At 41.2% G+C, this 230,686-nt stretch carries 238 protein-coding genes, 1 pseudogene and 3 riboswitches; of the genes and pseudogenes, 208 read left to right on the forward strand and 31 right to left on the reverse strand.

Annotated elements, in window-relative coordinates:
* Positions 1–429 precede the first annotated feature (429 nt).
* The 7 genes from ACQKMF_RS04895 (at position 430) to phoU (ending at position 8,628) form a co-directional block, all read left to right on the forward strand.
* Complete coding sequence (locus ACQKMF_RS04895) at positions 430–1,650, forward strand: MFS transporter (protein ID WP_101222578.1); 1,221 nt, start codon at positions 430–432, stop codon at positions 1,648–1,650.
* A gap of 194 nt (positions 1,651–1,844) precedes the next feature.
* Positions 1,845–4,013, forward strand: a complete 2,169-nt coding sequence (locus tag ACQKMF_RS04900) for a peptidoglycan D,D-transpeptidase FtsI family protein (RefSeq protein WP_427572020.1) — start codon at positions 1,845–1,847, stop codon at positions 4,011–4,013.
* Between the two features lie 212 nt (positions 4,014–4,225).
* Positions 4,226–5,191 (forward strand): PstS family phosphate ABC transporter substrate-binding protein, encoded by a 966-nt coding sequence (locus tag ACQKMF_RS04905; protein ID WP_106026896.1) that lies wholly within the window; start codon positions 4,226–4,228, stop codon positions 5,189–5,191.
* Between the two features lie 138 nt (positions 5,192–5,329).
* Complete coding sequence (gene pstC / locus ACQKMF_RS04910; RefSeq protein ID WP_427572418.1) at positions 5,330–6,229, forward strand: phosphate ABC transporter permease subunit PstC; 900 nt, start codon at positions 5,330–5,332, stop codon at positions 6,227–6,229.
* Positions 6,230–6,232: 3 nt separating this feature from the next.
* The gene (pstA, locus tag ACQKMF_RS04915) at positions 6,233–7,111 is read left to right on the forward strand and encodes a phosphate ABC transporter permease PstA (protein ID WP_101222575.1); all 879 of its coding nucleotides are present in this window, start codon (positions 6,233–6,235) and stop codon (positions 7,109–7,111) included.
* A gap of 21 nt (positions 7,112–7,132) precedes the next feature.
* Positions 7,133–7,954, forward strand: coding sequence for a phosphate ABC transporter ATP-binding protein PstB (pstB, locus tag ACQKMF_RS04920; RefSeq protein WP_397315861.1), 822 nt, complete (start codon positions 7,133–7,135; stop codon positions 7,952–7,954).
* A gap of 20 nt (positions 7,955–7,974) precedes the next feature.
* Positions 7,975–8,628, forward strand: a complete 654-nt coding sequence (phoU, locus tag ACQKMF_RS04925) for a phosphate signaling complex protein PhoU (protein ID WP_101222573.1) — start codon at positions 7,975–7,977, stop codon at positions 8,626–8,628.
* Positions 8,629–8,696: 68 nt separating this feature from the next.
* On the opposite strand, the gene ACQKMF_RS04930 is transcribed toward phoU, so the two are convergent.
* Positions 8,697–9,149, reverse strand: coding sequence for a hypothetical protein (locus ACQKMF_RS04930; RefSeq protein WP_427572023.1), 453 nt, complete (start codon positions 9,147–9,149; stop codon positions 8,697–8,699).
* A gap of 2 nt (positions 9,150–9,151) precedes the next feature.
* Positions 9,152–9,532 carry a hypothetical protein gene (locus ACQKMF_RS04935; RefSeq protein ID WP_260359049.1) on the reverse strand — a complete coding sequence of 127 codons (381 nt, stop codon included), beginning with the start codon at positions 9,530–9,532 and terminating at the stop codon, positions 9,152–9,154.
* Between the two features lie 426 nt (positions 9,533–9,958).
* Here ACQKMF_RS04935 and ACQKMF_RS04940 point away from each other — a divergent pair, with 426 nt between their 5' ends.
* The 5 genes from ACQKMF_RS04940 to ACQKMF_RS04960 all read left to right on the forward strand — a co-directional run bounded on the left by ACQKMF_RS04940 (position 9,959) and on the right by ACQKMF_RS04960 (position 13,555).
* Positions 9,959–10,567, forward strand: a complete 609-nt coding sequence (locus ACQKMF_RS04940; protein ID WP_101222570.1) for a hypothetical protein — start codon at positions 9,959–9,961, stop codon at positions 10,565–10,567.
* Between the two features lie 118 nt (positions 10,568–10,685).
* Positions 10,686–10,835 (forward strand): 50S ribosomal protein L33, encoded by a 150-nt coding sequence (gene rpmG, locus ACQKMF_RS04945; protein WP_028391797.1) that lies wholly within the window; start codon positions 10,686–10,688, stop codon positions 10,833–10,835.
* A gap of 179 nt (positions 10,836–11,014) precedes the next feature.
* Positions 11,015–11,587 carry a 5-formyltetrahydrofolate cyclo-ligase gene (locus ACQKMF_RS04950; RefSeq protein WP_260359048.1) on the forward strand — a complete coding sequence of 191 codons (573 nt, stop codon included), beginning with the start codon at positions 11,015–11,017 and terminating at the stop codon, positions 11,585–11,587.
* A 75-nt stretch (positions 11,588–11,662) separates the two neighbouring features.
* Complete coding sequence (locus ACQKMF_RS04955) at positions 11,663–11,851, forward strand: hypothetical protein (RefSeq protein WP_101222568.1); 189 nt, start codon at positions 11,663–11,665, stop codon at positions 11,849–11,851.
* A 165-nt stretch (positions 11,852–12,016) separates the two neighbouring features.
* Complete coding sequence (locus ACQKMF_RS04960; RefSeq protein ID WP_427572026.1) at positions 12,017–13,555, forward strand: rhomboid family intramembrane serine protease; 1,539 nt, start codon at positions 12,017–12,019, stop codon at positions 13,553–13,555.
* On the opposite strand, the gene ACQKMF_RS04965 is transcribed toward ACQKMF_RS04960, so the two are convergent.
* Positions 13,550–14,407, reverse strand: coding sequence for a hypothetical protein (locus ACQKMF_RS04965; protein WP_402938417.1), 858 nt, complete (start codon positions 14,405–14,407; stop codon positions 13,550–13,552). The two genes, ACQKMF_RS04960 and ACQKMF_RS04965, sit on opposite strands and share 6 nt — an antisense overlap.
* Before the next feature lie 213 nt (positions 14,408–14,620).
* Between ACQKMF_RS04965 and ACQKMF_RS04970 the strand changes: the two genes are divergently transcribed.
* The 5 genes from ACQKMF_RS04970 (at position 14,621) to ACQKMF_RS04990 (ending at position 21,130) form a co-directional block, all read left to right on the forward strand.
* Positions 14,621–14,830 carry a YqgQ family protein gene (locus tag ACQKMF_RS04970; RefSeq protein ID WP_101222565.1) on the forward strand — a complete coding sequence of 70 codons (210 nt, stop codon included), beginning with the start codon at positions 14,621–14,623 and terminating at the stop codon, positions 14,828–14,830.
* Positions 14,831–14,844: 14 nt separating this feature from the next.
* On the forward strand, positions 14,845–15,816 hold the full coding sequence (locus ACQKMF_RS04975; protein WP_402938414.1) for an ROK family glucokinase: 972 nt from the start codon (positions 14,845–14,847) through the stop codon (positions 15,814–15,816).
* A gap of 179 nt (positions 15,817–15,995) precedes the next feature.
* Positions 15,996–17,849, forward strand: a complete 1,854-nt coding sequence (locus ACQKMF_RS04980) for an LTA synthase family protein (protein ID WP_427572029.1) — start codon at positions 15,996–15,998, stop codon at positions 17,847–17,849.
* 768 nt (positions 17,850–18,617) lie between these two features.
* Complete coding sequence (locus tag ACQKMF_RS04985) at positions 18,618–19,784, forward strand: M14 family metallopeptidase (protein ID WP_402938408.1); 1,167 nt, start codon at positions 18,618–18,620, stop codon at positions 19,782–19,784.
* Positions 19,785–19,957: 173 nt separating this feature from the next.
* Complete coding sequence (locus ACQKMF_RS04990) at positions 19,958–21,130, forward strand: hypothetical protein (RefSeq protein WP_402938406.1); 1,173 nt, start codon at positions 19,958–19,960, stop codon at positions 21,128–21,130.
* A gap of 41 nt (positions 21,131–21,171) precedes the next feature.
* On the opposite strand, the gene ACQKMF_RS04995 is transcribed toward ACQKMF_RS04990, so the two are convergent.
* The gene (locus ACQKMF_RS04995) at positions 21,172–21,345 is read right to left on the reverse strand and encodes a DUF2759 domain-containing protein (protein ID WP_101222560.1); all 174 of its coding nucleotides are present in this window, start codon (positions 21,343–21,345) and stop codon (positions 21,172–21,174) included.
* A 231-nt stretch (positions 21,346–21,576) separates the two neighbouring features.
* On the opposite strand from ACQKMF_RS04995, the gene ACQKMF_RS05000 reads away from it, so the two are divergent.
* Together ACQKMF_RS05000 and ACQKMF_RS05005 are read left to right on the forward strand one after the other, a co-directional pair.
* Positions 21,577–22,203, forward strand: a complete 627-nt coding sequence (locus ACQKMF_RS05000) for an MBL fold metallo-hydrolase (protein WP_101222559.1) — start codon at positions 21,577–21,579, stop codon at positions 22,201–22,203.
* A gap of 291 nt (positions 22,204–22,494) precedes the next feature.
* Positions 22,495–23,595, forward strand: coding sequence for a class I SAM-dependent methyltransferase (locus tag ACQKMF_RS05005; RefSeq protein WP_427572033.1), 1,101 nt, complete (start codon positions 22,495–22,497; stop codon positions 23,593–23,595).
* 53 nt (positions 23,596–23,648) lie between these two features.
* On the opposite strand, the gene ACQKMF_RS05010 is transcribed toward ACQKMF_RS05005, so the two are convergent.
* Both ACQKMF_RS05010 and ACQKMF_RS05015 read right to left on the reverse strand, forming a co-directional pair.
* The gene (locus tag ACQKMF_RS05010) at positions 23,649–23,891 is read right to left on the reverse strand and encodes a DUF2626 domain-containing protein (RefSeq protein WP_076365317.1); all 243 of its coding nucleotides are present in this window, start codon (positions 23,889–23,891) and stop codon (positions 23,649–23,651) included.
* Between the two features lie 85 nt (positions 23,892–23,976).
* Positions 23,977–24,678: a helix-turn-helix transcriptional regulator gene (locus ACQKMF_RS05015; RefSeq protein ID WP_402938400.1), complete on the reverse strand. Its 702-nt coding sequence runs from the start codon at positions 24,676–24,678 to the stop codon at positions 23,977–23,979.
* Between the two features lie 214 nt (positions 24,679–24,892).
* Here ACQKMF_RS05015 and ACQKMF_RS05020 point away from each other — a divergent pair, with 214 nt between their 5' ends.
* The 9 genes from ACQKMF_RS05020 (at position 24,893) to ACQKMF_RS05060 (ending at position 29,739) form a co-directional block, all read left to right on the forward strand.
* A complete protein-coding gene (locus ACQKMF_RS05020) occupies positions 24,893–25,273 on the forward strand; it encodes a Spx/MgsR family RNA polymerase-binding regulatory protein (RefSeq protein WP_101222556.1) in 381 nt (126 codons plus the stop codon).
* A gap of 96 nt (positions 25,274–25,369) precedes the next feature.
* Positions 25,370–26,455, forward strand: coding sequence for a competence type IV pilus ATPase ComGA (gene comGA, locus ACQKMF_RS05025; protein WP_397315833.1), 1,086 nt, complete (start codon positions 25,370–25,372; stop codon positions 26,453–26,455).
* The gene (gene comGB, locus ACQKMF_RS05030) at positions 26,439–27,473 is read left to right on the forward strand and encodes a competence type IV pilus assembly protein ComGB (protein WP_402938394.1); all 1,035 of its coding nucleotides are present in this window, start codon (positions 26,439–26,441) and stop codon (positions 27,471–27,473) included. Before comGA ends, comGB begins: the two co-directional genes overlap by 17 nt.
* A gap of 76 nt (positions 27,474–27,549) precedes the next feature.
* Entirely contained in the window at positions 27,550–27,861 is a 312-nt protein-coding gene (comGC, locus tag ACQKMF_RS05035) for a competence type IV pilus major pilin ComGC (protein ID WP_290370120.1), read from the forward strand.
* 7 nt (positions 27,862–27,868) lie between these two features.
* A complete protein-coding gene (gene comGD / locus ACQKMF_RS05040; RefSeq protein ID WP_101222554.1) occupies positions 27,869–28,312 on the forward strand; it encodes a competence type IV pilus minor pilin ComGD in 444 nt (147 codons plus the stop codon).
* On the forward strand, positions 28,299–28,637 hold the full coding sequence (locus tag ACQKMF_RS05045) for a hypothetical protein (RefSeq protein WP_427572039.1): 339 nt from the start codon (positions 28,299–28,301) through the stop codon (positions 28,635–28,637). The genes comGD and ACQKMF_RS05045 overlap by 14 nt, the downstream gene beginning before the upstream one ends.
* Complete coding sequence (comGF, locus tag ACQKMF_RS05050; protein ID WP_427572041.1) at positions 28,585–29,067, forward strand: competence type IV pilus minor pilin ComGF; 483 nt, start codon at positions 28,585–28,587, stop codon at positions 29,065–29,067. The genes ACQKMF_RS05045 and comGF overlap by 53 nt, the downstream gene beginning before the upstream one ends.
* The gene (gene comGG / locus ACQKMF_RS05055; protein WP_230177009.1) at positions 29,060–29,446 is read left to right on the forward strand and encodes a competence type IV pilus minor pilin ComGG; all 387 of its coding nucleotides are present in this window, start codon (positions 29,060–29,062) and stop codon (positions 29,444–29,446) included. The genes comGF and comGG overlap by 8 nt, the downstream gene beginning before the upstream one ends.
* A 107-nt stretch (positions 29,447–29,553) precedes the next feature.
* Positions 29,554–29,739, forward strand: a complete 186-nt coding sequence (locus ACQKMF_RS05060; RefSeq protein ID WP_063233067.1) for a YqzE family protein — start codon at positions 29,554–29,556, stop codon at positions 29,737–29,739.
* 46 nt (positions 29,740–29,785) lie between these two features.
* Here ACQKMF_RS05060 and ACQKMF_RS05065 read toward each other — a convergent pair whose 3' ends face one another.
* Together ACQKMF_RS05065 and ACQKMF_RS05070 are read right to left on the reverse strand one after the other, a co-directional pair.
* Positions 29,786–30,583, reverse strand: coding sequence for a YqhG family protein (locus ACQKMF_RS05065; protein ID WP_230177008.1), 798 nt, complete (start codon positions 30,581–30,583; stop codon positions 29,786–29,788).
* A complete protein-coding gene (locus ACQKMF_RS05070) occupies positions 30,561–32,249 on the reverse strand; it encodes a DEAD/DEAH box helicase (protein WP_101222549.1) in 1,689 nt (562 codons plus the stop codon). Before ACQKMF_RS05070 ends, ACQKMF_RS05065 begins: the two co-directional genes overlap by 23 nt.
* A gap of 376 nt (positions 32,250–32,625) precedes the next feature.
* A riboswitch (glycine riboswitch) is annotated at positions 32,626–32,713 on the forward strand.
* Between the two features lie 3 nt (positions 32,714–32,716).
* Positions 32,717–32,800: riboswitch (glycine riboswitch) on the forward strand.
* A 138-nt stretch (positions 32,801–32,938) separates the two neighbouring features.
* Here ACQKMF_RS05070 and gcvT point away from each other — a divergent pair.
* The 3 genes from gcvT to gcvPB are packed head-to-tail and all read left to right on the forward strand — an operon-like array spanning position 32,939 to position 36,859.
* Positions 32,939–34,045, forward strand: coding sequence for a glycine cleavage system aminomethyltransferase GcvT (gcvT, locus tag ACQKMF_RS05075; RefSeq protein WP_101223462.1), 1,107 nt, complete (start codon positions 32,939–32,941; stop codon positions 34,043–34,045).
* 17 nt (positions 34,046–34,062) lie between these two features.
* Positions 34,063–35,409, forward strand: coding sequence for an aminomethyl-transferring glycine dehydrogenase subunit GcvPA (gcvPA, locus tag ACQKMF_RS05080; protein WP_427572044.1), 1,347 nt, complete (start codon positions 34,063–34,065; stop codon positions 35,407–35,409).
* Entirely contained in the window at positions 35,402–36,859 is a 1,458-nt protein-coding gene (gene gcvPB / locus ACQKMF_RS05085) for an aminomethyl-transferring glycine dehydrogenase subunit GcvPB (protein ID WP_101222547.1), read from the forward strand. Before gcvPA ends, gcvPB begins: the two co-directional genes overlap by 8 nt.
* A gap of 139 nt (positions 36,860–36,998) precedes the next feature.
* On the opposite strand, the gene ACQKMF_RS05090 is transcribed toward gcvPB, so the two are convergent.
* A complete protein-coding gene (locus ACQKMF_RS05090) occupies positions 36,999–37,382 on the reverse strand; it encodes a rhodanese-like domain-containing protein (protein WP_076365383.1) in 384 nt (127 codons plus the stop codon).
* Positions 37,383–37,585: 203 nt separating this feature from the next.
* On the opposite strand from ACQKMF_RS05090, the gene ACQKMF_RS05095 reads away from it, so the two are divergent.
* Both ACQKMF_RS05095 and ACQKMF_RS05100 read left to right on the forward strand, forming a co-directional pair.
* Entirely contained in the window at positions 37,586–38,422 is an 837-nt protein-coding gene (locus ACQKMF_RS05095) for a lipoate--protein ligase family protein (RefSeq protein WP_101222546.1), read from the forward strand.
* Between the two features lie 388 nt (positions 38,423–38,810).
* Complete coding sequence (locus ACQKMF_RS05100) at positions 38,811–41,381, forward strand: vitamin B12-dependent ribonucleotide reductase (RefSeq protein ID WP_260359035.1); 2,571 nt, start codon at positions 38,811–38,813, stop codon at positions 41,379–41,381.
* A 151-nt stretch (positions 41,382–41,532) separates the two neighbouring features.
* Here the strand turns inward: ACQKMF_RS05100 and ACQKMF_RS05105 are convergent, their stop codons facing one another.
* A complete protein-coding gene (locus ACQKMF_RS05105; protein ID WP_101222544.1) occupies positions 41,533–41,721 on the reverse strand; it encodes a hypothetical protein in 189 nt (62 codons plus the stop codon).
* 126 nt (positions 41,722–41,847) lie between these two features.
* On the opposite strand from ACQKMF_RS05105, the gene splB reads away from it, so the two are divergent.
* Entirely contained in the window at positions 41,848–42,873 is a 1,026-nt protein-coding gene (splB, locus tag ACQKMF_RS05110; RefSeq protein WP_101222543.1) for a spore photoproduct lyase, read from the forward strand.
* Between the two features lie 83 nt (positions 42,874–42,956).
* Complete coding sequence (locus tag ACQKMF_RS05115) at positions 42,957–43,838, forward strand: patatin-like phospholipase family protein (RefSeq protein ID WP_402938376.1); 882 nt, start codon at positions 42,957–42,959, stop codon at positions 43,836–43,838.
* A gap of 24 nt (positions 43,839–43,862) precedes the next feature.
* On the opposite strand, the gene ACQKMF_RS05120 is transcribed toward ACQKMF_RS05115, so the two are convergent.
* Positions 43,863–44,237: an SA1362 family protein gene (locus ACQKMF_RS05120; RefSeq protein WP_048677789.1), complete on the reverse strand. Its 375-nt coding sequence runs from the start codon at positions 44,235–44,237 to the stop codon at positions 43,863–43,865.
* Between the two features lie 138 nt (positions 44,238–44,375).
* A complete protein-coding gene (locus ACQKMF_RS05125) occupies positions 44,376–45,329 on the reverse strand; it encodes a DUF1385 domain-containing protein (RefSeq protein WP_427572050.1) in 954 nt (317 codons plus the stop codon).
* Positions 45,330–45,661: 332 nt separating this feature from the next.
* Between ACQKMF_RS05125 and ACQKMF_RS05130 the strand changes: the two genes are divergently transcribed.
* From ACQKMF_RS05130 to ACQKMF_RS05265, 28 genes are all read left to right on the forward strand, one after another.
* Entirely contained in the window at positions 45,662–46,174 is a 513-nt protein-coding gene (locus ACQKMF_RS05130; protein ID WP_101222540.1) for a YqhR family membrane protein, read from the forward strand.
* Between the two features lie 95 nt (positions 46,175–46,269).
* The gene (aroQ, locus tag ACQKMF_RS05135; protein ID WP_402938370.1) at positions 46,270–46,716 is read left to right on the forward strand and encodes a type II 3-dehydroquinate dehydratase; all 447 of its coding nucleotides are present in this window, start codon (positions 46,270–46,272) and stop codon (positions 46,714–46,716) included.
* Entirely contained in the window at positions 46,717–47,778 is a 1,062-nt protein-coding gene (locus tag ACQKMF_RS05140) for a M24 family metallopeptidase (RefSeq protein ID WP_101222538.1), read from the forward strand.
* 26 nt (positions 47,779–47,804) lie between these two features.
* The gene (gene efp, locus ACQKMF_RS05145) at positions 47,805–48,362 is read left to right on the forward strand and encodes an elongation factor P (protein WP_034308328.1); all 558 of its coding nucleotides are present in this window, start codon (positions 47,805–47,807) and stop codon (positions 48,360–48,362) included.
* 739 nt (positions 48,363–49,101) lie between these two features.
* Positions 49,102–50,034, forward strand: a complete 933-nt coding sequence (spoIIIAA, locus tag ACQKMF_RS05150) for a stage III sporulation protein AA (RefSeq protein WP_101222537.1) — start codon at positions 49,102–49,104, stop codon at positions 50,032–50,034.
* On the forward strand, positions 50,027–50,542 hold the full coding sequence (gene spoIIIAB / locus ACQKMF_RS05155; RefSeq protein ID WP_101222536.1) for a stage III sporulation protein SpoIIIAB: 516 nt from the start codon (positions 50,027–50,029) through the stop codon (positions 50,540–50,542). The genes spoIIIAA and spoIIIAB overlap by 8 nt, the downstream gene beginning before the upstream one ends.
* A gap of 21 nt (positions 50,543–50,563) precedes the next feature.
* A complete protein-coding gene (spoIIIAC, locus tag ACQKMF_RS05160; protein ID WP_034308319.1) occupies positions 50,564–50,767 on the forward strand; it encodes a stage III sporulation protein AC in 204 nt (67 codons plus the stop codon).
* Positions 50,768–50,790: 23 nt separating this feature from the next.
* Positions 50,791–51,171 (forward strand): stage III sporulation protein AD, encoded by a 381-nt coding sequence (gene spoIIIAD, locus ACQKMF_RS05165; RefSeq protein WP_230177096.1) that lies wholly within the window; start codon positions 50,791–50,793, stop codon positions 51,169–51,171.
* 33 nt (positions 51,172–51,204) lie between these two features.
* Entirely contained in the window at positions 51,205–52,413 is a 1,209-nt protein-coding gene (spoIIIAE, locus tag ACQKMF_RS05170; protein WP_402938360.1) for a stage III sporulation protein AE, read from the forward strand.
* Positions 52,414–52,429: 16 nt separating this feature from the next.
* Positions 52,430–53,038 (forward strand): stage III sporulation protein AF, encoded by a 609-nt coding sequence (gene spoIIIAF / locus ACQKMF_RS05175; RefSeq protein ID WP_101222533.1) that lies wholly within the window; start codon positions 52,430–52,432, stop codon positions 53,036–53,038.
* 7 nt (positions 53,039–53,045) lie between these two features.
* Complete coding sequence (gene spoIIIAG, locus ACQKMF_RS05180) at positions 53,046–53,717, forward strand: stage III sporulation protein AG (RefSeq protein ID WP_402938356.1); 672 nt, start codon at positions 53,046–53,048, stop codon at positions 53,715–53,717.
* Between the two features lie 14 nt (positions 53,718–53,731).
* Entirely contained in the window at positions 53,732–54,325 is a 594-nt protein-coding gene (locus tag ACQKMF_RS05185) for a SpoIIIAH-like family protein (protein ID WP_101222531.1), read from the forward strand.
* 615 nt (positions 54,326–54,940) lie between these two features.
* The gene (accB, locus tag ACQKMF_RS05190; protein WP_101222530.1) at positions 54,941–55,432 is read left to right on the forward strand and encodes an acetyl-CoA carboxylase biotin carboxyl carrier protein; all 492 of its coding nucleotides are present in this window, start codon (positions 54,941–54,943) and stop codon (positions 55,430–55,432) included.
* A 14-nt stretch (positions 55,433–55,446) separates the two neighbouring features.
* Positions 55,447–56,799, forward strand: a complete 1,353-nt coding sequence (gene accC / locus ACQKMF_RS05195) for an acetyl-CoA carboxylase biotin carboxylase subunit (RefSeq protein ID WP_101222529.1) — start codon at positions 55,447–55,449, stop codon at positions 56,797–56,799.
* A 37-nt stretch (positions 56,800–56,836) separates the two neighbouring features.
* Positions 56,837–57,241 carry an Asp23/Gls24 family envelope stress response protein gene (locus ACQKMF_RS05200; protein ID WP_222620245.1) on the forward strand — a complete coding sequence of 135 codons (405 nt, stop codon included), beginning with the start codon at positions 56,837–56,839 and terminating at the stop codon, positions 57,239–57,241.
* Positions 57,242–57,690: 449 nt separating this feature from the next.
* Positions 57,691–58,083 carry a transcription antitermination factor NusB gene (nusB, locus tag ACQKMF_RS05205; protein WP_101222528.1) on the forward strand — a complete coding sequence of 131 codons (393 nt, stop codon included), beginning with the start codon at positions 57,691–57,693 and terminating at the stop codon, positions 58,081–58,083.
* 69 nt (positions 58,084–58,152) lie between these two features.
* Positions 58,153–59,028: a bifunctional methylenetetrahydrofolate dehydrogenase/methenyltetrahydrofolate cyclohydrolase FolD gene (gene folD / locus ACQKMF_RS05210; protein ID WP_101222527.1), complete on the forward strand. Its 876-nt coding sequence runs from the start codon at positions 58,153–58,155 to the stop codon at positions 59,026–59,028.
* Between the two features lie 129 nt (positions 59,029–59,157).
* A complete protein-coding gene (gene xseA / locus ACQKMF_RS05215) occupies positions 59,158–60,510 on the forward strand; it encodes an exodeoxyribonuclease VII large subunit (protein WP_101222526.1) in 1,353 nt (450 codons plus the stop codon).
* Positions 60,507–60,740 (forward strand): exodeoxyribonuclease VII small subunit, encoded by a 234-nt coding sequence (locus ACQKMF_RS05220; protein ID WP_034308286.1) that lies wholly within the window; start codon positions 60,507–60,509, stop codon positions 60,738–60,740. Before xseA ends, ACQKMF_RS05220 begins: the two co-directional genes overlap by 4 nt.
* Before the next feature lies 1 nt (position 60,741).
* Complete coding sequence (locus ACQKMF_RS05225; RefSeq protein ID WP_427572057.1) at positions 60,742–61,635, forward strand: polyprenyl synthetase family protein; 894 nt, start codon at positions 60,742–60,744, stop codon at positions 61,633–61,635.
* Between the two features lie 248 nt (positions 61,636–61,883).
* On the forward strand, positions 61,884–63,776 hold the full coding sequence (dxs, locus tag ACQKMF_RS05230; protein ID WP_101223461.1) for a 1-deoxy-D-xylulose-5-phosphate synthase: 1,893 nt from the start codon (positions 61,884–61,886) through the stop codon (positions 63,774–63,776).
* Between the two features lie 4 nt (positions 63,777–63,780).
* Positions 63,781–64,608: a TlyA family RNA methyltransferase gene (locus ACQKMF_RS05235; protein WP_230176999.1), complete on the forward strand. Its 828-nt coding sequence runs from the start codon at positions 63,781–63,783 to the stop codon at positions 64,606–64,608.
* Positions 64,609–64,906: 298 nt separating this feature from the next.
* The gene (gene ahrC / locus ACQKMF_RS05240) at positions 64,907–65,356 is read left to right on the forward strand and encodes a transcriptional regulator AhrC/ArgR (protein WP_034308279.1); all 450 of its coding nucleotides are present in this window, start codon (positions 64,907–64,909) and stop codon (positions 65,354–65,356) included.
* 22 nt (positions 65,357–65,378) lie between these two features.
* Positions 65,379–67,094 carry a DNA repair protein RecN gene (gene recN / locus ACQKMF_RS05245; RefSeq protein ID WP_101222523.1) on the forward strand — a complete coding sequence of 572 codons (1,716 nt, stop codon included), beginning with the start codon at positions 65,379–65,381 and terminating at the stop codon, positions 67,092–67,094.
* A gap of 161 nt (positions 67,095–67,255) precedes the next feature.
* Entirely contained in the window at positions 67,256–68,548 is a 1,293-nt protein-coding gene (gene spoIVB, locus ACQKMF_RS05250) for a SpoIVB peptidase (RefSeq protein ID WP_402938343.1), read from the forward strand.
* Between the two features lie 329 nt (positions 68,549–68,877).
* Positions 68,878–69,669 carry a sporulation transcription factor Spo0A gene (gene spo0A / locus ACQKMF_RS05255; RefSeq protein WP_137016177.1) on the forward strand — a complete coding sequence of 264 codons (792 nt, stop codon included), beginning with the start codon at positions 68,878–68,880 and terminating at the stop codon, positions 69,667–69,669.
* Positions 69,670–70,684: 1,015 nt separating this feature from the next.
* A complete protein-coding gene (locus tag ACQKMF_RS05260; protein WP_230176998.1) occupies positions 70,685–70,894 on the forward strand; it encodes a hypothetical protein in 210 nt (69 codons plus the stop codon).
* Positions 70,895–70,965: 71 nt separating this feature from the next.
* Positions 70,966–71,700, forward strand: a complete 735-nt coding sequence (locus ACQKMF_RS05265; protein WP_402938336.1) for a glycerophosphodiester phosphodiesterase — start codon at positions 70,966–70,968, stop codon at positions 71,698–71,700.
* A 44-nt stretch (positions 71,701–71,744) separates the two neighbouring features.
* Here the strand turns inward: ACQKMF_RS05265 and ACQKMF_RS05270 are convergent, their stop codons facing one another.
* The gene (locus tag ACQKMF_RS05270; protein ID WP_101222519.1) at positions 71,745–71,981 is read right to left on the reverse strand and encodes a DUF2627 domain-containing protein; all 237 of its coding nucleotides are present in this window, start codon (positions 71,979–71,981) and stop codon (positions 71,745–71,747) included.
* 204 nt (positions 71,982–72,185) lie between these two features.
* Here ACQKMF_RS05270 and ACQKMF_RS05275 point away from each other — a divergent pair, with 204 nt between their 5' ends.
* The 15 genes from ACQKMF_RS05275 (at position 72,186) to ACQKMF_RS05345 (ending at position 91,413) form a co-directional block, all read left to right on the forward strand.
* Entirely contained in the window at positions 72,186–74,243 is a 2,058-nt protein-coding gene (locus ACQKMF_RS05275) for a sigma 54-interacting transcriptional regulator (RefSeq protein ID WP_402938334.1), read from the forward strand.
* Between the two features lie 367 nt (positions 74,244–74,610).
* Positions 74,611–75,708, forward strand: coding sequence for a branched-chain amino acid dehydrogenase (gene bcd, locus ACQKMF_RS05280; RefSeq protein WP_101222517.1), 1,098 nt, complete (start codon positions 74,611–74,613; stop codon positions 75,706–75,708).
* 131 nt (positions 75,709–75,839) lie between these two features.
* The gene (gene lpdA, locus ACQKMF_RS05285) at positions 75,840–77,261 is read left to right on the forward strand and encodes a dihydrolipoyl dehydrogenase (protein ID WP_402938331.1); all 1,422 of its coding nucleotides are present in this window, start codon (positions 75,840–75,842) and stop codon (positions 77,259–77,261) included.
* 24 nt (positions 77,262–77,285) lie between these two features.
* The gene (locus tag ACQKMF_RS05290) at positions 77,286–78,281 is read left to right on the forward strand and encodes a thiamine pyrophosphate-dependent dehydrogenase E1 component subunit alpha (protein ID WP_101222515.1); all 996 of its coding nucleotides are present in this window, start codon (positions 77,286–77,288) and stop codon (positions 78,279–78,281) included.
* A gap of 12 nt (positions 78,282–78,293) precedes the next feature.
* On the forward strand, positions 78,294–79,277 hold the full coding sequence (locus ACQKMF_RS05295; protein WP_101222514.1) for an alpha-ketoacid dehydrogenase subunit beta: 984 nt from the start codon (positions 78,294–78,296) through the stop codon (positions 79,275–79,277).
* 26 nt (positions 79,278–79,303) lie between these two features.
* Entirely contained in the window at positions 79,304–80,590 is a 1,287-nt protein-coding gene (locus ACQKMF_RS05300; protein WP_402938328.1) for a dihydrolipoamide acetyltransferase family protein, read from the forward strand.
* Positions 80,591–81,191: 601 nt separating this feature from the next.
* Positions 81,192–83,108, forward strand: a complete 1,917-nt coding sequence (locus ACQKMF_RS05305; RefSeq protein ID WP_402938325.1) for a methylmalonyl-CoA mutase family protein — start codon at positions 81,192–81,194, stop codon at positions 83,106–83,108.
* Between the two features lies 1 nt (position 83,109).
* On the forward strand, positions 83,110–85,302 hold the full coding sequence (gene scpA, locus ACQKMF_RS05310; protein ID WP_101222511.1) for a methylmalonyl-CoA mutase: 2,193 nt from the start codon (positions 83,110–83,112) through the stop codon (positions 85,300–85,302).
* Positions 85,302–86,429, forward strand: coding sequence for a methylmalonyl Co-A mutase-associated GTPase MeaB (gene meaB, locus ACQKMF_RS05315; RefSeq protein ID WP_427572064.1), 1,128 nt, complete (start codon positions 85,302–85,304; stop codon positions 86,427–86,429). Before scpA ends, meaB begins: the two co-directional genes overlap by 1 nt.
* A gap of 210 nt (positions 86,430–86,639) precedes the next feature.
* On the forward strand, positions 86,640–87,077 hold the full coding sequence (locus ACQKMF_RS05320; protein ID WP_034308239.1) for a BrxA/BrxB family bacilliredoxin: 438 nt from the start codon (positions 86,640–86,642) through the stop codon (positions 87,075–87,077).
* A 312-nt stretch (positions 87,078–87,389) separates the two neighbouring features.
* The gene (locus tag ACQKMF_RS05325; protein WP_170971507.1) at positions 87,390–88,193 is read left to right on the forward strand and encodes a transporter substrate-binding domain-containing protein; all 804 of its coding nucleotides are present in this window, start codon (positions 87,390–87,392) and stop codon (positions 88,191–88,193) included.
* Positions 88,194–88,310: 117 nt separating this feature from the next.
* A complete protein-coding gene (locus tag ACQKMF_RS05330; protein ID WP_101223460.1) occupies positions 88,311–88,970 on the forward strand; it encodes an amino acid ABC transporter permease in 660 nt (219 codons plus the stop codon).
* Positions 88,963–89,685, forward strand: a complete 723-nt coding sequence (locus ACQKMF_RS05335) for an amino acid ABC transporter ATP-binding protein (protein ID WP_101222507.1) — start codon at positions 88,963–88,965, stop codon at positions 89,683–89,685. The genes ACQKMF_RS05330 and ACQKMF_RS05335 overlap by 8 nt, the downstream gene beginning before the upstream one ends.
* A gap of 191 nt (positions 89,686–89,876) precedes the next feature.
* Complete coding sequence (locus ACQKMF_RS05340; RefSeq protein WP_427572067.1) at positions 89,877–90,866, forward strand: aromatic acid exporter family protein; 990 nt, start codon at positions 89,877–89,879, stop codon at positions 90,864–90,866.
* Between the two features lie 31 nt (positions 90,867–90,897).
* Complete coding sequence (locus tag ACQKMF_RS05345) at positions 90,898–91,413, forward strand: L,D-transpeptidase (protein ID WP_063233115.1); 516 nt, start codon at positions 90,898–90,900, stop codon at positions 91,411–91,413.
* Positions 91,414–91,453: 40 nt separating this feature from the next.
* Here the strand turns inward: ACQKMF_RS05345 and prli42 are convergent, their stop codons facing one another.
* Positions 91,454–91,549, reverse strand: coding sequence for a stressosome-associated protein Prli42 (prli42, locus tag ACQKMF_RS05350; RefSeq protein ID WP_155726463.1), 96 nt, complete (start codon positions 91,547–91,549; stop codon positions 91,454–91,456).
* Between the two features lie 166 nt (positions 91,550–91,715).
* Between prli42 and mce the strand changes: the two genes are divergently transcribed.
* From mce to gndA, 5 genes are all read left to right on the forward strand, one after another.
* Positions 91,716–92,141: a methylmalonyl-CoA epimerase gene (gene mce / locus ACQKMF_RS05355; protein ID WP_427572069.1), complete on the forward strand. Its 426-nt coding sequence runs from the start codon at positions 91,716–91,718 to the stop codon at positions 92,139–92,141.
* Positions 92,138–93,688, forward strand: a complete 1,551-nt coding sequence (locus tag ACQKMF_RS05360; RefSeq protein WP_402938312.1) for an acyl-CoA carboxylase subunit beta — start codon at positions 92,138–92,140, stop codon at positions 93,686–93,688. Before mce ends, ACQKMF_RS05360 begins: the two co-directional genes overlap by 4 nt.
* A gap of 232 nt (positions 93,689–93,920) precedes the next feature.
* Entirely contained in the window at positions 93,921–95,042 is a 1,122-nt protein-coding gene (locus ACQKMF_RS05365) for a tripeptidase T (RefSeq protein WP_101222503.1), read from the forward strand.
* Between the two features lie 382 nt (positions 95,043–95,424).
* Positions 95,425–96,699 (forward strand): DNA polymerase IV, encoded by a 1,275-nt coding sequence (locus ACQKMF_RS05370; protein WP_101222502.1) that lies wholly within the window; start codon positions 95,425–95,427, stop codon positions 96,697–96,699.
* A gap of 42 nt (positions 96,700–96,741) precedes the next feature.
* Entirely contained in the window at positions 96,742–98,154 is a 1,413-nt protein-coding gene (gndA, locus tag ACQKMF_RS05375) for an NADP-dependent phosphogluconate dehydrogenase (RefSeq protein WP_101222501.1), read from the forward strand.
* Between the two features lie 104 nt (positions 98,155–98,258).
* Here the strand turns inward: gndA and ACQKMF_RS05380 are convergent, their stop codons facing one another.
* Positions 98,259–98,432, reverse strand: coding sequence for a hypothetical protein (locus tag ACQKMF_RS05380; RefSeq protein ID WP_034308217.1), 174 nt, complete (start codon positions 98,430–98,432; stop codon positions 98,259–98,261).
* Between the two features lie 305 nt (positions 98,433–98,737).
* On the opposite strand from ACQKMF_RS05380, the gene ACQKMF_RS05385 reads away from it, so the two are divergent.
* A complete protein-coding gene (locus ACQKMF_RS05385; protein WP_157831000.1) occupies positions 98,738–98,899 on the forward strand; it encodes a hypothetical protein in 162 nt (53 codons plus the stop codon).
* A gap of 47 nt (positions 98,900–98,946) precedes the next feature.
* On the opposite strand, the gene zwf is transcribed toward ACQKMF_RS05385, so the two are convergent.
* Positions 98,947–100,437 (reverse strand): glucose-6-phosphate dehydrogenase, encoded by a 1,491-nt coding sequence (gene zwf, locus ACQKMF_RS05390; RefSeq protein ID WP_427572073.1) that lies wholly within the window; start codon positions 100,435–100,437, stop codon positions 98,947–98,949.
* 231 nt (positions 100,438–100,668) lie between these two features.
* Here zwf and rnz point away from each other — a divergent pair, with 231 nt between their 5' ends.
* The 5 genes from rnz (at position 100,669) to ACQKMF_RS05415 (ending at position 105,525) form a co-directional block, all read left to right on the forward strand.
* Positions 100,669–101,610: a ribonuclease Z gene (gene rnz / locus ACQKMF_RS05395; protein WP_427572075.1), complete on the forward strand. Its 942-nt coding sequence runs from the start codon at positions 100,669–100,671 to the stop codon at positions 101,608–101,610.
* 63 nt (positions 101,611–101,673) lie between these two features.
* Complete coding sequence (locus ACQKMF_RS05400; RefSeq protein ID WP_230176986.1) at positions 101,674–102,489, forward strand: squalene/phytoene synthase family protein; 816 nt, start codon at positions 101,674–101,676, stop codon at positions 102,487–102,489.
* A gap of 207 nt (positions 102,490–102,696) precedes the next feature.
* Positions 102,697–103,692, forward strand: a complete 996-nt coding sequence (locus tag ACQKMF_RS05405) for an ABC transporter substrate-binding protein (RefSeq protein ID WP_239858465.1) — start codon at positions 102,697–102,699, stop codon at positions 103,690–103,692.
* Positions 103,693–103,724: 32 nt separating this feature from the next.
* Positions 103,725–104,756: an ABC transporter permease gene (locus tag ACQKMF_RS05410; protein WP_402938299.1), complete on the forward strand. Its 1,032-nt coding sequence runs from the start codon at positions 103,725–103,727 to the stop codon at positions 104,754–104,756.
* Positions 104,731–105,525 (forward strand): ABC transporter ATP-binding protein, encoded by a 795-nt coding sequence (locus ACQKMF_RS05415; protein WP_402938296.1) that lies wholly within the window; start codon positions 104,731–104,733, stop codon positions 105,523–105,525. Before ACQKMF_RS05410 ends, ACQKMF_RS05415 begins: the two co-directional genes overlap by 26 nt.
* Positions 105,526–105,693: 168 nt before the next feature.
* Here ACQKMF_RS05415 and ACQKMF_RS05420 read toward each other — a convergent pair whose 3' ends face one another.
* Entirely contained in the window at positions 105,694–106,236 is a 543-nt protein-coding gene (locus ACQKMF_RS05420; protein WP_101222495.1) for a MerR family transcriptional regulator, read from the reverse strand.
* Positions 106,237–106,375: 139 nt separating this feature from the next.
* Between ACQKMF_RS05420 and ACQKMF_RS05425 the strand changes: the two genes are divergently transcribed.
* A complete protein-coding gene (locus tag ACQKMF_RS05425) occupies positions 106,376–106,522 on the forward strand; it encodes a hypothetical protein (RefSeq protein WP_402938292.1) in 147 nt (48 codons plus the stop codon).
* Positions 106,519–106,950, forward strand: a complete 432-nt coding sequence (locus tag ACQKMF_RS05430) for a VOC family protein (protein ID WP_101222493.1) — start codon at positions 106,519–106,521, stop codon at positions 106,948–106,950. Before ACQKMF_RS05425 ends, ACQKMF_RS05430 begins: the two co-directional genes overlap by 4 nt.
* A gap of 73 nt (positions 106,951–107,023) precedes the next feature.
* Here ACQKMF_RS05430 and proC read toward each other — a convergent pair whose 3' ends face one another.
* Positions 107,024–107,869 (reverse strand): pyrroline-5-carboxylate reductase, encoded by an 846-nt coding sequence (gene proC / locus ACQKMF_RS05435; RefSeq protein WP_057278877.1) that lies wholly within the window; start codon positions 107,867–107,869, stop codon positions 107,024–107,026.
* 514 nt (positions 107,870–108,383) lie between these two features.
* Here proC and ACQKMF_RS05440 point away from each other — a divergent pair.
* From ACQKMF_RS05440 to ACQKMF_RS05450, 3 genes are all read left to right on the forward strand, one after another.
* Entirely contained in the window at positions 108,384–109,352 is a 969-nt protein-coding gene (locus ACQKMF_RS05440; RefSeq protein ID WP_101222491.1) for an MBL fold metallo-hydrolase, read from the forward strand.
* Positions 109,352–110,167, forward strand: a complete 816-nt coding sequence (locus ACQKMF_RS05445; protein ID WP_427572080.1) for an SDR family NAD(P)-dependent oxidoreductase — start codon at positions 109,352–109,354, stop codon at positions 110,165–110,167. Before ACQKMF_RS05440 ends, ACQKMF_RS05445 begins: the two co-directional genes overlap by 1 nt.
* Positions 110,168–110,327: 160 nt before the next feature.
* Positions 110,328–110,855, forward strand: a complete 528-nt coding sequence (locus ACQKMF_RS05450; protein WP_402938282.1) for a hypothetical protein — start codon at positions 110,328–110,330, stop codon at positions 110,853–110,855.
* A 50-nt stretch (positions 110,856–110,905) separates the two neighbouring features.
* On the opposite strand, the gene ACQKMF_RS05455 is transcribed toward ACQKMF_RS05450, so the two are convergent.
* Complete coding sequence (locus tag ACQKMF_RS05455; protein ID WP_402938279.1) at positions 110,906–111,565, reverse strand: C40 family peptidase; 660 nt, start codon at positions 111,563–111,565, stop codon at positions 110,906–110,908.
* 412 nt (positions 111,566–111,977) lie between these two features.
* Here ACQKMF_RS05455 and ACQKMF_RS05460 point away from each other — a divergent pair, with 412 nt between their 5' ends.
* From ACQKMF_RS05460 to ACQKMF_RS05470, 3 genes are all read left to right on the forward strand, one after another.
* On the forward strand, positions 111,978–113,237 hold the full coding sequence (locus tag ACQKMF_RS05460) for a DNA polymerase thumb domain-containing protein (protein ID WP_101222487.1): 1,260 nt from the start codon (positions 111,978–111,980) through the stop codon (positions 113,235–113,237).
* A gap of 26 nt (positions 113,238–113,263) precedes the next feature.
* Entirely contained in the window at positions 113,264–113,596 is a 333-nt protein-coding gene (locus ACQKMF_RS05465; protein WP_402938276.1) for a YolD-like family protein, read from the forward strand.
* Positions 113,597–113,805: 209 nt separating this feature from the next.
* Positions 113,806–114,129: an iron-sulfur cluster biosynthesis family protein gene (locus ACQKMF_RS05470; protein ID WP_402938273.1), complete on the forward strand. Its 324-nt coding sequence runs from the start codon at positions 113,806–113,808 to the stop codon at positions 114,127–114,129.
* A 43-nt stretch (positions 114,130–114,172) separates the two neighbouring features.
* Here the strand turns inward: ACQKMF_RS05470 and ACQKMF_RS05475 are convergent, their stop codons facing one another.
* Positions 114,173–115,072, reverse strand: coding sequence for an alpha/beta hydrolase (locus tag ACQKMF_RS05475; protein ID WP_402938270.1), 900 nt, complete (start codon positions 115,070–115,072; stop codon positions 114,173–114,175).
* A gap of 131 nt (positions 115,073–115,203) precedes the next feature.
* Here ACQKMF_RS05475 and ACQKMF_RS05480 point away from each other — a divergent pair, with 131 nt between their 5' ends.
* Both ACQKMF_RS05480 and ACQKMF_RS05485 read left to right on the forward strand, forming a co-directional pair.
* The gene (locus tag ACQKMF_RS05480) at positions 115,204–115,464 is read left to right on the forward strand and encodes a YqkE family protein (protein WP_101222483.1); all 261 of its coding nucleotides are present in this window, start codon (positions 115,204–115,206) and stop codon (positions 115,462–115,464) included.
* Between the two features lie 163 nt (positions 115,465–115,627).
* Positions 115,628–116,065 carry a MarR family winged helix-turn-helix transcriptional regulator gene (locus ACQKMF_RS05485; RefSeq protein ID WP_096337652.1) on the forward strand — a complete coding sequence of 146 codons (438 nt, stop codon included), beginning with the start codon at positions 115,628–115,630 and terminating at the stop codon, positions 116,063–116,065.
* 45 nt (positions 116,066–116,110) lie between these two features.
* On the opposite strand, the gene ACQKMF_RS05490 is transcribed toward ACQKMF_RS05485, so the two are convergent.
* From ACQKMF_RS05490 to mciZ, 3 genes are all read right to left on the reverse strand, one after another.
* A complete protein-coding gene (locus tag ACQKMF_RS05490; RefSeq protein ID WP_427572085.1) occupies positions 116,111–116,536 on the reverse strand; it encodes an Ohr family peroxiredoxin in 426 nt (141 codons plus the stop codon).
* Positions 116,537–116,795: 259 nt separating this feature from the next.
* Positions 116,796–117,704, reverse strand: coding sequence for an aldo/keto reductase (locus ACQKMF_RS05495; RefSeq protein WP_427572087.1), 909 nt, complete (start codon positions 117,702–117,704; stop codon positions 116,796–116,798).
* A 56-nt stretch (positions 117,705–117,760) separates the two neighbouring features.
* On the reverse strand, positions 117,761–117,922 hold the full coding sequence (mciZ, locus tag ACQKMF_RS05500) for a Z-ring formation inhibitor MciZ (RefSeq protein WP_076365517.1): 162 nt from the start codon (positions 117,920–117,922) through the stop codon (positions 117,761–117,763).
* A gap of 75 nt (positions 117,923–117,997) precedes the next feature.
* Here mciZ and ACQKMF_RS05505 point away from each other — a divergent pair, with 75 nt between their 5' ends.
* Entirely contained in the window at positions 117,998–118,549 is a 552-nt protein-coding gene (locus ACQKMF_RS05505; RefSeq protein WP_230176979.1) for an NUDIX hydrolase, read from the forward strand.
* Positions 118,550–119,731: an endonuclease Q family protein gene (locus ACQKMF_RS05510; RefSeq protein ID WP_427572089.1), complete on the forward strand. Its 1,182-nt coding sequence runs from the start codon at positions 118,550–118,552 to the stop codon at positions 119,729–119,731.
* Between the two features lie 37 nt (positions 119,732–119,768).
* On the opposite strand, the gene ACQKMF_RS05515 is transcribed toward ACQKMF_RS05510, so the two are convergent.
* Positions 119,769–120,332 (reverse strand): GNAT family N-acetyltransferase, encoded by a 564-nt coding sequence (locus ACQKMF_RS05515; protein WP_402938260.1) that lies wholly within the window; start codon positions 120,330–120,332, stop codon positions 119,769–119,771.
* A 139-nt stretch (positions 120,333–120,471) separates the two neighbouring features.
* Here ACQKMF_RS05515 and spoIIM point away from each other — a divergent pair, with 139 nt between their 5' ends.
* From spoIIM to lysA, 17 genes are all read left to right on the forward strand, one after another.
* The gene (spoIIM, locus tag ACQKMF_RS05520; RefSeq protein ID WP_101222476.1) at positions 120,472–121,119 is read left to right on the forward strand and encodes a stage II sporulation protein M; all 648 of its coding nucleotides are present in this window, start codon (positions 120,472–120,474) and stop codon (positions 121,117–121,119) included.
* Positions 121,120–121,238: 119 nt separating this feature from the next.
* Positions 121,239–121,697: a Fur family transcriptional regulator gene (locus ACQKMF_RS05525; RefSeq protein WP_101223459.1), complete on the forward strand. Its 459-nt coding sequence runs from the start codon at positions 121,239–121,241 to the stop codon at positions 121,695–121,697.
* Between the two features lie 159 nt (positions 121,698–121,856).
* Positions 121,857–122,084 (forward strand): YqzK family protein, encoded by a 228-nt coding sequence (locus ACQKMF_RS05530; RefSeq protein ID WP_101223458.1) that lies wholly within the window; start codon positions 121,857–121,859, stop codon positions 122,082–122,084.
* Positions 122,085–122,089: 5 nt separating this feature from the next.
* Positions 122,090–122,983: a site-specific tyrosine recombinase XerD gene (xerD, locus tag ACQKMF_RS05535; protein WP_101222475.1), complete on the forward strand. Its 894-nt coding sequence runs from the start codon at positions 122,090–122,092 to the stop codon at positions 122,981–122,983.
* A 284-nt stretch (positions 122,984–123,267) separates the two neighbouring features.
* Complete coding sequence (deoB, locus tag ACQKMF_RS05540; RefSeq protein ID WP_101222474.1) at positions 123,268–124,470, forward strand: phosphopentomutase; 1,203 nt, start codon at positions 123,268–123,270, stop codon at positions 124,468–124,470.
* The gene (locus ACQKMF_RS05545; protein WP_101222473.1) at positions 124,471–125,283 is read left to right on the forward strand and encodes a purine-nucleoside phosphorylase; all 813 of its coding nucleotides are present in this window, start codon (positions 124,471–124,473) and stop codon (positions 125,281–125,283) included.
* A 66-nt stretch (positions 125,284–125,349) separates the two neighbouring features.
* Positions 125,350–126,654 carry a pyrimidine-nucleoside phosphorylase gene (locus ACQKMF_RS05550; protein ID WP_101222472.1) on the forward strand — a complete coding sequence of 435 codons (1,305 nt, stop codon included), beginning with the start codon at positions 125,350–125,352 and terminating at the stop codon, positions 126,652–126,654.
* A 205-nt stretch (positions 126,655–126,859) separates the two neighbouring features.
* A complete protein-coding gene (locus tag ACQKMF_RS05555; protein ID WP_402938255.1) occupies positions 126,860–128,026 on the forward strand; it encodes a D-alanyl-D-alanine carboxypeptidase family protein in 1,167 nt (388 codons plus the stop codon).
* 131 nt (positions 128,027–128,157) lie between these two features.
* Positions 128,158–128,508, forward strand: a complete 351-nt coding sequence (gene spoIIAA / locus ACQKMF_RS05560) for an anti-sigma F factor antagonist (RefSeq protein WP_034308142.1) — start codon at positions 128,158–128,160, stop codon at positions 128,506–128,508.
* 1 nt (position 128,509) lies between these two features.
* Positions 128,510–128,950, forward strand: a complete 441-nt coding sequence (gene spoIIAB / locus ACQKMF_RS05565; RefSeq protein ID WP_053346844.1) for an anti-sigma F factor — start codon at positions 128,510–128,512, stop codon at positions 128,948–128,950.
* 13 nt (positions 128,951–128,963) lie between these two features.
* Positions 128,964–129,731: an RNA polymerase sporulation sigma factor SigF gene (sigF, locus tag ACQKMF_RS05570; protein ID WP_101222470.1), complete on the forward strand. Its 768-nt coding sequence runs from the start codon at positions 128,964–128,966 to the stop codon at positions 129,729–129,731.
* 291 nt (positions 129,732–130,022) lie between these two features.
* Positions 130,023–131,312 carry an NCS2 family permease gene (locus tag ACQKMF_RS05575; protein WP_230177095.1) on the forward strand — a complete coding sequence of 430 codons (1,290 nt, stop codon included), beginning with the start codon at positions 130,023–130,025 and terminating at the stop codon, positions 131,310–131,312.
* 152 nt (positions 131,313–131,464) lie between these two features.
* Positions 131,465–132,088, forward strand: a complete 624-nt coding sequence (locus ACQKMF_RS05580; RefSeq protein ID WP_363320591.1) for a stage V sporulation protein AA — start codon at positions 131,465–131,467, stop codon at positions 132,086–132,088.
* On the forward strand, positions 132,078–132,500 hold the full coding sequence (locus tag ACQKMF_RS05585; protein WP_034308131.1) for a stage V sporulation protein AB: 423 nt from the start codon (positions 132,078–132,080) through the stop codon (positions 132,498–132,500). Before ACQKMF_RS05580 ends, ACQKMF_RS05585 begins: the two co-directional genes overlap by 11 nt.
* Before the next feature lie 43 nt (positions 132,501–132,543).
* Positions 132,544–133,125 (forward strand): stage V sporulation protein AE, encoded by a 582-nt coding sequence (locus ACQKMF_RS05590; RefSeq protein WP_057278873.1) that lies wholly within the window; start codon positions 132,544–132,546, stop codon positions 133,123–133,125.
* A 4-nt stretch (positions 133,126–133,129) separates the two neighbouring features.
* Positions 133,130–134,596, forward strand: a complete 1,467-nt coding sequence (locus ACQKMF_RS05595) for a spore germination protein (RefSeq protein WP_402940100.1) — start codon at positions 133,130–133,132, stop codon at positions 134,594–134,596.
* A 275-nt stretch (positions 134,597–134,871) separates the two neighbouring features.
* Positions 134,872–136,200, forward strand: a complete 1,329-nt coding sequence (gene lysA / locus ACQKMF_RS05600; RefSeq protein ID WP_402938249.1) for a diaminopimelate decarboxylase — start codon at positions 134,872–134,874, stop codon at positions 136,198–136,200.
* Positions 136,201–136,238: 38 nt separating this feature from the next.
* On the opposite strand, the gene ACQKMF_RS05605 is transcribed toward lysA, so the two are convergent.
* A complete protein-coding gene (locus ACQKMF_RS05605; protein WP_402938246.1) occupies positions 136,239–137,108 on the reverse strand; it encodes a DUF1002 domain-containing protein in 870 nt (289 codons plus the stop codon).
* 580 nt (positions 137,109–137,688) lie between these two features.
* On the opposite strand from ACQKMF_RS05605, the gene ACQKMF_RS05610 reads away from it, so the two are divergent.
* Positions 137,689–138,033, forward strand: a complete 345-nt coding sequence (locus ACQKMF_RS05610) for a GNAT family N-acetyltransferase (RefSeq protein ID WP_101222466.1) — start codon at positions 137,689–137,691, stop codon at positions 138,031–138,033.
* Between the two features lie 28 nt (positions 138,034–138,061).
* Here the strand turns inward: ACQKMF_RS05610 and ACQKMF_RS05615 are convergent, their stop codons facing one another.
* Positions 138,062–138,598, reverse strand: a complete 537-nt coding sequence (locus tag ACQKMF_RS05615; RefSeq protein ID WP_230176972.1) for a DUF309 domain-containing protein — start codon at positions 138,596–138,598, stop codon at positions 138,062–138,064.
* Between the two features lie 166 nt (positions 138,599–138,764).
* Positions 138,765–138,857, reverse strand: coding sequence for a YjcZ family sporulation protein (locus tag ACQKMF_RS05620; protein ID WP_081108854.1), 93 nt, complete (start codon positions 138,855–138,857; stop codon positions 138,765–138,767).
* A gap of 214 nt (positions 138,858–139,071) precedes the next feature.
* Here ACQKMF_RS05620 and ACQKMF_RS05625 point away from each other — a divergent pair, with 214 nt between their 5' ends.
* The 18 genes from ACQKMF_RS05625 (at position 139,072) to ACQKMF_RS05710 (ending at position 157,440) form a co-directional block, all read left to right on the forward strand.
* Positions 139,072–139,839: a segregation/condensation protein A gene (locus tag ACQKMF_RS05625; protein WP_101222464.1), complete on the forward strand. Its 768-nt coding sequence runs from the start codon at positions 139,072–139,074 to the stop codon at positions 139,837–139,839.
* Positions 139,826–140,407, forward strand: coding sequence for an SMC-Scp complex subunit ScpB (gene scpB, locus ACQKMF_RS05630; RefSeq protein ID WP_230176970.1), 582 nt, complete (start codon positions 139,826–139,828; stop codon positions 140,405–140,407). The genes ACQKMF_RS05625 and scpB overlap by 14 nt, the downstream gene beginning before the upstream one ends.
* A gap of 55 nt (positions 140,408–140,462) precedes the next feature.
* Positions 140,463–140,879: a hypothetical protein gene (locus tag ACQKMF_RS05635; protein ID WP_402938241.1), complete on the forward strand. Its 417-nt coding sequence runs from the start codon at positions 140,463–140,465 to the stop codon at positions 140,877–140,879.
* Between the two features lie 22 nt (positions 140,880–140,901).
* A complete protein-coding gene (locus tag ACQKMF_RS05640; RefSeq protein ID WP_101222461.1) occupies positions 140,902–141,390 on the forward strand; it encodes a YpuI family protein in 489 nt (162 codons plus the stop codon).
* Positions 141,391–141,511: 121 nt separating this feature from the next.
* The gene (locus ACQKMF_RS05645) at positions 141,512–142,387 is read left to right on the forward strand and encodes a superoxide dismutase (RefSeq protein WP_230176969.1); all 876 of its coding nucleotides are present in this window, start codon (positions 141,512–141,514) and stop codon (positions 142,385–142,387) included.
* An 837-nt stretch (positions 142,388–143,224) separates the two neighbouring features.
* The gene (gene ahpC, locus ACQKMF_RS05650; protein ID WP_057217417.1) at positions 143,225–143,788 is read left to right on the forward strand and encodes an alkyl hydroperoxide reductase subunit C; all 564 of its coding nucleotides are present in this window, start codon (positions 143,225–143,227) and stop codon (positions 143,786–143,788) included.
* A 178-nt stretch (positions 143,789–143,966) separates the two neighbouring features.
* On the forward strand, positions 143,967–145,613 hold the full coding sequence (locus ACQKMF_RS05655; protein WP_402938236.1) for an FAD-dependent oxidoreductase: 1,647 nt from the start codon (positions 143,967–143,969) through the stop codon (positions 145,611–145,613).
* 158 nt (positions 145,614–145,771) lie between these two features.
* Positions 145,772–146,932 carry a D-alanyl-D-alanine carboxypeptidase family protein gene (locus tag ACQKMF_RS05660; protein WP_402938233.1) on the forward strand — a complete coding sequence of 387 codons (1,161 nt, stop codon included), beginning with the start codon at positions 145,772–145,774 and terminating at the stop codon, positions 146,930–146,932.
* Positions 146,925–147,518: a nucleoside recognition domain-containing protein gene (locus ACQKMF_RS05665; RefSeq protein WP_101222457.1), complete on the forward strand. Its 594-nt coding sequence runs from the start codon at positions 146,925–146,927 to the stop codon at positions 147,516–147,518. Before ACQKMF_RS05660 ends, ACQKMF_RS05665 begins: the two co-directional genes overlap by 8 nt.
* A 13-nt stretch (positions 147,519–147,531) precedes the next feature.
* On the forward strand, positions 147,532–148,059 hold the full coding sequence (locus ACQKMF_RS05670; RefSeq protein WP_397315852.1) for a spore maturation protein: 528 nt from the start codon (positions 147,532–147,534) through the stop codon (positions 148,057–148,059).
* Between the two features lie 303 nt (positions 148,060–148,362).
* Positions 148,363–149,103 (forward strand): 23S rRNA pseudouridine(2605) synthase RluB, encoded by a 741-nt coding sequence (rluB, locus tag ACQKMF_RS05675; RefSeq protein ID WP_034308106.1) that lies wholly within the window; start codon positions 148,363–148,365, stop codon positions 149,101–149,103.
* Between the two features lie 208 nt (positions 149,104–149,311).
* On the forward strand, positions 149,312–149,842 hold the full coding sequence (gene resA / locus ACQKMF_RS05680; RefSeq protein WP_144478468.1) for a thiol-disulfide oxidoreductase ResA: 531 nt from the start codon (positions 149,312–149,314) through the stop codon (positions 149,840–149,842).
* An 18-nt stretch (positions 149,843–149,860) separates the two neighbouring features.
* Positions 149,861–151,510 carry a cytochrome c biogenesis protein ResB gene (gene resB, locus ACQKMF_RS05685; RefSeq protein ID WP_101222454.1) on the forward strand — a complete coding sequence of 550 codons (1,650 nt, stop codon included), beginning with the start codon at positions 149,861–149,863 and terminating at the stop codon, positions 151,508–151,510.
* Positions 151,503–152,681, forward strand: a complete 1,179-nt coding sequence (gene ccsB, locus ACQKMF_RS05690; RefSeq protein WP_101222453.1) for a c-type cytochrome biogenesis protein CcsB — start codon at positions 151,503–151,505, stop codon at positions 152,679–152,681. Before resB ends, ccsB begins: the two co-directional genes overlap by 8 nt.
* Positions 152,682–152,977: 296 nt before the next feature.
* Positions 152,978–153,694 carry a response regulator transcription factor gene (locus tag ACQKMF_RS05695; protein ID WP_427572101.1) on the forward strand — a complete coding sequence of 239 codons (717 nt, stop codon included), beginning with the start codon at positions 152,978–152,980 and terminating at the stop codon, positions 153,692–153,694.
* A complete protein-coding gene (locus tag ACQKMF_RS05700; RefSeq protein ID WP_402940096.1) occupies positions 153,691–155,484 on the forward strand; it encodes an ATP-binding protein in 1,794 nt (597 codons plus the stop codon). Before ACQKMF_RS05695 ends, ACQKMF_RS05700 begins: the two co-directional genes overlap by 4 nt.
* A gap of 206 nt (positions 155,485–155,690) precedes the next feature.
* The gene (sigX, locus tag ACQKMF_RS05705) at positions 155,691–156,251 is read left to right on the forward strand and encodes an RNA polymerase sigma factor SigX (RefSeq protein ID WP_101223453.1); all 561 of its coding nucleotides are present in this window, start codon (positions 155,691–155,693) and stop codon (positions 156,249–156,251) included.
* Positions 156,217–157,440, forward strand: coding sequence for a hypothetical protein (locus ACQKMF_RS05710; protein WP_402938224.1), 1,224 nt, complete (start codon positions 156,217–156,219; stop codon positions 157,438–157,440). The genes sigX and ACQKMF_RS05710 overlap by 35 nt, the downstream gene beginning before the upstream one ends.
* A 134-nt stretch (positions 157,441–157,574) precedes the next feature.
* Here the strand turns inward: ACQKMF_RS05710 and serA are convergent, their stop codons facing one another.
* On the reverse strand, positions 157,575–159,149 hold the full coding sequence (gene serA / locus ACQKMF_RS05715; protein WP_427572103.1) for a phosphoglycerate dehydrogenase: 1,575 nt from the start codon (positions 159,147–159,149) through the stop codon (positions 157,575–157,577).
* A 342-nt stretch (positions 159,150–159,491) separates the two neighbouring features.
* A riboswitch (FMN riboswitch) is annotated at positions 159,492–159,627 on the forward strand.
* 166 nt (positions 159,628–159,793) lie between these two features.
* Here serA and ACQKMF_RS05720 point away from each other — a divergent pair.
* Positions 159,794–160,375, forward strand: a complete 582-nt coding sequence (locus tag ACQKMF_RS05720; protein ID WP_101222448.1) for an ECF transporter S component — start codon at positions 159,794–159,796, stop codon at positions 160,373–160,375.
* 127 nt (positions 160,376–160,502) lie between these two features.
* On the opposite strand, the gene ACQKMF_RS05725 is transcribed toward ACQKMF_RS05720, so the two are convergent.
* Positions 160,503–160,751: a ferredoxin gene (locus ACQKMF_RS05725; protein WP_034308087.1), complete on the reverse strand. Its 249-nt coding sequence runs from the start codon at positions 160,749–160,751 to the stop codon at positions 160,503–160,505.
* A 290-nt stretch (positions 160,752–161,041) separates the two neighbouring features.
* On the opposite strand from ACQKMF_RS05725, the gene ACQKMF_RS05730 reads away from it, so the two are divergent.
* The 20 genes from ACQKMF_RS05730 to fni all read left to right on the forward strand — a co-directional run bounded on the left by ACQKMF_RS05730 (position 161,042) and on the right by fni (position 180,041).
* Positions 161,042–162,103 (forward strand): helix-turn-helix domain-containing protein, encoded by a 1,062-nt coding sequence (locus tag ACQKMF_RS05730; protein WP_427572104.1) that lies wholly within the window; start codon positions 161,042–161,044, stop codon positions 162,101–162,103.
* Between the two features lie 2 nt (positions 162,104–162,105).
* Complete coding sequence (locus ACQKMF_RS05735) at positions 162,106–163,608, forward strand: RecQ family ATP-dependent DNA helicase (protein WP_427572106.1); 1,503 nt, start codon at positions 162,106–162,108, stop codon at positions 163,606–163,608.
* A complete protein-coding gene (locus ACQKMF_RS05740; protein ID WP_101222445.1) occupies positions 163,598–164,224 on the forward strand; it encodes a CPBP family intramembrane glutamic endopeptidase in 627 nt (208 codons plus the stop codon). Before ACQKMF_RS05735 ends, ACQKMF_RS05740 begins: the two co-directional genes overlap by 11 nt.
* A complete protein-coding gene (locus tag ACQKMF_RS05745; protein WP_402938213.1) occupies positions 164,202–164,984 on the forward strand; it encodes a LysM peptidoglycan-binding domain-containing protein in 783 nt (260 codons plus the stop codon). Before ACQKMF_RS05740 ends, ACQKMF_RS05745 begins: the two co-directional genes overlap by 23 nt.
* A gap of 142 nt (positions 164,985–165,126) precedes the next feature.
* On the forward strand, positions 165,127–165,585 hold the full coding sequence (locus tag ACQKMF_RS05750) for a YpbF family protein (protein ID WP_034308074.1): 459 nt from the start codon (positions 165,127–165,129) through the stop codon (positions 165,583–165,585).
* Between the two features lie 94 nt (positions 165,586–165,679).
* Positions 165,680–166,495, forward strand: a complete 816-nt coding sequence (locus ACQKMF_RS05755) for a metallophosphoesterase (protein ID WP_402938208.1) — start codon at positions 165,680–165,682, stop codon at positions 166,493–166,495.
* Between the two features lie 98 nt (positions 166,496–166,593).
* On the forward strand, positions 166,594–167,487 hold the full coding sequence (locus ACQKMF_RS05760; protein ID WP_101222441.1) for a MerR family transcriptional regulator: 894 nt from the start codon (positions 166,594–166,596) through the stop codon (positions 167,485–167,487).
* 89 nt (positions 167,488–167,576) lie between these two features.
* Entirely contained in the window at positions 167,577–168,152 is a 576-nt protein-coding gene (locus ACQKMF_RS05765; RefSeq protein ID WP_101222440.1) for a genetic competence negative regulator, read from the forward strand.
* 269 nt (positions 168,153–168,421) lie between these two features.
* A complete protein-coding gene (locus ACQKMF_RS05770; protein ID WP_048681753.1) occupies positions 168,422–169,699 on the forward strand; it encodes a Glu/Leu/Phe/Val family dehydrogenase in 1,278 nt (425 codons plus the stop codon).
* 150 nt (positions 169,700–169,849) lie between these two features.
* On the forward strand, positions 169,850–170,818 hold the full coding sequence (locus tag ACQKMF_RS05775; protein WP_101222439.1) for a YpdA family putative bacillithiol disulfide reductase: 969 nt from the start codon (positions 169,850–169,852) through the stop codon (positions 170,816–170,818).
* Between the two features lie 26 nt (positions 170,819–170,844).
* A complete protein-coding gene (locus ACQKMF_RS05780; protein ID WP_402938202.1) occupies positions 170,845–171,810 on the forward strand; it encodes an asparaginase in 966 nt (321 codons plus the stop codon).
* A 97-nt stretch (positions 171,811–171,907) separates the two neighbouring features.
* Entirely contained in the window at positions 171,908–172,594 is a 687-nt protein-coding gene (gene prsW / locus ACQKMF_RS05785) for a glutamic-type intramembrane protease PrsW (RefSeq protein ID WP_101222437.1), read from the forward strand.
* 125 nt (positions 172,595–172,719) lie between these two features.
* A complete protein-coding gene (gene sleB, locus ACQKMF_RS05790) occupies positions 172,720–173,556 on the forward strand; it encodes a spore cortex-lytic enzyme (RefSeq protein ID WP_101222436.1) in 837 nt (278 codons plus the stop codon).
* Positions 173,557–173,570: 14 nt separating this feature from the next.
* Positions 173,571–174,926 (forward strand): germination protein YpeB, encoded by a 1,356-nt coding sequence (gene ypeB / locus ACQKMF_RS05795; protein ID WP_402938198.1) that lies wholly within the window; start codon positions 173,571–173,573, stop codon positions 174,924–174,926.
* 161 nt (positions 174,927–175,087) lie between these two features.
* Positions 175,088–175,747: a flagellar brake protein gene (locus tag ACQKMF_RS05800; RefSeq protein ID WP_427572112.1), complete on the forward strand. Its 660-nt coding sequence runs from the start codon at positions 175,088–175,090 to the stop codon at positions 175,745–175,747.
* A gap of 66 nt (positions 175,748–175,813) precedes the next feature.
* Positions 175,814–176,011 (forward strand): YpfB family protein, encoded by a 198-nt coding sequence (locus tag ACQKMF_RS05805; protein WP_101222433.1) that lies wholly within the window; start codon positions 175,814–175,816, stop codon positions 176,009–176,011.
* A gap of 351 nt (positions 176,012–176,362) precedes the next feature.
* Positions 176,363–177,037, forward strand: coding sequence for a (d)CMP kinase (gene cmk / locus ACQKMF_RS05810; RefSeq protein ID WP_230176957.1), 675 nt, complete (start codon positions 176,363–176,365; stop codon positions 177,035–177,037).
* Positions 177,034–177,621 (forward strand): lysophospholipid acyltransferase family protein, encoded by a 588-nt coding sequence (locus tag ACQKMF_RS05815; protein ID WP_402938190.1) that lies wholly within the window; start codon positions 177,034–177,036, stop codon positions 177,619–177,621. Before cmk ends, ACQKMF_RS05815 begins: the two co-directional genes overlap by 4 nt.
* 214 nt (positions 177,622–177,835) lie before the next feature.
* Positions 177,836–178,975 (forward strand): 30S ribosomal protein S1, encoded by a 1,140-nt coding sequence (gene rpsA / locus ACQKMF_RS05820; RefSeq protein ID WP_101222432.1) that lies wholly within the window; start codon positions 177,836–177,838, stop codon positions 178,973–178,975.
* Between the two features lie 19 nt (positions 178,976–178,994).
* A complete protein-coding gene (fni, locus tag ACQKMF_RS05825; protein WP_427572116.1) occupies positions 178,995–180,041 on the forward strand; it encodes a type 2 isopentenyl-diphosphate Delta-isomerase in 1,047 nt (348 codons plus the stop codon).
* A 65-nt stretch (positions 180,042–180,106) separates the two neighbouring features.
* Here fni and ACQKMF_RS05830 read toward each other — a convergent pair whose 3' ends face one another.
* Positions 180,107–180,238, reverse strand: a complete 132-nt coding sequence (locus ACQKMF_RS05830) for a YpzI family protein (protein WP_427572118.1) — start codon at positions 180,236–180,238, stop codon at positions 180,107–180,109.
* A 111-nt stretch (positions 180,239–180,349) separates the two neighbouring features.
* On the opposite strand from ACQKMF_RS05830, the gene ACQKMF_RS05835 reads away from it, so the two are divergent.
* The 34 genes and pseudogenes from ACQKMF_RS05835 to ACQKMF_RS06000 all read left to right on the forward strand — a co-directional run bounded on the left by ACQKMF_RS05835 (position 180,350) and on the right by ACQKMF_RS06000 (position 214,474).
* Complete coding sequence (locus ACQKMF_RS05835; protein WP_101222430.1) at positions 180,350–180,970, forward strand: YphA family membrane protein; 621 nt, start codon at positions 180,350–180,352, stop codon at positions 180,968–180,970.
* A gap of 459 nt (positions 180,971–181,429) precedes the next feature.
* Positions 181,430–182,740 (forward strand): ribosome biogenesis GTPase Der, encoded by a 1,311-nt coding sequence (gene der / locus ACQKMF_RS05840; protein ID WP_101222429.1) that lies wholly within the window; start codon positions 181,430–181,432, stop codon positions 182,738–182,740.
* A gap of 16 nt (positions 182,741–182,756) precedes the next feature.
* Positions 182,757–183,809, forward strand: a complete 1,053-nt coding sequence (locus ACQKMF_RS05845) for an NAD(P)H-dependent glycerol-3-phosphate dehydrogenase (protein WP_427572121.1) — start codon at positions 182,757–182,759, stop codon at positions 183,807–183,809.
* Between the two features lie 379 nt (positions 183,810–184,188).
* Positions 184,189–185,523, forward strand: a complete 1,335-nt coding sequence (locus ACQKMF_RS05850; protein WP_427572123.1) for an APC family permease — start codon at positions 184,189–184,191, stop codon at positions 185,521–185,523.
* Between the two features lie 701 nt (positions 185,524–186,224).
* Positions 186,225–188,330, forward strand: a complete 2,106-nt coding sequence (locus tag ACQKMF_RS05855) for a sigma 54-interacting transcriptional regulator (protein ID WP_402938177.1) — start codon at positions 186,225–186,227, stop codon at positions 188,328–188,330.
* Between the two features lie 302 nt (positions 188,331–188,632).
* The gene (locus ACQKMF_RS05860) at positions 188,633–190,006 is read left to right on the forward strand and encodes a putrescine aminotransferase (RefSeq protein ID WP_402938174.1); all 1,374 of its coding nucleotides are present in this window, start codon (positions 188,633–188,635) and stop codon (positions 190,004–190,006) included.
* Between the two features lie 689 nt (positions 190,007–190,695).
* Positions 190,696–190,893, forward strand: coding sequence for a DUF2768 domain-containing protein (locus ACQKMF_RS05865; protein ID WP_101222425.1), 198 nt, complete (start codon positions 190,696–190,698; stop codon positions 190,891–190,893).
* Positions 190,894–190,909: 16 nt separating this feature from the next.
* Positions 190,910–191,632 carry a hypothetical protein gene (locus ACQKMF_RS05870; RefSeq protein ID WP_402938171.1) on the forward strand — a complete coding sequence of 241 codons (723 nt, stop codon included), beginning with the start codon at positions 190,910–190,912 and terminating at the stop codon, positions 191,630–191,632.
* 232 nt (positions 191,633–191,864) lie between these two features.
* Complete coding sequence (gene spoIVA / locus ACQKMF_RS05875) at positions 191,865–193,343, forward strand: stage IV sporulation protein A (RefSeq protein ID WP_101222423.1); 1,479 nt, start codon at positions 191,865–191,867, stop codon at positions 193,341–193,343.
* A 503-nt stretch (positions 193,344–193,846) separates the two neighbouring features.
* A complete protein-coding gene (locus ACQKMF_RS05880) occupies positions 193,847–194,119 on the forward strand; it encodes an HU family DNA-binding protein (RefSeq protein WP_034308023.1) in 273 nt (90 codons plus the stop codon).
* Between the two features lie 299 nt (positions 194,120–194,418).
* A complete protein-coding gene (gene folE, locus ACQKMF_RS05885) occupies positions 194,419–194,985 on the forward strand; it encodes a GTP cyclohydrolase I FolE (RefSeq protein WP_063233209.1) in 567 nt (188 codons plus the stop codon).
* A 20-nt stretch (positions 194,986–195,005) separates the two neighbouring features.
* Positions 195,006–195,254, forward strand: coding sequence for a trp RNA-binding attenuation protein MtrB (gene mtrB / locus ACQKMF_RS05890; RefSeq protein WP_076365643.1), 249 nt, complete (start codon positions 195,006–195,008; stop codon positions 195,252–195,254).
* Between the two features lie 246 nt (positions 195,255–195,500).
* Entirely contained in the window at positions 195,501–196,331 is an 831-nt protein-coding gene (locus ACQKMF_RS05895; protein ID WP_427572126.1) for a heptaprenyl diphosphate synthase component 1, read from the forward strand.
* A 3-nt stretch (positions 196,332–196,334) separates the two neighbouring features.
* A complete protein-coding gene (locus ACQKMF_RS05900; protein WP_402938167.1) occupies positions 196,335–197,045 on the forward strand; it encodes a demethylmenaquinone methyltransferase in 711 nt (236 codons plus the stop codon).
* 34 nt (positions 197,046–197,079) lie between these two features.
* Positions 197,080–198,042 carry a heptaprenyl diphosphate synthase component II gene (hepT, locus tag ACQKMF_RS05905; RefSeq protein WP_402938164.1) on the forward strand — a complete coding sequence of 321 codons (963 nt, stop codon included), beginning with the start codon at positions 197,080–197,082 and terminating at the stop codon, positions 198,040–198,042.
* Between the two features lie 96 nt (positions 198,043–198,138).
* Positions 198,139–198,585, forward strand: coding sequence for a nucleoside-diphosphate kinase (gene ndk, locus ACQKMF_RS05910; RefSeq protein ID WP_034308008.1), 447 nt, complete (start codon positions 198,139–198,141; stop codon positions 198,583–198,585).
* A gap of 186 nt (positions 198,586–198,771) precedes the next feature.
* Complete coding sequence (locus ACQKMF_RS05915) at positions 198,772–199,554, forward strand: CheR family methyltransferase (RefSeq protein ID WP_402938161.1); 783 nt, start codon at positions 198,772–198,774, stop codon at positions 199,552–199,554.
* Positions 199,555–199,799: 245 nt separating this feature from the next.
* On the forward strand, positions 199,800–200,972 hold the full coding sequence (gene aroC / locus ACQKMF_RS05920) for a chorismate synthase (protein ID WP_101222419.1): 1,173 nt from the start codon (positions 199,800–199,802) through the stop codon (positions 200,970–200,972).
* A 3-nt stretch (positions 200,973–200,975) separates the two neighbouring features.
* Positions 200,976–202,055 carry a 3-dehydroquinate synthase gene (gene aroB / locus ACQKMF_RS05925; RefSeq protein WP_402938157.1) on the forward strand — a complete coding sequence of 360 codons (1,080 nt, stop codon included), beginning with the start codon at positions 200,976–200,978 and terminating at the stop codon, positions 202,053–202,055.
* A gap of 25 nt (positions 202,056–202,080) precedes the next feature.
* A complete protein-coding gene (aroH, locus tag ACQKMF_RS05930) occupies positions 202,081–202,449 on the forward strand; it encodes a chorismate mutase (RefSeq protein ID WP_101222417.1) in 369 nt (122 codons plus the stop codon).
* Between the two features lie 81 nt (positions 202,450–202,530).
* Positions 202,531–203,643 (forward strand): histidinol-phosphate transaminase, encoded by a 1,113-nt coding sequence (hisC, locus tag ACQKMF_RS05935; RefSeq protein ID WP_101222416.1) that lies wholly within the window; start codon positions 202,531–202,533, stop codon positions 203,641–203,643.
* Positions 203,644–203,690: 47 nt separating this feature from the next.
* Positions 203,691–204,794, forward strand: coding sequence for a prephenate dehydrogenase (locus ACQKMF_RS05940; protein WP_402938153.1), 1,104 nt, complete (start codon positions 203,691–203,693; stop codon positions 204,792–204,794).
* A gap of 23 nt (positions 204,795–204,817) precedes the next feature.
* Positions 204,818–206,104 (forward strand): 3-phosphoshikimate 1-carboxyvinyltransferase, encoded by a 1,287-nt coding sequence (gene aroA / locus ACQKMF_RS05945; protein WP_427572131.1) that lies wholly within the window; start codon positions 204,818–204,820, stop codon positions 206,102–206,104.
* A gap of 368 nt (positions 206,105–206,472) precedes the next feature.
* Positions 206,473–207,744, forward strand: a complete 1,272-nt coding sequence (locus ACQKMF_RS05950) for a tetratricopeptide repeat protein (protein ID WP_402938149.1) — start codon at positions 206,473–206,475, stop codon at positions 207,742–207,744.
* Between the two features lie 41 nt (positions 207,745–207,785).
* On the forward strand, positions 207,786–208,337 hold the full coding sequence (locus ACQKMF_RS05955) for a ReoY family proteolytic degradation factor (RefSeq protein ID WP_427572133.1): 552 nt from the start codon (positions 207,786–207,788) through the stop codon (positions 208,335–208,337).
* A gap of 161 nt (positions 208,338–208,498) precedes the next feature.
* A complete protein-coding gene (locus ACQKMF_RS05960; RefSeq protein ID WP_427572135.1) occupies positions 208,499–208,960 on the forward strand; it encodes a YpiF family protein in 462 nt (153 codons plus the stop codon).
* A 160-nt stretch (positions 208,961–209,120) separates the two neighbouring features.
* Entirely contained in the window at positions 209,121–209,627 is a 507-nt protein-coding gene (locus ACQKMF_RS05965; protein WP_034307977.1) for a ubiquinol-cytochrome c reductase iron-sulfur subunit, read from the forward strand.
* Between the two features lie 3 nt (positions 209,628–209,630).
* Positions 209,631–210,305: a menaquinol-cytochrome c reductase cytochrome b subunit gene (gene qcrB, locus ACQKMF_RS05970; protein WP_034307974.1), complete on the forward strand. Its 675-nt coding sequence runs from the start codon at positions 209,631–209,633 to the stop codon at positions 210,303–210,305.
* Positions 210,306–210,361: 56 nt separating this feature from the next.
* Positions 210,362–211,129 carry a menaquinol-cytochrome c reductase cytochrome b/c subunit gene (locus ACQKMF_RS05975; RefSeq protein WP_402938142.1) on the forward strand — a complete coding sequence of 256 codons (768 nt, stop codon included), beginning with the start codon at positions 210,362–210,364 and terminating at the stop codon, positions 211,127–211,129.
* A 177-nt stretch (positions 211,130–211,306) separates the two neighbouring features.
* Positions 211,307–211,903, forward strand: a complete 597-nt coding sequence (locus ACQKMF_RS05980) for a DUF1405 domain-containing protein (protein WP_101222409.1) — start codon at positions 211,307–211,309, stop codon at positions 211,901–211,903.
* A gap of 118 nt (positions 211,904–212,021) precedes the next feature.
* A complete protein-coding gene (ypjB, locus tag ACQKMF_RS05985; RefSeq protein WP_101222408.1) occupies positions 212,022–212,807 on the forward strand; it encodes a sporulation protein YpjB in 786 nt (261 codons plus the stop codon).
* 85 nt (positions 212,808–212,892) lie between these two features.
* Positions 212,893–213,567, forward strand: coding sequence for a zinc metallopeptidase (locus tag ACQKMF_RS05990; protein WP_402938138.1), 675 nt, complete (start codon positions 212,893–212,895; stop codon positions 213,565–213,567).
* 116 nt (positions 213,568–213,683) lie between these two features.
* Positions 213,684–213,836 (forward strand): annotated as a pseudogene (locus tag ACQKMF_RS05995) (IS1595 family transposase); the annotation flags it as partial.
* Between the two features lie 143 nt (positions 213,837–213,979).
* The gene (locus ACQKMF_RS06000; protein WP_427572138.1) at positions 213,980–214,474 is read left to right on the forward strand and encodes a DinB family protein; all 495 of its coding nucleotides are present in this window, start codon (positions 213,980–213,982) and stop codon (positions 214,472–214,474) included.
* 199 nt (positions 214,475–214,673) lie between these two features.
* On the opposite strand, the gene ACQKMF_RS06005 is transcribed toward ACQKMF_RS06000, so the two are convergent.
* Positions 214,674–215,546, reverse strand: coding sequence for a YitT family protein (locus ACQKMF_RS06005; RefSeq protein WP_101222405.1), 873 nt, complete (start codon positions 215,544–215,546; stop codon positions 214,674–214,676).
* Positions 215,547–215,713: 167 nt separating this feature from the next.
* On the opposite strand from ACQKMF_RS06005, the gene ACQKMF_RS06010 reads away from it, so the two are divergent.
* The 16 genes from ACQKMF_RS06010 (at position 215,714) to hpaI (ending at position 230,639) form a co-directional block, all read left to right on the forward strand.
* Entirely contained in the window at positions 215,714–216,073 is a 360-nt protein-coding gene (locus ACQKMF_RS06010) for a nucleotide pyrophosphohydrolase (protein WP_101223448.1), read from the forward strand.
* Positions 216,066–216,866 (forward strand): 4-hydroxy-tetrahydrodipicolinate reductase, encoded by an 801-nt coding sequence (dapB, locus tag ACQKMF_RS06015; protein ID WP_101222404.1) that lies wholly within the window; start codon positions 216,066–216,068, stop codon positions 216,864–216,866. The genes ACQKMF_RS06010 and dapB overlap by 8 nt, the downstream gene beginning before the upstream one ends.
* Positions 216,867–216,884: 18 nt before the next feature.
* Entirely contained in the window at positions 216,885–217,310 is a 426-nt protein-coding gene (locus tag ACQKMF_RS06020; RefSeq protein ID WP_101222403.1) for a methylglyoxal synthase, read from the forward strand.
* Positions 217,294–218,007 carry a bacillithiol biosynthesis deacetylase BshB1 gene (gene bshB1 / locus ACQKMF_RS06025; RefSeq protein WP_427572142.1) on the forward strand — a complete coding sequence of 238 codons (714 nt, stop codon included), beginning with the start codon at positions 217,294–217,296 and terminating at the stop codon, positions 218,005–218,007. The genes ACQKMF_RS06020 and bshB1 overlap by 17 nt, the downstream gene beginning before the upstream one ends.
* Before the next feature lie 4 nt (positions 218,008–218,011).
* Entirely contained in the window at positions 218,012–219,151 is a 1,140-nt protein-coding gene (gene bshA / locus ACQKMF_RS06030; protein ID WP_402938124.1) for an N-acetyl-alpha-D-glucosaminyl L-malate synthase BshA, read from the forward strand.
* 13 nt (positions 219,152–219,164) lie between these two features.
* Entirely contained in the window at positions 219,165–220,349 is a 1,185-nt protein-coding gene (locus ACQKMF_RS06035) for a CCA tRNA nucleotidyltransferase (protein WP_427572144.1), read from the forward strand.
* Positions 220,334–221,314: a biotin--[acetyl-CoA-carboxylase] ligase gene (locus tag ACQKMF_RS06040; RefSeq protein ID WP_230176946.1), complete on the forward strand. Its 981-nt coding sequence runs from the start codon at positions 220,334–220,336 to the stop codon at positions 221,312–221,314. The genes ACQKMF_RS06035 and ACQKMF_RS06040 overlap by 16 nt, the downstream gene beginning before the upstream one ends.
* A gap of 338 nt (positions 221,315–221,652) precedes the next feature.
* Positions 221,653–222,489, forward strand: coding sequence for a 3-methyl-2-oxobutanoate hydroxymethyltransferase (gene panB, locus ACQKMF_RS06045; RefSeq protein WP_402938118.1), 837 nt, complete (start codon positions 221,653–221,655; stop codon positions 222,487–222,489).
* Positions 222,486–223,334, forward strand: a complete 849-nt coding sequence (gene panC / locus ACQKMF_RS06050) for a pantoate--beta-alanine ligase (RefSeq protein WP_402938115.1) — start codon at positions 222,486–222,488, stop codon at positions 223,332–223,334. The genes panB and panC overlap by 4 nt, the downstream gene beginning before the upstream one ends.
* A gap of 25 nt (positions 223,335–223,359) precedes the next feature.
* Positions 223,360–223,743 (forward strand): aspartate 1-decarboxylase, encoded by a 384-nt coding sequence (panD, locus tag ACQKMF_RS06055; protein ID WP_402938112.1) that lies wholly within the window; start codon positions 223,360–223,362, stop codon positions 223,741–223,743.
* 161 nt (positions 223,744–223,904) lie between these two features.
* Positions 223,905–226,685, forward strand: a complete 2,781-nt coding sequence (gene dinG, locus ACQKMF_RS06060; protein ID WP_402938109.1) for an ATP-dependent DNA helicase DinG — start codon at positions 223,905–223,907, stop codon at positions 226,683–226,685.
* 155 nt (positions 226,686–226,840) lie between these two features.
* Positions 226,841–227,011, forward strand: coding sequence for a YpmA family protein (locus ACQKMF_RS06065; RefSeq protein WP_064505144.1), 171 nt, complete (start codon positions 226,841–226,843; stop codon positions 227,009–227,011).
* A gap of 18 nt (positions 227,012–227,029) precedes the next feature.
* A complete protein-coding gene (locus ACQKMF_RS06070) occupies positions 227,030–227,506 on the forward strand; it encodes a DUF5590 domain-containing protein (RefSeq protein WP_063233239.1) in 477 nt (158 codons plus the stop codon).
* A gap of 19 nt (positions 227,507–227,525) precedes the next feature.
* Positions 227,526–228,710, forward strand: a complete 1,185-nt coding sequence (locus ACQKMF_RS06075) for a pyridoxal phosphate-dependent aminotransferase (RefSeq protein WP_230176941.1) — start codon at positions 227,526–227,528, stop codon at positions 228,708–228,710.
* Between the two features lie 225 nt (positions 228,711–228,935).
* Positions 228,936–229,613, forward strand: a complete 678-nt coding sequence (locus tag ACQKMF_RS06080; protein ID WP_230176940.1) for a GntR family transcriptional regulator — start codon at positions 228,936–228,938, stop codon at positions 229,611–229,613.
* A gap of 108 nt (positions 229,614–229,721) precedes the next feature.
* Positions 229,722–230,639, forward strand: a complete 918-nt coding sequence (hpaI, locus tag ACQKMF_RS06085; protein ID WP_101222392.1) for a 2,4-dihydroxyhept-2-ene-1,7-dioic acid aldolase — start codon at positions 229,722–229,724, stop codon at positions 230,637–230,639.
* Positions 230,640–230,686 lie beyond the last annotated feature (47 nt).

The raw sequence follows: 230,686 nt of genomic DNA on the forward strand, positions 1-230,686 counted from the left end.
TCAAAAGGAAAACAGTATAAGAGCAACTACTTCTCTGTCATCGCCATCCTGGCTCGCCAATCGAAGAGTTTTCTTTATACTGTTCTTTTCCAAAATCAAAAGGAAAACAGTATAAGAGCAACTACTTCTCTGTCATCGCCATCCTGGCTCGCCAATCGAAGAGTTTTCTTTATACTGTTCTTTTCCAAAATTAAAAGGAAAACAGTATAAGTGCAACTACTTCTCTGTCATCGCCATCCTGGCTCGCCAATCAAAGAGTTTTCTATATACTGTTCTTTTCCAAAATCAAAAGGAAAAAAGTATAAGTTCAACTACTTCTCTGTCATCGCCATCCTGGCTCGCCAATCAAAGAGTTTTCTTTACCTTTTTTTACATAAATTCTTTTGTTTTTTCAAACACTAGAGTGGAATTTAAAGGAGAGTTAAAACAATGGGTATTTTAGAGAGATGGTTGGGTGAAGCGGGGGGAAAGAAGGATCTGCACCTCCTTTTGTTTATTGGCGGGCTGTACAGCCTAAGTATTGCTTTATCCAATACATTCGTTAATGTGTACTTGTGGAAACAATCCGGTCAAATTGTTGATATTGCCGTATATAATCTAACCGTGGTGCTTTTTCAACCGCTTACCTTTGTCTTTGCTGGCAGGTTGGCGAAAAAAGTGGATCGAATCATTGTTTTGCGTCTGGGTGTTATCTTTTTGGCCCTATTTTATTTATCAGTCCTATTGGTCGGCACACGGGCAACGGATTTCCTTTGGTTGCTTGGTGGACTGTTAGGAATCGGTTATGGGTTTTATTGGCTTGCCTATAATGTCTTGACTTTTGAGATTACTGAACCGGAAACAAGGGATTTCTTCAATGGTTTTTTAGGGATTTTATCATCCCTTGGGGGAATGGTCGGTCCGATTCTTTCAGGGTTCATCATTTCGAGGCTTGAAAAATTCACGGGATATTCCATTGTATTCGGATTGTCTTTGCTATTGTTTTCCGTTGCGGTGTTTCTTAGCTTTTCTTTAAAAAGACGTCCAGCACATGGCAGATACTGTTTCCTTCGGATATTGCAGGAACGGAAAAATAATCGGAATTGGCTTTTGATCACTCGTGCTCACTTTTTCCAAGGGATACGAGAGGGCACCTTCATGTTCATCATTTCGATTAACGTTTTCATTCAGACGGATAGTGAACTTGCCTTAGGGAGCTATGGTCTGTTAAATTCGGCCATTTCATTCGTTGCGTATTTTTTTGCTTCACGATATATAAAACAGCCGATGCGAAAAAAGGCCATTCTTATTGGAGGAATCCTGTTGTATGCAGGGGTCTTATTGATTGCATTTGATATCACATTCGGGAAGCTTCTCATTTATGGGGCAATTGTAGCTACCGCTTACCCTATTCTTTTGGTCCCTTATATATCGTTGACGTATGACATTATAGGCCGTGCTTGGAAGGCAGCGGAAATGAGGATTGAATATATCGTTGTCCGGGAACTGTTCGTTCATCTTGGAAGGATCGTCTCGATATCAGGATTCATACTTTCCGTCATGTTATTCGACCTAAAGGAAGTACTGCCGATCTATCTGTTAATCGTCGGGGCAGGGCATACCGTGATATATTGGTTTATACGGAAAATCGATATCATTGACCAAGACTGAAAAAGAGGCCTTAGAGGTCTCTTTTCCAATATCAGGACTTACCGTTTTAGGATTTATGAGCCGTAAGTCACTTTTTATGTAAAGTTCGTTAGATGTTTAATATTTCTAGAACACTAAGGTAGAAAAAAATATAAATGTTCTATAGAATGGTATAGGACCTATTATGACTATGTAAAAAGGATGTGTGGCTTAGTGTGAATAAAAAGAAAAAGAAAAAGACGCATGTGCCTTTCAGATTGAATATTCTTTTCTTTTTAGTGTTTGTTTTGTTTTCCGCTTTAATTTTACGCTTGGGTGTTGTACAGATTGTTTATGGTGATGATTACCGGCGTGAGATTGAAAGAACAGAGGAAGTGACCGTAAATAATTCGGTGCCCCGTGGGAAAATGTATGACCGGAATTTGAAACTGATGGTCGATAACCAACCACTGGATGCAATTACATATACACGTAAACAAGGTACGAAACAAACAGAAATGGTGGAAACGGCTGAGAAACTAGCGAAGTTGATCGAAAAGGAAACAGACAAAGTAACTGAACGCGATAAAAAGGATTTTTGGATTTTGAAGAATCCAAAGCTGGCCGAGAAAAAGATTACCGATAAAGAACGGAAAAAAGTGGAAGAGGGCGAGATGGAAGAAAGTGATTTGTATAAGCTTCAGCTTGATCGGATTAATGAAGAAGAAACAAAGCTTTCGGAAAAGGATCTAGAAGTTCTTGCCATTTATAGGGAATTTGCAAGCGGATATGCCCTTACCCCGCAAATTGTAAAAAACAAGGAAGTAACTAAAGAAGAATTCGCCAAGGTGAGTGAACACCTTGATTCGCTCCCAGGGGTCGATATATCTACAGATTGGGATCGTTTTTATACATATAATAAAACACTTAAATCTGTATTGGGTAAAGTTTCCTCATCTGAAGAAGGGTTGCCAAGTGAAAGCCTGAACTACTACCTTGCACGTGATTACAGCCGGAATGACCGTGTAGGTAAGAGTTATATTGAGGCGCAATATGAAGATATCCTTCAAGGTCAGAAAGCGAAAGTAAGGAATGTGACCGATAAGTCAGGAAATGTCGTCGATTCCGAAGTGATTACCGAAGGTTCGCGAGGAAAAGATCTTATATTGACAATTGATATGGATTTACAGCTTGCAACTGAGGAAATCATTGAAAAGCAATTGATTGCCAAGAAAAAAATGGGTAACACCAAATTCTTGGACAGGGCCTTTGTCGTCATGATGGATCCCGATACAGGGGAAGTATTAACGATGGCTGGCAAGAAATATGAGAAGGATCAAGAAACGGGGAAATCCACCATTGAGGACTTCGCATTAGGAAATATCACGACTTCCTATACGATGGGTTCTGCGGTTAAAGGAGCTACCGTTTTAACCGGTTATCAGCAAGGTGCGATCCAGCCGGGTACGTACTTTTATGATACAAAGCTTAAGATCAAGGGTACTAAAGCTAAAGGTTCATATAGTGACTTCGGGAACATTAATGATTTGACCGCATTGAAAGTATCTTCGAACGTTTATATGTTCAGAACGGCAATTAATATTGCGGGTGCGCATTATGTGCCGAATGAACCTTTGAACATTAGTTCAGGCGCGTTTTCAACCATGAGGAATTCATTTGCCCAGTTTGGCTTGGGTGTCCGCACGGGTATTGATCTTCCTAATGAAATGAGCGGGTTCAAAGGTTCCGAAACATCGCCAGGTAAGCTGCTTGACCTTGCTATAGGACAGTATGATACGTACACACCAATGCAACTCGTGCAATATGTTTCAACCATTGCGAATGGCGGTAACCGCATGAAGCCGCATATGGTTAAGGAAATCCGCGATCCAGTTGATAATAATGAGGAATTGGGACCTGTTGCCGAAGACGTTTCACCGACTGTCCTTAATCATCTTGATATGAAGGACGAATGGATTGAACGTGTTCAGAGTGGTTTCGATAAAGTTGCGATGGAACAAGGCGGAACGGCTTATACCTATTTTGGGAATAAATCGTATACAGTGGCAGCTAAAACCGGGACGGCGGAAGCATTCTATGACGGCCCGAACCGGATGAATTATAGCGAGCCCCAAGAAACGATGAACATCACGCTTGTGGGTTATGCCCCAGCTAAAAATCCTGAGGTCGCTTTTGCGGTCGTTGTGCCGTGGGCATATCAAGGACATACGGGCCATAGCATGAGTAAAGAAATAGGTGAAGAAATCATGGATACTTATTTCGAACTGAAAAAAGAACGGGCTAAGAAGGAAAATACCGAAACCTCGACCGATTTGAAGGTGGAGAATGGTAAAGACGTTCAAAAGGACCAGGCTGAAGTTAGAAAAAGCCAGGAAAATGAATAACAAAAGGTTAAAACACGTTTTTGGGTAAAACCGGAAACGTGTTTTTTTTTTTGCATTTTAAGAACGGGATCAGCACAGTTCTTTCAGCTTTACAATAAGTACACAATTATTTACTGAATATTTACAAATGCTTTAAACGGAATTTACAGTCTGAAAGTATGATGTGAGAGTAGGACAAAATATTCATATAAAATTCTTAGGGGGATTTACAAATGAGACGTTTCAAATTTATGGCTATGACCGCAGTAATGGGTGGAGTAATCGCAGTGGCAGCTGGATGTGGATCTAATGATACTTCAAACAGCGGTAAAGGAAATGAAGCGGCTTCAGATCAACTCAAGGGCGAAGTTATTACGGATGGTTCTTCAACGGTCTTTCCAATCATGGAGGCAGTTGCAGAAGAATATATGGCTACACAGCCTGATGTGAAGGTTTCAGTTGGATCATCAGGAACAGGTGGGGGATTCAAGAAATTCATCGCTGGTGATACGGACCTAGCCAATGCATCCCGCCCGGTGAAAGAAGAAGAAAGTGCCTTACTTGATGAAAAGGGTGTTGAATATACAGAATTGAAACTGGCATTTGACGGTATTTCAATCGTTGCCAATAAAGATAATGATTTCATCGATTCACTAACAGTTGAAGAACTTCAAAAACTGTGGATTGATAATGGAAAGGTGAAGAAATGGTCTGATATACGTCCTGAATGGCCGAATGAAGAAATTAAATTCTACTCTCCGGGAACAGATTCAGGAACATATGATTATTTCAATGAAGTGATCCTTGAAGAAAAACCAATGGTGGAAAATGCTACGCTTTCAGAAGACGATAACGTTCTTGTACAAGGTGTAGAAGGTGATAAAAATGCGATTGGATTCTTCGGTTATGCCTACTACTCTGAAAATAAAGATAAGTTAAAGATCATTTCTATCGACAACGGCAAAGGTGCTGTAGAGCCAACGCATGAAACGATTAAAAGTGGGGAGTATGCACCATTGTCACGTCCACTTTACACATATGTAGCTAATAAGTCGGTAGCTGAAAAAGAACAAGTTGCAGATTATACTCAATTCGTCATTGAAAATGCAGGAGAGCTTGCAGAAGAAGTGGGTTATATCAGCCTGCCGGAAGAAGAGTACCAGAAAGATCTTGATAAATTAAAAGAATTGGAAAAATAAACGATATTACAGGCTATTGAAATCCCGCCTTGACTCGATTAAGGCGGGGGTAACAGCTTGTAAATCCAAATATTGCGTGTCTGAAATGGAGGATGCAAGTTGGAACTTAGAAAAACAGAAACCTATTCTGTACAGCAAATGATTCTGGAAAAGAAAAGTAAGAAAAAAATCAATATGGAAAAAGTCATTCCTAAGCTTTTGTTCTTTACGGCGGCAATTTCCGTTTTTACTACAATCGGGATCATCCTGACGCTTATATTTGAAACATTCATCTTTTTTGACAGAGTATCCATCGTCGAATTTTTTACGGAAGCTAAATGGCTGCCATTTGCATCTGCACCGTCCTATGGGATTATGCCCCTTATCGTTGGAACGTTGAAGATAACAGTCATAGCAGCGGTGGTTGCAGTTCCAGTAGGACTTGCAACAGCCATTTTCTTGAGTGAATATGCATCAGAGAAAACACGCAGAATCATTAAGCCGATTTTAGAAGTTTTAGCTGGAATTCCTACTATCGTTTACGGCTTCTTTGCTTTAACTTTTGTAACACCGGTTTTGCGGGATTTATTTCCTTCCCTTGACATGTTCAATGCTCTAAGTCCTGGGATCGTTGTAGGAATCATGATCATGCCGATGATAGCCTCTTTGTCGGAAGATGCCCTTGTATCAGTACCGAAGTCGATTCGCGAAGGTGCGTATGCCTTAGGAGCAACGAAACTCGAAACGACAATTAAAGTGGTATTGCCAGCAGCCGTTTCAGGAATTGTGGCATCCATCGTTCTTGCTCTATCCAGAGCGATCGGGGAAACCATGATTGTGAGTGTTGCCGGTGGCTCGACCCCAAATATGAGCATGGATATCACTTCATCGATTCAAACGATGACCGCTTATATTGTACAGGTAAGTTCGGGGGATGCAGGATATGGGACAACGATTTACTACAGCATTTATGCGGTTGGAATGACACTGTTCGTCTTTACGCTTATCATGAATTTACTGGCGCAGTTCATCTCTCGCAAGTTCAGGGAGGAATACTAAGACATGAAACTGATAAACAAAAGTCATGTTGCAAAAAAAATGCCTGTTAGGCTGGCTGTTAACACGATTTGTAAAGGATTATTCTTCTTGGCAACATTGGTTGGCCTCCTCGTATTGGCCATCTTATTTTATCGGATATTCACTCAAGGAATTGGCAGTCTGAATGGGGATTTCCTTCAGAATTTCGCTTCCAGGAAACCTGAAGAGGCTGGTATAAAGGCAGCGTTGATCGGTTCAATTTGGTTGATGGTAGTGGTGGCCCCGGTTTCCCTGCTGCTTGGTGTTGGAACGGCCATTTATTTAGAGGAATATGCCCGGAAGAATTGGATCACCACTTTTATCAAAGTGAATATTTCCAATCTGGCAGGTGTCCCGTCAATAGTATTTGGACTTTTGGGTTTAACGGTTTTCGTTCGTGCCCTAGCCTTGGACCGGTCCATATTGGCAGCAGGCTTGACGATGAGCCTACTTGTTCTTCCTGTCATCATAGTGGCTGCCCAAGAAGCCATACGTGCCGTACCTCGTGATTTAAGGGAAGCTTCATTTGGAATGGGTGCAACAAAGTGGCAAACGATATTGAAAGTGGTCCTGCCTGCTGCGATACCTGGCATTTTAACTGGGGGGATACTTGCTTTATCACGTGCAATCGGTGAAACGGCTCCATTGGTGGTGGTTGGCATACCAATGTTCATCGCCTTTTTACCTCAAACGGTCATGGATACATTCACAGTGCTGCCGATGCAAATCTATAATTGGACATCCCGGCCACAGGAGGAATTCCAGCAGGTTGCTGCCGCGGGAATCATCGTTTTACTCATCCTGTTAATATTCATGAATTCAATAGCGGTTATAATTCGAAATAAATTCCAGAAAAGATACTGATAGGAGGAAGGAAGCATGAATATGACCTTAACGAGAGAAAAAGAGTCAACGGCAATCGGAATCGAAAATGTCGAATCAGCTGCCTTGACGGAAAAGGTGTATGAAACATCCAATCTCAATTTATGGTATGGAGAAAACCATGCTTTGAAAAATATTAATCTGGATATGCACCAAAATGAAGTGACCGCCATCATTGGGCCTTCAGGATGTGGGAAATCGACCTACATCAAAACATTGAACCGAATGATAGAGCTAGTCCCGGATGTGAAAACGACAGGCCAGATTAAATATAGAAACAGGAATATCCTCGATCAGTCCTATAAGGTGGAAGATTTAAGGACACAGGTGGGAATGGTTTTCCAAAAGCCTAATCCCTTTCCAAAATCAATTTATGAAAATGTTGTATACGGACCAAAAATCCATGGAATTAAAAATAAAAAAATTCTTGATGAGATCGTTGAAAAGAGTTTAAAAGGGGCAGCCATTTGGGATGAAGTGAAAGACCGACTGCATGAAAATGCATATGGACTTTCAGGTGGACAGCAACAGCGCCTTTGTATTGCCAGATGTTTGGCCATCGAACCTGATGTCATATTAATGGATGAACCGACTTCTGCTCTTGATCCGATATCCACTTTGAAAATAGAAGAATTGGTCCAAGAACTGAAAAAGGATTTCAGCATTATCATCGTTACCCATAACATGCAGCAGGCAGCACGTATCTCTGATAGAACAGCCTTCTTCTTAAATGGGGAAGTCATCGAATATTCTGATACAAACACCATCTTCTCTAATCCGAATGATAAAAGAACAGAAGATTACATTACCGGACGCTTCGGTTAAAGAGAAAGGGAGATGCGATAATGATCGTTCGTGAAAATTTCGAGCTTCAATTGAAAGAGTTACAGGAGAAAATCGTGAAGTTGGCTAATTTAGCTTCAAATGCCATATCAAAATCATATGCCGCATTGGAAAACAATAATGTAGAAGAGGCTCTTGAAGTTATTGATGATGACACAATCGCTGATTTACTGGAAGAGGAAATTAATGACTTTGCGATTTTGCTGATTGCTAAGCAGCAGCCGGTTGCGATTGATTTAAGGCGTATCATTGCTGCCATAAAAATCGCCTCTGATATTGAAAGGATGGCGGACTTTGGTGTGAATATCGCTAAATCAGCCATCCGAATCGGTGACCAGCCATTTATTCTGCCTTTAACACCATTAAAGCAGATGCATGATATTACATTAAAGATGATTCAACTTTCAATAGAAGCATTTGAGAAGGAAGATGTAGTTCTTTCAAGAGAGATCATTGAAATGGATGACGAGGTTGATAGCTTTTATGGAGATATGATTCGGAGTCTCCTTCGCCTTTCAGATGAAAAAAACCTTCAGCAGGTTACACAGCTTTCCTTAATAGCTCGATATTTGGAAAGGACAGCGGACCATACAACGAATATCGCAGAGAATATTTACTTCCTGGTAAGAGGGAGATATATCGGCAGGAATGAATGAACCGATCCTAATTGAAAAAAAGAGAGGCTTTTTTCGGACATCGTCCATTTAAAAGCCTCTCTTATTCATTAATGGGTCAAAGTATTGGCCAATTGTCTATATGTCATATTATTCGTAACAACAAACTCACCGATTTGTATTTTTTTTGAGAAATCATGGTCATTCATGTAAGCTTCAAATTCAGCAGCATCATCGATGATTTTTTCATTGGCAAGGCTATCGGCAATTTCGGTTGTGGTCATATTCGTTTTCACTTTAATTGTATAGGTGACGATGGAGGGATCTTTTTTTGAAGCCCCTTTCTCCATTGAATCCTTATCTGGATCCTTTGATTGGACGGTCTTTTTAGCTTCCTCCATAGGGTGTGTAACGACGAATCCTTTCTTCACGAGCAATTCCTTAGCTTCCTCCTCAGTGGGAGTGGTGCCTTCGAATAATCCGGTGCCATAATGATAGCCAGCAAAGATTGTTGTTGTAAAAATGATACCGGCGGAAAGACCTTGCAGTCTTGCTTTGTTCATTCTTATTCACCCCGCAATCTTTGCTGCTCGATCACTGAAATTGTTTGTTCCTTCGTTAATGAGGATTGTTTGGCGATCTGGTCCAAAGAAAGACCTTGACTATATAAAGATAGAACCTGGCTTTTTAAAATTTCATGAATGGGTTCGCTATCATTGGAATTGACAATTGATTTAACCTTTACAGGGGGAGCAGGATCGTCCTGGATAACGAATTCCTCTTCAAGAATCTTCACCTTCTTCTTTAATTGGTAGATATCCTGCATATACGTTAGTGTCATCTGCTCCAAATCTTCCTCTAATTTGGCAACTTTATCTTTACCGAAAAAGGAAATGATGAGAAGGACGATCGCTAAAGAAAAAAGAAGGATGATAAGTGTTTCCATGTTTTCACCTCAGAAGCTAATTTCCGACAATATATTTATATTTTACACATAATTTTAAAAAAATGGAGATTTTCATATTTTTATATTTTCCGAAATGGGCCGTAAACTTCATTTATTGTCTGTTTTGTTTCAAATATTGTCGAAAAGCTTAATGACCGTCGTTGAATAAAAAAAATCAGGCATTAAAATGGGAAAAAAACCTTTAAGAGATAACATACATAAAATTCGACAAAATGTGTTTATTGTCCATCAGCCAATTCAGTGCTAACATAAAGATAGAATAAATCGAAAAAACAAAATATTTTGAATAGTTAAAAATCGGTTGACTATAAGAAAATGGTGTGCAGATTCCAAAGTGGATAGATTCACTGTCAGCGCCTAACGATAAGCTATATATAAGGATAAAGAAGGGGAAGGGATGATTATATGAATTCGCTATTCGCGTATATGCCGCAGGATAACCAGGATATATTTCGTAAGGGGTTAAAGGCTGGGTTATGGATGGATGAGAGTTTTGATTGGTATCCTGAGGAAGATATGATGAGTCATCCGAATGGAGAGATCCGGACACTTTCACAAACATATACCCAAGGGCAGGTGACCTTTTCGAAGTTCACGATTAGAAATACATCATTCGAGACGAAGCGCCCAAAAGTGTTTTTTCACTATGAAAACGCTTTCGAAAGGCAGGCGGTGGCTTTTTACAGCCCGAATGAACGGGCGATTTTACATGTAGCTCCTCAGTCGATTGCTTTATTGGGTGGATTGGTGAAAGGAAAAAGCATCTCTCAATATTGTATCCAAGGTAAGGGAAGCCTATATCAAGAGGGATGCTTCAAATCATTGAAGGAGGGGCTCTTGGCTTATTCACCGCTCGCCAAAGGGGAAGTTACCAGTGTGTTTACGCTAGAGACTGAAATCTTGCCGAAGGAATGTGTGGAAGCTGTGGCCTGGGTCATTCATGCTGAAACGAAAGAAGAGGCGAAAGTCATAAATAATCAGCTCCTCCTGACGATGCAAAACGTAAACAATTAAGAATTCAAAAAAGTTAAAGTTGGATTTCCCAAAAAACATACTAGCAATTCGCATTGAATAATGCTATTATAGAAAAGTCCTATGTGAAAAAGTCAATATGTTTGGAGGGAAATACACAATGCGCGTAAATATTACATTAGCTTGCACTGAATGTGGAGACCGTAACTATATTTCTAAAAAAAATAAACGTAACAATCCAGACCGTCTTGAGCTTAAAAAATACTGCTCAAGAGAAAAACGCAGCACGACTCACCGCGAAACAAAGTAAGCAACAGGATTTTTCCTGTTGTTTTTTTTATGCATTTTTTTAATCCCTTCTTCCTCTCTTTCCTTTAGTGGTTATTTTCAGGTTGCATTAATGGATCGGCAATTTCCGACACCGTATTTTTCGTATATGAACAAATATTATGAGATAATGATAGAAGTAGACTAAAGGAGTCGGAAGAGATGAAAGAAAATAAAAAAAAGCTCCGCCAAGAAGCTAGGTCCCGTTTAATGGAGCTGACTAAAGAGGAACATGAGGAACTATCGAACCGAATCGCTGAAAACTTATTTTCACTGGAGGAATGGAAAAAAGCAAAAACCGTTGGCATCACCATCTCCATACCGCCCGAAGTTCCAACGGTACGGATCATCGAACAAGCATGGAGTGAAGGAAAAGAAGTGGCAGTACCAAAATGTGATCCTGAAAAAAGGACAATGGAATTCAAGAAAATCTCGTCCTTCAATCAGCTGGAGTCTGTTTATTACGGGTTGCTTGAACCAGTGGCTGAAACAGCCAAGGCTCGGAAAGAGGAATTGGATGCATTGATCGTACCCGGTCTTGCTTTTACCAAGGAAGGGTATCGCCTAGGCTTTGGAGGCGGTTATTATGACCGTTTCCTATCTTATTACCGAGGAGATACATTGGCCCTTACATACGAGCTTCAATTAATGGATGAACTCCCGATAGAGGTTCATGATATAGCGGTCGGCAAACTCATTACCCCATCCAGGGTAATACGTACGTACTCCCATTAGAAGAAGTTTATTAATTATCACTTTTAGCTCATAAAAATCCTGTCCTGTATCACACTATGGATAGGAGGGATTGTTATGCTTCGATTAATTATTCAAATCTTCTTGGTTGGTTTAGCTGTTTATGCAGGTTACAAAAACCGGTACCGCCTGATAAATGTTGCGCTGTCCAACGGCATTTTAAGAAGATTTCTAGTGACTAAATCCTTGGATATGCCAATGTTCAGGGATAAAATGATGCAAAGCATGTTCAGTCAGACCAAATGAGAAAGCCTGCATCTTAAAAAGGAACCTGATCAGGGGTTCCTTTTTTTATTTTTAAGGAGCGGGAAAGCAGTCTCCTTTTTTACTTTTTTCATGATTTAGTCTATAGTTTTAATTAAGAAACAGGAATTTCAGAAGCATAAGTTTCATTGGAAAGTGGGGAAGGCATTGGGATTTAAAGAGGATTATTTGTTTTGGGAAACCATAAGGGAGTTGTCTGCCCATTATGATTATCGAATGATCACTGTCACTGAAAACCATCAGGAGATTTGGCTAGAGAGCGATAAGAATAAAGAATTTCCAGTCATTAGACTCATTCGACATGATTTGGATTGGGCTAATTGGCTGAAACGCGATATCGACCGAACTTTGCAGAATGGGGAAAGGATCAGAAGGAAATTATACAAAAAGCCCATTGACATATTAAGTATCTATGTTAGTAAATTCGCCCCGGTGGATGATCATGACTTTAGCTCACGAGTGGCTTCCTTTAAAAAAACGAATGTTAACACGTTTCTTCTAACTTGTGAAAACTTTCATGATTCGTTGCAAAACCTTGAACATGTTTTGAAAAAACCACTGTCAATTCAAGTTCTTGAAGATAATGAAATAGATGAGGAAAAGATTCTCGCAGTGAAGAAAGACGCCATCTCTGAGTCAGTCAAAAAGGCTAAGGCTGAGCAGAAGGTATTTCAAAATGCCAATAAGCCATTCTTTACATATATATTCATGGCGTTACAAATAGCTGTATTCATCTTGATGGAGTTTAATGGGGGCAGCACCAATTCCAAAACTTTGATTGAGTTTGGCGCTAAATTTTCCCCTTATATCATGCAAGGGGAATGGTGGCGGTTCTTTACACCGATGATCGTCCATATTGGGTTCATTCATTTATTGATGAATACATTTTCATTGTATTTGATCGGAGCTGAGGTTGAAAGGATTTACGGTAATGCCAGGTTCCTTTTCATCTATATATTCGCTGGTTTCGCTGGAACTCTAGGCAGCTTCATCATGACCCCGAATCTTTCCGCAGGGGCGAGTGGAGCCATTTTTGGCTGCTTTGGGGCACTTCTGTACTTCGGCATCGTCTATCCGAAATTATTCATGCGCTCGATGGGCTCATCGGTGATTGTGTTGATCATCATTAACTTAATATATGGTTTCACCGTAGCGGGAATTGATAATGCAGGGCATATCGGAGGTTTGATCGGAGGGTTCTTGGCTGCTGGAGTGGTGCATCTGCCAAAGTCCAGGAATATCTTACGGCAGCTGGCTTTTCTGATCGGGTCGGCAATACTGACCTATGCCCTTCTTAACTTTGGATTCAATCATCAGGAAAGTGCAGCTATGGATGATAATACGATGGCCATGATGGCCCAAAAATATATTGATGATGATGAAGAGGATAAAGCGGAAGAGATGTTAAACAATTATGTTGATGCAAATCCTGATGCACCGCTATCGCTTTTTATGCTGGGAAATTTATCTTTTGATAATAAGGACATAAATAAAGCCAGGGATTATTATGAAAAAGCGATTGAAAGCAATCCGGATTTGCATGAAGCCCATTACAATCTTGCCTTAGTCTACATGAATCTCGAATCATTCGATCAAGCTAAGGAGCAAGCTGTTCAGGCTATTGAGCTTGCCCCGGATAATAAATCATATACAAAACTGCTGGCAGAAATTGAAAAGCGACTATAACTTTTGACGCAGCATGATTGGGGAACCGTCTTCCAGGGTAAACAAGACAAGTATTTCACTTTGATTTTTAGCCATAAGCAATAGGGGGATGGTGCTGCCTTGTGGACTCACAGTGGATCCATCCTCCTTTTTTATTCCCAACACGTAATTTTTGTAAAGTCCTTCCCACAGTTTTCCCACAATTTCTTCCCGTTTGAATTGGGGGAAGTCAGCAAGCCATTGATTTTTCTTTGACGGCAAATCTGTTAAAGAGATGATTTTGTACTGATCCAGATTAACCTGAAATGCTTGACCGGCTTTTTCCAAACCATTTCGAACCGTTTGATCTGTAAAGCCGTCCAGCGTTTTTTTCCACTGAACCTGTTCTTCCGAAAGGGGACGGTGGAAAAATTGAAAAACCGGTGTCGTTACTGTATAGAGTTTATCTTTACTGAGCTGCTGGGCACTGGTGAAAATTGTGTCACTCGGATGAACCTCGGCATAATGAAACGTTACCGCTTCATATCGACCACTCTCGGTTTCTTTAGTTTTCGCTTTTTGAGAGAGTTCTTGTTTATTTTGGCGCCAATTTTTTAAGGCTCCTGCCAATTTTCCATTTTTGTATAAAAGCGATACGTCTTGACGCAAGTAAGCTGTCTGGTCCAATGAAGATTCCACCCTCCAAGTGATGGTATAGGTTGAATCCCCGGTGCCCTCCGGTGTCAGGTTGGTGGAAGCATGTTCAAAATGAAGCGAGGAATCGATGGGAAAAAAAATGATGGTTTCCTCTGCCCTTTTATGATTTGATAAATATAGGATGACAAAAATGGTGGTCAAGACCAAAAAGACGGTATACTTCAATTGTACTTTCATTTTTCCCCTCCGTTTTCGCGCGTGATGAGTGGTTAAAAATATTAAGCTGTTGAATCAAATCGAAAGAGTCCACATTCTTGATATTTCATCATATGAATACAGTTGGACATGTATGAGGGGGATGGGGGAAATTATCAAAGGGGGAATTGGTCGCTTGTTACCAAAAGGCTGATTCGATATACTTTCCTAAAGAAAAGAGTAAAGAGGTTTACTATGAAAACATATTATGATCTTCAACAATACTTGAAAAGATTCGGTACATTTATCTATATTGGTGATCGCTTAGCCGAGCTTGAAATGATGGAGGCCGAAATAAGGGAAATCCACCGTATGCAGATGATGGATACGAAAGATTATCAAATGGCGATCCTTTTAATTAGACAGCAATTGTCTCTTGAAAGGGAAAAACAGAAAAAAAATTGATAAAAAAGGTGAGAATGATGGAAAAATGGCTGATGGGTGTGGATTTAGGCGGTACAACTACCAAACTGGCTCTGATCAATTTATACGGAGAGATCATTCATAAATGGGAAATCAGCACGGACATCTCCGAAAAGGGAAAATTCATTACGATTAATATAGCAAAAGCAATTGATGCGAAGCTCGTTGAACTTAATGAACCGAAGAGTAAGATAGTAGGGATAGGAATGGGTGCTCCAGGCCCCGTGAAATTTGTTAACGGTTCCATATATGAAGCCGTCAATTTAGGCTGGAAGGACTACCCCTTAAAAGATTTACTGGAAGTGGAGACATCTCTTCCAGCTGTGATCGATAATGATGCCAATATGGCAGCTTTGGGAGAAATGTGGAAAGGTGCCGGTAATGGAGCCAAAGACCTCGTTTGTGTCACTCTGGGAACGGGTGTAGGCGGCGGGATCATCCATAATGGGCAAATCGTCCATGGTACCAGTGGGGCTGCTGGAGAAATAGGGCATATAACGGTCGTAACGGACGGAGGGGCACCATGCAATTGTGGCAAGACTGGTTGTCTGGAAACGGTTGCTTCGGCAACGGGAATCGTCCGTATGGCTTTAGAAGCCTTGAATACCGCCGATGAAAAGTCATTGCTTCAGCAGAAAGTCGACGAGGGAAATACGGTTAATTCCAAACTGTTATTCCAATGCGCTGCAGCAGGTGATCCTATGTCCAAAGCTGTGGTGGATAAGGTGGGCAATTACTTGGGACTGGCACTATCACATGTTGGGAATGTCATGAATCCAGATAAAATCGTCATTGGCGGGGGAGTTTCACAAGCGGGAGACATTTTGCTTGATCCTGTCCGTGCTGCCTTCGAAAAGTATGCATTCAAACGGGTTAGTAAATCAACGAAAATCAGCCTGGCCACACTAGGCAATGATGCAGGGGTGATAGGTGGAGCCTGGCTCATTAAAAGCCAAATGAATACGTGATGCCTTGCTGCCCTGTGCTAACAGGGGTATAAGAAAAAAAGATGGATTTTTGAAAAAATTTCCCCGCTTTGATGGGTGGGGCAATCGTTCCTGCATTTAAATAGAGGGAGAACCATGACCCATGATTGAGGCGCTCAGGACCATGGCTCCAGCGCTTCTTCGATGAGGAGGGACCAAGATTGAAAAGGGTCTTCAAAAAACAGGGATATTCATTGTTTTGGGTCGTATTCATTTCACTTTGGCTTAAAACATATATTGCTTATAAAACAAGTTTTGAGATAGATATTGATAATTGGCTCCAGGAGTTCATACTATTCATCAATCCTTTCAGTTTCCTTTTGCTTACTCTTGGCGTGCACATATTTTTAAAAGAAAATAGAAGGACAGCATATTTATTGATCATGAGTTTTTCCATCACCTTCATCCTCTTTGCCAACCTTGTTTTTTTTCGCTTTTTCAATGACTTTTTAACGATTCCCGTTCTTTTTCAAACGAGCAATATGAACGACCTTGGAAGCAGTGTACATGAATTGATCAATCCGAGTGACCTATTGTATTTTGCCGATATCCTTTTCTTGATGCTGCTGCTGAAATACAAACCAAAAACATTCCATGAATGTCGATATAATCCAAAGGATCGTAGATTCTTCATGTTAATCGCTTTAGGAGTGACATTTTTTAACTTAGCTTTAGCTGAAGCGTCGCGTCCTGAACTACTGACAAGAACGTTTGACCGCGAAATCCTCGTTAAGAATATCGGTACGTACCATTATCACCTCTATGATGCAATATTACAGACGAAATCATCAGCTCAACGTGCCCTTGCGGATGGCAGTGAATTGTCGGAAATTGAAAATTATGTCCGTGCCAATCAAAAAGAGGTTAATGATGATCTTTATGGTCTGGCAAAAGGCAAAAATGTGATCCTTGTATCATTGGAATCCACACAAAGCTTTGTCATCAATAAAACTGTCAACGGTGAAGAAATCACTCCTTTTCTGAACGAATTCATTAAAGAGAGCTATTATTTCAATAACTTTTATCACCAAACTGGCCAGGGGAAAACATCCGATTCAGAATTCATTATTGAGAATTCCCTCTATCCTTTAGGCAGAGGTGCAGTATTTTTCACTCATGCCCAAAATGAATACAAAGCCACCCCCGAAATCTTATCGGAAGAAGGTTACTATACGGCTTCCTTGCATGCCAATAATAAAAGCTTTTGGAATCGTGACATAATGTACGATTCCCTAGGGTACCAGCGGTTTTATGACAGTGATGAATACAAAGTCTCTGAAGGGAATTCCATCAATTGGGGTTTGAATGATAAATCGTTCTTCAAACAATCAATCTCTCACCTGAAGAGGATGCCTGAGCCTTTTTATGCCAAGTTCATAACGTTAACCAATCATTTTCCATTCACTTTGAATGAGGAAGACCGGACATTGGAGCCGTACGATTCAAATTCCAAAACATTGAATCAATATTTTCCGACCGTACGTTATACGGACGAAGCCTTGGAACGATTTATCGGCGATTTGAAACGTGATGGATTATATGAGGATTCCATAATTGTGCTATATGGGGACCATTATGGAATTTCGGAAAATCACAACTCTGCCATGAGCCAGTTCCTTGGGAAGGAAATCACACCTTTCGAATCCATCCAGCTTCAGCGTGTCCCGCTCATCATACATATCCCCGGTCAGAAGGGAAAAACGATTTCCACCGTTTCCGGCCAAATTGATGTAAGGCCGACACTCCTTCATTTATTGGGGATTGAAAATGATGATTATATCGAATTCGGCAAAGATCTATTTTCTGAAGAGAAATTAGAATTCACCGTTCTTCGCGATAGCAGTTTCATCACGAAGGATTATCTCTATACGATGGATACCTGCTATGATAAAAAGACTGGGAGGGCGACTGAAAAGGGTTCCTGTGAGAAGTATTTGGAAAAGGCGAAACAGGAGCTTGATTACTCCGACAAAATCATTTACGGGGATTTGCTCCGATTTTATGAGCAACGTTGAAAAAAGAAACCTGGCGCAATCCAGGTTTCTTTTTGTACACAAAAGGGTTCCGAGATGGGACCTTTTGATTCTTTATCGGAATTGAAGCAGGTATGGAGAAACAGTTGACCTCTCGTGATACTTCCACTTATTCTTGCCCATTATGACGTGTCACTATTTTTGATGATCTTTGTGCTAAAAAAAGAACTCGTTGCGCAATTATGTTTCGGTGATTGATACTCACGATAATAAGTAACTCGGTAATTGCAAGTGTTTTATAAGCTGCACGTGTGACAACAGCTTTCGGTTTTCCAACTCTTCCAATCAACTTTTCCGCTATAGACTTTCAGGATATTCCTATCATATCTCGTGTTACAATCGTGCCGACTACAAATCGTTCGATGGCATCAATTGATCTAAAGTAATCATTTCAAGCCGATATCGCTGAATAGACTCAAGTTACATCAGTTTAAATACTAAAACAAAAAGTCTGTAGACAATAGTGTCCTATCTAAAAGTTAAAACAAAGTTGATTGGAATGTAAGGTGCGCGGCTCCCTTGGACGCGGAAAGCGAGTGCCTGAAGAGGAAATCGACGTTCAAATTGCACAAACAAACTGTAGGTGATTTTCATCGAGTTTGTCTACTGATACCTGGCGCAATCCAGGTTTTTTTTTGTTTCTTCAGGAAAATCAGTACCCATTACAATTATTGAAACACGTGAGACTTCCTGAACATCTTTCTGTCTTTCGCTTCATAAAGATAAAACAATGAAAGGGGCGGAGGCTGAATGAAAGTCGTGAGCAGAAGCGGGGATGATTTGGCATATTACAGTCAATTGTTCCAAATTCCCCGGGTTTTGATAGAGGATGCCAATCCCGCCATTACTGGCGGGGTTTTGCCAAATGGCATGGAAGTACAGATACCTGGATACATTGTTCAGGAAGAGTCCCGGTTAGATATCGATTTTGCCGAAATCGCATTACAATATCACCTGCCCATCGATGGGGTATCATTGTTGAATCAAGGTGGACAAAAACCTTTTTCCGTGCCCGTCCGGGTCATGAATCCCATGATTGTCACCGACAAGCCCTATGATTATCAATCACTTCTTGACGATCTGGATACTTTATCTTTTCATTACCCCTTTATTAAGGTTGAATCGATCGGGAGGAGTGTGTTGGGAAAAGAACTCCTTGAGGTAAGGATCGGTCAAGGCGATAAGATCATACATTATAACGGTTCATTCCATGCTAATGAATGGATCACTTCGGCGGTTTTGATGAAATGGCTGAATGATTTTCTGCTGGCAGTAACGAATGATCGTACACTTTGCGGAATGGATTGTATGCCCTTTTATCGGGATATGACCATTTCGATTGTTCCAATGGTGAATCCGGATGGAGTCGAGCTTGTCCTGAAGGGGGAGGAGGCGGCAGAGGGGAAGGTCGATGTTTTAAAAATAAACAATGGCAACCCTGCCTTTTATGCTTGGAAAGCCAATATCCGCGGTGTTGACCTGAATAATCAATATCCTGCCAATTGGGAGATTGAAAAGCGTAGAAAGATTCCAAAAGCCCCTGCTCCAAGAGATTTTCCAGGAGAGTCCGCGTTATCAGAACCAGAAGCATTGGCCATGAAGGAGCTGGCAATGAGGCGGAATTTCGAAAGAGTGCTTGCACTTCACACCCAGGGAAAAGAATTCTATTGGGGATATGAGGGACATGAACCTGAAGAGGCAGCGAATGTTGCAAGGGAGTTTGAGGAACGCAGCGGATATCGGGCCGTACAATACGTTGACAGCCATGCCGGGTATAAAGATTGGTTCATTCAGGAATTCAAACGCGGCGGTTTCACAATCGAATTGGGAAAGGGCATCAATCCGCTTCCGCTATCCCATTTTCCGGGTATATATGAAGATACCGTCAAGATATTGGTGGCAGGCCTTTATATGTGATACATTTCCCCCTAAGGGATATACTTCCAAAAAAATATAAGATCATTATTCGCCACATTTTCTCTTTTTTACTTTATAATGAAAGTCGTAAGGATTCGATTGGTTAATCCTTACTCTCTTTCTAATGTCTCGCTCACATATGCCAGGCGTTTTAGTTTTGAAGAGGGAGGTGTGTGGAGATTAAAGTATCCAAAGCAGCACTTTGTATGCGGCTTTCCATTTGTAAGATGTTGTGTATCATCCCATTATTTATCTCCACTATCCTTCTTATCTCGGCTTGTGAGCCTTCCAAGGACCTTAGTAAACCCGTAAATGATACGGAAAAAGAACACTCCCAATCAAACCTTGAAACTTCAGTAAGCAATTTAAAGGTCCCGACTGCAGAAACGGATAAAATCGAAGCCATTGTTGGATGGCTGGATTCCAAAACCATTTTATATTCTGTGAAGCGGGATGGTAATGAATTATCCCAGCTGATGGCATGGAATTTGGAAACGAATGATACTTCCGTTTTCTATCAGCCGGCTTTTGAGTTCTCTGAAGTATCGATCAGTCCGTCTGGTACGCATGTTTTGTTATCGTCCTTCACCTCTTCGGGTAAAGCATCCATCACAATACTCGATAAAACGGGAAATCCACTGTATTCCGTGGCGATCCCAGCCTATGAATTAGCTTATGAGTGGAATTCATTTAAAGATGGCCGGTTGTTTTTATCGAGTTTTTATGAAGATTGGACATACAACAGTTATGTGTTGAATCCAGATGAACAAACAATGGAAACTCTGGACTTTCCACAGCCCTTTGCTCAATGGGCAAGTGAAAAAGATTTGATGTTTCTCGATTGGGACAGGGAAGAACCTGCTTTGACGGCACCCCTAGAAAGAAAAGCGCTTAATGGGGATGGAACGGAAAGCCTTATGCTCGATGTCATTCACTTTAAAAAAATGAAACAAGCGCTGATGACGATTCAAGTGGAGACAGAAAATCAAGATCGGGGTACATATGCATTTTATGATCCATCAAACAAGCCGATCCATTCTTTTTCCGTACCACTATTGAAAAGCTTTTCAGATTGGGTGATTCCATCCTATGATTTCATTGAAAAAGACAAGGAATTGATAACGTTTATTCCTAATGAATCAAAAGATGCGGACCAATATAAGGGAAGGTTTACCTTAACTAAATTTAATTGGGAAAAAGGCACACAAGAAGAATTGATGAAGGACATGGAAAATGAACCATTAAGCTGTTCGCTTGATGGCAACTTCTGCTTATATGGATATCAATTTGAGAAAATCATTGATATGAAAACCCATCAAATACAAAGATTGTTCAAACAAACATGATGACCTAAAACAAAAGCTCGCCGGATGGCGAGCTTTTTTCTTCAATGGGCAACTGGAAAACCGCTGTTGATGACAGTCATGACAGTGAACCAGCCAAACACGACTGCACTGCCGGCAGCAAAAATGAATCCTAAGAAGTTTCTCTTTTTTAATGAGGTAAACACAGCTACTACTCCTAATATAGCCACAAGTCCGAAAACTACCATTAATATCATGTCAAAACCCCCTTTTCGTAATGAATACTTAATCCCTAATAATATACCCAGAGAATAAAGCAACTACCAAAAATATGTAGAAAAGATTGCATTTGTTAATATCTTAATATTTTTTCAATTATTTGTCGAGGTTTAATAGGTGACACTTCTATGACTTGAGTAAACTGGATTAACATTAGCAGCCTAATTAGTGTAAGATGAAGATAGAAAATCATATTGGAGCTGATTGAAATGAAATGGACACAAATACCTCTAGGCCCGCTGCAAACGAATTGTTATGTAGTTTCCGATGGACAGGATTGCATCATTTTCGATCCGGGTGAAGAGCCGCAGAAAATCATACAGTACATACAAACAAAAAATTTAAAGCCTTTGGCGATTTTATTGACACATGCACATTTTGACCATATCGGTGCTCTTGATGCTATTCGGGAACATTATGGGATACCTGCATATATTCATGAAAAAGAGGCCAAGTGGCTACTTGATCCCGCATTGAATGGTTCTCAAAACTGGTTCCCTGAAAATCCAATGCGCATGAAGCCTGCCGATCACTTCCTGGCAAATGAGCAAGAACTTACTATTGGGGGATTCACTTTCGAAGTATTCGAAACTCCCGGACACTCACCAGGGAGCGTTTCGTATTATGCCAAGGAGCAACGGCTCCTATTTTCAGGGGACGTCTTGTTCCAAGGAAGCGTAGGCAGAACCGATTTAATAGGCGGAAGCGAGGCAGTGCTGTTAAATAGCATTGAAACGAAACTGCTGTCACTTTCTGATGATACGATCGTATTTCCTGGTCATGGGCCTGTCACGACCATTCTGGATGAAAAGAATACTAATCCCTTTTTGAGATAATGACCTTTGCAGGTGCCGTATGGCACCTGTTTTTTTAAAGTTCTTAATTATGTAAAAATATTGAAATGGGTCATTTCCAGAACTATACTGAATATAAAAACCGGGGCCTTGCCTTGTGTGCATGACTTTGATTCAGCTCTGAACTAAGATTTGTCGAAAACATTCATTTTGTAATGATGGCACGCTTATGAAGATGAAAAAATTGAACATTTTGTGAACTTATGTGTTTTGTAAAGAAAAGGAACATTTAATTTTCATATGATTGAAGATCATGGAGACGGAGGCATTGTGTTGAAAAATCACTTAAAGGAATTGATTGCAGGAAGCCCCCAAAAAAGAATTTCCTATCATGACTATATGGAAGCTGTTTTATATGCGCCCAATATAGGTTACTATGTACGCGAAAAAAAGAAGATTGGCTCCAGAGGGGATTTTTATACGTCTGGCAATGTTGGGGATGCATTTGGGAGATCTCTGGCCAGATGGTTCGTTTATTTAATAAAAAGCTGCGGAGTTTCACCAAAAATCATCGAGGTCGGCGCAGGTGATGGTAAGCTCGCTCATGATATCCTCGTTTCCATGAAGGAATTGGAACCACAGATATGGGACTCTTTGACTTATATCCTTGTGGATGAAAGTCCATTTCATAGAAGGCTTCAGCAAGAACGTATAGGGATGTTCAAACAGGCAGTTTCCGCTGCCAGTTTGGAAAAATGGACGAAGGTAAATGGTATCCTCTTTTCAAATGAACTTTTCGACGCGTTGCCTGTACATGTGATCGAAAAGTATAAGGGAGCCCTCGTAGAGGTTTTCGTCACTGAAAAGGAAGGAGATTTTGTAGAGATGAGGGAACCTTTGGACAACCCTGACATTCTATCTTACCTTACAGAACGAACTATCACCTTAAATGAAAGACAACGATATGAAGTTCCGTTAAAAATGGTCCGTGAATATGAGAAGATCGTTTCCTGTATCGAATCGGGTATACTCCTTACAATTGATTATGGCTATACCGAAAGGGAATGGAAGGAGCCAGCTCATCTTCAAGGGAGCTTGAGGGGCTATTATGAGCACCAAATGATTAAAGATCCACTTATGTATCCTGGTGATATGGATTTGACGACACATATCCATTTTGACACATTAATCGAGATTGGAAAAAGAAAGGATCTTTCCAATCATGGGCTTTTTCTTCAAAATGAATTCTTGCTTAAGGCAGGAATATTAGAGGAATTGAGGGACCATCAAGGAACTGATCCATTCTCGAAAACGGCGAAGCGTAATCGTGCAATTCGCGGGCTAATCGTTCCAGGGGGATTTAGTGAACATTTCAAAGTGTTGCTTCAATCGAAGAATTTAGCAGACGATGTAAGGATCTTTCCTGAATGGTGACAAGTAAAAAACCCATGAATCAAAATTCATGGGTTATGTAATATTGCTTGTTCTTAATGCGCAGTACCAGGAGTCATCATAAATACGCTCCAGTAGGAAAATCCTGCAAAGAAAACGGTAAGATAGGCGCCGAAAACATAAATATACATGCGCTCAGATAATTTCAAATAACTTAAAAGAACAAAAAAGATCGTTTGTGCAAAGAAAAGCAAAGACGTTTGATGCATATGGCCAAGATAAAAGAAAATTGCCATAATTCCTGTCCAAAATCCACATACTCTGAACATGCGTTCCATCCGAATCCCTCCTTATGTCTAGTCGTGTACATTCTAAATAATTATAAATGAAATTGTAAGGTAATGTAAAGGATGCCTTTTGTTTCTATGTGAGAACCGAAGCCTGGTATGAGCATGCTGTACAATTGGACATCATGTTTTCTAATTCCACAATATTGACATTATCAAACAAGGCTTCGAACATACCTTCTAAAAATGAATTATGCATGGAGCAGATTGTCCCTGGCTCCACTTCAGTAACTTCCTTAAACGGGCAATTGAAGATACGAAAGTATATTTTATTTTCTTCTTCGCTTGCTTGTATTTCAGGAGATAACCCTGCTATGGTAGCCGCATTTTTAAGCATGCTGACTTTTTCCTCAAAAGCAATTCGATCGATCGACTTCGAGTTCAGGGCTAGTTGCTGCTTTATCAGTTCCTCCCCGTAGCCTTTTCCCGTTTCATAAAGAGCCTGTTTTCCATGTTCCCCTAATGTCATCATCGTCTGAATTGCAATCCTGGAAAGCAGCTGATAGTTCCTATGTGGAAAATGAAGCTGAATGACTTTATCGGATAATCGATAAAGCCGGCTCGGGCGACCGCCTTTACCCGTCCTTCGGGCATCCGAGGTCAACATTTCGATATCTTCAAGTTTTGACAAATGTAAACGTGCAACATTTGGATGGATGTTAAAAGAATCGGCAATTTGCTGTACCGAAACATCGCCATGGTTTTTCACAATATGCTGATATATATAATATCTGGTGGGATCTGCTAACACGTTTGTTATTTTTAACGTTTGTTCCATTACACCCTCCTGTATTCCATAGTTTACCTATGTTCATTATAATGCAGGCAGAAAAAAATGGAATAATAGAAAGCGCTAACTCACTTTAGTTTAAAAAAAGTTCACAATTTAAACTGTTTTATAATGCAAAAAAATATACATTAATTGTACAAATATTATACAATCATTATATATATTATAATTGTATACAAAATGTGAACGGGGAGTGATTAGTATGGCACAGTTAACTTTCTTTTCGTACCCAAGTTGTACATCTTGCCGAAAAACAAAAAAATGGTTAAGGGCCAATCATGTTTCCTTCGATGAACGGCATTTATTCAGAGAAACTCCAACTGCAGCAGAGTTAAAAAGAATACTTGAATTGACAACGGAAGGACTTGATGAAGTCTTGGCAACAAGAAGTGAAGCTTACAAAGACTTACAAGTTAATATTGACGAAATGATGCTTTCTGATGTCATCCAATTATTAACAAAAGAACCGAAGTTATTAAGAAGACCCATCCTAATGGACGGGGAAAAGCTGGTGATAGGTCATAATGTAGACGCTTTAAGAAATTTGGTTTCCCAAAGGCTTGAATTGAAAGTGAGCATGTAAGATGATTCTCGAAGCTCTTTTCGGGAATTTTTTTTATACTGGAGCAGGAATTTGTCGTGGATTGTCGAATCCTTACAACAAGAAATATAGGAGGTGATGAATGAATTGATATCGATTGAAAAGACCGCAGAAAAAATATTAACCCGTGCCATTCAGGAATCTGCATCGGATATCCACATTTTTTTTCGGAGGGAGGGACCTCTCATCCAATTCAGGATAGACAATAAGCTTGTACCCCAGGAAACATTATCATTCTTTGAAGCTGAAAGGCTGATCGCTCATTTGAAGTTCCTTGCCTCGATGGATATAGGGGAGAAAAGGAGGCCCCAGAGTGGTGCCCTCACCATTAATTTGGCTAACCAGGTTGTCGGGCTCCGCCTTTCCACTTTACCCACTGCCCATCTCGAAAGTTTGGTCATCCGCTTAATACCCCAACAGAATATCCTTCCTCTCGAACAGTTATCCCTATTTCCAAATACCGTCCAAAAATTGATTGCACTCCTGAAGCATTCCCATGGCATGCTCATATTTACAGGTCCGACTGGCAGTGGAAAAACCACGACATTATATTCCCTGCTTCACCATGCCTACGAAATGATCAATCGAAATATCATTACACTTGAAGATCCCATTGAAAATGTATCCGAAAAGGTACTGCAAGTCCAAATCAATGAAAAGGCGGGCATTACGTATTCTGTCGGTCTAAAAGCTGTCCTGAGGCATGACCCCGACGTGATCATGGTTGGGGAAGTCAGGGATGCAGAAACTGCCAAAATTGCAGTGCGTGCCGCATTAACCGGTCATTTGATACTTACAACCATGCATACAAGGGATGCCAAGGGCGCCATCTCCAGGTTACTGGAATTTGGTGTCAGCTTGCTTGAGGTTGAACAGAGCTTGATTGGCGTGACAGCACAGCGGCTGGTTGAATTGCGATGTCTTCCATGTAAAGGGGACTGTACTTTTGCTTGCAAGATGACTGCCAGGAATAAAAGGGCCAGTGTATATGAATTGCTCTATGGAAAAAGCCTGGCTGAGGTTCTCAGGATAATGGGAGATGAAAAAGGAATGGCAACGGTCAGCTACCGCCAATTGAAGGATGAAATTGGAAAAGCGGTTGCGATGGGCTATGTGGATTCAGAGGAATATGAACGGCTGGTATACCATGAAACCAAAAAGTAAATGGAGGGTAAAAGAGCAGGCGGTTTTTATTTCGAAGCTAGGTGAATTATTGAAGCATGGTTATCCCTTGGCGGAGGCTCTGCATTTTCTTGAATTTCAGGAATCAAAGAAGAAAGCGGAAGACTTCACTCAGGCTAAAGCCGATTTAAGGAACGGTTTCCCGCTGCACTTGGTGCTGACCCATCTGAATTTTCATCCGCAGCTTGTAAGTTATATATTTTATGGAGAACAATACGGCGACCTGGAACGGGCGTTGGTGGAAGGAGGGCGATATTGGAAGAAAAGAACCGAGGATATGGATAAAGTAAAAAAGTTAATGGTGTATCCCGTGTTCTTAGTCTTTTTTGTAGGTATTGTTTTTTATATTCTTCAGAGTGTTCTCCTTCCTAAATTCCAGACAATCTATTTCACGATGGATGTCGATCAGCATACACTCTTGAGATTAATATCAGCTTCCACATTCTTTCTTCCAGCACTCCCCTTCTTTTTACTCGGATTGCTCCTATTCTTGTATGTACTCAAACGATTTTGGTTTAACGGATTGTGCCCATTAAGGCAGCGGAGGATTTTGATGAGAATTCCGATATTCGGGAACTTCATCAAATTATACGAAACTTATTTTTTTGCAAGCCAATTAAGTGGCTTACTCTCCGGAGGGCTATCGATTAACGATAGCATTAAATTATTCTCGATAAACCAACAGCAGCCCTTTTACCAAAAACTATGCAATATCATTAAGGATGATCTGATTGAGGGCAGATCACTTGAATTGATTTTTCGGGAGCTTCCATATTTTGATGGTAATTTGCCGGTGGTCGCTGCAAATGGTCAAAAATATGGCAGACTTGATGCGGAGCTACTTCATTACAGTCGTTTTATACTGGAGAAAATTGAAGAGAGAATGAATGCAATCTTAAAAATCATTCAGCCTCTCATGTTTTCACTGATAGGTCTGTTGATCGTGTCCATTTATTTGGCGGTTTTGCTGCCGATGTTCTCACTGCTCGAAAGTATATAGGATTTTATTATTGTATTCCGGAGGTGAAAATGCTCGAAGCCATCTAGTATTCAGGTGGTTCAGGAGCATGATGGATATGTTGAAGAACGTGATGAATGAACGTGGGTTTACACTAATTGAAATGCTTATTGTTTTACTGGTAATTTCCATCCTTTTGATTATAACAATCCCCAATATCACAAAGAACCAATCTACGATTCAGTCCAAAGGTTGTGAAGCATTCGTGAAGATGGCCCAAGCACAGGTACAGGCTTATGAGATTGATAATGCTAAACTGCCCGGAAGTATCGGTGAATTGGAAAGTCAAGGCTATCTCAAACAGACATCCTGTCCTAATGGGGATGATATTAGTTTGGATAGTAAAGGAAAGATAACGGTCGTTGAGTAGGAGGGAAGTGAATATACGGCAGTCCAATGGGGGGTATACATTATCTGAAACCCTTATTGTCCTCGTTATTTTTGTACTACTGATTTCCATCGGTCCTAATCTATATCCTAGCTTCACTAAAGGCATGGAAAATAGGCTATTTCTTTCTCAATTCCATGAAGATATCTTCTATGCACAGCAGTATGCCATCAGTCATGAGAGCTTGATCTACCTTCATATTAATAATGCCAAAAAGGTTTATACCGTGTCATCTTATAAGGAAGGAATCGTTCTAGAGAGGAGCATACCAAAGGATATTCAGTTTTTAAGTGGCACTTTGGGGTTTAGCTTCCATTTTAATCAGTATGGAAATGCTTCAAAAGCCGGAACGATTATGATTGACACGTCAAAAGGAATGTACAAATTGGTCCTCAATATCGGTAAAGGGAGGTTCAGGATTGAGAAATTGTAAAGGTTACGTTTACCTTGAGCTGATGGCCGCATTTTCCATTTGTATTTTCCTGGTACTTGCCATTTTACCGATTCTTGAAGAGTTAATGACGCATCGGAAAGATATTGCCGTAAGGACAGAAGCCCACCATTTATTATATGAAAGATTGACGGCGTTCATGGATGGGGAAATACAAGCAAATGGTCAGGAAATCATTTACAAAAGAAGATCCTATGAATTGGTTTGGAAGGACAATGGGGATTTCCCGGGGATGATTGAAGGGTGTGTACGTTATGAAGATGAATCGGGTAATCTTGAATCCATTTGTGATGCTGCGAAAAAATGATGGCTTTACGATGATCGAAATGCTTTTTTCTTTAATGATATTAATGACGACGTCCCTTTTTGTTCTACAGCTTTTTTCAATCATTCACACCCAGATGGGGTCCGTTGATAAATTGCATCCTAAAGAGTGGGAGGTCTTTACCATGCAAATGAAGCAGGAGGTCCGGAGTTCCAAAGCTCAGGATGTAATGGGAAATAAATTATATTTGCTGCTTTCAGATGAACAATTATCATCGTTTGAACAATATGAAGATAAGGTCCGAAGACGAGTGAATGGTATGGGGCATGAGGTCATCTTACAGAACATTTCGAAATTCCGGGTTGAGAAGGATGGCAGTGTCATTGTTATAAATATAACGGATAAAGCAGGGACTACTTTCAGTCGAAGATTTCATCCTTTCTTTAGGAATGTCACGAAAGTCGATGAATAATCAAAAAGGAGTCGTTTTCCCGATGGTCATGATTGTAGCGAGTGTTTTCATCATGTTCACAATACTAATGATCGATCAGTTTATCATTGATAAAAAATTTTATAAAGAAGTGGAAGAATCGCTTGTGGCCGACCATCTTGTCCATTTAGCGATCAAGGATGTGACGGCAGAGTGGGGCGAAGAGATCCCAAAAATCATCCAGGGGGAAATTTCATACCCTAATGGTGTGGTGCGGTATTCCGTAATGAAAGAAGAAGGTCCTTATGTCTATATCGAGTTCTCTTCCACGACTAAAAATGACCGCGAGGGAAGGGTCATCATTCAATACGATAAAGAAGCTGGGAAAGTGAAAGAATGGTTGGAAAAGCAGGCTGTTTAATACGCAAAATCAACATTCTTTTAAGTCAGGTACACGTGTTCAGGGAACAAGCAAAGGAATAAAAGCTGCGTAAACGGGACATACTTTGCATAGGGTGATTATTTTATATGTCTACAAACGCTTATATTAAATATCTGACTCAGCAGCTTGTCGAGTATTTTAATCTGACGAAAAAAGAACGAAAAGAAAAGCGCCGTCACAGAAAAGAGGATAAAAATCATGGTATGTCCCATTGGTTTGGCATTGTCCCTTTTGCTTTGTCGATGTTCGTAAGGAAAAATATCAAAAAATAAAACAGATGTCCTGAATTTAGGGCATCTGTTTTTTTATTGTTCTTACTTATCCCAATGCCCTATCAGAAAGGTAAAATAACCCTCCGTTGATGATGGATATTCGGATGTTAGGTTCATATTGAGCTTTTAAGGCATCTTTTTCAGTAAAATAGCTCTCACTTTTTTCCTCCATATCCTTGTAAAAATGCTCCAATAAATTCAAGTCATTCTGCCAGCGAAGCATTGCTTCCTCTGCCCAGGAATGGTCATCATCCTCGAAACTGGTCCTGATGTATGTATCCAGTCTTGCCAATCCGCTCTTGGGCATGATGAGCGGTGAAAGCGTAAAGGAGTAATCCGGTATTTTGGGGGTGACCTTTATCGGTAAAACCCGATGGTGAAACCTTTCCATGATCTCACCTGAGATTAAATTCAAACCGATCGACATGAAGGTATCCTTTTTACGATCGCATTGATAGGATATTTTCACATTCAGGGTCAGCCAAGGAAACAAAGGATTATTTCCCCCTTTTGATGGAGGGGTATCCTCAAAAAGTCTAGTATATCCTGCCAGCTTTTTGGTAGATTGAATAATCTGGTGAAGGCGAGGGGAGCCAAAATGAATCATTTCTCCCTTTAAATCGGATGGAGCTAGTTCTGGATCGGTAATGAAAGTCATCTGTGCTGGGTTTGGAACGCCGCCTGTTTTTTCTAGATAATGCCAATAAAAGGGTCTGTTCATTAATTCTTTATCCATATCAATCGTCAATTGGACTGTAAGGTGGGTTGGTGCATTATCCAGTATTTCACAATCATTGGCTTTAAAGTAAGTTATTAAAAAATCATGAATTTCCCGTTGCTGCATGAACCTCACCTTCCTTCATTGATTGGGCGAATTGGATTAACGACGAAAAATTATCCATCTTGATTTTCATTTCGCCCTCTGTTTTGGATTCACCGACTACATCAATCAAATATTCTTCAATGTTGTTAATATCCAGTTTGGTTAGAATATCATCCAATTCGCCGATTACTTTCTCGAATAAATTTATTTTTTCATATAGTAACTTTAGAATATGTTCTTCCACTGTATTTTTCGTGGCAAAGTTATAAATCATCACATCTTCTTCCTGACCAAGGCGGTGTATCCGTCCGATTCTCTGTTCGAGCCTCATCGGGTTCCATGGCAGGTCAAAATTAATCAAGTGATGGCAAAACTGAAGGTTTATCCCTTCCCCGCCAGCTTCTGTTGCAATCAATACCTGTATATTTTTTTGGAATAATTCTCGCATCCAGTCTTTCTTTCCGCGCTTAAAACCGCCTCGGAAAGGAACTGAAGAAATTCCATTCTGCTGTAGGTACCATTGTAGATATAGCTGAGTCGCCCGGTATTCGGTAAAGATAATGACTTTATCATCAATTTTCTTGATCAGTTCCAAAGCTTTTTCAGCCTTTGAGTTCTGAACCGTTTCATTCACTTTAGAAAATAAATCATCAAGCTTTGCCAAAAAGTCAGGGGAAGGCTGATCATATTTATTTTTCATATTCTTTAATGTATAAAAGACCGCCTCTCTGCTGCTGCATGCTTCCCTTTGGAGAGTGAGAGCCGAAAAGGCGCTTCCTTTAGAACCATCCGAAATAGGTTTGAATTTGGAAACAGCATCGTACAATGCTTGTTCCGTTGGAGAAAATTCAATGGTGATGGTCTCCACATGCCGTTTTGTCCATTCAATGCCAGTATCGGCCCGCCGGTTTCGAATCATGACAGTGTTGACAAGTTCCTTTAGGTGTTCATCTTCAATAATGTTCCGGCCTTTCCCTTTATACTTTTCTGAAAAAAGTGAGGCATTTCCCAAGTGGCCTGGTTTCAATAACGAAACGAGGTGGAAAATTTCCTCGACTTTATTTTGAATCGGAGTGGCTGTCAGGAGTAAACAAAATTTCTTTTTCAGATTTTGGACGAATTCATAGTTCTTCGTCTTATTATTTTTAAGTTTATGAGCTTCATCAATAATGATGAAGTCGTATTCCTGCTTGAAAATGATATCTCGATGTGGAGCTCGTTTCGCTGTATCAATGGATGAAATGACCACATCACAGGAGTCCCAAACATAGCTTTTTCTCTGAACGACTGCCGGTATATGAAACTTGGTGTTCAATTCAAAAGCCCATTGTGTGACAAGGGAAGCCGGAACAAGGATCAAAACTTTTTTTACAAGGCCCCTAATCATATACTCTTTTAGGATCAATCCAGCTTCAATTGTTTTTCCGAGCCCTACCTCATCAGCTAAAATGGCTTTTCCATTCATCTTTTCCACCACTTGCTTGGCTGCTTCCAATTGATGGGGAAGCGGGGTTAACTGCGGAAGGTGCTTGGGCGCCTGTAAACCTTCAAAATCAGGGATGATAAGATTTTCCTCCATTTGAACCGCGAGCTTATAAAGCTCCCAGTTTCCCCATGGACCGTCATTTTCCATCTTTTGCAGAAACTCGTCATTCCATTCAGAATTAAAGGATATATTGATTTTCATAGAAATAACTCCCTCTTAAATCATATTTTCCTTAATAAAAGGTCAAAACCCGAACATTTCATATGTGAAGTAAGAAAAATATTTCTCTTCAAAAGATATTGCAGAGATAAGTTTCTTAGGGTAGGATATAAGTATATTTAGAAAATTCCAATTTCCCAACGCTACAAAGAATCTTTGTACATCGATTTTGCAGTTCGCGTTTTCTTAGTATGGGCTATAGACTTCTAATTTATCCAAGATTACTGAAGGAGACCAATCAAACGGTTTCTGAGGTTTCAGGAGAATTGGCAGAGAATGCATTCCACGATGCTCAGAGGTTTTACCGATGTTTGGTGGCTTATTCGCTTCCTTTCATTGGTAGACCATTTATATGCGGGTGAAGATAAGGGGAGAGACTACGGATGTAGCGCCGAAGGAGCAAACTTAGCAGTGAATCTCTCAGGCAAAAGAACTCTTATTGGACGCAACTCTGGAGAGCGCCGCCCGTTTTGGGACGGCCACCAAAGGGGAAAACCTATTACATAGGTAAACTTTCAGGTTTCAGGACAGAGAAAAAGCTCAAACGGGCTTTCTCTGTCCTTTTTTGTGCTTTTTTCACATCATGAATCAGGATATATCTGATGCGTAATGACAAGAAGCTTTTGATAATGAAGCCAATTAATTTAAAAAAATCTGAAGGGGGTCATTTTTTGACCGATTTAAAAAGAACACCACTATTTGAGGTTTATCGTGAATACGGAGGTAAAACGATTGATTTTGGCGGCTGGGAACTTCCTGTCCAATTTTCGGGTATAAAGGACGAACATGAAGCCGTACGTACAAAAGCGGGGTTATTCGATGTTTCCCATATGGGTGAAGTCGATGTTAAGGGTCCTGGGAGCCTTTCCTTTTTACAAAAGATGCTGACTAATGATATATCAAAGCTGAAACAGGGCGGTGCCCAATATTCCGCCATGTGTTATGAAAACGGAGGCACGGTTGATGATCTAATCGTGTATAAAAGGTCTGAGGATGACTATCTGCTCGTGGTCAATGCAGCGAACACAGAAAAAGATTTCAATTGGCTGCAAGCTCATTTATCGGAAGATGTCCAAATCAAGAATGTATCTAGTGACTATACACAGCTGGCACTTCAAGGGCCATCTGCAGAGAAGATTTTACAAAAACTATCGGGAAATACTGCTTTAAGTGAAATTGGATTTTTCAAGTTCAAGGAAAATGTCATGATTAACGGTATCTCCACGATGGTATCCCGTACTGGATACACTGGTGAGGATGGCTTTGAGATATATAGTGACAGTGAAAATGGTCCAGCCCTTTGGAAGGCGATTATGGATGCCGGAAACGAAGAGGGAGTTCAGCCGATTGGTTTAGGTGCTCGTGATACCCTGCGTTTTGAAGCGAAACTGCCGTTGTATGGGCAGGAGCTTTCAGCAGACATCACCCCGATAGAAGCCGGGATTGGTTTTGCAGTAAAAGTCGATAAGGAAGTTGATTTTTTCGGGAAAGCCGTTCTTGCTGAGCAAAAGGAGAAAGGAGCTCCTCGCAAGCTTGTGGGAATTGAAATGATAGACCGTGGCATTCCACGTCATGGGTATAAGGTCTACAGCGGTGATAAAGTCATTGGCGAGGTCACGACCGGTACCCAATCACCAACGTTGAAGAAAAACGTGGGTTTGGTACTTATCGATAAGGAATTTTCAGTGCTGGATGCGGAAGTCGAAGTGGAGATCCGTTCCAAACGTTTGAAAGCCGTTATAATACAAACACCTTTTTATAAAAAACCACGTAAATAGAGGGGAATGGTCATTAGATGAAACATCGTTATTTACCCATGACAGAGCAAGATAAACAAGAAATGCTGAAAGCGATAGGGGTATCCACTGCTGAAGAACTTTTCAATGATATCCCTGAGAGCGTTCGTTTTCAAGGAGAATACGATATCAAGCCTGCTAAATCGGAACCAGCATTAATGAAAGAATTATCAAGGCTTGCTGCCAAGAATGCGGATCTTAAAAACTATGCTTCCTTCCTTGGTGCGGGTGTCTATGACCATTATGCACCGGTCATCGTCGATCATGTTCTATCCCGTTCTGAATTTTACACGGCTTATACACCCTATCAGCCTGAAATTTCACAGGGAGAGCTTCAAGCAATCTTTGAATATCAAACGATGATATGTGAATTGACGGGCATGGATGTGGCTAACTCCTCCATGTATGACGGCGGGACAGCGCTGGCTGAAGCAGCCATGCTTGCTTCAGGACAGACACGGCGCAAGAAGATTCTCATTTCAGGAACCGTTCATCCTGAATCAAGAGAAGTCGTGAAGACATATGCGAAAGGGCAACGCGTGGAAGTGATCGAAATTCCTTATAAAGACGGTGTGACGGACTTAGCTGCTTTAAAGGAATTGGCGAATGAGGACATTGCAGGAGTGATCGTGCAATATCCGAACTTTTTTGGCCGGATCGAGCCATTGAAGGAAATGGAAGAAATCATTCATGGCGTCAAATCCATGTTTATCGTTTCCAGTAATCCGCTTGCATTGGGAGCTTTGACATCCCCTGGTGCACTCGGTGCAGATATCGTAACGGGGGATGCCCAGCCATTCGGCATTCCAGCGGCATTCGGTGGACCTCATTGTGGATATTTTGCGGTTACTAATAAACTTGTTCGGAAAGTTCCGGGCCGACTCGTCGGTCAAACCGTGGATGAAAATGGTAAAAGGGGATTTGTACTAACGCTACAAGCTCGTGAACAGCACATTCGCCGTGACAAAGCCACATCCAACATTTGTTCCAATCAAGCTTTGAATGCGTTGGCAGCTTCTGTTGCAATGACCGCCCTTGGGAAAAAGGGTGTCAAGGAAATGGCCGTGCAAAATATTCAAAAAGCGCATTATGCGAAAAAAGCAATTATGGCAGTAGGGGTGGAACTGATATTCGACGGTCCTTCGTTCAATGAATTTATCATTAAACTGCCTGCTTCGTTTTCAGAAATCAATAAAAGCCTTTTTGAAAAAGGGATGATCGGCGGCTTTGATTTAGGGACGGTTTATCCTGAGCTGAAAGACCATATGCTGGTTGCGGTAACTGAACTTAGAACAAAAGAAGAAATTGATGCACTTGCGCAGGAATTGGGGGATCAACATGAATAATCAAGATCAATCACTCATTTTTGAAATCAGTACTTCCGGTCGAATCGGGTACAGTCTGCCAGAAATGGATGTTGCAACTATTCCGCTCGAAGAAATTCTTCCTGCCGACTACATCCGTGAAGAAGAGGCAGAACTGCCTGAGGTGTCCGAACTGGATATCATGCGTCACTATACAGCACTCTCCAAACGGAATCATGGGGTGGATTCGGGTTTTTATCCGCTGGGTTCATGCACGATGAAATATAATCCGAAAATAAATGAAAACGTGGCACGTTTCAACGGCTTTGCCCATATCCATCCATATCAAGATCCGGCTACCGTTCAGGGAGCATTGGGACTCTTATTTGATTTGCAGGAACACTTAACTGAAATCACCGGGATGGACCAAGTGACATTACAGCCTGCAGCAGGTGCACATGGTGAGTGGACAGGGTTGATGATGATTCGCGCTTTTCACGAAGCGAATGGCGATACAGAACGGACGAAAGTGATTGTACCTGATTCTGCACACGGTACGAATCCTGCCTCTGCCACTGTTGCCGGACTTGAAACGATTACAGTGAAATCCGATGAAAATGGATTAGTCGACCTTGAAGATTTAAAGCGTGTTGTTGGACCTGATACGGCGGCCTTGATGCTGACGAACCCCAATACATTGGGATTATTTGAAGAAAACATCTTGGAAATGGCACAACTTGTCCATGATGCAGGTGGGAAGCTTTATTATGACGGAGCCAATCTGAATGCAGTCCTTTCAAAAGCACGCCCGGGTGACATGGGCTTTGATGTGGTTCACTTAAATCTCCATAAAACATTCACGGGTCCGCATGGCGGCGGAGGTCCGGGTTCTGGTCCTGTAGGTGTGAAGTCGGACTTGATTCCTTACCTGCCTAAACCTCTTATAATTAAACAAGGTGAGCAATTCGCTCTTGATTATGATCGTCCGCAATCCATTGGCAGGGTAAAACCTTATTATGGTAATTTCGGGATTAACGTGAGGGCATATACGTACATTCGTTCAATGGGGCCTGATGGCCTTAAAGCCGTCACCGAAAATGCGGTCATCAATGCCAATTATATGATGCGCAAGTTGGAACCTTATTTTGACTTACCATATAATCGTCATTGTAAGCACGAATTCGTATTAAGCGGACGCCGGCAAAAGAAATTGGGGGTTAGGACTCTCGATATAGCCAAAAGATTACTGGATTTCGGGTATCATCCTCCAACCATTTACTTCCCGTTGAACGTGGAGGAAGGAATGATGATAGAACCGACTGAAACCGAGTCAAAAGAAACGCTGGATGCGTTCATCGATGCGATGATCCAGATTGCCAAGGAAGCGGAAGAAACCCCGGAAATCGTTCAGGAAGCTCCGCATACAACCGTTATAAAGCGGCTTGATGAAACTCTTGCTGCAAGAAAACCTGTTCTGCGTTATCAAGCCTAGATTGATAGCTTATACGAAAAAAATCCCTGCCTGCCGGCGGGGATTTTTCATGTTTATGTAAGATTTCATTAAAGTCCAGCAATTAACTTTCTTTTCCTTGAGCTATTGAATTAAAAAGAGCCCATGCGGAGATGGGGTCTTATTTCTTTGCTTTGATTTTCCCGGTCCACATTTTGAAACCGCCCTTTAGGTGAAAAAGCTCCCTGTAGCCCTTTTTGTATAGCATGGCTGCAGCTCTGCCGCTGATGATTTCGCTTTGAGCGTACAAATATACAGGCTTGTCCGGCCTAATTTCGACCAAGCGTGTTTTCATTTGAGTCATAGGGATGTTTCTTGCGCCTAAGATATGGCCATTATCGAAATCATTCGGTTCCCGCACATCGATTAGCTGCACTTTTCTGTAGTTAGCGATAAATTCGTCCTGTGTTAGTGTTTTAACGATTTTACGCTGGCGGTACCAATTAAAAAGTGAATACGCAATAACCACTCCTAAGATGATGAGCAGTGTATATAATATTTCCAAACATAAAAACTCCCTTCTACCTTAACGAATACAGACAATCTTTATTATATAATTGCTTTAACCAATAATCAAAAAGAATTTTCATCAAATTCTTCATGGACTTGATGGTACTTTCTTTTTTAGAGTGTTAAAGTCTGTTAAACTACTACATGTGAGTTTTTTGTGGGGTATTGAAAAACAGTCTATCGAAACGAGGGGTAAGGATGGCTAAAGATAAATGGGGTTTTATAGATTCGGGGTATTGTTCACCGGCTTTTAATATGGCACTGGACGAAGCTCTGTTAAACTGGCAAAGCAAAGGGGAAATTCCGCCAATCATACGCTTTTACGGCTGGGATCCAGCTACATTGTCGATTGGTTATTTTCAAAAGGCGGAAGCGGAAATTGATATCGAAGAGGTCAAAAGGCAGGGCCTTGGTTTTGTACGCAGGCCAACAGGAGGACGAGCGGTACTGCACGAGCATGAATTGACTTATAGCGTAATCGTTCCAGAATCCTATCCGGGAATGCCGACTACCGTTACTGAAGCATATCGTGTCATTTCTGAAGGAATATTAATGGGATTCAGGAATCTGGGATTGGATGCTTATTTTGCCGTGCCTCGAACCGATCAGGAAAAAGCGGCTTTAAAATCGCCCAGGTCTTCGGTTTGCTTTGATGCTCCAAGCTGGTATGAACTGGTCGTTGAGGGCAGGAAGGTCGCTGGCAGCGCTCAAACCAGGCAAAAAGGCGTCATCCTTCAGCACGGATCCATTTTGCTTGAACTTGATGATGATAAGCTTTTTAGCGTATTTAAATTCTCAAATGACAGGGTTAAAGAGAGAATGCAAAAAAACCTAAAAAACAAAGCTGTGGCCATAAATGATATTGCAGGGAGAAAGATTACCATCCCTGAAGCGAAAGAAGCTTTTGAAAAAGGTTTTGCCGAAGGACTTTCGGTCGATTTAGAGCCATACGTCCTCACCGAAAAGCAATTGCTGGAAGTGAAGTCCATTGCAGAAAGCAAATATGAAAGCGATGATTGGAATTTCATGAGATAGAGGAAGCATAATTAGAGTGGATAATAAAAAAGTTTTTTCAGATTTGTTTGACCAAATAACGCATCCCTTGCAGGGATAAGCCCTAAAAGGGATGGGGAAAAAGCAAGGTCCAAATTAATTGAAATCTGATGAAAAATTATTGTAAATCGACATTTTCCTCCCTTTTGCTAACTATATTAATTGATTTATCGTTTGACAAAATTAAAAGTTATTCAAAACAAACACAATATATAGTAGTTGAAATATTTAATGCGACACTATATGTTGATTTTTGAGTTTCGCTATGATAAATTTAGGGTACTTGTTAAGCGAAACGGACATGTAAGGTTACATAAGGATTTTTGCGGCAGCAAGAACGGATCTTGAAACATATAAAGGAGAGGGAATTATGTCGGTTGTAATAAAAGAAGCTTTAAAGGTTGATCTAGAAAGGTTGAATAAGGATATTTCTTTATTTCCCCAGGTTCACCCTGTAACTGCTGATATGAAAATGGCGCATAAGGGAGTGTCCCGTCTAGTCATGCTTGACCGCTATTCTTTTAAGGATACTGAAAAAATCACACTCTCGGCAGGCGATTTCGTCGTGTTGACGATTAAGGAAGATCCGAAATTCCCGGCAAGGGGTCTCGGTTACATCGTTGAAATAGATTGGGAAACCAAAAAAGCGAAGGTTTTGGTGGATGAAGAGTTCCGTGGCGTTCTGGATAACCCGGAAGAAATGGAGACGGGAATTGTAAACCGTCCTTTGGATATTATCGAAAAGCCGCTTGAAATATACTATGAACAAATTGCGAAACGTAATGCAACGGGATTGGCATCAGTGGAAACCACGGAAGAAAAAAGAACGGAATGGTTCAATAAATTCTATGAAGAATTAAAGAACCTTAATTTCGTCCCGGCAGGACGAGTATTATATGGTGCAGGTTCCAATACGGATGTTACTTATTTCAACTGTTATGTAATGCCATTCGTACCGGATTCACGTGAAGGTATTTCAGAACATAGGAAACAAGTGATGGAAATCATGAGCCGCGGCGGCGGAGTGGGAACGAACGGGTCGACACTGCGTCCAAGAAACACTCTGGCAAAAGGCGTAAACGGAAAATCCTCGGGTTCTGTGTCGTGGCTTGACGATATTGCGAAACTGACGCATCTTGTTGAACAGGGCGGTAGCAGACGCGGCGCGCAAATGATCATGCTTGCTGATTGGCATCCTGATATTGCAGAGTTCATCATTTCTAAAATGCAAAACCCAAGGATTCTGCGTTACTTAGTGGAAAATACTAAAGACGAAGCAATCAAGAAATATGCGACGGATAAATTGAAATTCACTCCGCACACGGAACAGGAAACGGCTATGTATCAAGGGATCATCAATTATAAGGAGATTCCTGGCCAAGGTGGATTCAGCGAGAAAATCATTAGGGATGCAGAGGAAAAGCTCCGTACAGGGGGAACATACAGTGTCCATAATTCTGATTTTCTGACTGGAGCCAACATCTCGATTTGCCTGACTAAGGAATTCATGGAAGCGGCGGAACAAGATGCGGAATACGAATTGCGTTTTCCTGATGTTGAAAGCTATAATGCCGAAGAAATGGCCATTTACAATGAAGAATGGCATAATGTCGGCGATGTTCGCGAATGGGAGAAAATGGGTCACAAAGTCCGTGTTTACCGTAAAATCCGCGCTAAAGAGCTTTGGAATTTAATAAACATTTGTGCAACATATTCTGCTGAACCAGGTATTTTCTTTATCGATAATGCTAATGAAATGACGAATGCCAAAGCATACGGTCAACAGGTCGTAGCGACGAACCCTTGTGGAGAACAGCCATTGGCCCCATATTCAGTATGTAACCTTGCGGCAGTCAATCTGGCTGAGATGGCTGATAAAGAAAGCAAAACCGTTAATTTCGAGAAACTTAAGCAGACTGTCGAAGTCGGTGTGCGTATGCAGGACAATGTCATTGACGCAACTCCTTATTTCTTGGAAGAAAACAAAAAACAGGCACTGGGCGAGCGACGGGTTGGACTTGGTGTAATGGGTCTGCATGACCTTTTGATCTACTGTGAGACGGAATATGGCTCTGAAGAAGGAAATATCCTGGTTGACAAGGTGTTTGAAACGATTGCGACGACAGCTTACAGGGCTTCCGTGGAACTTGCTAAAGAAAAAGGCAGTTTCCCGTTCCTGATCGGGTCAACGGACAAAGAATCCGATGAGCTTAGAACACGTTTCACACAAACCGGATTTATGGAAAAAATGCCTGAAGATATCAGGGAAAGTGTTGCTGCACATGGCATCCGTAACTCTCATTTATTGACAGTTGCTCCTACAGGAAGCACAGGAACTATGGTCGGGGTATCAACAGGTCTTGAACCATATTTCTCCTTCACGTATTTCCGCAGCGGCCGTCTTGGTAAATTCATTGAAGTTAAGGCTGACATTGTACAGGAATACTTGGACCGTCATCCAGAAGCCGATACAGAAGAGCTTCCAAAATGGTTCATTTCCGCTATGGAATTAGCTCCAGAAGCACATGCTGATGTTCAATGCATCATTCAACGCTGGATTGACAGCTCGATCAGTAAAACGGTAAATGCTCCAAAAGGATATACTGTCGAACAAGTTGAAAAAGTATATGAACGTCTATACAAAGGCGGAGCAAAAGGCGGTACTGTATATGTGGATGGCAGCCGTGACAGTCAGGTTCTTACGCTCAAAGCGGAAGAAAACCAAATGGACGAGCAGCTTGAAATGGATGAATTGACAGATGTGGAAGTAAAGAAAAAAGTCGTATTGGTCGATACGATAAATGAACTGCGTTCGACTAACGTTACGATTGGGTCGGAAGTGGGCAACACTTGTCCGGTGTGCCGTAAAGGCGAAGTCCAGGAAATGGGCGGATGCAATACTTGCACGAATTGCGGAGCACAATTAAAATGCGGGCTATAAGCTGATGTAAGGGAAGCCGTTAAGTATGCTGCAAAGCCTATCTTAACGGCTTTTTTTAGTGTCTTAAATGTTTGTTAGTTACCGTCTGTTCAATTACAAACCAATAGAGAAGACCGAATCATCGTAAATTCGGTCTTCTTTTTACGTTCAATCAACCATTTTCATTTTGCTGCCCTATTTCCTTCTCGGCTAGATATTGGTTTCCATCTTTCAATACCGAAAATTCATCGACCGAGTCTCCAGGTATATTCCTTGGATTTGGATATTTATTATCTGTTTGGACGGTGATCGCTTGTTTCCCCGTTCCATTTGTCAAGAAATCTCGTTTTTTATTAGCCATATGGCATCTCCTTCATTTTGAATTTCCAAGTAAAAACAATCATGATGATAACAGAATTAAGAAAAACTATCCTTATGAATTAGATTGTGTAGTTTGATTAAAAGTATGAACAGAATGGAGAACGGAATGAAACCATTTATGCCACAATTAGTGTATATAGAGCCCAGGGCACTGGAATACCCTCTTGGCCGGGAATTGAAGAAGAAATTCGAAGATTTGAACATTGAAATCCGGGAGACCACATCCCATAACCAAATTAGGGACCTTCCTGGGGAAAACGATTTGCAAAAATATCGCGTCGCCAAATCGACGCTTGTGGTAGGAATAAGAAAAACATTGAAATTCGATTCCTCAAAACCATCTGCTGAATATGCCATCCCTCTTGCTACAGGGTGTATGGGGCACTGTCACTATTGCTATTTACAGACGACACTCGGATCGAAACCATATATTAGGACATATGTGAATCTTGACGAGATTTTCGAGGCAGCCGAAAAATATATAAATGAGAGAAAGCCTGAAATCACACGTTTTGAGGCAGCCTGTACATCGGACATTGTCGGAATTGACCATTTGACACATTCTTTAAAAAGGGCCATAGAATATTTTGGCAAAAGTGAATATGGGGTTTTAAGATTCGTAACTAAATTTCATCATGTCGACCATCTGTTGGATGCTGAACATAATGGAAAAACGAGATTTCGGTTCAGTATAAATTCGCGTTTTGTGATAAAGAATTTCGAGCCAGGCACATCGAGCTTCGAGGAAAGGATGGAAGCGGCACGAAAAGTGGCAGGTGCCGGATATCCTCTGGGTTTTATCGTAGCTCCCATATATCGTCATGAAGCATGGAAGGATGGCTATCACGAATTATTCGAACGATTAAGCGAGGCGTTAAAAGGGGTGGATATACCGGATTTGACTTTTGAATTAATCCAGCATCGGTTCACTGGTCCAGCAAAAAAAGTGATTCAAAAAAACTACCCGAAAACAAAATTGGAACTGGACGAAACGAAGCGTAAATATAAATGGGGTAGATATGGCATTGGTAAATATGTTTACCAAACCGAAGAAGCCGCAGAACTGGAAACGACCATTCGTGGGTATATCGCGGAATTTTTCCCGAAAGCGGAAATTCAGTATTTTACCTGATGAGGGTAATTTCTATTTAAAACTGTCATAAATCCCTCTAATCCTGCTTAGAAATGTAAAGACCGGATTAGGGGAGGGCAGCTATGATTATTGACGGCGTTTTTTCCGGAGGCGGGATTAAAGGCTATGGTTTAGTGGGAGCCCTGCAGGAATTAGAAGAACGGGGATTTTTATTCCATCGGACAGCAGGTACAAGTGCAGGATCCATAATTGCAGCTTTCGTGGCAGCTGGGTACACCGGAAAAGAAATGGAAAAGCTATTTCTTGATATAGATTTAAGCGGCCTGCTGGATAAAAGGCGTGGTCTTTTGCCTATCCCGCTTGCCAAATGGCTCCTTGTATACTGGAAACTTGGCCTTTATAAAGGCGACGCATTGGAAGGTTGGATTGCCAGCAAACTTGCCGAAAGGAATGTAGTCACCTTTAAGGATGTACGACCGAAATCCCTTCGTATCATAACCTCTGACATCACAAATGGGAAACTGGTGGTTCTGCCTGATGATCTGCCGAACTATGGCATTGATCCGAATACTTTTCCAGTTGCAAAGGCAGTAAGAATGAGTTGTAGCATTCCTTATTTCTTTGAACCAGTCAAACTCGATGTCGGAAAAAGCAAGTTCCTTTTTGTTGATGGAGGTGTTTTGAGCAATTTTCCTATGTGGTTATTCAATTCAGATCATGTAAGGAAGGAACGGCCGGTCATAGGCTTGCGGCTGAGTGTCGATGAGATATGGAAACCGCATGAGGTGGATAATGCGGTTGAATTGTTCTCCGCACTATTCAAAACGATGAAAGATGCCCATGATGCACGATATATCTCCAAGAAACACGTCCATAATATTGTATTTATTCCGATGAAAGGCGTTTCTGCGATGGATTTCAATCTGAATGATGAACAAAAGGGAGATTTGATGAAACGGGGTAGGCAGTGCACGAAAGAATTTCTTAAAAAATGGACTTATTGATGATAAATAAAAAAAATCGGGCTCTTAAAAAGAAGCCCGATTTTTCTTTTTATTCTTTTTCCCTTCGATAACGGTTAAGTGACTATCCGTTTTCTTTCTCCATTTTATTTTCTTGGATGATTTTGCTGCAGAGAAGCTAGCCACATTATCTTTTTTCGAAGTTCGGTTTTTTAGCCTTTTTTTCGACTGGCGGGCAGCCTTTCGGAATGCTTGCTGCTCTTTCTTAACTGGTTTTCCCTTTGTTAATCCGGTATAAATCATATAAATAATCCCTGCGACAATGGCTATTATGAGAATGTTTCTAAAAAAGCCAATCGGGTCATTAAATAGTCGGCTCAATAGTCCGAGGACTCCGAGGGCGATGATTCCGTATATCATGAAAGATATGAAACGTTTCAACAAAGACACCTCCTTAAGAGCATCATAAGCATTTTTAGCTTATTTTAAACATTCTTCATGTAAAATATTTGAAAAAAATGAAGGTCATTCCCTTAGTTTAGTATATGATTTTTCATAATCAAAATGTGTATAGATGTTTTACACAATTACATCCGATTCTAAACCTTTTTTGGTCTCTTTTTCCATCCTTAACAGTTCTTGAAATGAGGCTAATGCGACTTCGACTTGATCATCTGTCGGGGCTTTGGTTGTCAATAACTGAAGCCAAAGGCCGGGATAGCCAAGGTAACGCAGAATGGGAATATCCCTTACTTTGTTGGTCAATTGCAATACCTCGAAGGCTATGCCAAGCACGACGGGGATAAGCAAAACGCGATCCACGACACGGAGCCATAATGGGTCGGTCGGAACCAACATATAGACGAACATGCCTACTATGACTGTAAATAAAATAAAGCTGCTGCCACAGCGATAATGAAGGCGTGAACTTGCCTGCACATTCGCTACGGTCAATTCTTTTCCGCTTTCAAAGCAATTGATCACTTTATGCTCTGCTCCGTGATACTGAAAGACCCGCTTGATCAATGGCGTCATGGATACTACGTAAATGTATACCAGCAATAATATCAACTTGAACAAGCTTTCCATTAAAACCTGGGCCATATGGCCGCTGAAGATTGGTCTTGTCAACTCTGCAAGAAAGACTGGAATCAAAGTGAAAAGCAGCTTCCCGAATAGGAAGGAAAGTACGCCAATTACGGCAACTCCAAGCCATACACTCATTTTAGAAGATTCTTTCGTTTCGTTTTTCTTTTCTTCCTGCTTTTCCCCATCTTCCTCTTCATACTGTTCAGTTGAAAAGTTCAGATGTTTCGAGCCGGTGGCACTTGACTGAACCAGTGATACGATACCCCGTAGAAACGGTACTCTTTTTAAGCTGTTGACAATAGGTTTCGATTCACGAGGCAGATGATAATATACAATCGACGAATCTTTGCGGCGTACCGCAGTGACTGTGTGATGTTTGCCGCCGAACATGACGCCTTCCACAACAGCCTGCCCTCCGTAAACGGGTTTTTGAACCTCAGACATTTCTACACCAACCTAATAGTTATTCACGTAGCTCTCTCAAGGGTGCTAACATGTTTATTATCAAGCATCACAAGGGTAAAGGCGCTCCTCCAAAATTGAATGGAAGCTTTAACCCTGCAATTACTTTATGAATGTTGAATCACAGGAAGCTAGTATCCCGTGTACATTATAAACTTCAACAGAGGATGGGTATTTTCCTCTGAAAAAAGCAGATTATTTATGATTTAATCATACAGAATAAATCCCAAAACCTCTAGTGATTCTCCTTCCTAAGAATAAAAAAAAATAGTTCTATTTAACAAAGGGCATACTACGTAGCGGAGGTGATTGATATGTCTTCTAATGAAAAAGGACAAATTCAACAGGAATATCAAAGCATGTTAATCTACAATGTACTTGCTGTCGGTTTTGTTGGGGGGGCTTTAGCCAGTTTTATCGGAATCATAGCCCATTATATTAACTTTATGGATTTTAGCCCAAAATTCATACTTACCTCGTGGTCCAATATGACCTGGATCGATCATTGGCTCGGTACGGTGATGACCATAATTTTGTTCGGAATTCTATCCGTGGGGATCGCTTTTATATACTATAGTCTTTTTAAAAGGATGAAGAGTATTTTTCCGGGTATTATTTTGGGGGTGGTTTGCTGGGCTTTGCTGGTATTTATCCTGAAACCGATGTTCGTCGATTTGCCAACCTTTTCTAAAATGTCAGCAAATACGGTTATAACTAGTGTATGCATTTTTATTATATACGGTCTTTTTGTAGGGTTTTCTATTTCATACGATCAACAGGAATATATCCGTCAAAAAAACAAAGCCGAGAAGCAATCGGAAAGCTGATTGCTTCTTGGTTGTAAAAAAGTAGTAAGACAATTTGTAATTATGATAGAATGTTCATGGAAAGGCATTCTTTTAACATGAGCAGGTGTTTGATGATGACAAAAATCTTACTAATCAATGGACCGAATTTAAATCGCTTGGGGAAGCGTGAACCTGCGCATTATGGATCCTCGACGCTTGCGGATGTGGAAGCGCAATTAATGCAGCAAGCACAAGGGTTAGAAGTGGAATTGACTTCTTTTCAAACGAACCATGAAGGAGCGATTATCGACAAGCTCCATTGGTCAGAGGATCATGGGATCGACGGGATTATCATTAATCCTGGAGCTTTTACTCATTATAGCTATGCGATTCGTGATGCAATAGCCGGAATTGATGTTCCAGTGGTGGAAGTGCATATTTCGAACATACATGCCCGTGAAAGCTTTCGGCATGAATCAGTGACCGCCGCGGTATCGGCGGGACAGATTGTCGGCTTGGGGATACACGGATATGAATTGGCGTTGCAGGCGATCACAAAGATTGCAAAGGGGAGAAATTAAATGAATAAACTAATGCGCTTAAGAGCCTCAATGGAAAAGGCGGGCATTGATGGTTTTTTGATTACCAGTACATATAACCGTCGATTCATGACCAACTTTACGGGAAGTGCAGGCGTTGTACTTATTTCCCAAAAAGAAGCTAAATTCATCACTGATTTCAGATACGTGGAACAAGCGGGCAAGCAGGCCCCGGACTATGAGGTCGTTCAACATAAAGGAACCATCATCGAAGAAGTCGGCAAGCAGGCTAAAGCGATGAATATCGGCAAGCTGGGCTTTGAACAAGAACACCTGACTTATGCTACATATAAGGCATACGAAGCGGCCATTGATGGACAACTTTTGCCGGTGTCGGGGGTTATTGAGAATTTACGCTTGATAAAGACTTCTTCAGAGATTAAGATATTAAAGGAAGCGGCTGCTATTGCTGATGCTGCGTTTACACATATTCTCGATTTCCTGCGTCCAGGGATCTCGGAACTGGATGTATCCAATGAACTTGAGTTCTTTATGAGGAAACAAGGGGCAACTTCTTCTTCCTTTGATATTATTGTAGCATCCGGCTTAAGGTCCGCACTTCCGCATGGAGTGGCTACGGATAAAATCATTGAAAAAGGCGATTTCGTCACATTGGATTACGGGGCATACTATAATGGGTATGTGTCTGACATCACTCGGACATTAGCGGTTGGCAAGCCAAGTGAAGAACTTATTAATATTTATGACATTGTTTTAGAAGCTCAACTGCGAGGAATGGCTGGGATCAAACCTGGTATGACTGGCAAGGAAGCGGATGCACTAACTCGAAATCTAATTGAAGAAAAGGGATACGGGCAGTATTTTGGACATTCGACTGGACATGGTATCGGTCTTGAAGTTCATGAAGGTCCAGCATTATCCTTTAGGTCTGATATCATTTTAGAACCAGGTATGGCCGTAACCGTTGAACCGGGCATTTACTTACCGGGGGTAGGCGGAGTGCGGATTGAAGATGATACAATCGTTACACATGATGGTAACGAAGCACTTACTCATTCAACTAAAGAGTTAATCATTCTGTAAACATGTACATGTAGGAGGACAAATTTATGATTTCTGTAAACGATTTTCGCACGGGTGTTACGATTGAAGTAGATAATGGAATTTGGCAGGTTATCGAGTTCCAACACGTTAAACCTGGTAAAGGTGCAGCTTTTGTACGTTCTAAACTTCGTAACCTTCGTACGGGTTCAATCCAAGAGAAAACATTCCGTGCTGGTGAAAAAGTTGCTAAAGCACATATCGAAAACCGCAAGATGCAGTACCTTTATGCAAGTGGGGATAGCCATGTATTCATGGATAACGAAACATATGACCAAATCGAGCTGCCTGCATCAAGCATTGAACGTGAACTTAAATTCCTTAAGGAAAATATGGAAGTGCATATCATGACTTTCCAAGCGGAAACACTTGGGGTCGAGCTTCCAAACACAGTGGAACTTGAAGTGGCGGAAACGGAGCCGGGAATTAAAGGCGATACATCTTCAGGCGGCACGAAGTCAGCCGTACTTGAGACGGGCCTTTCGGTTCAAGTTCCATTCTTCATCAACCAAGGTGACAAACTATTGATCAATACAAATGAAGGATCATACGTATCACGTGCATAATTGAAAGACGACCGAGATGAAGATCTCGGTTTCAGTTTGTAGACAAAAAGGTTTCGGAATGGACTCATTCCGAAACCTTTTTGATTTTTTAGTGGATTTGGCTTCTTGATGACGCAGATGATTCCATATATTCTTGCCGAATATGGCGTGTCACCACTATCTGGTGGTCTTTATTTTCTGTACACTGTAGGATTTGTACTCACGATAGCCCTTTTTATTTGTTGTTGTGTACTTACAAGCTGGAACCAGTTGGTCTAAAGTAATCATTTCAAGCTGATCTCGCTGAATAGAATCATGTTAAAAAAGAAAACACATCACTCAAGTTTTAATAATTCTATTTTAAAACAATAAAGACTTTAGGTAAAAGGGATCTATCTAAAAGTTAAAAAAAGTTGATTGGAGCGGGTGTTCGAGACTCCTGCGGGAAAACCGCGTCCAGGTGAGAACCCACAGGCGGCAATGCCGCCAAGGGCGGACCGCCAGCGGAAAGCGAGTGCCCCTACGTTATAATCAACTTCCAAATTGTACAAGCCATAAAAACCTGTGGGCAAACTCGCTTTGTTCGAATTTTTTTACAGCCTGAGACCGAGATTAATTTCTCGGCTTTTTTTTGTGTGTTTTTTAGACCCCGAAGTATAAAAAAATCAATAAATGGTCTGTTTCTTTAATAGCCTGTCATCATTGCAGGCTGGTCGGCATATATTTTATTGAAAGTGGTGTATACAGGAGGATTGTCAAAATGGAAACGATTCTTTCTTTTTTACCGAAAAAAATATGTGAGCAACTCCGGGGTATGACACCGATGATGATCGATAAGATGGAAGAGCTGAGAATTCGGGTTGGAAGGCCGCTTGAGGTCATTGTAGGTGGGGAACCATACTTCTTTTCCTATGAAGTGACCCATTCGGATGCGGATCAATTATTGAATCAAATAGGTCAATTTTCGTTATATACACTTGAGGAAGAATTAAAGCGAGGTTATATAACCATAGCAGGCGGACATCGGGTGGGGCTTGCTGGCAAGGTGATTTTGGAAAATGGATCTGTCAAAGCGATCAGGGATATTTCCTCCTTCAATATTCGGGTTGCACGTGAAAAAATAGGTGCAGCTGAACCGCTCACTTCTTACTTATATGACGGGGAATGGCAGCATACAATGTTGATCGGTGCTCCGCAAACGGGAAAAACGACCATATTACGTGATATTGCAAGAATGATATCCAGTGGTAATGAAAAACACGGCATTGCCCCTCAAAAGGTGGGGATAGTGGACGAGCGCTCGGAAATTGCCGGATGTGTTCATGGAGTGCCGCAGCTCCAATTTGGAACAAGGGTTGATGTGCTCGATGGATGTCCTAAAGCGGAAGGGATGATGATGATGATCCGTTCGATGTCCCCGGATGTATTGATCGTGGATGAAATAGGCCGCGCGGCGGATACGCAGGCTGTGCTGGAAGCGGTGAACGCAGGTATTAAACTCATGATAACTACACATGGCCATACACTGGATGAAATTAAGAAGCGACCTTTTATAGCCGAAATATTAAAGCAAAACATCTTTGAACGTTTTATAGAATTACAGAGATGTAAATCCGGTAAGAGGAGCTACAAAGTCCTTGATGCTGCTGGAGTTCCCATTTTCTTAGGGGAAGGTGTGAACCCGCATGTTTAAGTTAATAGGAGCTGCGATCATTATTATTGCAACGACATGGGCAGGTTTCGAAGCTGCGAAAAAATTAAGTATGAGGCCTCGTCAACTGAGACAGCTGAAAGTCGCCATGCAATCGCTTGAAGCCGAAATAATGTTTGGTCATACACCTTTGAAAGAAGCGGCGAGGAAACTTTCTAAACAGATGGCCAAACCTTTATCCATCTTTTTCGATGCATTTGCAAACCGGCTCGAGTCCGGAGAGACCACCGTCAAGGAAGCATGGGATGATAGTTTGAAGAAAATATGGCAATCCCTTGCTTTAAAACAGGGAGAATTCGAGATTCTTTCACAGTTTGGGGAGACGCTTGGAAAAAGCGATAAATATCATCAGCAAAAGCAAATCATGCTAACGATGGCACACTTGGAACGGGAAGAGAGCGATGCACTCGACCGACAGGGGAAATATGAAAAAATGATGAAAAGTCTTGGTTTTTTATCAGGGCTATTATTGATCATCTTGCTGATGTAGGAATATGTGGGGGGAATGAAAATGGGCATTGATGTGGACATCATATTTAAAATAGCGGGTGTGGGGCTAGTAGTGGCATTTCTTCACACGATACTCGATCAGGTTGGGAAGAAGGAATATGCCCAGTGGGTGACACTTTTCGGATTCATCTATATTTTATTCATGGTAGCTTCTGTAGTAGAGGATTTATTTCAAAAAATTAAATCTGTATTTCTATTTCAGTAAGGGAGGGATTCGCGATTGAAATCATAAAAATCGTGGCCATTGCCCTAGTTGCCACCTTCTTGGCATTGATCGTCAAAGAGCAAAAACCAAATTTAGCATTCCTGCTTGTCGTTTTTGTAGGATGTTCCATTTTTCTTTTTTTAGCTGACAAAATATACGAAATTATTTTAATGTTAGAAAAAATTGCGGTTAATGCAAATGTAAATACCGTGTATCTAGAGACCATCTTAAAAATAATCGGAATTGCCTATATTGCAGAATTCGCTTCTCAAATTACAAAAGATGCAGGGCAAGGTTCCCTCGCTTCCAAAATAGAATTAAGCGGAAAAATCTTGATACTTGCCATGGCGATTCCGATTTTAACGGTCATTATCGAAACGATTATACAGATGCTCCCAAGTTAACGGATTACTCCTACTAGTCAATGAGGTGAATGTATGAAGCAGCGGATGCCTTACTTATCCATTCTATTCGTTTTACTCTTTTTTTTGCATGCATCTATTGGACAAGCTGCCGAAAATCCTGAAAATGGTGAAATCGAACAAGAGCCCATCATGCAGTCCGAGCTGGTACAAGCCCAAATAGAAAGGCTGGGTGTCGATGAGCTCAAACAATATTGGGATGACATCGTTACGGAATATGGAGGGTTTCTACCGGAAAGCCAGAAAGGGAGCTTTATGGACTTCGTAAGCGGCGACAAGAAATTTTCCTTTGAGCAATGGATTAAGGGAATGACAAAATTCATTTTTCATGAACTGCTCGTGAATGGAAAGCTGCTGGGATCACTCATTTTATTAACCGTTTTCAGCATGTTCCTCCAGTCTTTGCAGAATGCGTTCGAGCAAAGCTCCGTGAGTAAGGTCGCTTATGCAATCGTTTATATGGTGCTGATCATTTTGGCACTTAACAGTTTTCATGTGGCGATTGAATATACAAAAGATACGATAGATTTGATGATTTCCTTTTTAATGGCACTCATCCCTTTACTCTTGGCATTGATAGCTGCTTCAGGGGGACTTGTATCGGCAGCCTTCTTTCATCCGGTTTTGATGTTTTTGATGAATACAAGCGGTATCTTGATCCAGTTTGTCGTCCTTCCGTTATTATTCTTTGCAGCGATTTTAAGCATTGTCAGTACGCTGACCGAACATTACAAAGTGACACAGCTGGCACAGCTTCTCCGTAATTTTGCTATCGGCATCCTTGGGGCTTTCATGACCATATTTCTTGGTGTGATATCCGTTCAGGGGGCATCATCTGCTGTAGCTGACGGAGTGACGATCAGGACGGCCAAATTCGTGACAGGTAACTTTATACCGGTAATAGGGCGCATGTTTACCGATGCAACGGATACGGTCATAAGTGCCTCCGTTCTATTGAAGAATACAGTCGGCTTGTCTGGCGTCATCATACTCTTGCTCATTACCACGTTTCCCGCCATAAAAATCCTGATGATTTCTTTTGTCTATAAATTGGCAGCGAGCCTTTTGCAGCCGCTTGGCGGAGGACCTGTAATAAAATGCCTAGACATTATTAGTAAAAGCATGATTTATATTTTCGCTGCATTGGCCATTGTCTCACTCATGTTTTTTTTAAGTATCACGGTAATTATCGCCTCTGGAAACATTACCTTGATGGTTCGTTAGAAAGGAGGAGGGCTTGGTGAGTTTTTTAGCTGGCTGGGTATCCAACATCATCATATTTGTATTGCTGGCTACTGTGATCGATATGCTTCTTCCGAATTCGGCTTTACAGAAGTATGCCAAAATGGTAATCGGACTTTTACTGATTGCGATCATCATCACTCCTATATTGGGATTATTCAATAAGGACTTCGACGAAATCCTCTCTGCGGCTACTAGTGAATTTGAGGATCAGAAAAAAAAAGATTTAGGAAATTTGACAGAAATGAAGAAAAAAGAAATACAAGCAGCACAGGGTGCATATATTTTAGAACAAATGGCTGTCCAATTACAGACAGAAGTGGAAGAGGAGCTGATGGTGGATTATAACATGAAGATTAGTTCAATTGATGTAGGGGTCAAGAATGAGGAAGAACCTGGTGTTGATGATCTGCAGAACATAACCATCTCATTGGAAAAGGCAGAAGGGAAAGAAAACTCGGAGATAGAGGCAGTAGCGAAGGTTGATATCAATGCAGATAGCCCATCCACTTCAAATGATGCCAATCTGGATGCTGTCAAAAGGTTTCTGGCAACAAGTTGGTCCGTTGATGAAGAGATCATTGAAATCGCCGGGGAAAGGAAGTGACTGAGTATTGAACAAAGACAAAGGTCCATTATCCTGGCTGCAAAAACTATTAAATAAAGACCCTGACCAAAAAGAGCCTAAGGAAAAAAAACCTTCCCTGTATGTCTATGCTCTAATAGTTGTCCTTTTGGGATCGGGAATCATGATGGCCGGGAATTTGTTAACCACCAACCAGACGGGACAAACATCTGAAGTGACGACTGTATTCAATAATGATAAACAGCAGGATGATGAAGAGGATGTTGAAACATTCGGTCAGAAGAAATCAGAATTCAAGACTACAAAAGACTATGAAATATATCTACAGAATGAAATGAAGGAAGCGCTTGAATCCATTGCAGGTGTCCAGGATGTAAAAGTCGTAATCTACGTCGATGCATCCGAGAAGAAAGTATATGAACGAAACAAAGTCACCCAAAAACAAGTCACCGAAGAAACCGACCAGGAAGGCGGCAAAAGGACGGTCGAAGACACATCGGTTGATGATCAGCTCGTTTTGGTCAAGAGCGGTGAGAAAGAAGGACCGATCATTTCGGAAACGAAAAAACCTAGTGTACGAGGAGTCCTGGTAGTCGCAAAAGGGGCCGAAAACATTCAAATAAAGAAGTGGATCATCGAGGCTGTCACACGCTCACTTGATGTACCGAGTCATAGGGTTTCTGTCATGCCTAAAAAATAAGGGGGAAAATCTACATGTTATTAAAAAAACAAACCGTTTGGTTATTGACTATGCTAAGTTTGGTCGTTGTGCTTTCAGTCTATTATTTAACAGCTCCGGAAGAAAATGCCGCCGATATGACGTCAACAGAGCAAATGGAACAGAAAGAAAATAAAACTGAAAGCAAAACAGAGAACAAAGCGGATACAAAAGGGGAAACTAAAAGTGAAAAAGAAACGTCCAAAAATACAGAAGGTTCCTCTGTAACCATTGCATCTGGAGATGAGTTCGAATCTTTAAGGATGCAGATTGAAGATGAACGGGCGAAGCTGAATGAAGAATTGACTGCAAAGATGGGCAACACAGAATTATCAGCTGAAGAACGAGACGAGGCTTATGCAAAAATCGAACAATTAAGTGAAACGAAAGTAAAAGAAAATATCATCGAAAACTTAATTGTTGCCATGGATTACAATGCCGCACTGGTCAGGGTGGACGGAACGGATGTAAAGGTGAGTGTCAAGGCCGATAAACAAACGAAAACAGAGGCTAATAACATTATCCGCCTCGTAAGGAAAGAAGTGAGCGATGCGCAAAATGTAGTGGTCGACTTCCAACCGGAAAAGTGATGACACATACAGAACGCTGATACAGAACAGTGCAACATCCTAAAAATTAGAAAGCCCTCCTTAATAAAAAAAGGGAGGCTTTTTATTATGATTTTTTTAAATAGTTTAAACCGGGAAACTTTAGAGGAAAAGTTTTTTTATGTCAATTGATATCAGGAACTCAAATAGAATCGGTGATAATGATCCTCCGTAATATTCTAGAAAAGTAATTATAGTGGATATTATTGCTGATTTTCTACGAATGAAATGCAAAATTCAAGAGAAAGCGTTAAGGTGTCCCAGTTGAAAAATATTCACAATATTATAATAAAGGTGTAATATAAAAGTATGGATAACAAGTTACAACTAATCTATCATTGAATTTGTATAAGCTAATATTGTATGATGTTAGAAGCTGGTCATAAACTTTTCAATTCTCTAAGGGAAACAATATTTTGAGAAAGTGAAATATCTGTTATAATACAGATGAGGTTTGTATTCAGTTTATTCGCATTCGCATAAAGAAAGCGGCTACTTTGTGCAGTATTGGACAAAGTAGGATAAGCTAAGGGTAAGGTTACATAAAATATTATTGCCTCACAAACTCATATTAAATTAGACAAGGGGTGCCACAAAATGAAAGTGCAAGAAATTCGTGAAATTATTAAGCTAGTCGATCAATCAAATATCAGTGAATTCGTTTTTGAAAATGAAGGAACGAAAATTAAATTGAAAAAAACTGAAACGGGTACAGTATTACACCAAGCAGCAGCTCCAGCAGTTGTTCAAACCAATGCAGCTGTAGAGGTCAAGCCCGCAGCGGCCCCTGCCCCTGAAGTGCCGAAAGCTGTTGAACCTGCAAAACCGGCTGCAGCAGACACTGAAAATTTACATAAAATCACTTCTCCGATGGTTGGGACATTCTACCAATCTCCTGCACCGGATTCACCTGCATACGTAAAAACAGGCGATAAAGTAACAGGGGATTCCATCGTCTGCATCGTGGAAGCCATGAAGCTTTTCAATGAAATCGAAGCCGAAGTAAGCGGTGAAATCGTTGAAGTCCTTGTAAAAGAAGGCCAGCTTGTAGAATATGGTCAACCATTATTTTTAGTAAAGCCGGAATGAGGAGCTGTTTCTAAATGATTAAAAAGGTATTAATTGCTAATCGCGGGGAAATTGCTGTCCGAATCATCCGGGCATGCAAGGAATTAGGAATCGAGACTGTTGCGGTCTATTCAGAAGCTGATAAAGAAGCATTACATGTCCAGCTTGCGGATGAAGCATATTGCATCGGTCCTAAATTATCAAAAGACAGTTATTTAAATACAACGAACATTATCAGCACAGCCAAGAAAACCGGATCCGATGCGATTCACCCAGGATATGGCTTCCTTGCTGAAAATGCTGACTTTGCTGAGCTATGCCGTGAATGCAATATCATTTTCATCGGTCCTAGCCCCGAAGCTATCAATAAAATGGGAACAAAGGACGTAGCAAGGGAAACCATGCGTAAAGCTGGTGTACCGATCGTTCCAGGTTCTAAAGGCATAATCAAGGATACGGATGAGGGTGTAGCTTTAGCTAATGAAATGGGCTATCCAGTCATCATCAAAGCTACTGCCGGCGGGGGCGGTAAAGGTATCCGCGTCGCAAGGACGGAAGAAGAGCTAATTAAAGGCATTAACATCACACAACAGGAAGCCGCGACGGCATTTGGGAATCCAGGCGTGTATATTGAAAAGTTCATCGAGGACTTCCGACACGTTGAAATACAGGTCATGGCAGATAATCATGGCAATGCCATCCATTTAGGTGAGCGTGATTGTACGGTCCAGCGACGTTTGCAAAAGCTTGTTGAAGAAACCCCTTCACCGGCATTGGATGGTGAAACACGTGCGGAAATGGGGCAGGCTGCAGTAACGGCAGCACTTGCCGTTAATTATTCAGGTGCCGGAACAGTAGAATTTATTTATGACTATGTGAATAGAAAATACTACTTTATGGAAATGAATACACGTATCCAAGTTGAACACCCTGTTACAGAAATGGTAACGGGCGTGGATTTGATTAAAGAACAGATCAAAGTTGCTTCAGGCAGCAAACTATCGCTTTCGCAAGAGGATGTCACTTATAACGGATGGTCTATCGAATGCCGGATCAATGCTGAAAATCCAGAAAAGAATTTCATGCCTTCCGCAGGTAAGATTCAAATGTATTTACCGCCAGGCGGCTACGGAGTTCGTGTTGATTCCGCGGCATACCCTGGGTACTCGATACCGCCGTATTACGATTCCATGATCGCTAAATTGATTGTCCATGCACCTACTAGGGAAGAGGCAATCGAAAAGATGAAACGCGCCTTAGGTGAGTTTGTCATTGAAGGGATCAGTACCACAATTCCTTTCCATATTAAGTTACTTCAGCATGAACAATTTGTTTCCGGAGAATTTAATACCAAATTCCTTGAAATATATGATGTAATGAACTCATAATGTAAAGGAAGACAGGAGGTGCTTTTGAATGAGTGAAATGGAAGGCCAATTACTCGAAATGAATGATTATAATAGTGGGCTGGGCAAAGTGGAGATCGCACCTGAGGTAATAGAGGTGATTGCGGGTATCGCTGCATCGGAAGTTGAAGGTGTTGCACATATGCGCGGGAATTTCGCTACGGGTGTGGTTGAAAAGCTTGGGAAAAAGAACCACGGTAAGGGTGTTAAAGTGGACTTAACGGGAGAATCCATCAAAGTCGAACTTTATTGTGTCATGAAGTTTGGTGTTTCAATTCCGAAAGTTGCTCAGGAAGTGCAAGATAACATTCGTGAAGCTTTGTTGAATATGACCGCTATCGACGCGGGCGAAGTGAACATTCATGTAGTGGGCATTGCGTTTGAAAACGCTAAACAAGAAGCGGATTACGAACAAGAAGTGTAAGTGGCTTCATTCGATTCGCACCTGCAAAAACCCGGCAAAAGCCGGGTTTTTGTTTTTTTGAATGTTAACTCCAGATACCCCGTTTTTGAGGCCTGCTTATAATATTAAATTTAAATGAACATAATAAGGCGGTGTCTGGAAGTTTCCCTTTAATTCAAGGGTGATTTCTGTTAGAGTGTAAAAGGTGAAATATGAGCATGAAAGCTAGGCATGAGCTTTTTGACACTTTCAAAAAGTATGGGACTGTGTTGGCCGTTTAATTCCGAATGTAATCTTGTATTGTTATCCTGAATCAAGATATTTGAGTCTTTTGGCCTTAATTTTAGTGGGATTTAGCTTATTTTTTTAATAATATAGCGAAAATCTTAATATTTTTGAAAAAATGTTATTTAATGTTCGTTTGTTCTAGCATTTTCATATATAATAGTAGATGTTAAAGGAGTAAGATTATGAAAAGAAGAGAAGCCCGTGAAAAATCCCTTCAAGCACTATATCAAATAGATATTGCCAACTCGAATGCAGAAGAAGCAATGGAAAGCGTACTGGATGGTGCTCCTACTGATGAATACTTCAAGAAATTAGTAATGGGGATAACGGAAAATCGTGAACAAATTGATGGAATGATCAGGGACAATTTAGAGAATTGGACGTTGGAAAGACTGGCGAACATTGATCGGAATTTACTGCGTATCGCGGTTTATGAAATGATTCACAGTGAAGATGTTCCTGTAAGTGTTGCAATGAATGAAGCTATTGAAATTGCTAAGAAATTCGGTGATGATCAATCGAGCAGCTTTGTAAATGCCGTTTTATCCAAAGTGAAGGTGAAAAGCGGCAGCTAAAGCTGCAGCCTTGAGCAAGGATTCTCTCAGCAATTTCTTTAGCAAAATTAACTTGGGAGGAATAAACACATGTCAGCTCAAATCATTAATGGTAAAGAAATTGCAGAGTCAGTTAGGCAGGAAATCAGTAAGGAAGTTCAACAGTTACGTGAAAAAAATATCGTTCCAGGTTTGGCTGTAATCCTGGTGGGTGACAATCAAGCATCACAAACCTATGTGCGCAATAAGCAAAAGGCCTGTGAGGACTTGGGCATGCATTCCGTATTAATTAAAAAGCCTGCGGAGCTCTCTCAGGAGGAATTAATTCAGAGCATTGCTGAATTAAACCAGGATGACAGCATTCATGGTATATTGGTGCAGCTGCCATTGCCTGGACATATTCAGGAAAAAGCGATCATTGAAGCGATTTCCCCTGAAAAGGATGTAGATGGTTTCCACCCGATTAATATTGGGCGGATGATGACGGGACAGGATGCATTTTTACCTTGTACCCCATACGGCGTCATGGTGATGCTTGAGTATATCGACTATGACCTTGAAGGTAAGCATGTTGTCATCGTAGGGAGAAGTAATATCGTCGGAAAACCAGCCGGACAATTGTTCTTGAATGCAAATGCAACCGTTACTTACTGTCATTCACGGACAAAGGATCTTGCATATTATACCAAGCAAGCCGATGTCGTTGTCGCAGCTGTCGGAAAGAGGGACACGATCACGAGTGACCATATTAAAGAAGGCGCAGTCGTCATTGACGTCGGAATGAACAGGAATGATGAAGGGAAGCTTTGCGGTGATGTGGCGTTTGATGAAGTGAAAAATAAGGCTTCATACATTACACCTGTTCCTAAAGGCGTTGGTCCCATGACGATTACGATGCTTATGAAGAATACGGTCAAATCTGCTCAAAAAGCACTTGAACTGAACAAGCAAGCATTAAAAAGCTGAAAAAAACGTTAAATTATTTTAAAGAAGCGGACCTCTTGTTTTATAATAACGGGAGACCGCTTTTTTTCCATTCATGGATCCATAGGTGAGTTTTCTTTAAATCCGATTTCAATCGGAAGGAGACATTATATGAGCAACCAACAATATTTGAGTGTGTCGGCTTTAACTAAGTACATCAAAAGGAAATTCGATGCCGACCCCCATTTGCAAAATGTATACATAAAAGGTGAAATTTCGAATTTTAAACAACATACAAGCGGACATATGTATTTTACTTTAAAGGATGAGAAGGCCCGACTTCTTTCCGTTATGTTTGCCGCCAATAATAAAGGGATGAAATTCCTGCCCGAAAATGGTATGAAGGTACTTGTTAAGGGCGATATATCATTATATGAAGCTGGGGGACAGTATCAGCTTTATGTGAAAAGCATGGCCCCTGATGGTGTGGGGGATTTGTATCTTGCTTATGAACAGCTGAAGAAAAAGCTGGAGGCGGCAGGTTTGTTTTTGGCCGAACATAAGAAGCCGATCCCGCAGTACCCTAAGTCTGTAGGAGTCATAACATCTCCGACCGGAGCTGCATTAAGAGATATCCTGATAACCATCAAGCGGAGATATCCAATCGCCAGGATTATCGTTTATCCGGCACTTGTACAAGGGAATAATGCCGCTAAATCGATTGCCAAGGCAATTTCAATGGCTAACGCAAGGGCGGAAAGTGATGTTCTCATTGTTGGAAGGGGCGGCGGGTCGATCGAGGAGCTATGGGCCTTTAATGAGGAGATAGTGGCTGAATCGATTTATGATTCCGATATACCGGTAATTTCTGCTGTCGGTCACGAAACCGATTTTACCATTGCTGATTTTGTCGCCGATATGCGTGCTCCTACACCGACTGGTGCAGCGGAGTTAGCGGTTCCTCACTTAAATGAAATACTCGAACGCCTGATGAACCGCAAAAATCGGTTGACCCGCTCCATTCAAGAAGCGGTCAATTTTGAACGAACCCGTTTGACCAGGATGGAGAGGTCTTATGCTTTCCGTTATCCGCATAAAATGTATGAACAGAAGCTGGAACAGCTAGACAAGACGATGGACAGGCTAGGGAGGACCAGCACGCGATATTTCATGAAAAAGAGAGATGAGCTGAATCAGCTGAACGAAATTCTGAAAAAGCAGCATCCTGAACAAGCGGTGAAAAATGCGAAAGATGAATTGCAGCAGCATGCAAAGGTTTTACGTAGGGCCATGGAAGCCATCTATCGGCAAAAATCACAGCAATTCGTTCATATTACAGCCACTTTGTCTGCCCTCAGTCCACTAAAAATCATGGAACGGGGCTATGGATTGGTTTTTGCTGAAGATGAGACATTAGTGAAAAGTACACAGCAAGTATCCAAAGGGGATAAGATAGCGGTTTCGATTAAAGATGGAACCCTTGAATGTGAAATTAAAGAAATAAAGGAGCGGATTGAACCATGACAAAAAAACAAGAAGCTACATTTGAAGAAGCGATGGAGAATCTCGAAAAAATTGTGGAACAGTTGGAAGAAGGCGATGTGCCCTTGGAAGAAGCCATCTCCATATATAAACAAGGAATGGATTTATCAAGGCTTTGCCATTCAAAGCTTAAGGCTGTTGAAGATCAGTTGACTCAAATTTTACGCGAAGATGGGGAACTTGAAAACTTCGCTGTACAGGAGGAAGAATGACATGGGTACGGCGTCCTTTGAAATGTTTTCTAAAGAATATAAAACGGTTATAGAACGGGAAATCGTAGAATATGTCAATAAACTTAAAGCACCGGCAGTGGTCAAAGAAGCCATGATCTATTCGCTGGAGGCAGGGGGTAAACGGATTCGCCCGTTATTGGTCTTTGCGGTTCTGGAGGCCTTTGGGAAAAACTTGAGGATCGGGATACCTGCAGCGGCTGCCATTGAAATGATCCATACATATTCTTTGATTCATGATGATCTTCCAGCGATGGATGATGATGATCTCCGCCGCGGAAAACCGACTAACCATAAAGTGTTCGGTGAAGCGGTTGCAATATTGGCAGGTGACGCGCTTCTTACATACAGCTTTCAATTGGTGACGGATATGATCGATCCCGAGGTGACGGCTGAAATGAAGCTGAACCTTGTAAGTGAAATTGCGAAGTCTGCCGGAGCCGAAGGAATGGTTGGAGGTCAAGTTGCCGATATGGAAGGTGAAAATAAACAGCTGACCCTTCAGGAATTGGAGTATATCCATGAACATAAAACAGGGAAGTTATTGACTGCAAGCATCCTTTCCGGTGCTATATTATCCGGGGCGAATGAAGAACAGCAACTCCATTTACGTGACTTTGCATACCACCTGGGGCTTGCATTTCAAATTCGGGATGATATTCTGGATATTGAAGGGTCCGTCGAGTTGATCGGCAAGCCGGTTGGCAGTGATGTGGGTAATCATAAAAGCACATATCCTTCTTTACTCACGCTTCAAGGGGCAAAGGAAAAGTTGGAGCATCATATAGAACTTGCCCATGCCGCTTTAGGAAAAACAGCCCTACAAACGGGTTTGTTGAATGAACTAACCGATTTAATAGCGAACCGTAACCATTGATTGAGCTAAATTTGTTATCAATTGAGGTTTTATGGTATACTCATTGTGCAAAAATATGTGAAAATCATAATGAATTTTTTAATTGAGATACGTGATAAAATAGGTATATTAAGCCGCCGAAATCACCTGGGTGTTGGCGGCTATTTTTTAACTTAAAACCAATTTTTCGGTCAAGTCCCCCATAGCCCTCTTTTATGAGGCTTTGTTTATGCTTACAACCGAAAATGACAGAAAGTGAGTGGTCCTGTTTGGATCTTCTATCTATAAAAGACCCTTCTTTTTTGAAGAAGATGAATAATGAAGAACTTGTCGAGTTAAGTGTGGAAGTACGTAAATTCCTTGTGGAAAAATTATCGGTGACAGGTGGGCATATTGGTCCGAATTTAGGTGTCGTCGAGTTGACTATAGCCTTGCATAAAGAATTCGACAGTCCGAATGATAAAATTTTATGGGATGTCGGACACCAATCCTATGTCCATAAGATCCTGACTGGCAGAGCAGGGGAGTTCGATACCTTAAAGAAATACAAAGGTCTTTGCGGTTTTCCTAAAATGATTGAAAGCCCCCATGATGTTTGGGAAACCGGTCACAGTTCGACTTCCCTTTCAGCTGCAATGGGAATGGCGGCTGCCCGTGATATCAAAGGTGAAAACAGTTTTATTTTGCCAGTGATCGGGGACGGTGCCCTAACAGGCGGAATGGCGCTTGAAGCGTTAAATCATATCGGTGATGAAAAAAAGGACATGATCGTTATCCTGAATGATAATGAAATGTCCATAGCCCCTAACGTAGGTGCCCTGCACACGATATTGGGAAGATTGCGTACAGCAGGCAAATATAACTGGGCAAAAGATGAATTGGAGCTGCTTTTGAAAAAAATCCCTGCAGTTGGTGGCAAACTTGCAGCTACAGCTGAACGCCTGAAGGATAGCATGAAGTACTTATTGGTTTCAGGAATCTTTTTCGAGGAGCTCGGTTTCACATACCTAGGACCAGTGGATGGTCATAATTATGAAGAATTGCTGGAGAATTTAAGATATGCCAAGAAAACGAAGGGGCCTGTACTGCTGCATGTCATCACGAAAAAAGGCAAGGGCTATTCACCTGCCGAGCTGGATACAACAGGAAACTGGCATGGGACAGGCCCATACAAAATCGAGACAGGCGATTTCGTGAAATCCCCTAGTAAAGGTCCTGCTTGGAGCGCTCTTGTAAGCGATACTGTCAGCAGGCTAGCCCGTGACGATGAACGGATTGTCGCGATTACACCTGCAATGCCCGTAGGTTCGAAATTGGTGGGCTTTTCCCAAGAGTTTCCAGAGCGTTTCTATGATGTAGGGATTGCCGAGCAGCATGCTGCAACTTTTGCAGCCGGATTGGCAACTCAAAAAATGAAACCTTTCCTGGCTATATATTCAACATTCCTGCAAAGGGCTTATGACCAGGTGGTGCATGATATCTGCCGTCAGAATTTGAACGTATTCATCGGGATCGACCGTGCCGGATTGGTTGGCTCCGATGGTGAAACGCATCAAGGCGTTTTCGACATTGCTTTCTTACGCCATGTACCGAATATGGTATTGATGATGCCGAAAGATGAAAACGAAGGTCAGCATATGGTCAATACGGCCTTAAACTATAATGATGGTCCGATTGCTATGCGTTTCCCTCGTGGGAATGGTTGGGGAGTTGTGATGGATACTGAATTACAGCAGATTCCAATCGGTTCGTGGGAAGTTCTTAAAGAAGGAACGGATGCTGCCATCTTAACGTTCGGTACAACGATTCCGATGGCTCTTGAAGCGGCAGAACTGCTCGAGAAAGAGGATTATTCAGTTAAGGTGATCAATGCCCGCTTCATTAAGCCTTTGGATGAGAACATGCTAAGCAGTCTCCTCGGTGAAAAAATGCCGATTTTGACAATAGAAGAAGCGGTTCTTCAAGGTGGTTTTGGTAGTTCAGTACTTGAATATGCCCATGATCAAGGATTTTATGGGGCAATTATAGATCGAATGGGGATACCTGATTATTTCATTGAACATGGAAGTGTCGATGAACTGCTTGAAGAAATCGGTTTAACGACTGAGACCGCGATCAAAAAGATTAAAATGATAACACCCAAAAAAGAAAAAAGGGCCTGACAATATGAAAGTGATGAAAGAAAGAGTAGATGTATTACTTGTAGAACAAGGCTTGGCCGATACACGTGAAAAAGCGAAGCGTATGGTCATGGCAGGCCTTGTCTACGCGAATGAAGAAAGGTACGAAAAACCGGGGGAAAAAGTGCCGGTCGATCTCGAATTCACGATCAAAGGAAAAGTCATGCCTTACGTTTCAAGAGGCGGTCTTAAACTTGAGAAGGCATTAAGGGAATTCGATTTACAAGTGAATGGAAAAGTACTGCTTGATATCGGTTCATCGACTGGTGGGTTCACGGATTGTGCGTTGCAAAATGGCGCTCTCATGTCATATGCGCTTGATGTGGGCTATAATCAACTTGCCTGGAAGCTTAGGCAGGATGAGCGGGTTAAGGTAATGGAACGAACCAATTTCCGTTATGTTACACCCGCCGATCTCGATGGGGAGATGCCAAACTTTGCAAGCATTGATGTTTCTTTCATCTCGCTTACGTTAATTTTACCTGTGCTAAAGACCTTGCTCGTCCCGAATAGTGATGTCGTTGCATTGGTTAAACCGCAATTCGAAGCTGGAAAGGATCAAGTGGGTAAAAAGGGGATTGTTCGCGATCCCAAAATTCATAAACAAGTATTGGATAAGATCATTTCTTTTTCTATAAAGGAAGGCTATGATATTAAGGATGCCTCCTTCTCACCGATTACAGGCGGTGATGGGAATATTGAATTCTTACTTCATTTACACTGGCAAGGGTCGAAGGATGATGGAGCGATATTGCTTTCGAAAACGGTTGATGACATCGTTGGAGAGGCCCATGCTCAATTTAAAAAAGAATAGTTAGAACTTGTATGGGCTCCTTTGGCTGAATGGTTGGCTAAAGGAGCTTTTTAACTTTACATTGTGGTCATCCCATTGAATCATTTAAGGGTGGATACATAAAATAGGTACGTACAAAAAATAGACTTGTATTCATTTTTGGAGAAAAAGTTGTACAATTGCATAAAAATCCGATAACATTAATATTAGCCACTTTCTAAAGCGGCCTATTTGCACGTACTGAAGATAACGAGCAATCCCATATTGGGAACCAATTACCATTAATATGAGCAACAGTTGAGAAGAGGTGCTTCTACTTATGAATAAAGGACAACGACATATAAAAATAAGGGACATCATAACGAATAATGATATCGAAACCCAGGATGAGTTAGTTGAAGAATTGAAATTAGCTGGATACAATGTAACTCAAGCCACTGTTTCAAGGGATATTAAAGAGCTTCACCTTGTAAAGGTTCCATTGACGGATGGAAGGTATAAATACAGTCTGCCGGCCGACCAGCGCTTCAATCCACTTCAAAAATTAAAGAGAATCCTTGTCGATGCATTTGTACGCATTGACTCAGCCAACAATTTACTGGTTATGAAGATGCTCCCAGGTAATGCCCAGGCAATCTGTGCATTGATTGATAATTTAAATTGGCAAGAAATACTCGGGACGATCGGCGGCGACGATACTTGTTTGATTATCTGCCGTTCTGAGGAAGATGCAAAGATCATTTCCGGCAAATTCTTGGACATGCTCTAATAATGTTGTGAGGTGACCTAGTTTGTTAACAGAACTATCGATTAGGAATTTTGCGATCATAGACAGCCTGTCCGTTTCATTTGAGAAAGGCTTGACGGTCTTGACAGGAGAAACAGGGGCAGGGAAGTCAATCATAATAGATGCCGTTCATCTTTTGGTTGGTGGACGTGGTTCAGCAGAGTTCATTCGGCATGGAGAGTCTAAGGCCGAAATAGAAGGATTATTCCAAATTGAAGATGAAAAACACCCGGTCTTTGCCAAAGCGGAAGAGTTTGGCCTGGATATGAATGATGGGATGGCGATACTTCGAAGGGACATCTCACAAAGCGGCAAAAGCGTTTGCAGGGTGAATGGTAAGCTTGTAACGATTTCCACTTTACGCGAGATAGGCCGGACATTGATAGATATCCATGGTCAGCATGAGCATCAGGAATTAATGGATGAACGACTCCATCTTCCACTGCTCGATCAATTCGGCGGTGAAAAAATCGCATCTGCGCTCACTGAATACCAAAAGCTATTTAAACGTTATGAAACCGCTTCTAAACAATTGAATGGCTTGAGCCAAAATGAACAGCAAATGGTCCATCGCCTTGATTTGATCCAATTTCAATTCGATGAAATCCAAAAAGCTGATTTGAAGTTACGCGAAGATGAAGAATTGATGGAAGAGCGGAAGAAAATTAATAATTTCGAAAAAATTCATGAAGCGCTGCAAACCAGTTATAATGCTTTAAATGGTGAGCAGCATGCAATTGATTGGCTTTCCGTAGCCATGAATAATTTAGAGGAAGCGGCAGGGCTTGATGAGGGTTTAAAGAATAGCTCTGAAACCGTTTCAAATAGCTACTTCCTGCTTGAAGAGGCCGTGTCAAACATCCGAGACCAATTAGACTCCTTGGATTATGATACAGAACGTGTGGAATTCATTGAAGGCCGCCTTAATGAAATAAATCAATTAAAGCGGAAATACGGGCGGACCATCGAGGAAATCCTGGAATATGGAGCCGCTATAGAAGAAGAAGTCGAAAAACTGCAAAATAGGGAAACCCATATAGCGAAGCTCGAAAAGGAAATGAAATCCATCAAGGCAGATTTAATTGTCGAAGCAAAAAATCTTTCTGAACTTCGCCAGAAATTCGCTCAGCAGTTAACCAAAAAGATCCATCAGGAATTAAAAGATTTATACATGGAAAAGACAATTTTCGAACCACATTTCCTTCAAACGGCTTATACTTTCGATGAATTGTCAGATAGGGGCATTAATCAGTCAGGTCTGGATTCAATGGAATTTTATATTTCCACCAATCCAGGTGAACCGTTAAAACCTCTTTCCAAAATCGCATCTGGGGGAGAACTGTCGAGGATCATGCTGGCTTTGAAAAGCATTTTCTCCAAGCATCAAGGCATAACATCCATTATATTTGATGAAGTTGACACAGGTGTGAGCGGACGGGTTGCACAATCCATTGCCGAAAAGATCTATAAAGTGGCAACTGGATCACAAGTATTGTGCATATCCCATTTGCCACAAGTGGCCGCTATGGCGGATACCCATCTTTTTATAGCGAAAAATGTAAGGGCCGGACGCACGAATACCTCGGTCAAGCCGCTAATTGAAACCGAAAAAGTAAAAGAAATCGGCAGGATGATTTCAGGAGTCGAGATAACGGATTTGACGAAGCAGCATGCCAATGAATTAATCCAGCTGGCCAAAAGGCTGAAGATTACATCATGAAGGGCCGGTAAGAACATTATTTAAACTTATCATAAGCATTCATTGTAAAGCTATCCAAAAACGGATAGCTTTTATTTTTTGCACCTGTTATAAATGATTGTCATGAGGGCTAAATTAAAGGTGTAGCCATAAAGTTTCAGAGAGCGAGGAGAGTGAATGGATTGAAATTTATATGGATAAACAGGATCATCGGTGGAATTCTCCTTGTTTCGCTATTAACATTAGGGTTATACCAGCCATCTCGTGAATATTTTTTAATTCCAAATCATCTTGTACTATTTGAAGGAAGTCAATATAGTATTTCCAAATCATTGCCTGTTACTGCAAAAACTTCGGGATCCAGTGATGGAATTTCGCTTCATGATGAACAAGCCTCGATTACACTTGGTGCTGAGAAACCAGGTACGAATGAAGTGTTACTCGATGTAGCAGGCTTACCTGCCAAAAAGGTCGACATCAGGGTGTTAAAAGACTTTAAGGTCATGCCTGGAGGCCAATCCATTGGAGTAAAGCTTAATACTCTTGGGGTTCTCGTAGTAGGTCATCATCTTATTGATACTGCGCAGGGGAAAAAATCACCGGGAGAAAAAGCAAAAATTCAAATCGGTGATATTATTACAGAAATCAATGGTCAGACGATAAAGAAGATGGGGGATGTAACCCCTTTTGTTCAGCAGGCAGGTGAAAAGGGTGAGGCGTTGAATCTTGTCATTAACCGTGATAATGAAGTGCTTCACAGTACCCTATTACCTCTAAAAGATAAGAATGAAGGAACTTACAAATTGGGTTTGTATATCCGTGATTCGGCAGCTGGCATCGGAACGATGACGTTTTATCACCCGGATTCGAAAAAATACGGGGCTTTGGGACATGTCATATCCGATATGGATACAAAGAAGCCGATTGTTGTCAAGGACGGACAGATTGTTCAATCGACGGTCACATCCATCGAAAAGGGAAGCAATGGTGATCCGGGAGAAAAACTTGCACGCTTTTCTTCCAATAAAGAAAAAATAGGAAATATCAATCGCAATAGTCCCTTTGGAATTTTTGGGAAGTTAAATCAAGATTTTAAAAATGGAATTAACGATAAGCCACTCCCCATCACCCTTTCCCATGAGGTAAAGGAAGGACCAGCAAAAATCCTTACAGTGGTGGATGGTTCTGAAGTGGAGGAATTCGATGTTGAAATCGTCAGTTCCATACCACAGAAGTTCCCCGCAATTAAGGGAATGGTCTTAAAAGTGACGGATAAGGAATTGCTACAAAAAACGGGTGGGATCGTTCAAGGTATGAGCGGCAGTCCTATCATACAAAATGGGAAATTAATCGGTGCAGTCACCCATGTATTCGTTAATGATCCTACAAGTGGGTATGGAGTCCATATCGAATGGATGTTAAACGAAGCCGGTATTAATATATACGACAAAGATAATTATGAAAAGGCAAGCTAAGAATCCGGGTATCCTTTTGGATGCCCCTTTTTAATGGAAAGTTATGAATAGCATAGATTTTGGGTAGGAATTAAATTGATTTCTTCAAAAAATAGAGGTTTTTTTGAAACGATGTGATAAAATGATAACGAAATGAAGATTTTTCGACAATCGCTTTATTCGAATAGCAAACGAAGTCGAAAACAAGAGATATCCGGAGAATAATATTGAATTCCTTATATTTTTTCAAAAATAAAAGGAATTTAGTTTCCATTGTCGAAAAGTTCAATTACAATAGAATTTAGTCATATAGAAAAAAAGACCAATTGTAGTTGAGGAGGAAATCAAGCGTGAAAAAAATTAAGGTGTGCGTTGTAGATGATAATAGAGAACTTGTTGGCCTTCTGGAAGAATACATTTCTGCACAGGATGACATGGAAGTAATTGGGGTGGCACATAACGGTCAAGATTGCCTGGGTATGCTTGAAAGCGTTGACCCGGATATATTGATCCTCGATATTATCATGCCTCATTTAGATGGGTTAGGTGTGCTAGAAAAACTTCGTGAAGTAAAACGGGGTGCCATGCCTAATGTGATTATGCTTACTGCCTTTGGTCAAGAAGATGTAACGAAAAAAGCTGTTGATTTGGGTGCGTCTTACTTTATCCTGAAGCCATTTGATATGGAAAATCTGGCCAATCACATACGTCAGGTAAGCAGTAAAGGTCAGGCAGTTTTAAAAAATCATAGTCAGTTTAGCTATCGTCCCCAAAATGAATCCAAGCCGAAGAACCTCGATGCCAGCATCACAAGCATCATTCATGAGATTGGAGTCCCTGCACATATAAAGGGCTATTTGTATTTAAGGGAAGCCATATCCATGGTATATAATGATATTGAACTATTGGGTTCCATCACCAAAGTTTTATATCCGGATATCGCAAAAAAATACAATACTACGGCGAGCCGTGTTGAACGTGCTATCAGGCATGCGATTGAAGTGGCCTGGAGCCGTGGCAATATAGAATCCATTTCATCCCTTTTCGGATATACCGTAAGCATGACTAAGGCAAAACCTACAAATTCCGAATTCATTGCCATGGTTGCTGATAAGCTGCGTCTCGAACACAAAGCTTCTTGACAAGTGTAGAATCGTTGATTTGACGGCAATTTGGACGGGAATTTAACCGTGAATTTATCGCTAATCCGATAAACTTTCCGGTGGAATATCAATAAAGACTGATCGTATTTTGCGGATAAACGGCATCGTTACGAGTCAGTATATAGGAAAATTCCGCAGTCGTCCAAACTGGGCGGCTATTATTTTTGTATAGGGGCCTGGTATTTATGTCAATCCGTATCGATTGAAAGAATGACGTCATGACCATCGTATGACCCGAACGGAATTTGCGCAATTATAGGGCTAAGCGTATATCAGTATAACCGCTACGAAAAAGAGGCCAGTGAACCTTTTTAACAATGCAAAGCTCATTAGTGAAAGGAAATCACGGTCAATCAAATATTTTATAGGGAAGAGTCATGACGTCCATTGTTGGGCGTTTTTTTTATGATTTCTACTTGCCGACTTCGTTTGTAAATTTATAAGGTCAGGCATCTTTATACGCACATTTTCAAACACTCGACTATGTGCATTGCAACACAGTTGGAAAATAGTTGCGTAATAATGTCGGTTATTTTACCTTTCGATTCCGTAACAGATTCAACTCAGTTAATAAAGTGGACTTAAACGAGTGATAAAGCTGGTGTAATGGGAATCCGGAAACCTGTTAGAAAAGGACCGGAGGGGAGAAATGTTTAAAAAAGTAGAAGAAGCTCGTTAAAAAAGAAGCATAGTTTAATCTTAAGTTATAAAGTTCAGAGGCGCAAAACATATTGGAGGTTTTCCATTTTGGACAATCTTTTTTTGTATACTATTGAAACGGATATTAAACTAAATTTATGATATTTTTTGGTAAAATTTCTTTCAGGTTATTTATAGACGCTGATTGAGGAATTGGGAAGACAAAATATGTTTCAATAATAATGAAACTTGAATCAATAATGAAAAGCTTGAAGTTTATCAAACGCCTCTTGGAGAATTGACTTGTGAGCAAAATTTTCAATATGAACAAACTGGAAATCAATACGAGAGGTTGATGGTTCAAATATATATATTAGATGAAAAACGGAAGTCAATCATGGATATGCTTGAATCAAAAGGGGGAGGGGAAATTACGATTGGTCAAATGGCTTTTCCGGATGCTTGCTTGCAAATCAAAAGCATGCAAAAAAAATTGAGTGATTTGACGAAAGGAACCTTCTATGCAGAAAATAATCAACTGCATTTTATTAAAGTATTGAACTAGATGAAAATAATTTGCTGTTTCTGTTCATAACATTGGGATATAACCATTATTGAGAGAGGCGGCGTTTCTCCATGACCTTAATCTTTGCACATCGAGGCTCAGCAGGAACACATCCGGAAAATACGATGTCGGCGTTCAAAGAAGCTGCCCGTGTCGGGGCGGACGGTATTGAAACGGATGTCCAGCTCTCAAAAGATGGGGAAGTGGTCATCATTCACGATGAAAAGCTCGATCGGACCACGAATGCCTCGGGATATGTAAAAGACAGGACCTTGAAGGAGTTGAAAAACCTTAATGCTTCTTCAAACTATATTGGTAAATTGGGTAAAGAAAAGATTCCGACACTTGAAGAACTATTCATTTGGCTTGACGATAATCAGCTTTTTTGCAACATTGAGTTAAAAAATACACTTTTTATGTATCCAGGCTTAGAAGAGAAAGTCATCCGACTCATCCGTACTTACGATATGGAGGAAAGGATTATCCTTTCTTCTTTCAATCATTATAGCTTGGTCAATTGCCATCAATTGGCACCTGAATTGGAAACCGCACCGCTTTATAGGGATGGTCTATACATGCCTTGGATATATGCCAAGGCAATAGGAGGAAGTGCAATCCATCCAAATATCCGGGTTGTCCCTGATGCGCTCATTCAAACATCTGTGAGTATGGGTGTTCCTGTACGGCCATATACCATTAATAAAGAAGCCGAGATGAAGAGGCTATTCAAATTGGGGTGCAGCGGCATCATAACCGATTTTCCCGAGGCAGCCGTACGGGTCAGGGAAGGATTGAAATCAAGATAAAGAAAGAAGGTGCCATATTGATACATGGCACCTTCTTTTTGCGTTTAAAATTTATTGAACCTGCTTTGGACCTTATTTTGTTTTCGATCTCGATGAAGGACGAAGCCGGCGATGAAGGCTATTCCGCCAATCGTAATGAGTAGTCCTATTAAAAATTGCAGCCAAAGGACTGGATAGGGAGGCTGTAGAATACCGAACACCATGTCCCTCATTATTTTTATGCCATAGGCAGCAAAGGCACCGGGTATAAAAAGAATCAAAAAAGCGATTAAACGTTTCATGCAGTCAAATCCCTTCCGAAAATTCCGTCTTTAAAAAATGATAAAGGATATAAATTATTTGTCAAGTTTCGGGAATATAGATAATGACTGGGAGTTGGTGGCTGTTTTTAAAGGGGGCCGATATGGTAAAATGGTGTGAAGTATGAAAAAAATTGCATAGATTGATCTAATAAAAGGGTAATTATATCTTAAGGGGGATGGCTCATGCAAAAGGTCATGATAGTAGGGGGAGGAGTGGGAGGGACAACCGTGTTGAAACTCCTATCGGAAAGTGAAGTATTCTCCATTGTTTGTATGGCTGATACGAATGAATCCGCTGAAGGGATGCTTGCTGCAAAGGAACGAGGGATCCCTTCAGTGACTAATTGGAGCCTGGGATTGGAGCGGGATTTGGACATCATTTTTGATACGACCGGAGACCCGTCTGTCTATAAAAAGATAAAAAGGGACATGGACGAACAAACGATTCTCATTCCTGGAAGTGTCGCCCTCATTATGACTAAGTTGTTTGAAGAGAAAAATCGTTTAATAAGTAAATTGGAGAATACCTCGGCAAAAATGGACTTGATTCTTAATACGACCAGTGAAGGGATGGTGGTGATTGATCATGGAGGATTTATCATCATGTTCAATGATAGTGCTGAACGAGCAACTGACACAAAGCGCGAGGATGTGATAGGCAGACATATCAAAGATTTCATCCCTTCAACTGGATTGCTGCGAGTGATGCAAACAAACCAAAAAGAAGTGAATCAGGAAATCACCCTTAGCAATGGAATGGAACTCATAACGACAAGGATACCTCTTGTGAATGCCGATAAGAAAATCATAGGGGCTTTTTCAGTGTTTAGGAATAAAACGGAAGCTGTACAATTGGCGGAGCAGATCACCGATTTAAAAGAGATACAGACGATGCTTCAGGCGATCATTCAGTCCAGTGATGAAGCCATATCCGTTGTGGATGATCAAGGCAGGGGGCTTTTGATCAATCCGGCATATACAAGAATCACGGGATTAACAAAGACCCAAGTGATCGGTAAGCCGGCTTCCATTGATATTTATGAAGGTGAAAGTATGCATATGAAAGTACTTCAGACAAAAAAGCCTGTTCGGGGTGTCAATATGCGTGTCGGCCCAAAACATAAGGAAGTGATCGTGAATGTTGCTCCAATCATTGTGGACGGGTGCCTGAAAGGGAGCGTTGGCGTCATTCATGATGTATCGGAAATTCAAGCCCTGACCCACGAACTGAATCGGGCAAGACAGATCATCCGGACATTGCAGGCTAAATATTCCTTTGATGATATAATCGGGGCTTCCGAAGAGATGAAGCTTCCCATTGAACAGGCGAAATTATCGGCAAGAACACCTGCTACTGTCTTATTAAGAGGGGAATCAGGGACTGGCAAAGAGTTATTTGCACATGCCATCCATAATGCGAGCGATAGGAAATTCAATAAATTCGTTCGTGTAAATTGTGCGGCCATCTCGGAATCATTACTTGAAAGTGAACTGTTCGGTTATGATGAAGGAGCATTTACAGGAGCAAATAGGGGCGGAAAGGTCGGTTTTTTTGAAGAGGCAAATCAAGGGAGTATCTTTTTGGACGAAATTGGTGAATTACCAGCCAACATCCAAGCTAAGTTACTTCGAGTTTTACAAGAAAAGGAAATCGTCAGAGTGGGGGGGACGAAGCCGATTCCCATCAATGTCCGGGTCATAGCCGCTACGAATATCAATCTCGAAGAGGCAATCGCAAACGGATCATTCAGGGAAGACTTATATTTCAGGCTGAACCGCATGCCTATTTTCATTGCTCCATTAAGAAAGAGAAAAGAGGATTTGAGAGAATTGGCGGAGCATTTGATTAATAAAATCAATCAGGAGTATGGACGAAGCATAGAGGGAATTACAGCAGCAGCTATACATAAAATGCAAATCTACAACTGGCCAGGTAATGTTAGGGAACTGGAAAATATCTTAGGACGGGCAATCATTTTCATGAAATTGAACGAGACGATCATTGATATACAGCATATTCCGGATTTTATCGAAGAGATTCCAGTAAAGCAAGAGAAATTATTAATGAACCCTTCTGGCTACGTATCGGGGAAACCGCTCTCGGAGATAATAGACCAGTATGAAGCCGATATCATTCAGCAAGCGTTCCATACCCACAAGGGAAATAAAACACTTACGGCAAAAGCTCTTGGGATATCTGTCAGAAATCTATATTACAAAATGGAAAAACTAAAACTGTGAAATTTTTTGCACGCAAGTAATTGCGCACTATGAAAAAAACTGCACGGAATTTTCTGATTTATTTTAATTTAAGCGAGACTCCACTTCTAACATGAAATTTTTTTCAATTTGTTATAGGCTATAGTTGCCAACATATAAACCAGCATCTCCTTATTTTGGATAAAAACGCTCTCATTATGTATTTTATTGGCATGTTATTTGCATATTTAAAGGTGTATGGATTTTTCAAGGGAACCATTCCCCATAGGGAAAATATCATGTGAGTAGCGGATTTTATTTAAAATGAACGTGGGAACAAGTAGGAATGAGGAGAAATTCAGTGTCCTCATATCTGACATGTATTAAAACATCTAGGGAGGATTCCTTTATGGAAATTTTTAAATATCTTGAGAAGTATGATTACGAGCAACTGCTATTCTGTCAGGACAAACAATCGGGTTTGAAAGCGATTATTGCCATTCATGATACAACATTAGGGCCTGCGCTTGGAGGCACAAGGATGTGGACGTATGCATCTGAAGAAGATGCCATTGAAGATGCCTTAAGGCTTTCGAGAGGAATGACATATAAGAACGCCGCTGCAGGTTTGAATTTAGGCGGGGGGAAGACCGTCATCATCGGCGACCCGCGTAAGGATAAAAATGAAGAGATGTTCCGTGCATTCGGAAGATATATCCAAGGGCTGAATGGGCGTTATATAACAGCTGAAGATGTAGGTACAACGGTTGAGGATATGGATCTCATTCATGAGGAGACGGATTTTGTCACTGGGATTTCCCCTGCATTCGGTTCTTCGGGTAATCCTTCCCCTGTAACTGCATATGGGGTATACCGAGGTATGAAGGCTGCTGCAAAAGAGGCATTCGGAACTGATTCTTTAGAAGGTAAGGTGGTTGCGGTCCAAGGCGTCGGGAATGTTTCTTATAATTTATGCCGTCACCTTCATGAGGAGGGCGCCAAGCTGATCGTTACGGATATCAATAAAGAAAGCGTGGCCCGTGCGGTTGAGTCCTTTGGGGCGTCCGCAGTTAATCCAGATGAAATTTATGGAGTCGACTGTGATATCTATGCACCGTGTGCTTTAGGGGCTGTCATAAATGATCAAACAATCAATCAAATCAAGGCGAAGGTCATTGCAGGTGCGGCCAATAATCAGTTAAAAGAAACTGTTCATGGCGATCAAATTCATGAAAAAGGTATTATATACGCCCCTGATTATGTTATTAATGCAGGTGGAGTCATAAACGTGGCCGATGAGCTTTTAGGGTATAATCGGGAAAGAGCCCTTAAGAAAGTGGAAACGGTTTATGATACAATTGAAAGAGTCATCGAGATTGCAAAACGTGATCAAATCCCAACTTATAAAGCCGCGGATAGGATGGCAGAGGAGCGAATTGCTCGCATGAGGAATTCAAGGAGCCAATTCCTGCAAAATGAAAAACATATCTTGAATGGAAGAAAATGAATGTAGTTTTACAAGATTAGATTCCTGTGTTTTTTTTAATAAACACAGGAATTTTCAACATGGATAACGTAATAAACATAGGACAAGTAAAAATGGTGACAAACTGTATGTATTTGTGAGGAGGAGTGGTTTTGGCTGAAGAATTTGACCTCGTTATCCTCGGAGGAGGAACAGGCGGGTATGTGGCGGCAATAAGGGCTGCTCAATTAGGATTGAAAACGGCTGTCGTGGAGAAAGGCAAGCTCGGCGGAACGTGTCTACATAAAGGCTGTATCCCTTCGAAAGCACTTTTAAGGAGTGCGGAAGTTTATCAGACTGCAGTGAAAAGTGAGGAATTCGGTATTGTTACCGGGGATGTAAAGGTGAATTTCCTTAAGGTGCAGGAAAGAAAGAATAAAGTGGTCGATCAACTCTATAAAGGTGTTCAGCACTTGATGAAACAAGGAAAGATAACGGTTTATGAAGGGTTAGGGCGTATACTGGGTCCTTCTATATTTTCACCGATGCCTGGGACAATTTCCGTGGAAATGAATGATGGCAGTGAAAATGAAATGCTCATTCCCCAGAATGTCATCATTGCAACGGGTTCGCGTCCGAAGACACTTCCCGGTTTAGCGATTGATGGGGAATTGGTGCTTACATCGGATGAAGCTCTAAAGCTTGAGAGCCTGCCAAAATCAATGATTATTGTAGGCGGTGGAGTTATCGGCATTGAATGGGCTTCGATGCTTAATGATTTTGGTGTGGAAGTGACAGTACTCGAATATGCAGATAGAATCATCCCGACTGAAGACCATGATATTTCCAGTGAAATGCTTCGTCTCCTAACGAAAAAAGGCGTCAAGTTCGTTACAGGTGCCAAGGTATTGCCTGAAACCCTGAAAACGGATGCTTCAGTATCCATTTCTGCTGAAGTCAAAGGTTCGGTAGAGGAATTCACAGCTGAAAAAATGTTGGTGTCCGTAGGCAGATCAGCAAATGTTGAAGGGATTGGCCTTGAAAATACGGAAATTGTGAAAGAAAAAGGTTTTATTGAAACCAATGACTTCTTCCAAACGAAGGAATCACATATTTATGCGATCGGTGATTGTATCGGCGGTCTGCAATTGGCTCACGTTGCCTCCCATGAAGGCATTACGGCCGTTGAACATATCGCAGGCCAAAAACCGGAACGGCTGGATTATTCGCTCATTTCAAAATGTGTGTATTCAAGCCCTGAAGCTGCAAGTGTCGGTTTGACGGAAGAACAGGCAAACAAGGAAGGCTTTGATCTTAAAATTGGGAAATTCCCATTCCGTGCAGTTGGTAAGGCCCTTGTTTTCGGGGAAGCGGATGGTTTTGTCAAAATCATCGCCGATAAGAAAACGGATGATATACTGGGCGTTCATATGATCGGGCCACATGTTACGGATATGATTTCTGAAGCGGGACTTGCGAAAGTGCTTGATGCGACACCTTGGGAGATAGGCAAAACAATCCATCCGCACCCAAGTCTTTCTGAAGCAATCGGAGAGGCGGCCCTTGCTGTCGATGGACGTGCCATACATTCTTAAAGAATAAGGTCAGGAGGTTTTATGATGGTAGAAAAACGTCATGAACAATTAGGCTTAAATGAGGAAACGGTTTTAGATATGTACCGGACAATGCTTTTGTCCCGCAGAATTGATGAGCGCATGTGGCTTTTAAACCGATCCGGGAAAATTCCCTTCGTGATTTCCTGCCAGGGGCAAGAAGCTGCACAGGTTGGGGCAGCGTTTGCGCTAGATCGGCAAAAGGATTATGTACTGCCTTATTATCGGGATGTAGGTGTGGTACTTACCTTCGGAATGACCGCTAAAGACTTGATGCTTTCCGGTTTCGCCAAAGAGGAAGATCCCAATTCCGGCGGGCGCCAGATGCCTGGTCATTTCGGTCAAAAGAAAAATAGGATTGTCACTGGATCATCACCTGTAACGACACAGGTCCCGCATGCTGTTGGAATTGCCCTTGCAGGGAAGATGGAAGGTAAGGATTTGGTAACATTCGTAACGTTTGGGGAAGGTTCATCCAATCAGGGCGATTTTCATGAAGGGGCCAACTTTGCAGGTGTGCATAAGCTACCGGTCATTTTCATGTGTGAAAATAATAAATATGCGATTTCCGTTCCTATTTCGAAACAGCTATCGTGTGAAAATGTTTCCGACAGGGCGATTGGCTATGGGATGCCTGGAATAACGGTGGATGGCAATGATCCGTTGGAAGTGTATGCAGCGGTGAAAGAAGCGGCTGACCGTGCACGAAGGGGAGAAGGTCCTACACTGGTAGAAACCGTTTCATACAGGCTCACACCTCATTCAAGTGATGATGATGACCGAAGCTACCGGACGGCGGACGAAGTGGCCGAAGCCAAAACGAAGGATTCCATAATGACATTTGGAGCGTATTTAAAAGAAGTGGGAATCATGGATGATGACCTAGAGAAACAAATGAATGATGAAGTCATGAAGATAGTCAACGAAGCAACCGATTATGCTGAAAATGCTCCATATCCGAAGGCTGAAAGTGCTATGAATCATGTGTATGCACAAAAGTAAGGGGGTAATAGAATGCCAGTGATTTCATATATAGATGCCGTGACAATGGCAATGAGGGAAGAGATGGAACGTGATTCCCGTGTATTCGTATTGGGTGAGGATGTAGGAAAAAAAGGTGGGGTCTTTAAAGCCACTAATGGTTTATACGACCAATTCGGTGAAGCCAGGGTCATCGATACCCCGCTCGCTGAATCTGCAATTGCAGGAGTTGGAATTGGAGCCGCCATGTATGGGCTTCGGCCGATAGCTGAGATGCAATTCGCTGATTTCATCATGCCTGCCATTAACCAAATCGTTTCGGAGGCAGCCAAAATTAGATATCGTTCTAATAATGACTGGAGCTGTCCAATGGTAATCCGTGCTCCATATGGCGGAGGGATTCATGGAGCTCTTTATCATTCACAATCGGTTGAAGCAATCTTTGCCAATCAGCCGGGTTTGAAAATAGTGATGCCTTCCACTCCTTATGATGTAAAGGGTTTGCTTAAAGCTGCCATTCGCGACGAAGATCCAGTGCTTTTCTTTGAACATAAACGCGCGTACCGCTTGATCAAGGGTGAGGTACCCACTGAAGATTATGTACTTCCCATCGGTAAGGCGGATGTGAAAAGGGAAGGGGAAGACATTACTGTCATCTCCTATGGCCTTTGTGTGCATTTTGCCCTTCAGGCAGCAGAAAAATTAGCTGCAGATGGAATTTCTGCACATGTTCTTGACTTGCGTACCGTCTATCCTTTGGATAAGGATGCTATCATAGAAGCGGCTTCTAAAACGGGGAAAGTATTACTGGTTACGGAAGATAATAAAGAAGGAAGCATCATGAGTGAGGTCGCAGCCATCATTGCCGAGCATTGCCTTTTTGATTTGGATGCCCCTGTAAAACGATTGGCCGGACCTGATGTACCAGCCATGCCATATGCGCCTACGATGGAAAAACAATTTATGGTGAATCCTGATAAAGTGGAAAAAGCAATGAGGGAATTGGCTGAGTATTAATGACTGTTAAGAAGGAGGAACGATTTATGGCTATGGAATTAATGAAGATGCCTCAACTAGGCGAAAGTGTCACAGAGGGAACCATCAGTAAATGGCTAGTGAAGCCTGGGGATCATGTCACGAAATACGATCCGCTAGCTGAAGTGATGACGGATAAAGTAAATGCTGAGGTTCCTTCCTCCTTTACGGGCATCATCAAGGAATTGAAAGCGGATGAGAATCAAACATTGGCAGTCGGGGAAGTCATTTGCTCGATTGAAGTCGAAACGGCAAAGACGGATAACGATAATGCTGGGCAAGCTGTTTCTCAGAATGAGGAAAATGTTGATGCACCTGTTACAAGAGAAGTGCAGCAAGCGGCCGAACCATCAAGGAAAGCTCGCTATTCGCCTGCCGTGTTAAAACTTTCCCAGGAGCATGGAATCGATCTTTCAAAGGTTAAAGGAACGGGGAATGAGGGACGGATCACCCGTAAAGATTTACTGAAACTTGTTGAATCAGGGAATCTTCCTAAGGCGGATGAGCCTTCCGTGATATCCGATCCGGCTCCAAAAGAGGTCGCCCCTCAAGTTAGTCGTCAAACCAGTCCAGTAACAAATGTGCCGACTGCTGCTGGTGACAAGGAAATACCCGTTACCGGAATCCGTAAGGCAATTGCGTCCAATATGTTGAAAAGTAAGCACGAAATCCCGCATGCTTGGACGATGGTGGAAGTTGACGCAAGCAATATGGTGAAATTGCGTGATAATCTAAAATCCGACTTTAAACAAAAAGAAGGCTATAATTTAACGTACTTTGCCTTTTTCGTAAAAGCGGTTGCTCAAGCCCTTACGGAATTTCCAGAGCTCAATTCGATGTGGGCAGGCGAAAAAATCATACAAAAGAAAGAAATCAATATATCGATAGCCGTTGCAACTGAAGATGCATTATTTGTACCGGTCATTAAAAATGCAGATGAAAAATCAATCAAAGGTATAGCAAGGGAGATACAGGAACTTGCATCCAAAGTGAAGTCGGGTAAGTTAAAAGCAGAGGATATGCAAGGTGGTACGTTCACTGTTAATAACACTGGCTCATTCGGCTCTGTCCAGTCCATGGGAATCATCAATTATCCACAGGCGGCCATTTTACAAGTTGAAACGATTGTAAAACGCCCAGTGGTCATAAATGACATGATTGCAGTACGAGATATGGTAAATCTCTGTTTATCACTTGATCATCGTGTTTTGGACGGACTGGTATGCGGACGATTCCTCGCGAGGGTTAAAGAAATCATCGAAAAGATTTCCAAAGATAACACTTCCATTTACTAAAATGAAAAAAAGGAAGGCCGAGGGTTATTCCTTTAGACTGTAGGCAAACTCGATGAATCGAGTTTGCCTACAGTTTTTTTATGATTGCTACAATTTGAACGTTGTTTGGAACTCCAGGCATGGGGTTCCACTGGACGCGCTCTTCCAAGCAGGAGTCTCGCAAACCCGTTTCAATCACCATTGTTCTAAAATTTTGAAACCATACCTAAGGTGATGAGGGTGGTTCCTGAACTTCATTTAGTCTAGCAGTTATCGATTTCCCTTTCACTTTTGATTTAGTCAAAGATGAAGTATGCCGATTCGTTCGCCAAAGTTTAACCCAGTCATTTCTCTTTTCCGTAGAAAAACATCGACAAAAATTTTATTTTTGCTATTATTTTATTAAGAGCTGTTCTAATACAGATCAGGGCTGTACTTGATTTATAAAGAGGCGAAATAGGCTAGTGTTTTCCCTTATAACAGATTTGCTAATTTCTATTGTCTTAAATTTCAAGAAAAATATGGTAGAATGTTAGTATAATCCAGATTAAATTGACGGGAGGGTGGTTTTCTTATCCAAAACTGACTGAGCGTTCGTTCTCCCAATGAAGGGACAGGGCGTATGAGGCGGCAAAAGATAAGAAAGCGATTACAGATGGAACTGAAAGATGTAAAAAACATAACCTTTCCTAAGCCTTCTTTTGAAGAGTGGAAAGAAGCTGCGGAAGCAAGTTTAAAAGGGAAAAGTGTAGAAAAGCTAAAAACGAATACATATGAGGGCATCACTTTATATCCGCTCTATACAGAAAAGGCGGAATCAACGGAAAAAGTAGCTGAAGCTGAATTTCCAGGATTCTTCCCTTTCACCCGAGGAACGTCCCCAACGGGATATCATGAGAAACCTTGGCTTGTCGTTCAACCTGTAAGCGGTATCACGGCTGAAGAAGCAAATGAAAAGATGAAGGCTTCATTCAAGCGCGGTCAAAATGTCGTGGCATACCCTGCACGATTGCTTGCCGAGGGAGCAAGGGCTGAAAAATTGTTTAAGGATATCCCATTAAAAGAAATACCGGTTTTCATTGACCTTAAGGGGAAACAAAAAGGATTATTCCCTCATTTCAAAGCGGTTGCTGAAGCACAAAATACCCAAATGACAGGCGTTATTGCTGAAGATCCCATTGCAGAATGGCTCATTTGCGGTCAGCTGCCAGAAGATACGGATAACTATTTTGCAGACTGGCTGAAGACAATCCAAGATTATCAGAAGGTAGGCAGGGATTTAAAAACAGTTTTGATTAATACGGCAGTCTACCATAATGGAGGAGCCAATGCCGTACAAGAAATAGCTTACGGATTATCGGCAGCGGTCCAATATCTATTGGAAGGGCAAAAGCAAGGGCTTTCTATTGCTTCGGTTTCCGAAAGAATAGTATTCTCTTTTGCTGTGGATTCGAATTACTTCATGTCCATCGCTAAGCTACGGGCTGCAAGAAGGCTTTGGGCAGGTCTTGCAGAAGCTTTCGATACAGCATCTGACCATTTTAAAATGGAGATACATGCCGTTACTTCCGAGTTGACAGAAACGCTATATGATCAGCACGTCAATATTCTTCGGACAACAAACCAAGCTTTCGCTGCCGCAATTGGAGGGATTCAATATCTTCAAATTCATCCATTCACACACGCAACTGGTGAAACCGATGATTTCTCAGAAAGAATTGCCCGTAATATTCACTTGATTTTAAAAGAAGAAACAAATATCACAACAGTGGTCGATCCTGCTGGCGGTTCATGGTATGTTGAGCAACTAACGGATGAATTGGCTGAAAAGGCTTGGGCGAAATTCCTTGAAATCGATGCAGCTGGAGGGATTCTTGAGCTAATTAAACAAGGCACCCTTCAGAAGGAAATAGCTGAAGTTTACCAAGAAAAGGTTCAAAATGCGGCTTTCAGAAAAGAAAGTATCATCGGAACGAATGTATATCCGAATCCTGCTGATAAGATTAAAAACACGACACGGGATAACCATGTGTCATATATGAAAGTTGAGAAGCCAGTTGGCATTACACCACTTTACTTGGATCGGGTATCCATTCAGTTCGAACAGTTAAGGCTACGCAGTGAAAAGTATAAAGAAATAAGTGGAACGGCCCCAACTATTGGTTTAATTAATTTGAAAAATCTCAAATCTTATAAACCTCGTGCAGATTTCGTTACAAGTCTTGCTGCAGCAGGTGGTATTGAAACAACCGGCAGTAAGGGGTGTCAAACCGTTGAGGAAGCAGTCGATTATGTAGCTGCGACCAAGCTCCCTATCTATTGTGTTTGCGGCAGTGATGGTGACTATTCGGAATTGGCGCCAGTCACCATTAAAGAAATTAAAAAGCAATTCCCTGAAATCACTATTTATAGTGCCGGCAAGCAGCAAGAAGAATTTGAGATTACACTATGTGAAGCCGGAGTCAAAGATTTTATCCATGTCAAAACGAATGCAATAGCCATTTTATCGGAATTATTGCAGAAGCTGGGGGTGAACTGAAATGAAAAAACCGAATTTTTCTGCTATAAATCCTGCTAAGTCTGAGGTTAAAGGTACGGTGGAGGCATGGAAAAAGGAAGCCGAAAAAGCCGTTGGGAAAAACATTGAGGATCTTTTGTTTGAAACCAATGAACAAATAAAAATCAAACCGCTTTATATTGAGAAAGATAATCGTGACTTGGAGCATATGGAAAGTGTGCCAGGCATCGCTCCTTTTACAAGAGGACCGTATCCTTCGATGTATGTCAATCGTCCTTGGACGGTACGTCAGTATGCAGGTTTTTCGACTGCTGAGGAATCCAATGCGTTTTACAGACGTAACCTGGCGATGGGGCAAAAAGGGCTCTCAGTTGCCTTTGATTTAGCTACACACCGCGGTTATGACTCCGATCATCCACGCGTTGTCGGTGATGTGGGAAAGGCGGGAGTTGCCATTGATTCAATTCTTGACATGAAAATCCTATTTGACGGCATTCCGCTTGATCAAATGTCCGTGTCAATGACGATGAACGGCGCAGTATTACCCATACTTGCATTTTATATCGTGACAGCTGAAGAACAAGGCGTAACACAGGATAAGCTTTCAGGCACGATTCAAAATGACATCTTAAAGGAATACATGGTTCGGAATACGTATATCTACCCACCTGAAATGTCCATGAAAATCATAGCTGATATATTTGAGTATACATCCAAATATATGCCCAAATTCAATTCCATTTCCATCTCCGGTTATCATCTGCAAGAAGCGGGGGCACCGGCTGATATCGAACTTGCCTATACGTTGGCTGATGGGCTTGAGTATGCACGTACCGGAATGAAAGCAGGTATTGATATCGATAAGTTCGCACCACGACTGTCATTCTTCTGGGCTGTAGGAATGAACTATTTCATGGAAGTCTCGAAAATGCGGGCGGCTCGTTTCATTTGGTCAAAACTGATGAAACAATTCGAGCCGAAAAATAATAAAGCGATGGCATTGAGAACCCATTCCCAAACCTCCGGCTGGAGCCTCTCCGAGCAGGATCCGTTTAACAATGTCGCAAGGACCCTTATTGAAGCGCATGCCGCTGCACTTGGGCATACACAGTCCCTGCATACGAACGCATTGGATGAGGCCATTGCCCTGCCAACGGATTTCTCGGCACGAATTGCACGTAATACACAGTTATATCTGCAGGAGGAAACGGGGATCACAAAAGTAATCGATCCATGGGCGGGTTCATACTATGTAGAATCACTCACAAATGAATTGATCGAACGGGCTTGGGCTCACATAGAAGAAATCGAAGGCCTTGGCGGAATGGCGAAGGCTATTGAAACCGGCCTTCCAAAAATGAGGATCGAGGAAGCCGCTGCAAAGCGTCAGGCTAAAATCGATTCTCAGGATGAAACGATCGTAGGTGTAAATAAGTATCGTTTGAAAAAAGAAGATCCGATTGAAATACTGGAGATTGATAATACAGCAGTTCGCGAAAGTCAGCTTAAGCGTTTGAGCGAATTAAAAGCGAAACGTGATCAGGAAAAGGTGGATGAAGCCCTTCAAGCGCTATCCATGGCTGCCAGAACTGGCGAAGGCAATCTTCTTGAACTGGCTGTGCAAGCTGCAAGAGTACGGGCTTCATTAGGTGAAATCTCCGATGCGATTGAGGAGGTTGCTGGACGTCACAAAGCAACGATCCGTTCTATCAGCGGTGTATACAGCTCGGCATACTCAAAGGAAGCAGAAATTGAAGAAGTCGTCCGCATGACGGAAGAGTTTCTTGAAAATGAAGGAAGAAGACCGCGTTTGTTAATGGCTAAAATGGGTCAGGACGGTCATGATCGCGGAGCTAAAGTAGTCGGAACGGGGTTTGCGGATTTGGGCTATGATGTCGATATCGGTCCATTATTCCAAACACCGAAAGAAACCGCCATCCAGGCCGTGGAAAATGATGTGCATGTAGTCGGAATGAGTTCGCTTGCTGCCGGCCATAAAACATTGTTGCCGCAGCTTATGACGGAACTGAAGAACTTGGGACGTGAGGACATTATAGTGATCGTAGGCGGCGTCATCCCTGCACAGGATTATGATTACCTAATGGAAAATGGAGCTACAGCCATTTTTGGACCTGGTACGGTCATTCCGCAGGCAGCAAAGAAAGTGCTTCAGGAAATATACAATCGCCTCGGATATGAGGAAGTGGCTCAATAATGAGTGAAGACAAGAAGCCCGAATGGGTCGATCAAAACAATCAGGAAGGTTTTGCTTCTTCATTAAAGCCAGGTGTAGAATTAGCAGCAAGCCATAATAAACCTTCTAAAAGCAAATTCGTCAAAAAACATAATGTAAACATACCGGTCCATAAACTTAAAGAGGGAATCATAAAAGGTGACAGGGCCAAGCTGGCTAAAGGGATTACATTGGTTGAAAGCAATGCATCCCACCACTTGGATCATGCACAGGAATTATTGCATAGCATCCTTCCTCATACAGGAAATTCGATTCGCATCGGGATTTCCGGAGTGCCCGGTGCCGGAAAAAGTACCTTCATCGAGACGTTCGGAACCTATTTGTGTGACAGGGGCCATAAGGTTGCCGTTCTAGCCGTCGATCCAAGCTCTTCGATCAATGGCGGAAGTATACTAGGCGATAAGACAAGGATGGAGGAGCTGGCAAGAAACCCCTATGCCTTCATAAGACCCTCTCCATCCGAAGGCACTCTAGGAGGAGTTCACCGCAAAACGAGGGAAACGATGTTGCTTTGTGAAGCGGCAGGATTTGATGTGATACTGATTGAAACGGTCGGTGTCGGTCAGAGTGAAGCTATAGTTCGAAGTATGGTCGACTTCTTCATGCTCCTTGTCCTTACAGGTGCCGGAGATGAATTACAAGGGATGAAAAAAGGTATTCTGGAACTTGTGGACGGAATTGTGGTCAATAAAGCCGATGGAGAGAACATTCCGCTGGCGATTAGGACGAAGTCCGAATATAGCAGAATCTTGCACTTCCTTCAGCCAGCAACAAAGGGTTGGGCAGGAAAGGCATATACTTGTTCAGCCATAACCGGTAAAGGAATTCCTGAGCTTTGGGATGTAATGAATGAATTTTCCGATTTGACCAAGGAATCGGGTGTTTTTCAAGAACGGAGAAGAATGCAATCTAAGGAATGGCTTTATTCATTGATGGATCACCAGCTTAAAATGATGTTTTATAAAAATGAAACAGTCAAGAGTCTTCTCCCAATTCTCGAGAATCAAGTGATGTCAGGGAATAAAACGGTCACTGCTGCTGTTAAGCAGGCCTTTCAATCTTTTACCGATACATTTAAGTCAAATTAAAAAGAAATGGGATGAGGCAGGCGTGGATTGTCTCCCACGCCTGCCCCATCCTTTTGTAAGTCTTGTTGTTACACACATGATTCCCGCTTACCTTTCGTTTTAAACGTGTTCGGAAATGGTTTATGCAGTTTTGACAGGTAAATTTATTGAATCACGAAGTCGCAATTGTTATGATAGGATTGAAGAGAAAACTTGGAAGGAGCACATGCCATGAATATGGATTTTAATTTTTTAATGAACGACGTAGTCAAACAGGCTCGCGATGAGATAAAGACTGCTGGATATACAGAATTGACTACTCCCGAGGAAGTTGAGGAAGTATTTGCACAAAAAGGAACGACACTTGTTATGGTCAACTCCGTTTGTGGCTGCGCCGGGGGAATAGCTAGACCTGCAGCGGCACATGCAATCCATAATGATAAACGCCCAGATCAGCTTGTAACCGTTTTTGCTGGGCAAGATAAAGAGGCGACGGAGAAAGCCCGTGATTATTTCGAAGGATATCCGCCGTCATCTCCATCATTTGCATTGCTTAAGGATGGAAAAATCATCACGATGATAGAGCGCCATGAAATTGAAGGACACCACCCGATGTCTGTAGTAGAAAAATTACAAGACTACTTCGATCAATATTGCGAAGAAGTGTAACCCATAGCGATAACCTAAAAAACCCGCCCAATCGGCGGGTTTTTTTATTCATGAATCTGCATAAATAAGGAACGTTTAGGAAAGAAGATAGATAAGGAAGCCGAAATATTCCCTTTAAGGAAAAAGCGTGAATCCAGAAATGGAATTATAGTAATATTCTGAAAAATGAATCTATTATTTACGTTATTGAATAATTATTAGAGTGTGTTAAAATACACATTAGTGTATGAATATTAGTTATTCAAATTTTAACTAAACCGAATTTAATAACAAGAGAATTGAAAATATCATTTTGGAGGAATAATAATGAAGTTGAAAAAGCAGTTAGCATTGTTGCTTACTTCTGTTTTATTAGTAGGTATTTTAGCGGCATGCGGAACATCAGAGAAAGAAGATAAGAACACAGCTGACAAAGAAGACAAAAAGGTTCTGGTAATGGGAACATCTGCGGATTATCCGCCATTTGAATTTGTTGAAACGTCTAAAAGTGATGAAATCAAAGGATTTGACATTGATATCGCTAAAGCAATCGGAAAAAAATTAGGTTATGAAGTCCAAGTGAAGGACATTGACTTTAATAGTCTTGTTCCTGCTCTGGAAAATAAATCGGTCGATTTCGTTATCTCTGGAATGACTCCAACTGAAAAACGTGAGCAATCAGTCGATTTCAGTGATATTTACTATACAGCTAAAAACATGATCATCACGACAGAGGACAGTAAGATCAAAACTGTTGAAGATTTAAAAGGGAAAACGGTAGGCGTACAGCTTGCATCCATCCAGGAGACATTGGCAAATGATTTGAATAAATCCCAAAATATCGGGATGAAAGTTGAAAAACGGAATCGTATTCCAGAAGTTGTTCAAGAAATGTCAACAGGACGTTTTGACGCCGTGATCATGGAAGATACTGTTGCAAAAGGCTACTTGAAAGATAATAAAGAATTGGTGGGCCATGTGATCGAGTCTGGTGATCAAGATGCCGGTTCGGCAATCGCATTCCAAAAAGGAAGCAAGTTAACTGAAGAATTCAATGCCGAGTTGAAAAAAATGATGGAAAATGGCGAAATGGAAAAATTAATATTAAAATGGTTCGGTGGCAGTGAAACTGAATAAAACAGAGAGATGAAAAGCGTTCAGAATGCCTTCTGAACGTTTTTCCGCGCTTTATTGTTAATAAAATGAAGCAGGAGAAAGGCCCGTTAACGGCCTTCATAAGAGAGGATGAATGGAGTGAATCTTGAATTTGAAAGGATTATTCCTTCCCTTCCATATATCCTGGAGGGGATACCGACTACATTAAAGGTTGTAGCGGTAGCGGCAGTAATCGGATTTGTTTTGGGAATATTATTATCTATACTTAAGATCAGCAGAATCAAGCCCTTAAATTGGATTGCTGACTTTTATACATCTATTTTTCGCGGTACCCCTTTAGTGCTGCAATTAATGCTGATTTATTTTGGTTCACCACAAATATTAGGGATTCAAATCGAAGCGTTCCAAGCAGCATTTTTAGCATTCGGGCTAAATTCAGCAGCATACATCTCTGAAATTATCAGGGGAGGCATTTTAGCTGTCGATAAAGGCCAACGCGAAGCTTCGCTTGCACTTGGTGTTCCCTATTCAGGAATGATGCTTAATATTATCCTACCGCAGGCCATCAAGAATATCCTGCCATCCCTTGTGAACGAATTGATTTCCTTAACGAAGGAATCAGCCGTCGTCACCATTATTGGATTAGGGGATATCATGCGCCGTTCTTATATTGTCGGCGGTGAGACATATAAATTCTTCGAGCCGATATTATTTGCCGGCCTCATTTATTATGTTATGGTCATGGTTCTCACCATCTTAGGCAAAGTGATTGAAAGGAGAATGAGACGCAGTGATTAAAATTGATGGACTCAAAAAAAACTATGGCAAGCTCGAGGTATTAAAAGGAATCAGCACCGAGATAGGGCAAGGTGAAGTGTTAGCGATCATCGGTCCATCAGGGTCGGGAAAATCAACTTTCTTGCGCTGCATCAATATGCTGGAAACTCCAACTGATGGTCAAATCAGGTTTAAAGATCAAATCATCACTGAAAAAAAGACCAATATCATGAAGGTGCGTGAAAATGTCGGAATGGTATTTCAGCATTTTCATTTATTTCCGCATAAAACCGTACTGGAGAATCTGACATATGCACCAATGAAGGTGAAAAAATTATCAAAGGCCGAGGCTGTAAAACAAGCTCGTGAGCTTTTGACTAAAGTCGGTTTGGCCGATAAAGAATCGGCTTATCCAAATCGACTGTCAGGCGGACAAAAACAAAGGGTCGCTATTGCACGGGCATTGGCAATGAACCCGGAAGTAATGCTTTTCGATGAGCCGACTTCAGCGCTTGATCCCGAAATGGTAAAAGAAGTGCTTGAGGTTATGAAGTCACTGGCACATACGGGGATGACCATGCTGATCGTAACGCATGAAATGGGGTTTGCCAAAGAAGTGGCCGATCGAGTACTATTCCTGGACGGAGGTCTGCTCGTTGAGGAAAGTGCTCCGCAAGAATTCTTTACCAATCCGAAAAGCCAGCGTGCAAAAGACTTTTTGGAAAAAGTTTTATAAGTTAAAGTGAATAGTATATAATTGTGAAAAAAGGTAACGTTTAGGTTACCTTTTTTATTTTTTTCCTATAATGTATTTTTGCGTGAATGTATTTAGAAAAATTGGAAATTTAACTCGCAAAGGACTGTGAAAATATCTCATTTCCTGATAGTATTATAATAGATAGAGAAAGAGCCAGGTGATACATAACAATGTTTAAAATCGGATACAGGACGATTAAAACTGCTTTGGGGGCCACCCTGGCAATTATTATTGCACAAATGCTTAATCTCGAATATTTCTCTGCTGCGGGAATCATTGCGATCTTATGCATTCAAGTTACGAAAAAGAAGTCGGTGTATGCCTCCTGGCACCGGTTATTAGCTTGTTTGATTGCAATGGCCTATTCATCCCTATTGTTTCAGTTCATCGCATTCCACCCGCTGGTAATAGGTTTGATCCTCTTGATTTTCATTCCAACGACAGTTGCCTTGAAGATTAATGAGGGGATTGTAACGAGCAGCGTCATCATCATGCACCTATATGGGTCTGGTGACATCACTTTTTCCCTGCTGATCAATGAAACGATATTAATTGCAGTTGGAGTTGGAGTGGCGCTTGTCATGAACCTGTACATGCCCAGTGTCGATGACAAACTGCTGGCCTATCAGGAAAGTATCGAAACTAATTTTAGTGCGATCTTGATGGGGATTGTCCGCTACTTAAGGGATAATGATCACACATGGGATGGTAAGGAAATCACCGAAACGGCCAATCTTCTTAATCAGGCCAAAAGCCTTGCCTTCAGGGATGTGGAAAATCATTTTTTAAGGGAAGAAGACCTGTATTACCATTATTTCAAAATGCGTGAAAAGCAATTTGAAATAATTGAACGAATTCTTCCCCTAGTCACGAATATTCCGTTGGTCGTCAAGCAAAGCGGGATAGTGGCTGATTTTATAGAAGATTTGGCAGAAAACGTCCACCCGCAAAATACGGCCATTCTTTATCTGAAAAAACTTGAAGAAATGGAGATTCATTTTAGGGGAATGGCACTGCCGCAGACACGGGAAGAGTTCGAATCCAGGGCCGCATTACTGCAGCTCATGAAGGAAATGGAGCGCTATTTATTGTTGAAGCATTCTTTCAAGGGGTTGCCCAAGCTGACCAGCAACCGAATGAAAAAGAGGCACTTGGCTTAAACTAAGCAAAAAAGTAAAGGAATTGATACAAATGAAATGGATCCTTTCTTTGTTGCTTATGCTATCGTTGTGGCCGCTTCAGGTACAGGCCCAACCTCAGTCGGTCAAGCCTGGCGATCCGTTTATCATCATCAATAAAGCCAACAATAAATTGGCGTTCATTGATGATAACGAGGTCAAGGAGATTCTGCCGGTCGGTACGGGAAAGAGTCAGGAACTGACGCCTGAAGGGATTTTCACGGTAAAAGTAAAAGCGGTCAATCCATATTACCGGAAAAAGAATATTCCTGGTGGCGATCCAAGGAACCCTCTCGGGTCGCGGTGGATTGGATTCGATGCACGAAATACCGATGGGAGGATTTACGGCATCCATGGTACGAATCAGCCATCATCAATTGGTAAATACATATCAAATGGCTGTGTACGGATGCATAAATCCGATGTAGAGCGTTTGTACGAAAAAGTCCCCATCGGCACTAAGGTGTTGATCACCATATCGAACGAGGATTTCAAAACGTTGGCAAAGAAAAATGGAGCGATAAAATAAAGAGAGGGAAGCTTTGCTTCCCTCCCGATTACGGTGTCTATTACAAAAGAAATGCGATACCTGATAATAAGCTTGTTAATAACATTGAGATAAGCATTAAATACACGACGATTTTTCTGATTTTCTTGTTTCCCATATGCCCTCTCCCTTAAAACAGTTTAATTGATTTTATTTTAACTTGAACATTTAGTAGAAACAAGTAAAAGTATAATGTTCATATTATTCCGAATCTTAAAAGGTTTTATGCAAGATTAGTAGTATTTTAATGGAGTCATCCAATAATACATAGCATGGAGGTTTTTATGATGATTAAAAATATCGATCATATCGGTATTGCCGTCAAGTCCCTGGATGAAGCCTTGCCGCTTTACACGGAAACGTTGAAATTGCAACTTGAAGGAATCGAGACAGTGGAGAGCCAAGGAGTGAAAGTGGCCTTCATCCTGGCAGGCAATACGCGTTTGGAGTTGTTGGAAGCGTTATCACCGGCAAGCCCAATCGCCAAATTCATTGAAAAACGCGGTGAAGGGATTCATCATGTTGCCCTTGGGGTCGATGATATTAAAGATAGAATAAAGGAAATCAAAGAATCTGGATTGCGCATGATTGATGACTCATCAAGAAAGGGAGCGCACAATGCGAATGTTGCTTTCGTTCATCCCAAGTCAACCGCGGGTGTATTATATGAGCTTTGTGAACAAGCATTATCAAAGGAGGAGCAGGAATGACAGACATATATGATACAATCAATGACCTATATGACAGACGCCGTAAAGTGGAAATGGGCGGCGGTGAAGAAAGAATCGATAAGCAGCATGAAAAGGGCAAACTAACTGCAAGGGAAAGAATTGAACTTTTAGTTGATCCGGGTACTTTCATAGAGCTTAATCCTTTTATCAAACACCGTAATACCAATTTTGGCATGGAAAAGGAAGAAGGGCCGGGAGAAGGGGTTGTCACCGGTTACGGTAAGGTCAACGGCCGCGACATTTATCTGTTTTCACAGGATTTTACTGTTTTTGGCGGAGCACTCGGTGAAATGCATGCTCTGAAAATTGCCAATGTTATGGATTTGGCAGCGGAAAATGGAGCGCCATTCATTGGTTTGAACGATTCTGGCGGGGCTCGTATTCAAGAAGGTGTAGTTTCGCTTGACGGATATGGCCAAATATTTTACCGGAATTCGATTTATTCAGGGGTCATTCCACAGATTTCGGTTATTATGGGACCTTGTGCAGGCGGAGCCGTATATTCCCCAGCCATAACCGACTTTGTCTTCATGGTTGAAAAAACGAGCCAAATGTTCATAACAGGGCCTAAAGTCATTGAAACGGTTACAGGTGAAAAGATTTCATCTGAAGGATTGGGTGGAGCGACTGTACATAATACCATAAGCGGTAATGCCCATTTCAAGGGGGCATCTGAGGAGCAAGTACTGGCAGACGTTAGACGCCTCCTGAGCTATCTTCCACAAAATAATGAAGAGAAGCCGCCGGTTTTGGAAGCTGACGATGGAGATGACTACCGTCCGGACTTAACGGATGTAGTACCTTATGAAGGGATCCGTCCATATGATGTCCGGAAAGTATTGGAGCAGGTTGTCGATGAGGATTCCTTTATGGAAGTTCAAGAGGGTTTTGCAAAAAACATAGTTGTCGGCTTGGCGCGCATCAAAGGGAAATCAGTGGGGCTGGTCTGTAACCAGCCAAAGGTGTTGGCAGGGGGGCTTGATATTGATTCATCAGATAAGGCTGCCCGTTTCATTCGTTTCTGTGACTCGTTTAACATTCCGCTAATTACGTTTGAAGACGTTTCGGGTTTTTTCCCGGGTGTTAAACAAGAACATGGCGGGATCATTCGCCATGGTGCAAAGCTCCTGTATGCTTATTCGGAAGCGACAGTACCAAAATTGACGATCATCCTGCGTAAAGCATACGGAGGAGCTTACGTGGCACTTAATAGTAAATCCATCGGTGCGGATCTTACGTTTGCATGGCCGAATGCTGAAATTGCGGTAATGGGCTCTGCTGGAGCGGCAAATATCATTTTTGCCCGTGAAATACAAAATAGCGAAGATCCAGAGTCGACACGTGCAGCTAAAATTGAAGAATACCGTGAGAAGTTCGCCAATCCATATGTTGCCGCAAGTCTTGGAATGGTGGATGATGTTATTGATCCCCGTGAAACCAGGATTAAGATCATTCAATCTCTAGAAATGCTGCGCAACAAAAAAGAAACTCGACCATGGAAAAAACACGGAAATATCCCGTTGTGATCAACATGGAAAAGAGCCCAAACCATCTGTTTTGGGCTCTTTTCCATACTGGGAAGCTATCATTTTAAAGAAAACAATATTTAAGTCTTCATTCATCTTTTTAACAAGGCCCTCCGGCAGGGAAATGACCAGCATGTTTTATCAGGCTGGGTTCTTCCTATCACATTATTTGCCGGGGCGCGGCTTTTAGAAGTATAATTAAAGAGGAAAACTTTTTTGGAGGTTTTATTTTATGATTAATGAAGAACGTTTAGTTAATGAATTTATGGAATTGGTGCAGATTGATTCCGAAACGAAAAATGAAGCAGCCATCGCCAAAGTGCTGAAAGAAAAATTCGGGGCACTGGGTGTAGAAGTTTTTGAAGATGATACAACAGCAGTTACCGGTCATGGTGCAGGGAATTTAGTATGTACTTTAAAAGGAATGAAAGAAGGCGTAGATACCATTTATTTCACCTCCCATATGGATACGGTTGTTCCAGGGAACGGAATCAAGCCTTCCATCAAAGATGGATACATAGTGTCAGACGGAACGACCATTTTAGGGGCGGATGACAAAGCTGGATTAGCGGTCATGCTAGAAACGCTTAAAGTGTTGAAAGAACAGAATATCGAACATGGAACAATCGAATTCATCATAACAGTCGGTGAAGAATCTGGCTTGGTTGGTGCAAAGGCATTGGATCGCTCCCTTGTAACGGCTAAATTCGGTTTTGCACTTGATAGTGATGGAAAAGTGGGCAATGTGGTTGTTGCTGCACCTACTCAGGCGAAAGTGTCTGCAACCATTTTAGGCAAGACTGCTCACGCTGGTGTCGCTCCTGAGAAAGGCGTTTCGGCCATTACGATCGCTGCCAAAGCAATCTCTAGAATGCCATTAGGCAGAATCGACGAGGAAACGACAGCCAATATCGGACGTTTCCAGGGTGGACAGCAAACCAATATTGTTTGTGACCATGTGGAAATCCTTGCAGAAGCAAGATCCTTGATTCCTGAAAAAATGGAAATACAGGTAGCGAAAATGAAAGAGGCATTTGAGACTGCAGCCATTGAAATGGGCGGACGTGCTGAAGTTGAAGTTAACGTCATGTATCCTGGTTTTAAATATGGTGCTGGTGATCATGTAGTCGAAATTGCAAGGAAGGCAGCAGAGAAAATCGGCCGTCCATGCGAGCTGGTTAAAAGCGGCGGAGGAAGCGATGCGAATGTCATTGCAGGCTTTGGCATCCCTACTGTCAATCTCGCAGTGGGCTATGAAGATATCCATACTACGAATGAAAGAATTCCGGTTGAGGAATTAACGAAGCTAGCTGAAATGGTCGTCGCTATCATCAAAGAAGTATCAGGGGAATAATCACCCGCAATATGACAGTGTAATGTAGGAGTTTTCCTGAGTGAATCGAAAAGGTGGTCGTATTTCTTGCGAAGGATAAGGGATATGCCTTTTCGATTGAACCCGTGAAATTCTTGATTTATACCCATTGAACGGTGCCTTATTAAGTAATCGGTATTGCCGTTTGATTACGACATTGATCAGCAAGAACTCGTATATATTTGGAAGGCGTTCAAAGTATTGAAGGATTACAGTCATCAATGACATGATGGCTGTTTTTCTTGGAGTGGAGCATCTTTCACCGAGGTTACCAAAGATAAATAGGGGTACCTTAATAGAAATGGTTTTTTATTGTCCCTATAATCCGGTGTTTCTTATTTTTACAAGGATGTGACGGTCAAACATGAAGGACATGTATCCCAAAAATGGCAGGGTCATTCTCCATGTAGACATGAATAGTTTCTATGCTTCAGTGGAAATGTCATATGATGTTTCATTGAAAGGCAAACCGCTAGCCATTGCGGGCAATGTTGAAGAGAGAAGGGGGATAATCGTCACCTGCAGCTATGAGGCGAGGAAGTTCGGGGTTAAAACGACCATGCCGATTTGGCAGGCAAAAAAACTATGTCCTCAATTAGTCATTCAGAAACCGAATTTCGAGCGCTATCGAAAGGCATCACTGGCTATTTTCGATGTATTGAGGCAATATACAGAGATGGTTGAACCGGTTTCGATTGATGAGGGGTATCTGGATATTAGTGAATGCGCCGAGTTGGGTTCGCCTTTAGATATAGCCAATAGCATTCAGGAAAGAATTTTTAATACGATGGATCTCCCTTGCAGCATCGGGATTGCCCCTAATAAGTTTTTGGCCAAAACTGCTTCCGATATGAAGAAACCTATGGGAATCACTGTGTTAAGGAAACGGGACATTCCGGAAAAGCTCTGGCCTTTACAAGTTGGCGAAATGCACGGCATCGGGGATAAGACCTCGGAAAAGCTTCAAACTATCGGGATAAAGACGATAAGGGACCTAGCACACGCCAATGATAGTCAACTTAAACAGCTACTTGGTATCAATGGCATCCGTTTGAAAGATAGGGCTAATGGAATCGACCCCAGAGTAGTGGATCCCGAAGCGATTTTTGAGCATAAGAGCATTGGGAACTCGACAACTCTTCCGCATGACTCTGCCAATCAAAAAGAACTGATTGGTGTATTGGATAAGCTTTCCGGCAAGGTAGCCGTCCGTTTGAGAAATAAACGCCTGCTTGGTCAAAAAATAGGTGTGACGATCCGTTACAAAGACCGCCGCACTATAACGAGAAGCAGAACGGTTCCTAATCCAGTTTTTGAAAAAAAGGATATTTTGGATGGAGCTATCGATCTATTCATGAAAAATTGGAATGGGGAAGGAATCAGGCTTCTTGGTGTCACTGCCTATGATGTCATCGAAAAAGAGTCGGCCTTCAAGCAACTGGATATTTTCTCCTTTCAAGAGGATGCAGAAAAAGAACCTCTGTATGAAGCGATGGAACACTTGCAAAATAAGTACGGAGAAAATATTATTAAAAAGGGATTACCCTTGAAAAATCGTTCAATTGGAACAGACACTAGCTTCAGTAAAGATTTCTTTGAGCAAACCAGGAGGAATGATCCTTCTTTTGACAAAGATTAGCGTACAGGCTGTGTAAAGATATAGAGAAGGGAAAGATGAATCATGACAAAACAGCAGATTGGCGTTATCGGACTAGCCGTAATGGGCAAGAACCTTGCATTTAATATTGAAAGCAGGGGATATTCAATTTCCGTGTATAATCGCTCAGGATCAAAAACGGACGAAATGATGAAGGAAGCGGAAGGCAAAAACGTAACAGCCGCTTATACGCTTGAAGAATTCGTCAATTCTTTGGAAACACCCCGCAAAATTTTATTGATGGTTAAAGCAGGAGCGGCAACGGATGCAACAATCGAGCAGTTAAAACCGTTACTTGAAAAAGGTGATATCGTTATTGATGGAGGGAATACCTTCTTCAAGGACACTCAGCGCCGCAATGAGGAGTTAAGCAAGCTTGGCATCCATTTCATCGGTACAGGCGTGTCAGGAGGGGAAGAAGGAGCTCTGACAGGTCCATCCATCATGCCTGGAGGTCAAAAAGAAGCATATGAACTGGTTGCACCGATCTTGAAGGACATTTCAGCTAAGGTCGATGGGGATGCTTGCTGCACGTATATCGGACCGGATGGGGCAGGTCATTATGTTAAAATGGTACATAATGGTATTGAATACGGAGACATGCAATTGATTTCCGAATCTTATTTCCTTCTGAAAAATCTTCTTGGATTATCTGCTCAAGAATTGCATGAAGTCTTCTCTGAATGGAATGAAGGGGAACTTGATAGCTATTTAATTGAAATTACTGCTGATATATTTAAAAAATATGATGAAGAAACCGGCAAGCCGATGGTCGATGTCATTTTAGATAAAGCTGGCCAAAAAGGTACTGGGAAATGGACAAGTCAAAGTGCGCTTGATCTTGGTGTTCCGCTTCCAATCATTACGGAATCCGTATTCGCCCGGTTTATTTCAGCAATCAAGGACGAGCGTGTTGAAGCGAGTAAAATCCTTCGTGGGCCAAAAGCCGAATCATTTACAGGCGACAAAAAGGCTTTGATCGAAAGTATCCGTAAAGCACTTTATATGAGCAAAATCTGTTCATATGCACAAGGATTTGCACAAATGAAAGCAGCATCGGAAGAAAATGACTGGAACTTGCAATATGGGGACATCGCGATGATTTTCCGTGGCGGATGTATCATCCGTGCACAATTCCTCCAAAAAATCAAGGAAGCATACGATCGTGAAGCGAACTTGAACAACCTTCTTCTAGATCCTTACTTCCAAGGAATCGTCGAAAGCTATCAAGGAGCTTTGCGTGAGGTAGTATCAACGGCAGTGATGAATGGAATCCCGGTTCCTTGCTTGTCATCAGCACTTGCCTATTTCGACAGCTATCGTACAGAAACGCTGCCAGCTAATCTTATTCAGGCACAGCGTGACTATTTTGGAGCTCATACTTATCAACGCATTGATAAAGAAGGAACGTTCCATACCGAATGGATGGAAAAATAAAAAGTTCAAGCCGGCTTTGAAGGGGATTCCCTTTTAAACCGGCTTTTTTGTTTCGGGATCCAGTTGTAGTAAAAAAAGAGGGCGCTTGGCGCCCTCTTTTTTTACTATCTCCGATGCTCTACAAGGTCAATGACCCCTAATACAACATGTGCCAGACCGAAACCAAAAACCGTATTAGCTACCATTTTGTTTGAGCCACGGGTCTGCTTCATTGCATAACCCGCAGCTGTCACGGCTGTGCCCAAGGCTGTTGGAATTAATCCTTCACGAATGTCCATCGTTTAATCCCTCCACATCGAAGTTAGTGGTGCCGTCACTGGCGCCTTTTCTAGTGTAACCTTAGCAAGGACTTACCATTCTATTTCTATAAAGAGGTTGGAAGGGTTAAAATGGTAAAGATGAACTAGTTGTAAATAGTTCCAATTAATTTACCTTTTTTAGGAAAAACATAGTATGATGTATGTCATTCATCCATGCTTTTTAGGTTTAAACACCTGCGAAAAGAGGAATATAAACATTGAAAGAGATGGACGGACCGTAGGATACAAGTAGGCAGATAGAAGAGAGAAGGAGCGGGTGACTTATGTTCATCATCTGGTGGGCTGTAGCCATATTTTTATTTTTCATCGCCTTAGAATTCGGTGTTTCATTTTGGCTCAATTCGGAAGTGGGGGAAGAAATGTCTAAGCCCAAGGAAATGTATCATATTATCCGTGATAAATTGCTGAGGAAGAGTGTTTCATGAATGAAAAAGGGATGCAGATTCAAATCTGCGTCCCTTCTTCATTTCAATCATTTTTCGTTTTTCTTGACTTGCCACCAAATATGTTCATCTTCTGCCAGGAGTTCATCGGATGCAAGTGGACCTGTGGATCCAGCTTCATAGTTAGGGAAAGACTCGTCTTTAGTGTTTTCCCATGCATTGGAAATGGTATCGACGAACTTCCATGAGAGGGCAACCTCGTCCCAATGCGTAAAGTTTGTAGCATCCCCGCGCATGCTGTCAAACAGTAGCTTTTCATATGCCTCGGGAGAATTGATGTGTTCGATCCCTTTGTTCGAGACGGTCAGCTTCATTGGCTTTGTATTGGATGTCGTCCCGGATTTCTTCACATTCAGGTACAATGTGATACCTTCGTCAGGCTGGATATTGATAACGAGAAGATTCGGGTTCAGTGTTTCTTCCGTTTTATAATACAGGTTCATTGGGATATCTTTGAATTGAACAACGATATTCGTTGATTTGACATCCATTCTCTTACCGGTGCGGATATAAAAAGGAACACCGGCCCATCGGAAGTTATCAATCATCAATTTACCCGCAACATAGGTCTCTGTGTTTGATTCCGGATTTACGTTATGTTCATTGCGGTAGGCCGGAAGTGTTTGACCGTCTATCGTTCCTTCACCATACTGGCCTCGGACGAAGTATTGATTGACTTCGTCCACTTTCATTGGTCGAAGTGAACGCAATGCCCGCACTTTTTCGCTTCGAATCTCTTCCGTCGTCAAAGCGATCGGAGGCTCCATGGCTAGCAAGGCCACCATTTGCAGCAGATGGTTTTGGACCATATCCCTTAGGGCACCGCTGGTTTCATAATAACGCCCGCGTTCTTCAACGCCAAGTGTTTCGCTTGAAGTAACCTGGATGTTTGATATATATCTGTTATTCCAAAGCGGCTCGAATAGGGCATTGGAAAAACGGATGACCTCGATATTTTGTACCATTTCCTTACCTAAATAATGATCGATACGGTAGATTTCATCTTCAGCGAATGCAGTTCGAATCTGCTCATTCAATTTTTGTGCTGTTTCGAAACTGTGTCCAAATGGCTTTTCTATGACCAGGCGCTTATATCCATCCGTGTCACTCAGGCCTTGTGCTTTAATCTGTTCGGCAATCGTTCCGAAAAACTCAGGCGCCATCGCCAAATAGAAGATCCGGTTTCCTTCTAATTGATATTGTCCGTCTAATTTTTCGGCAATGTCTTTTAACTGCACGTATGATTCCGAGCTGGAAACGTCGTGGGAGTGATAATGGAAATGGGAAATGAATTCGTCGACCTTTTCTTCCGCATGTCCGAACGTAAGTATCGAGTCCTTGACACTTGTTTGAAACTCCTCGTTCGTCAATGGCCTCCTTGCCACTCCAACGACGGCGAACTTATTGATTTTCTCTTTTTGAAATAGTCGATATATGGAAGGAAACAATTTCCTTTTCGCTAAATCTCCGGTAGCACCAAAAATCATGATCAATGCTGTGGGTTTATTGTTTTCTGTCATGTTTAAAACCTCAACTTTCCGTTAAATCTGTCTATAAAGTTGGAATTCCCGAATGTGTACCAATTTCTAATTTTACGTTTAGCTTTCCCTCAAAGCAATCAATTTGCGCATTTTTTCTCTATATTTCATTAAAAGTTTAATTTGGTTTCTGTTTTAATGGGTCATAAATGAAAGAGCACCTTGGTTATGCTATAGTTAAGTCATAAAGTATTTGCAACGGAGGTAGTATGAGTGGATTTCGTTTTATTGGGTACAGGCGCTGGGGTTCCGGCTAAAGCGCGTAATGTGACATCAATCGCCCTTCAATTATTGGAAGAACGTGGGAAGGTTTGGTTATTCGATTGTGGGGAAGCAACACAGCATCAAATATTAAAAACGGCAGTCAAACCGCGAAAGGTTGAAAAAATTTTCATCACCCATTTACATGGTGATCACATCTTCGGACTACCTGGATTTTTAAGCAGCAGATCTTTTCAGGGCGGAGTGGATAAATTGACCGTATATGGTCCACAAGGCATAGAGGCATTTATTATGACGAGCTTACAGGTGAGTGGAACTCATTTAAAATATCCCTTGGAAATCATCGAAATAGAAGAAGGCGAAGTGTTTGAGGACGAACAATTCACAGTGACGGCCATGTCGCTTGATCATGGCATTTACAGCATCGGTTACCGGATTGTGGAAAAAGATCGTCCGGGAAGCTTACTGGTCGACCGGCTGCGGTCTGAAGGTGTGAAGCCGGGGCCTCTTTTTAAAGCATTGAAAAATGGGCAAACGGTCTCTCTCGATGATGGCCGTGTCTTAAATGGGAAGGACTATCTCAGTGCTCCGCAAAAAGGCCGGATCATCACGATTCTTGGTGATACAAAAATGTGCAGCAATGCGCTCATTCTTGCTGAATCGGCGGATTACCTTGTTCATGAAGCTACATTTTCAGCGGAAGAAGCGGAAATGGCATCAGCCTATTATCATTCGACCACCGTTCAGGCTGCAGAAACGGCTTTGAAAGCGGGAGCTAAGCATCTAATCCTTACGCATATCAGCTCACGGTATACTCCGGAGGATGCCGAGAGGCTAAAAGAGGAAAGCAATGCGATTTTTCCAAACACGATTATGGGTGAAGATCTAATGGCCATTAAAATTCCTTTGTATTCAGAGGAATCGGGCAGCTGAAATCAAAGCTAATGTTTGATATAATTAATCAATTGTTCATTGGATATTTAAAGGAGTGTAAATATGACTGACAAAAGTGCCCTACATACTAAAGCAATGGATTTTCTCCTAAAAACAAGCCGGACTTTTTTCATTCCGATCAGCTATCTTCCAAAGGGATTACAAGAGGCCATTGGAGCTGCATACCTTTGCATGCGCGCCATCGATGAGATCGAGGACCACCCAGGTCTTCCAGCAGATATTAAGGTTTCCCTGTTACAGGCCCTTAGTGAGCTTGATGCTGATTTCAGGGAAGAAGATCTTCAATCGTTATTTGAACCATATAAGGATGATCTGCCCGAGGTGACCCTGTTTCTTTCGGACTGGATTGAATTTTGTCCTCCCGGTGCAAAATCCAAAGTCTTGGAGTCGACTAAGGAAATGGCCGAAGGAATGGCAAAATGGGTTACTAAGGACTGGCAAATCCATAATGAAGAGGAACTCGATGATTACACATATTATGTTGCAGGTTTAGTGGGGGTCATGCTGTCCGATATGTGGAACTGGTACGATGGAACCGAAACGGACCGTGAACTTGCCATCGCATTTGGCCGTGGACTTCAAACGGTCAATATCCTGCGAAACCGTGAGGAAGATGCAGAACGTGGTGTGAACTTTTATCCGGATGGCTGGGGTTTCGACGAGATGCTTGCCCATACGGAACATAATCTTGCATTAGCCGATGCGTACATTGGAGAGATTGAAACGAAAGAGATCATCCAATTCTGTAAAATACCTTTGGAATTGGCAAAAGCCACATTGAAAGCCCTAAAAGAAGGCAAAGAAAAAATTGATCGTGCTACAGTTACCGAAATTGTCAGCCAGGTCGTCGAACACTGATTTTTCAAAAAGCTGCTGTGAAAGTTACCTTACCTTTCACAGCAGCTTTTTTCATGTTTTATCTTTAGAACTCAAAAAATTCTAAAAAGTTAAAAAATATATTGGAATAATTGGGACTAAACGATTATAATTTAGGAAATAAAAGCGAAAATAGCTGGCATCATTAGAAAAACATTATTTTAAATAAGGAAAAAGCGGGGGGAAAATATGAAAAAGAAATTATATTCAACAGCAGCCATGACATTGGTCGCAGGTTTATTATTGGCTGGGTGTGGAAATGACAAGGAAAAAGATACGGCAAAGGATGAAAGCGGAAAGGATACCTTCAACATTGGGGTAACGCAAATCGTTCAGCATGATTCCCTGGATCAAGCATATGAAGGATTCCAGGCGGCACTGAAGGACAGTGACATCAATGCCAAATATGATCTTCAAATTGCACAGGGTGACCAAAACAACAGTCAGACGATTGCCAATAACTTTGTTGGGGATAAAGTGGATCTGATATTTGCCAATTCGACTCCTAGTGCTCTAAGTGCTTTAAATGCGACCAAGGATATCCCGATCGTCTTTACATCTGTTACCGATCCTGTAGCGGGTGAACTTGTTACTTCTTTGGAAAAACCAGGCGGAAACGTGACGGGTACGACGGATTCCCATCCTGAAGCCATTGCAAAGTCAATGAAATTCCTAGCGGAAGAGCTTGGGGCGAAGACAATTGGAACTGTCTATAATACAGGGGAGCAAAATTCAGTCATCCAAATAAAGAATGTGAAAGCGGAAGCGAAAAAAGCTGGTTTGAAAGTCGTGGAAGCATCCGTCTCGACTTCAGCGGATGTTAAACAGGCAACGGAATCTTTAATCGGAAAAGCGGATGCTTTCTATATCATTACTGATAATACAGTTGTCTCGGCATTGGAATCGGTCATTTCCGTGGCAAATGATCAAGATATCCCATTGTTTGTCGGCGAACTTGATTCCGTGAATGCTGGCGGTTTTGCAGCATATGGCTTCAGTTACTATGACATTGGTTATGAAGCGGGGCAAAAAGCGGTTGAAATCCTGAAGGATGGTAAAAAACCTGGAGATATCCCGGTTCAATATCCACAAAAACTGAAATTGGTCATCAATGAAAAAGCAGCAAAAGATATGGGTGTTGAAATAAAAGAAGAATGGAAAGCAGATGCTGAGTTTGTAAAATAAACTCTGCTTTTGTTCGGGGAAGGAAGAAAAAAATGTTCTCAGCCTTATTCAACTCTTTTGAGTCGGGAATGATTTATGCGATCATGGCACTAGGTGTTTATTTAACATTCAGGATTCTCGACTTCCCGGATATGACTGTGGAAGGCAGTTTTGTGACAGGGGCCTCTGTTGCCGCGATTATGATCGTTAACGGTTACTCGCCGATCGTTGCCACGTTGAGTGCCATGGTGGCAGGGTTCATCGCTGGGACGATAACGGGGTTCCTGCATACGAAAGGGAAAATCAATCCTCTCTTGGCGGGTATCTTAATGATGATTGCGCTCTACTCGATCAATTTGAGGATCATGGGTGCATCCAACATTCCGTTGCTTTCCCAAACAACCATTGTCACGAATATCCAGGATGCCTGGGCTGGCACCGGGTTGGACAATTTGTTGAATGGTCTTTTATCATTCGTGGGTCTCGGTGACAGCCTGCCGAAAACGTGGGCCATATTAATCGTTATGCTGATTGTGGCTGTAGTCATCCAAGCAGGAATGTCAGCCTTTTTAAAAACGGAAATTGGTCTTGCCTTACGGGCGACTGGTGATAATGAGGCCATGGTCAAGAGTTTTTCCGCCCATACCGGCAACATGAAGATCCTGGGACTTGCAATCGGAAATGCACTAGTGGCTTTTTCGGGATCCTTGGTTGCCCAATATAACGGTTTTAGCGATATAGGCATGGGGATTGGAATCATTGTCATCGGATTGGCATCCGTCATAATCGGTGAGGCTCTATTTGGTGCAAAAACGATTGCACGTGCTACGCTGGCAGTCATAGGAGGGGCGATCATTTACCGAATCGTCGTAACTTTGGCACTTCGCGTTGAATTCCTTGAAACGGGTGATGTTAAATTAATTACGGCACTTATTGTGGTCGGGGCACTTGTCATTCCTAAAATTTCTGATAAGCAAAAGGAAAAAACCCGGAAGAAAAGGCGGCTTAAAGAAATACAGATGCGCCATGATGGGACTTTACCGAAAGGGAGGGAAGAATATGCTTCAGTTAAATCAGATTTATAAAGTTTTCAATGAGGGAACGCCAGATGAAAAGTTAGCCCTTGGAAATCTGGAACTGCAGATGACAAAAGGTGAATTTGTAACAGTCATCGGAAGTAATGGAGCAGGTAAATCGACGTTGATGAATATGATTTCCGGTAAAATTCTCCCTGATGCAGGTGAAGTCATCATCGATGGTGAAAACGTATCGGCCATTGAAGAACATGCCCGTGCCAAAATGATTGGCCGTGTTTTTCAGGATCCCATGCTGGGGACGGCACCACATATGACTATTGAAGAAAATATGGCGATTGCCTATGGCAGAACCAATAAAAGAGGTTTAGGCTTTGGGGTGACAAAAAAACGGAAAGAACTTTTTAAAGAGTGTTTGGGCACCCTTCATTTAGGCTTGGAAAATCGGATGACTGCAAAAGTGGGATTATTATCAGGAGGGGAGCGCCAGGCACTATCATTGCTGATGGCGACCTTCACCGACCCTAAAATCCTGCTACTTGACGAACATACAGCAGCACTTGATCCTTCACGGGCAGAGCTCGTTACAAACCTGACGAAGGAAATCGTCGAAAATAACCAGTTAACGACGTTGATGGTGACTCATAATATGCAGCAGGCAATCGATCTTGGAAATTCCTTGATTATGATGGATAAGGGACAGATCATTTTTGAAGCCAGAGGCGCTGAAAAGCAGAAGCTAACCGTCGAAAAACTGCTTAACGAATTCCAGCGCATTAAAGGCGAAAAAATGCTCAATGACCGTGCAGTGTTGATTTAAGATGATGAAAAGGCCCGACCCAGATAGATTAATATTGGGTCAGGGCCTTTTTATTTTGGGGTAATTAATAAGGTCAGGTCCTATTACTGAAGTCCTGTTACTGAAGAAATGTTTTGCTTAAGAAAAATGGCTATCGTGGGTGTTCATGAGTGATCTTGAAAAACGATGTCAATCGCTGTCGGCTGTGCTCCATGATGAACTATCGTTCTTTCTGTTTCCAAAAATCATTTTTATGAATGGCCTTTTCTTCGTCTTTTTAGTGGCAGCAGCTTCTTCAGCCGCGAGGAAATAATCAAAGTTTTGACCCATTGGTTTTTCTAGCGCTTCGATACGGGCTTCAAGCTTCTTAACGAGTTTGTGCATTTCTTCCATTTCACTTCTGTGCTGTAAAAGCTGATAAGATACAACATCGTCCGCTTTTGTTTTCAGGCCATTTTCAAGCCTGTTGACCCGTTCAAGCAGTTGATCATTCGGTTCGGAGTGTTTCTGGATGGTTGCTTTTCTAAGCTTCTTCTCTGAGATGCTGACCTTTTGGAGAATGATGCCCTCGTTCAGCTGATCTTGGATTTTTCTCAATAATGCAATGTCTTCATCCGAAAACTGGTAGTGGCCAAGCTGATTCCGTTCTACTTCCATGTTCAATTGGGTGACCCAGCGTTGAATCGTACTATGGGAAACATTCAGTAACCGGGCAACTGCACTTGTATTCATCGAGATTCCCCCTTTTGGTTGTTGAATTCGATAAGTATAAGGAAATTCCTTTACAGTTGACAAAACATGTATTCATTCGGCAAAGAAAGTGGAATTCCTACGTAATTTGCATGAGGGGCAATCCAAGGTGGAATTCCCTGTGGACAGCTTTTTGCAAATGGTAGCGTTGTTAGGAACTTTTAGAAGCATTTGTGATGGCATGGATGATGGTAAACAAGCTAAAAAGGGAAATGTGATGCAGATGTCGAATTTACCCTTAAAACATGAAAAAGGAGGACCAGTATGAACAGGATCAATATTATAACTTTAGGTGTCAGGGATATTGCTGAATCATTAAGGTTTTACCGGGACGGGTTGGGATTTCATACAACGGTTAAAGAGGACGAACCCGCAATCGTTTTTTTTAATAATGCCGGAACGAAACTTGCTTTGTATCCTTTAGAGGAGCTAGCAAAAGACATCAATGAGAAAGAACCGCCTAAGAAAAATGGTTTCCCGGGACTTACGCTTGCTTATAATGCTAAATCAATTGAAGAAGTGGATGATGTGATCAACAAAGCTGAAAAGGCCGGGGGAACAATCGAGAAATCACCCCAGGATGTTTTTTGGGGAGGGTACAGCGGATATTTTTCAGACCCCGATGGTTACTATTGGGAGGTAGCGTATTCGAAGGATTGGAGTTTTGATGAAAATGATATGCTGATTATAAAGTAACGCACACTACGGAAAGATTACCCCTTAGAAAAAAGGGCTGTTGCCTTGCAACAGCCGATCATCATCATGCGCCTTACTGCGAAACTACATATTTGGCTAGTTCTTTACTTATTTGATTGCCCATCCGCTTCGATTGCTCAGTCGCTTCTTGTACACAGGCAATGAATGCTTCTTCCACCTGATGTGCTTGAAGTGCTTTCAGACCTGCTTCAGTCGTCCCCCCTGGTGAAGTTACTTCCTTTCTTAGTACGGCAGGCGTTTTAGGTGATTTCTGTAACATATCGGCCGCACCCATCAGTGTCTGGAGAATCAATTGCTTAGCGGTTTCGGAATCGAGACCTATTTTTTCTGCTGATTTTTCCAATGCCTCGACCAAGTAATAAATATAAGCCGGACCGCTGCCTGATAAGCCTGTTACCGCATCTAGCTGGGTTTCTTCGACAACTGCCACTGTACCTACCGTTTCAAAAAGGGTAATCGCCGTTTGTAATTGCGCTTCTTTCGTATGACAGTTAGCCGCAAGGGCCGTTGCTGATTTCCCTACAGCTGCCGATGTATTAGGCATGGCACGGACAATCGAGAACCGTTTGTTGGCGATACCTTCCAAGCTTGTTGTATGAACCCCGGCAACAACGGAAATGAACAGCATTTCTTCACGAATATATTCTTTTATTGATTGCATTGTTTCTAAAATATCTTTCGGTTTCACCGCCAGCACGACAAGGTTGGCATCCTGTACTAATAGCTGCAGCGATCTTGTGGCAGTTACACCATATTGGTTCTTTAAATAATCGAACCGATCATCATTTGATTTATTTGTTACAAAAATATTTGCCGGTTCAATTACCTGTTGGGTCACCAGCCCCGAAATGATTGCTTCTGCCATCGATCCAGCTCCGATAAATGCGATTTTCTTCATATTTCCCGCTCCTTTTTCTTTTAAAGTTTTCGGCCTTTTTTTAAAAAACAAAAAGACCCCTCATCCAATAAAGGACGAAAGGTCTAGCTTCCGTGGTACCACCTTTGTTCAACTTTCCCATAATAAATAAACAGAAAAGCTGCACTTGAATCCTCTAACGCGGGAATTACGTCAGGTTTACCTGAAGGCTCATAAGGTAGGTTCAATAATGAGGGGGCGATGAAGCCTTTCAGCACATTCCGAGCTTCACTCTCTTTACGCCATCAATAATTTACTTGGCCTTAATCAAAGCCATGCCGTCTTTAATTACTTGTGATTATGAAGGATAAATTAGCACTCTGTCAATGATAATATATGCATGGACGAGAAAAAATAGACATGAATTATGTGAAAATAATGACAGTAATTAAAAATACATGTAAAATGGTAATTATACATGATAAGTATACTTAGAATTCTGTTTAGTGTATAAAAAGTTTTATATAAATATAATTTTCTAAGGTGGAAAAAGATTATGGCGAATTGGAATGGAGATATTGCAAAAATTACTTTGCCTACGCCGTTTGCAGTGGGTGATGTGAATGTTTATGTAGTTAAAGGGGATGCTTTAACGCTAATCGATACTGGAGTGAAAACAAAACGATCAAAAGAAGCCTTGACTAATGGGCTTGGGGATTTGGGTCTGAAACTGACTGATATCGAACAAATCATTTTAACTCATCATCATCCTGATCATGCTGGTGGACTCGATTTCTTTGAAAAAGAGATCCCGGTTTATGGACACAAAAACAATCAGCGCTGGCTGACCATCAGTGATGAATTCCTAGAAATCCATAATCGTTTTTTCCTTGATTATGCCGCAAAGTTCGGAGTGGCAGAAGAGCTGAAAAATAAACTGATCCACAATCGCGACGAAATCAGTTTCCTTAGTGAACGGAAGCTGAATGGATATTTGGCTGAGGGAGATGAGCTCCCTGGTCTTCCAGGCTGGAAAGTGATCGAGACTCCAGGGCATGCGCAAAGCCATTTATCCTTTTACCGCGAAAGTGACGGGGTCATGATCGTTGGCGATCATTTGCTTGCCAAGATTTCACCTAATCCATTAATGGAACCACCTTTACTTCCCGGAGGCATGAGGCCTCGTCCGTTACTGCAGTATAATGCATCACTTCAGAAATTATTGGATTTTTCCATATCCACCGTTTACTCCGGACATGGATCTGAAGTGGATGGAGATGCGGTTGCCGACTTGATTCACTATAGATTCGAGCGGCAGCATAACCGTGCCATGCAGGTGAAAAGCATGCTTCAAGATAAGCCTTTATCGGTCTTTGAAGTATGTCAGCAGTTGTTTCCGAAAGTATACCTTCAGGAAGTGGGCCTGACACTTTCGGAAACGGTCGGTCAGCTGGACTATTTAGAAGACTTGGGTGAAGTCGAAACAGAAATTCAATCAGGGGTCATTCTGTATTCAATCGCTTAATGTTCGCAAGGAGGCTCACTTTTTTGAATAAGTTGCAAGGCAAAGTCATTGTTATTACTGGAGCTTCCGGAGGGATTGGCAAGGAAGTTGCCATTCAAAGTGCAAAGCAGGGGGGGCGTCTCGTCCTCTTGGCCAGAAGTATGGATAAATTACTACAGCTAAGGAATGAATTGATCACCCGATATGGAATTGATGCATATGCCTATAAGCTTGACGTGGCAGACACTGATCAGGTGACAAATGTATTTAATGACATCCATGCGCAAATAGGTGAAGTGGATGTGTTGGTCAACAATGCCGGTTTCGGCACGTTTAAAGAAGCGCAGGATACGGAATTAAATGAAACGAAAGCAATGTTTGCTGTCAACGTCATTGGATTGATGGCCTGCACAAAGCTGGTTCTTCCGTATATGAAGCAGAGAAAATCGGGGCATATCATCAATATCGCTTCACAGGCCGGTAAAATCGCCACTCCTAAATCAACATTGTACTCATCGACTAAGTTCGCGGTTCTTGGCTATTCAAACGCACTTCGGCTTGAGCTGATGGAAGATCATGTTTTTGTGACCACCGTTAATCCTGGCCCCATAGAAACGAATTTCTTTAACATTGCCGATGAATCAGGTACATATTTAAAAAATGTTGAAAAATTCATGCTTAAGCCTGGAGATGTCGCTGCTAAAATCGTAGCGGCGATGCTGACCAATAAGAGGGAAATCAATCTCCCTGGCTGGATGAATTTTGCTGGGAAATGGTATAACATGTTTCCAAAAATCACCGAAACATTAGGAAAAAAAGCATTTTTTAAAAAGTAAGCAACTTTCGATGTCGGACAAGGCGAAAGATGGTCTAATATAATAATAGGCAAAAGGGGAATGTCGATGACATTCCCCTTTTTTGAAATAACCGAAGTTTTCATATGAATTGGTAACTATTTCATGGGGGATCCGTCTATTTCTAGTAGGAGGGATTTGTATGAAGAGGATTGTAAACCTTTATATATCCATATTCGTTGCCTTTATTCTGGGTAGCTGTCAATCCCCTGATTGGAACAGGGATGATGCCGTCGGTAAGGGGGAAGAAGGTTTCATTACGGATCTTGACGATAAAAGGATTTTGATTAAAAGGACGTATTATAAGGTGACCACTGATACATCCATTCAAGATCAATATGGTAACGCTCTCGATTATTCCGACCTGGAAATCGGGATGAAAGTGAAACCATGGCACCGGGGCGGGGTGAAGAAAGCATTTCCTGGGAAAGCGGAAGCGGAACTGATTCTTGTTTTGTCGGATGTAAAAAGCTTGGCCGAACAAAGGGCGGTCACTGCTGCCCTCAATCATGTCAGTAAAGCGGAAAGTCAGCGATTCATGGTTCTTGAAGTCGTCCATTTACCGTCAGAGCATGTTTATAATATCGAAATGATGAACCGTTCCAACTTGGACGCTTCATTCATGGTGACAGTTGAGGATTTAACGGATGAAATATTATATATAAAATAAAACAACCGGGCTGAATCACTATGAATTCTGTCCGGTTGTTTTATGGGATTTTATAAAGTTTTCGCACCTAAATATTTTGGTTTCCAATAAGAATTATCCATATCCGTGATGGTTATTCCTTTAGAAGAAGTAGCACTGATGAATTGACCATTTCCGATATAGATACCAACATGGGATACCCCTGTTCTTCCAGAAGAAGTATCAAAGAATACAAGGTCACCCTTAGATGGTGAAGATACTTTTAAACCTGTATTGGAATAAAGCAAGGATGTTGTACGCGGTAAGGTGATTCCTTGTGATTTCTGGAATACGTAATAGACGAAGCCTGAGCAGTCAAATCCAGTTGGTGTTGTTCCGCCCCATTTGTAGGGTTTGCCTATTAAGGTTTTTGCATAGCTGATCAAGCTTGTATTATTGACCTTATAAACACCAAGCTTATTAAATGTGTTACGGCCCGCAATTCCGTCGGCAGTCAGTCCTTTGGCTTTTTGGAATTTTTTTACTGCTGATACAGAATAGGTGCCGTAATATGTAGTCAGTGAACCTGAATATGTGAAATAACCTTTGGTTTTTAAAAGTTGTTGTAGTTGTTTGACATCACTATGTGTCATTCCGGGTCTGAGGGTTTGATCTCCAATATTTGCAAAGGCTTGCAGCGGGGTTAGCATCATGGCAGAAGCAACAGCAGCTGAAGCGATCCATTTCTTCATAATTTTCATTTCCTCTCTATCTATCTCTCTATATTCTTAACAATATTATCCTACAATACCATTATGACAATTAGACATAATTTTGGTTACAGTTTTATTACAAAAAATGAGTAGTAAGACTAAATTTAAAATAGACGAAAGACTGTTGAAAAGGGTGAAAAAAATTAAAAAAACTAAGTATAAGGATCCATTAAAAATTATTCAAGCTACGAATTGATTCTTTTTAAAAAAACTATTTGGGTATTCAGTTTAAATATGGTATTTTAACCATTTTTAGTATCTATTATATTTTTCAAGGAAATTACATTAAAAAGTAGAAATTTGTATGAAAACTTCCATTGAATAAGAACGTATATTCGGTTAAAGTTATGAATATAATAAAAGCGAACATATATTCTTGTTAGGGTGAGAAGTGATGGATTATGGGACGATGCCGAAACAATCAATTATGTGTATCGATATGAAAAGTTTTTATGCAAGCTGTTCAGCGGTCATGCTTGGTCTGGACCCGCTTGATTGTTATCTGGCGGTGGTTGGTGATTTGAAGAGGACAGGGAGCATTGTGCTTGCGGCTTCTCCAAAGATGAAGAAGGAATTTGGCATCAAGACAGGTTCGCGGATGTTTGAGATCCCGAATGATCCGAGGATTGTCGTCGTTGAACCTAAAATGGCGACCTATTTAAGGGTTTCGACGGAAATCACCCGCTTGTTCAACCGTTATGTGCCCAAAGAAGCGATTCACGTATATAGTGTGGACGAAAGTTTTGTGAAAGTCGATGGTGCCGCTTCTTTATGGGGAGATGCCCGGATGATAGCTGAAAAGATAAAGGATGAAATCGAACGGGAATTACAGCTCCCCTGTGCCATTGGAATTGGACCGAACATGCTTATGGCAAAACTTTGCCTTGATTTGGAAGCCAAACATAATGGGATTGCAGAATGGAAGTATGAGGATGTGCCAAGCAAACTTTGGCCGATTTCCCCGCTTCGTGAAATGTGGGGGATCGGCAGGCGCGTAGAAAAAACCCTTCATGGAATGGGAATATTTACGGTTGGACAGCTTGCCAATTATGATCTTGAATTACTTGAAGCGAAGTTTGGAATTATGGGCAATCAGCTTTACCACCATGCTTGGGGAATAGATTTATCCGATATGGGGGCAGCGATCATCGAAGGGCAGGTAAGCTTCGGTAAAAGTCAAATCCTGCTGCGGGATTATAAGGAGGAGCATGAGGTAAAGCAGGTCATGCTGGAAATTTGCGAAGAAGTTGGAAGAAGGGCACGCACCCATCGCAAGGCAGGAAGGACGGTGAGCCTAAGCATTGGTTACAGCAAGGATGAGTTCGGCGGAGGTTTCCAACGTTCGCGTTCAATTAGCGAACCGACCAACATTACGATGGAGCTATATAAAGTTTGCCTGGAGCTTTTTCATGAGAACTATAAGCAAAAAACGGTTCGGAGCATAGAGGTCAGGCTCTCGAATATTGTGGATGATAACGAAATGCAGCTGACTTTATTCGATGCTTCGCGCTGGAAGAAGCGGGAATTGAGTTACACGGTTGATCGAATCCGCCATAAATATGGAGCCAAATCGTTATTGCGTGCCGTTTCGTATACAGAAGCAGGTACAGCCGTTTACCGAAGCAAGCTGCTTGGTGGTCATAAGGCGTAAGGTTGACTTTGAAGGGAGGGAAAAGAATGATACGTGATCGCGGCCGTATCAAATGGACATCGATGATGTTGCCGGAGCATGTGAAGATGCTTCGGGATTGGGTGGTGGAGGATGGCTATGAAACGAAGCGCATCCTGGATGAGCAGCAACTGGAAGAAATGAATGCGGTAATGGGGGAAGCGATGGAGGAAAGAAAGGATGTCACGATTGCTCATTATGAAGGCAACCGGTATCAGCTGTTAATCGGCAGGATCCATTATTATAATGAGCTCACCCAAAAGCTTCATATCGTCGATCGGTTTCAGCAGGCTCACTATATCAGGCTTTCCGATATCACGGATGTAAGGATAATGGAATGATGAGCGGAAGGGCTGTTCCCAAGGGACAGCCTTTCAAAACGGCATCGTGATGAAAGGTATCACGGAGGAGTATGAGAATCGGCATTTGTTAGCACGGTCAATGAAGAAAGTGATTTTCGTGTCGGCTGAAGCTTGCAAAGGAAGGCAGTTTCTTTAACAGAAGCGTATTTATCGTTTATAATGGGGGAAACATCGGGAGGCGTACAATCATGTATATTGAATGGACGGAAACAGCGGCTGAGAAAATGGCCGATAAGGTACAGGGACAAGAAGGATATTTACAGTTGAAATATGATACTGATGGCTGTGGCTGCGTGGTAAGCGGTGTGACCGCGCTATGGTGGGTCAACGAACCTGAAGAAGGTACCGAAAAAGTGGAAACAAACGGGATTCCACTATATGTGGAGAAATCAAAAAAGATTTTTCTTGATGAAGTCATGAAAATAGACTTTGTTCCGGAAGCGAACAGCTTTCAATTAAAAAGTCCGAATCAAATCTTGAATCCAAGGATGAGTTATTTTAATAAAATCTGACTAAAAAGCAAAGAGGGGATCTTGGATACCCTCTTTTTTCTTCTCAGACAAGTTTTAGAAACTGATCGATTTGATCTTCATATTCTTTTGGATTTTCATTATAAGATTGAGCGTGGGCCCCTTTTTTAGCGATGTAAAGCTGCTTTGGGCCCTCTTTTGCTGCATATAATTCCGCTGTCATGGAAGCGGGAATGAAACTGTCATTTTCACTATGGATGAAGAGCACCGGGTTTCGGATATTTTTTATATAATCGATTGGGGACACTTCGTTGGTCCAATATCCGTCACGGAGTTTGATGAACGTACGCCCAAGCGGAAACACGGTCCAGGAAGGAAATGGGACTTCATGCTTGAGCTGGTGTTTGATTTGATCCTCGAAATTTGAAAATGGACAGTCGGCAACGTAAAAATCAGCACCATCTTCAAGCATTCCGGCATATAAAAGCAGGGTTACGGCCCCCATGGATTCACCATGAATGCCAATATGAAGGTCGGGACCTTTACGTCTTTTCAATTCATCGATTACGGCCTTCAGGTCGAATTTTTCATAATGTCCGTAACTGCTCGTCTTGCCACCGGAATCCCCATGCCGGCGGTGGTCATAAATGATTGCGTTGAAGCCCCGCTTAAGAAAAATATTCATGTACTTAATCGAATTGACTTTGTTTTCCGTCACACCATGAGAAATGATCACCCACTTATTGGTGTCATGCGGTTCGATAAACAAGCATTTCAAGGAATATCCGGATGGTGACGATACCCAAATTTCCGTTTTAGGCAGATTATCAAAATCCTCCCGGATCAGGCGTTTAGCCATGATTTCACGATTCTGGATAAAATCATCTTCCTTCTTTTTCATGTACATGATCCGATTGGAAAAATAAATGCCAACGCCGATGATATACGATAGGATTCCGGCGAGTGTAAACCACCATTTCTTCATGAAAGGTCCTCCTAGGTTGATTTTCTTTATTTTACCATGTGGGAAATGGGAAAACACTGTTTGAAAACGATGACGAGGAAAACGGCAGTCGTGATATAATAATTTCATAAATGGGCCAGGAGGTTTTAAGGATGAAAAAGAAACAGCCGCGAAATCAAACTCAAAGCAAAAACCAAGATAAAGATTCATCTTCATTGAAACTTGGTGATATGATCAATCAAGATATCATGTCCCAGCTTCGTCAAAAGCAAAAGGAACTTAATGAGGCTGAACAAGAAAAAAGGGCAGCGGAAGAAGAAAAGAAACGAGAAGAAAGAAAGCGGCGGGAGAAGAATAAATCATTTGAAGAACTATTGGGTGAAAGCAATCTGAACTGGAAGAACTATAAATGAAGGACAGGGAGCAGTTTAAGTTTTAAGTGGGCTGGCTCCCTTTTTCTGTTCAGGAAGACCATTCCTTGCTGATATTCCTTTATTTTATAAAGTATAACGATTATATTAAAGATAAGTTCGATATGCTTTCATATCGGATGGACTACTATTAGCTGGTGATATGATGCAAAATAAAATAGAAAAAGTACTGGAAGACCAATTATGTTTCCTGCTTTATGCAAGTTCGCGGGAAATGACGAAGAAATATAAACCGCTGCTTGATAAACTTGAAGTGACATATCCTCAATATCTTGTCCTGCTTCTATTATGGGAACAGGATACACTTACAGTAAAAAAACTTGGGGAGCTCCTTGCCCTCGACTCAGGAACGCTTACTCCCATGTTGAAACGAATGGAGCAGAATGGCTTGATTGTCCGTGAACGTTCGACTGAAGATGAACGGTCTGTCATGATCAAGCTGACGGAAAAGGGACTTGGTTTACAGGAAGAGGCCTGCTTCATTCCCGATCGCATTTCGGCTATGTCGGGTGATGATAAGAAGGTGGTTGAGGATTTAAAAGCTTCACTGCTCCAACTATTGAAAACTTTACAGCAATTTTAGCAAAGAAAAGACGCTTGGGGTTCCCCAAGCGTCTTTTTGTCGGATTTAATCTAAATCTATTTCAAAGGCGACGTCCACATTGCCGTTGATTGCTTTTGAATAAGGACACATTTGATGTGCTTTATGAACAAGGGTTTCGAATGTCGCCTTATCGACCCCGGATCCCTTCACAGCCAAAGTTACAGCCAAGCTGTACTGATGCATCTCACCCATCAATAGGCTGACGCTTGCGGTGACCTTGGAATCGAAGGGAACGCGTTCAATTTTACCAACTGATTGCAAAGCACTATCAAAACATGCAGCATATCCAGCTGCAAAAAGCTGTTCCGGATTAGATGCTTCAGGCATCTGTTTAGCCCTTGGTGTTCCAGGCATCGCAATATCAACCGTGAAGTTGCCGTCAGCAGAAATTGCCGTTCCTTCTCTTCCGCCATCAACTGTTACAGACGTTGTAAATAATGTTTTTGTCATCATTTTTTCTCCCTTATATTTTTATTTTTTAATTGTGCACAACTGAATTTTACAATATTAATTTTGGGATGTCCAATGAAAAGTTTAAAACCGTTAAATGGGTTTGGAAAGGAATTAGAATGATCGGAAACTTGAAAGCGGTACATAAGAGAGTATGGCGAAAAAAACGTTGGAACGGAAAAAGGCTGCCTATCACGTTGTTTAAACGGAGATAGTGCAGCCTAATTTATTTGAAACATTTAGTTTAGTTCCATTCTTTTTAATCCCGGTGACTTTCATATTTGTTCGCTTTGGTCAACTGCTTTAAGATATCCAACTCGGTTTTGGACAGTGAAGGACTGTTAGCGGCCTGGCAGTTCTCACGGAGCTGCTGTACTGAGCTTGCTCCTGGTACAACGGTAGCGACGCTTGGATGGGACAATACATATTGAAGTGCCGTTTCATTCAACTTCCTATCGGAAAGTTTGTCCTTTATTTCCGGAAGCAAATCTTTAAGTTCGTGATAGCTATAGTCAAGGTATCCATCCTCATTTGCCTTTTCAAGCATTTTTTCACTGAGCAGCCCTTTGGCAAGGGGGCCACGGGCAATAATGCTGATCTGTTTGTTGGCCAAAAGGGACATCCACTCTTCTGGGCGGCGGTCGAGTAGATTAAACTGCATCATCACGGAATCAAGCTTAGACTTTTCCGTGAATTCCTTGATCACATTCGGACGAATCGAGGAAATTCCATAATATCGGATATAGCCTTCTTTTTTCAAATCTTCAAATGCTTCTACCGTTTCTCCGATATTGTCTGAAATGGTGCCGCCATGTAACTGATAAAGATCAATATAGTCAGTTCCCAATCTCTTTAAGCTATCTTTTACTGCCGTTTTAATATATTCGCCAGATGGATCCCAGCTCCAGGAATCTTTGTTTTCATTCCAGCGGTTTCCGACCTTGGTGGCTATGTATACCTTATCGCGGACCGATTTTAAATTCTTTCCGACGATTTCTTCATTCATGCCGAAATCATATAAGTCAGCAGTATCAAAATAATTGATTCCTTCATCTAAAGCGGCCTGTATGATTTCGGATGCCTGATTTTCAACAGTCCCCAATGACATGCATCCGAGCCCGATTTCAGAAACTAGCAAGTCTGAATTTCCTAGTCTGCGTTTTTTCATGTTATCCACTCCCTTACATTTCATTGTAAAGGAGAAATCCATTTCACTCAAAGAATTCACTTGATCCGTTTTAAAGGAGTGGGCGGCACCTGATCGTGTATGTCGGCTATCCAATCATTGATATAGACATATTGATTTTGCAATTGTTTTAGTTTTTGAAGGATTTCCCAACTCTTTCCGGATAAAGTAACGCTTTTTTCCAGTACGTAAACTTTCATTAAATCGCCCTCCATCTCTATTATGGTAAAATGTATGAGGAATCATGCTGCAATTAGAACAGAGGAGTGGTCAGGATGAAAAAATTTGAAGAAAAAACGCTGTCTTCGGAAAAAATCTTCACAGGAAAGGTAATCAGCCTGCAAGTGGATGATGTAGAGCTTCCTGATGGGAAAACGGGTAAACGTGAAATAATCAAGCATCCGGGAGCGGTTGCCATCATAGCTCTCACGGCAGAAAATAAAATCATCATGGTTGAACAGTACCGTAAAGCGCTGGAGAGAAGCTTGGTGGAAATTCCTGCAGGAAAGCTGGAAAAAGGCGAAGAACCGGTTCTGTCGGCTAAACGGGAGCTGGAAGAGGAGACAGGTTATGAATGTGAAAAAATGGAGCACATCATATCCTTCTATACATCGCCAGGTTTCGCCGATGAATTGGTCCACCTATATGTGGCCCACAATTTGAAAAAGAAAGAAAATGCAGCCCCGCTGGATGAAGATGAATTCGTCGAGATGATTGAACTCACGCTGGAGGAAGCCCAAACTTATATGGATGAAGGGAAGATCAAAGATGCCAAAACGGCATATGCAGTTCAGTATCTACAGTTGAAAAAGGCGATGAAATCGTAAATGAAAGAGTTTTACGCTGACCTGCATATCCATATAGGCAGAACGAGAAGCGGAAGGGCCGTGAAAATAACAGGTGCTAAAACGTTAACCTTCAGCAATGTGCTGCAAGTGGCAAGTGAAAGGAAGGGCCTTGATCTAATCGGGATAATCGATTGCCATTCTCCTGAAATTATCGAAGAAATCGAAGCGGGGATGCTGGACGGCGAAATCACGGAGAAGATTGAAGGCGGACTTCAATACAAGAATACAACCATCATTCCAGGCTCGGAGATTGAAATTTATGATCAGAATTGTAATGGACCGATCCATGTCCTCGCTTATTTTCCCACTATAAAAGCGATGAAGGAATTCTCCTCATGGATGAGCGGACATGTTAAAAATATTACCTTGAGCTCCCAAAGGATTTATTGTGATGGAAGAACACTGCAAAAGATCGTGAAATCACTGGGCGGCCTGTTTATCCCGGCACATGTTTTCACCCCATTTAAAAGCTTATATGGAAAAGGGGTGCGATCCAGTCTTACAGAAGTATTCGATCCGGAGCTAATTGATGCCATCGAACTTGGTTTAAGTTCTGATACAGAAATGGTCAAGGATATCGAGGAGTTGGACTCCTATGTATTCGTAACAAATTCCGATGCGCATTCGCTTGGGAAAATCGCTCGGGAATATCAAAAAGTCCTGCTTGAGGAACCAAGTTTCAATGAGCTGGCAAAAGCCCTTAAAGAAAAAGGGAATCGTAAGGTGACCGTTAATTATGGATTGAACCCCTTATTGGGAAAGTATCATCAAACTGTATGTTCAGGGTGCTTACACCAGGTATTGAGGGATAGTGAACAATGTCCCGAATGCGGTAATAAATCCATTATAAAAGGGGTATCGTCCAGGATTGAAGAGCTCTCCATTTCCGGGACGGACGGAAGAAATGGCAGGGAAAGGCCGCCGTATATCCACCAAGTACCACTTGATTTCATCCCGGGACTCGGTCCTAAATCCATGGAAAAACTGCTGGTGGCATTTGGAACAGAGATGAATATTCTACATGAAGTTACGCTTGAACAGCTCAAGGAAATCGTTCCTGAAAAATTGGCGGGCTATATCGATTCTGCCAGAAAAGGGACGCTATCTTTTGAAGTGGGGGGCGGAGGAAAGTACGGAAAGGTCAAAAAGGAAATAACCTGAAAAAAGTCCTGACAGATGGAGATCTGTCAGGGCTTTTTTAGTTAGTTGTTTTTGCATAAATGGAGGTGTCCCGCACTTCCTTGCCATCTGCACTAAGAAAGTCATTACGCAAAATTCCTTCAAGGGTATACCCCAGCTTTTCGGGAATCCGTTTGCTGGCGATATTATTAGGATCACAGCGGATCTCGACCCGCTTTGCTCCATAATGGTAAAAGGCGAATTTGGTTAACTTTTCTACCGCCTCCGTTATGTAGCCTTGTTTACTGTATCTCGTATCAATCCAATAGCCAATTTCGAATTTGGGAATATCCCAGTTAATTCGGTGCAGACCGGTGGAGCCGATGAATTGATCGTCTTCTTTCCTATAAATATGGAGTCTGATATCCTCTTTTAAAATGAAATCCGAAAAGGACTTAAGGACATTCTGTTCAGAAGTTTCCAAAGAAACATCTTGATGGGCAAACGGCAGCCATTGTTTCAATTCAGGTTTGGAATGGACAATGGCCTCGTGAACGTCCATGCCATCGCCAGGCTGACAGGGCCTTAGATATAATCGTGGGGTTTCAATTTTTTCGGGGAAATCCATTAATATAGCTTTCATATCCTGCCTCCATATCGTTAGTATGGAAAATTATAACATGAATTGAGCTCAAGGTGTTCGGCTGAGGGAGAAAGTTTTCTTAGCATAAATGAGAGAGTGAAAACATAGATTCTAGTAAGCGGAGTTGGGAGGATGAAAGATGAAAAAAAAATCTGTCGTACAAAATGCCGTAATGAAACATATTAACGAACATTCCTCATTATATGTCTTTATCACTGTGCTTTTTTTGATGGGTGTCATTTTTGGGGCAATATTAGTGAATAGTTTGAGCTTTACCCAAAAGGAAGACTTGTTCTATTATTTATCGCAATTTTTCGGACAAGTATCCAAAGGTGAATTTGCCTCTTCGCATGATATGTTCAGCCAAAGTATTATGCATAATATAAAATATATCGGGGTCATCTGGATTCTCGGAATATCGGTCATCGGTTTGCCAGTCATCCTGGTTTTGTTATTTATAAAAGGGATGGTTGTTGGATTCACAGTCGGCTTTTTAGTCAATCAAATGGGATGGAGCGGTTTTTTATTATCGTTTGTCGCTATTTTGCCCCAAAACATATTCATCGTCCCGATATTCATCGTGATAACCGTGCTTGCCGTCTCGCTATCAATGAAAATGATCAGCCGGATTTTCCTAAAGCAGGTTCGTGAACCGCTGAAGCCGATAATTTCACGGTATATTTTCTCATTGATCTTGTCGGGAATATTTTTGATTACAGCTGCTGCATTTGAAGCGTACCTATCCCCTTCTTTAATGAAAAATGTCGTAAGTTTATTGGGTCATTGATTGAAATTTGCCGTTCCCGCAAATTTTTTTATCATTAACAAGAAATCTATTTTGACAGTTTTCCCTCTTTTGATATAATGGATAGGATAGCGGCGCGGGAGGGAATATTAGGTATGGAAATAGAAAACAGAATTGATAGGATAAAAAAGCAGTTACACTCGTCCAGCTACAAATTAACGCCTCAGCGAGAAGCGACCGTCCGCGTTTTACTTGAGCATGAAGAGGATCATTTAAGCGCAGAAGACGTTTACCTCCTTGTCAAAGAAAAGTCGCCGGAAATTGGATTGGCAACAGTTTACCGTACACTAGAGTTGCTGACTGAATTGAAGATAGTAGATAAAATTAACTTTGGAGACGGGGTTTCCCGTTATGATTTAAGACAAGAAGGAGCTGCGCATTTCCATCATCATCTTGTTTGTGTGGAATGTGGTGCGGTAGATGAGATTCAGGAAGACCTACTTGAAGACGTAGAAGACATTGTGGAACGCGACTGGAACTTCAAGATAAAAGACCATAGATTAACCTTTCATGGCATTTGTCATCGATGTCATGACAAAGAAGAAAATAAAGGTGAATGAAGTCGGACCTTTTCCATTTAATGGAGAAGGTTTTCTGCATTTTTAAAACCTATTTTCTCAAGTAAGAGTTGTTTTTGTTTTCTCCTTTCCGAAACACGTATAAAACTTGTCCTGTTGGGCATAGATTGATACAAAGGATCGAATGGGAGGGGAAAGATGATGAAAACATCATTATCGCTTGTTTTGCATACGGCTAAAGTGATGATTCTCTTTGTTAGCTTCACTGTTCTTTTTTATATAGGAATGGTATGGTTAAATCAGGAATATCAAGATTATCATCGTTATGATGAACCGAAAGGCATGGCTGTAAAAGTATCGAAGGCAGTAGATACGGGTGATGATGCATGGCTTGAACGCTTAATGTTGTTTTATTTAAACGGGGAGTAATGAATATGGAGAATCAAATTAGGGATTTCATTCATTTTTTAACCATTGAAAAAGGGCTTGCCAAGAATACGCTCGTTTCGTATGAGCGTGACTTAAGATCATATTGGAGCTTTCTGAAAGAAGCTGAAGCCATCGAAGATTGGAATGATTCACGGCGGGTCAACATCCTGCATTTTCTCGTGCATTTGAAGGATCAAGGGAAATCATCGAAGACGGTGGCGCGTCATATAGCCTCCATTCGGTCTTTTCATCAATTTCTTCTAAGGGAAAAAGTAACCGATCAGGATCCGTCCATACATATAGAAACGCCAAAACCAGAACGAAGTCTTCCAAAGGTATTAAGCATGGAAGAGGTTGAAGCACTATTGGAAGCCCCAAAGAAAATGGATGAATTCGGCTTACGCGATAAGGCGATGCTAGAACTGATGTATGCGACGGGTATGCGTGTCAGTGAGTTGATATCCATGGATGTAAGTGATGTCCATGCATCCATGGGTTTTGTCCGTTGTGTAGGGAAAGGAAATAAAGAGAGAATCATTCCGATTGGCCAAACTGCATTGGGTGCGATTGAACATTATATGGAAAGTTCCCGGGGAAAAATGGCCAGCCCTAAGCACAGGACAGATTCACTTTTTTTGAATCATCATGGAAACAGGCTGACAAGGCAGGGATTTTGGAAAATTCTAAAAAAACTTGTAAAATCGGCACAAATTGAAAAAGAAATTACACCGCATACACTAAGACATTCTTTCGCGACACATCTATTGATGAACGGGGCTGATTTACGTGCCGTCCAAGAAATGCTTGGTCATGCGGATATTTCGACAACTCAAATTTATACACATATTACGAACGTACGGATCAAGGATGTATATTCAAAATTCCATCCGCGCGCTTAAAAGAATAGTAGAATGATAGAAAGGTTGTGAATTCAACTGCGAAGCGGTTGAAGGAGCAGCCTTTTTATTTCAGTAAGGCTACTGATGATTCTAAAGCATGCTCTAGTGTCAGTTTGTTTATTCCGAAATATATTATTTGTCTCCATCATGGTAATCGTTTACAATGTAGAGAGGTCAGACTTCTGACGTTCTCGCAGTTTCATTTAAAATGAAGAGTAAATGAGCAGAATAAGGGTATTATAGAGAGTATAAAAAGTGATTTACTATTTTAGGAGGAATGACTTATGAAAGGGAATTCAGCATTTAATCGAATATTTGTAATAGTTATGGATTCAGTTGGAATTGGTGAAGCACCTGATGCAGATTTATTCGGTGATAAAGGGGCGGATACACTCGGCCATATCGCAGAAAGAATGAATGGATTGAACATGCCGACTCTCGCAAAATTGGGTTTAGGCAATATCCGTGAAATCAAGGGGATAGAAAAAGCTCAGCAACCTCTCGCATACTATACGAAAATGAAGGAAGCCTCTACAGGAAAAGATACGATGACTGGACATTGGGAAATCATGGGTTTGAACATATCGACTCCATTCCGTGTATTTCCGGATGGTTTCCCGGAATTATTAGTCAATGAACTCGAGGCGAAGATGGGTCGGGGAATTATTGGGAACGTCCCTGCAAGCGGCACGGAAATCATTGAAAGGCTCGGCGAGGAACATATGAAAACGGGTGCGCTGATCGTATATACATCAGCAGATTCCGTATTACAGATTGCTGCACATGAAGACATCGTCCCGATAGACGAATTGTACAAGATTTGTGAAATTGCCCGTGAAGTGACAATGGCTGATGAGTTCAAGGTTGGACGCGTGATTGCCAGACCTTTCACAGGTGAACCAGGAAACTTCAAAAGAACGCCTAATCGTCATGATTATGCATTGAAGCCTTTCAATCGGACAGTAATGGATGAATTGAAAGATTCTGGATATGACGTGCTCGCAATCGGGAAGATCTCGGATATCTTTGATGGGGAAGGCGTCACTGAATCATTAAGGACCGTATCCAATATGGATGGAATGGATAAATTAATCCAAACGGTGGAACAGGATTTTAAAGGGTTAAGTTTCCTTAATCTAGTCGACTTCGATGCTTTATACGGTCACCGCCGCGATCCAGAGGGATACGGAAAGGCATTGGAAGAATTCGATGCTAGGATGCCGGAAGTCCTTGATAAACTGAAAGAGGATGATTTATTGATCATCACTGCCGATCACGGGAATGATCCGGTCCATGAAGGAACCGATCATACACGTGAATATGTACCTTTATTAGTCTATTCCAAACGATTTACAGAAGGTGCCGAACTCCCGATAAGAGATACATTTGCTGATATCGGGGCGACGGTCGCTGCTAACTTTGATGTGAAAATGCCTGCCTACGGGAAAAATATATTGGGCGATCTAAATTTAGGGGAGATTAAATAGATGTTTAATAAAATAGAAACTGCTGCGTCATTCATAAAAAGTAAAATTGAAGGCTCTCCGGAGATAGGCCTGATTCTTGGTTCCGGACTTGGAGTATTGGCAGATGAAATTGAAAATCCCATTACGATTCCATACCACGAAATCCCGGAATTCCCGGTATCGACTGTTGAAGGACACGCTGGACAGCTTGTCATTGGACAATTAAGTGGCAAAAAAGTTGTAGCCATGCAAGGGCGTTTCCACTTTTATGAGGGTTACTCCATGGAGAAGGTCACTTTTCCTGTACGTGTAATGAAACTTCTTGGTGTTAAGCAGTTAATTGTAACGAATGCTGCCGGAAGCGTTAATGAAAGCTATGAACCAGGTGACTTGATGCTCATTACGGATCATATTAATTTAATGGGGGCAAACCCATTGATTGGTCCTAATGAAGAGCGTTTCGGTCCTAGATTCCCTGATATGTCGGAAGCTTATAATAAAGACCTTCGGTCACAAGCGAAAAAAATAGCAGCTTCACTAGGATTGGATATTAAAGAAGGTGTCTATATCGGGAATACAGGACCGACCTATGAGACACCTGCAGAAGTGAAAATGGCACGGATCCTTGGCGGGGATGCAGTTGGTATGTCAACAGTTCCGGAAGTTATCGTAGCAAGGCATAGCGATATGAAAGTGCTCGGAATCTCATGCCTTACCAATATGGCCGCAGGCATTCTGGATCAGCCTTTGTCGCATGAAGAGGTAATTGAAACGACGGAAAAAGTGAAAAGCAGCTTTCTGGAATTTGTTAAGCACATCGTTAAAGACATATAAAACGGACCAAAAAATACAAGTACACCTAAAGAGAAGCGGTGTCCTTAAAAAAGTGGGGATTCTAATATGAGAATGGTAGATTTAATCGAGAAAAAGCGTGATGGAAAGGCTCTTACTACAGAAGAAATACAGTTCATCATCAAAGGGTTTACCGACGGATCGATTCCGGATTACCAAATGAGCGCTTGGTCAATGGCTGTTTATTTCAAAGGCATGAATGAGCAGGAACGTGCTGATTTAACCATGGCAATGGTCGAATCAGGAGATCAAATTGATTTATCGATGATTGAAGGAATTAAGGTCGATAAACATTCAACAGGCGGTGTTGGTGATACGACAACATTAGTGCTTGGGCCATTGGTTGCTGCTGTAGGTGTTCCAGTGGCAAAGATGTCAGGACGCGGTCTTGGCCATACAGGCGGAACGATCGATAAGTTGGAGTCTGTAAAGGGATTTCATGTCGAAATAGAAAACGACGAGTTCATACGACTTGTTAATAAAAATAAGATAGCTGTCATTGGACAAAGTGGTAACCTGACTCCAGCCGACAAAAAGCTATATGCATTGCGTGATGTTACGGCTACCGTTAACAGTATCGGTTTGATTGCTGGCTCGATCATGAGTAAGAAAATCGCAGCTGGTGCTGATGCAATCGTACTTGATGTTAAAACGGGAGCGGGCGCTTTCATGAAAACGCTTGAAGATTCCGAAGAGTTGGCGCATGCAATGGTTAGCATCGGAAACAATGTAGGGCGAAATACGATGGCTGTCATTTCCGATATGAGCCAACCGTTGGGTTACGCAATCGGAAATGCTTTAGAAGTGAAGGAAGCCATCGATACACTTAAAGGAGAAGGACCGGAAGATTTAACGGAACTTTCTTTAACACTAGGAAGCCATATGGTATACCTTGCCAAAAAGGCAAGTTCTCTGAAGGAAGCAAGAACCTTGCTGGAAAATGCGATTAAGGATGGTTCTGCACTTAACTCATTCAAGGTTTTCCTAGAAGCGCAGGGAGGCGATGGTTCGGTTGTGGATCAGCCGGAAAAACTGCCGCAGGCTGCCCATACTTTCGAGCTGGAAGCGAAAGAGGACGGATATGTATCGGAGATCATCGCTGATGAAGTAGGAACGGCAGCCATGCTGTTAGGTGCCGGGCGGGCGACTAAGGAATCAGAGATTGATTTGGCAGTCGGACTGGTACTTCGTAAAAAAATAGGGGAAACCGTGGCAAAAGGTGAATCCCTTGTGACGATTTACAGCAACTTTGAAGATGTTTCAAAGGTAAAAGAAAAATTGTATGAAAGCATTGCGATTTCAAAAGAGAAAGTAGAAAAACCTACATTGATCTATAAAGAGATCATGGAATAAATATTTTCCAAAAAAGGCCGCGCTTTTGCGTGGCCTTTTTACGTTTATTTCATTGAATGTTTAAAAGAGGATGCCCATGCGCATCCTCTTTTAATTTGGTTCACTTCGTTACCCATATCCAGTATATGTTCAAAATTCATCTTTATTTGTATAAAAATGGGTTTAATGGAAAAAATAAATCCTATAAAGATTGGAGGGTATGGAGATGAAGCGGATTCTTTCTCTATTTTTAACCGTATTGGTAGCAATGGGTTTTAGCATCCCACATACAAAAGCAGCTGAGGAAAAAGGAGTCGAATTGGCGGCAAATGCTAAATCGGCTATTTTGATTGAACGGGATACAGGTACTGTTCTCTATGATAAAAATGCAGACGTTCGTCTTTCGCCGGCAAGCATGACGAAAATCATGACAATGCTGCTGATCATGGAAGCGATCGATAAAGGCGAACTTAGCATGAAGGAGAAAATCAGGACTAGTGAGTATGCAGCATCAATGGGCGGTTCCCAGATCTTCCTCGAGCCAGGTGAAGAAATGACCACAGAACAAATGCTCAAGGGCATCTCGATTGGTTCGGCGAATGATGCATCGGTGGCGATGGCAGAACGTCTAGCTGGATCGGAAGAAGAGTTTGTTAGGAAAATGAACAAAAAGGCGAAAGACCTCGGGTTGAAAAATACAAAGTTCCAAAACGCAACAGGCCTTCCTGTTAAAGATCATTACAGTTCGGCACATGATATGTCGATCATGGCGAAGGAATTATTGAAATACGATACGATTACAAGGTTCACGGGTACATATGAAGATTATCTCCGTGAAAATACCGAAAAGAAATTCTGGCTAGTCAACACGAACAGATTAGTGAAATTTTACCCTGGGGTCGATGGACTGAAGACAGGATTCACAAATGAAGCGAAGTATTGTTTGACAGCGACCGCAAAAAAAGGGAATATGCGTGTCATTGCCGTCGTTTTCGGAGCCGTTTCTCCTAAGGAACGAAATGCTCAGGTCACAAAGATGTTAGATTATGCATTTTCACAATATATCACATACCCGATTTATAAACGCGGCGAGGTGTTAGGTGAAGCAAAGGTAAGTAAAGGCGACAAGAAATCGGTTGTGGGTGTGACAAGTGAACCTATTTCAGTTTTGACAGCCAAAAATGGAACGGCAAAGGACTTTACAAAAAAAATCACGCTTGATAAAGATTTGGATGCCCCGATTAAAAAAGGTGATGAAATTGGTACGCTTGAATTGAAGAAAAACGGCAAGGTGTATGTCGAATCTCCGATTGTTGCGAAGGAAACTGTTGAAAATGCCAGCTGGTGGCAATTGTATAAACGGGCTTTCGGCATGTTTACCCAAGCGAAATAGAATAAATTGTCGCAATACCTGTTAATCGTACTAATTTAGGCGAAACTCCACTAGTTTTGCTAGTAAGGAGGAATCGGCAGGTGAAAAAGAGAATTTGACTCTTTATAAGACAGTGAAGGAGGCTGTATATAATGAGTCTTACGATTAATATGGAGGCGAAAAATCGCGTATTGTGCATTCGTCTCAAAGGTGATTTAGATCATCATACAGCAGAAAAATTGAAAAACCAGGCAGAGGCAGCCATTCAAAAGCATAATATCAAACATATCATCCTTAACATGGAAGAATTGGATTTTATGGACAGTTCAGGGCTTGGGGTTATTTTAGGGCGCTATAAGCAGGTGAATAAAAAGCAAGGTGAAATGGTGGTATGTGCAATTTCTCCGGCAGTAAAGCGGTTATTTGAGATGTCAGGGTTGTTTAAAATTGTTAAAATGGAACTATCCGAAAAAAACGCTTTGCAAAGACTGGGGGTTGCCTAAAATGAAAAATAAAATGGAAACGAAATTTTCTGCACTTAGCCAAAATGAATCTTTTGCCAGGGTAACTGTTGCGGCTTTCATTGCCCAATTGGACCCGACGATGGATGAATTGACAGAGATCAAGACTGTCGTGTCAGAAGCCGTTACGAATTCGATTATCCATGGGTATGAGAGTGACCCGGAAGGTTGGGTATACATTTCAGTGATCATCGAAGGCGATACTGTGGAATTGACCATCCGGGATGAGGGACTGGGCATTGAAGACGTCGAGGAGGCTAAACAGCCGTTATTTACGACAAAACCCGAACTTGAACGTTCCGGAATGGGATTCACCATCATGGAAAACTTCATGGATGAAATCAATATAATTTCCCATAAGGGCGAAGGCACGATCATTCGATTAAAAAAGCACTTAACTACAAGCAGAGCTTTGTGCAATTAAGGGAGACTTGCATATGGATGTGGAGGTTAAAAACGAGAAGGGCAAGAAAGGCCAGCCCCATTTAAAAGATGAGGAATTGCGGAATTTAATCCAACGCAGCCAGAGCGGTGACCAAGATGCGAGAAATCTGATTGTCAACAGCAATCTGAGGCTTGTATGGTCAGTAGTGCAAAGATTCCTCAATCGAGGTTACGAACCGGATGACCTTTATCAAATAGGCTGTATTGGTCTGTTAAAGTCCGTGGATAAATTTGACTTATCGTTTGAAGTGAAATTCTCAACGTATGCTGTGCCTATGATCATTGGTGAAATCCAACGTTTTATCCGTGATGACGGAACGGTTAAAGTAAGCCGGTCATTAAAGGAAATGGCGAATAAAATTCGCAGGGCCAAAGAGGAGCTTTCAAAGACGTATGGCCGAGTTCCGACTGTCAATGAATTGGCGGAACATCTAGAGCTGTCGCCAGAGGAAATCATCATGGCCCAAGAAGCTAGCAGGAGCCCTTCATCCATCCATGAAACGGTTTACGAAAATGATGGAGATCCAATTACTCTTCTTGACCAGATTGCCGACAATAATGAAACCTCCTGGTTCGATCAAATTGCTTTGAAAGAAGCCATACAAGAATTGAATGAACGTGAAAGGCTGATTGTTTTCCTGAGGTATTATAAAGATCAGACGCAATCGGAAGTGGCGGCAAGGCTTGGCATCTCCCAAGTCCAGGTGTCAAGGCTGGAAAAGAAGATTCTTCAGCAAATGAAAAACCACATGAATCAATGATTCATGTGGTTTTTCATTGAGCTTGAAAATAAATGATTGATTTTAGGAAAAAGTAAAAGTGGTTCTTATCAAGTAGAATGAAAATATGAGCGGGGTCGAATTTTTTAGTTGAATTTAGGATTAAAAACGAATATTATAGTAAAGGTCGCGTTTTTCATTCGTTTTTTTAGCTTTCTTTTAATCAATATTGATTAGGAAAAACGTTGATGCAGTACAATATTAGGACACCTTGTCTTTTCGTGCAAACGGTTGTCGGTGTTTCCTTTAGATCTGGAGGTCTAAAATATGTTTATGGAAAAGTTTTTCTCCCTGAAAGAAAATGGGACGGATGTCCGTACAGAAGTCATGGCGGGTGTTACGACATTTTTAACTATGGTTTATATCCTAATCGTGAATCCGGCTTTATTGTCTTCAATCGGAATACCATTTGAGCAAGTTTTCATGGCAACGGTCATATCAGCGGTGATCGGTACCCTTATCATGGGACTCGTTGCAAAATACCCGATTGCGATAGCACCAGGGATGGGTTTGAATGCGTATTTTGCCAGCGTAGTGGGTGCTCAGGGTCTTTCATACCAGACCGTATTCGGTACGGTTTTCATTGCTGGTTTGCTATTTCTGCTAATTAGCGTGACAAGCTTGCGTAAAATGATAATTGATGCGATTCCTAATTCATTAAAATATGGCATCACATCAGGAATTGGTTTATTCATTGCGTTTATCGGATTAAAAAATGCAGGAATCGTAGTTCCTAATGAATCAACTATGGTGACGCTTGGGGATTTGCATCAGCCTGGAACCGTTTTAGCATTAGCAGGCTTATTCATTACCTTGATTTTTATGGCCCGTAATATTAAAGGGGCAATTTTCATTGGTATGATCGTTACGGCAATCATTGGCTACTTTATCGGTTTGCTCAACTTCGATGGGGTCTTATCTGTACCTCCAACACCAGTATTTTTTGATATCGATATTGCCGGGGTCTTTACGAATTCTTTATATTCAATTGTTTTCGCCTTTTTACTTGTGACGATTTTTGATACGACAGGAACCTTGATTGGCGTGACGGAACAGGCAGGACTAACGAAGGATGGGAAAATCCCCCGTGCCAAGAAAGCCTTTTTAGGTGATGCGATTGCGACGACAGTCGGCTCGATGTTTGGTACAAGCCCTTCGACTGCCTATGTTGAATCAAGTACGGGAGTGGCTGCTGGCGGACGTACGGGATTAACCTCTACAGTCGTGGCAATCTTGTTTGCTGCATCGATTTTCTTTTCTCCATTGATATCGGCAATTTCTTCAGTTCAAGCAATCACAGCTCCTGTTTTGATCATCGTGGGATGTTTCATGATGGAAGGGCTGGCAAAAGTCAATTGGAAAATTTTCGATGAGGCATTTCCTGCATTTGCGATCATTTTAACGATGCCGCTTACTTCAAGTATATCTACAGGCATTGCAATCGGGTTCATTACTTATCCCCTTATGAAGGTATTTAGTGGAAAAGGAAAATCCGTACATCCGCTCATTTATATTTTTGGATTGATATTTTTGGTTCAGCTGATTTTCTTCCCCACTCATTAAAGTATGAATCTAAATCAAAAAGACATGCTGTCATTGCAGCATGTCTTTTTTTGTTTTCAAATTAGTAATATATGGACATGGTTCACTTCCTGCATTTTCAAACTGCTTCCAATCCATACTACTAGCATAAGGAAATAAAAGGTCGGGATGTGATGATAGTGGCAGTTGTATATATCAGGATGAGGAACCGTGTACAAGTAAAGGGAAATCAAACGGTGAGGATAAAAGATATTGCAAGGATAATCGGACCTGAAGAAGTGATCACCTTAATTGAAGAAATCATATTATTAACGGTCAAGAAGGAAGATAGGAATATTATTGTCATTGATTTGGCTCAAGTTATCATGGCCATCCGCAAGGTGGATTCGACTATTGAAGTGGAGACATTCGGGCCATCTCAAACGATCATCGAAATCATCCTCTCGAAAAAGAAAATGTCATACCTGACATTCGCCTTAGTTTGGTTTTTATTATTTGTCGGCGGCGGAATGACGATAATGAATTTTCATGTGGATGTCAGCATGGGGGAAGTGCATCAAAAAATCTTTACTATAATAACGGGAAAAGTGGATGATAAGCCGTTATTGATTCAAATCCCATATAGCTTCGGCCTTGGTATGGGCATGATTCTATTTTTTAATCACTTCTTTAAAAAACGCTTCAATGAGGAACCTAGTCCGCTCGAGGTTGAAATGTTCAACTATCAGCAGGATTTGGACCGTTATGTAATCATGAATGAAAATAAGGAAAACGTGCGCCACCTTGATGACCGGTAAAATCATCTTCGGAATCTTTGTCGGTTTAGCTGGGGGTTTTGCGACAGGTGCCGGTTTTGTAGCGTTTTTAACTGTACTTGGGGTGATTCCAAGGCTGACTCAGCTGACAAAAACAATGAAAATGATACATTACTACGAAGGAGCCATCATTGCCGGAGTTGTCGCAGGAACATGGTTAGGATTACAGGAAACGGAACTTTCCCTCCCGCATTTTTTATTAATTCCGATCGGTTTGGCTGACGGGATATTTAATGGGATGCTTGCGGCAGCCTTAACTGAAGTCCTGAATGTATTTCCGGTTCTTTCAAAACGAATCGGAATTCAAGAGAAGATCATATATCTGTTAATGGCACTCGTATTGGGAAAAATAGCCGGATCATTATTCCAATGGATTTATTTTGTCGATTTATAAGTGTAAGAGGTAACTATTCCTGATGATGAAAGGTAGGCCCAAGATGGTGACCAAACGAAAAGTGATATTGATTACGGATGGAGATGAGTATGCGAAACGGGCTGTCGAGCATGTAGCCAAGGAAATAGGGGGAAGATGTATCTCCATGTCCCAAGGTAATCCATCACGATATACGGGCTTGGAGTTAGTTGAATTAATAAAAAAGGCGAAGTATGATCCTGTATTGGTCATGTTTGATGATAGCGGTTTTATAGGAGAAGGATCAGGCGAACAGGCAATGAAGGTAGTTGCCGGACATCCTGATATTGATGTCCTTGGCGTGATAGCGGTCGCTTCAAAGACTAGAAGGGAAGAATGGACCAAGGTGGATATCTGTATTGACCGTGATGGTAATTTGACACCGAACGGGGTTGATAAATACGGCGCCGAGGAATTTGAACTGGGCAAGATAACAGGAGATACGGTTTATTGCATCGATCAATTACATGTTCCCATCGTAGTTGGGATAGGGGATATTGGAAAAATGTCCCATCAGGACGATTTTAAAAGAGGAGCACCGATAACGAAGCTAGCGGTGGAAATCATATTGGAAAGGAGTGGTCATGATGACTTCAGAAAAACCTGAAAACATGATGCCGATTCCGAGTAGGGTAGCGGAAGTTGACGCATACATGGAAGAGAAAGTGGGTCTAGGCGTCAGCTTCGACTTAGGAGTAAGAAAGATAAAGGTCTATAGAAAAGATGTGCATATTTACTATATAAACGGGCTGACGGATACAGAGTACATCATTGATATCCTCGATTCTCTTATTCATAACAAAAATGCCGATATCGTGTCTACTAAAGTTTTTGATGTAGTCAAAGACTTACTCGTACACCAATCCGTTCAGGAAATAAAGACGATGGATGAGCTTGTTGATCAGGTATTATCCGGTTTAATCGTCGTTGTTGTTGATGGTAAACCAATAGGATTGGTTGTGGATGTCAGGAGTTATCCTGGGAGACAGCCAGTAGAACCCGATACGGAAAAAGTCGTCCGTGGATCAAGGGATGGTTTTGTCGAGAATATCATCATTAACACAGCGATAACCAGACGGAGAATCCGGGATGAAAGATTACGTTTCGAAATGCTGCATGTAGGGGAACGATCGAAATCGGATATATCCATCGGCTACATTAAAGATATTGCCGATCCCGATTTAATAGAAATCGTTCGTAAGGAATTGAATAGTATTGAGGTTGATGGAATAACGATGTCTGATAAAACGATCGAAGAGTTCATCGTCAATCAAAAGTATAATCCATACCCGCTTGTCAGATACACGGAACGGGCTGATGTGGCGGCAACGCATTTGCTTGAGGGGCATGTCCTTATTTATGTGGATACTTCACCGAGTGTCATCATTACCCCGTCCACTCTTTTCCATCACATGCAACACGCTGAGGAGTATCGGCAGGCACCTGCCGTTGGGACCTTGGTGCGCTGGGTCCGGTTTCTCGGGATCTTTGTTTCGTTATTCTTGCTGCCGATTTGGTTATTGTTTTGTTTAGAGCCTTCCCTTCTGCCGGAAAAGTTCGAGTATATCGGACCGAATGAAAAAACGCATATACCCATTGTAGTCCAAATCTTCATATCCGATATTGGGATAGAATTTCTAAGGATGGCAGCCGTTCATACTCCGACCCCGCTTTCAACGGCGATGGGCTTGGTTGCGGCAGTTTTGATAGGGCAAATAGCGATAGATGTTGGCCTCTTTGTTCCTGAAGTGGTTCTCTACGCTTCAGTGGCTACAATCGGTACATTTGTCACTCCGAGTTTAGAACTAGGGGTTGCGAATAAAATTTCCCGTTTGGCACTGCTAGTTTTGGTCGCTATATTTAAAGTGCCTGGCCTAGTCATAGGCATCACGCTCTACATTATTATGCTTACTAGCATAAAAACGTTAAATACACCTTATTTATGGCCGCTTCTACCGTTTCAGCCGAAAGCCTTGTCACATATAATATTTAGAAGACCTTATCCAGGTTCTATAGAACGTCCGAGTATTGTACATCCCCAGGATTTATATAGGCAGCCAAGAAAATCTAAAGGTTGATGTTGTCGAAAAGTTGTGGTAATTTAATTTTATTCGGATAAAGCGGTAAAGTTAGGATTCACAAAGAGATAAAGCTACTATGACTCTTTGGAGTTTAAACCAATCTGTCTTTCCCTTCGAACTACTAAGCAGTCATAGAGGACAATATTTACATGGGATAATCGATTAGGATGAGGCTTGTTCATATAGAGAACCTTTTACAGCAGGGTTTCTTTATTTGAGGCTGCCTCATTTCTTATTAATCTTTAGTTTTAAGTCAGGAAGGTGAGGCTATCATGCATTTGTACGGAACCAGTGGTGTCAATGAACGTGGACATCTGGAGATTGGCGGAGTGGACACGATCGAATTGATCGAACAATTTGGCACACCATTATATGTTTATGATGTAGAGCTAATTCGCGAACGGGCAAGAGGGTTTAAGAGAACTTTTGAGGAATTGGGGATTTCGGCTCAAGTTGCTTACGCAAGTAAGGCCTTTTCTTCGATTGCCATGATCCAGTTGGCTGAGCAAGAAGGACTTTCTCTCGATGTTGTCTCAGCAGGGGAATTGTATACGGCAATTAAGGCAAATTTCCCAACAGAACGGATTCACTTTCATGGAAATAACAAAAGTGAAGAAGAGCTACATATGGCTTTGGATTATGACATTGGCTGTATAGTAGTCGATAATTTTTCAGAGTTGACACTGTTGGAAGAAATTTGTACAAACCGTGAACAAAAGGTGAAAATCCTTCTTCGTGTAACACCGGGTATTGAAGCCCATACGCATGATTATATTTTGACAGGGCAAGAAGATTCGAAATTTGGTTTTGATCTTATTAATGGCCAGGCCGAAGCAGCCCTTAGGCAAGCGCTGCAAAGTGAATTCCTGGAAGTTCTAGGGCTGCACTGCCATATAGGTTCCCAGATCTTTCAAACGACAGGTTTCCTTCTCGCGGCCCAAAAAATTATTGGCAAGCTGAATGATTGGCACGATTCGGTAGGGTATCAACCAAAGGTATTGAATCTTGGAGGGGGATTCGGGATTCGATATACACAAGAGGATGATCCGCTACCGGCGTCTCAATATGTTGAGGAAATCGTTAGGGAAGTGCAGAACCTGATTGCTGATTCCGATTTAGTTATGCCTGAAATCTGGATTGAACCTGGCCGTTCTTTAGTCGGAGATGCCGGTGTGACGTTGTACAAGGTCGGTTCTGAAAAGGAAGTTCCTAATGTCCGTAAATATATTGCCGTTGATGGGGGAATGAGTGATAATATACGTCCAGCTCTTTATGAGGCGAAGTATGATGCAATTCTGGCAAACCGGCCGCTTGACCCTGTAGAAGAGACAGTGTCCATTGCCGGGAAATGCTGTGAAAGCGGAGATATGCTGATTTGGGATTTACCATTGCCAAAAGCCGGCCGCGGTGATGTTTTGGCGGTATTTTGTACAGGGGCATATGGGTATTCCATGTCGAATAATTACAATCGGATTCCGAGACCGGCAGTCGTCTTTGCCGAAAATGGAGAAGCCCGGTTGGTCATCAAACGCGAGACGTACGAAGATCTTATCCATTTGGATTTGGCCCTTCATGAAGAGGCAGTCGTCAATAAAGAATAGAAAAAAGGATGGCATTGGCCATCCTTTTTTTATTGGAGTCAACTGAAAAGTGACTTGATCGCGTCTATTAAACTACTGAAGACTTCTTTCAATTTATCCAGAAATGATTGACCCTCTTCGGATTCAAGAAAATTGGAAAGCTTATCTTTAGCTGCAGTAAGCTGATCACCGACAGCGTTCCAATCAATATCCAATTCTTTTAGTTTATTGAATAAATCAATTAAACTTTGGACTTGAGCATCATTTAAGGTGATTCCAAGGTCTTTTGCTGAAGACTCGACAACCTCGCGGACCTCCTCAGTATTGGCTGGTGGATTTGCAGCCATTTCCTCTTTGATTTTCGTTACAAGTGCAGAGGCTTCTTCTGTACCGATTTCGTCACCCAATTTTGCTGTTTTCACCATTTCTTCATTCGCTGCCTGTTTCACATTTTCAGGAATCTTCTTATCGGCAGAGATTTCATAGGCTTTAATGACCCCTGTCAAAGCCGCTGTACCGGAGACGGGTATTGGCGCTGTGACATAAACGGTAGCATCCTTTACTCCAGCTGTTGCCAATGCATTGATATACATTTCATCGGAAACCCAGTTAATGTTTTTCGACTCCAATTTAAGTCCGGTCCCTTTTTCCTCCAAAGTAATCGCAGAAGATGAAATCGCTTTTGTACCGATCAGACGGCTAGCAATATAGTCTCCTAAGTATTCATGTTCCTCCGCATTTGTAACCGTAAGGACCTCAACATCATTAGGTGCTTTCATTTCTGATAAAATCATATTTTTTTGTTCATTCGTCAGATTCTCACCAAGTGTGACGATCATTTCACCAACAGCTGCATCTGCAAAAGCCTTATATGGCAATAATAGGCATAATAAAATGGTTACAATGACCCATTTATTCATTTTTTTCATGATAATCCTCCTTAACTTTTCCTGCTGAATTGGGAATCTTTCAATAAAGGGGCGGCACTTTAAATCAGATTCATAGTATTTGACGAAACAAAGGATAAAAAAGATACATATTTTCTAGAAAAAATTTATATAGCCCAAGATAGCTACGTTTTTTTAACGAAAAAGTTTGGTGTATCTTTGTCTTTTATACCTAAGAGGGCATTCTATGAACCTAGATCACTTTACCAATGTAGTAAAATCGAAGCAAGATTGCAAGGATATTTGTCAGATTGTGTTAAGTTATAGTAGAATGAATTCGTTATTTAAATATTTGGACCATTCATAAAGGGAGTATGGGATGAGGAAAAGTAATAAGACTCTTTTACTTATGATGCTTATTATCGCTTTGATGTGGGGAATCGTTTACTGGCTGTTTATCGCTTAGCACATAGCACATCGATAAATCAAGTGCTGAAAGTGATGTTGAAACGAACGAGGTTTTTATGTATGATGTAAATGTTATATGTGAGGATTATTATTCAAAGCAAATTAATTGGAAACAGGAAGATAATAAAAACGTTATTTAGTAACGAGGGATATTATGTTGATTAAGTATAAGAAAAGTTATGAGAAGTTTGCCATGGGATTATTATCTTTCATGCCAAATGAAAAAGAGATAAAAACACTTCGGAATACGATGAAGAATTATGAAACGGATGAAAATCTACAGCTGTTCTTATGGAAAGATGAAGAGATTACGGGCTTGATCGGAATAGAAGTCTCTCCAAACCACATTGAGATACAACATATATCTGTAAATCCATCCTTCCGGAAGCAAGGTATCGGTAAAACGATGGTCAGGGCCATCAAGGAGCAATATCCTGACAAAGAATTAAAAGCAAATGAGTTTACCGAAAGCTTTCTTGACAGATGTGAAGAATTCTGAATATGAAAGCTGGAAAGGAGGACCACCTTTAAGGGCGGTCCTCCTTTCTTGTTTTTCGAAGGGATAGCTGCCGAGCCCTTTCAGAAATGACATCCGAACGGTCACGCATTAGATGCTTATCGACTATGGAGGAATTAGCCATGTCGCTGTCTGCACCCCATATGTACCCTTCTTGCAAACACATGGTCTGGCAAATTTCGATCAAGCCTTGATCCGCAATAGGCAGATTAATGCTTTCATATGGCTTTTGAGATAACATTCGCTCATGTGTGTCCTCGAGCAATTTGTACAGTCGTTCTGGATCGAGTCCCAACTCCAGGAGCTCGGCCTTTTTATGGTGGAGATTTGATAGGGCTTTAGACAGGGTCCTTGCAGCCCCTTTTTTGTTTCCCCTACGATCATGATACAGGGCAACCGCAATTTGAATGAGCCCGACCCAATGAGAGTCACGCTCTTTTGGTGCGGTTTCTTTCCAATATTCTTCAAGAATTTCATGACATTCGAAGTAATCCCTAGTCCCATGGAAATGGACTAGGAAAGAAAGGTAGTCTTCCGCGTAATTCAATAGGAGCACCCCTTTTGTTTGATGGAATTATCTAAGGTAAGGCAAATAACATTTTCTTATAGCCTAACACCCACTATGTATACTCACCAAGTTTAGCATAGAATTTTTTCTTGGAAAATAAAGAAAGCCGATTGCAAGGCAATCAGCTTGATTCATCAGCCTTCATTTAACACCAAGAAGCACCGACGATAACTAATAAAATGAACAATACTACAATAAACGCGAATCCGCCGCCGTGTCCAAAACCACCTGCACCCATAATGAGTACCTCCTTTGTTCTGCTATTCTTACATTTCTAGGTTATGTTGGATTTCGGAATGTGATTGGGCATCAACCCATTTGTCGGAAATCCATTAAAGAACTTTTCTGAGGACAGTAAATTATTATTTGGATAAAGGGCGGCAATCCACTATACTTGATAAGTAAAAGAAATAGGCCTTTATCGGCCAATTAGATTTAAATGAGGTAATTTAATGGGTTATAATATTAAAATTGACGCTTTCGAAGGTCCGATGGATTTACTCCTGCATTTGATTAATCGCCTGGAAATAGACATCTATGATATTCCGATGGCTGACATAACAGATCAATACCTAGGGTACATCCATACGATGCAGCATCTGGAATTGGATGTGGCCAGCGAATATCTGGTGATGGCTGCAACTCTGCTTGCCATCAAGAGTAAAATGTTGCTTCCAAAGCATGAAGATGAACAATTGATTGATGAAGATGGGGAAATATTTGAGGAAGATCCACGGGACGAGCTTGTGGAAAAACTATTAGAATATAAAAAGTATAAATATGCAGCCGAAGAATTTAAAGGGATGGAAGAAGAACGCAGCTTGCTGTTCACTAAACCCCCAAGTGATTTATCTGTTTATGTTAAAGAAGCGGAAAGTGATAAACAAGAGTTGAATATAAGTCTATATGATATGTTGGGTGCTCTGCAAAAACTGCTGCGAAGGCAAAAAATTCAAAAGCCGCTATACACGAAAGTAACGAAACAAGAGATATCGATCGAGAAACGAATGGATGAAATCATGATTGAGTTACAATCAATAAAAGGGAAGAAAAGTTTTTTTGAACTGTTTTCGCTCCCGGTTAAGGAGCATATCGTCATCACTTTCATGGCGGTGCTGGAACTGATGAAACTAAATGAAATCATCGTTGAACAGGAAGATAACTTTTCGGAAATCATGATTGCTGCTAAGGAAGGTGTAGAACCAGTTGGAAGTTATTAATTGGAAAGGGATTCTTGAGGCATTATTGTTTGCTGCCGGAGATGAAGGGCTCTCCGTCAAACAAATTGCCTCTGTCCTGGAAATTACGGAATATCAAGCAACGGACATCGTTGAAAGTTTGAAGGAAGAATATATATCTGATGTACGCGGGATTCAGGTGATCGAAATAGCGGGTGTTTATCAAATGACGACAAAGAAAGAGCACTCGGATTACTTGAAAAGACTAGTGGAAACATCAAGCACTCAAGGCTTGTCCCAGGCTGCCTTGGAAACACTCGCAATCATTGCCTATAAGCAGCCGATTACCAGAGCGGAAATTGATGAAATTCGGGGAGTGAAAACGGAACGCCCCATTCATACACTTGTCACTAAAGTCTTAATAAAAGAGGTCGGCCGTGCTGAAGGCTCCGGCCGGGCTTATTTATATGGGACAACAAAAGAGTTTTTGGATTACTTCGGCCTGAATTCCATAGAAGAATTACCGCCACTAGCCGATAATTCGGATGATAGCTTTGAAAATGGTGAAGCCGATCTGTTTTTTGAAAAATTTCAGCAAACAATCGAATAACATTTTTCTTTAAATTGTGATAATATAGAAAAAAATGAATGCGGGGGGATTGCGGGTGCAAATTGTAGCATGCAATGGATTTGGGCTTGAAAAGTCAAAGTCAAATTCACCTGAGGATTTTTTTAATCGATCCGTTATACAATACATAAAGGATGGAGAAGAAAAGACGCTGAATGTACTGTATCTTCGCTATTTTGATGAGATGGTCACTCGTTGGACCCCATATCCCGCCAATCCCATATTCAAAAGCCCTAACAGGGATATTTATATGGCTGATATCATTGCCATTGTCTGTTTACTCAAGGACCCGAGCCTGGTTAACCGAAAACGTATATATATAAATGCAGAAAAAGAGCTGGCTGGTTATTTCGAAAATATGGATTTTGAAAAATTGGAGAAAGTGTTTATATCTATTGACCAAGCTAAACCATATGATATAGAATCACATGTTGACTATTATATTCAATCTTAATCATTTTGAGGAGGGTTCACGGTTGGGGAATACATTGGTAAAATCTCAGCTTGAGGATGTAAAAGGCTTTTTAGAAACGACAGTAGCTCAGCTAGAGGAATTTATAAATGAGACGACCTATTCTAAGCTGCAAGAAGAAAAAAGCGGGGATGAAACCTATTATAAAGGGATCCTTTCTAGTTTAAGAAGAATGCTTGTAAGTTGTGAAGAGGGCTTGGAGGCTTGCCAAATCGTTCTGAAAAATGATGTTTTCAATAAAGCTGCAGCTGAAAAGACGCTTTATAGAATTTATCATCAATGTATCGAAGAATACTTTTCCCCAAAATCAGATCGGTGGTTTGAGGACAGCAGATCTGCCTATACAGGGAAAAACTCGATTAAATTTCACCAAAGTGTACCTGACAGCATAATAACCATTCTGAAGGCAGTGGAAAGTGGATTCCAGACCATGCGTGAAGAATTGGAGTTTTATGAAACGGATTACCGGACGAAAATGTTACAGTCAAGATAATGAAACAGCTAGGCTTAATAGGCCTAGCTGTTTTTTTTATCTATAAATGGAATCTCCGCTTATTCGAAACATAAAATACTTTGATGATTTATGTGCATAAAGGCTAAGAGGAGGTTGCAAGATGTCTGATGTAAGAGATTATGCTAAAGAGGTAAGTGATTGGGTTGATGGAGTGATGGAATATCTTGAGAAGATCGATATCACCGATTCGCCATTGCTGTCAAATATTGAACGGCTTTCCGAGATGACAAAAGATATGGATGCAGAAGAAATGGATTATGAGGATATGGTCCTGATTGAAGAAGAGATGGCTCGGGTTTACGAGGAAATTGAAGAGCTTGCTAGGGAATTCAATATACAGGAAAGGCAATCGGTGCCGATTGGGAAGCATACGCTACCGCCGTTACCTTATGCCTATGATGCGTTGGAGCCGACGATTTCGAGGGAAATCATGTATCTGCACCATGATAAGCATCATCAAGCATATGTCGATGGTCTGAATAAAGCGGAATTGATGATGAAAAAAGCGAGGGAAACAAAAGATTTTTCCTTGTTGAAACATTGGGAAAAGGAAGCAGCCTTTCATGGGTCAGGCCATTATCTCCATACGTTGTTCTGGGAAGAGATGATCCCGGGAGGAGGCGGACAGCCAAGGGGGGATTTACTTAACCAGATTGAGAAGGATTTTGGAAGCTTTGCCGCTTTTAAAAGTCATTTTAGTGAAGCTGCCAAACAAGTGGAAGGTGTTGGCTGGGCGATTTTAGTCTGGGTTCCGCGTGCGCGGCGGCTAGAAATACTTCAATCGGAATTGCATATGGTTTTGACTCAGTGGGATACAATCCCGATCCTTGTTCTTGATGTATGGGAACATGCTTATTACCTGCAATATAAAAATAATCGGGCAGCCTATGTGGACAAATGGTGGGACATTGTAAACTGGCCGAAAACAGCCGTAAGGTTCACCGAAGCGAAAAAGCTTATTTGGAAAATGCAATAACAGATAAAATATAGTAAAGTTTTTGGAGAACCAAATACAAATACAGAGCCGTAAAGGTTCGTTCCGGACTGTAGACAAACTCGATGAAAACTCAGTTTGCCTGCAGTTTTTTATTTGAAAAGTTCCGCCGATTGTCTGCCAAGCAAAATCAAAGCAAGCGCCTTTGGTGTCTCTGCTAGCCAGTTTTTCGGCAGTAGTGTCGTAAATTTCTCAATTCAATGAAGATGACAGTAAAAACCATAAAGACCGGAGAGCTTTTTTCGACCCGCAGCACTGTCGTGGGACGTTAACGCAGTTTATCGACCTAAACTACACTTTATTCGACCTACCTCGCACAGTATTCGACCGTCGAGGCACTATATTCGACCGTTCACAAATTTTTTTCGACCTTCACCTTACTATTTGGAATCCGAACAACATTTTGCCACCAAACTGAAACGAGCCGTAAAGGTTCGTGTTTTTTTGCCTGAAATTTTGTATCAAGAATTTTTTAGGGAAATTATGGCAAGGATATAAAGGAGAACCTGCTAATTTAATTTTAAAGCGACTTATGATTCTCATTTGGATATTATAATTAGATTGAAAGGGAGATGATATCATCTCACGAAATAATGAGTACATGTCTTATTTAAATCCTTGAAATAACATTGGAAATGTGTTATTACTGCATATCTGAAGTACTATGGGTTTTTAAAAATATTTAATTTATATCAATATAAAAACTGTGACCAATTTGTGAACTTAAAAATTATTAAGGTATATTTATTGACTAGTTTCTATTTAATAATTATTATAAATAGGAGCAGATAAAAAAATTAGCTATTGGAGGAATTTATTATGTCATTAATCAATAAACAAGTTGAAGATTTTAAAGTACAAGCTTACCATGCAGGAGAGTTCAAAGAAGTTACACTTGAAGATGTTAAAGGAAAATGGGCAGTATTCTTTTTCTACCCAGCTGACTTCTCTTTCGTATGTCCAACTGAATTAGCTGATCTTCAAGATAACTATGAAACATTCAAGGAAATCGGTTGTGAAGTTTACTCAGTTTCAACAGATACTCATTTCAGCCACAAAGGATGGGCTGATGCTACTGATACAATCGGTAAAATCCAATATCCAATGCTAGCTGACCCGGCAAACGTTTTATCCCGTCAATTCGGTGTATTGATTGAAGAAGATGGCTTGGCTCTACGTGGAACTTTCATCGTAAATCCAGAAGGACAAATTAAAGCATACGAAGTCAATGATTTAGGAATTGGCCGTAATGCAGAAGAACTTGTAAGAAAAGTTCAAGCTGCACAATTCGTAGCGGAACATGGAGATAAAGTTTGCCCTGCAAAATGGACTCCAGGTGAAGCTACACTTGAACCAAGCCTAGACCTTGTAGGTAAACTTTAATTTTTAATGGGGGGGTCCGTTTCTAAAGGTAATGGACATACCCAGCATTGATTACGATTACTGGACAATTCGTCCGACATGATCTAATGACAAAAGGCACTTACCTAAAATAAGTGCCTTTTGTTTTTCAAAATAATCATTTTAGCACGTTATAATCATTCAGCAAGGAGCACAAAAGATGAAAAAAATATATGATTTATTAATTATTGGTGGCGGTCCTGCAGGCCTCTCAGCAGGTGTTTATGCAGGAAGAGCCAAGCTAAAAACAATAATCCTAGAAAAAGGAACTGGCGGCGGACAAGCTGCAACTACGTCGGAAATAGCCAATTATCCTGGTATCCGTCATATATCGGGCCCTAGGTTAGTTGAAGAAATGAAGCTTCAAAATGAAGATTTTGGCGTTGAGTTCGCCAAAGCCGATGTAACGGGCGTGGATTTCTCCGGTGAGGTGAAAGTCGTAAAAACCCTTGGAGGGGACTACCATGCACGCGCAGTCATCATTGCAACGGGTGCTTCTCCAAGAACACTAGGATTTCCAGGTGAAGAGGAATTTACCGGCCGCGGTGTAGCTTATTGTTCAACATGTGATGGTGAATTCTTTGAAGGGTTGGAAGTTTTCGTTATCGGGGCAGGATATGCAGCTGCTGAAGAAGCTATTTTCCTGACACGCTTTGCAACAAAAGTTACAATCATCGCCCGGGAATCAAGCTTCTCGTGTGCCCCGTCCATTGTTGATAAAGTAATGGAAAATGATAAGATTGAAGTGAAATTCAATACGGAAATCCTTGGGGTATATGGAGACGGGATGATTCAAAGTGCCCGTTTCATCAATAATGCGACTAAAGAAGAGTTTGAATATAAGGCGAAGGAAGAAGACAGTACGTTTGGCGTATTCGTTTTCATAGGTTACGAGCCGAAAACAGAGATTTTCAATGGCCATATCGAAATGGATGATGCTGGTTACATTTTAACCGATGATGATATGAAGACTAGTGTGAGGGGTGTTTATGCAGCGGGCGACCTAAGACCCAAATCCTTGCGCCAGATTATCACAGCTGTATCTGATGGAGCGATTGCAGCAACGGATGCCGGTAAATATATTGCAGAAGAAAAAGATCGCCTGGGAATCAAAGATGAACCTGAAGTTGAGAAACCGGCGAAAAAAGAACAGGCCGCTGTCCCAGCAGGCAAGAGCGCTTTATTGAGTGATGCGTTACGTGGCCAATTAAAGGGAATCTTCGGCAAGATGGAGAGCGACGTTACATTAGTGTCCATCGTCGATGAAAGTTTGCCAAAATCAGTCGAATTGCGAGACTTCTTGTTGGATGTTGCGGAATTAGGGGATAAGCTCCATCTTGAGTTATACAACAAAGGGGAAAATACGGAAATTGAAGAAAAAATCAATGCAGATAAGTTCCCTGTCGTTTCCCTCTTAAATTCGAATGGTGAATACAGTGGCGTCAAATATCACGGTGTACCAGGCGGCCATGAGTTGAATTCCTTCATTCTGGCTATCTATAACCTGGCCGGACCTGGTCAAGCATTGGATTCAGCCGTATTGAATTCAATCAAGGGTATCAGTAAAAAAGCGAACATTAAGGTTATGGTTTCATTGGCATGTCACTACTGTCCTGACGTTGTAGTGGGCGCACAGCGCATAGCGATTGAAAACCCTAACGTTGAAGCTGAAATGGTCGATATAAGCAATTTCCAGGAAATCAAGAAGAAATATAAAGTCATGAGCGTGCCGGCCATGATCATCAATGATGAAGAAGTGGTATTCGGAGCTAAGAAAATTGATGAAATCGCTGCATTATTAGTATGATAGAACACTAAATCGATAGGGGTCCCCTATCGATTTTTTTTATGGGAAATCACTGAGAAAATCAGTGGATGACATGAAGGATTACATTCTTTTAATCATAACCCTTGTCCCTTTGCATAAACTTGTACAAAAACAAGTAAAGAGACGAGGGGGCACTCATGCGTTTTCCATATAAAGGGTTATCAAGTTTGTGTATCGTCATTCTCCTGTTGTCTTTTATGGCTCCTGTACAAAGCGCGAAAGCAAATGTATCCGTAAGTGCCCATAGTGCGATTTTAATGGATGAGGATAGCGGAAGGGTCATTTATGAAGTGAATGCCCATGAAAAGAACCGTATTGCAAGCATTACGAAAATAATGACGGCTATCTTGGCTATTGAATCGGGACAAATGGATGAAAAAGTGAAGATAAGCAGCAATGCCTTCGGGACGGAGGGCTCTTCCCTTTATTTAAAAGAAGGAGAAAAAATTAAGCTCGAAGATTTGGTTTATGGCTTGATGCTTCGTTCAGGTAATGATGCAGCAGTCGCGATCAGCGAAAAGGTTGGCGGAAGCCTGGATGGATTCGTCTGGATGATGAATCAAAAAGCTGAAGAAATCGGAATGAAAAATACCCATTTTTCAAATCCACATGGTTTGGATAATACGAAGAACCATTATTCAACCGCATATGATATGGCCATACTCACTCGTTATGCCATGCAAAATAAAACGTATGTAAAGATTGCCGGCACAAAGGAACACAGGGCACCTAATTCCACAGAACAATGGGATTATGTATGGAAGAACAAAAACCGTTTGCTTACACAACTATATGAGTATTGCACAGGTGGGAAAACAGGTTATACCAAACTAGCAAAACGTACCTTGGTCACGACGGCAACAAAAAACGAACATGACCTGATTGCTGTGACATTGAATGGCCCGGATGATTGGAATGATCATATTCAAATGTACGAATCCGCCTTTAAGGATTATAAGCCGACAGAAATTTTACCCGAAGGCATGGTAAAAAATATGGAAAATGAAATATATAAAGGGCATGTCTACATTAAAAATGATTTTTCGTACCCACTGACAAAAGAAGAGAGAGAAATGGTCAATGTGAAAATGAAATTGCTGAAGCCCCAGAAGGCTTGGAAAGATAAAAGGAAAATCCCGGAAGTGGTTGGCAGAGCATCCATCTATCTCGATGGAAAGAAAATAGGCACTCGTTCGATTTTTTATGGGGTAGCAAAAGAAAGCTTCAAGCAACAATCATTCCAATCTTCATGGGCTGAGGTATTTGAAGCGGTATTGGGAATCGGACGAAATGGTTAATTACATTTGGTTCGGGATGTTTGTGATCGGTATTGTCTTTGGCATGGTTAATGGGACGATGGAACAGGTGAATGAAGCTCTTTTTGTCAGCGCAAAGGAAGCGGTCACGCTTTGTCTGGGATTGATGAGCATACTAGTTTTTTGGCTGGGCCTGATGAAAATAGCGGAGGAGTCGGGGCTGTTAGATAAACTATCCAACTTGTTCAAGCCATTCATGAGATGGCTGTTCCCGGAAGTTCCTCCTAATCATCCCGCTATGGGGTATATACTTTCCAATATGATGGCGAACACATTCGGATTGGGGAATGCAGCTACGCCTCTTGGTATAAAAGCCATGGAACAGCTAAAGAAACTAAATGGAGGAAAAGCAACGGTCAGCCGCTCGATGGTCACTTTTTTAGCAATCAATACCTCAAGCGTAACGTTGATTCCAACTACTGTCATTGCGATCCGCATGAATTACGATGCCCACTCCCCGACGGACATCGTTTTTCCGACCATAATAGCAACGGCCATTTCTGCCGTTGGAGGAATCGCGATAGATCGATATTTTTATTACAGGAGAAAGAGGAACGGGAGGGAATAGGATGTTGCACTGGATGACCACCATTTCGATTTGGATGATACCGATTTTGATACTCTGCATATTACTCTACGGCACATTGAAAAGAGTTCCCACCTATGAGACCTTCGTTGAGGGGGGGAAAGAAGGAATCAGCATGTCTTTTTCCCTCATCCCTTTCCTGGTAGGGATGCTTGTGGCGATTTCAGTATTTAGAGCATCAGGGGCGTTGGATTTCATTGTACAATCACTGCAGCCCTTGCTTTCCTTTCTTCATTTTCCGTCTGAGGTTTTACCCCTTGCGATTATTAGACCAATATCCGGAACCGCCGCTTTAGGAATCACCAGCGACCTGATATCGGTTTATGGACCGGATTCCTTTATTGGGCGCTTGGCTGCCACGATTCAGGGAAGTACAGATACCACCTTCTATGTATTGACCGTTTATTTTGGAGCCGTCGGAATCAAAAAAATGGGTGATGCCCTTAAGGTCGGCCTTTTGGCAGACTTGATCGGAATCATAGCTGCCGTTATTGTCGTCACACTGGTTTTCGGTATGAATTAAAGGTAGGGAAATGGGCGATTCCATTTCTTTTTTTTTTGTCTTTTTTCTTAAAATTAGTCCTCAATTAATAGGGTTCATTCAAAATTTCATCAAAAGAAACATTTTTTTGTATGGAAAAATAAGCTATGTTACACTCATTATGGAAACCAACCCATTTAACCGTCCCATTATTGGTGTAATAATAAAAGAAAAGCTCTTAATAGCGAAAAACCTTTTGTTTTTGCCTCTCAATATGTAATAATTGTATGATTGTGTATGTATAGACAATAACAAACGAATGATTATACTATGGGGTGAAGATAGATGGAACGATTACAAAAGGTGATAGCACATGCTGGACTGGCTTCCCGCCGTAAAGCAGAAGAGTTGATTTTAGAAGGTAAGGTAAAAGTGAACGGCAAAGTAGTGAAGGAATTAGGTGTGAAGGTAGGGCCTAATGATAAGGTCGAGGTTAATGAAGTCCCGCTTGAAAAAGAAGCCCCGGTTTATTTCCTATTCTATAAACCGCGCGGCGTCATTTCGGCAGTTTCTGATGATAAGAACAGAAAAGTCGTAACGGACTTTTTCCCTTATATCAATGAACGGATTTATCCAGTTGGCCGATTGGATTACGATACTTCGGGCTTATTGATTTTAACGAATGACGGAGAATTTGCAAACACGTTAATGCATCCGAAGCATGAAGTGGATAAAGTGTATGTGGCAAAAGTGAAAGGAATGCCTTTGCGTGAAAGCTTGAAAAAGCTGGATAAAGGTATCAAGTTGGAGGATGGCAAGACTGCTCCAGCCAAGACAAGGGTATTGTCTACCGACAAGAAAAAGGAAACGGCCATCGTTGAAATCACAATACATGAAGGCAGGAACAGGCAAGTCCGCCGGATGTTCGAAGCAATTGGCCATCCCGTCATTAAATTGAAGAGGGAACAATATGGTTTCTTGACATTGGACGGTTTAACAGCAGGAGATTCCCGGGAGCTGACTCCACATGAAGTTAAATTAATGCGGACATTAGCAACGACCGAACCTAAACAGCGGAGAATGTAGACAAGATTTTTTCCTGTATTGATAGGTTGAAACCACTACCCCATTCTTCTCCTGGAAGAATGGGTGGTGGAAAACAACCTGTAAATACCTTTTCCTTCATGAATCGGGAAAGAATGTCACAAAACCTTCAGAAATGTAAATAAAAAGGACATGGCGTTAAATGGTATAATGGTATGGTTAAATTTAGTGTGGCCTTAGGAGGATCTCTATGGATAAGAAGAAGCGACGCCTAATTAGTAGAACCATCATTCTCCTGCTTTTAGGTGCAGCTTTAGTGTTTGCCCTTTATACGAACTTCACTAAAGATAAGAATGAAAGCCTGAGAAAAGGATCCGATGCACCCAATTTCGTCTTGACTGATATGGAAGGCAAAGAGCATAAACTTTCCGATTACAAGGGAAAAGGCGTCTTCCTGAACTTTTGGGGTACATATTGCAAGCCGTGTGAATATGAAATGCCTTATATGGAAAATCAATATAAAAACTTTAAAGACCAGGGCGTTGAGATATTGGCGGTTAATGTCGGGGAATCTGACTATGCTGTCAATAATTTCATTACAAAGCATGATCTTACCTTTCCTGTCATGATCGATAAAGGTAGGGAAGTGGAAAATGCTTATCGCGTGGATATATTGCCTGTCACCTTTTTGGTTGATAAAGAGGGGAAAGTGATAGATATCATCACTGGAGCTTTGACAGAAGAGAGCATCCAAAAGCATATGGAGAGAATTAAACCATAATATTGGGGAGTTTTTGACATGAAAGAAGTAAAATGCGATTGTGGTCATGTAAATCCGTTTGGCACAAAGATTTGTGGGAAATGCGGTATGGTGCTTGATAACGAAAAAGAGAACAAGCTTATTGATATGAGATATGAAGGAAGTGCCAGGCGTTCACAAACATATAAAAAAACGATCATCGATAAAATATGGAACTTCTTTTCTTCCGTTAAGGTCGGGGTGACGCTCATTGTCATTGCCTTGATCGCTTCGGCTATCGGGACGATTCTACCCCAGGAAATGTACATCCCTTCAACAGCAACACCTGCAGAGCATTATGAACTGGAATACGGCTGGTTCGGAATGGTGTATTATGAACTCGGGTTTCATAACTTGTATAGCTCATGGTGGTATTTGATTATCATAGGCATGCTGGGCATATCACTATTGATTGCCAGTATCGACCGGTTCTTTCCGTTATATCGATCGTTAAAAAAACAAGGGGTCACACGTCATGACGGGTTCATGAAACGTCAGCGGATTTATGGGGTGACAAAGCTTGAAGACCAAGATATAAACCTTGAAGGAGTAAAGGATAGACTAAAAAGGCAGCGTTATCATATACGAGAGGAAAACGGTCATATACTTGCCGAAAAGGGTCGTTTTTCACGTTGGGGACCCTATGTAAATCATATTGGACTTATCATTTTCTTAATTGGAGCATTATTGCGTTCCGTCCCTGGGATGTATATCGACAAAGTACTTTGGCTGCGTGAAGGCGAGAGAAAAGAAATCCCGGGTACAAATGGTGAATACTACCTCCAGAATAATGAATTTACCTTAGAGGTGTATGACAAAGAGAATGAAGAAGATGAGCAGTACAGTGCTGCAATTGATAAAACCGGTACGATCGCAAAAACCTATCAATCCGATGTTACGCTCTATGAGCGCAAGGGAGAAACCTTACCAGGGGAAAAAGTGGACCTTGATAAGCTTAAAGATTACAAAATCAAAGTCAATGAACCTCTGAAACATGATCATTATGCTCTCTACCAAGTAGACTATAAATTGGATGAGCTCAGTACGATGGCTTTTAATTTGATAAATAAAAAAACCGAAGAGAAATATGGCAGCTTAAAGGTTGATTTGAATAATCCTCAAAAGAAATACGAGTTGAAAGAAGGATATTCCGTTGACTTGATCAGTTACTTCCCAGATTTCGAGTTCGATGAAAAAGGCGAGCCTAGAACGATATCGAAGATTCCGAATAATCCAGCATTTATCTTTAAAATGCATACTCCGGATAAGCCAGAGGGTGAAGTCAGTTTCGTGGCGATTAAGGAGACTGTGGAGCCCTTAGGGGAAAACACTTATAAAATGGCTTTTAATGGTGTGGAAACCCAAGATGTCACGGCTTTGACCGTCAGGAAGGATTTAACGCTTTGGATCCTATTCACTGGTGGGATCATCTTCATGATCGGCGTTGTCCAAGGGTCTTATTGGAATCACCGGCGTATATGGATTAAGAGGAAAGATGATGAGATACTTTTGGCCGGCCATACAAACAAAAACTGGCATGGCATTAAAAGAGATATAAAACAAGCGATAGAATCAACATCACTTTCCGAACCAATGGATCAACTTGAAGAGGAGAAATCTTCTAGTAAGGGGGAAGTTTTAAATGGCTGAATTAAGCAGTAACCTTTTATATGCCGCTTTCATTTTATATCTGATCGCTACCTTTTTATTTGGGGGATCGATCAAGGATAAACGCGGGGCGGAGGAAAAGAAACAAAACAAATGGGCTAAGCTGGGCATTTTCATTACCATTATCGGATTTGCAGCGCAAATTGGGTATTTCATCACAAGATGGATTGCTGCAGGCCATGCCCCGGTAAGTAACCTGTTTGAATTTACGACCTTTTTCGGAATGATGCTGGTCGGTGCTTTCATATTAATTTATTTTCTTTATAAAACACCTGCCCTTGGGCTATTCGCTTTACCGATCGCATTATTGATAATCGCTTATGCAAGTATGTTCCCAACAGAAATTTCGCCACTCATTCCTGCTTTGCAGAGCGATTGGCTTCATATTCATGTTACGACTGCTGCGGCAGGACAGTCAATCCTTGCCATAAGTTTCGTTACTGCCATCATTTATTTAATCAAATTCGTCGATCAGACACAATCAAGCAAAAGAACGTTCTGGCTTGAAGCCATCATGTTTACATTAGTCTGCACCCTCGGTTTCGTCATCATCACTTCTTCTTTTGCTGCCATGGATTATAAGGCAAATTTTGATTGGGTCGATAAACATGGTGCCGAGGTCAAACAGGAATTCAACCTGCCGGCATTGGTAGGTCCCCATGAAGGGAAACTTATCGAGACGGATCGGTTTGAACCTCTGGTGGACATGCCTGCACTGATCAATGCCAAGAAACTGAATACTGTAATTTGGTCAATCGGTGCGGGACTCGTCCTGTATGGTTTAATAAGGTTGATCGCTCGCAAAAGAGTGGCGGCATTGATTAAACCGATCGTTAAAAATGTGAATTTGAATTTATTGGACGAGATTAGTTATCGTTCGGTCCTTATCGGTTTTCCGATCTTTACACTCGGTGCCCTCATTTTTGCAATGATCTGGGCTCAAGTGGCCTGGACACGATTCTGGGGCTGGGATCCGAAAGAAGTCTGGGCACTGGTTACTTGGTTGTTTTATGCGGCTTTCTTGCATCTCCGCATGTCAAAGGGGTGGCAAGGGGAAAAATCAGCTTGGCTTGCCGTAATCGGTTTTGCCATCATAATGTTTAACTTGATATTCGTAAATCTTGTTATTGCTGGTTTGCATTCATATGCTTGATTCTGTATTGTAATATTTAGATGAAGGGGGTCTTTTGATAGAAACGTCGAGGAGTAGGCTTATCGATTTTTCTGGAAAATGCCCCCTTTTTTGTCGCTCCCTTTAATAAAACAATATTTCGTTGAAAATGCATTTAAGAATTCTAAGTGGGCGGTCAAAGTCTTTTTTTGTGACAAAATGGTGAAAGGTTCATGGAAGCCATGCGAAATACGCTCTTTATCGTACTTTGTGAGGAAAAAGTATTAGTCATGGAAGTTTTCATTTTGTAGAATATATGATAGGAGGCTGATTACATAATGTATAACGCTATTAAAATTCTCGTGGTGGATGATGAGGAAAGAATCCGCCGGCTGTTAAAGATGTATTTGGAAAGAGAAGAATACATGATCGATGAAGCTGAAAATGGAGAAGTGGCTTTAACAAAAGCCCTTGAAAATGATTATGATTTAATTTTATTGGATATTATGATGCCTGGTAAAGATGGAATCGAAGTTTGCCGTGAATTAAGGGAAAAGAAAACGACACCGATTATCATGCTGACTGCTAAAGGTGAAGAAGTGAACCGCGTTCAAGGGTTCGAAGTGGGTACCGATGATTATATCGTAAAGCCTTTCAGTCCGCGTGAAGTGGTGTTAAGGGTTAAGGCTTTATTACGTCGATCATCAAGCACAAGTTACATGCAGACGGAAACGACGGCGAAAGATGTGATCGTCTTCCCACATCTAACCATTGATAATGATGCCCACCGTGTACTTGCAGATAACAAAGAGGTTTCATTAACACCAAAAGAATATGAATTATTATATTTCTTGGCGAAATCCCCAGATAAGGTTTTCGATCGGGAGCAATTGTTAAAAGAAGTGTGGCACTATGAATTCTTTGGAGATCTTCGAACTGTAGACACGCATGTTAAACGCTTACGTGAAAAATTAAACCGCATATCCGAAAACGCAGCCAAGATGATTGTCACCGTTTGGGGTGTAGGTTACAAGTTCGAAGTCGTTAATGACTGATGCTATGGGGCAGTGTTGTAGGGAAGCTATGGGCAACGATCCTATTGCTCGTGTCGTTTGTATTAATCGTGTTAACTGTACTGCTGGTCGAATTCTTTGAGAATTTCCAAATTGAAAATATTGAAAATGATTTAACCAAAACCGCTGAACAAATCATAAAGGTTACCAATGAACATCAGGGATCCAGCAATGAGGTTTTACAAATAGCTTCGGAACTAATAGGCAACGAAGCGAAAATGATCATTCTAAATGATGACAAAATGATATTCTCGTCCATCGGAGGAGATAAGGAGTTCGAAATCACACCGGAACTCATAAAAAATGATTCCGAATTACTCAAGGTTTTTACGGAAAGAAAGACTGTGAAAAAGGAAATGTCGCTTTCCGATGATGCGGGTAACGAGGAATTGTCAGCAATCGTAGTAGGCATTCCACTTGAATTGAATGGAGAACAGGATGAGGTATTTCTATTTCAATCGTTGGAGTCCATGGAAGAAACCACAAAATCCACTACACAGTTCATTTTATTGGCAGCAGGCATCGCCATTATTTTGACAACGATTTTTGCTTTCTTTTTATCCACAAGAATCAATGCCCCATTGGTGAAGATGAGGGAAGCCGCTCTAGCGATTGCCCGGGGGAAATTTGATACAAAGGTTCCAATTCTGACTCAAGATGAAATCGGTGAGCTGGCCATAGCGTTTAATCAGATGAGGAAGCAGCTGAAATTCAATATGAATGCACTTAGTCAGGAAAAGGAACATCTCTCAAGCATTCTTAGCAGTATGGCAGATGGGGTCATTACCTTCAATAAAGATGGCACAATTCTTGAAACGAATCCGCCTGCGGAAAGGTTCCTGCAATCCTGGTACTTTGAAAAGGGCTATAACCGGGAAGATAATGTGAATGTCCCGTTGGTTTTAATGAATCTTTTTGATGAATCAGAATCCTTCGATAAGGAGAAGGTCGGTGAAATTACCTTGCAGGGCCGAGATTGGGGATTGATTGTCAGTCCCCTATACACAAATGCCGACAATATTCGGGGAGCGGTGGCCATCATACGGGATATGAGTGATGAAAGACGTATGGACAAACTTAGGACTGATTTCATAGCTAATGTCTCGCATGAGTTAAGAACGCCGATTTCAATGTTGCAGGGATATAGTGAAGCGATCGTAGATGACATTGCGAGCAGTGAAGAGGAAAAGGTGGAAATGGCCCGCATCATCTATGATGAGTCTTTGAGAATGGGACGGTTGGTCAATGATCTGCTCGATCTTGCTAAATTGGAATCGGGTAAAATGAACCTTAGCTATGAATGTGTACCTATTTCTCCTTATTTAAAGAGGATTACAAGTAAGTTTTCCGGGCTAGCTAAAGAAAAAGGGATTACAATTTCAGCCAGTCTTGAAGATGATCAAATTCAATGGCATTTCGATCCGGACCGTATTGAACAGGTTTTGACCAATTTAATTGATAATGCGATTCGTCATACTCCTCCAGGAGGTAACATTGATGTCATTCAGAGGACAAGTGATCGAAGGGGTCTTATCATTGATGTGAAGGACTCTGGATCTGGAATTCCCGAAGAAGATTTACCTTTTGTATTCGAGAGGTTTTATAAAGCGGATAAAGCAAGGACCCGCGGGCGTTCGGGCACCGGATTGGGTTTGGCAATCGTAAAAAATATAATCAATGCCCATGATGGCTTCATATCGGTAAACAGTTTACCTAATAAAGGGACAACGTTCAGTTTTATCCTGCCTCGAATTTTGGAGAATGCTGAATGAATGACGGGTGGCTTGCCAAAAAATCTTGTTTCATAAGGAACTGAGAAGACAAAGGCAATTGGATTTCTTTCCAACTTGCCTTTGTTTTTTTTAGGAAAGTCCCGAATATGTGGAAATTAACGGAATTTTATAATAATATAAAAGCCGAAGTATGTAACTTTTATTTAGGATTGACGACTATATTTATGAACGGATGTGGGGAAATGATGGATTCCGTTTTCCACGATCTTTATGAGAAATATCATCAGGAAATTTATCAATTCATTTTTTATATGACCAAGAATCGAGAAACGGCTGAGGACCTTGTTCAGGAGGTCTATATCCGGGTGATGAAGGCGTATGAACGCTTCGAAGGAAAGAGCAGTGAAAAAACGTGGATGTATTCGATTGCTAGAAATGTGACGATTGATTATTTTCGGAAACAAAAAGGGTGGAAAGACAAAATCTTTCCCAACTTTGATTGGGATAGGCAATTGATAAAAGATAAAGAACCCATTCCCGAAGAAGTGGCTATCATGAACGATGAAATCCAAGATATTTATCAATGCCTAAACCGGTGTACCACGAATCAAAGATCCGTCATCATTTTACGATATATTCAGGGATTGTCCATTACGGAAACTGCTGAAGTATTGAATTGGAGTGAAAGTAAGGTAAAAACAACCCAGCACCGTGCTTTGAAGGCTATTAAAAAGTTGATGGAGGATTTATCAGGAAAGGAGGGCCACCGCATTGAGAAGGTCCCGTTGGAAAGAAAGCGAAATTGAAGACTTGCTCCGAGAGCTTCCGAAATTTAAAGATGACCGAACCAAGGCAGAGGTGTTTGCGAGAATACATGATAAAAAGAGAAAGAAACACTGGATACCTCTAATTGCGGGTGTTGCCTCCTTATTCTTAATGGTTGTTTTGGCATCATCGTTAATTATCGAAAAAAAAGGAACGACAAGTCAAGAGGACAGCGGCAGTAGTGGGAAATTATCTCTATCTGAAAATAAGGAAACGGCAGATCATGAACGGCAGGATGCAAGCAACAAAGAAATTCCTCCAGAAGATAAAAAGGATTATCAAGAGTTTTCGAGTAAGCAAGCAAAAATTGAATCTAAAGACGAGGTTTCAGAAATGGAACCCGGAAAAGGGAAAAAGGAAAAAAACTTTGCACAAGCGATTTATCAAAATGACCTTAACGATGCATCGATCATTACGATGGGGATCCCAGATGATCAAATGAATTTCATCGTTCCCATTTCAATTAAACTCAAAGATTACGATCAAAGTGATACATTGAAACAGTTAGTTAATCAAATGTCCGATATCAATGAAGAGCAATATGGGCTATCTGATTATTTTCCACTTGATATAAAGATTAGCCAAGGAAACGATACGGCCACTGCTCATATTGACTTTCAAGAAAAAAGCCAACTATTGGATGAAGATACACTTTTTCTCCATTCGTTGGAGGAGACTCTTTCCTATAATAATATAGAGAAAATGACATTTTCTACAGATGGTGAGCAAGGTGCCATGTTTGCGCATGCGGGATATTTAAAGGAGTTGGATATACCTCATCAAAAAAATCGCACATACCTGCTTTACCAGAAGGATGAGTCCTCCCCAAGGTTTCTTGTTCCAAGCAATATGGGATATCAGGACTTTGAGGAAGCGCTGCAGGCTGGAAAAGGGGAGGCAGACATCGAGGGAATTTCACCTGCAATCCCGCCTGACCTGAAATGGGAAAGGATAAGCTCGAATGGAGATCTTGTGATCATTCAATTATCAGATCAAGCTGCTATTGAAAATAGTGAGGAATCCCTTCAAGCTTTAGAAGCCATCCTCTTCATAGCTAAGGATTTTGGTTTTGAAAAAGTGAAGTTTGAAAATGCTCCAATTGAAGAGGTAGGCCAGCTGAATTTAACTGAAGACATATTGGTGCCCAAAGCTCCGAACCAAGTGAATTGATGCAGCGGGGGCTTAGATTTAATAAATATGAAGGCTTTTCATATGATGGTGCGTTATAAACACACTGTCCATGGTAAGCAAAAGCCACTTGCATTCACAGAAAAAGTGCCCGCGCTGACGGGCACTTTTTTGTCTTATAATGAAATACGGGCCATGAATGTAATTTCTTCCGTTTCCATTAAAAATTGTTTCATGTTATCTTCCAATGGTAAATCAAAGCTCAAAACCATGATGGCTTCCCCGCCAGCTTCTTTACGGCCAACCTGCATGGTGGCGATATTCACTCCGTGATCACCCAGGACCTTACCTACGTTACCGATTACACCAGGTTTATCGGTATGCTGGATATAAAGTAAATTCGGTTCTGGATGAAAGTCGATTTTGAAACCATTCAAACTTACAATTCGAGAACCGTAATTTTCGATATAGGTCCCACTGATCGTTAATTCACGGTGGTCACCTTTTACTTTAAGGCTGATCAAATTCGAGTAACCTAAAGAGTTCGTAGAGATTTTTTCACCAACGGTTATGCCACGCTCTTTTGCGATCAACAAGGCATTCACTTCATTTACAGATGCATCGACTCTTGATCTGAAAAAGCCGGAGATTAGACTTTTTGTAAGAATCGCTGTATCGAAATCCAATGATTCTCCGGCATACGTAACGGAGATCTCCTGAATTCCTTCATTCATGCACTGAGAAGCAATGGATCCCATTTGCTGAACAAGTTGATAGAATGGCTGTACTTTTTCAAACACTTCTTTAGATATGGCTGGCAGGTTGATCGAACTTGAGACTGGATTTCCTTCGAAATAGGTCAATACCTCCTGGGCAACCTGTACGGCAACATTTAATTGGGCTTCTTTAGTTGAAGCACCCAGATGAGGTGTAGCAATGACGCTATCCAGTTCAAGCAGTTTATGGCCAATTGGAGGTTCTTCGACGAAAACGTCCAGTGCCGCCCCTGCGACATGTCCTTGAACTAACATTTCATATAAATCATCTTCGTCCAGAATACCGCCCCGGGCGCAGTTAAGTACATAAACCCCTTTTTTACAGGTAAGCAGTTTTTCTTTATTGATTAATCCTCTAGTTTCATTCGTAAGTGGTGTATGAACAGTAACGATGTCTGCTTTAGGAAGCAATTCATCTAACGGCAGGGCAGTTACGGACATTTTCTTTGCACGATCGACAGTAAGGAACGGATCATAGACAATGACATCCATGCCGAATACCTTAGCGCGTTTGGCAATTTCCCCTCCGATACGTCCAAAGCCAACTATTCCTAATGTTTTACCACGAAGTTCAGTACCCGTATATGAAGAACGTTTCCACTCCCCATTCTTCAGTGAAGCATAAGCTTGCGGAATGTGGCGCATTAATGATGCCATCATGGCGAATGTATGTTCAGCTGTTGAAATGGTGTTGCCGTCAGGTGCATTAACCACGACAATCCCGCGTTTTGTCGCCGAGGGGATATCTATGTTATCAACACCGACACCAGCGCGTGCTATAATTTTTAGCTGCGGCATACGGTTCATTAAATCCTCTGAAACCTTCGTAGCACTTCTTACAAGAATTGCATCAATCTGATCAAGTTCGTTTGCAGCTTCCTCTACGGTCTTTTGAATAAGATGAATATTGGATGCCTCAGATAGCGGTCCGAGTCCTTCTGGTTTAATGGCGTCTGCTACTAAAATCCGATACACGACTTAACACCTTCCTAGGAAAAAATTATCTTAAATTTCAGTTAATTTTACAATTGAAATGCTGAATATGTCAATTTGGCTTAACTGGATGTAAGCGCTTAATAGAATGGTAATCTTCTGATCATCTGTTTAATGTCGCGATATAAATGGCTTCATCAAGGATTGAATAGTGTAAAAAAATAATTTTTATTATTTCGAATCTTCATTTTGTGTATCCACTATTTATTTTAAGCCATTCACTGTGACGATCGATATTCATACTGAATGAATCAACTGAGAAAAAAAGTGCTATCAAAAAACAGGTAATTCAGATATAATGGGAAGTATAAAAAAATTTTATAGATCTATCTTCGGGGCGGGGCGCAATTCCCCACCGGCGGTGATGAAGAGTTTCTTCTTCTAAGCCCGCGAGCCTTACAAGGCAGGATTTGGTGCGATTCCAAAGCCGACAGTATAGTCTGGATGGGAGAAGATGGAGGTTCCTGAGTGCGTTTCAACAGTTATTTGCTGAACGTTTGTTTGATGTAACCTTTAATTTATCCCTTTAATTCTATTGGAATTAAAGGTTTTTTTATTGAACATCAACATATTTTGGAACCCTAACCTCTTTTTCAGGTAGATCGGAAAAAGAAGGAGAGAGACCTATGAAAAAGAACAAAGTGAAAAAAACGGTCACACTTGCCATGATGGGAAGCATTTCTTATTTATTGATGCTTTTAAATTTCCCGTTTCCGGGATTCCCGCCTTTTCTCAATGTTGATTTTAGCGACATACCAGCACTGATGGCGGCATTGATTTTCGGACCGATGGCTGGAATTCTAGTCGAGTTCATTAAGAACCTATTGGATTTAGTCATGACAGGGACCTTGACTGCTGTACCTGTGGGGCATATCGCTAACTTCATAGCCGGAATACTGTTTGTCTTGCCGACTTATTATGTATTTCAGAAAATCAATTCAAAAAAAGGGATGACATTCGCTTTACTTGCGGGAACAGTTTCCATGGCAGTATTCATGAGTGTTTTAAACTATTATGTCTTCTTACCGGCTTATACCTTCTTTATGGGATGGGATGCAATGTCGGCACCCGAGTCAAGAAAGCTCGTTACGACGGCAATCTTGCCTTTCAATGTGATAAAAGGCGTACTCATCACATCCGTATTCATGTTGCTGTTCATTAAATTACAGACATGGATCAATAAACAAACATTATATAAAAATGCTTAATGGCATTAACGATAGAAATAAAAAAACAACCGGATATTCGTATTCGGTTGTTTTTTTATGCCTGTTTCATTTTGGGATGGGGAGATGGCAAAAAAAAAGCCATTTTCGATTGAAAATGGCTTGTACGTTATTCGAATTTAAGTGCATCTCCGTCAAATGCCTCGTCAGCAACTTTAATAGAATCCGTTGGGCATCCTTCAAATGCATCCATCATGTCATCTATAAGTACATCAGGAATTTCAACGATTCCCTCGTTATCGTCAAGGGTAACAAATGCAATCCCTTCGTCATCGTAATCATATATATCTGGTGCCGCTGCTCCGCAAGCTCCACAAGCTATGCATGTTTCTTTATCCACAATAGTAAATTTAGCCATGAATATAACCCCTCCTAAGTTGATTGACAACTGATAATCTTTTTATTTCAGATTATTATCTCTTTCTTATTGTAAGACCGAATGCCAAACTTTTCAATAGAAATTGTATTGATAATAACTATCATGTAGCACAATGTCAACGGAAAACATCGAAATACTTAACTTGGTTCTTTCCATGATTCGTCATTTAGTCACATAATTTTCCTTGTATTCATCAATAATAACGGCGATTTTTGCAGTTATTTGTTACAATGGGTTTATTGGTTAAATGAAACAAGGATGTGAGTCCCATGAATAATTATCTACAGGCCATCATTCTATATGCGATAAAAAAATTTCAAGGCGAACGCTCCATTTATGCTATATACCATATGCTGCAGGGGAAGAAATCGTCACAAACAATCCAGGATGCCCATTTATTCGGGCTAACAGATATTTTTGGGACAATACCTCGATTTACCCGTCAGCAATTAAATCAAAACATTGAACATTTACTTAAGCATGACTTGATTAAATTAACGGATAAACCAGATGCATATGAAATTAGTATGCAAGGTGAAGGAATGTTAGTCGATTACTTTAAAAATAATCCTTTTCCGGCGTATATTAATGGTTGGAAATATCACAATATCATCCCGGTTTTCTGGGGAAGGTTAAACTTACTCATTCAAACCATATCCCATATTGTCCACAATGAAAGACGTTTTTATCCGATACAAAGAAATCCCAAAATCCAATTCTTCGTAAAGGAATTTTTACATGCCAATCGTCAGGATCGAGCATTGATAGCCCAACATCTATATGATGAACTGATATCCCTTTTAGAAAGTCAAAGTGATATGAAACGAGACATATTCATTTTGAAAATAACCGGGATAAACAGGATTGGACTTACGTTTGAACAGATTGCAAAAAGGAAGGATGTAGAAGAAGAGTATGTCCGCTTTACATTCCTTGACTCATTGCATCAAATGCTTGCTGAAATGGAAACGGGAAAGGATTACCCTCTCTTGTCCACATTAACAAATGATTGGAAAAGTAGTGGGAATCCTCATTTGACACAATCTACACAGGCTACTTTACGATACATCCATGAAGGGAAAAGTCTGGGTGAAATTGCTGAAATCCGCAGATTGAAAGTCAACACCATCGAAGATCACCTCGTAGAAATTGTCTTATCGGACAAGAGTTTTCCGATTTCAGATTATGTGAATATCGAGGATGAGAGGAAAATTGCTGAAGCTATTAAGGAACTTGGAACAAAAAAGCTTAAAGCAATCAAGCAGATGGTCGATAATAAAGAGATAAGCTTTTTCCAAATAAGACTTGTACTTGCGAAAATAGGTGAGTGATGATGAATATAGAACGAGTCCTCAAAGAAAAATTCGGTTTTGATGAATTCCGTCCTGGACAAAAGGAAGTGGTTGAATCATTGATGTCCGGCAATCATACCTTAGCGATGCTACCGACCGGATCAGGTAAATCATTATGCTACCAGCTGCCGGCTTATCTTTTAAATAAGACTGTCCTAATTGTCTCCCCATTATTATCATTAATGCAGGATCAGGCAGATCAGCTGAAGATGAGTGGCGAAAAAAGTGTATTGACCCTCAACTCTTTTTTGACATTAAATCAAAAAAGGAAAGCTTTCGACCGGTTGCATAGTTATCGTTTTATCTTTTTATCTCCTGAAATGTTAAGCCTGGATGGTGTAATAAAATCCTTGAAATCCATAGATATAGGTTTGTTCGTCATAGATGAAGCTCACTGCATCTCACAATGGGGGTATGATTTCCGTCCGGATTATTTGAATTTAGGAGAAGTGAGGCGTGAATTGAACAATCCGTTGACTCTTGCCCTGACAGCAACTGCAACCGCTGAGGTCCGGAGGGACATCGTTGGTAATCTCAATATTGAGCCGGTCAATGAAACGGTATCATCTGTTGATCGGGAAAATATCGCAATTATTGTCGAGCGAATGTTCAGCTACGATGAGAAGCTAGCACGTGTGCTGGAGCTTGTCAGGAAATTTACCGGAAGCGGGATTATTTATTTTTCCTCTAAAAAAGTGGCGGAATCTGTCACAGGATTTTTACAGGAAAACGGGATTGATAGTGTCAATTATTATCACGGTGGAATGGAACAGGAACAAAGGATGCTGATTCAGCAGCAATTCATTTCTGGCCAGTTAAAGATTATATGTGCAACAAGTGCTTTTGGAATGGGTGTGAATAAATCCGATGTCAGATATGTTATCCATTTTCATATCCCATCGACGATGGAAGCATATCTTCAGGAGATAGGCAGGGCGGGACGGGATCGTAAGCAAAGTGTGGCTGTCTTATTATATAGCGAAGGGGATGAAGGGCTTCCGCTGCATTTGATGGAGCAGCAGTTGCCTTCGGATTCGCAAATCGATGGTGTATGTTCTTTCCTTAATGCATCACAAAAGATTCCGGTGAATTTGACCCTTTCAGAAAAAGAACAGCTGTCTCAATCCTTTTCGTTAAACGAAGTCCAGCTGCGTTTTTTTACCCAGTTTACGGGAAATAACCTACATCAAGTGGCTGAGATGAAAGAGTATTGTCAAAAGAGGAAATCCAGGAATCAAGAAAAGCTGCATAACTTCCTGCACTGGATCTATGCACCGGAATGTCGACGTTTAGGAATACTGGACTACTTTGGAGAAGAGCATCGGGAAGTGAATCCCATCTGTTGTGATATTTGTGGGATGGATACCGAAAAAATGGCTGATGTATGGCCGGAAGTCAAGGTGGATCCGGTCAATTCCTTTTCCTCGTGGAAAAAGGAATTGGCTTATATCTTATTAAAGAAGGAATATGGCAATGAAAAATAAGCAAGCTGAAATGATTAAACAACTTACAGATAAACAGTTGCTATTTAATTTGTTTCTTACACAAATTATTCTCTTAACGTTAGCCATCTTTTTAGGTATTATTTTATTTAAAGACCGTTCTGCCTTTTTCGACTTATTTATCTATGATGACCTGAACATTTTGCTGATTGGAATTCCCGCAGGAGTCATTGTCGTGCTATTTGACTTATTGCTTATGAAAGTGACACCCTCTTCCTATCAGGATGATGGTGGTATTAACGAACGCATTTTCAGTAATTTGTCATACCCGATGATTTTTGTCGTAGCTTTAGTGGTGGCGATTAGCGAAGAATTATTATTCCGTGGAGTGCTGCAAACACATTTTGGTTTGCTTCTTACGAGCCTCATTTTTGCAGCCGTCCATTATCGTTACCTTTTTAATTGGTTTTTATTTTTGAATGTTTTGGTTTTAAGCTTCTTTATCGGTTTTCTATTTGAAATGACTAATAATATCATCGTGACGATTACGGCCCACTTTTTGATTGACTTTATCCTTGGTATTTTAATCAGGAACAAAAAGCAAAGAGGGTTGAGCAAGAAAGGGGGTGACTTGAATGAGCCGGGTACAAAAGAATGAAAAAGAAAATGATCAGGCTGGTGAACTTCGTTCGCGAATTGAACGTCAGAAGGCTAAATCATCATTGCCCAAGCGCAGCAAAGTCCACCAGAATAAAAAGAAAAAAAGTAAAGTGAAGATTAAGTTCCCAATGATACAATTATTAGCGTTATTTTTTATTTTGCTTCCAATTGGATTTTATACCCTTTATACATATCTGCAGGATAGGCCTGTACCTGTTACTAAAAGTGACCAAGTCGTCTTAAAAGAGGAAGATAAAGAATCGATTCCAACTACAGCAACGGCAGAGGACTTAAAGGAAAAAGAGTCGGCAAAGGCTGAAGCGGAGAAAGAGAAAGAAGAAGCTGAGGCTAAAGCCAAAGCGCAGCAAGAAGCTAAGGAAAAAGCCAAGGCAAAGCAAGAAGCTGAAGAAAAGGCTAAAGTGCAGCGAGAAGCTGAGGCTAAAGCCAAAGCGCAGCAAGAAGCAGAGGAAAAGGCCAAAGCACAGCAAGAAGCAGCGGAAAAGGCCAAAGCACAGCAAGAAGCTGAGGAAAAGGCAAAGAAAGCAGCAGCAGAAAAGAAAAATGTACAAGCCGCTAAAACGGATAAAGAGGGATACAAAGTTGTCTTACATACTGTTCAAGGTGAAGAAACATTATTTCGCATTTCCATGAATTACTACAAATCACAGGAAGGGATTGCTCTGATCAGGGAGTGGAATGGGCTGAATGGCAATGAAATTTCCAAAGGTCAAGTATTGAAAATTCCAATCAAGAAATAATGATGGCACTCTGTCTTTTATAGGCAGGGTGTTTTTAAAATTGTTTGACTCGGTAAGTATGAAGGCAATCGTGTCAGGTACATTATCATTTTTTCCTCTACTCTTTCATATCATGATTTGAAAGAGCAGAGGAGGAAATGCGATGGAATCGACAATCATTTTACTGGATGAGAAAACGGATCAAGCAACAAAACAAATGCTGCAAAATGTCGTGGATCGGAAGAAAAAATTCGAGGCACTTAAAAAGAAGCACCTTCAAAGCTTATGGGCAACCATGATTGTTGCTGTCCTTTTTATGATTTATCTTTATTTTTATATCGTTGTACCTTATTCCTATTCCTTTTTCAGTATGTTTAGTGTTTTCGTCGACCATTTTAGCCATTTCCTTTTTTTGGCGGCAGCAATTGGTCTATATGGATATATGGTTTTAATTAAAAAAAAGCTAGATAAAGCTGAAAAGGAGTTTCAACTGCTACGCTGTGAAATCATTAACAAAAGTAAGCAATTGTGGGAAAAAGAGGAAGAATGGAAAAATCGCCATAAGGTTTTTGAAATGATGAAGAAGAATTATGATATTAACTTATATCATGAAAATAAATGATGTTCGCGTTAAATCATATTTAATTGCGGGTAATACCGTTTTATGGTTATATGAAAGTACGTTTGGATAAGGATGGAAAGAAGGTTTAACGAAGATGTTATGGTTATCTGGATTATTTTTAATCATCATCCTGCTGTCATTTGCCACGATCTTTTACATGTGGCGTACGGCTATGCAAGATAGGGTGATTTCTCAAGACCTATATTTTAAAGACTTTCCTGAAGGCTTTGGCGATGTGCGGATTTTTTTCATTTCCGATCTTCATCGGCGAATCGTTGCGGATAAATTGATTGAGGAAACACGTGACAAGGCAGATTTGGTGATAATCGGCGGTGACATTAGGGAAAGCGGGGTTCCCTTAGAACGTGTGGAAAAAAATTTATTGAAACTAAAAGAACTTGGTCCCCTTTATTTTGTTTGGGGTAATAATGATTATGAAGGCGACTTCCATGAACTGGATGCGACTCTTTTGAAACATGGGGTGAAGATCCTTGATAATACAGCTGTTTCTTTTGAGTCTCAGAATGGCAGTAAAATCGCTCTTCTGGGCATTGATGATATATCGGAAGAACGTGATAGGCTTGACCTTGCCCTGTCGGATTGCGGGAATGAAGATTTCCGGATTTTGGTGAGCCATAATCCATTGGTGAAGAAACAGTTGACTCCGGAACACCATATTAGTCTTGTCCTGTCAGGTCACACCCATGGCGGGCAGATTCGCATATTCGGATTCGGGCCCTATCAAATCGGAAGCGTTAAAAAAGAGGGGGACTGTATATATATGACGAGTAATGGCTATGGGACAAGCGCAGTGCCTTTAAGGCTTGAAGCTAAGCCTGAAACGCACCTCTTCACCCTGAAAAGGGGGACAGACACTGAAATAGGCGAAGCTGTGGAAAAATCCTATTAGGCTGCTTTTAAGCGAGCATACCGGGATTTTACAGACCTTGAAAAATCCACTATAATTTCATCAAATGATCGTACAGTTATTGGAGGCCTTGTAAAACCATGCAAGAAGGTAAATATAATATAAAGGCAGTATCAAAACTGCTGGACATTCAGTCGGGAACCCTTAGGGCTTGGGAAAGGCGCTATAAATTTATCGAACCTGTCAGGAATGAATCGGGGCACCGGCTGTATACTGAAAAACATCTGCAAATCCTTAAGTGGCTCATTACTAAAACAAAGCAAGGTTTTACAATAAGCCAAGCCGTTTCACTTCTCGAAAGTACAGGCACTCTAGCGCCTGGAGTTCCTGAAACGAACCGTAAGGATGAACAAACGGTTAAGTTATCGGATGAATTGATTGAAGCTCTATTAAATTTCAATGAAAATAAAGCCCATATGCTGATAAGCCAAGCATTCAGTATGTATACAATCGAACAAACCATAGTTGAAATACTCGGTTCAATATTGGTTCAGATTGGGGATAAGTGGGAAAGGGGAGAAATTACTTCCGCTCATGAACACTTTGCGTCGAACATCCTAAAATCCAGGATCAGTTCAGTCATGCATGCGATTCCGACTAATGGTTTCCTTCCGAAAGCCCTTACCGTTTGTGCTCCCGGTGAAAAACATGAATTTGGACTGTTGGTCTTCACCATTTTTTTGAAGCGGAAAGGGTATGAAACCATTTATTTAGGTGAATCCATTGCTGATAAGGACCTTTTCACCGTTTTAAACATCATAAAGCCCTCATACCTATTCATGTCATGTTCACTGAAAGAGAATCTTGATGGAACATTTATGCTGCTTGAATCGTTAATAAAGGATTTCCCGGATTTGAAGGTGGGTCTTGGCGGTGCGGCGCTGAGCGATATATCCGAAGAAAACCGTACGGCCTTCAGCGGAGTTTTAATGGGGGACACGCAATCTAAATGGGAGGAATGGCTGAAAGGTTAGCTGCGCCGCTTAGGCGAAATAATGGATATGCACCCTGCGACCAAGGCTTCATATGATGTATGAAGATGGTAACCAGGGGGCATTTTTTTATGAAGCTGGAGCGATTAACCAATAATAAAATCAAGATTTTTTTGACCCTTGATGATTTAATTGATAGAGGCATTACAAAAGAAGATATTTTAGGGAATTCCTTAAAGGTCCACAAGCTATTTCAGGATATGGTCGAAGAAGCATGCGAAGAACTCAGCTTTAAAATGAGTGGCTCCATTGCAATTGAAATTTTCTCCTTGCCTGCTCAAGGATTGATAATCATTGTGACAAAGGACGAAGAGGAATTATTGACAGATGAAGAGGAGTACTTGGATTTACAAGTGAAAATTGATGACTTCCCCCATATTCTGTATGTTTTCAATGACTTTGAAGATATCGTCCAATTATCTCACAGATTATCTTTTCAAGGTTTGCTTAAAAGTACTCTTTATCATTTTGAGGGAAGATACTATTTACTTATCGAAAATGTTAAAGACACCACCTACGACACGGTCATATCCTTAGCGGCTGAGTATGGCCATGCATCTACATTGACACTCTGCCGCATAAACGAATACGGAACATGTATAATCGAAAATGAAGCGATACATGTTTTGCTCACACACTTCAGTTGATGTAAAACGAATGAGACAAGGCAGCCACATTAGGAAAAAACAATGCGGTTTGCCTTATTTGTCTCAGCCCTCGGCCGAAGAAGATATACGGTTAAAGTGTATGAAAACAGTTGATATGATAACGTTTTCATTTTTAGAATATTTCCAACTTTTAAATTCCCATTTTTACTCTTGCATATCTGTATCGAAGGTGTATACTAGCACATGAAGAGGACTATTTGTACATTATAGATTTTATATATGGATGAGATTTTCTAGGAGGTACTTTAATGGAATCGGCAAAAGGCAATAGCCATGTAAATGAAGAAGAAAAACACGACGTACTGAGGTCTACCCAAACTGTAATACATAAAGCTTTGGATAAGCTGGGTTACCCGGAAGAAGTTTTTGAGCTGTTGAAGGAACCATTGCGCTTATTAACGGTGAAGATACCAGTCCGCATGGATGATGGCTCGGTTAAGATTTTCACGGGTTACCGTGCACAGCATAACGATGCTGTTGGGCCTACAAAAGGTGGTATCCGTTTTCACCCTAATGTAACGGAACGTGAAGTGAAGGCATTATCCATTTGGATGAGTTTGAAATGCGGCATCGTTGATTTGCCATACGGCGGGGGTAAAGGCGGTATCGTATGTGATCCTCGTAATATGTCATTCCGTGAGCTTGAAAGGCTGAGCCGGGGCTATGTTCGCGCAATTAGCCAAATCGTTGGGCCGACTAAAGATATCCCGGCACCTGATGTTTTCACAAACTCTCAAATCATGGCTTGGATGATGGACGAATACAGCCGTATGGATGAATTCAACTCGCCAGGATTCATTACGGGTAAACCGCTAGTGCTTGGTGGTTCCCATGGCCGTGAATCAGCGACTGCCAAGGGTGTAACGATTTGTATCAATGAAGCTGCCAAGAAACGCGGCATCGATATTAAAGGGGCACGGGTCGTCATTCAAGGTTTTGGTAACGCAGGTAGTTTCTTAGCTAAATTCATGCACGACGCTGGTGCTAAAGTTATTGGGATTTCGGATGCATATGGCGCTCTTCATGATCCTGAAGGCTTGGATATCGATTATCTTCTCGATCGGAGAGATAGTTTCGGAACCGTAACGAAATTGTTTAAAAGCACAATTTCTAATAAAGAACTGCTTGAATTGGAATGTGATATTCTAGTTCCGGCTGCAATTGAAAACCAAATCACTGAAGAAAATGCTGCAGATATCAAAGCATCGATCGTTGTCGAGGCAGCTAACGGACCAACAACAATTGAAGCGACACAAATCCTAACGGATCGCGGAATCCTTCTTGTTCCTGATGTCCTTGCTTCTGCTGGTGGTGTTACGGTTTCTTACTTCGAATGGGTACAAAATAACCAAGGGTATTACTGGTCTGAAGAAGAAGTGGACGAAAAGCTGGAAAAAATCCTTGTGAAATCCTTTAATAATATATATGAACTTGCACAATCAAGACGTGTAGATATGCGCCTAGCTGCTTATATGATTGGCGTAAGAAAAATGGCTGAAGCTTCTCGCTTCCGCGGTTGGATCTAAAAACTTCAAATCATGTATTAATTATAGTTAAAATCATGTTCATTGCTTTATCATTGAAATGATTTGTAAAAACTCCTATCATGTATTGATAGGAGTTTTTATATTTAGACGAACGAATTACATAGTGCATGGAAAGGCAGTGGAATAAAGATGAATGTTGAAGAAGTCATTATCATAGGTGGGGGCCCTTGTGGATTGGCTGCTGCAATCGCTCTTAAAGAAGTGGGAATACAGTCCCTGATCATTGAAAAAGGCAATGTGGTTGATTCCATTTACCGTTATCCGACACATCAAACATTTTTCAGTTCGAGTGAAAAACTGGAGATTGGTGATATCGCTTTTATAATCGAAAACCGTAAACCGGTCCGCAATCAGGCGCTAGCCTATTATAGGGAGGTAGTCAGAAGGAAAGAATTGCGGGTCAATAAATTCGAAAAAGTGGAGAAAGTGGAAAAGCGTGAAGATGGGAAGTTTTTAGTCAAGACATCGAAGAGTGACTATACTGCTCTGCATGTCATCGTATCGACCGGATACTATGATCATCCGAACTATATGTGCATACCGGGTGAACAGCTTCCAAAAGTGTTTCATTACTTCAAGGAGGGCCACCCCTACTTTAATTGTGATGTTGCCGTCATCGGTGGCAAAAACTCAAGCGTGGATGCAGCTCTGGAATTGGTCAAATCAGGAGCAAGGGTTTCAGTCCTTTATAGAGGATCGGATTACTCTCGAAGTGTCAAACCTTGGATCCTTCCCGAATTCGAATCATTGGTACGCAATGGAACGATCAAGATGGAGTTTAATGCGAATGTTGACAGGATAACGGAAGACAGCGTCATCTATCATGTCGGCGATGAGGAAAAAGTCATTAAAAATGATTTTGTATTTGCTATGACTGGATACCATCCTGATCATTCATTTTTAGCTTCAATGGGCATTACTATTGATAAGGAGACTGGAAGGCCCGCATATAACGAGGAAACGATGGAGACGAACGTTAAAGGTCTTTATATTGCAGGAGTTCTGGCAGCCGGAAATAATGCGAACGAAATCTTCATCGAGAACGGCAGGTTCCATGGTGGATTGATTGCTTATCATTTGGCTGTTAAAGAAAAGTGATTATATAAATAAGGAGCTGGGACCGTATGGATAAAATATCATTAATAACGACTGGTGGGACTATTGCCAGTAAAGCAACAGCGAATGGTATGTTGGCCTCTGGTGCATTGACTGGCCATGAATTGGCAGCACTTTGCGAATTGCCCAACGATATCGAGGTTAAAGTGGTTGATCTTTTCCAGATTTCAAGCATGTCCATGTCCTTCGAGAAAATGCAGCAGCTTAAATCAGCCATTCAAAAGGAATTGGAGGATCCTGATGTCACGGGAATCGTCGTGACCCACGGTACGGATACACTTGAGGAAACGGCTTATTTCCTTGATGTCACGACTAAGGATCAACGTCCAATCGTAATAACCGGCTCACAACGTTCTCCTCAAGACGTGGGCACCGATGTATACTCCAATCTAAGGAATTCGATATTATGCGCTGCGAGTGATCTTATAAGGGATGTCGGAGTAGTAGTCGTTTTTAATGAGCGAATCTATTCAGCCAAGTATGTCAAAAAAGTTCATGCTTCCAATTTGCAGGGGTTCGTATCTTTTGGCTATGGATATTTGGGGATAATTGATAATGATGTCGTCAGCATCTATCAAAAACCATTACATAGGGAGTGTTATGATATTGGGGATTGCATTCCCAGGGTGGATATCATCAAGTGCCATACAGGCGCTGATGGCCTCTTTATTGATGCTGCGGTTGCAAACGGTGCGAAAGGCATCGTGCTCGAGGGTGTAGGAAGGGGACAGGTTACCCCTGTAATGGTAACTTCCATACAGGCTGCAATCGATAAAGGCATAACGATCATCATGACTACAAGTGCGGAGGAAGGAAAAGTTTACCCAGCTTATGATTATGAAGGCAGCGCATTTGATCTAAAACAACGCGGTGTGATATTAGGCGCAGACTATGACAGCAAGAAGGCCCGGATCAAGTTAGCTGTCATGCTGGCAAGCGAAAACACTATAGATGAGATCTTCTTTAAATACTGAAGGATAAAATAAAATTTGGAAGACTTGATTCTTGGATTCAGTTTTTCTTCATTCCATGGTACGATTAAGGAAACGAAGATGAAAAGAGGGTCAGCTAATGCTGGTCATGTTGTCAGCGGCCATTGCGCCTGGATTGGCGCTACTGAGCTATTTTTATTTGAAAGATCAATATGAAACCGAACCGATATCGGTTGTGGTCAAAACATTTTTATTCGGTGTCTTTCTTGTATTGCCGATTATGTTCATACAGTATGTGCTCGAAACCGAACATATCTTGAATACCGATTTAGCAAATGCTTTTTTATGGGCTGCACTGCTTGAGGAATTCTTCAAGTGGTTCATACTCATTTATGTCATTTATCAGCATGTAGCATTCGATGAGCCGTATGATGGGATTGTTTACGGAGCTGCAGTCTCCCTTGGATTCGCTACAATGGAGAATATTTTGTATCTGTTGGCCAACGGGGTGGAACATGCTTTTCTCAGGGCCATTCTCCCTGTATCCAGTCACGCTTTGTTCGGTGTGATCATGGGATATTATTTGGGCAAGGCGAAATTTTCAGCATCGAATAATAAGGTCTATTTATCATTGGCATTGATCATACCAATTTCGTTACATGGGGTTTACGATTATATTTTAGTTTCCCAAAAATTTTGGGTTTACTTTATCATGCCATTCATGATTTATCTATGGTGGCTAGGCATGAAAAAAGTAAAGAAAGCACGTTTGTTGTCTGACTTTCATGCTGAAAAACTTTCTCAAAATCAATTCCTAAGCAAATGAAGAATACTATCAAAACGGAGTGCTGGCATATTTTGCCCGCTCCGTTTTTTTTATGTTTGGAATAAAAAAGCCAGTAAAGAAGAAAATAGAATTACATTAATTCAAGAAAAAGAGGAGTGTTTTTGATGAAAGGAATTTCGTCAAATTGGAAATGGCTTTTGCTGTTTTCGTGTATTACTATTTGTTTCGGAATTTACCCGGAAACAAGAACAAATGCCTTTTCGAGCCAAATCATTCAAAAAGGTGCGGTTGGAGACGATGTAATTGAACTGCAGGCACGCCTACAAAACATCGGTTACTATAATGGAAAGATTGATGGAGCCTATGGATGGGGCACTTATTGGGCACTTCGGAATTTTCAACAAGATTTCGGGCTTCCAATAGATGGTTTGGCAGGGACTACAACAAAACAGAAGTTGACGAATGCCTCTAATTTCAATAAAGAATTTGTTCACGAACAGATCAATAAAGGGAACGAATTCACCTATTATGGGGGAGTCCCCATTGAAAATCAGGTAAAAGCGAAAGGAAATGGCACTACGTCTGGAGGGGCCGCTTCCGGAAAAGCTCCTTCCAAAACAACTACAGCCAATCTTCCAGGAGGATATTCTCAAAACGATATACAGTTGATGGCCAATGCAGTTTATGGAGAAGCACGAGGGGAGCCATATACAGGTCAGGTTGCCGTTGCGGCAGTAATACTGAATCGAGTGGAAAGTGCTGCTTTTCCTAATACCATTTCGGGAGTGATTTTTGAACCTGGGGCCTTTACGGCTGTTGCGGATGGACAGATTTGGCTGACACCGAACGAAAGGGCGAAAGAAGCCGTGGTGGATGCTATCAATGGATGGGATCCAAGCGGTAATGCAGAATATTATTTTAACCCCGACACGGCAACAAGCAAATGGATCTGGTCAAGGGAACAAATTAAAAGAATCGGAAAACATATCTTTTGTAAGTAAAGAGGTGAAGGAAAATGATCAGGAATATAGTGATTGCCCTGCTTGTTGTAGTTGTTGCGGGAACTGCATTCTGGGGCTATCAAGAACATAAGGAAAAAAATGCTGTATTAATCAACGCTGAAAATACGTATCAGCGAGCCTTTCATGATTTAAGCTATCAAGTGGATTTATTGCATGATAAGGTCGGCGGTACTTTGGCCATGAATTCACGTTATTCATTAAGTCCGGCTTTAACGGATGTTTGGCGTATCACTTCCGAAGCCCAAAGTGATGTCGGGCAGTTGCCATTGACCTTACTTCCTTTTAATAAGACCGAAGAATTTTTATCGAAAATTGCAGACTTCAGTTATAAAACAGCAGTACGTGACCTTGAAAAAGAACCATTGAATGATAAGGAATATGCGACTCTACAATCCTTGTACACACAGGCAGGGGACATCCAGGGCGAGTTAAGAAAAGTGCAATATCTAGTCCTGAAAAACAATTTAAGATGGATGGATGTCGAAATGGCTCTTGCATCAGGGAAAGAAAATTCGGATAACACGATCATCGACGGATTAAAGACGGTGGAGAAAAAAGTATCTGGGTACGGCGAAACGAATGAGATGAATCCGACTTTTACATCTGCACAACAGAGGGATGAAAACTTTAAAAATTTGCAAGGTGAAACCATAACAAAAAAAGAAGCCATTGCGACAGCTAAAAACTATGCACACTCAAAAAGCAGAAATTTGCAGGTGAATGTGGAGGAAAACGGAAAAGGTTCCGATTTTGGATTTTATAGTGTGAGCATCCTCGATAAAGATTCCGATACCGAATTGAATATGGATTTGACAAAAAAAGGCGGTTACCCTATTTGGTATATCAATAATAGGGACGTGAATAAAACAAATATTGATTTGAATCAAGCCTATACAAAAGCCGAAGAATTTTTAAAGGAACATGATTTCAGTTCACTTGAATTATTTGAAAGTGCTCAGTACGATAATATCGCGTTATTGAATTTCGTGACATCAGAAAATGGCGTCAAGATTTATCCGGATTCAGTCAAGGTCAAAGTCGCATTGGATGATGGATCAATTATTGGATTTTCAGCCGACGAGTATTTAAAATCACATAAAACCAGGGAATTAGCGAATCCGAACATATCCGAGAAAGAAGCTAAGGACAAAATCAACAATAATGTAAAAATAATGGAAGAAGGAAAAGCGTTAATCACCAATGATATTGGTGAAGAAGTCCTATGTTATGAATTTCTCGGTACGATTAAAGATGATACCTACCGTATTTTCATTAATGCAGATACCGGTCAAGAAGAAAAGGTGGAAAAATTAAAGAATTCCGAACCGATATACGAGAATTTAATTTAATGTTAATTGTTAACATGAATCATTAGTTGCAGGGAAATGTGCTTAGTCGCTTTCCCTTTTTCTTATTTCATGACATAATAACGTAAATGATTATTGGATAATATGGGAAATAAATAGGTAATATTACGTGGTTCCCTTTCTATCAAAGGACGTGGATAACAATGTTTAAAATTGGTGATATATTAATGCTCGAACCGAAATACTCATCACAGAAGGAAAAGTTCAATTGTATGGTTGTCGAAATGGGACAGGGCTGTGTCTATACCGACTTTCCCATCAATTTAGAGACTGGTAAAACTGCATTCCTTATGGATGGGACACTATTGAACGTCACATTTTCCAATGAAGAGCAGGCTGTTTATATATTTGATTCTGAAGTGCTTGGAAAAGTGAAAGGCAGGATACCCATGATGCAAATTTTGCTGCCCGAAGGAGAAACGTTTGTGAAAATCCAACGGAGGCAATACGTGCGCCTGGATGTAACCCTGGATACAGCCATTCATCCAGAACATTCCGAGTTTCCCCCTTTTCGCGCATTAACAGAGGATATAAGTGCAGGCGGGGCTTCGATAAGGCTTTTAAAAGGCACTGATATACCATCGGTTTCCCATTTATACCTGTGGATGGCGCTCACGCTTAAATCAGGTGAGATTCATTATTTAAGGTTAAAAAGCAAAATCATTCGCGTAACGGAGAAAGAGCATGGAAATATGCTGCTGCACGTCAAATTTCTTGAACCTACAAAAAATGATGTACAGGCATTAATGAGGTTTATATTTGAAAAGCAGGTCGAATTAAAGAAAAAAGGATTGCACGTTTAATATGATTGAATGAAAAACAGCGATTCCATCCATACTGCTAATATAAACAGATGGAGGGTGCGGCTTATGAAAACATTTGAAAGACTATTAATTAAAGTGATCATCATTCAATTGGCCTGCTTATTTTTTTTCCAATTCCTTTTGAGCAGGGAGGATCAAATCATTGATTTGACCAAGCTCTCGAGATATGAAGGTGTCACCAGCAATAATTATACGAAAATCATTGAAACATTCAATGGGACCGATAGTAAAAGCGGTGATTAATTTCATCTTGTTGACAAAATGAGGTTAGGAATCTCCTCCGAACCGTGATTTAGAAGTAAAATATATTTTCCTTTTTATATGGAAAAAACCCCTACCTAGATTGAACAATTTAATGAAAATACTGCAGGCAAACCCGTTTTTCTATGAATTGTCTACAGTCTGAAGCGGTGATCCGCTTTTTTGTATGAAGATTTTCAAAAAAGGATAACTATTGATGGCTGTAGTGATAAAAAAAGAACTAAGGTGATTTTGAACCTACACATCCCTTTTATTAATGATTTTCCCGCTAGTTGTGATAAAATGAAAGGGTACTAAATAATCAGCATGATTGTAGGATTCTTGGGAGGATTTATGGAAAAAAAATTATCAGTCGCAATCGATGGACCAGCTGCTGCTGGAAAAAGCACGGTTGCTAAAATTGTTGCAGAAAAGTTTAATTACATATATGTGGATACAGGTGCAATGTATAGGGCCCTTACCTATAAGGCCCTTAATCAAAAGATTCTTCTTGATGATGAACCAGCGTTATCAGAAGTTCTCATCAATACGGAAATCGAATTAAGACCAAGTGAAAATGGACAGTTGGTGTTCTTGGATAATGAGGACGTGACAGCCCAAATCAGGAATAATGAAGTGACTGGTTCCGTATCGGAAGTGGCAAAGCACCGAAGCATCCGGGAAGAATTGGTTCGCAGGCAGCAAATCTTTGGTGAAAATGGCGGTGTCGTCATGGATGGCAGGGATATTGGTACGCATGTTTTACCCAACGCCGAAGTAAAGGTATTTCTTATCGCATCTGTGGACGAAAGGGCACAGCGGAGGCATCAGGAAAATTTATTGAAAGGTTTTCCTTCAGATATTGAAAAGTTAAGGGAGGAAATTGCAACAAGGGACAAGCTGGACTCGGAACGCGAGGTATCGCCACTGAAAAAGGCTGCGGATGCTATCGAAATCGATACGACTTCATTATCGATTCAGGAAGTTGCAGAAAGTATCATGTCTTTAATAGAAGAGAGGAAAAGATGACATTGGATTTTTACACATTTGCCAAGAACATCGTAAAAGGCGTTTTAACGCCTTCGTTTAGGGTTAAAGCGCTCGGAAAGGAACATATCCCTAAAGAGGGCGGAGTATTGATCTGTGCCAATCACATTGATAATTTTGATCCGCCCATAGTTGGAATGACATCTCCTAGGGATATTCATTTCATGGCGAAAGAAGAGTTGTTTCAAGCACCTGTTTTAAAGGGTATATTACCCAGAGTAAATGCATTTCCCGTGAAGCGGGGCAATAGCGATCGGGAATCCCTGAGAAAAGGTTTAAAGCTTTTGAAGGAGGGCAAGGCGATCGGACTGTTTCCCGAGGGAACCAGAAGCAAGACTGGTGAATTGGGAGAAGGTTTGGCGGGGGCTGGATTTTTCGCTTTGCGGTCTGATGCCGTTATCATACCATGTGCAATCATCGGCCCATATAAATTTTTGCGTCCGTTGAAGGTCGTTTACGGTCCTCCAATAAATTTTACTGAATATCGCGAACAGAAAATATCAGCCGATGAAGCTACCAAAATCATCATGGACCAAATCGGGAAATTGATTTCCGAGCATAAATAGTCCTTCATACTTGACAATTTTCTGATTTTGTTAGAATTTATAAAATAAGGGTATTGTTCCTTATTGCCGATAAAAAGGAATATAACTTTATTACTCTAAAAAAACTGTTTTTATCTTTATTAGGAAAGTGTTTTTATTGAACCACTTTAAATAAAAAATGTGGCCGATGAAGAGGAAATTTGCTGATCAGTCATGGGTTAAGGAGGAGTTAGTAATGACAGAAGATATGAACCAGGTAGAAGTGAACAATTACAAAGTTGGGGATCAAGTTAAAGCAACCGTTTCAAAGGTAGAAGAAAAACAGGTCATTGTCGATGTGGAAAACAGCAAGACTGATGGAATCATACCAATCAGTGAGCTTTCAAGCCTTCATGTCGAAAAGGCGTCAGATGCCGTTTCGGAAGGTGATGCATTGGAGCTGGAAGTCATTAAGGTCGAAGAAGAAGCTCTCATTCTATCAAAACGTAAAATTGACGCTCTTAAAGCATGGGATGACCTGGAATTGAAATTTGAAAATGGAGACGTATTTGAGGCTGAAGTTAAAGATGTCGTCAAAGGCGGGCTTGTTGTAGATCTAGGCGTACGTGGTTTTGTTCCGGCTTCTCTAGTAGAAGACTATTTCGTTGAAGATTTTTCTGATTACAAAAACAAAACTTTAACATTCAAGATCGTTGAACTTGAGAAAGACAAGAATCGCTTAATCCTCTCGCATCGGGCAGTCGTCCAAGAACAAAAGGAAAAGCAAAAAGCAAATGTTTTGGATAAGATTGAAAGCGGTCAAGTGCTTGAGGGCGTGGTCCAAAGGATTACCGATTTTGGTGCATTCGTGGATATTGGGGGCGTAGACGGTCTTGTCCACATTTCCCAGCTTTCCCATCAGCATGTCGACAAGGCATCCGATGTCGTTTCCGAAGGGGATAAAGTGCAAGTTAAAGTACTATCCATCGATCGTGATAACGAAAGGATCTCACTTTCCATTAAAGATACCCTTCCGGGACCTTGGGCAGGCATTGCAGAAAAAGCGGCCAAAGGCTCTACACTGGAAGGGATCGTCAAACGCCTTGTTTCTTTCGGTGCATTCGTGGAGATTTTCCCAGGGGTGGAAGGGCTTGTTCATATTTCCCAGATTTCCCACAAGCATATTGCCACGCCGCAAGAAGTGCTTAAAGAAGGTCAGTCTGTCGAAGTGAAGGTGCTGGAAGTCAATGAAACGGATCAACGTCTATCATTGAGCATTAAGGAACTTGAAGAACCTCAAGCTAATTACAATACATCGGATTATGAGATCCCTGAAGAATCGAAGGGCTTTCAGCTAGGTGAAATGATCGGTGATCAATTGAAAAAACTAAAATAAGATAATAATGGTGATGTTCTTGGAGAGAAAACAACGAAAATTAGATCATATAGAATTTGCGCTAAAGACAGGGCAGCAGCATAAAACAGGATTAGAAGATATTTCGTTTATTCACCAAAGCTTACCAGGTATTTCCTTGAATAATGTGAACCTCACAGCAGAAGTTGGCGGACTTGAATTAAGTTCGCCAATTTTCATAAATGCCATGACCGGGGGCGGAGGCCCTGAAACCGAAAAATTGAATGGTGACCTAGCCATTGCTGCTCGGGAAACAGGAATCGCCATGGCGGTCGGATCTCAAATGGCAGCCATCAAGGATTCTAGCCAGCAGGCTTCTTTTAAAGTTGTAAGGCAGGAAAATCCTAATGGTGTGTTGATTGGTAATCTCGGTGGCGAAGCAACAGTCGAACAGGCTAAGCGGGCCAGCGATATGATCGGTGCAAATGCCCTTCAGATCCATATCAATGTAATTCAAGAATTGACGATGCCTGAAGGGGACAGGGATTTTGCCGGTACCCTTTCGAGAATTGAAAAAATCAATAGAACGATCGGAATCCCTGTCATCGTAAAAGAGGTTGGATTTGGGATGAGTATGGAAACGGTGCAGCAATTACATTCTATTGGTATTTCGATCATTGATGTAGGCGGGTTTGGCGGAACGAATTTTGCTAAAATCGAGAATGAGAGACGCGCAAAAATACTCGGATATTTCAATGAATGGGGCATACCGACAGCCGCTTCGATCGTCGAAGCAGTTAATGTTTCACCACAGCTATCAGTCATTGGATCAGGCGGAATTCAAAGTCCTCTGGAAATTACAAAAAGCCTGGCATTAGGAGCGAAGGGTGTCGGCTTGGCCGGGCATTTCCTCAAGCTCTATAAAGAGCTGGGCTTGGGACAACTGATTAAAGAAATAAATTACATACATGAAGATTTAAAGATCATCATGACTGCACTCGGGTGCGGTAATATCTCAGACCTAAGGAAATCGAAATTAGTCATCAAGGGCAATACCTATCATTGGTTATCTCAAAGAGGCATTGATTGTTCGGCATATGCTAAATGAATGACCAGAAAAAGAAGCATCTCAATTGAACGGATTGAGATGCTTCTTTTTGTTCAGGGATAGACTTAACTATTCTTTTTTCGAGCCTCTTCAGGGCTTTCCATTCTAGTTGCTCCTTTATGCTCCAGTGATTGGTCCCTGTCGGACTCCACCCGTTTACTTTCTTTCAATTTCTTCTCTTGCCGATCTTTTCCCATGTTTACACCTCCTTTTCTAATGATAGTACGAAGATTTCCTCATTAAATGCCGTGCTATACGTTTATACTTTGAATAAACAAGCCATAATGTTCCTAAAAGGGGGGCGCTGCATGGATGGAATAATATTTTATTGGATTTCATGGATAGTTTGGGTCATTGTCATGTTTTTTATTCCGAAAACGGTTCCCTTTCGTTTTGATTTTCTATTTCATCTATTAGCCGTAATGGTTTTAGCTGGATATAAACTGGATGCTCCCTTGGTTTCCGTGCATTTGAGCGGGCCGTATCTTTTCTTTATACTTTGTGTGTATATTAGGAAGGAATCAATCATCAAGATGATGGAACTGATCAGCGGAAGTCTTATTATCACTCTCGCTTATGCCAGTTTTCAACTTTTTTCTTTGCTTGATCCGATATGGCTCATCATGAAACCGATTTATCTTTTATGTATTTTCCTGAATTATCTTATCCTATTACTTTTTAAAAATTGGAAACATCGATTGTTCGTCCTTTTAATTGGGATGATGATGGGAGATATCATATATTCTGGATTGCTTGCTTACCACTCTTTACCTTATGTGGCCCTTGCTTACGCATGGCATGATAATGCAGTGCTGGTTTTGGGCGCAAACATATTGTGGAGAATATTGGAACTGGCTGGCCAATACATTTATTCAATTTCTCAATCGAGATTTTTATCAAAACAAGGAAAAGAGAATTTTAATCAATGAAGAGTATGGTGAAAAATTTATCAAAATGGTGCAAACTGGAATTAGAAGGCTTTTATTCATACAATCATTGTTGATTGGCCAGAAATTTGTTACTATAGGATAGTTAGAGGTCTGTAGATAATCGTAAAATGCTCTAAACAATTAAAAAGGAAGCCGTATGCCGAAGCTTTCTTCATTTTTTTGGGCTGTTTATAATCAAGTTTGAGCAAGCAGAGGGTCAGCTTCACGTCACCTCAGGAATTGGGGCGTCAAGTGGACAAACTGCCCGTGAATACTTGCATTTAAATGAACATCAGTTGCGAATTTTTTACTGATGAAAGATTCCTTTAAATGATGATGGATACAGCTCTTTCCTTTAAAAGGAAATAATGAAAATCAATAATGCAAAGCAACCGTATAAATGCATTCATGAATTTCGTGACTTTGACAGAGATATAGTAGCAGAAAGGGTGAAGAGCAATGCCAAAACCGGTAATTGCGATAGTCGGTCGTCCGAACGTGGGAAAATCGACAATCTTTAATAGAATAGTTGGAGAACGGGTTTCGATTGTCGAAGACGTTCCTGGAGTGACCCGGGACAGGATTTATAGTTCTGGTGAATGGTTGACACATGATTTTAACATTATTGATACAGGTGGAATTGATATCGGTGACGAGCCGTTCCTGGAACAAATTCGCCAGCAGGCTGAAATAGCCATCGACGAAGCTGATGTGATAATTTTTATGACGAATGGTCGTGAAGGGGTAACGGCTGCTGATGAAGAAGTCGCTAAGATTCTCTATAAATCGAGAAAGCCAGTTGTCCTTGCAGTAAACAAAGTAGATAATCCAGAAATGAAGGATCAAATTTATGATTTCTATGCGTTAGGTTTTGGCGATCCATTCCCGATCTCCGGGTCTCATGGACTTGGTCTTGGTGACCTTCTGGATGAAGCGGCTAAACATTTCCCTAAATTCGACGGCCAGGATTATGCTGATGATGTCATTAAATTCAGTTTGATTGGAAGACCGAACGTAGGTAAATCTTCTCTGGTCAATGCATTGTTAGGTGAGGAACGTGTCATTGTCAGTGATATTGAAGGTACGACTCGTGACGCGATTGACTCTCCGTATAAGTACAATGGCAAAGAATATGTCATTATTGATACAGCAGGGATGCGGAAAAAAGGTAAAGTGTATGAAAGCACGGAAAAATATAGCGTACTTCGTGCATTAAGGGCAATTGAACGTTCAGACGTTGTTCTTGTAGTCCTGAACGCTGAAGAAGGAATTCGTGAGCAGGATAAAAAAATTGCCGGATATGCCCATGAAGCGGGTAGGGCGGTCATCATCGTCGTCAATAAGTGGGATGCCATCGAGAAAGATGAAAAAACGATGAAGGATTTTGAAGAAAAGATCCGTGCCCATTTCCTATTCTTGGATTATGCGCCAATCATTTATCTTTCTGCCTTAACGAAAAAACGGACACATACCTTGATACCGGTCATTGATCAGGCTAGTGAGAATCATGCTATCCGGGTTCAGACAAATGTATTGAATGAAGTGGTCATGGATGCCGTGGCGATGAATCCGACACCGACACATAATGGCAACCGTTTGAAAATTTATTATACGACTCAGGTAGCGATCAAGCCGCCAACTTTCGTAGTATTCGTTAACGATCCGGAGTTATTGCATTTCTCATATGAGAGATTTTTAGAAAATCGAATTAGGGATGCCTTTGGTTTTGAAGGAACACCAATACGAATTTTTGGACGTCAGAGAAAATAGTAAAGGTGGTTATACCATGGTGAAAGATAAAGAAAGTATCGCAGTGATCGGAGCAGGGAGCTGGGGAACTGCTTTAGCGCTCGTGATCGCTGATAACCAGCATGAAGTGAGATTGTGGGGACATAATCAGAATCAAATCAATGAAATAAATCAAAAACATACGAATGAAAAATACTTGCCTGGGATTGAATTGCCTTTGGGGATTAAAGGTTATTCTTCGATTAAGGAAGCATTGGTCGGGATTGAAATAATAATTTTGGCTGTGCCGACCAAAGCCTACCGGGAAGTGCTTGGTCAGATTGAAGAGGCTCATGATAAGCCATTGACAATCGTTCATGTAAGTAAGGGGATTGAACCTGATTCCCTGCTTCGTATATCGGAAATGATTGAAGAAGTCTCTTCGGCGGATTGGCTTAAAGATATAGTGGTTCTTTCAGGACCGAGTCATGCTGAAGAGGTCAGTCTACGTCACCCGACAACAGTTGCCGTTTCTTCCAAGAATATGAAGGCTGCCGAAAGGGTTCAGGACATCTTCATCAATAATAATTTCCGTGTATATACAAATCCGGACTTGATTGGTGTTGAAATCGGAGGGGCATTAAAGAACATCATAGCATTGGCTGCCGGAATTACGGATGGTTTAGGCTATGGGGATAATGCCAAGGCTGCATTAATGACACGAGGATTGGCTGAAATATCCCGTCTAGGGGTGGCCATGGGGGCTAACGCGCTTACGTTTTCAGGTTTAGCTGGGATTGGCGACTTGATCGTCACTTGTACAAGCGTACACTCCCGTAATTGGAGAGCTGGGAATATGCTTGGAAAAGGGCAAAAGCTTGAAGAAGTTTTGGAAAACATGGGTATGGTCGTTGAAGGTGTCAGAACCACTAAAGCCGCCTATCAACTAGCTCAAAAGTACGAAGTGAACATGCCGATCACTGAAGCCCTGTACGATGTTTTATTCAATGGGGAAGAAGTGAAAAAGGCAGTTGACCTCTTGATGAATCGTTCAAAAACGAATGAGATGGAAGAACTTTATAACATTTTGGATAGCAGACATCACGATTGAAATCCGAATCTGTTGATTTTCATAAAAGAATTTCATTAAATTAGGCATTTGATGATGCGCCTTGCCGTGTATCAGCATACAATGCAACGAAAGTAAACTAGTAATTTGACCTCGGCACGGGGGATTTAGTCAAATGAGCAGAAGATATCTAATATCTTCTGCTTTTTTTTATGGGCAAAAAATCATCAGTTCTATTATGAATAATTGAATAGGTTATTCAAGTTTGCATAAAACATTCTACATATTTCCTTGTTTTTTGTTATAAATCGACTATTTTTTTTGGTATGAAAATTGCGAGGTGTAATATGACCAAAGAATTATAAGGGAGGCCAGAAAAGTTGGTTAACTTTTCTCGCTAAAAAAGGAAGGGGAATGATACATGCAAACAGGTAATCTTAAAAGGTCTTTAAACTTGTGGCATATCGTATTGCTTGGTGTTGGATATATGACACCGATGGTTGTTTTTGATACATTTGGGATAGTTTCCGAAAAAACGGGGGGGCATGTTCCAACCGCTTATGTCATTGCTCTTTTAGCGATGTTGTTTACTGCCGCAAGTTATGGGAAAATGGTAAAAATTTATCCGCAGGCAGGTTCATCCTATACTTACACACAAAAAACGATCAATCCACATTTAGGCTTCCTTGTCGGGTGGTCTTCGTTACTTGATTATTTATTTTTACCGATGGTGAATGGCATATTAACAAAAATATACTTAACCGCTCTTTTTCCGGAGGTGTACCCGTGGATATGGGTGGTGGCATTTGTCCTTTTAATGACAGGCATTAACTTATTCAATGTTAATTTTGCAGCCAACTTTAATAGCTTCCTTGTATTTTTTCAAATGTTGGTGATCCTTATATTTGTGGCGCTTGTCGTAAAAGGGGTCATGGGTGGAGAAGGGACTGGAGAGGTCTTATCGGTTCAGCCATTCTTCGGGCATCATATGGAGATGTCGACGCTCATAACTGGTGCTACAATCCTGTGTTTTTCTTTCTTGGGGTTTGACGCTGTCACAACTTTATCGGAAGAAACACCGAATCCATCTAAAACGGTTCCCCGGGCCATCTTTTTGACCGCCCTTATCGGAGGGGTTTTATTTGTGACGGCATCATTCTTTACACAGTTATTTTTCCCGGATGTTTCCCGTTTTAGCGATCCAGAAGCAGCTTCTCCGGAAATAGCCCTTTTTGTGGGCGGGAAGTTATTTCAAGCCTTCTTTCTTGCAGGAACTTTATGCGGTACACTTGCCTCTGGGCTTGCATCCCATGCTAGTGTTTCTAGGTTGCTATATGTCATGGGACGTGATCAAATGATCCCGAAAAAACTATTTGGGTTTGTCCACCCAAAATACAACACGCCATTTTTTAATGTCATATTTGTCGGGTCCATATCATTGGTTGCCTTATTCCTTGATTTAGTTACCGCCACTTCCCTCATAAACTTCGGGGCATTAATTGCTTTTACTTTCGTGAATATTTGTGTAATCGTCCATTCAATAAGAAACAAAAGCTTCAGAACGATTAAAGGATTTCTTTCAACAATTCTGTCCCCGGTTTTAGGTGCTGCATCGGTCTTCATCCTTTGGCTTAATCTCGAGACGAGTTCATTGATCCTAGGAATTGTATGGGCGGTAATTGGGATTGGTTATCTTCTGTATCGAACAAAATGGTTTACGGAATCCCCTCCGTTATTCCGTTTTGAAGAGGCATAGTGAATTTACTCACTTCATGAACGAAGGAGGTTTAATATCGCTGATTAGAAAATGAAAAGGTCTTTCTATTCGTTTTTTTTGTACATGGAATTAGCAACAGTGATTTAGCGCATATTGGATTGCTGCATAGATGTTATATGGAATGGTTCCGGAGGCATGCCTGCTCGCTTTAATGGTGATGCTTCTCACAGCGTATATTATGGACAGAAGGAAAAGGCCATTCCTTCGGCAGGTTCGGTATAAGCGTATGCGCAAGTTCCATCAATACATATGCCGGTTTTCTTAGATGGATTATTTATTCATTTCAAAGGGCAATTACTTGTTCAGCATTTTTCTTTTCAGCAGCTTTACCTTCTGTACCGGCCTTTGCATAGGTGGTGAATTTACTGATTATTGTGACTGTTATCAATATCATAGAGGTGAAACCGGCTGAGTTCTGTACTAAGGCTGCTTTTTCATTATCATATTCATCGCTTTATCTATCCTGATCAGGAATAATAAGAAAAGGTGAATGATCCTTTATAAAATAAGTCTAGAGTGCATAGCAGGTTTTTAAGTCAAAAGGGTCCGTTAAAGGACCCTTTTGTTGTGGAATGGATAAAGGTAAATGCTGGATATGAGTAATCGTACATGTTATTTTTTATCTAGCAATTCAGAATTGTGATAAAATATAGGTTAGGTTACAAAAGGAGAGTGAAACTGTGTTATCTATTCCGGATGATAAAATAAGACCATTCATAACTATTACAATTGATCAGCCTACATTATCAGACCAAAAAATTCATGAGATACAGGAACCTTTCTTCTTTCTTATGAAGGAAAATCATGTGTTTGCGTATATCCGCATGGATGACCTCCCGTTAAATGAAAAAATAACGACAGTCGATCAGCTTTTACAGTATGCTTTTTCGATTGATAATGTCTGTAAATTAACCCCTAACATATCCTTGCCGCTTCTGTTTCAAATTATCGGAGAACCTATCGTGCTGATAAAAACGGATGATGGCCTGCTTACCGGTTATGTAAAAAGGGAAGATGTGTTAGCAGAATTATTCAAGCAGGACAGCAAACAGAATTTAGACCTGCTAAATGTTATTTTAACCTCCATACCTATGGGGATTTTTGTAGCTGATAAAGAAAAAAATATCGTGAACTTCAATGAATCAGGCTTGAAGATGATAAAAAAGCCTTCTGAACAAGTCCTAAATGAACCTGCTGCGGACATCTTCAATAAGCAGCATATACATAGCGTGTTTGCCAGTGGGAGCAGTATTCTGAATCAGTTGGAGATTACTGATGTCATGAGTGTGCTTGTCGACTATAGCCCGATTCTGAACCATGAAAAAGAAGTTGAAGGCCTGATCATCATCGTTCAGGATTTACCGATGGTTGAGGAAATGGCCATGGAAATAGAATTGATAAAAAGCTCGAATAAAGACTTGAATGCCATTTTAGCGAATATCTATGATGAAATACTTGTAGTCAATCAAAAAGGAGAGCTGCTGCGTTATAGTGACAGCATCATCTCAGGATTCTGGGGTAAGGATTTAAAAGATTATATTGGGAAGAATCTTTTGCAATTAGAAGATGAAGGGATTTTTAATCCTTCGGTCACCCGGTTAGTCCTTGATCAAAAAAAGAAAGTATCGATTGTCCAAGATACGAAAATGAATAAGAAAGTCCTTTCCGTCGGCACCCCTGTGTTCAATGAAAAAGGAGATATAGATCGAATAGTCATTGCATCAAGGGATATAACGGAAACGACACAATTGAAATCTGAATTAAATGAAATGAGGAAAGAACTGGATTCATTCAAAAAACAGGATCAATTTTATAAAGAGTTGGTTTTTGCAAGTCCTAAAATGGAGCAGATAATCAGCCAAGTCAAGAAAATCGCTCATTTCTCATCAACCGTATTGATCAACGGGGAGTCGGGAGTAGGTAAAGAAGTGATAGCCGAAGCCATTCATAAAATGGGCAGGCGGTCCAAGCAGCCTTTCCTAAAGATAAATTGCGGGGCGATTCCGGAAAACCTCCTCGAAAGTGAATTGTTTGGTTATACGAAGGGTTCCTTTACAGGAGCAGATAAAAATGGGAAGGTAGGATACTTTCAGCAGGCCAATAAAGGTGTTTTATTCCTTGATGAAGTGGGTGACATGCCCATACACCTGCAAGTCAAGCTACTGCGGGTCCTCCAGGAACAGGAAGTGATTCCGATTGGCAGCACTACACCCATTTCCATTGATGTTCAAATTGTTGCGGCCACGAATAAGAGTCTGGAAAAAATGGTCGAGATGGGGACGTTCAGAGAAGATTTATTCTATAGATTAAACGTCATACCCATACATGTGCCCCCTTTAAGGGAAAGGCCGGAGGATATACCGCCACTAGCCTTTCATTTCCTGCAAAAACTGAATGAAAGGTATCAGCGGAATTACCACTTTTCCCCTGATGCATTAAATATCCTGGAAGTCTATACATGGCCGGGGAACATCCGTGAATTGCAGAACATGATTGAAAGGTTGGTTGTTTCTGCAGATGAAGAGACGATCGATGCTGATTTCATTCAAAGGTTCATACCTGTGGGCAGTGACTTTAAACAATCGAAACCCATCATTACGAGAATCCTTCCGCTGCAGGAAGCACAGGATCATGTCGAAGAGCAATTGATCATGCTTGCCATGAAACAGTATAAAACTACGACCAAAGCGGCAAAAGCGCTCGGTATAAGTCAATCGTCAGTGAGCAGGAAGTATCAAAAAGTGTTAGCTGAACAGAGTAAGAAAATCGAAAAAAATGCATATTGAATAAAAGCCGTTGCCGAGTGATGAAAAATCGCTTGTCAACGGCTTTTATTTTTATAGTAGCATTTGGGCAGTCTTTTTGATGATTTACAAGGATGGTTATGCAAATTGAAATATCGTTATGCAAATTTGCATAATTATAACGTAATTTAATAAAAAGAATGCTGTTTTGTTGGTAAATTAACTTGGCATGGTTCTTGCTTGATAAGTAAGTATAAGAAAAAAGGGAGGTAAGCATCAAAGTTTATAAAAGAAGCAATCTCAATTAACCATCCACTAAAGTTATAAAAAAAGGAGCTTATAAAATGTCAATTAACGTAGAAAGTAAAAACACTCAAGCTAACCAATCAGCAACCCAAGATTATATTAAAAAAGTGCTTCAATTAATCGAACAAAAAGAAATTTCAAAAGAAGACGCGCAGTGGGTAACAAGAGAAACGGTCGAGAATTTCCGTAACCATGTAAACCCTGGATTTTTGGAATATCGGAAGACGGTCACTAAAGACACGCAATTCGCTTCCGTGGAGTGGTCTGATCAAGATTCCTGTTTTACCGATGTAAATGGAAAAAAATATATTGATTGTTTAGGTGGCTTTGGTATTTATAATGTTGGCCATCGTAACCCTAAAGTAGTAAAGGCCGTAACCGATCAATTGCAAAGACAAGCCCTTCATAGCCAGGACTTACTTGATCCATTACGTGCAATGCTTGCCAAGATCCTTGCCGACATCACACCGGGAGATCTAAAATACTCGTTCTTTACGAACAGCGGTACCGAGAGCGTGGAGGCTGCACTTAAGCTGGCTAAAATGTACAGTGACCGATTCACGATCATTTCCACGACAAAATCATTTCATGGGAAAAGCCTTGGTTCCCTATCGGCAACGGCAAAGGGCATGTTCAGAAAACCTTTCATCCCGTTGGTACCAGGTGTGCGTCATGTACCATTCGGTGATCTGGATATGATGAGAAAAACGTTTGAAAGTTGTGCATTGGTCGGTGAAGATGTTGCTGCTGTGCTGTTGGAGCCTATTCAAGGTGAAGGAGGGGTCATTCTTCCTCCGCAAGATTATTTAAAGCAGGTTCGGGCATTATGTGACGAATATGATGCGTTATTGATCTTGGATGAAGTGCAAACAGGGATGGGACGGACAGGTAAAATGTTCGCTTCTGAGCTATATGATGTTGTTCCGGACATTATTTGTTTAGCGAAAGCATTTGGCGGCGGAGTAATGCCTGCAGGGGCTGTCGTAGCCAATGAGAAAGTGTTTAAAAGCTGGTTCGACAATCCATTCATGCACACAACTACATTTGGAGGAAATCCACTCGCTTGTGCTGCGGCCATTGCTACGATCGACGTACTTTTGGAAGAAAACTTACCGCAGCGTGCTGCAGAAGTTGGTGAATACTTCCTAAATGGGTTAAGGGAAGTTGCTGCTGAGCACAAAGATAAGGTTTTGGAAATCCGCGGCCAAGGATTGATGATTGGTATTGAGTTCCATAAAGATGAAGTGGGTTATGAATTCTCAAAAGCCCTCTTTGATAAAGGCATCTTGGTGGCAGGTACGCTTATCAATTCCAAAACAATCAGGATTGAGCCGTCATTGACTATTAAGTTGGATGAAGTCGATACAGTCATTAAAGCGTTTAAAGAGGTCTTGCCGACGCTTCAATCTTAATTAAAAAAGCAGAAAAACAGCCTTTGGGCTGATTCGGATTTTAGATAAAAAGGTTTCGGAATGGTCTTATTCCGAAACCTTTTTGTTATTTTTTGCTTTGTAGCAATTTTAGGAATAGTGAACTCCAAGGTTATTATTTAGACCATTTCTACCCTTCGTCAAGTCCAGTCGGCCATCTTCTTTACATTAATGGCAGCCTAACTAACCAAATGGTTGCTGCACCAGGTGGTCTAAAGTAAACATTTCAAGCTGATCAAAGGTACCCTCATCGCCTCAAGTTTTCATCCTTCTAATTAAGGAGTAACAGAATGTACGAGACTCCTGCGGGGAAAGCGGTCCAAGAGAGACCCCGCAGGCGCTAATAGCACCGGGGAGGCTCCAAAGACCGGCTGCGGAAAGCGAGTGCCCTGCGTTCCAATCAACGGTAAACTTTAAACACCTTAAAAAATTGTCGGCAAACTCAGTTATTATCGAGTTTGTTTATAAGCTGAAACAGTCTTTGGGCTTTTTTTGTTGCTTGGAGGGAGGAGGTATGGAAATCACTTTTACTATACTTAGTTCCCGTTTTATAGTTTTTTTTATGAAAATGCGTCATGAAAACGGGAATTACCCAGATTGGAAAAGGATTTAATTCCTTTAACGTAATTTGGTATGTTATAATAATTTCTGGAAAAAGGAGTGATGAAGATATGACACCTGCTCTGCAAAAAATGTGGATATCCTTTATAGCAATGGGCTTTATGATTATCTCTATATTTCTAATTTACTTAAGCCGCTATAAATTAAAAGGTTTTTGGAGAGTCTTGACAGCAATTATCGCATACATACTTATGATTCTGGCCGGATTGATCATCCTTATCGTTGTTCTTAGCGGGCCAACCACTTGATAGGTGAGGAGAAATGATGAGAAATTTTTTCAAAATATTATGTTTACTTTGCATCTCTGTATCATTATCTGGCTGCTTATATCCAGAGAAGCAAAAAATACAAAACCAATTGCCTTATAAAGAGCAAATACAATCCGTCCAAAGTGCAGTGGATCAATTTCAGAAAGATGAAGGTGGCATACTGCCCATCGTTACAAAAGATGCTGATACACCGATTTATCAAAAATATGTCATAAAGTTTTCAAAGATTTCACCGAGGTATATGGCTGAACCGCCGGACAATGCATTTGAATCAGGAGGCGTCTTTCAATACATCCTCGTTAATGTTGAAAATGATCCGACCGTAAAGCTGTTGGATGTCAGGATGGCGCAAAAGATTCAGGATGTTTCCTTGAGATTGACTGCCTATCAGCAAAGCAACGGATATCCGCCATTTAAGGAAAGGTTATCCGGTAATGTCTTCACGCTTGATTATGAAAAAATGGGCCTGAAGGAAGCTCCGACGGTCACGAGTCCATTTTCACAAAAAGACTTATATCTCGTAGTTGATGGTCAAGGCAGTATTTTTGTTGATTATACCCCGGATTTAATTGAGGCATTGAAGAAACATGAGGGGGAAATGAAGCCAGGTGAAGATATCCGGGAACTGCTGGTGCAGAGTTCGGAGTTCGTCCCTGCCTATTCATTGCCATATACAATTGATGAAAAAACAAAAAATCCAATATTTCTTACAAAATAGGCATAACCCTTCTTCTGCAAAATATATTGTAGGGGAAGGGTTATTTCTTTTATCTTTATTTCATCTTACTTTTAAAATAACAACCCTTATATAAAATTTCTGGTGGAGGAAGGGATTGAACCAGGGAAATAATTGGAATAAATTTTTAGGACAACATCATAGATATATATTGTCCTAAATAAATGCAAATGGATAAACGAAATCCCAAAACTCTAATTCGGGAGGGGATACCTTGGAAAAGGTAGATATTTTTAAAGATATAGCTGAACGGACCGGTGGCGACATATATTTGGGGGTGGTCGGTGCCGTCAGGACGGGGAAATCCACATTTATTAAAAAATTCATGGAGCTAGTCGTCATTCCGAATATTCCGTCAGAGGCGGACCGCGCAAGGGCACAGGATGAATTGCCTCAAAGTGCTGCTGGAAAGACGATCATGACGACGGAACCCAAATTCGTACCGAACCAGGCAGCATCGATTCAAGTGGCTGAAGGTCTCGACGTGAATATCCGCTTAGTCGATTGTGTCGGTTATACAATACCTGGGGCTAAAGGGTATGAAGATGAAAATGGTCCCCGCATGATTCACACGCCTTGGTATGAAGAGCCGATTCCATTCAATGAAGCAGCTGAGATCGGTACTCGCAAAGTAATTCAGGATCATTCCACATTAGGCGTGGTCGTTACGACGGATGGGTCGATAGGAGAAATCCCGCGAAGTGATTATTTAGAGGCAGAGGAACGGGTTGTCGAAGAATTGAAGGAGGTTGGCAAGCCATTTATCATGATTGTCAATTCCGTTCAGCCTCACCACCCGAATACGATAGCCCTGAAGGAATCCCTGCAGGAAAAGTATGATATCCCTGTATTGGCGATGAGTGTCGAAGGTATGCGGGAATCGGACGTTTACAGCGTACTCCGCGAGGCCCTGTACGAATTTCCAGTTCTCGAGGTCAATGTTAATCTTCCGAGCTGGGTAATGGTTTTGCGCGAGGATCATTGGTTGAGGGAAAGTTACCAGGAAGCGGTTAAAGAGACCGTCAAGGACATTAAGCGACTGAGGGATGTAGATCGTGTTGTCGGTCATTTCAATGAATTCGAGTTCATTGACCGTGCAGCGCTTGCAGGCATTGAGATGGGGCAGGGTGTTGCAGAGATCGACCTATACGCCCCTGATGAACTCTATGATGATATTCTGAAGGAAATTGTCGGTGTGGAGATTCGGGGCAAGGATCATCTATTATCTTTAATGCAGGATTTTGCGTATGCCAAAGCAGAGTATGACCAGGTGGCCGATGCATTGAGAATGGTCAAACAAACAGGATATGGTGTCGCAGCCCCTTCCCTCAACGATATGAGTCTTGATGAACCGGAAATCATCCGTCAGGGAGCCAGGTTCGGTGTCAGGCTAAAAGCCGTAGCTCCTTCCATCCATATGATCAAGGTCGATGTCGAATCCGAATTCTCGCCAATCATCGGTACTGAAAAGCAAAGTGAAGAATTAGTCCGGTATCTGATGCAGGATTTCGAAGACAATCCACTTTCCATTTGGAACTCAGATATTTTTGGCAGAAGCCTAAGTTCCTATGTAAGGGAAGGCATACAGGTGAAATTAGCGATGATGCCTGACAATGCCCGCTACAAATTGAAAGAAACACTGGAGAGGATTATCAATGAGGGCAGTGGGGGATTGATTGCCATCATCTTATAAAAATGTTTAAAAGCTGGACCAACTCCATTTATGGATTGGTCTTTTTGCATGCGAAATACTCAGGATCACAAGAAAAATATCATTTATGAGCGCTAAAATTTGAAATAATCTGCTGTTTTTTAGTATAATCTTGAAAAAACCCTGTGGTTAAGCGATTTTCAGCAATATAATAAGTTTAATTTCTATAAAAAAGGGAAATGATGAATAGCGAAAGACAAAATTTATAATATATACAATTATTAATGAAAAGATTCCCATTATTTTTTGAATTCCCTTGCTAAGCTAATAGGGTTTGTGATAATCTACATACAGAAAACGCGTTATAACAGCGATTTCAACGTATTTATAAACTTTCCGGATGAATTATTTGGAAATCAATTCGGCTTGGTAATCCTTGATTGCCAGGGAATAAAAATTTTGGACCGAAGCTAATATCAAATCACTATTATAGTGTTGTAATAATGATTTTTTATAAAGATTCCTTTTGGGAGGAGGTGAATGGCATGAACAAAACAGAATTAATTAATGAAGTTGTTACAGCAACTGAAATTTCTAAGAAAGACGCTACAAAAGCTGTTGATGCTGTTTTTGATACAATCTTAGAAGCTCTAAAAAACGGTGATAAAGTCCAATTGATTGGTTTTGGTAACTTTGAAGTTCGTGAACGTGCGGCTCGTAAAGGCCGTAATCCACAAACTGGTGACGAAATCGAAATTGCAGCTAGCAAAGTGCCAGCTTTCAAACCCGGTAAAGCGCTGAAAGATGCAGTGAAGTAATTCTACCATTACATACGGGTGCTTAACCGAAAAGGGCCGCGTGAAAACGCGGCCCTTTTTTTGCTTCTTAAATTCCATCTGTGATAATATAAAAGACAGTGAATATTTTAGAAACGCTGTAGATGGTTAATCCGTCACAAGGAAATGACCATTCAAAAACCGCTTCCGGCGAAACTGCCGTTCAAGGGCTCAATGTAGGGGTCTTCTTTAATAATTGCAATTATGGATATCCGGGTGCAACGCGCTTTGGATTTTTTATCTGAATACATAATATTATTGATTTTTTAGGAGGTACAAAAATGGCTAATGTTGATCATGCCAAATTGGAAGAAGCGGTTAAAATGCTTCTTGAGGCTGTAGGGGAAGACCCAACGAGGGAAGGACTGCTGGATACTCCTGGCCGTGTAGCCCGAATGTATGAAGAAATTTTTTCTGGACTTAATCAGGATCCAAAGGAATATTTCGATACTGTTTTTGGAGAGGACCATGAAGAACTCGTACTTGTAAAGGATATTCCGTTTTACTCAGTATGTGAACATCATTTAGTCCCTTTTTACGGGAAAGCCCATGTAGCATATATTCCGAAAAACGGAAAAGTGACTGGCTTAAGTAAATTGGCACGGGCGGTTGAGGCTGTATCGAAGCGTCCGCAGCTTCAAGAGCGCATCACTTCCACAGTTGCTGACTCGATAATGGAAAAGCTCGAGCCTCATGGTGTAATGGTTGTAGTAGAGGCTGAACATATGTGCATGACCATGCGAGGTGTAAAAAAACCTGGATCTAAAACAGTGACCTCAGCTGTAAGGGGAACTTTTGCGAAGGATCATCGTACTAGAGCTGAAGTGCTGGCATTCATTAAAGACTAAGGACATGGGGGCAGGAAAAAATGAATGAAAAAAAGATCTTGAATGATTTTGTCGTAATCAAAGCCATTGAGGATAGTGTGAACGTCATCGGGTTGACAAGGGGAACGGACACCAAGTTTCATCACTCCGAAAAACTTGACTCAGGAGAGGTGATGATCGCACAATTCACGGAACATACCTCGGCAATTAAAATCAGGGGCCATGCAAAAGTCTATACTCCATTCGGCGAGATAGAAAGTGATTCCAAAAAGAATTCACCTGACAAATGATATTCTCAATACTTGGTTAATTAGTAAATCAATCATCTGATATCACGTTTAACAAGCTGTAAATTTCCCGCATCCATTTTTTTGAAGAGCAAAAGTCGATAATTTCCTTACCTTTGGAAGTTTCATTTTATAAACGTTGACCATTTCATCTGATTGTTTTTATGGTATAATAATGTGTATTTTACACAGACAGAAACCAATATGTATGAAAAAAATTATCTTTCGGGGATGCAAGGGTGATCTCAATTGTTAAACATAACGGACGACATAAGGCAATTAAAGCGATTAATAGAAACGAAAGCTCAACATCCATATTTATTGAAGTATATACAAAAGCCAAGCCTGGACGAAGATAAACTGATATTGCTTTGGGGATTGTTTAACGATTTGGACGTTTTAAGCGAAAAACGCAATCAATACATCATTTCAACCATGTTAGTGCAAATAGCTCTGGATACCCATGAAATCGTCTCGAATTCAGGAGAAGGAACCGAGTTGCCCGAGGTATTGAAAAATCGTCAATTACAAGTGCTTGCCGGTGATTACTATAGTGGCTTATATTATCAAGTGCTTGCCAGTGTAGGTAATGTTGATATGATCCGTATACTTTCGAGCGCAATAAAAAAAATAAATGACAATAAAATCATTCTTTACCAACAAGGGTCCATTAATGATGTCCCAACGCTTTTAATGACGATCAAAGCGATCGAGGCTTCCCTGATTCATAAACTCGCGGATTACTATAATGAGCCTGCCTGGATAGAAGTAGCGGAAGATCTGCTGCTTTTAAAACGGTTGCATGCCGAGAAGAGCAGTTATATGGAGTCGGGGCAATCGATAGTTTTTGATGTCCTAAGGGAAATGCCTCTCGATGACTCGATTGGCGGGGAAGTTACCATTTCGGAAAAAGAAGAACAGGCACGCACCCAATTCGACAAGTGCCTGAGGGATGCCAGGCAATCCGTACAGTGCTCGATGCGGAAGCTGGCAAAGTTGGATGATGAACTTCTTGAAAGAGTGAAGGCCATCTTGGAACAAACAGAGAGTATAGCAAATTCATATGTGAAAGAAGGGTGAATCATGGAGCAGTCTAAAGAGCAAAAAGTTCATCATGTCTTTGAAAAGATCTACGGAAATTATGACAAGATGAATTCCCTCATCAGCTTTAAACAGCATCTTAAATGGCGGAAGGCTACAATGGCCATCATGAATGTCCCAAAAGGCGCCCATGCACTGGATGTATGCTGTGGAACAGCGGACTGGACCATTGCCCTTGCTAATGAAGTAGGACCAGAAGGAAAGGTTGTTGGTCTGGATTTTAGTAAGAACATGCTGAAAATCGGCGAACAAAAGGTAAATGAACTCAATCTAGAGCAAGTGTCCCTAATGCATGGGAATGCAATGGAGCTTCCTTTTGAGGATAATAGCTTTGACTATGTCACGATCGGTTTCGGGCTGCGGAATGTCCCCGATTACATGAAAGTGCTTAAAGAGTTAAACAGGGTAGCCAAGCCGGGTGGAATGATCGTTTGCCTGGATACTTCACAGCCTACGATGCTTGGCTTTAAACAGGGCTATTATTTTTATTTCCGTTTCATCATGCCCATGTTCGGTAAATTATTCGCAAAAAGCTATAGTGAATACTCATGGCTGCAAGAATCGGCTCGGGATTTCCCTGGCATGAAAAAGCTTGAAAACATGTTCAAGCAGGCGGGAATGGAAAAAGTCAGTTTTAAGGCCCATTTCGGTGGGGTAGCAGCAACACATTTCGGGTACAAGCCTTCAAAATAAGCATAATAGCAATGGACAAAGCTGGGTGGAATGTATGAAATTTAAAATGATGTATTCATTTTTGAATGCAGATTTGCAATTAATAGAAAAAGAACTGGAAGCCGCAATCGAAGCGGATTCCACGGTTTTAAGGGAAGCTTCCCTGCATTTGCTGCAATCCGGTGGAAAACGGATCCGTCCGGTATTCGTCCTATTGGGTGCGAAGTTTGGCAACTATGATATTCATGTCGTAAAGCATGTCGCAGCGACTTTGGAACTAATTCATACAGCTTCCCTTGTGCATGATGATGTTGTGGATGATGCGGATTTACGCAGGGGATCTGCTACCATTAAATCAAAATGGGATAATCGTGTCGCCATGTACACAGGCGACTTCATTTTTGCTCGTGCACTGGAAATGATGGCGGTTATCGAGTCTCCGCTAGCGCATCAAATTCTCGCTGATACTATGGTTGAACTATGTCTTGGGGAGATTGAACAAATAAAAGATAAATACAATTTCGAACAGAATTGGCGGATATACTTTAGAAGGATCAAACGGAAAACAGCACTGCTCATTGCATCTAGCTGCCAGTTGGGAGCCATTTCAGCGGGTGTTGAAGAGAGAATTCACCAAAAGCTATTTAAATTCGGATATTATGTCGGTATGTCTTATCAAATCACCGATGATATATTGGATTTTACTGCTTCGGAAGAAGAACTTGGGAAACCTGCCGGCAGTGATTTGATTCAAGGTAATATCACTTTACCCGTATTGATTGCTATGGAAGATCCAAAGTTAAAAAAGCTTATCGAAACAGTTCGGGAAGATACGCCAAAAGACGAAATGTCCCATATAATTCATGCTATAAAAACTTCCGGTGCCATTGAACAGGCAGCGAGGATCAGTGATATGTATTTAGAAAAGGCTTTTACCGAGTTGAAAGGTCTTCCTGCCATTAAAGCTAGAAAAACTTTATCGGATATCGCGAAAAATATCGGAAAAAGAAAGTTTTGATAATGGGAGTTGCGAAACTCATCAAACAATGGTAATATTCTAAAAGTATTGCCTTATATAGGCAAATAACAATGATACATATTAGGAGTGACATTCATGGAAAGAACATTTTTAATGGTAAAGCCTGACGGCGTTCAACGCAATTTAATCGGTGAAATCGTTTCCCGTTTTGAAAAGAAAGGCTTCCTTCTTGCAGGAGCAAAATTAATGGTCATTTCTCAAGAATTGGCTGAGCAACATTATGGCGAGCACAAAGAACGTCCTTTCTTTGGCGAACTAGTGGACTTCATTACTTCAGGTCCTGTCTTCGCAATGGTTTGGGAAGGTGAAAACGTAATCGCTACTGCACGTCAAATGATGGGTGCCACTAACCCTAAAGATGCAGCAGCAGCAACAATTCGTGGCGATTTTGCCGTAACTGTCGGCAAAAACATCATTCACGGATCTGATTCAGCTGAAAGCGCTGTACGCGAAATCGGTTTATTCTTCAAAGAAGAAGAACTTGTTGAGTACTCTAAACTTGTTAACGAGTGGGTTTATTAATTAATACGATCTCTTTAAAAAAGCGGGTTCCATCGTCATTATGCGATGGAACCCGCTTTTTTTAATTGCTTTTTTAGTTTCAAGCAGCAACGTAAGGGATATTTTAGTTTAAAGAAAATATGGCACTCTCCGATATATATAAAGGTAAGAATTACTAAAATAATTATGTGCAGGGGAGTCGTGGGAATGCCTCAAGAATATGAAGAGTTTATTCGTAATATCAAAATGCTGACAGGTATTGATTTGGCATTATATAAGGAAGGACAAATGAAAAGGCGACTAACATCTCTATATGAAAAAAGAGGATATCATTCATTTCGTGAATACTACAAAGACATGCAAGCCAATCCCGGTGTTTTAAATGAGTTTTTGGATAGAATGACAATCAACGTTTCCGAATTTTATAGAAATGCGAAAAGATGGGAAGTGTTGGAGCGGAAAATCCTGCCTAGGTTATTAGAAAGCAAAAAAAAGTTGAAAATTTGGAGTGCTGCCTGCTCAACTGGTGAGGAACCATATACGATTGCCATGATATTATCCAATCTGGTCCCACTTAGCCAAATAGAGATATTGGCAACGGATCTCGATGAAAATGTATTGGCGCGAGCGAAATTGGGGATGTATCCCGAACGTTCCTTAAATGAAGTGCCTGAGGAAATAAAAAGGAAATGCTTTGAAAAAAAAGCGGATTATTATCGTGTCGATGATGAAATCAAGAGAAGGGTGACCTTTAAAAAACAAAACCTTCTTGCTGACCGATTCGACGAAGGCTTCGATTTAATCGTTTGCCGCAATGTTTTAATTTATTTCACTGAAGAAGCCAAGAATTTATTATATGAAAAATTCAGTGTATCGCTAAAAAGCGGCGGTGTATTTTTTGTAGGAAGTACAGAGCAAATATTCACCCCAGGAAACTATCAATTTGAAACGATCGATACATTTTTTTATAAGAAAAAGGAAATACTTTAGAAAAAAGGGACTGATTCTGCACGTGCGCATTCAGTCCCTTTTCGTTTGCCGTGTAATAGCAATTCCAGTAGAACTCTAAATTGAAAGAATAAACTATATCGAAAATGTTTAAGTACTTGTAAAATAGAAAGAAAAGTGATTAAATTCAAACAATATGGTTTTTACGTTTTACATATACCCACATTTCATAAAATTGTGGTATATTGATACATATACACTTTAAAGTGCTAAAAGGGGGCTGGAAGATGAGATATTTAACAGCGGGAGAATCACATGGTCCGCAACTGACTACTATCATTGAAGGATTACCGGCAGGAATGCCGATTTCGAAAGAGGATATCAATCAAGAATTAGGACGCCGGCAAAAAGGGCATGGACGTGGAAGAAGGATGCAGATCGAGAAAGATCAGGCTTTTATTTCCTCGGGAATCAGACATGGCTACACACTCGGTTCACCGGTTGCTTTGGTGGTTGAGAACGATGACTGGAAGCATTGGACAAAGATTATGGGAAGCGAAGGGCTTTCAGAAGAGGAAGCTGAAGAAATTAAACGTAAAATCACCCGGCCACGTCCTGGTCATGCCGACTTGAACGGCGGGATTAAATATGGGCACCGCGATTTGAGAAATGTTCTGGAACGCTCTTCAGCCCGTGAAACGACAGTAAGGGTGGCAGCAGGAGCTGTCGCTAAAAAACTATTGTCTTTATTGGGGATAGAAGTGGCATCTCATGTCTTGGAAATTGGCGGAGTGAAGGCAGAACCGCCAAAATACGAAAATATTCAGCAATTGCAACAAGTAACAGAAGAATCTTCTGTTAGATGTTTTGACAAGAACGTAGAACAGCAGATGAAGGATGCAATTGATGAAGCGAAACAAAAAGGAGACTCCATCGGCGGCATCGTTGAAGTGATTGTAGAAGGAATGCCGGTAGGTGTAGGAAGTTATGTGCATTATGACCGTAAGCTTGATGCAAAACTAGCCGCAGCGATAATGAGCATCAATGCATTTAAAGGGGTGGAAATAGGTCTTGGATTTGAAGCTGCCCATCTATTTGGCAGTGATGTCCATGATGAAATAGCATGGGACGAAGAACAGGGCTATTACCGGAAAACCAATCGCCTTGGCGGTTTTGAAGGCGGTATGACAACTGGAATGCCGATAGTTGTACGCGGTGTGATGAAGCCGATCCCCACTTTATATAAACCTTTGAAAAGCGTTGATATTGATACGAAGGAAGTGTTTGAAGCAAGTGTCGAACGTTCCGATAGTTGTGCGGTTCCTGCAGCAGCGGTGGTTGCTGAGGCGGTAGTAGCATGGGAACTGGCGGCTGCCATCGTTGATCAATTCCCTTCAGATCGTTATGAGCAATTAGCGGAATACATAAGATCATATCGGGAAGAAGTAAAGGGGTTTTAAATCATGGAATCCATCCAAATAAAAACGGCTTCCAAGCAATATCCGGTTTTAATTGGCAAGAAGGCAATAAATGAATTGCCCGAATTAATATCACAAGAATTAAATCATCTAAACAAGATTCTGATCATAACTGATGAGAAAGTGGCGGCACTTCATTTGCATACCGTGAAAAACGCCCTGATCAAGACGGGGAAACCTGTTCTGCATCATGTAGTGCCAGAAGGGGAGCATGCTAAAACATTCGATGTGTTTTATGAATGCCAAAGCTTCTGCTTAACTCAACAGATTAATCGCAAGTCATTGATTATCGCCCTTGGCGGTGGTGCAGTAGGTGATTTGGCTGGATTTGTTGCGGCTACATTTATGAGAGGGATTCCATTTATACAGGTTCCGACGACTTTACTCGCCCACGATAGTGCAGTGGGCGGCAAGGTTGCCATCAATCACCCGCTAGGGAAAAATATGATTGGGGCCTTTCATCAGCCTGAAGCGGTCATTTATGATCTTGAATTTTTAAAAACTCTGCCCCTTAAAGAATTAAGGTCAGGTTTTGCAGAAGTCATTAAACATTCATTGATAGCAGATAATGAATTTTATCTATGGTTAAAGTCGAATATTGTTGATTTGAATGATATAACGGATGAGCAATTCCTGACAATGATTACAAAAGGGATTGGAATCAAAGCTAAAATTGTCGAAGAGGATGAGAAGGAAAACGGCATTCGTGCCTTTTTGAATTTTGGTCATACGCTCGGTCATGCAGTGGAAGGTTCAATGGGATACGGAAACTTCACGCATGGGGAATCCATTTTAATCGGGATGGTATATGCTCTTAGATTAAGCAAAAAGAAAGTGGATCTCGATTTTAAACTGGATGAGTTTATTTGCTGGGTATCTTCTTTAGGCTATCAAATAACGATTCCGACCAGGCTTGAACATGCAATGCTGCTTGAATTAATGAAAACAGACAAAAAATCGGTCAATGATTCAGCTACTTTTGTCCTGCTAAACGAAGTGGGGTCACCGCTATTAATGGATATAGCCGACACTGAGCTGATAGAGGAAATGGCCGATATGATATAGAGTTCAGGAGAAGGGGGGACTATGTGTGATAAGAGGAATAAGGGGTGCCACTACTGTAGAAAGAGACACGGAAATGGAAGTGATTTCCGCTGCCGAAAAGTTGATGGCAGAGATCATTCAGGTCAACGAGATTGATCCCGAAATGGTAGCTTCTGTGTTTTTTTCTGCTACGGAAGAGATTCGTTCTGTCTTCCCTGCCAAAGCCTTGAGGAAATTCGAAGGCTGGACTTATGTACCGGTTACATGCATGAAGGAAATACCGGTCAGCAATTCCTTGCCATTTTGCATTCGGGTCATGATCCATGTAAATACGACGAAATCTCAAAAAGAGATACAGCATGTATACCAGGCAGGGGCTACGGTATTACGGCCAGATTTGACAAAGCAGATATAAGATGATTTTAAATCTATGAATATGATATACTATTCTCACACTTTCTTACTTTAAAGTGATAAAAATATAGAGGTGATTGACATGAAATGGAATGAAGCGGTCCTTTCCTTGAAGTCTTATCAACCGGGAAAATCCACTGATGAAGTGAAAAAATTATACGGATTGGAAAAAATCACGAAATTAGCTTCAAATGAAAATCCTTTCGGCTGTTCGGAGAAGGTACAGGAGTCCGTTAGGAATTCAACCCATTCGTTTGCCATCTATCCAGATGGGTATGCAACGATGCTAAGGGAAGCTGTTGCAAAACATACAGGTGTGAAAGAAACTCAGCTTATTTTTGGAAATGGATCTGATGAGAACATTCAAATCATCTCCAGAAGCCTTTTGGGAGCTGGAAAGAATACGGTCATGGCAACAGGCACTTTTTCACAGTACCGCCATAATGCCACGCTTGAAGGTGCGGAAATCAGGGAAGTTCCTCATATTGATGGTGCTCATGATCTAGAAGGAATGCTTAAAGTTATAGATGAAAAAACAGCTGTTGTCTGGCTTTGTACACCAAATAATCCAACAGGTAAATACATTTCGGAACAGGACTTATTATCATTCATTGAAAGAGTGCCGGAAGATGTACTTATCGTTTTGGATGAAGCTTACTGTGAATATGCAACGGCTGAGGATTACCCGAGAACGAATCAATGGATTAATAAATATAAAAATTTGATCATACTCCGGACATTCTCAAAAATCTATGGACTTGCCAGTTTTAGGGTAGGGTACGGATTGGCGGATGAGGATATCATCCAGAAACTGGATCCATCCCGGGAACCATTCAATGTCAACACATTCGCACAGAATATTGCTATCGTCGCTTTGGAAGATCAAGCCTTCATTGAAAAATGCAAGGAAGAAAATCAAAAAGGGCTCAAGCAGTACTATGAATTTTGCAATAAGGTAAATTTAGCTTATTACCCGTCACAAGGTAATTTCATCTTTATCCATTTTAAACAGGATGCCGATGTGGTGTTTCAATATTTGCTTGAGCGCGGATACATTGCAAGGTCGGGGAAATCTTTCGGTTTTCCTAACAGCCTAAGGGTCACGGTTGGTTCGACGGAAGAAAATGAAGGAATGATTAACGCTATTAAAACTTTTTTGAATGAAGTTGAGGCACCTTCTGATTCGCTGCTTTAACGTTTCATCAAACCTAGAGGAGCACAATAGATGCGGGGGAGAGAAGAGTGAAAGGTAAGGTTTTTGTAATAGGTCTAGGTCTAATTGGCGGATCATTGGCCATGGCTGTACGCCATGCACATCCTGAAGCCGTGATTGTTGGTACGGACCTAAGTGAAAAGAATATTCAACTATCGATGCTATTGGGGATCATTGATGATTCTGTATCATCATTGGAAGCGGGAGCATGTGATGCTGATTTGATTCTACTTGCTGTGCCTGTCAATGAAACCGTGAAGATTTTAGCTCAATTGGCTGAAATGGATTTAAAAAGTGATGTCCTTATATCGGATGCAGGAAGTACGAAGGATACAGTCGTTAAGGCAGCAAAACCATTGATGGATAAAGGGGTGGCCTTCATCGGGGGGCACCCTATGGCTGGTTCCCATAAAAGCGGTGCTGCGGCAGCCAAATTGCATTTATTCGAACATGCATTTTATTTGCTTACTCCTGGAGATTCCATCGAAGAAGAAAAAGTCGAGCAGCTGAAAGGGTGGCTGCAAGGAACAAGAGCGAACTTTCTGGTTGTGAGTCCTGCCATGCATGATAAGCTGACTGGGGTCATTAGTCATTTCCCGCATATTGTCGCATCAGGGCTCGTTAAGCAGGCAGAAAATTACAGTAAGGAAAATAAGTTGATTTCAAGGCTTGCAGCAGGTGGATTTAGGGATATTACAAGAATTGCTTCAAGCAGTCCGGAAATGTGGCGTGACATTTTGTTACATAACCGGGATGTGTTACTTGAATTAATGAATGATTGGCTGAATGAAATGGAGCATATAAAAGGCCTGGTCGCGAATGAAGATAGTGAAGAAATCCTTCGATTCTTTACCGATGCCAAGATCTTCAGGGATGATTTGCCAACACATGCAAAAGGCGCCATACCAGCGTTTTATGATTTATATATCGATATACCGGATTATGCCGGAATAATTTCTGAGATTACCGGATATTTGGCACAAGAAGGTATCAGCATTACAAACATAAGGATCATTGAAACCAGGGAAGAGATATACGGTGTGCTGGTCATCAGCTTCCAAACGGATGTTGACCGCATAAAAGCTGCAGAGTGTATTTCAAGACATACAGATTATGAAACGATCCTGGCATAACATTTATAGGGAAGGATGGTTTTATGAATACAAAAAAATTACAAACGAACATCCAATCATTACGTGGTTCGATTGCCATACCTGGAGATAAGTCGATCTCCCATCGTTCGATAATGTTCGGAGCCCTTGCCGAGGGGGAAACGACAGTCACTAATTTTCTTCCAGGAGCCGATTGTTTAAGTACGATTTCCTGTTTTAAGCAGCTTGGAGTTCATATTGAACAAGATGGCCAGCACGTCAAAATTGAAGGCAAAGGTTTTAATGGATTAAAGGAACCGGAATCAGTACTGGATGTCGGAAACTCTGGTACCACGATCAGGTTAATGATGGGCATTTTGGCAGGACAGGAATTTTCGGCCGTTTTGGCAGGTGACGAATCGATAGCTAAACGTCCAATGACCCGGGTAGTCAACCCTCTTCGTCAAATGGGAGCGGTCATTGACGGTCGAAAAGGAGCCGAATACACCCCCCTCTTCATTAGAGGAGGCAAGTTACAAGGGTTTCGCTATGAATTGCCTGTGGCAAGTGCGCAGGTGAAATCAGCGATAATCTTGGCCGGTTTACAGGCAGAAGGTGAAACGATCATTATCGAACCGGAAGAGACCCGGGATCATACAGAACGAATGATTCAAGAGTTTGGCGGAAAAATCGAAAAAGACGGTCAAACGATTAAAGTAAGCGGAAACCAAGTCTTCAAGGGGACTACCATCCATGTCCCGGGTGATATTTCTTCAGCGGCTTTCTTCATGGTGGCTGCAGCGATTACGGAAAATAGTGAAGTGGTTTTAAAGAATGTCGGCCTTAATTCGACAAGGACTGGAATCATCGAAGTCATGAAATCGATGGGGGCGGATATTACGATTGAGAAGAAGACGAGTAAGGGTGAACCTGCAGGAGACATCACTGTCAGAAGCTCCCGGCTAAAGGGAACGACCATCAGCGGTGATTTAATTCCCCGTCTCATCGATGAAATACCGGTAATTGCACTCCTGGCAACACAGGCTGAAGGGATAACGACAATCAAGGATGCAGCAGAACTTAAAGTGAAAGAGACGAATCGAATTGATACTGTTGCAAATGAGCTTTCCGTCCTGGGCGCAGATATAACCCCGACAGCAGACGGATTGATCATCAAAGGGCGTAAAGCCTTGAATGGTGGTAAGGTTACAAGCCATGGGGACCATCGTATCGGGATGATGCTTGCTGTAGCGGCTTTGATAACGGAGGGGGAAGTGGAACTTGCCGACCCTGATGCCATAGATGTATCATATCCACAATTTTTTGGGCATTTGACGCAATTGATAAAGTGAATATAAAAAAAGTTTACATACCTTATTTGGTCTGTAAACTTTTTTTAAATGCTGGAAAGTGTTGAAAGCGCTAACATTTGGGCTTTTTCTATCTGTATTGATCATGAAAATAATGAGAATGGTGTTCATGATCAAAAAGGAGATTTACCATAGCGTGGAGAATTAACTAGTAACCTTTTTTTAATGAGAATGGGAGGGGACTTCATCGATGGAATACAGGGCTACAGTATGGTAAACTAATGAATACTGTTTACTATGCATCTCGCGATTATATGGTATTTTGTTCTTAATGGCAGAGTATGTTACATTATGGCGTGAGTGTGTATGACTAGGGACCAAGTCTATCATGCAAAAGGAAGGATTCAACAATGAACACAGTGGAACAAGTTATACAGCATTTAAAAAAAGGGGAATTAACAGAAGCTCTTAAACATATAAATCGAATTAAATCATCAGAGTCAGCAGAGGACATATTGTTGCTGGCCGAAGAAATGCTCCAGCTTGGTTTTGCGGAGGAGGCAAAGGATCTTTTTGAACATCTGCTGCAACTCTATCCCAATGAAGGAGAATTAATTGTTTCGTTGGCAGAAATCCTGATTGACATGGACCAGGAAGATGAAGCGATGCTGATGCTTGAAAAAGTAAGTGCAGATGATGAAGTATATCCAAGTGCTTTGCTTTTGGAAGCGGACCTCTATCAATTACAGGGGATGGACGAGGTCAGCGAAAGGAAATTACTGCAGGCCAAGGAAATGCTTCCAGATGAGATCATCATTGATTTTGCACTAGCTGAACTGTTCTTTCATCAAGGAAGGGATCAGGAAGCCATTGCAAATTACATAAAGGTTTTGGAACAGGAACAAGAAATCGCTGGTGTTAATGTCAATCAGAGGCTTGCTGAAGCATTAAGCAGTTCGGGGAAGTTCGAGGAGGCCCTTCCGCATTTTGAAAAGGCCTTAAAGGATGGACTTGAAATCAATACCCTATTTGAATATGCATTTACAGCATTTCAGGCAGGTCTTTATGACACAGCCGTACGAAAGTTCATTGAACTGAAAGAATTAGATCATGAATACCATTCTTTATATTTGTACCTGGCAAAGAGTTATGAACATCTTGAAGATTTGGAAAATGCCTTGAAAACAGTCAAAGAAGGAATTAAGGCTGATGAATTCAATAAGGAACTTTTCTTCTTCGGTGGAAAGATTGCCTTGAAAAGCGGGCTTGATGAAGAGGCGGAAAATCTATTTAAAGAAGCACTAGCCATTGATCCGGGATACCTGGAAGCTGCACTCACCCTCTTGAAATTGTATATGCACCACGAAAGGTATGAAGATGTATTGGAGTGTATTGGTGAAGTAAGGCGATATGGAGAGGATGATCCGCAGTTTGAATGGATAGCTGCTGTATCATATCAGCATACTGAACAATTTAAAGAGGCATTAACCAGCTATCATAAAGCATATAATTCATTCAAGAACAATCAAGATTTCCTTGAAGATTATGGTTTCTTTTTAATTGAAGAAGGAGACAGAGCCACATCTAGAGAAGTATTTAATAAGCTCCTTGAGATGAACCCGGCGAATGATGAGTATGCGATGATTTTGGAGCGGCTAGGTGAAAGCAAAGATGAAATGTAGATAAGTGAAACGAAACTAAATCTAGACAGAGGAGGGAATTCATGGTGGCTGCCCCTGTTTCTGTGAATGAGAAGAAGGATTTTATTCGGTGGTTTTTAAATCATTATCAACTGAAACGAAGAGAATGTGTGTGGATATTGAATTACTTAATGAGTCATGATCAACTAATGAAAAAGGTTCATTTTGTAGAAAATGCACAATATTGCCCACGTGGATTGATTATGTCGACACATTGTGTGGATGAGGTCCCTTTCAGGTTCTATAAGTCCAATATCATGACGACCGATGCAGAGAAATCTTTTCATGATATCCGTTTAAATCGAGATGAAGACATTTATATTCAGCTTAATTTTAAATCGTCTTATTCTTCCTATCAATATGCAGCGGTACTCGAGAACAATCCCTTCATGCCGAAATCAACGGCATCGAATGAAAAAGACCAGCTGCTTGCTGAACAATTGTTGGAAAGAAGCATGTTGTATTTTCAAAGGGACCGTCTGCTTAAGGAAATCGATGAAGCCCTTGATAAGCATGATGAACAAGCATTTAAGAACTTAACCGAACAATTGAATCAATTAAAAGTACTTGGATGAAATAAATTGACCTTTCCGTAATCAGGAAAGGTTTTTATTTTTTATAAAACATTGATAAAATCCACATTTTTGTAAAGACTATGGGTATATGGTAAAGATGTTATAAAAATAATGGTAAAATGATAAGGAGTTGATTTAAAAATCGGGAGTGAAGAAAAAACATGAAGTGGACAGCAAAAGATCTTGACATGTATTTGCAGTCAAAAGAGTATGTGGATACCGTTTTAATTCCTTTGGTTCCCCTTTCTTTTCGAGGGCAAATGAAGCAAACGGGTTCAATGAATGAATTTCTTACCATTTTAAGCTTGGAAATTGAAAAGCAGATGAAAGGAAGGATTCTTCTATTGCCAACATTTCACTACTTAAGTGGTGAATTGGATAAGGTTGAGCGGTTAAAGCGTTGGGCCAATGAAGTGAAAGAAAATAATTTCGAGCATGTTTTTTTTCTTACATCGGATTTCGAGTGGAAAAAGGAAGAGCGGGAATTAGAAAATAATTTAGTTTGGATTCCTGCCATCCCCTTGGAAGGGCTTGAAATTGAACAAGCAAGGGAAATGATTAACCAGCAAGTTCTCCAAATCCTTGATATTTTCTCTTATAATTGGAAAAATGAAAAAAAGTAGGATTTTTCGCATTATTTGACACATAGTTGCCACCTTTTGGGTTTTACAAATATTGACCTTGGTAAATTATTGAGATATCATGGAAATGTCCTAGTTTTATAGTGTCGCTATTTATTGGTCCTTTGGGCTCTCAGTATAGTAATAGAGGGGGGGAAAACGCATGAGCAAGCATAATGTTTCACGACGTCAATTCCTTAATTACACACTTACTGGCGTTGGTGGATTTATGGCGGCCGGTATGTTGATGCCTATGGTTAGGTTTGCAATTGATCCTGTATTATCAGCAGATAAAGGCGGGGATTACGTTGCAACTAAACAGAAGGTAGGTGAACTGACTACCGAACCAACCCGTGTCGATTTTAGTTTTAAACAGGTCGATGGGTGGTATGAGTCTGAAGAAACAAATACAGCTTGGGTTTACAAAACGGATGACGGTAAGATCGTTGCTTTATCTCCAATCTGTAAGCATTTAGGCTGTACGGTAGGCTGGAATACGGATAAGACTAATCCGAATCAATTTTTCTGTCCTTGCCATTATGGCAGGTATACGAAAGATGGGATGAATGTCAAAGGGACACCGCCGGTTTCACCATTGGATGTCTTTGACACGAAAGAAAAAGATGGAATACTTTATTTGGGTCAACTAAAACCGCACGGGGAGGCGTAAACATTGCTAACAAAGTTATATGACTGGGTGGACGAGCGTTTAGATATTACGCCGTTATGGCGGGATATTGCTGACCATGAGGTTCCTGAACATGTTAACCCCGCACATCATTTTTCTGCATTCGTATATTGTTTTGGTGGGTTAACTTTCTTTATTACGGTCATCCAAATCTTGTCAGGCATGTTCTTGACGATGTACTATGTCCCGGACATTAAAAACGCTTGGGAATCTGTTTATTATTTACAAAATGAAGTTGCCTTCGGTCAAATTGTCCGTGGTATGCATCACTGGGGAGCAAGTCTAGTTATCGTTATGATGTTTTTACATACTCTTCGTGTCTTCTTCCAGGGAGCTTACAAAAAACCGCGTGAATTGAACTGGATGGTCGGCGTATTGATTTTCTTCATTATGCTGGCGCTAGGCTTGACTGGTTATTTATTGCCATGGGATATGAAAGCGCTATTCGCAACGAAAGTTACTTTGACAATTGTCGAATCGGTACCGTTAATGGGACCGGCACTCAAGACTTTGATAGCAGGAGATCCAACAATCGTTGGTGCACAGACATTGACACGATTCTTTGCGATTCATGTATTCTTCCTGCCAGCAGCATTATTTGCTTTACTAGCGGCTCATTTCCTGATGATCCGAAAACAAGGTATTTCAGGTCCGCTATAAAAGAATGGTGAACCAAAAACCAAAAAAACCTTTTCATAAAGGAGGGGAATTGTTCAATGCATCGTGGGAAAGGTATGAAATTCGTAGGTGACTCGCGTATCTCCGCGGACCGTAAACCGAATATTCCGAAAGATTATTCAGAATATCCTGGGAAAACTGAAGCATTTTGGCCTAATTTCCTTTTAAAAGAATGGATGGTAGGAGCCGTATTTCTTGTAGGTTATCTTTGCCTGACAATTGCACATCCTTCACCATTGGAAAGGATAGCAGATCCTACAGATACAGGGTATATTCCGCTGCCGGACTGGTATTTCCTATTCCTTTACCAATTACTTAAGTATACCTATGCTTCAGGTCCTTATAACGCAATCGGGTCCATGGTAATACCTGGTTTGGCTTTCGGGGCATTGCTCTTGGCACCTTTTCTAGATCGTGGTCCAGAGCGGAGCCCGGCGAAACGTCCTTTTGCTGTAGGCTTCATGCTATTGGCAATGGCCGGCGTTTTCTATTTAACATGGGAGTCCGCAGCCCATCACGATTGGGAAGCCTCCAAGAAGCAAGGAGCAATCGTGGAAGGTGCAGATATTGATAAAGAGAGCGATGGGTATAAATTGATGGATTCTAATGGCTGTATTAGCTGTCATGGAGCAGAATTAACTGGTGGAGCAGGAGCGCCAAGCTTAATTGACACTGGCTTGAGCCCAGAAGAAATCTCTAAAATCGCAGTCAAAGGCCAAGGCAATATGCCAGCTGGCATGTTCAAAGGTACAGATGAAGAATTGGCAACATTAGCTGAATTTGTATCTGGTTTATCGGCAAAATAATATATCCATCCACAGCATTTTCTTTCATATGCTGCAAATGAAGCTGACGACTACGGTTGTCGGCTTTTTTATTGGTAAATTGAAGTGTAAATGAGAAGAAATTGAAATGAATGCTTGGTTTTCTGGTTGATGGCCTGTAAAATGAGAATACATGAGAATGTTAGTGAGGGTAAAAGAATGAATGTTATCTACAGTTGGCTTGCAAATCGGCAAATGCTCGTTTTGTTATTAATAATAAATATATTCGGAACTGCCTATGGATATTATTGGTATGGCAGTCAATTGGAAAACACTCCTGCGATTTTTTTGGCATTTGTACCAGACAGTCCGACAGCTAGCCTGTTTTTTGTTTTTGTTTTATTGGGGTTCCTGTTAAGAAGGAATTTTGGACTTATTGAAGCCTTGGCGATAATGACACTATTCAAATATGGCATATGGGCAGTTGCAATGAATTTGATGACCCTCGTGACAACAGGTTCATTGCCTTGGGAAGGTTATATGTTAATGGCTTCTCATTTGGGGATGGCGATTCAAGGGGTATTATATGCACCGTTTTATCGAATAAAACCCTGGCATTTGATAGTTGCAGGGATTTGGACCATACATAATGACATAATCGACTATGTTTTTGAAATGATGCCAATATACCGTGATTTATTGGTGTATATGGACTCGATAGGTTATTTCACTTTTTGGCTCAGCATACTTTCCATTTTTGTCGGCTGGTTCTTTGGATATAGGAAAAAGCGGTTCACCCTGTCCTTCATCTCTTAAAAATCAACACTAAATACAGCTTTGTAAAAGCATGGTTAACTTTTTTATGTTGAACGAGGTCTACTCATGTTTTTTCTTTCATATCGTTTTAGTAGAGATATGAGGAGGGACGAGTAGCATGTTGAAAAAATTCATATTAACCATTGCTGTTTTATTTGTCGTCTTACATTTCCCTGTCTATGCAGAATCCTCTTCAAGTTTGGAGCAATTAGATGACATTTCCGATAGAGCCTTGGAAATGACCAAGTTGAAGCGATATGGAGATTCGGAAAAGATGCTGACGTTTTTTTCTGACCGGTTTTTAAAAGATACAGCGAAAGAGCAGATCCTTGACATGGACGAACTTCGAATTATCACTGTAGCTCATAATGAGGCGTTGATGACAATAAAGGATATGAACAAGGGAGATTCCGAAAAGGTTAATTCTGTTACAAAGTTCCGGCTTGTTGTTGATGCGGTCAAGTCCACTCATCAGCCACTTTGGACAGAGATGGAGGATCAAATGATGAATTCTTTCCAGCAGACAAAGAATGCCGCCATCAAACAAGACACAATTACATTCAATAGCCAATTGAACTTATTCCTATCACAATATGAAATGATATATCCAAGCTTGAAAGTCGACCTTTCAAAAGAAACGATGCAGCAACTGGACACGAGGATTCAATACATCAACCAATACCGCCCGGAGGTAATCAGTGATGGAGATAATCAAGAGGAACTGGATGCGTTGCAAAACGAACTAACCTCCATTTTTGATGATATGGGTGAGGATGATGCAGATCCTTCCCTTTGGTGGGTCATCATTTCGACAGGCTCAATTATTATCATGACGCTTTCTTATGTAGGCTGGAGAAAATATAAAGGTGATAGGGAAAAACCAAGGAAAGAGCATAATGATTAAAAAGACACGGGTAGAGAACACTATATTTGACAGGGTTGCCTTCAATCCATAGAATTAAGGGTAATAAGATTTATAGGAGGATTCCATGTATTTCATTTATTTGGCGATTATTATTTTAATCCCGATTTATGCACAAATGAAAGTGAAAAGCACGTATAAAAAATATTCAAAGGTATCGGCCTCTTCCGGAATGAATGGTGCTGAGACGGCTCGTGCCATTTTGGATCAAAATGGATTGTTCAATGTCAGGGTCGAAGAGACACCTGGAATGCTTTCGGACCATTATGACCCAAGGGACAAAACGGTGCGTTTATCAACGGATAACTATCACGGCCATTCAGTTGCCGGCGTAGCTGTTGCAGCCCATGAAGTGGGACATGCGATTCAAGATAAAGAAGCATATGCTTTCTTGCGTTTCCGCCATGCATTAGTACCGGTAGCTAATTTTGGCTCTAACATATCTTGGATTTTGATTTTAATCGGGATGCTAGCTTCAATTCCTAATTTGCTTTTGGCGGGTATCGTATTTATGTCAGCTGCTGTATTGTTCCAAGTGATAACACTGCCGGTTGAATTCAATGCTTCTTCTAGGGCTATGGATCAACTCGTTTCCGCTGGGGTCATCCGGAATGATGAAGAACGGGAAACGAAAAAAGTATTAAGTGCTGCTGCGATGACCTATGTTGCTGCCGCTCTTGTAGCCGTACTGGAATTAGTTCGTCTTCTGCTTATGTATACAGGAATGAGGGAAGAAGATTAATTTGAAAAAGGACTCCATCTTGGGATGGGGTCCTTTTCATTTGGCTTTGTTAAAGAATAATGTTGTTATTTGATTTGATCGAATGGTCGTTAAGTAATGATGATGTAGCGACTTAATATCTAGACCATTTTTTGAGCTGGTTCCAATTCTTAGACACCATCAAACATATAAAAGATAACTTTACGAAAACCAAAATGGTTTTAGACAGTTGTTCTTTCTCACTTAACATAACTTATGATAAACTAATATTATCAGAATTTTCCAAATAACGGAGCGTTCATTGTTCCGTTAAAGGGCCAGTTTAATTGAACAAGGAATTGGCATGACACCGTGAGCTATCTACAACACGCCGCAAATGAATTTTGACCAAAGGGATTATCTATTAAAGGGGTTAAATTGGAGGGAATAGAAAATGGATGTAAAGACACTTTTGCTACAACAATGGGCAAGCTGCTTAGATGAAGAAGACTGGTTTCCACCACTTGAAAAAGTGCTAGAGGATATTACTTTTGAACAGGCAATTTGGAAACCAGCTGATGTGGCAATGAATTCCATTTGGGAATTAGTTTGTCATTTACTTTTCTATGAAAAGAGATTTCTGATGCGATTTCTTGGTGATACAGCGAATGAACCACAGGCAGAAAATAATGATTCTACATTTCGATTACCAACTGAGACGTTAGAAAATTGGAAGGAAACAAAACAAGAATACTTTTATGTTCATCGTGAACTTGGAAAAATACTAGCAAAATCAGAACATGAAGATTTGTATAGACAGATCCCAGGAGAAGATAATTCATTAGTGCTTGAACTGAAGAGTTTAGCAATGCACGACGCATATCATATTGGGCAAATTGTATTCCTTAGTAAAATGCAAGGAGCTTGGCCAGAGAAACGCAGCTTTTAAAAAAGCTTCATTAGCTTTACGGTTATTCCATTATAGGGGGCTTTAATGGAATAAGAATGGGAACGTCCAAATCGGACGTTCCCATTCTTATTCCTGAAAAACAACAACAATACTACTTAACAAAGCCTTTCATTTTAAAGAGTTTTTGCTGCACATTGCTAATAAAATGCAGTAAGACAGGGCAACATTAATCAATGGATTACCTTTCAATGGGGTTCTTGTTCTCATCAAGGGTAAAGCCCTCACCCAATACATCATGAACTTCACTTACTGATACAAATGCATGAGGGTCCACCGATGTTATGGCATTTTTTAAGCGGACTAACTCATTTTTCCCGACAACACAATAGAGTACTTCCCGGTCATTGCGTGTAAAGGATCCATATCCCCTTAATACAGTTACGCCCCGCTCCATATCATTCATGATTTTTTCTGCAATTTCCATGTTTTTATCACTAATGATCATTGCACCTCTAGCAGCATAGGCTCCTTCTTGCATAAAGTCGATTACTCTGGCACCTATAAATACGGCAACGAGGGTATACATCGCTTCACGGTAATCCAGGTAGGTAAGGATGGACAGGCTAATGACGACTGCATCAAAGATGAACATCGTACGTCCCATGCCCATTCCTAAGTAACGGTGGGCAAAACGGGCAATGATATCCACTCCGCCTGTTGTCCCGCCGTAACGAAAGATGATGCCCAGCCCGACACCAACAGAGACCCCGGCGAACAATGCGACCAGCATCAAATCGTTTCCGAGGTCGATTTCGATTTCGTATCTCTCGAAAACCCATAGCCAAACGGAGAGGCCAACCGTTCCGATAATCGTATAAAAGAAAGAAGTGCGCCCTAAATATTTCCACCCTATTAAAAATAAGGGAATATTCAAAATCAAATTAGAATAAGAAGGATTTATCCCGATAAGTTGATATATAATCAATGTGAGACCGGTGAATCCGCCTTCGGCCAAGTTGTTCTGCATGTTAAAATGCACAAGGCCAAAGGCGAAGATTCCAGCCCCAAAAAGGATGAAGATGATATTTTTCAATTTTAAGCCCAAAAGCATGTCCTATACCTCCAAAGGTTTACATTTCATTAATTTACTTATTATAACTAATTAACCAACTATGGGCAATTTTGATTCGTGAACGTATCTGTTGTCATCTGTTTCACTTTTAGCTAACATGGAGAAGGTATGATGTTTGAAAACGAAATTCAAGAATGGGTGACTATATGGAAAACCATAAGACGATTCAACAAATGCAAGCGGAAGTCGACCAATACATAGGACAATTTAAAGAAGGATATTTCAGCCCTCTGGCCATGCTGGCCCGTATGTCTGAAGAACTTGGGGAGTTGGCTAGGGAAGTCAATCATTACCATGGTGAAAAACCAAAGAAGGCAACAGAAGAAGAGAATACGATTGAAGCGGAATTGGGGGACATGCTTTTTGTGTTGATTTGTTTTGCCAATTCTTTAGGGATCGACCTTCAAAATTCGCATGATTTGGTCATGAAAAAGTTCACAACCCGTGATAAAGATAGATGGACAAGAAAAGAAGGAAAAATGGAGGAGGAAGGTAAAGATGAGTAAAGTTAAAGTGATTGTAGCTGGTCCACGTGGCAGAATGGGTAATGAAGCGGTGAAGCTTGTACATAGGACAGAAGGGTTTGAATTGGCAGCTGTCATAGATCGCAAGCATAACGGGGAAAGCCTCTCCGCAATAGAAGGTTTTCACGGTATTGAAGCACCTGTTTTTTCTGATATAAATGAATGCTTTTCTTCCGTAAAGGCGGATGTATTGATTGATTTGACCACACCGGAAGTGGGGATGCTTCATACCGAAACGGCACTTAATCATGGCATCCGCCCTGTAGTGGGAACGACTGGTTTTACTAAGGAAGATTTAACGAAGCTGGATTCATTAACAAAAGAAAAGGGCATTGGTTGCATCATCGCGCCAAACTTTGCAATTGGAGCCATTTTGATGATGAAGTTTTCCCAAATGGCCGCAAAATACTTCCCGGATGTGGAAATCATAGAAATGCACCATGATCAAAAACTGGATGCACCTTCTGGAACTGCTTCAAAAACGGCAGACATGATTGCAGCAGTACGTGAAACGAAACAACAGGGGCACCCTAATGAAAAAGAAACCATCCAGGGGGCAAGAGGCGCAAATGTAGATGGCATGCATATCCACAGTGTCCGGCTACCTGGATTGGTTGCCCATCAACAGGTGCTTTTCGGAAGTGATGGAGAGTTATTGACGGTTCGGCATGATTCCTTTAATCGAGCTTCCTTCATGTCAGGAGTCAAACTTGCTGTCGATACTGTCATGAAATTGGATGTTCTGGTATACGGCCTGGAAAATATTATTGAATAGGGATCAGGAGGGTTTACGATGAAAATTGCCTTAATTGCCCATGATATGAAAAAAGAAGATATCATTCAATTTGTAACAGCCTATAAAGATGTATTTGAGCAGCATGAATTATATGCTACAGGAACGACCGGGAAAAGAATCATGGAAGAAGTATCGCTGCCTGTCCATCGTTTTCATTCAGGACCTCTTGGAGGGGATCAGGAAATAGGTGCGATGATCGCGCGTGGAGAAATGGACATGGTCCTATTTTTCCGCGATCCATTGACATCACAGCCACATGAACCTGATGTATCGGCGCTTATACGCCTATCAGATGTTTATGAAATTCCCTTGGCGACAAATATGGGCACGGCAGAAGTGCTGATACAAGGTTTGAAGCATGGGTATATGGACTGGCTAAAACTACGGAAAAAACAAGGTGAGATAAATGATAAACAAAAGTAACATAGATATTCTGGCTTTTGGCGCACATGCGGATGATGTTGAAATCGGTATGGGTGGCACGATCGCCAAATATGCGCAACAAGGCAGGGAAATTGTCATTTGTGATTTGACAAAAGCTGAAATGTCTTCCAATGGAACCGTTCCATTGCGTCAGGAGGAAGCACATAAGGCTGCTGAAATCCTTGGGGTGAAGAGGATTTCCCTTGATTTACCCGACCGGGGCCTATACATGAAAGCGGAATACATAAATCAAATCATTACGGTCATTCGCCAATATAAGCCTGCACTTGTATTTGCACCATTTTTGGAAGATCGCCATCCCGATCATGGTAACTGTGCCAAATTAGTGGAGGAAGCAGTTTTTTCGGCAGGAGTAAGAAAGTATATGGAAGAAGCAGGAATGGATTCTCATCGTGTCCAAAATATGTACTATTATATGATCAATGGGTTTCACAAACCGGACATCGTCGTGGACATCAGTTCCACAATATCGAAAAAACTGGATAGCCTTAGGGCATATCGCAGCCAATTCGAAGAAAGTCAAGTATCTGTAGAAACACCGCTGGTTAATGGCTATATCGAGACTGTCGAGGCACGGGAGCGGATGTTCGGTAAAGAAGTGGGTGTCGCCTATGCGGAGGGATTCATGACTAAAAAACCGTTACTGATCGATGCCGACTTGTTAGGAGAAAAATAATCTTATGAAATTAAAAATTGGAATTACCTGTTACCCTACAGTTGGGGGTTCTGGTGTCGTAGCAACTGAATTAGGCAAGATGCTTGCAGAAAAAGGACATGAGATACATTTCATTTCTTCAAGCCTCCCTTTTCGCTTGAATAAGATGTACTGTAATATTTTTTATCACCAAGTTGAAGTGAACTCGTATTCTGTCTTTCAATATCCACCATATGACCTGGCGCTTGCGAGCAAGATAGCGGATGTCGTAAAACGGGAGAAATTAGATATTCTCCACGTTCATTATGCAATTCCCCATGCTGTATGTGCAATCCTTGCAAAGCAGATGTCAGGTAATGAAGTAAAGATCGTAACCACACTGCATGGTACGGACATAACCGTATTAGGCCATGATCCCTCATTGACCAATTTGATAAAATTCGGGATAGAGCAATCGGATGTCGTTACAGGAGTATCTAATTCCCTTGTTCAGCAAACGCACGAATTAATCGCACCGGATAAGGAAATCAAAACCGTTTATAATTTTATTGATGAAAGAGATTACCATAAATCCAATTCCCATTACCTTAAGGATGAATACGGAATCAGTGAAGATGAAAAAGTGATCATACATGTTTCGAATTTCCGTTCGGTCAAACGAGTGAAAGACGTCATCCAAGCTTTTTATCTAACTCAAAAGAAAATGCCTGCAAAGCTTCTGCTCGTAGGGGACGGTCCGGAAGTGACAACCGTTTTGAAATTGGCTAATGATCTTGGAATCGATGATTCGGTCTTGTTTCTTGGTAAGCAGGATAACCTTGCCGAATTATATTCAATCAGTGATTTGATATTCCTGTTATCGGAAAAAGAGAGTTTCGGACTTGTGCTACTCGAGGCGATGGCATGTGGAGTTCCTTGTATAGGGACAAATATCGGGGGAATTCCTGAAGTCATCGTTGACGGGGAGACTGGTTATATTTGTGAATTGGGAGATGTCAAAATGGTTGCTGAAAAAGCGATTGGACTTTTAAGCGACCCGGTTTTACATAAACGCTTTTCTGAAGCTGCGCTGGAAAGGGCCAATACTGAATTTCACAGTGATACGATTATGGCTGAGTATGAAGCCATCTACATTCAAGCACTTGAAGGTAAATCCATCGAATAGGGAGGGGATGCTGATGGATCGGTTATTCTTAAAATCAGTACCCATTCTGGAATTGATTGAAGAAGCAGGATACGAGGCTTATTTCGTTGGCGGCTCTGTAAGGGATTATATCCTTGGCAGACCCATTAACGATGTGGACATAGCGACTTCCGCAACACCCCAGGAAATCAAAAGGATTTTTCCTAATACGGCTGATATCGGGATTGACCACGGAACAGTGCTCGTCATAACGGATACGGGTACATACGAAATTACGACGTTTAGAACGGAAAGCGGGTATTCGGACTTTCGCAGACCCGATGCTGTACAATTTGTCCGTTCTTTGACTGAGGATTTGCAAAGAAGAGATTTTACGATGAATGCAATGGCAATGGATAAGACCGGTAAAATCATCGATCCATTTAATGGTAAGCGAGATTTGGCTGAAAAAAGGATCATCACGGTTGGCAACCCGCATGAAAGGTTTCATGAGGATGCATTGAGAATGATGCGTGCATTAAGATTCATCAGTCAACTTGATTTTGAACTGGATCAAGAAACCTTTGATTCCCTTAAAGAAAACGCCCAGATCATCAGTGAAATTGCTGTCGAAAGAATCCTGGTTGAATTTGAGAAACTATTGGCAGGCTCGAATAAGTTAAGGGCTTTTTCACTCTTGCTGGAAAGCGGTTTATATCAATACCTGCCTCTATTCTCCAGTAAAAAGGAACATTTAATGGAATTACTGAACCTGCCGCTTCATCAACTGAAGGCGGCAGAAATATGGTCTATAATCATGGTTCACACAAAAGATCAGGAAATGGAAGAGGCTTTAAGGGAATGGAAGCTGCCATTGAAAAGCATAAGAAACGTTCAACGTACGATACAGCTAGTGAAGAAAGAAGATCCATCAGCCATCGATGTATTTCAGGCAGGGCATGACGTAACTGTACAAGCTGCAAAAGTCAGGGCGGCGATGACTGGCGGGAATGTATCGGATGCGGAGGAGAATGCACATCAAAGCTATAATGGACTTATTATTAAACAAATGTCGGATCTTGCCGTTACGGGAACGGATTTATTGAATTGGAAACAAGAAAAGCCAGGTCCATGGGTCAAGGAATACTTGGGAAAAGTATTGAAAGCTGTCTTGAATGAAGAATTAAGAAATGATAAAGAAGAAATAAAGAGGTGGCTGGTGAAATGCAATCTGAGTTAAGAACAATGCTGATGGAAGCCCTCTCAAAAGCGGATGGTGCGTTTATATCCGGTCAGGAAATTGCTGAATACATTGGCTGTTCGCGCACAGCTGTCTGGAAGCATATAGAAGACCTGCGCAGTGAAGGGTATAATGTTGAGGCCGTAAGGAAAAAAGGCTACCGGATCATATCAGCGCCGGAAAAAGTGTCCGAGAGCGAAATACAGCTTGGCTTGGAAACAAAAACGATCGGCAAGCTGATCCACTATCAGGAAACTGTAGAATCCACGCAAAAAATTGCGCATCAACTCGCAAATGAAGGCGTTCAGGAGGGGACCCTCGTCGTTGCCGAGGAGCAGATATCCGGAAAAGGAAGGCTAATGAGATCTTGGCATTCTCCAAAATTCAGCGGCATATGGATGAGTCTCATCTTGAGGCCGAAAATCCCTATTCATGAGGCTCCACAGCTTACATTATTGGCCGCGGTCGCTGTTGCTCAGGCTATAGAGGATACCACTGATTTGAAGCCGCAAATAAAGTGGCCGAATGATATTTTGGTGAATCGCAAGAAAGTGGTGGGCATCCTTACAGAGATGCAGGCGGAATCAGATAGGATCCATTCTGTCATTATCGGAATTGGAATGAATATCAATCAGCAATTGGAGGATTTTCCTGAAGATCTGCAGGAAAAGGCGTCTTCCCTTCTCATAGAAAGTGGAGTGACGGTTTCAAGGTCCAAGGTCATTCAACGAGCATTGTTTCGTCTGGAAAATTTGTACGAACTCTATTTAGATCAGGGCTTCATGCCAATAAAGGATTTATGGGAGAGTTATGCGATCAGTCTTGGACAGGTAATCAAAGCGAGTACCGTTAATGACACGATTGTCGGAAAAGCGTTGGGCATAACGGATTCAGGCGTTTTACTTCTTGAAGACGGCAAAGGAACCGTACATTCGATATATTCTGCAGATATTGAAATTCAGTAGATTTTTGTCAAATTCGTGAAAATTAAATAGAAATTTTCAATTTGGCTTGATATAATGCAAGTGGGCAGTATCATGTGAACTGCACCCCCATAAATACCAAATTATTTGAAAATCTGCCTTGATCCAGAGAACTGGACGGGGACGGAGGGATGAAACTTCTGATGAAACAAAGGGATTGACTAAAAGATGAGTCTGTTTATTGATCGAATTGTGGCTTTTTCAGCCATTTTTCGTAGCGAAACAGATACTTTTTTAGTCAGTCCTTTTTTTGCGGATGAATGTATAGACACCAGTTTTCGCTGATGTTTTCATCTCCTCCATCAAAAGGAGGAAACGTAATGAAATTATCCGGAGATTTTTTGAAAATGAAACAAAATCAAGAGAAGGTTGTCATGCTGACGGCTTATGATTACCCGTCAGCAAAGTTAGCCGAACAATCAGGTGTAGACATGATTTTAGTCGGAGATTCTTTAGGAATGGTCGTATTGGGATATGATTCAACGATTCCAGTTACGGTGAATGACATGATCCATCATACAAAGGCAGTAAAACGCGGGGCACCAAATACATTTGTCGTAACGGATATGCCATTTATGAGCTATCACCTATCTATGGATGAAACACTCAAGAATGCAGCCCGGATCATGCAGGAAGGTCATGCGGATGCCGTAAAGCTTGAGGGAGCGGATGATGTTGTTGAAAAAATATCAGCATTGACCAAGGCGGGCATCCCGGTTGTAGCCCATCTTGGCTTGACTCCTCAATCAGTCGGCGTTCTGGGCGGATATAAAGTACAAGGAAAAGATGCCGAAAGTGCAGCACAGCTCTTGGAAGATGCGAGAAAGTGTGAAGCTGCGGGGGCGATGGCAGTAGTCTTAGAATGTGTTCCATATCAAGTGGGGGAACTCGTCACACGGAACCTTGACATTCCAACCATTGGAATTGGGGCAGGAGCTGAAACGGATGGTCAAGTCCTCGTTTACCATGATGTCATCAAGTACGGGGTAGACCGGCTGGCGAAATTCGTAAAAGTTTATGGAGATGCAAATGAACTGATTGGCCAATCGCTTACAAGCTTCGTGAATGAAGTGAAAACTAAAGTTTTTCCGTCGGAGAAACATACATTCACGATGAAGGAAGAACAACTTTCCGAACTTTACGGAGGGAAAAGATGAAAACATTTACATCAGCAGCTGCTTTGCAATTGGCACTTAGAGAGGAAAAAAACAATAACAAAAGCATTGGCTATGTAGCGACAATGGGATTTTTACATGAGGGGCATGCAACCCTTTTGGAAAAGGCGCGCAAAGAAAATGACATTGTGGTATTAAGTATTTTTGTCAATCCGACGCAATTTGGACCCAATGAGGATTTTGAAACATATCCGCGGGATTTGGAACGGGATGAAAAAGTCGCAGCCAATGGCGGAGTTGATTATCTCTTCTATCCAACTGTCCACGAAATGTATGGTGAAGAACCATCTGTAAAAGTTGTTGTCCAAAGCAGGACGGATGTTTTATGCGGCAGACAAAGGCCCGGACACTTTGATGGTGTTGCGACAGTCTTAACGAAATTCTTCAATATCATCCTTCCTGATAGAGCTTACTTTGGTAAGAAGGATGCCCAGCAGGTCGCCGTGATAGATGGACTGATCAAAGACTTCAATTTCCCTATCCAGCTTATTGCAGTGGAAACTGTACGTGAAGAAGATGGGTTAGCGAAGAGCTCGCGAAATGTGAACCTATCAGTTCAGGAGCGCTTGGAGGCTAAAGAGCTGTACCAAAGTTTATTGAAGGCCAAAGAGGCGGTTGAATCCGGTGAAAGAAATGCAGCAACCGTCACGGCTCTAGTAAGTGAACATATTGGTGCCCACACAAGTGGAGTGATCGACTATATTGAAGTCTATCAATACCCGGAACTTAAACCGCTTGAATCGCTGGCTGGAAACATCATCATTGCAATGGCTGTAAAGTTCAAGCATGCAAGACTAATTGATAATATCACTTTAAATGTAGAATAATTCATGAAAATCAGGGGGTATTGAGATGTTTCGAACGATGATGAATGGAAAAATCCACCGTGCAAGGGTTACTGAGGCTAATTTGAACTATGTAGGCAGCATTACGATTGATGAAGATATAATTGATGCGGTGGGTATTCTGCCTAATGAAAAAGTCGCCATCGTGAATAATAATAATGGTGCACGACTTGAAACGTATGTGATTGCGGGAGAACGGGGCAGCGGTGTCGTGTGTTTGAACGGAGCGGCAGCAAGACTGGTGCAGCCGGATGATATCGTGATAATCATTTCTTATGTGATGGTTTCAGAGGATAAACTGGGGGAGCATAAACCAAAAGTTGCGATCATGGATGAAAATAACAAAATCATTGATCTGATTTCAAACGAACCTGCAGCTACTGTCATGTAAGCGGAGGGCCGGCACAATATGCATGGATCATGCATACAGGTGCCGGCCCTTTTCGTCCGTTGATGAACCGCTTGTTTCCTTTATTACGATTATTATGGTATAAAAAAGATAAGAGAATTCCATCAGGAAGTGGAGAAAGTGAAGTTTGAGGTGTACAATTCATGATGCAACGATATGTAGTGGTCGATTTGGAAACAACAGGGAATTCTCCGAAAAAAGGGGATAGGATTATTCAATTTGCTGGCGTGGTCATCGAAAATGACCAAATTGTGGATGAATACTCCACATATATCCACCCTGGACAGGAAATTTCCTTGTTTATTGAAGAGTTGACCGGAATAAGCAACGAGACGGTAAAAAATGCACCTGACTTTGAAGATGTTGCAGGAAATATTGCCCGGCTTATAGAAGGGGCTTGTTTTGTTGCCCATAATGTATTATTTGATTTATCTTTTCTACAGGAAGAACTAGTACGATGCGGGTTTGAGTCGTTTTATGGTTCCACCCTTGATACAGTGGAGTTAGCGAAAATATTAAAACCAACATCCGATGGATATAAGCTGCACCAGCTGGCTAAAGAAGAAAATCTAGATCATTCCAGGCCCCATCAAGCGGATAGTGATGCATATGCGACCGCTTTATTATTATTGGAATTGAAAAAAAAGCTGATGAATCTTCCAGTGATGACACTTAAACAGTTATATCGATTATCATATTCCTTACAAAGTGAGATTTCCGAATTGATAGATGCTTGCATTGCAAGCAAACTTGCTAAAGCAGAAGTCCATTCACCTGATCTTATTACTTATAGGGGCCTTGCATTTAAAAAGGCCGAAGACGAAGGTGATCAAAAAGACACGGGGGCGGAATTTCCGCTTGATGATGAGAAAAAAATAGCCATGCTTCAAAGTGCATACCCTGCCTTTGAAGCAAGAAGCGGACAACTTGATATGATGAACATGATTCACCATTCCTTCGAATCCAGCCAGGATGCAATCATTGAAGCTGGGACAGGTATTGGGAAATCCATAGGCTATCTGCTTCCGGCCGTCTATTTTGCAAAAAAACATCATAAACCTGTCGTCGTTTCAACATACACGCTTCAGCTACAGGATCAACTTCTTCAAAATGAGGTTCCCAAGCTTAAAAAAATACTTCCCTTTACCTTTCAAGCTGTTTTGCTAAAGGGGAGAAGTAATTATTTGAGCTTGGCAAAGTTTGAAAGGGCATTGCGTGAGAAGGAAGATAATTATGAAACGGCATTAACGAAAATGCAGATATTGGTTTGGCTTACCGAAACCTTAACAGGCGATAAAGATGAATTGAATCTTACAAGCGGCGGTCAGCTATTTTGGAATCGGCTGCAAAGTGATGGTCTTACATACGCCGGATTAAAACAGCCCTGGCTTGAATTGGATTTTTTTGAACGGGCAAAAAGAACAGCCGCCAAGGCGGATATCATCATTACTAACCATTCATTTTTAATGACGGATCTGCTTACAGAAGATGCCTTGATTCCAAAAAAAGGGTATTTGATACTCGATGAAGCACACCATTTGGAACAGGCAGCATCTAAACAGCTTGGGAGCAGGCTAAATTACATTTCGGTGAAGACGGTTTTAAACAGACTAGGGACATCAGATCAAAAGCAATTATTATATAAATTGGGCAGGATGCTCATAAATAATGGACTGGCCGAGGGGAAGTCCACGCATGAATTAGATCAAAAGCTTAGTGATTTTTCATATGAATTCGAACAGCTTTTTTATTACATTTCCAATCAGGCGGAAAAACTTTCACGTTCCATGAGTCCGAAACGGCTTTCATTCAAGATAGATGATGGAAGATGGGGTAAGGCGATTCTGGTCGCTGAGCGATTGGTGGATTTATTAGGATACATCATCACGGAGTTAGAGAAAAGATTGGCCCTTTTATTGAATAATGAGTCCCCATTAGGAAAAAATTCATTATTTCATTTGAATGATATCGAGGTGCTGCTTGGACATTTACAGGATACCAGGGACTCCTTGCATGAATTCTTCATCAAGCCGCATGAAGAAAATATTTATTGGCTTGATTATACGAATGCAGCACCCCAGCATGGGGTGACTTTGACGGTTCAGCCGATTGCAGGAAGCAAACGGTTATGGGATTCCTATTTCGGACGCCAAAAAAGTGTGGTCATGACATCGGCAACCCTCGTTGTGAAAGATTCTTTTACGTATTTTAAAGAACAACTCGGTTTAGAGAATGAACCGATGCAGACAGCAAGTTTTCCTTCTCCCTTTCCTTATAAGGAACTCGTAAAGGTACTGGTTCCAAATGATCTACCAGATATCAATTGCTTATCGGTGGAGGAATTCTCCGAAACCGCGGCAAACCATATTATTGCTGCCGCTCAAGCAGCGAAAGGGAGGATGATGGTATTATTCACCTCGCATGAAATGCTGCGGGCGACCTATAATTCCATCAAAGACAGTGGGGTTCTGGATGAGTTCACCCTGTTTGCACAAGGGATTTCTGGCGGAAGCCGGATGAGGCTGCTCAGGAATTTCCAAAACTTCGAGAAAGCAGTCCTGTTTGGGACAACCAGCCTATGGGAAGGCGTCGATATCCCAGGCGAGGATTTATCTTGTTTAATCATTGTCAGGCTGCCATTTTCGCCACCGGATGAACCAGTGACAGCAGCAAAATGTCAACTTCTCGAGAAGCAAGGGCGTAATCCTTTCTCTGCTTATTCTTTACCTGAGGCCCTGTTAAGGTTCCGGCAAGGATTCGGCAGGCTTATACGGACGCCAGAAGATAAAGGGGTTTTGGTTATACTTGATCGCCGCATAATCACTGCCAAATACGGACCTGAATTTCAAAAGGCCATTCCCGAAGTGAACTGGCACCAAGCCTCAATAACAGAAATGGCTGAAATGATAGAGAAGTGGATTTAAAGAATCTTTAGATATTTCATTAATCTAAAATGGATTTTTATGAATTTATAAAGAAAAATAACCTTTGAACTGGTATAATGTGATAGGTGGTAAAGCCTTCAAATCCTATTCATACCAGTGGTTGTTGACAATTTATTAAAATGGAGGGGCGTCTCATGGAAAGTAAAATCGAAGTAATTTCAACAGTCAGGTTGCAACATTCTCCTGATCTGTATAAAATTGTGGATTCCTTGAACCGAACATTGAAAAAAGATGATTTAATGTTCGGTCTGGCATTGGATTCCGAAGATCAAGAAAAAGCGATATTTACAATTTATCGTACATAGAAAGAGGGAAAAGCAGCTTTGAAAAAATGGTTGATTATTGCTTCCATCCTGGTCCTTTGTTTTATCGGATTTGTCAGCGGGGCATATATTAAAGCGTTGCAGCCTAAAAAAGAGGCTGGTAATGAGGCTTTTAAAAAGGCGAAGGAAGAGGGCGGCCTTGTGACCATGGAAGAATTCTACCTTTATAATGGGCAGGATTCATACTCCGTCATCATTGGTAAGGGAGAAAAAGGGACTAAAAAAATAGTCTGGCTTCCTGAGGACAAGAAGAAAGAAATAGTAGTGGAAAACTATAAAGATGGTAAATCAAAAAAAGAGATTTTAAACATTGTCAAAGAAAAGCTTAATCCCCAAAAAATCATTTCGGTTAAGCTAGGCATGGAAAAAAACGTTCCGCTTTGGGAAGTAACGTATCTTGATGAATCCGAGCGTTTTAACTATGACTATTATGATTTTAAAACTGGGGAATGGCTAAAGTATTATCGAAGCATTTAGAATGGAGGATTAATTTAATATGAAATTAGCGAACCGGGTTCAGTCATTAACGCCATCAACAACATTGGCCATTACGGCAAAAGCAAAGGAGCTTAAGGCCCAAGGTCTGGATATAATTGGTTTGGGTGCTGGTGAACCAGACTATAATACACCCCAACATATCATAGATGCAGCACTTCTATCCATGAATGAAGGTCAAACTAAATACACGCCATCCGCTGGTCTGCCGAAGCTAAAAGAAGCAATTGCGGCTAAATTGAAGCGTGATCAAGGCTTGGATTACAAACCGTCTGAAATTGTAGTTGGCTCAGGTGCAAAGCACTCGCTTTACACATTGTTTCAAGCTATCCTGGACGAAGAAGATGAAGTCATTGTCCCGATACCATATTGGGTGAGCTATCCTGAGCAAATCAAGCTTGCTGACGGAAAGCCGGTTTATGTAGTCGGTACGGAAGAAAATCAATATAAAATCACTAAAGAACAATTAGAACAAGCAATTACCGAAAAAACGAAAGCGGTTATCATCAACTCGCCAAGCAATCCAACGGGCATGCTTTACTCCAGGGAAGAATTGGCGGCTATCGGGGAAGTTTGCCTGGCTCATGATATCTTGATCGTTTCCGACGAAATTTACGAAAAATTGGTATATGGAAATGCTAAACATACATCCATTGCAGAGATTTCACCTGAATTGAAAAAGCAAACGATCATCATCAATGGTGTTTCTAAATCGCATTCGATGACTGGCTGGAGAATAGGTTATGCAGCCGGTGATGAGTCCATCATTAAAGCAATGGCGAACCTTGCCAGCCATAGCACATCAAATCCTACCACAACTGCTCAATATGGTGCGATTGCGGCTTATGAAGGTACGCAGGAGCCTGTTGAGGAAATGCGTCAGGCATTTGAAGGCCGTTTGAATAAGATATATGATAAATTGGTTGAAATTCCAGGCGTAAGCTGCATTAAACCACAAGGGGCATTTTATTTATTCCCGAACGTTAAACGTGCAGTTGAATTAACAGGGTACAGCAATGTCGAAGATTTTACGACTGCGTTGCTGGAAGAAGCTCAAGTGGCTGTTATTCCAGGTTCAGGGTTCGGTGCACCTGATAACATCAGACTCTCTTATGCAACTTCACTGGAGCTGCTGGAAGCAGCAGTTGAAAGAATACATTCATTCGTTAAATCAAAAATGGCATAATTTTTTAATAACCTGCAGACTACCTGGCTACATCAGTGTCTGCAGGTTATTTTAGTTGAATTATATCTATGGCACAGGAAAAGGTGGATTACTGATCTCCCTTTTTATCAATTGAGTTTTTGTCCCATTAAGTCCTGCAGAGAAACAGTACATTAAGAAAAAATCATATATGATTTTTAATAAAAATCGGTTGCAATCATATATGATTTCATATATGATGAAAATATGGAAGAGAAAAACAAAATACCCAGCAAAAAGCAAATAGCTTATGAGCACCTTCGTAAATTAATTTTGGATGGAACATATGGTTCTGGACAGCGAATCATTATCGATCAAACGGCAAAAGAACTTAGTCTAAGTCCGATTCCTGTCAGGGAAGCGATCAGACAACTGGAATCCGACGGCCTTATTCAATATAAGCCTTATAGTGGAGCAGTGGTTACAAGCATTAATGAGAGCGAATACATTGAAACTCTTTCAGTTCTATCTTTGCTTGAAGGATATGCAGCTGCCCTTAGTTCTTTAACGATGAAAGATGATGATTTTGAAAATCTGATTAATTTAAACAAGGAAATGGAAAAAGCCCTCCATAACTTTGAATTAGAGCTGTTTGGTAAGTTAAACGAATGTTTCCATGAGGAAATTTATGAAAAGTGCGGAAATTCCTTTTTGAAGGAGGAAATTAAACAGGCTCAACAAAGAATGAATAGAGTCAGAAAGTCCATGTTCACCATGGTACCGCAACGCGCAGTCCAATCGATTCGCGAACATGAAAGCATCATAAAGCTTTTAAAGGAAAAAGCATCTTTTGAAGAAATTGAATCTCTGGTGAGAAAGCATAAACTGAATGCCATCAATACATTCAAGCAGAGGTCGGAAACTAATCACGATCAGGCACTTTGATGACCCAGGCCTTGTTTTATAATAGTCGATCGATTATTCATAAAAGCAAGGTCGATTTTTTCGTTTAATTATTCCGAATATTCAAATAACGAAAGGGCGGTAGAAAAAATGTACGAGGAAATCAAAAGTCGTTTAAGAGGATCCATAGCTCCAATTATCACTCCATTTGATGACAAGATGGAAGTGGATGTAAAGGCCATTGAAAATCTAGTAAACTGGCATATTGAAAGCGGTTCCCATGGAATCTCGGTATGCGGGACTACCGGCGAGCCGAGTTCTCTAACGATTGAGGAACGGGAATTAGTGATGGAAACGGCAATCAAAGCAGCAAAAGCACGTGTTCCGGTTGCACCAGGTACTGGATCTGCCAATCAGAAAGAAACATTGCATTTGACTAAAAGGGCACAGGAAATGGGGGCTGATGCTGCTTTAGTCATCGTTCCTTATTACAATAAGCCGAATCAGCAGGCACTTTACAATCACTTTAAGACGGTGGCCGATTCCGTTGATATCCCGCTTATCGTTTATAACATTCCCGGAAGAACGGCAACGAATTTGGAAGTTAAGACATTGGCACGCCTTGCTGAAGATTGTGAAAATATAATTGGCGTAAAGGAATCTAATAAAGATTTTGAACATGTGAACCGTGTCTTATTGAATTGCGGAAGGGATTTTCTCTTATATTCTGGCATCGAATTATTATGCTATCCGATGCTGGCTATTGGAGGAGCAGGACATATTAGTGCTACAGCTAATATCACTCCTAAAGAAGTGGCTGAAATTTATAACCATTGGGTGGAGGGTGATGTGGAAAAGGCACTTGACCTCCATTACAAATTAATGCCATTGAATGATGTTTTGTTTAAAGAAACCAATCCAGGACCATTAAAAGCTGCGATGGGGATGATGGGGAAAATCAATCCTGCATTACGGCCGCCGATGGGACCGCCTTCGGAACCGTTGGAAAAAGAACTGCGTGAAACCCTTCAATCATACGGTTTGATTGACCAAAAAATCCAGTCATAATTGCTAGATTGGGAAGATTGCACAAATCCAAACGATTATTGTCATCT

Source organism: Peribacillus sp. NPDC101480 (assembly GCF_050277335.1).
GTDB lineage: Bacteria > Bacillota > Bacilli > Bacillales > DSM-1321 > Peribacillus.

Excerpts from the sequence above, each read along its gene's own strand:
- rluB (WP_034308106.1), top strand. The coding sequence starts at position 148,363 with ATGGAACGATTACAAAAGGTGATAGCACATGCTGGACTGGCTTCCCGC.
- ACQKMF_RS05410 (WP_402938299.1), top strand. The coding sequence starts at position 103,725 with ATGTTCTCAGCCTTATTCAACTCTTTTGAGTCGGGAATGATTTATGCG.
- ACQKMF_RS05805 (WP_101222433.1), top strand. The coding sequence starts at position 175,814 with ATGAAAACATTTGAAAGACTATTAATTAAAGTGATCATCATTCAATTG.
- accB (WP_101222530.1), top strand. The coding sequence starts at position 54,941 with ATGAAAGTGCAAGAAATTCGTGAAATTATTAAGCTAGTCGATCAATCA.
- ACQKMF_RS05755 (WP_402938208.1), top strand. The coding sequence starts at position 165,680 with ATGTTATGGTTATCTGGATTATTTTTAATCATCATCCTGCTGTCATTT.
- ACQKMF_RS05830 (WP_427572118.1), bottom strand. The coding sequence starts at position 180,238 with ATGGGAAAAGATCGGCAAGAGAAGAAATTGAAAGAAAGTAAACGGGTG.
- aroC (WP_101222419.1), top strand. The coding sequence starts at position 199,800 with ATGAGATATTTAACAGCGGGAGAATCACATGGTCCGCAACTGACTACT.
- ACQKMF_RS05495 (WP_427572087.1), bottom strand. The coding sequence starts at position 117,704 with ATGAAAAAACGCAGACTAGGAAATTCAGACTTGCTAGTTTCTGAAATC.
- zwf (WP_427572073.1), bottom strand. The coding sequence starts at position 100,437 with ATGACAGAAAACAATAAACCCACAGCATTGATCATGATTTTTGGTGCT.
- ACQKMF_RS04895 (WP_101222578.1), top strand. The coding sequence starts at position 430 with ATGGGTATTTTAGAGAGATGGTTGGGTGAAGCGGGGGGAAAGAAGGAT.
- ACQKMF_RS05300 (WP_402938328.1), top strand. The coding sequence starts at position 79,304 with ATGGCTATGGAATTAATGAAGATGCCTCAACTAGGCGAAAGTGTCACA.
- panB (WP_402938118.1), top strand. The coding sequence starts at position 221,653 with ATGAAATTATCCGGAGATTTTTTGAAAATGAAACAAAATCAAGAGAAG.
- ahpC (WP_057217417.1), top strand. The coding sequence starts at position 143,225 with ATGTCATTAATCAATAAACAAGTTGAAGATTTTAAAGTACAAGCTTAC.
- ACQKMF_RS05450 (WP_402938282.1), top strand. The coding sequence starts at position 110,328 with ATGAAGAGGATTGTAAACCTTTATATATCCATATTCGTTGCCTTTATT.
- ACQKMF_RS05900 (WP_402938167.1), top strand. The coding sequence starts at position 196,335 with ATGGAGCAGTCTAAAGAGCAAAAAGTTCATCATGTCTTTGAAAAGATC.
- ACQKMF_RS05345 (WP_063233115.1), top strand. The coding sequence starts at position 90,898 with ATGAAATGGATCCTTTCTTTGTTGCTTATGCTATCGTTGTGGCCGCTT.
- ACQKMF_RS05950 (WP_402938149.1), top strand. The coding sequence starts at position 206,473 with ATGAACACAGTGGAACAAGTTATACAGCATTTAAAAAAAGGGGAATTA.
- scpA (WP_101222511.1), top strand. The coding sequence starts at position 83,110 with ATGAAAAAACCGAATTTTTCTGCTATAAATCCTGCTAAGTCTGAGGTT.
- ACQKMF_RS04935 (WP_260359049.1), bottom strand. The coding sequence starts at position 9,532 with ATGGAAACACTTATCATCCTTCTTTTTTCTTTAGCGATCGTCCTTCTC.
- rpsA (WP_101222432.1), top strand. The coding sequence starts at position 177,836 with ATGACAGAAGATATGAACCAGGTAGAAGTGAACAATTACAAAGTTGGG.
- ACQKMF_RS05725 (WP_034308087.1), bottom strand. The coding sequence starts at position 160,751 with ATGGCTAAATTTACTATTGTGGATAAAGAAACATGCATAGCTTGTGGA.
- ACQKMF_RS05485 (WP_096337652.1), top strand. The coding sequence starts at position 115,628 with ATGCAAAATAAAATAGAAAAAGTACTGGAAGACCAATTATGTTTCCTG.
- ACQKMF_RS05645 (WP_230176969.1), top strand. The coding sequence starts at position 141,512 with ATGTCTGATGTAAGAGATTATGCTAAAGAGGTAAGTGATTGGGTTGAT.
- ypjB (WP_101222408.1), top strand. The coding sequence starts at position 212,022 with ATGTTGAAAAAATTCATATTAACCATTGCTGTTTTATTTGTCGTCTTA.
- prli42 (WP_155726463.1), bottom strand. The coding sequence starts at position 91,549 with ATGGGAAACAAGAAAATCAGAAAAATCGTCGTGTATTTAATGCTTATC.
- spoIIIAE (WP_402938360.1), top strand. The coding sequence starts at position 51,205 with ATGAAGCAGCGGATGCCTTACTTATCCATTCTATTCGTTTTACTCTTT.
- ACQKMF_RS06020 (WP_101222403.1), top strand. The coding sequence starts at position 216,885 with ATGAAAATTGCCTTAATTGCCCATGATATGAAAAAAGAAGATATCATT.
- hpaI (WP_101222392.1), top strand. The coding sequence starts at position 229,722 with ATGTACGAGGAAATCAAAAGTCGTTTAAGAGGATCCATAGCTCCAATT.
- ACQKMF_RS05130 (WP_101222540.1), top strand. The coding sequence starts at position 45,662 with ATGTCTTCTAATGAAAAAGGACAAATTCAACAGGAATATCAAAGCATG.
- ACQKMF_RS05270 (WP_101222519.1), bottom strand. The coding sequence starts at position 71,981 with ATGAAACGTTTAATCGCTTTTTTGATTCTTTTTATACCCGGTGCCTTT.
- folD (WP_101222527.1), top strand. The coding sequence starts at position 58,153 with ATGTCAGCTCAAATCATTAATGGTAAAGAAATTGCAGAGTCAGTTAGG.
- xerD (WP_101222475.1), top strand. The coding sequence starts at position 122,090 with ATGGAGAATCAAATTAGGGATTTCATTCATTTTTTAACCATTGAAAAA.
- ACQKMF_RS05505 (WP_230176979.1), top strand. The coding sequence starts at position 117,998 with ATGAAAAAATTTGAAGAAAAAACGCTGTCTTCGGAAAAAATCTTCACA.
- ACQKMF_RS05915 (WP_402938161.1), top strand. The coding sequence starts at position 198,772 with ATGCCTCAAGAATATGAAGAGTTTATTCGTAATATCAAAATGCTGACA.
- ACQKMF_RS05870 (WP_402938171.1), top strand. The coding sequence starts at position 190,910 with ATGAGAAATTTTTTCAAAATATTATGTTTACTTTGCATCTCTGTATCA.
- accC (WP_101222529.1), top strand. The coding sequence starts at position 55,447 with ATGATTAAAAAGGTATTAATTGCTAATCGCGGGGAAATTGCTGTCCGA.
- ACQKMF_RS05745 (WP_402938213.1), top strand. The coding sequence starts at position 164,202 with ATGAGCCGGGTACAAAAGAATGAAAAAGAAAATGATCAGGCTGGTGAA.
- ACQKMF_RS05235 (WP_230176999.1), top strand. The coding sequence starts at position 63,781 with ATGAAAGTGATGAAAGAAAGAGTAGATGTATTACTTGTAGAACAAGGC.
- comGB (WP_402938394.1), top strand. The coding sequence starts at position 26,439 with ATGAAACCAAAAAGTAAATGGAGGGTAAAAGAGCAGGCGGTTTTTATT.
- ACQKMF_RS05620 (WP_081108854.1), bottom strand. The coding sequence starts at position 138,857 with ATGGGTGCAGGTGGTTTTGGACACGGCGGCGGATTCGCGTTTATTGTA.
- hepT (WP_402938164.1), top strand. The coding sequence starts at position 197,080 with ATGAAATTTAAAATGATGTATTCATTTTTGAATGCAGATTTGCAATTA.
- gndA (WP_101222501.1), top strand. The coding sequence starts at position 96,742 with ATGACAAAACAGCAGATTGGCGTTATCGGACTAGCCGTAATGGGCAAG.
- pstA (WP_101222575.1), top strand. The coding sequence starts at position 6,233 with ATGAAACTGATAAACAAAAGTCATGTTGCAAAAAAAATGCCTGTTAGG.
- ACQKMF_RS05000 (WP_101222559.1), top strand. The coding sequence starts at position 21,577 with ATGAAATGGACACAAATACCTCTAGGCCCGCTGCAAACGAATTGTTAT.
- ACQKMF_RS05555 (WP_402938255.1), top strand. The coding sequence starts at position 126,860 with ATGAAGCGGATTCTTTCTCTATTTTTAACCGTATTGGTAGCAATGGGT.
- spoIIM (WP_101222476.1), top strand. The coding sequence starts at position 120,472 with ATGAAAAAAAAATCTGTCGTACAAAATGCCGTAATGAAACATATTAAC.
- bcd (WP_101222517.1), top strand. The coding sequence starts at position 74,611 with ATGGAAATTTTTAAATATCTTGAGAAGTATGATTACGAGCAACTGCTA.
- ACQKMF_RS06040 (WP_230176946.1), top strand. The coding sequence starts at position 220,334 with ATGCAATCTGAGTTAAGAACAATGCTGATGGAAGCCCTCTCAAAAGCG.
- ACQKMF_RS05095 (WP_101222546.1), top strand. The coding sequence starts at position 37,586 with ATGGCTAAAGATAAATGGGGTTTTATAGATTCGGGGTATTGTTCACCG.
- der (WP_101222429.1), top strand. The coding sequence starts at position 181,430 with ATGCCAAAACCGGTAATTGCGATAGTCGGTCGTCCGAACGTGGGAAAA.
- ACQKMF_RS05530 (WP_101223458.1), top strand. The coding sequence starts at position 121,857 with ATGAAAACATCATTATCGCTTGTTTTGCATACGGCTAAAGTGATGATT.
- spoIIIAA (WP_101222537.1), top strand. The coding sequence starts at position 49,102 with ATGGAAACGATTCTTTCTTTTTTACCGAAAAAAATATGTGAGCAACTC.
- ACQKMF_RS06035 (WP_427572144.1), top strand. The coding sequence starts at position 219,165 with ATGGATCGGTTATTCTTAAAATCAGTACCCATTCTGGAATTGATTGAA.
- ACQKMF_RS05880 (WP_034308023.1), top strand. The coding sequence starts at position 193,847 with ATGAACAAAACAGAATTAATTAATGAAGTTGTTACAGCAACTGAAATT.
- ACQKMF_RS05605 (WP_402938246.1), bottom strand. The coding sequence starts at position 137,108 with ATGAAAAAAATGAATAAATGGGTCATTGTAACCATTTTATTATGCCTA.
- ACQKMF_RS05370 (WP_101222502.1), top strand. The coding sequence starts at position 95,425 with ATGAAGGACATGTATCCCAAAAATGGCAGGGTCATTCTCCATGTAGAC.
- panC (WP_402938115.1), top strand. The coding sequence starts at position 222,486 with ATGAAAACATTTACATCAGCAGCTGCTTTGCAATTGGCACTTAGAGAG.
- ACQKMF_RS04905 (WP_106026896.1), top strand. The coding sequence starts at position 4,226 with ATGAGACGTTTCAAATTTATGGCTATGACCGCAGTAATGGGTGGAGTA.
- ahrC (WP_034308279.1), top strand. The coding sequence starts at position 64,907 with ATGAATAAAGGACAACGACATATAAAAATAAGGGACATCATAACGAAT.
- ACQKMF_RS04970 (WP_101222565.1), top strand. The coding sequence starts at position 14,621 with ATGAAAACATATTATGATCTTCAACAATACTTGAAAAGATTCGGTACA.
- pstB (WP_397315861.1), top strand. The coding sequence starts at position 7,133 with ATGACCTTAACGAGAGAAAAAGAGTCAACGGCAATCGGAATCGAAAAT.
- comGC (WP_290370120.1), top strand. The coding sequence starts at position 27,550 with ATGTTGAAGAACGTGATGAATGAACGTGGGTTTACACTAATTGAAATG.
- ACQKMF_RS05595 (WP_402940100.1), top strand. The coding sequence starts at position 133,130 with ATGATGCCGATTCCGAGTAGGGTAGCGGAAGTTGACGCATACATGGAA.
- ACQKMF_RS04965 (WP_402938417.1), bottom strand. The coding sequence starts at position 14,407 with ATGAAAGTACAATTGAAGTATACCGTCTTTTTGGTCTTGACCACCATT.
- gcvPB (WP_101222547.1), top strand. The coding sequence starts at position 35,402 with ATGAATAATCAAGATCAATCACTCATTTTTGAAATCAGTACTTCCGGT.
- ACQKMF_RS05780 (WP_402938202.1), top strand. The coding sequence starts at position 170,845 with ATGGATAAAATATCATTAATAACGACTGGTGGGACTATTGCCAGTAAA.
- ACQKMF_RS05200 (WP_222620245.1), top strand. The coding sequence starts at position 56,837 with ATGGAAGGCCAATTACTCGAAATGAATGATTATAATAGTGGGCTGGGC.
- spoIIAA (WP_034308142.1), top strand. The coding sequence starts at position 128,158 with ATGAGTCTTACGATTAATATGGAGGCGAAAAATCGCGTATTGTGCATT.
- ACQKMF_RS05305 (WP_402938325.1), top strand. The coding sequence starts at position 81,192 with ATGAGGCGGCAAAAGATAAGAAAGCGATTACAGATGGAACTGAAAGAT.
- aroQ (WP_402938370.1), top strand. The coding sequence starts at position 46,270 with ATGACAAAAATCTTACTAATCAATGGACCGAATTTAAATCGCTTGGGG.
- ACQKMF_RS05585 (WP_034308131.1), top strand. The coding sequence starts at position 132,078 with ATGACCGGTAAAATCATCTTCGGAATCTTTGTCGGTTTAGCTGGGGGT.
- ACQKMF_RS05580 (WP_363320591.1), top strand. The coding sequence starts at position 131,465 with ATGATAGTGGCAGTTGTATATATCAGGATGAGGAACCGTGTACAAGTA.
- panD (WP_402938112.1), top strand. The coding sequence starts at position 223,360 with ATGTTTCGAACGATGATGAATGGAAAAATCCACCGTGCAAGGGTTACT.
- prsW (WP_101222437.1), top strand. The coding sequence starts at position 171,908 with ATGCTGGTCATGTTGTCAGCGGCCATTGCGCCTGGATTGGCGCTACTG.
- ACQKMF_RS05320 (WP_034308239.1), top strand. The coding sequence starts at position 86,640 with ATGAATATGGATTTTAATTTTTTAATGAACGACGTAGTCAAACAGGCT.
- ACQKMF_RS05575 (WP_230177095.1), top strand. The coding sequence starts at position 130,023 with ATGGAAAAGTTTTTCTCCCTGAAAGAAAATGGGACGGATGTCCGTACA.
- ACQKMF_RS05740 (WP_101222445.1), top strand. The coding sequence starts at position 163,598 with ATGAAAAATAAGCAAGCTGAAATGATTAAACAACTTACAGATAAACAG.
- ACQKMF_RS05140 (WP_101222538.1), top strand. The coding sequence starts at position 46,717 with ATGAATAAACTAATGCGCTTAAGAGCCTCAATGGAAAAGGCGGGCATT.
- mce (WP_427572069.1), top strand. The coding sequence starts at position 91,716 with ATGATGATTAAAAATATCGATCATATCGGTATTGCCGTCAAGTCCCTG.
- ACQKMF_RS05590 (WP_057278873.1), top strand. The coding sequence starts at position 132,544 with ATGGTGACCAAACGAAAAGTGATATTGATTACGGATGGAGATGAGTAT.
- spoIIIAB (WP_101222536.1), top strand. The coding sequence starts at position 50,027 with ATGTTTAAGTTAATAGGAGCTGCGATCATTATTATTGCAACGACATGG.
- lysA (WP_402938249.1), top strand. The coding sequence starts at position 134,872 with ATGCATTTGTACGGAACCAGTGGTGTCAATGAACGTGGACATCTGGAG.
- folE (WP_063233209.1), top strand. The coding sequence starts at position 194,419 with ATGGCTAATGTTGATCATGCCAAATTGGAAGAAGCGGTTAAAATGCTT.
- resA (WP_144478468.1), top strand. The coding sequence starts at position 149,312 with ATGGATAAGAAGAAGCGACGCCTAATTAGTAGAACCATCATTCTCCTG.
- ypeB (WP_402938198.1), top strand. The coding sequence starts at position 173,571 with ATGATCAGGAATATAGTGATTGCCCTGCTTGTTGTAGTTGTTGCGGGA.
- ACQKMF_RS05405 (WP_239858465.1), top strand. The coding sequence starts at position 102,697 with ATGAAAAAGAAATTATATTCAACAGCAGCCATGACATTGGTCGCAGGT.
- ACQKMF_RS05475 (WP_402938270.1), bottom strand. The coding sequence starts at position 115,072 with ATGAAGAAATGGTGGTTTACACTCGCCGGAATCCTATCGTATATCATC.
- ACQKMF_RS05955 (WP_427572133.1), top strand. The coding sequence starts at position 207,786 with ATGGTGGCTGCCCCTGTTTCTGTGAATGAGAAGAAGGATTTTATTCGG.
- dinG (WP_402938109.1), top strand. The coding sequence starts at position 223,905 with ATGATGCAACGATATGTAGTGGTCGATTTGGAAACAACAGGGAATTCT.
- ACQKMF_RS05470 (WP_402938273.1), top strand. The coding sequence starts at position 113,806 with ATGTATATTGAATGGACGGAAACAGCGGCTGAGAAAATGGCCGATAAG.
- ACQKMF_RS05770 (WP_048681753.1), top strand. The coding sequence starts at position 168,422 with ATGGAATCGGCAAAAGGCAATAGCCATGTAAATGAAGAAGAAAAACAC.
- ACQKMF_RS05860 (WP_402938174.1), top strand. The coding sequence starts at position 188,633 with ATGTCAATTAACGTAGAAAGTAAAAACACTCAAGCTAACCAATCAGCA.
- efp (WP_034308328.1), top strand. The coding sequence starts at position 47,805 with ATGATTTCTGTAAACGATTTTCGCACGGGTGTTACGATTGAAGTAGAT.
- ACQKMF_RS05670 (WP_397315852.1), top strand. The coding sequence starts at position 147,532 with ATGACCACCATTTCGATTTGGATGATACCGATTTTGATACTCTGCATA.
- ACQKMF_RS05665 (WP_101222457.1), top strand. The coding sequence starts at position 146,925 with ATGGTTAATTACATTTGGTTCGGGATGTTTGTGATCGGTATTGTCTTT.
- ACQKMF_RS05100 (WP_260359035.1), top strand. The coding sequence starts at position 38,811 with ATGTCGGTTGTAATAAAAGAAGCTTTAAAGGTTGATCTAGAAAGGTTG.
- ACQKMF_RS05760 (WP_101222441.1), top strand. The coding sequence starts at position 166,594 with ATGCAAGAAGGTAAATATAATATAAAGGCAGTATCAAAACTGCTGGAC.
- ACQKMF_RS05765 (WP_101222440.1), top strand. The coding sequence starts at position 167,577 with ATGAAGCTGGAGCGATTAACCAATAATAAAATCAAGATTTTTTTGACC.
- ACQKMF_RS05625 (WP_101222464.1), top strand. The coding sequence starts at position 139,072 with ATGGGTTATAATATTAAAATTGACGCTTTCGAAGGTCCGATGGATTTA.
- ACQKMF_RS06080 (WP_230176940.1), top strand. The coding sequence starts at position 228,936 with ATGGAAGAGAAAAACAAAATACCCAGCAAAAAGCAAATAGCTTATGAG.
- ACQKMF_RS05655 (WP_402938236.1), top strand. The coding sequence starts at position 143,967 with ATGAAAAAAATATATGATTTATTAATTATTGGTGGCGGTCCTGCAGGC.
- ACQKMF_RS05735 (WP_427572106.1), top strand. The coding sequence starts at position 162,106 with ATGAATATAGAACGAGTCCTCAAAGAAAAATTCGGTTTTGATGAATTC.
- comGF (WP_427572041.1), top strand. The coding sequence starts at position 28,585 with ATGAAGATGAATCGGGTAATCTTGAATCCATTTGTGATGCTGCGAAAA.
- ACQKMF_RS04995 (WP_101222560.1), bottom strand. The coding sequence starts at position 21,345 with ATGATATTAATGGTAGTTTTCGGACTTGTGGCTATATTAGGAGTAGTA.
- ACQKMF_RS05550 (WP_101222472.1), top strand. The coding sequence starts at position 125,350 with ATGAGAATGGTAGATTTAATCGAGAAAAAGCGTGATGGAAAGGCTCTT.
- ACQKMF_RS05515 (WP_402938260.1), bottom strand. The coding sequence starts at position 120,332 with ATGAAAGCTATATTAATGGATTTCCCCGAAAAAATTGAAACCCCACGA.
- ACQKMF_RS05295 (WP_101222514.1), top strand. The coding sequence starts at position 78,294 with ATGCCAGTGATTTCATATATAGATGCCGTGACAATGGCAATGAGGGAA.
- hisC (WP_101222416.1), top strand. The coding sequence starts at position 202,531 with ATGAAATGGAATGAAGCGGTCCTTTCCTTGAAGTCTTATCAACCGGGA.
- sigF (WP_101222470.1), top strand. The coding sequence starts at position 128,964 with ATGGATGTGGAGGTTAAAAACGAGAAGGGCAAGAAAGGCCAGCCCCAT.
- ACQKMF_RS05480 (WP_101222483.1), top strand. The coding sequence starts at position 115,204 with ATGAAAAAGAAACAGCCGCGAAATCAAACTCAAAGCAAAAACCAAGAT.
- ACQKMF_RS05465 (WP_402938276.1), top strand. The coding sequence starts at position 113,264 with ATGATACGTGATCGCGGCCGTATCAAATGGACATCGATGATGTTGCCG.
- ACQKMF_RS05980 (WP_101222409.1), top strand. The coding sequence starts at position 211,307 with ATGAATGTTATCTACAGTTGGCTTGCAAATCGGCAAATGCTCGTTTTG.
- ACQKMF_RS05720 (WP_101222448.1), top strand. The coding sequence starts at position 159,794 with ATGAAAAAGAACAAAGTGAAAAAAACGGTCACACTTGCCATGATGGGA.
- ccsB (WP_101222453.1), top strand. The coding sequence starts at position 151,503 with ATGGCTGAATTAAGCAGTAACCTTTTATATGCCGCTTTCATTTTATAT.
- ACQKMF_RS05070 (WP_101222549.1), bottom strand. The coding sequence starts at position 32,249 with ATGAAAATCAATATATCCTTTAATTCTGAATGGAATGACGAGTTTCTG.
- ACQKMF_RS05990 (WP_402938138.1), top strand. The coding sequence starts at position 212,893 with ATGTATTTCATTTATTTGGCGATTATTATTTTAATCCCGATTTATGCA.
- ACQKMF_RS05015 (WP_402938400.1), bottom strand. The coding sequence starts at position 24,678 with ATGGAACAAACGTTAAAAATAACAAACGTGTTAGCAGATCCCACCAGA.
- ACQKMF_RS05185 (WP_101222531.1), top strand. The coding sequence starts at position 53,732 with ATGTTATTAAAAAAACAAACCGTTTGGTTATTGACTATGCTAAGTTTG.
- bshA (WP_402938124.1), top strand. The coding sequence starts at position 218,012 with ATGAAATTAAAAATTGGAATTACCTGTTACCCTACAGTTGGGGGTTCT.
- ACQKMF_RS06000 (WP_427572138.1), top strand. The coding sequence starts at position 213,980 with ATGGATGTAAAGACACTTTTGCTACAACAATGGGCAAGCTGCTTAGAT.
- ACQKMF_RS05065 (WP_230177008.1), bottom strand. The coding sequence starts at position 30,583 with ATGCAGCAACGGGAAATTCATGATTTTTTAATAACTTACTTTAAAGCC.
- spoIIAB (WP_053346844.1), top strand. The coding sequence starts at position 128,510 with ATGAAAAATAAAATGGAAACGAAATTTTCTGCACTTAGCCAAAATGAA.
- aroA (WP_427572131.1), top strand. The coding sequence starts at position 204,818 with ATGAATACAAAAAAATTACAAACGAACATCCAATCATTACGTGGTTCG.
- phoU (WP_101222573.1), top strand. The coding sequence starts at position 7,975 with ATGATCGTTCGTGAAAATTTCGAGCTTCAATTGAAAGAGTTACAGGAG.
- ACQKMF_RS06065 (WP_064505144.1), top strand. The coding sequence starts at position 226,841 with ATGGAAAGTAAAATCGAAGTAATTTCAACAGTCAGGTTGCAACATTCT.
- pstC (WP_427572418.1), top strand. The coding sequence starts at position 5,330 with ATGATTCTGGAAAAGAAAAGTAAGAAAAAAATCAATATGGAAAAAGTC.
- ACQKMF_RS05850 (WP_427572123.1), top strand. The coding sequence starts at position 184,189 with ATGCAAACAGGTAATCTTAAAAGGTCTTTAAACTTGTGGCATATCGTA.
- ACQKMF_RS05865 (WP_101222425.1), top strand. The coding sequence starts at position 190,696 with ATGACACCTGCTCTGCAAAAAATGTGGATATCCTTTATAGCAATGGGC.
- ACQKMF_RS06075 (WP_230176941.1), top strand. The coding sequence starts at position 227,526 with ATGAAATTAGCGAACCGGGTTCAGTCATTAACGCCATCAACAACATTG.
- ACQKMF_RS05695 (WP_427572101.1), top strand. The coding sequence starts at position 152,978 with ATGTATAACGCTATTAAAATTCTCGTGGTGGATGATGAGGAAAGAATC.
- ACQKMF_RS05975 (WP_402938142.1), top strand. The coding sequence starts at position 210,362 with ATGCATCGTGGGAAAGGTATGAAATTCGTAGGTGACTCGCGTATCTCC.
- ACQKMF_RS05490 (WP_427572085.1), bottom strand. The coding sequence starts at position 116,536 with ATGACAAAAACATTATTTACAACGTCTGTAACAGTTGATGGCGGAAGA.
- ACQKMF_RS05775 (WP_101222439.1), top strand. The coding sequence starts at position 169,850 with ATGAATGTTGAAGAAGTCATTATCATAGGTGGGGGCCCTTGTGGATTG.
- comGG (WP_230177009.1), top strand. The coding sequence starts at position 29,060 with ATGAATAATCAAAAAGGAGTCGTTTTCCCGATGGTCATGATTGTAGCG.
- xseA (WP_101222526.1), top strand. The coding sequence starts at position 59,158 with ATGAGCAACCAACAATATTTGAGTGTGTCGGCTTTAACTAAGTACATC.
- ACQKMF_RS05225 (WP_427572057.1), top strand. The coding sequence starts at position 60,742 with ATGGGTACGGCGTCCTTTGAAATGTTTTCTAAAGAATATAAAACGGTT.
- meaB (WP_427572064.1), top strand. The coding sequence starts at position 85,302 with ATGAGTGAAGACAAGAAGCCCGAATGGGTCGATCAAAACAATCAGGAA.
- ACQKMF_RS05260 (WP_230176998.1), top strand. The coding sequence starts at position 70,685 with ATGGTTCAAATATATATATTAGATGAAAAACGGAAGTCAATCATGGAT.
- sleB (WP_101222436.1), top strand. The coding sequence starts at position 172,720 with ATGAAAGGAATTTCGTCAAATTGGAAATGGCTTTTGCTGTTTTCGTGT.
- ACQKMF_RS05360 (WP_402938312.1), top strand. The coding sequence starts at position 92,138 with ATGACAGACATATATGATACAATCAATGACCTATATGACAGACGCCGT.
- ACQKMF_RS05060 (WP_063233067.1), top strand. The coding sequence starts at position 29,554 with ATGTCTACAAACGCTTATATTAAATATCTGACTCAGCAGCTTGTCGAG.
- rpmG (WP_028391797.1), top strand. The coding sequence starts at position 10,686 with ATGCGCGTAAATATTACATTAGCTTGCACTGAATGTGGAGACCGTAAC.
- ACQKMF_RS04955 (WP_101222568.1), top strand. The coding sequence starts at position 11,663 with ATGCTTCGATTAATTATTCAAATCTTCTTGGTTGGTTTAGCTGTTTAT.
- ACQKMF_RS05730 (WP_427572104.1), top strand. The coding sequence starts at position 161,042 with ATGAATAATTATCTACAGGCCATCATTCTATATGCGATAAAAAAATTT.
- spoIIIAC (WP_034308319.1), top strand. The coding sequence starts at position 50,564 with ATGGGCATTGATGTGGACATCATATTTAAAATAGCGGGTGTGGGGCTA.
- ACQKMF_RS05220 (WP_034308286.1), top strand. The coding sequence starts at position 60,507 with ATGACAAAAAAACAAGAAGCTACATTTGAAGAAGCGATGGAGAATCTC.
- ACQKMF_RS05510 (WP_427572089.1), top strand. The coding sequence starts at position 118,550 with ATGAAAGAGTTTTACGCTGACCTGCATATCCATATAGGCAGAACGAGA.
- ACQKMF_RS05340 (WP_427572067.1), top strand. The coding sequence starts at position 89,877 with ATGTTTAAAATCGGATACAGGACGATTAAAACTGCTTTGGGGGCCACC.
- ACQKMF_RS05455 (WP_402938279.1), bottom strand. The coding sequence starts at position 111,565 with ATGAAGAAATGGATCGCTTCAGCTGCTGTTGCTTCTGCCATGATGCTA.
- ACQKMF_RS04985 (WP_402938408.1), top strand. The coding sequence starts at position 18,618 with ATGAAAGTCGTGAGCAGAAGCGGGGATGATTTGGCATATTACAGTCAA.
- ACQKMF_RS05125 (WP_427572050.1), bottom strand. The coding sequence starts at position 45,329 with ATGTCTGAGGTTCAAAAACCCGTTTACGGAGGGCAGGCTGTTGTGGAA.
- ACQKMF_RS05385 (WP_157831000.1), top strand. The coding sequence starts at position 98,738 with ATGTTCATCATCTGGTGGGCTGTAGCCATATTTTTATTTTTCATCGCC.
- comGA (WP_397315833.1), top strand. The coding sequence starts at position 25,370 with ATGAATGAATTGATATCGATTGAAAAGACCGCAGAAAAAATATTAACC.
- ACQKMF_RS05430 (WP_101222493.1), top strand. The coding sequence starts at position 106,519 with ATGAACAGGATCAATATTATAACTTTAGGTGTCAGGGATATTGCTGAA.
- ACQKMF_RS05815 (WP_402938190.1), top strand. The coding sequence starts at position 177,034 with ATGACATTGGATTTTTACACATTTGCCAAGAACATCGTAAAAGGCGTT.
- ACQKMF_RS05020 (WP_101222556.1), top strand. The coding sequence starts at position 24,893 with ATGGCACAGTTAACTTTCTTTTCGTACCCAAGTTGTACATCTTGCCGA.
- ACQKMF_RS05010 (WP_076365317.1), bottom strand. The coding sequence starts at position 23,891 with ATGGAACGCATGTTCAGAGTATGTGGATTTTGGACAGGAATTATGGCA.
- ACQKMF_RS05800 (WP_427572112.1), top strand. The coding sequence starts at position 175,088 with ATGTTTAAAATTGGTGATATATTAATGCTCGAACCGAAATACTCATCA.
- ACQKMF_RS05845 (WP_427572121.1), top strand. The coding sequence starts at position 182,757 with ATGGTGAAAGATAAAGAAAGTATCGCAGTGATCGGAGCAGGGAGCTGG.
- ACQKMF_RS05420 (WP_101222495.1), bottom strand. The coding sequence starts at position 106,236 with ATGAATACAAGTGCAGTTGCCCGGTTACTGAATGTTTCCCATAGTACG.
- ACQKMF_RS05960 (WP_427572135.1), top strand. The coding sequence starts at position 208,499 with ATGAAGTGGACAGCAAAAGATCTTGACATGTATTTGCAGTCAAAAGAG.
- ACQKMF_RS05660 (WP_402938233.1), top strand. The coding sequence starts at position 145,772 with ATGCGTTTTCCATATAAAGGGTTATCAAGTTTGTGTATCGTCATTCTC.
- ACQKMF_RS05365 (WP_101222503.1), top strand. The coding sequence starts at position 93,921 with ATGATTAATGAAGAACGTTTAGTTAATGAATTTATGGAATTGGTGCAG.
- ACQKMF_RS05275 (WP_402938334.1), top strand. The coding sequence starts at position 72,186 with ATGCAAAAGGTCATGATAGTAGGGGGAGGAGTGGGAGGGACAACCGTG.
- ACQKMF_RS04940 (WP_101222570.1), top strand. The coding sequence starts at position 9,959 with ATGAATTCGCTATTCGCGTATATGCCGCAGGATAACCAGGATATATTT.
- mciZ (WP_076365517.1), bottom strand. The coding sequence starts at position 117,922 with ATGAAAGTTTACGTACTGGAAAAAAGCGTTACTTTATCCGGAAAGAGT.
- ACQKMF_RS05265 (WP_402938336.1), top strand. The coding sequence starts at position 70,966 with ATGACCTTAATCTTTGCACATCGAGGCTCAGCAGGAACACATCCGGAA.
- ACQKMF_RS05610 (WP_101222466.1), top strand. The coding sequence starts at position 137,689 with ATGTTGATTAAGTATAAGAAAAGTTATGAGAAGTTTGCCATGGGATTA.
- sigX (WP_101223453.1), top strand. The coding sequence starts at position 155,691 with ATGGATTCCGTTTTCCACGATCTTTATGAGAAATATCATCAGGAAATT.
- resB (WP_101222454.1), top strand. The coding sequence starts at position 149,861 with ATGAAAGAAGTAAAATGCGATTGTGGTCATGTAAATCCGTTTGGCACA.
- ACQKMF_RS05545 (WP_101222473.1), top strand. The coding sequence starts at position 124,471 with ATGTTTAATAAAATAGAAACTGCTGCGTCATTCATAAAAAGTAAAATT.
- gcvPA (WP_427572044.1), top strand. The coding sequence starts at position 34,063 with ATGAAACATCGTTATTTACCCATGACAGAGCAAGATAAACAAGAAATG.
- ACQKMF_RS05105 (WP_101222544.1), bottom strand. The coding sequence starts at position 41,721 with ATGGCTAATAAAAAACGAGATTTCTTGACAAATGGAACGGGGAAACAA.
- ACQKMF_RS05965 (WP_034307977.1), top strand. The coding sequence starts at position 209,121 with ATGAGCAAGCATAATGTTTCACGACGTCAATTCCTTAATTACACACTT.
- ACQKMF_RS05290 (WP_101222515.1), top strand. The coding sequence starts at position 77,286 with ATGGTAGAAAAACGTCATGAACAATTAGGCTTAAATGAGGAAACGGTT.
- mtrB (WP_076365643.1), top strand. The coding sequence starts at position 195,006 with ATGAATGAAAAAAAGATCTTGAATGATTTTGTCGTAATCAAAGCCATT.
- nusB (WP_101222528.1), top strand. The coding sequence starts at position 57,691 with ATGAAAAGAAGAGAAGCCCGTGAAAAATCCCTTCAAGCACTATATCAA.
- splB (WP_101222543.1), top strand. The coding sequence starts at position 41,848 with ATGAAACCATTTATGCCACAATTAGTGTATATAGAGCCCAGGGCACTG.
- ACQKMF_RS04930 (WP_427572023.1), bottom strand. The coding sequence starts at position 9,149 with ATGAACAAAGCAAGACTGCAAGGTCTTTCCGCCGGTATCATTTTTACA.
- ACQKMF_RS05835 (WP_101222430.1), top strand. The coding sequence starts at position 180,350 with ATGGATGGAATAATATTTTATTGGATTTCATGGATAGTTTGGGTCATT.
- ACQKMF_RS06005 (WP_101222405.1), bottom strand. The coding sequence starts at position 215,546 with ATGCTTTTGGGCTTAAAATTGAAAAATATCATCTTCATCCTTTTTGGG.
- deoB (WP_101222474.1), top strand. The coding sequence starts at position 123,268 with ATGAAAGGGAATTCAGCATTTAATCGAATATTTGTAATAGTTATGGAT.
- proC (WP_057278877.1), bottom strand. The coding sequence starts at position 107,869 with ATGAAGAAAATCGCATTTATCGGAGCTGGATCGATGGCAGAAGCAATC.
- ACQKMF_RS05415 (WP_402938296.1), top strand. The coding sequence starts at position 104,731 with ATGCTTCAGTTAAATCAGATTTATAAAGTTTTCAATGAGGGAACGCCA.
- ACQKMF_RS05380 (WP_034308217.1), bottom strand. The coding sequence starts at position 98,432 with ATGGACATTCGTGAAGGATTAATTCCAACAGCCTTGGGCACAGCCGTG.
- ACQKMF_RS04975 (WP_402938414.1), top strand. The coding sequence starts at position 14,845 with ATGATGGAAAAATGGCTGATGGGTGTGGATTTAGGCGGTACAACTACC.
- dapB (WP_101222404.1), top strand. The coding sequence starts at position 216,066 with ATGAGTAAAGTTAAAGTGATTGTAGCTGGTCCACGTGGCAGAATGGGT.
- aroB (WP_402938157.1), top strand. The coding sequence starts at position 200,976 with ATGGAATCCATCCAAATAAAAACGGCTTCCAAGCAATATCCGGTTTTA.
- ndk (WP_034308008.1), top strand. The coding sequence starts at position 198,139 with ATGGAAAGAACATTTTTAATGGTAAAGCCTGACGGCGTTCAACGCAAT.
- ACQKMF_RS05440 (WP_101222491.1), top strand. The coding sequence starts at position 108,384 with ATGGCGAATTGGAATGGAGATATTGCAAAAATTACTTTGCCTACGCCG.
- ACQKMF_RS05400 (WP_230176986.1), top strand. The coding sequence starts at position 101,674 with ATGACTGACAAAAGTGCCCTACATACTAAAGCAATGGATTTTCTCCTA.
- ACQKMF_RS05115 (WP_402938376.1), top strand. The coding sequence starts at position 42,957 with ATGATTATTGACGGCGTTTTTTCCGGAGGCGGGATTAAAGGCTATGGT.
- bshB1 (WP_427572142.1), top strand. The coding sequence starts at position 217,294 with ATGATAAACAAAAGTAACATAGATATTCTGGCTTTTGGCGCACATGCG.
- ACQKMF_RS05750 (WP_034308074.1), top strand. The coding sequence starts at position 165,127 with ATGGAATCGACAATCATTTTACTGGATGAGAAAACGGATCAAGCAACA.
- ACQKMF_RS05445 (WP_427572080.1), top strand. The coding sequence starts at position 109,352 with ATGTTCGCAAGGAGGCTCACTTTTTTGAATAAGTTGCAAGGCAAAGTC.
- cmk (WP_230176957.1), top strand. The coding sequence starts at position 176,363 with ATGGAAAAAAAATTATCAGTCGCAATCGATGGACCAGCTGCTGCTGGA.
- ACQKMF_RS06010 (WP_101223448.1), top strand. The coding sequence starts at position 215,714 with ATGGAAAACCATAAGACGATTCAACAAATGCAAGCGGAAGTCGACCAA.
- ACQKMF_RS04950 (WP_260359048.1), top strand. The coding sequence starts at position 11,015 with ATGAAAGAAAATAAAAAAAAGCTCCGCCAAGAAGCTAGGTCCCGTTTA.